The organism is Tessaracoccus sp. OH4464_COT-324, from assembly GCF_003932855.1.
Taxonomy (GTDB): Bacteria; Actinomycetota; Actinomycetes; order Propionibacteriales; family Propionibacteriaceae; genus Arachnia.
The window spans coordinates 1-229674 of sequence record NZ_RQYZ01000001.1 but is presented as its reverse complement, the minus strand read 5'-3'; the positions used below and the strand labels follow the sequence as shown (position 1 = coordinate 229674).

The following is a 229674-nucleotide window of genomic DNA, read 5'->3' as shown; positions in this document are numbered from 1 at the left end:
TCGCGTCGCAACAGTACTCGAGTTTCGCCGTCGCGCACCGCAACGACCGGTGGTCGGGGAACCTGGTTGTAGTTGCTGGCCATCGATCGCGCGTACGCGCCCGCACCGGGCACGGCGATGATGTCCCCGACCGCGATGTCGCCGGGCAGGAACACGTCGCGGATCAGGATGTCCCCGCCCTCACAATGCTTGCCCACCACCCGACTGAGCAGCGGCTCCGCAGTGGAGCTCCGGTTCGCCAGCACGGCGGAATACTCCGCGGCGTAGAGCGCAGGCCGAATGTTGTCACTCATCCCACCGTCGACGGAAACATAGGTCCGCACCTTGCCTCCGTCCAGTTCCACCGGCTTGATGGTCCCGACGGTGTACAGCGCCACCCCGGCAGGCCCGCAGATCGCGCGCCCCGGCTCTATGGACAGCTCCGGCCTCGCCAATCCCAGCGCGCGGCATTCGTGGGCCACCATCTCGGTGAAAGCGGCGCTCAGCTCCTCCACCGGCTTTGGAGCGTCCGCCTGGGTGTACGCAATACCGAACCCTCCGCCGAGATCGAGTGCCCTCAGCTCCTGGCCGGTGGCCGTCTTGAACTGATGGGCCAGCTTCATCGTGCGACGGATGGCCACCTCAAAGCCCAGGGTCTCGAAAATCTGCGAGCCAATGTGGCTATGGATGCCGTCGAGTTCGATGTAGGGCGAGTGCTGACAGCGCACCAATCCGGCCAGTGCCTGCCCACCCAGGATGCTGAGACCAAACTTCTGGTCCTCATGAGCAGTCGCGATGTACTCGTGGGTATGTGCCTCGACTCCGGTAGTGACCCGAATCATGGCTTGCGCGGTGGTGCCCAGTTCCGCGCAGGCCCGTTCGATCCGCTCGATCTCCTGGAAGGAATCGATGATGAACCGACCGACGCCGACCTCCAGCGCGTAGCGAATCTCCTCCATGGACTTGTTGTTTCCGTGGAAACCCAGTCGCCCTGCAGGCATCCCGCCAGCCAACGCGACGCGCATCTCACCAAGGGTGGTGACGTCCAGGTAGAGCCCTTCTTCCATGACCCAACGGGCGATCGCCCTGGTCAGCAGAGATTTGCCCGCGTAGTAGATACGCCAGCCCGCGAACGCCTCACGGAAAGCAACGGCCCGGGCACGGAAGTCTCTCTCGTCAATGAAGTAGGCGGGAGTCCCATGCTGGGCAACCAACTGGGAAACCGGTGCTCCGCCGATGACCAGCTCACCCGAGGCGTCACGAACGGCCCCCACCGGCCAAAGTTTCTCATCGAGCGTGTTGAGCTCCTCGGGCGTCCTCAGCCACTGCGGCTTGATCCCCGAATAGTCAGCGTGCAGGGCGCCGGCGATGTGCATGTGCGTCATAGTGGCTACAAGAGTGCCAGAGAATCACGAGCCGGCTCGCACCTCGACCGCCTGATGACCACGCAGCACCAAGTTGACGGGATCCGATACTCGTTCGCCATCCGCGAAAACGCTGACGCCTTCGCAAACGTCCCCCAGGCACCGCGAGTCGAAACGCACGCCCCAGAGCTGGAAGAACTGTCCCAGCGTTGCCCCGTCGTTGCCCGGCCCCTCCAACCAGATGTCGCCGCCGGCGTCGTGAGTGTGCAGGACCGCCTGCACGGCCCTCAGCCGGTCAACGCCGATCATCGCCGGTATGGCTACGCGTTGCCCGTTGCGTTCAACCTGTAGCTTCAACACCCAAGGGTCGGTGTCCTCCCCGATCGGGCGATGCTCCATTCCCGCCAGGTCGAGGTAGGAGATGGCATCGCGCGGGGCATCCCACGGTGGCGCCGATTCCCGAAGGACCGCCGGGTCGGGTTCCGGCCTCGAAACGCATGCGGCAAGCAAAGCAGCCGCAACGATCAGCAGGTTTCGCATGCCCCAAACCTAGCCCACTGCACGTTTGCCGAATTGTTTGCTAGGCTTTGCAAGGCTCGTGTCGCACAGGACGCGGTCAGGCCCCCGTAGCTCAGGGGATAGAGCACCGCCCTCCGGAGGCGGGAGCCGAGGTTCGAATCCTCGCGGGGGCGCCGTGAACATCTAAAGAGCAGGAGCGTCGATGCGGCTGAACCGGATGGAGATACTGCCGCCGCTGACTTTGGCTTTGCTGTTCCTGGTCACCAGGGCGATCACCTACCTGATGTGGTTGCGCCCCGAAGCCAATTTCGTCGCGAACGACATGTCCTACTACAACTACCACCTGTGGCACCTGAACCAGGGACAGGCCGAGGTGATGGTCGAGTATCCGGTGCCCGCCGTGTGGATCCTCAACGCCTGCTACCACGTGGGCAACTACCTCGGGGCGTTGCTCAGCACCGACTGGCAGCCTTTCTTCTCCGCTCTGCTTCTCCTGCTCGATGCCGCAGTGGCGGCGAGTCTTTACCGTAGGCAGAACTTCACGGGCGCTCTGTTCTGGATCATGTTCACCGCGGCGAACGGGGCTATCGTCTGGTTCCGCTTCGATTTGCTGCCGGCCGCGCTGGTGGCCTGGGCCTGCCTGTGGCTGGTCGCACGACCCGCGCTCTCGGGAGCTTTCGTCGCTGCGGGTGCGGCCATCAAACTCTGGCCCGCAATCCTCATCGCGCCTCTTCTAGCACCCGATCCACGTCGCGGAGTCGGACGTCGACGCCTCACCGGGTTCCTCACCGCGGGCGGCGTGCTCGGGCTGGCCGCTCTCGCCGTCGCGGGCTTGGAGCGCAACCTGAAGCCGCTGGCATGGCAGAGCGAGCGAGGGTTGCAGATCGAGTCAGTGCCTGCCACGCCGCTGATGCTGGCCCGCACCTATTTCGCGCCCGGCGAGTGGCATATCTGGCTGTCGGAGTACAACGCCTTGGAGATCGCTGGCCCTGGTGTGGGGGTGATGCTCACGGTTTCGACGGCGCTGACCCTGCTGTCTTTGCTGGCAGCTGTTGGGCTGAGTGTGCTGCTGATCAAGCGCCGGTCCGGGCCGACGGTGGTTCTGCTTGCCGTATGCACCTTGGTGCTGTTCACGGTCATCGCCAACAAGACTCTCTCGCCCCAGTACGTGCTCTGGTTGGGCGGCCCGGTGGCCGTGCTGTTGGCCCACGTACGCTGCCCCTGGCTCAGGAGACACTTGGTAGTGCTCGGCGCGGCCCTCGTCGTGGTGGGCGCGTTGACCCAGTACACCTACCCCTGGGGGGCCTTCGGCATCATGGCGCTGCCGCAGGGCTCCGGCGCGGACATCGCCGTCCTGGCCGCTCGTAACCTGTTGTTGATCGTGCTCACCGCGTACTCGGGCTGGCTAACAGTCAAAACTGCCGCGACAGCAGACAAGAGTTTTGGCTAAGCTGTTTCATGCAGCCGCAGGTGTCTGCGGGAAACCACACATGAGAGGGATGTGGCTTAGCCACACGCAGGTATGTCTACAGTTGATTTCAGCGACGAATTTGGAGCTAATGCCTGGCTGATTGACGAAATGCGGGAAGCCTACGAGCGCGACCCACAGTCCGTCGATGCCTCTTGGCAGGCGTTCTTCGCAAAGGAGCGAAGCGCGCAGCAGGCACAGAACCCCCAGAAGCAACCGGCTTCGGCGGCCCCTCGCCCGGCGCCGCAAACGCCGCCCGCAGCCGCGCATCCAACCACGAGAACCCCCGACAAGGCCGATCATCCGGCCCCGCCCAGCGCAAACGCACCAACCACTGAGCAGGTTCAGCGCACGTCCGAGACCCCGGCCCAACCCGGATTCGGCGGTGGCCTGTCCGCCAACGCACCCAGTCCTGCGCTGCGTCCACAGATCGCCGTGAAGGAACCAAGGTACACGGTGCTCCGTGGTGCCCCCATGCGGACGGCGAAGAACATGGATGCCTCGCTGTCCATGCCGACCGCGACGTCGGTGCGCTCGGTGCCGATGAAGTTGGTCATTGATCAGCGCACCAGCATCAACAACTTCCTGCGCACCTCCAAGGGCGGCAAAGTTTCGTTCACGCACATCATCGCCTACGCCATGATCCAGGCGCTCAAGGCCGTGCCCAGCATGAACAACGCCTACGACGTGGTTGACGGCAAGCCCAACCTCGTCGAGAACCCTTCGATCAACCTCGGCATCGCGATCGACATTAAGAAGAGCGACGGAACCCGCCAGTTGCTGGTGCCCAACGTCAAGGGCTGCGAGAACCTTGACTTCGCCCAGTTCTGGTCGGCGTACGAGGCCGTGGTGAGGAAGGCCCGGAACAATGAACTGACCGTCGACGACTTCGCCCGCACGACCGCCACGATCACCAACCCTGGCGGCATCGGGACGAACCACTCCGTGCCGCGGCTGATGAATGGCGCCGGCCTGATTCTCGGCGTGGGCAACATCGACTATCCGGCTGAATTCCAGGGAGTCTCCAGCTCTCGCTTGCTCGAGCTGGGTGTTTCCAAGGTGACCACCCTCACCTCCACGTACGATCACCGCGTGATTCAGGGCGCTGAGTCCGGCGAATTCCTGAAGGTCATGCACGAGTTGCTCCTCGGCGCAAACGGCTTCTACGACGAGATCTTCGAAGCGCTGCGCATCCCCTACGAGCCCCTTCGGTGGGCGGCGGATGTGTCAGCTCATCGGGACAACCAGGTGGGCAAGCAGGCCCGCGTGCTGGAGTTGATCAACGCCTACCGCTCCTTCGGACACCTGGTCGCCGACATCGACCCGCTCGAATACCGTGCCCGCCGCAACGACTACCTCCAGTTGGAGGAACACGGGCTCACGATCTGGGACCTCGATCGCGAGTTCGCGGTCGGCACCTTTGCCGGCCAGCCCCGACAGTACCTCTCCCTCCGGGAGATCCTGAGCATCCTGCAGAGTTCGTACTGCCGCACGTTGGCTGTGGAATACATGCACATCGCGGACCCGAAGCAGCGCGAGTGGTTCCAGCAGCGCATGGAGATGCCGTTCACTCCGCTGACCCACGAGGAGCACATGCACGCCCTCGACAAACTGAACGAGGCCGAGATCTTCGAGACCTTCCTACAGACTAAGTTCGTCGGGCAGAAACGATTCTCCCTGGAAGGTGGCGAGTCCGCAATCGTGCTGCTCGACGAAATCGCTCAGCGCGCCGCAAACGACTCCCTCGATGAGGTCTGCATCGGGATGCCTCACCGTGGCCGCCTCAACGTGCTCGCCAACATCGTCGGTAAGAAGTACGGCCAGATTTTCAAGGAGTTCGAGGGCTCCGCAGAGACCGCTGGTACTGGCGACGTGAAGTACCACCTGGGCAACGAGGGTACCTTCGTCGCCCCCAACGGCCGAACCATCAAGGCCTCGGTGGCCGCCAACCCGTCGCACCTAGAGGCGGTGAACCCGGTTCTGATGGGAATCGCGCGAGCCAAGCAGGACATGCTGGGCGGCGACGACTACCCCGTGCTGCCAATTCTGCTGCACGGCGACGCCTCGTTCTCCGGTCAGGGTGTGGTCTTCGAGACACTGCAGATGAGCCAACTTCGGGCGTACAAAGTGGGCGGCACCATCCACGTGGTGGTCAACAACCAGGTAGGGTTCACCACCTCACCGGTGGAGTCTCGCACCTCCACCTACTGCACCGACGTGGCCAAGGCCATTGCCGCGCCAGTGCTGCACGTCAACGGCGACGACCCCGACGCCTGCATCCGTGCCGCCCGGATCGCGTTCGACTATCGCCAGGCCTTCAACAAGGATGTTGTGATCGACCTTGTCTGCTACCGCCGACGGGGACACAACGAAGGTGACGATCCGAGCTTCACGCAGCCCAAGATGTACGACCTCATCGAGCAGAAGCGTTCCACACGCCGCCTGTACACCGAGTCCCTCGTCGGCCGCGGTGACATCTCCATGGCGGATGCCGAAGCCGTGATGAACCGGTTCCGCGAGCGGCTTGAAGGTGTCTTCAGAGAGATGCGCCAGGACGCGAACGGTATCGACGATGACTACCGCAAGGTGCCCTACTACCCGGCAAAGCCCGACCAGCGGCTCACCGAGATCACCCCAGACGAGGTCCGTCGAATCTCTGAGGCTCATCGTGTCTTCCCCGAAGGATTCCAGGTTCACCCGAAGGTGCTTCCGCAGATGGAGCGACGGGCCAAAGCCATCATGGAGGGCCCCATCGACTGGGCCACGGCCGAGATGATGGCGATCGGTTCGCTGCTCATGGAAGGCCGTCCGGTGCGGATGTCCGGCCAGGATTCGCGTCGGGGCACGTTCTCGCAGCGTTTCGCAGCCGTCGTTGACCGGCAAACGAACGAGGCCTACGTCCCGATGAAGCACCTCACGGACGATCAGGCGCCGTTCGAGATCTACGATTCGCTCCTGAGCGAGTACGCGGTGATGGGTTTCGAATACGGCTACTCGGTCGCCCGACCTGACGCGCTTGTCATGTGGGAGGCCCAGTTCGGAGATTTCGCCAACGGCGCGCAGACCATCGCAGACGAGTTCATCTCTTCCGGTGATGCGAAGTGGACGCAGAAATCCGGCGTCGTCCTGCTGCTCCCCCATGGCTACGAGGGGCAAGGCCCCGATCATAGCTCGGCCAGGATCGAGCGCTGGCTCCAGCTGTGTGCCGAGGACGCGCTCGGCGTCTGCCAGCCGTCAACGCCTGCCAGCCATTTCCATCTGCTGCGAAACCATGCCTACGTTAACTTCCACCGTCCGCTCATCATCGCGACGCCGAAGTCGATGCTGCGCAACAAGCTGGCCACTTCGATGCCGGACGAGTTCACCTCCGGCAGGTGGCATCCCGCCATTGACGACCCGACGGTCCTTGATCCGCAGCAGGTGACCAAGGTGTTGCTGTGCTCGGGCAAGGTGCGTTGGGAACTCGTCGCTCGCCGCAGCAAGCTTGGGCTCGACGGCAGGGTCGCCATCATCTCCTTGGAACGGCTCTACCCACTTCCGGCCGCAGAGTTGGCACAGATCCTGGCCCGCTACGCACACGTTTCCGACGTGCGCTTCGTCCAGGACGAGCCGGAGAATCAGGGGGCCTGGCCGTTCATGGCGCTGCACCTGGCGAAGGCGATTCGGGCCCATAACCCCGGATTCCGGCAGGAACTGGTTCCGGTGACTCGGACGTGGTCCTCGGCCCCCTCGGTGGGCTCGATGATGCGTCACCAGCAGGAGGAAGCTGACCTGCTGCGACGCGCGTTGGAGGTGTGAGTTGTACTTCACGGATCGCGGTTTGGAGGAACTCGTCGCTCGGCGGGGCGAAGAGGAGGTTTCGTTCGAGTGGTTAGCTGAGCAGCTGGGCATCTTCGTCGACCTGAATCCCGAGTTCGAGACGCCCATCGAGCGGTTGGCTTCCTGGCTGGCGCGGCTCGACGACGAGGACGACTAGCTCCGGGCGACCCGCGGCCGGCTCTTCTCTGGCAAGGCTTGCCGAGGTACGAACAGAAACGGAAAGTCTGGACCCGGTGTGCACCCGGGTCCAGAACCGCTCTCGTCACGCCACAACCACTTTGCTATCCGCGAAAGCGGCGCCAGCAAACTCTTCAAGCGATCCGGGCCCTGTTCGGCCTGCCGCCCGGAGATATTAGGCGGAGTGATCGCCAGGCTCAGCGGTGCATGGCGAGCCGAGTGCTGGGCAGGATAGCCGCGATCCCAGCCACTGCAATGAAGACTAACGATGTCAGAGCGAGCCAAAACTGCCCTGGATCTGCGGTAGACAGGAATGACCCCACAGCGAAGGCATTGAGCAAATTGGCCGCTACCAGCATCCCCCAAGCCCACTGGAAGCGAAGGAATGACAGCACGACCACGCCAAACATCAGCACGCCGTAGATCAACAACGTTATGCCGGTGCTGAACCCGAGCTGCTCAGTGCGCGAGACCAGCGAGGCGATCCCGGCTGCTATCACGGCGACGGAGCTAAGACCCGTCAGGCTGAGGGACAGCCCGAAACTGAGCGGAGCAAGTCTGTCACGAACCACATTCCACATGAGCACAGCATGGCGCACGTTCGTTCATGAGGCAAGGGCCGAGACAGTTGGTTAAACCAAACCCTTGTCGTTTGGGGTCTGACCGAGTACATTTCAATGGTTCGAGCTGTTGAACGATCTCCTACACTGATGCGAAAGGAAGTGCAACCTACATGGATTGGCGTCATAGGGCTGCTTGCCTGACGGAGGATCCAGAGCTCTTCTTTCCCGTGGGAAACACTGGCCCTGCACTCGCACAGGTCGAGGAAGCCAAGAAGATCTGTCATCGCTGCGAAGTGATGGATCAGTGCCTGTCGTGGGCGCTGAGCGCGGGCCAGGACCATGGGGTCTGGGGGGGCATGAGTGAGGACGAGCGGCGAGCCATCAAGCGACGCAACGCGCGGAGCCGGTTGAAAAGCTAGCCAAACGCCCTGATCTACCCCTTACCTTTGCCCTTGACCCGCAACGCGGCCAAGGGCAATTCCACAATCGCTTCCGTCCCCGTGCAGTCCTCACGGTTGCGCAGAGCGAATGTTCCGGACAGGTCCTGCACCAGAGTCTGGATTATCGACAGGCCGAGGTTTGTCTGCGCCCCCAACCGGAAGCCTTCAGCAAGCCCCGTACCGTTGTCGGCGACCGTGAAACGCAGCAGTTCAGTCGTACGCTCCGGGAGCACCAGCACCTCTCCCGAAGAACTCCCCAGGCTGTGCTCTATGGCGTTCTGGCACAGTTCTGTCAACACCATCGACAGGCTGGTGGCCACCCCGGCTGGTATGACCCCGAAGCTGCCTCGCCTGCGGGCACGGACCGTGCCGGATGCAGCCGCCAGGTCGCCCACCATGTCGAGGATCTTGTCGCAGATATCGTCGAAGGAGACATCCTCAGTCAAGGCCTGGCTTAGCGTCTCATGCACGACCGCAATGGAACTTACCCGGCGCATCGCGTCGCGGAGTGCTTCCTTGCCCTCCGGCGAGGAGAGCCTGCGGGACTGCATGCGTAGCAAGGCTGCCACAGTTTGCAGGTTGTTCTTGACTCTGTGGTGGATCTCCCTGATGGTCGCATCCTTGGTGACAAGCATTTGGTCGCGTCTGCGCAGGTCTGTGGTGTCTCGACACAGCACCAGCATTCCGGCTGAGCAACGTTCAAACCACAACGGGATGAGCAGGAAACGCATGAACGCGTCGTTGGCGCTCACCTCGAACTCCAAACTCAAAGTGCCATCCATTTCGTTTCCCAACGTCTGGCCGATTCCTTCGACACCCTCACGCAAACGTCGAGTGAGGTCCCGAAAAATCTCCCCCTCAATGTCGCCAACAGCGCCGAGCCTGCGGAAACCCGTGACTGCATTAGGGCTCGCGTAGCTGATGGTGCCATCAGGCAGAACCCGCAGCATGCCGTCGGCTACTTTGGGGGCCAAGGCTTTGTCCGCCGGTTGCAACAGTGGAAACTCGCCGCGCAGCAGCATCTGGGTGAGGATATCCGCGATATCGAGGGACTGCTCCTCCAAAGGTCCCGGTACCCGCACCCCCATCTGATTGGTGTGGCGCTCCAGGATGGCTATCACTCGGTCGTTGCGGAACACGGGGATCGCCCAGACATCAACGGGGATGCCTGCGCTCAGTGCGTTGTCACTGGTCTCGGAGATTTCCTGAGTCAGCCACGCGACAACGACCGGATGGTCCGGTTCCTCGCAACCGACCTGTTCCCCCAGGATGTCATGCTCGATGGCCGTCGGACCCGTCACCGGCCTGATCTGGTTCGTGCAGATGAAGCACTCCCCCTCCGGCGTCTGCGGTCGCCAGAGGACGAGGTCGGAGAAGCTGAGATCTGCCAGGACATGCCACTGCGCCACGAATGCATCCAGCCATTGAGCGTCAGTGAGGTCATCTGCATCAAGCATGATGCTAACTGTGCCACAATGTAGCGTTGCTAACACCAACCGCAAGGAGTAACTAATGGGCAAGACTGGTCGCAAGCGGCGCGCTCGCCGTAAGAACAACGCAAACCACGGCAAGCGTCCCAACAGCTGATTCGTGTAGGGCCCCCGCTCGCGCGGGGGTCCTTTGACCCCGACACGAGACACGGGCGAATCAATAGTAGGGCCCCCGCTCGCGCGGGGGTCCTACGCCTCCTACGGGCCTTGGTCTGAGGCGCAGGGCAGGGCCCCCGCTCGCGCGGGGGCCCTACTGATCAACCCCTAATCTCCACGCTCAACCGCCGGATCCGGATCGAGAGCGATGCCGGCGCGCTCACCCGCGTGGCCCGTCGGATCATCTCTTGGATGGTCGACTCGATCTCATACTGCTCCATACAGTGTTCACAAGCCGCCAGGTGAGCGCGGATGGTATCCTCGTCCGCGTCGAGCAGTTCGTGGCTCAGGAACTCGTGCACGCGCTCAAGCGCGGTGAGGCACTCATCCTTGACCCCATGCACATGATCAGCCATTGCTCGCCTCATCCCGCATGAAACCACGCTCGATGGCGTACCCGCTGAGCGCGTGGCGTAACTGCTTGCGTCCTCGATTGATGCGGCTCATCACAGTTCCGATCGGGGTGCCCATGATCTCCGCGATCTCCTTATACGAAAAACCCTCGACATCGTTCAGCCAAACCGCCAACCGATACTGCTCTCCCAGTCCTGCCAGGGCATCTACCACCGCGGAATCCGGGATCCTTTCCAGAGCTTCCATCTCAGCGGAGCGGAGCCCCCGAGCATCGTGCGCCTCGTTCCGCGCGAGCTGCCAGTCCTCCACCTCGTCGCCCCCGGAGAGTTTCGGCAGGCGTTGAGCCTTGCGGTACTGAGAGATGTAGGTGTTGGTCAGGATGCGGTAAAGCCACGCCTTGAGGTTAGTGCCCGGCTGGAACGAGCCCCGAGCCGCGAATGCCTTGGCGTAGGCCTCCTGCACCAGGTCTTCCGCGTCCGCGGGGTTACGCGTCATACCCAGCGCTGCGCCGTACAACGAATCGACCAGCGCCAAGGCTTCCTCCTCAAAGGCTGCGGCCTCTGATCGGAACTCGGTGTCAGTGCTCATCACTCAAAGCTTATCAGCGTGCCGCCAGTGCCGCCGAGCCACGGGAGCCTCGACAAACAAGGTTGGGTGCTCAACGAAAGCTAACGTCCGCAGATCGGATCGGGTTCATTTCTTCCGCGTGTAGTCCGGTTCCATGGCCGAAATGCCCGATCAATCGTCCTCCTCTGAGAGCAGGAACAACGAGGAACCGGCCAGAGCGCTTGCTGAGCCATTCGGTTGCTGATAGGGCGAGGATGGGCGTCCGTTGCTTTCTCCTCACCCGGCACGTCGCATCCCGACTCAACTTCGAAGCAGGTCCGGGGAGCGCCGAGCAGCGCCGGTCCTGACGATCGCCAAGCGGCTACCTTCTCACGTCCATTCAGGAGTCGGCGTCTAACGGCGCCCCAGCGCGAGTGCTGGATGCCCCGGCCAGACGTTCCCAAGGACCGCCCGATATCAGCCAAACGGCTCCTGACACGAGCATTGTCGGGACAAGCAGTCCGGTACTTAATTCTGCGGTCTGGCGATATCCAGGCGAGTTCGAAGAGCTGAGACCCTCCAGAAGGCTCGTTGCGGCACATCTTCCGCATACTCCCCCAGCTTATGGGTAGGCTCGGAGCATGAGTCTTCTCCGATTTGTTGCCCGCGGGCTGTTCGCCAGCCACTGCATTGCCGACGGCGTGTCGGCTCTGCGCAATACCCCCGAGCGCGCCGACGAGGCCGAAGCGTTCACCGACAAGGCGGTTCCTCTCGTCCAACGGGTGGTGCCTGCACAGTACTCCTCCTACGTGCCAGAACAGCCGGAGCAGTGGATCCGGCTGGGTGGGGCACTCAAGATCCTCGGCGGAGCGATGTTCGCCTCCGGCATCGGCCGCAGGCTCGGCGCGCTCCTGCTGATTCCCGCCACTGCGCTGGACATCGTCGTGGCCTGGCCGAAAAAGGAGATCGAAGGAGAAGAGCGCCGTATCGCCCAACGCGAAGCGCTGAAAAACGTGGCCATCCTTGGCGCCGCAATTCTCGGCTCCCGGGATCTCCAGGGCTCCCCCAGCTTGGCTTGGCGTGCCGAGCAGAGCAGGCGGGCCGCCAGCAAACAGGCCTCTCAGCTGGGCAACAAGACCGGCAGACCTTGTCGGTGGGCGCGTCGTAAGGCGCAGCGGACCACCAAGGGCTTGGCGCGTTGACTCGGTTGCCCTCGGGGCGTGCCGAGGGTTTCATCTCTGTCCCCGGCTCGAAATCCGAGACGAATCGCGCACTAGTCATGGCAGCACTCGGAGATGGGGAGAGCAGGATCCACGGAGCCCTCAGATGCCGGGACTCCAACCTGATGATCGACGCGTTGGGCGCCCTCGGGGCCGAGATCATTCGGGACGATGGCCTACTCGTGCACCCGGGCAAACTGCGCGGCGGAGCCACCATAGACTGCGGCCTGGCTGGCACGGTCATGCGTTTTGTCCCCCCGCTCGCTCTGCTCTCTGATTCCCCGGTGCGCTTCGTCGGCGACCCGCGAGCTGCGGAACGCCCCATGCTGGGCCTCCTCGACGCGCTTCGCCAGCTCGGGGCACACGTCGACTCAGATCGATTGCCCGTGACGATTTACCCGCCAGACGGACCGGTCTCGCGCGAGGTGAGCATCGATGCCTCCGCCAGCAGTCAGTTTGTCTCCGGTCTGCTGCTGGTTGGGTGCTTCCTGCCCGAGGGCCTGGCCATTCGACATGTCGGCTCAAGTCTTCCCTCTCGGCCCCACATCGCCATGACGCTGGCCATGCTGCGCGAACGTGGGGTGGACGCAATTGAACACTCGCCTGGAGTGTGGCGGGTTGCGCCCGGGAGGATTCGTGCTCTGGACACCCGAGTGGAACCCGATCTCACCAACGCCGCCGCCTTCCTCGCGGCGGCTGCCGTAACAGGTGGCCAGGTCTCGGTGCCGGGATGGCCGGCCAGCACGCGCCAGCCGGGAGCGGTGATCCTTGATCTCCTGTCCGCGATGGGCTGTTCCCTCAGCATGAGCGACGGCACCGCCACCGTTCGGGGTCCTGAACGGCTCACGGCATTGGGGGAAGTTGATCTCCATCCTGCCTCGGAGCTGACCCCTGTGGTTGCAGCCCTGGCCGCCGTCGCGGAGGGCGAAACCGTGATCTCTGGAGTGGCTCACATCCGCGGACATGAGACCGATCGGCTGCGTGCGCTCGCCACCGAGCTGACTCGTGCCGGCATCGCCGTGGAAGAACGCCCAGACGGCCTGCGGATCGTGGGTGGCACCCCAACCACCTGCCGATTCGAGACTTACGCCGACCACCGCATGGTCCACTTCGCGGCTCTCCTCGGGCTGAACGCACCGGGCTCGAGCGTCACGGATTTCGCTTGCGTGGCCAAGACGATGCCAGACTTCGGCAGCGACTGGGAGCGGTTGACGTGAGCATTTACCGCGACGACCATCACGGGTTCGACCGCCCGAAGCGACGCACCCGACCACGGACGAAGGATCGGCCAGACTACTCCGGGCTGCCTGTGGCGCACGTCGTCGGGATAGACCGGGGACGGTTCCGCTGCCGAATCGGCGACGATGTGGTCACCGCGGTGCGCGGCCGCCTGATCCCGCGCAAGGGCGTGGTTATTGGCGACCGCGTTCGCCTAGACGGAGATGTTTCCGCCACTGCAGGAACCCTGGCACGCATAGTCCAGGTAGAGCCACGCAGCACCATGCTCCATCGTTCCGCAGATGACGCGGACACTTTCGAGCGCCCCATCGTCGCAAACGCCACGCAGCTGCTAATCGTGACGGCCCTGGCAGATCCGCCACCGCGTCTAGGCATGATCGATCGAATACTCGTCGCCGCCTACGACGCCGGGATCGTGCCCATTTTGTGTCTGACCAAGGCAGATCTGGCCAGCCCGGATGATCTGATTTCCGCCTACGAGCCGTTGGGCATCCCCATAGTTGCAACCAAGCCACAGGCGGATCTGACTCACGTCGAAGAGTTACTTGCGGATCAGACCACCGTGCTCATCGGGCACTCCGGGGTTGGTAAGTCAACGTTGGTCAACCGCCTCGTGCCCGGGGCCGATCGCGAGACCGGTGCCGTTAGCGAGTTGACTGGAAAGGGGCGGCACACCTCCACATCTGCTGTTGCCATGGAGGTGAAACCAGGAACTTGGATCATCGACACTCCGGGCGTGCGTTCCTTCGGAATCAGCCACGTAGACTCGGCCAACATCATCGGAGCCTTCCCGGATCTGGCCGATTTCGCGGAGCAGTGCCCGCGCGGTTGTACCCATGTCACCGGTTCCCCGGAGTGCGGCCTGGATCTGGCGGTGGAACGGGGCAGTTTGGCCCCTGAGCGGCTGGCGAGTTTCCGACGAATGGAGCGCGCCTTCGTCTGACCCCACCGAACGCTAGTCTTTCCTCGTGCGAAAGAAGTGGATCGGGATTGTTTCAGGGGTTTTGGTGACCTTGATCGCCTTGGGCGTGTGGTTGTCTGGCGGGCGTGCCCAACAGGCGATGCCACAGCAAAGCTCCTCGCCGGGTGCTTCTCCTACGGCCAACCTCTCAACTAGCCCAGCGCCCAGCTCGATGTCGGCATCGCCCACGCCCGAGCCCAGCCCCAGTAGCTCAGATCCCGCATCCGACCCCACTGCGACTCCCACGCCAGTGGCTGCCGATTTGGCGGACTGCCAGCCCCTGGGGAAGGGTTTCACCCCAAAGCGCTTCAGCATAAGCCGAGTGGGTGCCGATGAAAAGGTGGTGCCGATGGGCCTCACCAAGGGGGCGATCCCTGCTCCACCCCTGAGCGACCGCCGGTCCGCGGCGTGGTGGAAAGAGGGCCCGAAGCCCGGTTCCGGTACTGGCAAGGCGGTGTTTACCATCCACACCTACCGCCCCAGCCTCGCCCCCGCTCTCGGCAACGAGTTGTTCCAGGGTGGCGAATCTCAACTGAAGCCTGGCGATATCTTCAAGGTGTACGGCACGAAGGGCGAGGTGGCTTGCTACGAGTACGAGGAGGCCCCGAAGATCACCCTCGATGAGTACGAGGAGAACTCCTCCCTGATGTTGGACTCCTCCGGCCCTGCTTCCGCCACTATCGTCATCTGCTGGGATTTCAACAAGCGCACCAAAAACTGGGACTCTCGCGTGCTTTTCCAATTCCGCGGCGTCAACCCCTAGCCTCTGCCTATCCTCCATACGCGTCCCGTGGGCCTCGGCCGCTTCTCGGCTTACGCCCACCTCCCCAACTTCGCCTGAGCACCTGGACGTGTCCGCCCGGCTGCTCGTCCCCAGTTCCTGCGACGGTGGCTCCCCCGAACCCACCGGGGCGGTGCACAGTTAGAGTTGGAGCTTTGTTGACTGGGTAGCCTAGAAGGAGCAAGGAGGAACCATGTCAGACAATCCAGAAAACGGTTCGGAACAGCAGGACGAGACGCCACCCGGTCAAAGCGTGTTCGAGAGCGACCGTCCCAGCGGCGGCTCTTGCCCGGCCGACGGTCAGCCCCGTACAGACACCGAATCTGATGCAGCGGGCGAAACTGCCTCCGATGAAGAAGACGAAGTGCAACCTGAGCCCGAGCACTCCGCGGAGTTTAAGGCCTCACGTTGGCTAAACTGGCTGCTGGATTCGGCCATCTCAGGCTTCGGCCCCTTGGAGGACGCGGCACACGTCGTGGATGAGTTGCGGGCTCGGAACAACGGGGACGCTGAAGCAGCGATTGCACAGCTGCGGAACTCTGAATCAGGTCTGCTCGGCCTCGCAGGATTCGTCAGCGGGTTCGGCGGCTTTGCGACGATGCCGGTCGCTCTTCCCGCCGATTTGGCGTTCTTGCAGGTGCGGGCGGCACGGTTGGCCGCCTGCATTGCTCTGCTGCGTGGCTACGACCTCAGCTCGCCCGTGGTGCGCAGCCTCGTCGCCCTGAGCCTAGCTGGTGGGGAGAGCGAGAAGATTGCTCGGCGTCACGCCATCGACCTGGAGTCGTCCGATGCAGTCCGGCGACTGCACGAGTTGCCGACTTCGGCCCTGAAAGAGATGGAGCAAGCCGTGGCCTTGCGGCTCGCCACGGGCGCCGGGCTGAAGATGATGATTAACGCGGTTCGCCTCATACCGCTCTTCGGCGGCCTCGGCTCAGGAATCGTGAACATGCTCGCTATTCAGGATGTGCACAGCTGTGCGACTCGGTGCTTCCCACGTGCCGACAGCTGACCCACAAACCAGTTGAGACAAGAAAGAGGTGGTGGGCCAAACCCACCACCTCTTTCTTGTTATTGCTACGCACCAGTCTTCGGCAGACCAGGCTTGACAACCTTGGTGTAGGAGTTGGTGAACACCGCCGAAGCAGTGGCGTCACCGATCTTCACCCGCTGCTCGGCGGGCAGCGTAACCATGTACCCTGCGCGCTTGGCCGAGGAATGATCCTCCCAGAGCCGGCACTCGGTGCCGGTGGGGACAGCGGCATCGGCCTTGACAGCCACGCCGTCGCCAGTTACTTCGAGCCTGCCCACGAGCTCACCACACGCGTAGTGGAACGTGAACTTGTCTGCCGCGAAGGGGCCGCCGACGACGTTCTTTGCCACGGTGAAGAAGCCCAGGTCGCGCTTGTACTTGTTCACGAAACCGACTTCAACGCTCTTGCCACCCTCTGCGATCTCCACCTTCTGAGCGGCCGGCGCGGTGAGGGTGTATCCCTCAACCTGGGCCTCGCTCAGGCGTTCGGAGATTTCGCAGGTGGTGTCAAGCGGCAGCTGCGGGCTCTCGAAACGCTCGCCCGGCTTGATGGCGAACGATCCGGTCGTTCCCTCGGAGCACTGGAAGTCGAAGCCGTACTTGTGGTTGGTGAAGGCCTCACTGTCGAGATCCTTTTCCACGGCCTTCGTCACGACGAAGTTGCCCCGTACCAGCGAGTATTCGTTGGTGACGGCGACCTCGACCGTTTCGCCGTCCACGATCTCGAAGATACCGTCGGTGCTCGCCTCGCCGTTGATCTTCAGCTTGGTGTCCAAGGTGGCCTTCGGCACATCAGCGGCGCCCTCCTTGATCGTGCACTTTCCGGTGCCGATCCCATCGACGCCGTACGGCACACCAGGCTTCACTTTCACCGTCGTCGGGGTGTTCTCGCAGGTGTAGGTGAACTCAAACTCCTTCGGCGCCAGAGCAGCACCGTCACCCGCGACGGTCTTATTGATCACGAACCCGCCGCGCTGACGCACGTAGGCGTTCGCCACCGACACCTCGGCGGTTTGCCCCTTCACGAGGGTGGCCTCTTCACCGTAGTTGACACCGAGCGTGTATCCCGGGCGAGCCGCAGCGCTCAGGTCCTCATCATGTGCACGGCACTTGGTGCCGGTTGGGAATCGACCAATTGTCTTGGGCACGCCGGCGGTGACTTCCACGGTTCCAGTCGCCGGAACATTGTCCGCTCCAGGAGCGGTGCAGGTGTACTGCATCGTGAAGGTGTCGCTGCCGGTGGAACCACCTGCGTCAACCGTCTTGTTGATCACGAACTCAGCGTAATCCCGGACGTAGGTGTTCTTGACAGTGACGACCTTCTTCTCGTCTTTGGCGTCAAGTGTGACCGGATCCCCGATCTCGGTGGTCAAGGTGTACCCGTCACGTTCGGCCGGATCCTCGCTCGTCACCTTGCACGTCGTGCCCGTCGGGAACTCGCCAACCAAGGTCGGTTTGCCCGCGCTGACCATCACCTTGCCTGTGGCAGCAACGTTGTTCCTACCCGGAGCATCACACTCGTAGGAGATGCCGAATTCGTCGACGCCGGTGGATCCCCCGCTCACCAGCTCTTTGGCCACGGCGAACGGAGCGTGATCTCGCGAGTAGGTGTTGATGACGCTCACCTGAGCAGTTTCACCCTTGCGCAGCGTGACTTCGGGGCCGTACGTCACTTCGACGCTGTACCCGGGGCGCGCGGCAGCGGCCACGTCCTCGTCGTGCACCCGACACTTCGTACCGGTCGGGAATTCGCCGATGGGCTTCGCCTGACCGGCCGTCACCTTGACCGAACCCGTTGCGGGAACACCGTTGGCACCTTCTGCGGAGCAGGTGTACTGCATCGTGAACTCGTCGCCACCGGTGGAGCCGCCAGGCACGACGCTCTTCAGGATCTCGAATCGGGTGAAGTCCCGGGTGTAGGTGTTCGTGACGGTAACCTTGGCCACCGCTCCCAGAGCAACCGTGACCTCTTCGGAGACGTCAGTCGTCAGGGTGTACCCGACCCGATCGGCTGCCTGCTCGCCGGTAATGCTGCACTTGGTGCCGGTCGGGAACTGGCCGACGGTCACGGTCTGGTTCGCGTCTACGCTCACCTGTCCAGCGGCGGCGACGTTGTTCTTACCCGGGGCGTCACACTTGTAGTTGACCACGAAAGTGTCGTTGCCGGTGGAGCCACCTGCGTTCAGCACCTTCTCCACCGCGAACGGAGCGAAGTCCCGGGTGTAGGTGTTTGTGACACTGGCCTGGGCAGTTACCCCCTTGACCAGGGTGACCTCGGGTCCGTAGGAAACGTCGAGTGTGTAGCCGGGGCGCGCAGCTGCGGCCACGTCCTCGTCGTGCACCCGACACTTCGTGCCAGTCGGGAACTCGCCAATCGACTTGGTCTGCCCTGCGGTAACCTGAACCGAACCGGTGGCCGCGACATTCTTGCCCGCAGCGTCACAGGTGTAGTTGACCGTGAAGGAGTCGGTTCCGGTCGAGCCGCCAGCAACCACCGTCTTCAGAATCTCGAACGGCGCATGGTCGCGCTCATAAGTGTTCGTAACGGTTACCGTACGCGCCTCATCCTTCACGTCGAGAGTCACAGTCCCGCCCAGCTGCGTGGTGAGGGTGTACCCGTCGCGCTCCGCAGGCTGCTCAGAGGTGACGCGGCACTCGGTTCCAACCGGGAACCTGCCGACGGCGACCGTCTGGCCCGCGTTGACGGTGACCTGGCCGGTGGCATCGGTGTCGTCCGACCCCGGCGCGGTGCATTCGTAGTTGAGAACGAAGCTGTCGGAACCAGTCGAGCCGCCGGCGTTCAGCTGCTTGGTCACCGCAAAGGGAGCGAAGTCACGCTCGTAGGTGTTGGTCACCTGCACCCGGCTTTCCTGATCCTTAGCGATTGTGACCTCTTCGCCAAGCGTCTTGGTCAGCGTGTAGCCCGGCCGTTCGGGCGCGGTCTCTTCCGTCACCACGCAGGTGGTGCCCACTGGGAACTCGCCGGCCTGGACGGTGTCACCATCGTCGACCTTCACGGTCTTGGTTACGGGGTCGAGGCCAGTGCGCTTGAGCGGAGTACAGGTATAGGTGATGAGGAATTCCTCTCCAGGCGCCGGAGTGGAGCCATTCGCGACGACGGTCTTGCTGATCGCGAAGGTGCCCGTCTGCGCGGTGTAGGTGTTCGTCACCTGGGAAACAGCCTTCTGCCCGGTCGCGATAGTGACCTGCTCGCCGATATCGATCTGCAGGTCGTATCCCTCGCGCTCCTGGACCGTCTCGGTGGTCGGCTCACAGGTGGTCCCGGTCGGGAAACGCCCGACCACGGTCTCCTCACCAGCCGTTACCTCGACGCTTCCGGTGGCCGGTACGGCAACGCCTTCCTCCGTGATGCTGTACCCAGCGGCAGAGCACTCGTAATGGATGGTGAACTTGTCAAAACCGCGCGAACCGCCAGCATTCAGCACCTTGGTAAGGGCGAAAGTGCCAGAGTCCCTCGTGTACTTATTGGTAATCGTGGCAACCTGGATTGCATTCTGCACCGTCACCTTGACGGGTTCGGGTTGTTCCAACGTGTAGCCCGGGCGCTCCGCGGGAGCCTGCTCCGTAATCGTGCACTGCGTGCCAGTGGGGAATTCCTTGGGAGCTCCTCCATCCGTCACGGCAACGGGTGAGCCGTTCGCGGTCACTCCGGTCACAGTCCCGCTCTGCCCGTCGGAACAGGTGTAATCGAAGCTGAACGCCTGATCCCCGTATGCGGCAGCGTCATCGCCCACAATCTTCTTGGCAACCTTGAAAGTGGACTGGATCACGTTGGTGTTCGCCAGGTTCAACCGCAGGTTGGCCTGGTTCTCGATGACGAAGGACACCTTGGACCCGTCCTCGGTGATCGTAAACTTACCTGCTTCGCGCGGCTCGGTTGGGCTCCACTTCGGCTTCTGCCACTTCACGCCTGGTGCCGCGGTCGCGTTGGCCGCATTGAGATCCTCGACGATGGTCACGCGGGTTCCCTGAGGCAGCTGTGGGTTGATCAGGGTCGGCTTACCCAGGCTCAACTTGGCCCTGAAGGGATTCGCCGGCTCGGTCCACCCCGGTGGCCGGATGAAGGGGGCAGCCTGTGACATGTCGTAGCTGATAAGAACGTCAAATTCCTGGTTCGGATCAAGCGCTCCGGGACCGCCCGCGGTCTTGGTGATGCTAAAAATGCCAAAGCCCTCGTGGTACTGGATGCTGGCGGTAAAGCTTTCGATGTAGTTCTTGGAGCCCTCAGTTACTTCGTCGACACCTTCAATTCGGAAGGCGTTGGTGTAGGTCCATCCTTTGTCGATGGTACCGCCCGCGGTCAACGGGGTGGGGAAGTAAATCTGATAATTCTCATCTGCGTTGAACTCTTTGGGGACAGTAATCACAAGATGAGTGGTCAGCCCATCAGGAAGGGCAGAAACCTCAATCTTGTAGCCGTCGACGACCGTGGAGCCATCTGCCCGGGCGACTATCTGAGATTCACCGTTTGTGCCCGGCGTTGCCCGGGCGAGCGTGATATCTTTCAGAACCTTCGTAGGCTCCAGCAAGGTGTTCGGTAGCGTGTCGACGAGGGTGAAGGTTGTCTTGCCTGGCAGATTCTTCGCCAACCAGGCCCCGCCAATGTTCAGAGTCCAGTTGATGCCCTTGGACTGCTCTCCGATACCTGTCGCGCCTTTCGAGATCTTGCCATTGGGGGAGAACTTAGTCTCTTTCCGAGCGATTCCTTTCCCTCCTGGAACCGGCACCATCGTGGATTCACCGTTTAGTTTAAAGGGCAACTCGCTCTCGGCGGTTTCCTGAACGGCCTGTAGACGAGCCGAGATGGCGCCCTTCACCCCTGATTTGCCCCGAATGGCCTCATTGAACGTACAGGTGAAGTATTGTGCACGAATAACACAATCACCAGAGTGGATACCGTTGAAAGTCAACTCTTTGACGATCTCACGGCCCGGGCGTCCATGCTCCACCGTAATGAACTCCGGGGGCAGCTCCACTGTAAAGGAGTCGCCAGGCACCGGATCCGCATCCGTGGCATCGTAGTTGACCTTCAGCTCGACCCGGTCCCCGACGAAAAGATCACCGGGGGTGGGCGTACCCTGGTCATTCACACGCACCAAGCTCTCAATCGTTAGTGCGATGTTGTTGTTTTGTGCTGCATTCGCTGGAACTGCCAAGCCCGTCAGGCCTGGCAGGAGACCCGTGAACAGCATCAGCGAGAGCAACACACTCCCGAGGCGGCTGGGCCGCTTCTGCTTCATCCTGTTTCCTTCCCCGTACTCATTGAACAGCGTGAGCGAGCGGACAGTCACCTCGATGATAAGGAAATCCGCTCAACTCTCGAAGCCGATTGGCACATCTGGGACCAGCAAAAAGCTGGCCCATAAACGTACGATCGATACCTTACCGCTTTCGCGCCAAAAAAGCAGCACGAGGCTACCAGACTGCACTATTCGATACCCCTCGATAGGGGCAATGCATCGGAAACGCGGTGGGCACAGACGGACTCGAACCGCCGACACCCTGCTTGTAAGGCAGGTGCTCTAACCAACTGAGCTATGCGCCCGCGCGCACCACTCTAGCGACTGACGTTCCTCGCGACAACCCCGATGGTTCAGAGAGAAACCTCCCGTTCGGGGCAAGGAACCAAAGAAAACGGTTGCCGAGGGCCGCCAGATGGTTGGGGCCCGACTGTAGGCTGGATGCCTGATCACTCGGTGGAAGGAGAGAGCCGCTTGCATGAACCGAAAGCACGCCGTGCCCAGTCCCCCGATGATTCTGCGCCCATCCAACTGCCCGCCGCGCCACGTCGGGCGGTTCCGGATGAGCCGCAGCCGCCCCACGGCGCGCCGCCCCGGCGTGGACTAGATGAGCCGTCCAAGAAGCGCCGGTTCTTTTTCGTCATCCCCCTGGTGTTGGGCGTCGCCGGTGCCTGCGCATTTGCGCTGACGATGCTCCCCAACCTGGCGGGCGACAGCCCCGACCGCTCCCATGCAGCTGACCCCCCGCTCTCCGGGCCCTCGCTCAACAAACATTCCTCTCCCACAACAAACGCTACTCAACCACCCGATGGGAATTCTCGTGCGCCTGCTCGACTCGAAGAGGTTGGCGACATCAAGGTCAACGTGCCAGCGGGCTGGGAACTGTACGACGAGGTGATTCAGGAAAACGAACGTCGGCTGATCCGAGTACGCGACCCCCACAACAACGTTCGCGTCCAGCTGACAACTCTCACTTCGCTGGCCGAAGAACCGCTCACCGCTTGCCAGACCCTGATCACCGAACAGGCAGCGGAATACGGTGTGGACCACTACATATCGCCACAGATGATCACGCTGGCTGCTTCCGGAACCGGCGTTACCTGCGGTTTCAAGGGGACGAAACAGGATCAGGGTGACGCCACTCAAGTCTCTTTCACCATCGTCGAGCGGCCTGAGGACAAACACGCACTGATCCTGCGGGTGATGTACCCGGACAGTCTTGCGCTACCTAACGATGCGCTCAACCAAGCCACGCTACTGTCGTGTCAATCCGCAGCCTCTTTCGGCGTGCCCTTCCCTCTCTGCTAAGACCCGTATCGGTGGGTCGGCAGGAGCGAAAACGATCCGGTCAGGTTGGATCAGACCTTCAACAGCGTCACTCCGTATCAAACGCGACAGTCAAGACGGTAGTGCACCGGATTCCGAGCCTGCGCACCATGGATCAACACGACTCATGTAACAGAGGCTAGAGCAACGTGGCGTCGCCCGGTGGAGTACTCAACTGGCTTGCTATGTCGTTCAACGACAACCACCACTGGCGTCGCGGACGCTGTTCCTCCCAATCCATTCCCTGCAGCACTTCGTCTGCGGGGGACATCAGTCCCGGAACTCCGCTCCTTGCCACACCGTATTCTGAACGACCGCTGCCCAACTGGTCATCAAGGTAGGCGATAGCGTGGTAGGCGAGCCTCGTAGCGTTGATTCGGTCAAACGCGGAGGGCGTTCCTCCTTGCTGCAGGTGCCCGACGACGCTCGTGCGCACCGAGTAAAGTCCGCGCCCCTCGGCTTCGAACAGATTTGCCAAAACTTCGGCAGTGAAATGCTCGCTCGCGTCTTCTCCGAGTATCGACAAGTAAAACGAGCGGCCCAACTCAAAGTTGCGCACCAACTGATCAATGTCTCGTTTGACCTCGTCAAGCGTGATCCCAGTCTCCGGCAGGTAGACTTTCTCGGCGCCACCGGCGATACCGCTGAGCAACGGTAGGAAACCGCAGCCCCGCCCCATGGCTTCGACCACGAAGGCGCGCTTGCTCGCCGAAGCCGACATTCGGATCATATCGATGGCATCCACCAGGGTGTTCAGCGCGGTATCCGCGCCCACCGCCATAGGCCACCCCGGCAGGTTATTGTCGATGGAAGCCGGCAGCAGAGCAATCGGAATGTTGAAGGCTGGAAACCGCCGCCGTTCCTGGATCAGCAACCGGACCGTGGCATACGCGTGGTAACCACCGGAAATGAGCAACGCGTCGATCCCGTGCTCTTCCAGTTGGCGGCTCATGCCATATAGCTCCGTGTCATCAGGGATATAGCGACGGGTACCAAAAGCCGCCCCACCCAGACTGGCCATCCCCTCGACGTCGCTCCATTTGACCTGACGGAAAGTACCTGCGCTCAGTCCTGGAACTCCCCCCAAAATTGCCCAGACCTCGTGCCCACGATCCAGTCCAAAGCGAACGGCCGCGCGATCGATCTGGTTCATGCCCGGCGCGAGGGCTCCCGCGTGCATGACGCCGATCCGCTTACCCGAGGCCTCCGGTATCGACGGACGTGCCTCAACCAGCGTGCGATAGATCTGAATCATCGATTCGAATCCGGCACCCCGACTCGCGATCGCTTCGGCGTAGCGCCCCTCAGCGACGAAAGTTGCGATCTCCCGGGTCCGCTTGACCGATTCCATGAGCGGCACGCGAACGACCTCATCGCCGCTCATCCCGACCAGAACCGGCTCATCGTCCGACCCAGACTCCAGCACCGCGCGCACGGCCTCCACCCCGCAAGCGGTGGCCATCCAGCGGTCGTAGGCAGATGGTTTGCCGCCGCGTGCGACATGGCCCAGGATCGTCGCCCGAGGTTTCTCCCCCGTCAATTCCTCAATCACCGAGCAGACCCGATCCGTTGTGATCGACACCCCCGCACGGTCCTTGGCCCCCTCCGCGACAACGATGATCGAGTCCCGTCTCCCGGCGGCGCGTGCGCGCTCCAGCACGTCCACCATCCGTTCCTCCCAACCGTCGCGCGGCGGAGACTCCGGTAGGAAGCAGTAGTCGGCGCCTCCGGAGATGGTAGACATCAGCGCCAGATAACCGCAGTTTCTGCCCATCACCTCAACGACGAAGGTGCGCCGATGAGACTCCGCCGTTGACGACAACGCGTCGATGGCCTCCGTTATGCGGTGAAGCGCCGAGTCGGTGCCGATCGTCATATCGGTGCCAATCATGTCGTTGTCGATCGATCCGACGACACCCGCCATGTGCAGGGCCTTGTGCTTGCTCGCCTGCTCCTGGGAAATCTTGCCCTCGCTCACCAGATCGTCCAAAAGATCCTGCCAGCCGAGCATGAGTTCACGAGCCCCGGTGAGCGACCCGTCGCCGCCAATCACGATCAGTCGATCGATCCCGTTCTGGACCAGGTTGTGCACGGCCCGTCGCTGCCCTTCACGGGTACGCATCTCGGCGGAACGCGCAGTACCGATGATAGTGCCGCCCTTGTTCAGTAGGCCCGATACGCTGCTCCAGTGCAGCTGGACGATGTGTTTGCCGCCCTCGACGGCACCCTGCCAACCCTCGCGAATGGCGAACACGTCCACCCCGGCGTGCAACCCGGCCCGGGTGATCGCGCGCACGGCAGCGTTCATTCCCTGGGCGTCGCCTCCGGAGGTCATGACGCCGATGCGCAATCGCGTCACTTGCGGGATCCCCTCGGCCGCACGACCTTTGTCGCCACCCAGTCCGGAGCGACGTTAGCGGTTTTCGTGAGGCTGAGCCCCGCGATGGTAACTCCCTCCTGAACCGTAGCAGGGTCGATGAACCCGGGCCTACCCACCTTCGGGGTCAGGAGCCAGATGTAACCGTGATCGGCGAGATCGGGCAGCGCATCGACCAGACCGTCAACCACGTCTCCGTCCTCGTCGCGCCACCAGAGCAACACGACGTCCACGGCTTCCACGGCATCCTCAACCATGTCGTCATCAATGATGTCCATGATCTCGTCCCGCAGATCCTGGTCCACGTCCTCGTCCCAGCCGAGTTCCTGCACGACCATCGAGGTGCTCAGGCCAAGCAACTCCGCGCCGCTCATGCCTTCCAGGGAGTTCTCCTTACTCAACGTGTTAGCCACAAGTCATAGCCTGCCAGATGGCGGGCCCAAGATGCACTTGGGCCCGGGAAAAGACTGGGCCGGGCGGCAAAGCGCCCAGCCCAGTCCGCGAAACCGCTGCTCAGGCGTCCCCACCAGCGTTACCCGAGCGACCAGCAGTCACGTCGTTGATCTGGTAGAGATCGATCGCGCGCTCAACCCAGTCGGCCGGGATCTCCCCGCGTGCCACGAGGCTTTGCAGCACTCGAATCACGATGGACGGCCCGTCGATGCGGAAGTATCGCCTGGCCGCCGCGCGAGTGTCCGAGAACCCGAAGTCATCGGCTCCCAGCACCGCGTAGTCCCCAGGCACCCACTGCCTGATCTGATCCGGAACCATCGTCGCGTAATCGGAGCTTGCGACGACAGGGCCGGGGCGAGAAGCAAGCTGCTTCTCCAGCCAGCAGGTTTCCTCGTGGCCCGGGTTGTCGAACTTGCGGCGCTCAACCTCCAGGCCCTCTCGGCGCAGCCGGTTCCACGACGTGACACTCCACACATCAGCCACGACGCCGAAGTCGCGCTTCAGCAGGTCCTGGGCTTCCAACCCCCATTCGACTGCAACGCCCGAGGCGAGGATCTGCGCCCTCCGAGCGTCCGCACCCACGCCGTCGAAGCTGCCTTCCTTCAGCAGGTAGATACCCCTGAGCACCCCCTCGATGTCCAGGTTCTCCGGCTCCCGAGGTTGGACGATCGGCTCGTTGTAGACTGTGAGGTAGTAGCAGACGTCCTCCGGGTTCTCCCCGTACATCCGGTTCAGACCATCGCGCACGATGTGCGCAATCTCGTAGGAGTAAGCCGGGTCGTAGGAAACCACAGCTGGATTGGTGGCAGCCAGGATCGGCGAGTGGCCATCCATGTGCTGCGTGCCTTCGCCCGCGAGGGTGGTACGCCCCGCAGTCGCCCCGATGAAGAACCCGCGCGCCAGCTGATCCGCCGCCGCCCAGATGGCGTCCGCAGTTCGTTGGAAACCGAACATCGAATAGAACACATAGATCGGCACCATGGGCTCACCGTGGGTAGCGTAAGAACTGCCGGCGGCCGTGAAGGCGGCGACAGAACCCGCTTCGTTGATCCCGGTGTGCAAGATCTGGCCGTTCGTTGCTTCCCGGTAGCTGAGAAAGAGCTCGTGATCCACCGGGGTGTACTTCTGGCCGTGCGGGTTGTAGATCTTGATCGTTGGGAAGAAGGCATCCATGCCGAAGGTGCGGGCCTCGTCGGGAATGATGGGTACCACGCGCGGCGCGAAGCTCTTGTCTCGCATGAGCTCCTTGAGCAGGCGCACAAAAGCCATCGTCGTCGCCACTTCCTGCTTGCCCGAGCCCTTGCGTGCAGACTCATAGGCCTTGTCCCCGGGCAGCGAGATGAACTTGCGATCGCCGCGCCGCTCCGGCAGGTAGCCGCCCAAAGCACGACGACGTTCGTGCAGGTATCGGATCCGCTCATCGTTCTCGCCCGGATGGTAGTAGGGCGGGCGGTACGGGTCTGCTTCGAGTACCTCGTCGGAGATCGGCAGATGGACCCGATCGCGCAGCGACTTGAGATCGTCCAGCGCCAGCTTCTTCATCTGGTGAGTCGCGTTTCGTCCTGCGAAGTGCTTGCCCAGGAAGTAGCCCTTGATCGTGTGTGCCAGAACCACCGTGGGAGCACCGGTGAACTCGGTCGCCGCCTTGTAGGCGGAGTAAACCTTCTGGTAGTCGTGGCCGCCACGGGTGAGGCGCCAAACCTCCTCGTCAGTCCAATCCTTGACCATCGCAGCCGTGCGGGGGTCCCGGCCGAAGAAGTGCTTGCGCACGTAGGCTCCGTCGTTGGCCTTGAATGTCTGGAAGTCGCCGTCGGTGACGGAGTTCATCAGGTTGAGCAGCGCCCCCTCCGAGTCGTTCTCCAACAGCGGATCCCAGCCGCGCCCCCACACCACCTTGATCACATTCCAGCCGGCACCCCGGAAGAACGCCTCCAGCTCCTGCATGATCTTGCCGTTGCCTCGAACCGGGCCGTCGAGACGCTGGAGGTTGCAGTTAACCACGAAAGTCAGGTTGTCCAACTCCTCGTTCGCGGCCAGCTGCAGGGCACCCCGCGCCTCAGGCTCGTCCATCTCGCCATCGCCGAGGAAGGCCCAAACCCGCTGGTCCGACGTGTCCTTGATCCCTCGATTGTGCAGATAGCGGTTGAACTGCGCCTGGTAGATGGCGTTGATCGGCCCCAGACCCATCGACACCGTCGGGAACTCCCAGAAGTCGGGCTTCTGGCGCGGGTGCGGGTAGGAAGGCAGCGCCCGCAGCTCGCCATCGACGTAGTGCGAGTGCTCCTGCCTGAACCCGTCAAGATCGGCTTCCCCCAACCGGCCGGCGAGGAAGGCGCGTGCGTACATGCCTGGGCTCGCATGGCCCTGGAAGTAGATCTGGTCGCCGCCACCCGGGTGATCCTTTCCCCTGAAGAAATGGTTGAAGCCCACCTCGTACAGGGTCGCCGAGGACGCGAAGGATGCGATGTGACCGCCGACGCCGATGCCGGGCCGCTGCGCGCGGTGCACCATGATGGCCGCATTCCACCTGAGCAGGCGCCGGATGCCGCGTTCCAGATCCTCGTCGCCGGGGAACTCGGGTTCCTGGCCTGCGGGGATCGTGTTCACGTAGTCGGTGCCGACGAGCGAAGGCACCCCGATATGCCGCTCTCTGGCCCGCTCCAAGAGCTTCAGCATGACGTAGCGCGCGCGGTGGCGGCCACCAGATTCGATCACTGCATCGAGCGAGTCCAACCACTCTGCGGTTTCTTCGGCGTCGGAGTCCGGCAGATTGGTGGGAAGGCCGTTGATAATGGGCCCAACTTCCTGAGTCACGTCACAGTCCTCTTTCTCGGCGCGTCGCCGAACACGTGCTGCTCCAATTGGTCTAGACCAGCCTAGTACCCTTGGCGCGAAACCGGATATATCCTGCGGTCCATGCTGCCAACGCGAACCCCGCGCCCCGAAGAATGGCCGATGTACCGCGACCTCAAGCTGGCGATGCTCGCCGACTCGCCGCTGGCTTTCGACGATGACCCAACCGTCCTCGCCAGCCACAGTGCAAAACGTTGGCGGCTGGCGATGGCCTCCAGGTTACTACCGGACGGCTGCTGGTACGTGGTCGGCGATGAGCGCTGGCTCGCCCAGGCGCAGGGACGCCTCTACGGCGACCGCCACTACCTGCTGGAAGTTTACGCGAGAGCGGAACTGCGCGGCACGGGCGTCGCAGGTGAGCTGCTGGGTCTCGCCGAGCGTTGGGCGCAAACCCGCGGGGCCGAGACCATCTGGCTAGACGTCGCGGAGACGCAGACCGCAGCCATCAACCGGTACCTATCCCTCGGCTACAAGTTCACCGGGGAGCGTGAACCCCACCCCCGCTACCCGACGGTCGACAAGCTGGAAATGCGCAAGCTGCTGCGCAGTTCGTAGGCGAGGATCGCTGCGGCCGCAGCGACGTTCAGGGAGTCGACACCCCCGGCCATCGGAATGACCACCCGCTGGTGGGCCATCCCGCACCAGCTGGACGGCAGCCCGTGTCCCTCGTTGCCCAGCAGAACGGCCACCTTCCCGGAGATCTGAACGTCGTCGAGCGCAACCGCGTTCTTCGCCGGCGTGGCCGCGAGCAGCGTGAACCCTGCGCGGCTCAGCCGCTCGAGGTCGGCCAGGTCATCGGACATGCGCCGCCAGGGCACTTGTAGGGCCGCGCCCATCGACGTTTTCACTGCGCGCCGATACAGGGGGTCGGCCGAAGCCTTGCTCACCACCACCCCTCCCCAGCCCAGGGCTGCGGCAATCCGCATGATCGAGCCCACGTTCGCGTGGTCCACCAGGCCCTCGCACACCAAGAGCCGATCCTGGCTCGCCAGCATCTCCCAACTGGCTTCCTCCGGCCGAACGAACGTGGCCAACGCGCCGCGGTGCACGTGAAACCCGCTGATGCGCTCGATCAACGCCTCATCCGCCACAAAGCAGGGCACGTCCCCCGGGATCAGGGCCTTGAGGCTTGCCAACCAGCGCTCGGTCAGTAAGAAGGCCGTCGGCTGGATACCCCGCGCCAGGGCGCGCTGAATGATCTTCTCCCCCTCCGCGACGAAAATACCGCGCTCCTGCTCAAACCTTGACCGCAGTTGCGAGTCGCGCAACTGCGCGAATTGGCGGAGCCGCGGATCTTCCAGGCGGTTGACTGGGATGAACATTCGAACATCTTACGGTCTCGTGCGCGCCGACCTTGCCCCCGACAGCTGGCGCGGTAGAGTTTCACCTCGTGCCTTCCGCTGCTTTCGAGCATCTCTCCCCCGCATTTCCCCAGCGCGCCGCCTGGGGTACTGCGCAGAGCCTGAGAAAATGGCAGCAGGACGCGCTGAATCTGTACCACCGCAACGCGCCCCGCGATTTCTTGGCCGTTGCCACCCCCGGCGCGGGCAAAACAACGTTTGCGCTTCGAGTGGCCCGAGACCTGCTGGAACGGCGCGAGATCAACCGCATCATCGTCGTGGCTCCCACCGAGCATCTGAAAGTCCAGTGGGCGGACGCGGCCAGCCGAGTCGGCATCCATTTGGATCCCGGCAACACCGCCAGGCGCGGCCGATCGCGTGAGTTCGTCGGCTCCACACTGACCTACGCCGGCGTCGCCATGCGGCCGTGGGCATACGAGAACATCTGCTGTTCCTCGGACGCGCTGGTGATCCTGGACGAGGTGCACCACGCGGGCGACTCGCTGAGCTGGGGAGACGCCCTGCGGGAGGCCTTCGGCTACGCCAGGCGACGGCTGATGCTGACGGGCACGCCGTTTCGCTCGGACGAGAACCCGATCCCGTTCGTGGCCTACGACGAACTCCCCGACGGCACCCGGGTCAGCCGCGCTGACTATACCTACGGCTACGCGAACGCGCTACGCGACCACGTCGTCCGGCCCGTGGTCTTCATGAATTACGGCGGACCTATGCGCTGGCGGACGAAGTCCGGCGAGGAGCTTTCGGCCAACCTCGGCGAGTTGCTCACCAAGGATCTGACTAGCCATGCCTGGCGTACAGCGCTCGACCCCAAAGGCGAGTGGATCACCGCCGTGCTTGGGGCAGCCGACAGGCGACTGAGCGAGACCCGGCGACACATCCCCGACGCAGGCGGACTCGTCATCGCTTCCAACCAGACGAGTGCGCGTGCATACGCCCGGGTTCTGGAGAGCATCACCGGCAGCAAACCGACCCTGGTGTTGTCGGACGAGGCCCGCTCGTCGCAACGCATCGCCAACTTCTCCTCTTCCCAGGAGCGCTGGATGGTGGCGGTCCGCATGGTCTCGGAGGGTGTGGATGTTCCGCGCCTCGCGGTCGGCGTTTACGCCACCGCCACTCAGACTCCGCTGTTTTTCGCCCAAGCCGTGGGGCGATTCGTGCGCTCCCGCCGGCGCGGCGAGCTGGCCACCGTTTTCCTGCCCACCGTGCCCATCATTTTGAATCATGCCTCGTCGCTTGAGCAGGCCCGCGATCACGTCCTGGGCCGACGAAAGGTGGCCGACGAGGTTTGGGCGGAGTCCGAGGCCGAACTGGAGGCAGCGAATCGTGCCGACGCGGCTTCCGACGATCTGCTGGGCACGTTCCAGGCGATGGATTCCGCCGCTACTTTCGACCACGTGCTGTACAATTCCCAGGCCTACGGCATGTTCGCAGATCCGGCTTCGGCCGATGAACAGGAATACCTGGGGTTGCCGGGGTTGCTGGACGCGGAGCAAGTGGGCGTTCTCCTGGCCGAGCGCCAGCGGCGTCAAATCGCCAGGCGGGAAAAACTCAACCGACGTAAGCCTGAGGTCGCCCTGCACCAAGCCATGGCAGACCGACGCAAGAAACTGAACTCGCTGGTCAGCCAGTATGCGCGGCTCCAAAGCGTCCCCCACAGCCATGTGCACGCCGACCTCCGCCGCCAGTGCGGCGGCCCGCCGCTGGCCAAGGCCACCAGCGAACAGGTGGAAGCCAGGATCCAGATGGTATCGCGTTGGCTCGGCTGGCCCGTCGAGGTCACAAGCCATTGACCGGGTACTCGCCTCCCCACAGCGCGCTAGGCTGAGTGGATGATCCACGAGCCCGCGCGCACGACGCCCACCTCGCCGCCACACGTCCGGGGCAAGGCCGCCTTGATCAAACGGTTCCGAAACGTCAGCTCCGAGATCAACACCGCGGCGATCGCTGCGCTGGATGAGCACCACGACTGGTTCAAGTCATTGGACGCCGACTCTCGTTCCTGGATCTCGATGGTTGCGCGCACCGGGATCGACGGCTTTGTTTCCTGGTTCGCGGGTGAATCCTTCGATCCAGAATCCATTTTTGAGGCTGCCCCACGCCTGCTGGCCAGGCGCATCTCCCTGGGCCAGACCGTGGATTTGGTGCGCACCACCACCGTCGTCGCGGAGGAGCAGATCGGCAAGCTGCTGCCCCGCAACGACCGGCCGGCCCTGCAACTCGCGATCCTGCAGTACACCCGGGAGGTGGCGTTCGCCGCGGCCGGGGTATATGCCCGCGCCGCCGAGGCCCGAGGGGCGTGGGATTCACGCCTTGAGGCCTCCGTGATCGATTCCGTAGTGCGCGGCGAGGCCGACGAGGTCGTGCTTTCGCGGGCTTCCACACTTGGTTGGCGCAGTGAGAACAAGGTGGTCGTCGTGATTGGGGGGGCCTGTGCCGACTCCAGCATCGATGACCTGCGGCGCGCCGCCTCACGGCTGCGCCTCGACACCCTGGCGACCGTCCAGGGAACTCGCCTGGTCTGCATCTTCGGCGGCCAGGCCGTGACCACCCCCGTCGAGACCGTCCGGCTAGTGTCCGAGCTCAAATCCCATTTCGCCCCCGGCTCCGTGGTCGTCGGCCCCATTGTCCCCACGCTCGCCGCCGCCAGCCGTTCCGCTCGGGAGGCCGCCTCGGGCTACCGGGCCGCGGTGGCTTGGCCCGAGGGACCGAATGTGCTGCTCGCCGCGGATCTCCTGCCCGAGCGGGCCCTCGCGGGTGACGGGCACGCTCGCCGAACCCTGGGCATCGAACTCTACGGCCAGTTGTCCACCCACCCGGACCTGCTCGAAACCGTGGTCAGCTTCCTCGACCACGGGGCTTCGATGGAGGCCACCGCCCGAGCCCTCTATGTTCATCCGAATACCGTCCGATACCGGTTGAAGCGCATCACCGAGATCACCGGCTACAACCCAGCAACCCCTCGGGAAGCCTTCGTACTTCGAATGGCGATCACGTTGGGGAGGCTGCACGACCACTAGGCTGGCGCTTCGCCGACAACCAGGAAACCCGTCCTCCGCGTCCGTTGCTCCGGCACTTTGTAGCTTCCCCACAAAACGGATCGATCGTTTTTCGTGCCTCTCGGAGTCGGGCGGAAAGCTCCGGGTAAGGCAGAGTTATGACTGTGTTCGCTATTGTCGCGCCCGGACAGGGCGCCCAGAAATCCGGGTTCCTGACCCCCTGGCTCGAACTACCCGCCTTCGCCGAGACCCTGGAGTCATTCAGCGCCGCAGCGGGAATTGATCTTGCCGCCTACGGGACCGAAGCCGACGACGAGACCATCCGGGACACTGCGATCGCCCAGCCGTTGCTCGTCGCCGCTGCCCTCGCTAGCGCGCACGCCCTCGGCGAGCAGGCCGACGTGTACGCGGGCCACTCAGTTGGCGAGCTCGCCGCGGCTGCCCTGGCGGGCGTCTTCGGCGTCGACGACGCCGCTCGTCTCGTGACCGTTCGGGGACGTGCGATGGCGGCTGCCTCCGCCGCACGCCCCACGTCGATGACAGCCGTCGTCGGCGGCGATACCGGCGAGGTGCTGGCTGCCATCCAGGCACACGGCTTGACTCCGGCAAACAACAACGGCAAGGGGCAGATCGTCGCGGCCGGTACCGTCGAGGAACTGGCGGCATTCGCCGCGGATCCGCCACGTCGAGCCCGGCTGTTCCCGCTGAGCGTCGCCGGTGCGTTTCACACCGTGCACATGAAGCCCGCGGTGTCGGAGTTGCAGCAGGCCGCGCAGCAGGTCGTCGCGTGTGAGACCGACACTCGCCTGCTGTCCAATCGCGACGGCGCACTCGTCACGGGCGCGGATGCCCTGGAGCGGCTGGTCGGTCAGGTGGCCCACCCCGTTCGGTGGGACCTCTGCATGGATACTCTCGCAGAGCTGGGGGTTACCGGCCTGCTGGAGCTGACCCCAGCCGGAACGCTGACCGGCATTGCCAAGCGCAACCTGCCGGGCGTTGAGCTGTTCAACTTGAACACCCCAGACCAACTCGACGACGCGCGCGCCTTCGCCGCCGCGCATCGCAACCGCTGAGGAGCCCCATGATCAACGTGAACAAAACGGACCGCTACAGCAGGATCCTGGGTGTGGGCGGCGCGCGGGCCAGCCGTGTGGTCACGAACGAAGAGATGTGCACCTTGATCGACTCCACGCCCGAGTGGATCGAGCAGCGCACCGGGATCACCGAGAGGCGCTGGGCCGGCGAGGGCGAATCCGCCCTCACGTTGGCCGTGGAGGCCGCCCGCAAGGCGATAGAACGTTCACGCGTGGCCCCGGAGCAGATCGACACCGTGATCGTCTCCACCGTGTCCCACTACAAAAACACACCCTCGATGGCCAACTTTTTGGCAGCAGAGCTGGGCATGCCCACCGCGGCTGCCTTCGATATCTCGGCCGCCTGCGCCGGATTCTCCTACGCGCTCTCCCTCGCCGACTCCCTCATCCGTGCGGGCAACGCGGAACACGTGCTGATCATCGGCTCGGAAGTTCTCAGCGAATACATGGACATGTCCGATCGTAGTACCGCCTTCCTGTTCGGTGATGGCGCAGGCGCCGCGGTCGTCGGTCCGAGTCCGACCCCCGGGGTCGGGCCCACTGTGTGGGGCTCGGACTCGAACGCGCACGATGTCATCAGCATTGACGACTGGCGCGAGGCCGAGGAGCACCCGCACATTCGTATGGAAGGTCCCAAGGTCTTCAAGTGGGCGACGACGGTAATCGCACAGAAAGCCGCGGAGGCCCTCCAACGAGCAGGGATCGCACCGGATGAGCTGGACGTTTTCATCCCCCACCAGGCGAACAACCGCATCACCGATTCGATGCTTCGCCACCTAAAGCTCCCCGAGGGTGTCGTCGTGGCCCGCGACATCCGCACCATGGGGAACACGTCAGCGGCCTCCATTCCGCTGGCAATTGAAGCCTTGCTTGAGTCAGGGCAGGCCACGAGCGGGCAGACCGCTTTGATCATCGGTTTCGGTGCTGGCTTGGTTTTTTCCGGCCAAGTCATCACCTTGCCCTGAATAACAAACGAAAGGAAACACCATGGCTAGCACTGAAGAGATCCGTAGCGCCATCGCAGAAATCGTCAATGACGTTGCCGGAGTCGCGGTCGAGGACGTCCAGCTCGACAAGTCGTTCATCGAGGACCTGGGCGTCGACTCCCTCAGCATGGTAGAGGTCATCTACGGCTGCGAGGAGCGCTTCGGCATCGAGATCCCGGACGAGGACTCCAAGAGCCTGAAAACCGTCGGCGACGCCGTCGCTTACGTCGAGCGGGCCCAGGCCTGATTCCACCTGGGTGGGGCGGATTCCGCCCCACCACCCGACCCGTCCAACTGTTCAGGAGCTGAGGGATGACCACCGTAGTTGTAACTGGCCTTGGTGCCACCACCCCGCTCGGCGGCACGCTGCCGGAAACCTGGGAGGCGATGCTCGCCGGACGTTCCGGCGTGCGGGCTCTGCCCTACGAGTGGGCGCAAGAGTTTCCCACCCGGATAGCGGCCGAGGTGGTGTGCGAGCCCACCGAGAAACTGGATCGGGTCGCCGCTCGTCGCATGGATCGCTCCACCCAGCTCGCGATGGTGGCCGCGCTCGAAGCCTGGGTTGACGCAGGTTTCAGCCTGGACGACCCCGACGTGGACCCCGACCGTCTGGGAGTATTCGCCGCTACCGGGATCGGCGGCTTGCAGACGATCACCGCCCAGTGGGATACGCTGCGTGAGCGCGGCCTCCGGCGGGTCTCGCCCTTCACGATCCCCATGCTGATGGCCAACGCACCCGCGGCAAACATCGGCCTTCGTTTCCAGGCACGCGCAGGAGTCCACACCCCGGTGTCCGCCTGCGCATCGTCGAACGAGGCCATCGCCGGAGCCATCGATATGATCCATCTGGGCCGGGCCGACGTGGTCATCGCCGGGGGTGCGGAGGGCGTTGTACACCCCTTCCCGATCGCCGCGTTTGGCCAGATGCAGGCGCTGTCCCGCCGCAACGACGAACCCGAGCGCGCTTCCCGCCCCTGGGACGTGGACCGCGACGGCTTCGTGTTGGCCGAAGGCGCGGCGCTGCTGGTGCTTGAGCGGCTGGAGCACGCACAAGCACGCGGCGCCAGAATCTATGGAACGCTGCGCTCGTCGGGCATCACCGCGGACTCGCATGACCTGGTGCAGCCTGACCCGGACGGGTACGGCCAGTCGCAGGCCATGATCAAGGCGTTGAAGGAAGCCGACCTGGCCCCCCGCGACGTGGTGCACGTTAACGCGCACGGCACCTCCACTCCGCAAGGGGACACTACCGAGGCCGGATCAATCCGCCGGGCGCTGGGCGACGACACCCAGGCCATCGTAACGTCAACCAAGTCGATGACCGGCCACCTGCTCGGCGGAGCAGGTGCGCTGGAGACGGTGGCCAGCGTTCTTGCGCTCCACGAGCGCAAGGTGCCGCCCACCATCAACCTGGACAACGAAGAACCCGGCCTGGGCATCGACATCGCAAAGGAGGTCCGCTCACTGCCCGACGGCTTCCTGGCAGCAGTGAATAACTCGTTCGGTTTCGGTGGGCACAACGTCGCCATCGTCTGCACCAACGAGAACATCTGACGTCTGCGTCCAGCACTCTCAGGATCCGGCCTGCTGCTCTGGTTGACCGAGGACCCGCTTCGGCTGACCAGAGCGGCAGCCTGTGCCCCCGGCGGGATCACCCCACCAGGTAGAGCCTCCTCGTCGGTTGGGGGGTTTCGCCCGAGCGGTAGGGCTCCAACTCCTCGTCCCAAGGGCCACCCAACAGTTCGTCGAGCCGATGAGGGAGTTCGCCTGCGGCTGCCGCGGCCCGCAGCACGTGCTCGGTGAGCACGATATCCCCGTGCAGGCCTGTCGTTGCGCTGAAGGGCCCCAACCTCGGCGTGAACATGTGACGCTGCCCTTCCCCACGCCGGGAAGGCTCCTCAGTGACCTCAAAACGGATGCGCTCCATCGCCGCCAGTTCGCTCGCGAGCCGAGCGCCCGTCCCCACCGGGCCAACCCAGGACCAGTCGCAGCACAGCATTGCACACTCGTAGGGCTGCTCCACCCACCGTATGGCGGGCCTTGAGTGCACAACGCGCTGCACGGCCCACTCGATGTGTGGGCAGAGCGCTGCGGGCGTCGAGTGGACGAACACGACCCCTCGCGCTTCCTGGCCTGCAAAACTCACTTGTCCTCCTAGCTGACTGACGGCCTTCCCCTGCCTTCAGCACTAGGAGCTAGGCCCCCATCTTGCCCCAGTTGGTCGGTTCGCTTCAAGCGCAGCCCTAAGCGAATTGCTGACGAAACCCCGGCCACGTGTTGACTAAGCCGGAATCGGGGCCTAAGAAGGGTTCATGACCTTGCCGCTCGAATTCGTAATCAAGCGTCGCGACACCATCTCTCAGGTGCGCGCGACTTCGTCTGGCGTGTATTGGCTGGCCAGCATTGCGAACCAGGATGGGCGCAACACTGTGCGCCGATTTAGCGACGGACAGACCGTCGATTTGACGCCCGAAGCGTCCGTTCGCACTCGTGTCATGGAGTATGGTGGAGGAGCCTACGACGCGGAGCACGACACCGTGGTCTTCAACGATGACCGCAGCAACCAGGTATTCATTCTCGATTCCTCCGGCTGTCGTGCGCTGACCCCCGAGCAAACTCGATACTTCTACGGCGGCCTACACGTTCAGCTCTCCGACGGTGTCGTCGTCGCGGTTCGCGAGGATCACGAGGCCAGCTCCGAACCCCGCACGGAAGTGGTGGCGCTGCCGCTCGACCAGGTTTCGCTGGGCAGTGTCGTGGCCAGCGGCGCTGACTTCTACGCCGGGCCGCGCGTGCGCGACCGGGTCGTCGCTTGGCAGCAATGGGACCATCCCAACATGGGCTGGGACACCTCGTCCATTTGGAAGGCCAGCCTCGATGACCCCGAGAACCCACACTGCGTGTTTGCCGCCGACGGGGTAAGCGCACAGCACCCGATGTGGCTGGCTCCCGACACGTTGGCCTACACCACCGACGAGACGCTCTACTGGAACTGGCACGTCGTCGACGAGAGCGGGCGCTCGACGTTCGCCCTGCCGCGCGATTGCGACACCCCAGTCTGGGTGCTCGACCGACCGGCCGCCTGCGCCGTGGGCTCCGATCTGGTGGCAACCATCGACATCTCCGACGGCTACGGGCGACTCGCGCTCTGGCAGCCCTCAACTGGTGGCGTCACCTACCCGCTTCCCGGAACGGTGTGGATCGACTCTGTGGCTACCTACGCCGATCGGCTGTACGTGATCGCCTCCTGGGCGGACCGCCCGTCCTCGCTCATCTCCATCTGCCCCACCGGCGAGACCGAGATCATTGCCGGCGGCGACGCCTCCCCGCTGGTGGCCAAGCCAGTCGCCCGACACGCAGGGCAGGTCCACTACTGGTTCTACTCCCCGAGGGGAGTGGAGAACCCGCCGGTGATCGTCAAGACGCACGGCGGTCCGACCTCGCAGGCCACCGCATCCTACAACGAGGAGTTCCAGTTCTGGCTCTCCCGCGGTTTCGCTATCGCCGACGTCAACTACCGTGGCTCCACCGGCTTCGGCCGCGCCTACCGCGACGCGCTCAAGGGTCTGTGGGGCGTCGCGGAGGTGGAGGATGTGGTCAACGTGGTCGATGACTTGGCCCAATCCGGGCTGATCGACCCCGACCGCGTAGCCATCGCCGGCGGCAGCGCCGGCGGATACACGACGCTGCGCGCGCTGACCACCACGGACGTGTTCGGCGCGGGCCTTTCCCGCTACGGCGTTGGCGACCTGGAGATGCTCGTCAAGGACACCCACAAGTTCGAGTCGCGCTACCCGTTCTCGCTGGTTGGGCCGTGGCCTGAGGCTGCCGACGTGTACCGGGAGCGCTCCCCCATCCACCACCTGGACAAGCTGAAGACCCCCATGCTGATCCTGCAGGGGCTCAAGGACAAGGTGGTGCCCCCGGGCCAGGCCTACAAGATGGCTGAAGCCGTGCGCTCCACCGGCAAGCCCTTGGCTCTCGTGACATTCGAGGAGGAAGCCCACGGTTTCCGCACCATGCACGCCCGTGGGATGGCCCTGGCAGCCGAGCTGTCTTTCCTGGAGCAGGTGTTCGGGCTCCCGCTCAGCGAGGACATCCCTCGTCTCCCGATCGAAAACCTCTGAGCGTGGGGGCCTCGGCCGTCCCGTGGCCCCCACCTCCTCGCGCACCGAAGATCGCGGTGCCGACGCGCACTATCGTCGCCCCTTGGCCGATCGCCAGTTCGAAGTCGCCCGACATGCCCATGGACAACTCCCGCCAGTCGTGTTCGCTCGCGGCGTGCCGCAACCGCCTTTGACACTCGCCCAGACGGCTGAAACACCGGGAAACCAGTTCCCCGTCTGGTGAGGCCACCGCTATCGTCATCAGTCCCCGAAGCTCCAGCGCATCGAATGGGCGGAGGTGCGCAACAAAATCCAGCAGGTTCTCCGGCGCCACGCCAGACTTCTGTGCCTCGCCGGAGGTGTTCACCTGGATCAGCACCGGAAGCCGCCTACCGAGCGCGTCCAGCCGACGCTGCAACGTCTCAGCCAGGGCCAGCGAGTCCAGCGAATGCAGCTCGCTGGCCGCTTCGGCAATCAGCTTGGCCTTGTTGCGCTGCACATTCCCGATCATGACGAGTTGGGCGTCGGGCAGCAGTTGCCGCTTCGCGAATAGCTCCTGTGGACGGTTCTCTCCGAAGTAGCCGTAACCGGCCTCGGCGCACTCAATCATTCGCTCAACGGGATGGAATTTGGTGACCGGCATCAGCCGAATCTCGGAACTCGACCTACCCGCCTCTTCAGCGGCCAGGTCGATCCGTCGTTGGACCTCCGCCAGGTGCTCCGCTACGGCCATCTTGCGCCCAGGGAAATGACGCCGAGCGCCGCCAACACGGCAAAAACAAGGGCGTAGCCTGCGTACTGATCCGTGATCTCCACCAGGACATCTTCGTAACCCACCGATTGGCTGATTGCCTCGTAGGTCTCCTTGAGTTCGCTGGCGCTTTCCGCGGCAAACTTCTTGCCGCCGGATTTCTTTGCCACTTCGCGCAACTCGTAATGATCCACCGGGACCCGCTGGGTGCGTCCCTCTTTGTCGATCACGACACCGTCCTCCGTGCCGTAGGCGATGGTGTAGATCGGCACCCCGAGTTCCGCCGAGTGCGTGGCCGCGTTGATGGAATCCCGGCCGAGGTTTGTCGCGCCATCGGAGAGCAGAACGATCACCGCTGGGGCAACTTCGTCCGGGTGGGCGGGATCCGGCGGAACCAGAGCAAGCGCGTTCAGCGAGGTGTGGATTCCCTCCCCGATTGCGGTGGAGGGGGCCAACTCCAGAGAGTTGACCGCCCGCTCCACCGCGTTGTGGTCGGTGGTTGGCGGAACCACGAGTTGGGCGGTCCCGGCGAAGGCCACCAGGGCGACGTTGAAGCCGCGCGGCAGGGAACGGATGAACGCCGAAGCCGAGTCCTTGGCTGCCGCGAACCTGTTGGGCTCCACGTCTTCGGCCTCCATCGACCACGAAACATCAATCGTCAGCACGACGGTGGCCCGCTCCCGCGGCTGCCTACCGTAACCACTGGGGATGGCCCAGGCGACCACCAGCATTGCCAGGCTAGACAACGACATGAGAACCGCGAGGTGCCGTTTCCAAGCCGCCTGCTGCGGCAGGACCCTCGACAGGCGGTTTCTCGGTCGAGGCGGCGTCCGCCCGGACAGCATCAGATAGAGCAGCGCGACGAGGGGCAAGGCCAGCAGCGCCCAGAGCCTATCCGGATATTGGAAGTCCAAAACAAGTTCGATCATCGCGGCCACCTCGAAGCCATCAGGACCGCGCCGACCGCCGCCAGGATCGCGAAAGCTAGTGCCACAAGCACGTATTGCCCGGTGATTGGTTTCTTCACATCCTCGTAAGCGTATGCGCTGTCCAACTCCTGGTAGGCGTCGCGCAGGGCCTGAGCGCTGTCCGCGCTGACGCTCTTCCCCTTGGTGCGCTGGGCGATCTGCTCCAGCAGATCGTAGTCCGGCGGCACCGGCTCCCGCTTACCGTCAATGTCCACGTAACCGTTCTCCGTACCGTAGGCGATCGAGTAAATCGGCAGGATGTCCTTGGCCTGATCGGCCGCGGCCAGGGGGTCCGCCCCGTCGGTATTTGCTCCGTCGGACAGAATGACCGCCAGCGCCGGAACCCCCTTATCCCCATCCGCGTCGGGGGCCAGCCGGAGCGCATCCAGGGCAACCGCAATCGCATCCCCGATTGCGGTGCCGTCGCTCAGGGTCAACGCGTCAATGGCCCGCAGCACCACGCCCCGGTCCACGGATGGCGGCATCCGAAGATTCGGCGAGCCGCTCAGCTCGATCAAGGCGACGTTGTAGCCTTCAGGCAGTGACTCAACATAACGCCGGGCCTCCTGCTTCGCTGCTTCCAGGCGGCTGGGGGCCACGTCGGTGGCCTGCATTGACTGGGAAACATCGATCATCAGTATGATCGTGGCCCGCTCACGGCGCACCTTGTCTACGCCGAGTGGCTCCGCCCAGGCCAGCGTCAGAACCGCCAAGGAACTCAGGGACAGAGCCACCGCGACGTGGCGCGTCCACCGGCGTTGGCTTCGGGCCACCCGCTTCAGCAGGCCGGTGTTGGTGAACCTCATCGAGAAGCGCTTCTTCATCCGCAGGAAGATCAGATATACGACGATGAAGACCGGAATGAGCAGCAGGGCCCACAGCCGATCGGGTGACTCGAACTCTGGAAACCACGACATCACTACTTGCTCACCCCCTGGGGCGGCTGATGCAGGGTGGCCGCGGTGCGCCGGTAGTTCAAGACGAAGCGGGCGATGTCGGCCACCCAGTCGGAGTCGGTGCGGAGCCGGATGTGGCCGGCGCCCGCACGTCGGATAGCTGCGGCCACCCGTTCGCGCTGCGCTCTAGTTGCCGCGTTCATGCGCTGGCGGGCAGCGGGATCAGAGGTGTTAATGTAGCGGGCGAAGTCCGTCTCCGGGTCGCGGATCAGCAGTTCTCCCACGTCGGGGAAGTCCAGTTCCGCGGCGTCAAGCACTTCCACACAGAGCACCTGATTCCGCACGCCGAGCCTGCGCAATGCCCGTTCCCAAGGCGGCGGCGAGTTCGCATCAACGACGGCCTCACCCGGGGTCAGGAAATCGCTGACCACAACCCGCATGCCTCTTCTGCGTTGCATGCGCGACAACTGCTCAATGCCGTCACCCAGCTCGAACTTGGCTGAGGAGACGTCCTCGACGATCGGCTCCTCCAGCATCGTACGGAGCAGACCGTACAGCGCCATCCGTCCGCTGCGCGCCGGGCGGCGGGTCACGCCGTCGGGGCGCATCAGGAGCCCGCCAAAGCGGTCGCCCATCTTCTGGCTGAGAAAGCCGATGGTCGCGATCGCAGCGATGCCCAGATCGCGCTTGGTGATGCCCGCGGTTCCCCAGTTCATCGACGGCGTCAGGTCGAGCAGCGCCCAGATTTCCAGCTCCCGATCAGCAATCGTGTCGCGCACGTGAGGGGTCCCCGTGCGGGCGGTGACCGCCCAGTCGATCATTCGGACATCGTCCTGCCCTGGCTGGTAGACACGCGCGTCGTTCGTGTCCGTGCCCGGACCGGGCAGCAGCCCAAGGTGATCGCCTTGCAGGAACCCCTCAAGCCGACGAACCACCGTCAACTCAAGGCGCCTGAGCGCAGCCTCGGGCGCCAAGCGGCTGAGTGGCAGCGTCGGGCCGCTGGGCGGGCGAAGAACCGACTCGGCCGCGCCCAGGGTATCTGCTGGCTCGAAGGAAACCACGATCAGCCGCGCCCCGGCTCGTGCGCATGCTGCTTGAGTGCTTCAGCTCGGGTGTTCTGATTCCAGACCGGGGTGGGGGCAGGTACCATGGCGACCACCCGCTCGATCACGTCCACCGGATTGATGTTGTCCGCCAGCGCGTCAAAACCCAACACCAGACGGTGCGCCATCACGTCGCGCGCAACTGCCTGCACGTCGGTGGGTAGCACGTAGTCCCTGCCGTTGATGAGCGCGAGCGCCCGCGACGCCGCCACCAGGCCCAGCGTGGCGCGCGGTGAGCATCCGATCTGGATCACGTCCCCCAGATCAGCCATGCCGAAGTCCGCAGGCTCCCGGGTGGCCAGCACGAGGCGCACGATGTACTCGGCGACCAGGTTGTGTACGTAGACGTTGCCCGCCATCTGCTGCAGATGCCGGATCAACTCCGGGTTGAGCACTCGGTGAGCTTTCGGCGGCGTCACCGACATCCGGCGAAGGATCTCCAGTTCCTCGTTGCCACGCGGGTAGGGCACGTCGACTTTCAGCAGGAAACGGTCGCGCTGCGCCTCGGGCAGAGGATAGACACCCTCGGATTCAACCGGGTTCTGCGTCGCAATAACGATGAAGGGGTTGGGCGCTGGGTAGGTCCTGCCCGCCAACGACACCTGCTTTTCGGCCATCAGCTCCAGCATCGCCGACTGCACTTTCGCCGGGGCACGGTTGATCTCGTCGGCAAGAACGAAGTTGACGAAAACCGGGCCTAGTTCTACCTCGAAGGTCTCAGACTTAGCGGAGTAAATCCGTGTGCCCACGATGTCGGATGGTACTAGGTCCGGGGTGAACTGGACGCGGGCGAACTCACCGCCGACCACATCCGAGAAGCTGCGCACGGCCAGCGTCTTAGCCACCCCCGGCACGCCCTCGAGCAAACAGTGCCCCTTGGCCAGGAGCGACACCATCAGTTGCTGCACCATGTGCTCCTGCCCGACGATGACGCGCTGCACCTGGCTGATAGCCCTGCCCAACAGCTGCGACGCCTCGGCGACTGTTTGCGGCAGCTGCTGCTGCGCCCCGATTTGCTCGGCTTCCTTGTTCTCATTCCCGTAGGTCACGTGCACACGATACCGCCGTTCGCTGTGCAATACTTCAGGGCCACCGCCCCTGGGTCGCATCTGCCCGTTCAGGTGTGGTGAGATTGACCCTGATGAGCACAGGAGAAAGCCAGAACCCCGCCGACCGCGATCCTTTCCGCGCGCATCTGCCGCTGGAGAGCAGCGACCCGGTGCGCCTCGACGACTACTGGCTGGATTCCCGGTTGGCCGCGACGCCCGCAGGCGTCGCCTACTCGGCACACGAAACCGACGGGCACAGCGTCATGCTCCTCCTGCTCAGCGAAGGCGCCGCCGCGGACGCAGCCGCCCGTTCGCGCTTTGCCGGCGAGATCAACTCCATGGACATCGACACGGTCATCGCACGGGGTGGCCAGGGGCAGGACGAGGGTAGGCTGGCGGTTCGTTTCCGGCCTCGGGAGGACCCCCAGCTGGCTGGCCTCGCCCCCCTGGCGCCCTGGGCGGCGCTCGCCTTCGACGGCAGCACGGAGGCCGTACGCGAGGCCTTGCGGGTGTTGAACGCGGTCGATCTGGCCGCATCTTCCCCGCTGGGCGAGCCCAGTGGCCCGGAGTTTGCCCTGCACTGGGCTGAGGCCACGAACCCCGGCCGAACACGGATTTGGCCGCTGGCCTGGCCCGGGCGAAAAGATCGCGACGGTTGGCTTTCCATCCTGGTTTCCTGGCTGCTGATGCTTCTGCTGAGTGCGTTGGCCCTGCTGCTGGCATTGCTAGCCTTCCAGAACGCCCCCTTGGTCTCGCCCCCGCCACCGGTGGGAGGCGGCTCTCCCCCCTCCGGCTCCCCACAGTTCGAGTCCCCGGACAGCGCTAGCCCGAGTGGCGAAGACTCCAGCACCCCCGATCCCAGCCAGTCCACCAGCGGGGAGCCCACCAAGAACCGCAGGCTTTAGCCCTCTACCAGCTCATTTGGTCAGGCCCGGATCGACGGGGCACTCGACGGCGCCCCCCAGCCGGACGACGAGAGCCCCGCCGGTGAGGAGGACCGCCAACACGCCCAGGAACGGCTGCACTGGGGCGAACCACGCAATGGCTCCCGAATACCCGAGAGCAAGCAGCGCAATCTTGTTGCAGACCGGGCACCCAACCGCGAACCATGCGAGCGCGGAACCCATCATCCCGAACCTGGTCGTTCTTCTTTCTCGCCTGGAGCCCAGTCCGCTGTCAGCGAAGTAGGTGGCCAACAGCATGCCCATCAGCGCGGTCGTGAGCAACCAGACAGGATAGTTCCACCACACCGGGGCGATGTCGCGCCCAAAGACGGGATTCGGGATCAACACGGTGGCCAGGCCAAGCAGCAGCGCCGACCCAAGGCCGCCGGCGAGTGCCACGAGCCACTGCCGGAGACTCCAAAGTTTAAGCCCCTGTCGGGCCTTGGCTAGAAAGCGGATCACCCAGCGAATACTACCCGGGGTATTAAACGGATGCCATTCGATCCGGAGACAGAACGTGCCCCGGGTGACCAGGACCACCCGGGGCTGTGTGGGGCGTGCGGGGCTCGAACCCGCGACCCAGGGATTATGAGTCCCCTGCTCTGACCGGCTGAGCTAACGCCCCCGGCCACACAGCCTACCGAACAACATGGGGTCAAAAGCAAGCTGCGGTCAATTCCGCTAACCAACCCGCCACACCAGCCGGGCCAGCGCAGAGCACATCGGCGAGGTTTGCCAGCTCGGGACGCTCCGCAGAACCGGACACGACGTTCACTCCCCGAAGGCCGCGTCGTCGTGCTTCGGAAACCACCTCGAAAGCGGGTAGATCACCCAAATCATCACCCACCATCGCTACCCTTCGTGGCGCAAGCTCCGCGAGTTGCGCACGCAGGGTGTCGCCCTTCGACACCCGATGTGCACGCAACTCGATCACCTCGCGCCCGGGTTCCGCCCGCAGTCCACAGTCGGCTGCCAAGCGGAGCACCTCGTCGGAAATCCGCTGCAGGGTCCCTGGCGCGGCCCGCCGGGTGTGCACGGCCACCGCGATCCGCTTGTCCTCGACGAATACCCCACTGTTCTTCTCCGCTATCTCGACCAACCCCGCCCGAGCCCTCTCCACCCCAGCAGGAGTGGGCGGTAGGTGCAGCCCGCAGGCGTCCAGCCGCTCCGATCCGTACTGGCCGAACACCACTAGGCGATCGAGCAGATCGTCCAAGTCACCGAGCCGACGGACCTGGTCCACCGGACGCCCGGTGATGATCACGACGTGGCCCGCTTGCGCCACCAGCCGGGCCAGCTGTCGCCGTGCGCCCGGATGGATGGTCGCTTCTTCCGGGTTCGGCACGATCTCGGCCAGCGTGCCATCAAAATCTAGCGCTACAAGCGTTCCACCCGGATCCGCGCGGTGTTCGGCCACGAACTCGGATGCACACCCGGACTTCGTTGAAAAAAACTTCATGCTTACCACCTTTTCACGGAATCGTCTTCGCTAGGGTGGAAGACGAGCAAGGAGGAACATGTCAGCTTCATTCGTTGTTGTAGCCAACCGCTTGCCTGTCGACCGAGTTCACGACGCTTCCGGAGCCGAAACGTGGCGCACCTCACCGGGTGGACTCGTGACCGCGCTCGAGCCCGTAATGCGGGCGCGCGGCGGCGCGTGGATAGGCTGGCACGGCGCTCCCGACGAGCTCGTGTCTCCCTTTCGGCACGAAGGCTACGACGTGGTCCCCGTCGCTCTGAGCGGCCTGGAAGTCGAGGAATACTACGAAGGCTTCTCCAACGCGACGCTGTGGCCGCTCTACCACGACACGGTTGCCTTCCCCGAGTTCCACCGGGAATGGTGGGACTCCTACGTCTCGGTGAACGCACGCTTCGCCCGAGCCGCGGCAGATGTGGCTGCACCCGGGGCAACCGTTTGGGTCCAGGACTATCAGCTCCAGTTGGTCCCCAAAATGCTACGCGAACTGCGACAGGACCTGCGCATCGGCTTCTTTCTACACATCCCATTTCCACCCACCGAGATCTTCGCCCAGCTGCCGTGGCGACGTGAGATCCTGCAGGGGCTGCTAGGCGCCGATCTCGTCGGTTTCCAGACCTCCGGTGGCTCCGCCAACTTCCTGCGCTTGGCGCGCACTCGGCTGAAACTTCCCGTGGAATCCGGCAGGGTCTCCGTCGACGACCGATACTGCGCGGCGCGCGCATACCCCATTTCCATCGACACCGCGGGGTTCATCGAACTCGCCAACCACCCGGACACCCTGGCAGAGGCCGAGCAACTCCATCGCGACCTGGGGCAACCCAAGAACATGTTCCTCGGCGTGGATCGCCTCGATTACACGAAAGGGCTCCGCCAACGCATCCGCGCCATGGGCGAACTGTTCAGCGAGGGCCGTCTTGATCCAAAGGACACAGTCTACGTCCAAGTCGCCACGCCGTCGCGCGAAGGCGTAGGAGAGTACCAGCGACTGAGAGACGACATCGACCTGCTGGTCGGGAGAATCAATTCGGAGGCCGCAGGCCTGGGGCGCTCCCCCATCGTCTACATGCATCGCGGCTATCCACGCCACACGATGGCTGCGCTGTACCGCATCGCGAACGTGATGCTGGTCACCCCGCTGCGCGACGGCATGAACCTGGTTGCCAAGGAGTACGTGGCCTGCCACCCGAGCAACGGCGGTGCACTCGTGCTGAGCGAGTTTGCCGGTGCAGCGAAGGAGCTCCGCCAGGCCTACAGCGTCAACCCCTACGATCTGAACCACATGAAGAATGTCTTCATGCAGGCCCTCACCGACTCGTATCGCGAACGCTCCCGAAGGATGCGGGCCCTGAAAAAACAGGTATCGACGCACACCATCGACCGCTGGGCAGAGAGTTTCCTCACAGATCTCGCTGGAAACACTGGCTAACATGGGAGGCAGGCCTTCGCAGAAAGGACGATGGATGACCTCGCCGCACGCGCACCCCCTACCAGACGACGACCGCGGTTACTACCCGCCGCCCAGTTCACCAGACTACGGCGCGGGGCTCCCAAATACCCCCTACGCCCAACAGCCATTTCCCCCTCAACCGCCTTACGAGTATCCGGTACCGCCGATCGCACCCGGCTACCCCTACCGGTTGCCGCGCAAGGAGCACTCCATCGGCCTGCATGTTCTCCTTTTCATGTTCACCGGAGGCGTCGGGAACGTCCTCTACTGGCTGTGGATCGAAAACGAGAACCGCCGCCGAGGCTACTGACCGTTCCGGGGATTCCCTTCCCCACGGGCGAGGGTTCCCCGGCATCTCGGCGAGGGCGACACGAAAAACAAAGTGGCCCCAGCCCGAATCATGGGCTGGGGCCACTCGGCCTGGCTCCCCGGACTGGACTCGAACCAGTAACCCTTCGATTAACAGTCGAATGCTCTGCCAATTGAGCTACCAGGGATCGTTGGCGAACCAACGAGAAAGAACTTTAGCAGCCCGCAATCACAAACGCCAATCGAGCCCATACTCGCTTCTCAGCCTGTCCGTCTCCGCCACAACGAATCGGGCAGTGGCCGGATCGGTCAAGTCCGCGCCCCCGCTGGGGACCGCATAGCAGCGCACCGTCCCGTCGGCCAACGACCTGCGCCCGACGATGCTGACCGCACCATGATCGAGGTCGTAGTGGAAGGTGAAGACCGTGGAAGCATGCATCCTCTCCTGAAACAGCTCCGGCATTCGCCCGGCAGCGTCAAGCCGGACCGTCTGAGCTGTCCCGCTCAGATCAAGCCACTTGAAGGTCTTCGTCTCCCCGTTCCAGGAGCCACGCTCAATCTCATGCCAACCCAACACCAGCCAGGCTCCCCCCGTGAAGAGCCCCAGGTGCGTTCTGCTGCCGACCAGCACCACGTCGGGCCCGGTGGCTCGCACCAGCGGCTTGTCCACGCGGAACTGCTTGGGAAGGTCGGTACTGGCCGTCATGGCAACCAGTGTGCCCGATGTGGGCAAACTGCCGCTTCTCCGCCCCAGTGAGCTGACGGCCTGTGGAAAAGTCCGTTTCCGCTGCTGGATGATCCCGGGCCGCGGTGCACTGGGATCATGAAACTTGATTACCCCGTTCTCTCCGCCCAACAACAACTACTGCTCTGCCGACTGGTCAAGCTCATCGTTCCTGCCCGGGAACTGCTGCGCCACCATCCAACGATTCGCCGCCTGTGGCAGCTAGCGCTGATCGGTCTGACCGCCGAACAAGCTCTCTGGTGCTGCAACTTGAGGTTGGTGGCCAGGCTGGCCCACCAGGTGGCGGTGCAGAAGAACGAAGACTTCGATGACCTGTTTCAGGAGGGCTGCATCGCGTTGCGCCAAGCGATCCGCGCCTTCCGCCCCGACGCAGGTCTGCGCTTGTCCACATACGCCTACGACACGATTCTGTACCGCATACGTGATGTTGAGACCACCGGTGGCTGGGTCATCTCGTCGCGTCATGCTCGGCGGCTGCGCAGCCAAGCACGGGCAACAGGTGGCCAGGTGGAAGGCGCAGCAGCCCTGCGTGCCGTGCACGCCCCAATCGATCATTTGGCCGACCCACGGGACCCCTTCGAGAAGATCAACACGCCGAGCATCGACTTCCTGGAACTACTCGACGGCCATTCTCAGCAGTTGCTCAGGCTCCGCTTCGGCATCGGCTGTGAGGCGCAGAGCCACAAGCAGCTCGCCGCCCGCTTCGGTGTTTCGGCCTCGACCATCTCCCGCTGGGAGCGTCATGCCCTACAGCGCGCCCGTGAGCTCCTTGAGCAGGACCACACCGTGAGGTTGCCGCAGGGCACCACCCAGAGGCTGCTGGCCGGATAGGCCTGCTCACGAAAGTGTCTCGGGGCGGGACGCTCCGGACAGGATGCGCGGTGGGCGCTGAAGCAGCTGCCTCCCGTGCTGAGTGTACAGGCCAGGATGCTGAGGGTTCTTCTCACCCGATCCGGTGCGCCGCGTCCCCGGCACGACTTTCGAAACAGGACCTACGACATGCTGATCTGGGTGAGCCGTTTGCGCTCCTTTTCCAGTTCAGCCAGCTGAGCAAAACCCGACTGATACTCGTCGGCGCTTTTCGTGGGATCCATCCGGCTGAGCCGAGACTTCAGCACACCAATCTCGCGTCCCAAACGCGCCAACTGCAGGCGGGCCGAGTGGATCAACGAATACGACTCGCTCGGCTCGCGCAGCAAAGGCTCCACGAGAAGAGACACCAGAAGCTGCTGACACAGCTCGCTGGGCGCGGCAGACCGCAGCCTGGAATCCCAACCTTTTCCGAAGGGCTGAGACCTGATCAGGCGCATGACCGCGACGTAGCCCGGGTGGGAGAAATCCTCGGGCTTCACGCCGTTCCAGTCCGCGTCGAATGTCGTCGGATGCTGCAGCATTAGCTTCAGGGTGTCTCGCTCCAGCCGAAGCGACCGATCGTTCGGATTCGGCCATTGCTCACTGCTAGGCGCGAGATTCGTCCCCTCCGGACCCGGCACGGAACGCGGCCGCTGGATGGCCTGGCGCAGCTCATCCAGATCCATACCCAGTATCCGGGCCAGGTCCCGCAGATACTGGCCGACGAGTGACCTGTCCCTGATCGAACTCACCAGCTGCCCTGCTTCACGTGCCGCTGCCAGCCGTCCCTCCGCACGGTCCAGGTCGTAGGAGCGCGCGATGTTCTCCATCACGAAGCGGTACAACGGGATTCGACGCGCCACCAGGTCGCGGATCGCCGCGTCACCATGCTGGAGCCGCAGGTCACACGGGTCCAGCCCTGTGGGCTCAACGGACACGTAGGTTTGCGCGATGAAGTTCTGGTCTCCCTTAAACACCTTCAGCGCCGCGGCCTGACCTGCGGCGTCACCGTCGAAGGTGAAGATCACCTCGCCGTGCAGGCCATCGGAGGTGCCCAGCAACCGTTGCAACACTCGGGCGTGGTCGTCGCCGAATGCGGTTCCACACGACGCGACCGCCGTCTCCACCCCCGCGATATGAGCCGCCATCACGTCGGTGTAGCCCTCAACGATCACCGCCTGCGAGCGTTTGCCGATCTCGCGACGGGCCAGATCCAGCCCATACAGGACCTGCGACTTCTTGTACACCGGCGTCTCGGGCGTGTTCAGGTACTTCGCGGGCAATCGGTCGTCGTCGTGGATGCGCCGCGCGCCGAAGCCGAGCACACTCTGGCCAGAGTCACGGATCGGCCACAGCAGTCGCCCGACGAAAAAGTCGCGCCCGTTGTCGCGAACCAACCCCGCAGCCTTGAGCACATCCAGACCGAATCGGCCGCCGAGCACCCGCACGAGGGCCTGGCCGTTCTTGGGCGCGTAGCCGAGCCCAAAGTGTTCCGCGTGCTCTCGGGTGAATCCCCGCTGGTCCAGGAAAACTCGCGCGGCAAGGGCTTCCGTTGAGGTCAGCTGTCCAGCGTAGTAATCCTGGGCGGCGGCGTTCGCCTCCAGAATCTGCTTGCGCAGCCCCGGCTGGCTCGTGGTCTGTCCGTCGTCCTCGACGACCAACTCAACCTGGTAGCGATCCGCCAACAGTTGCAGCGCTTCGACGAAGGTCAGGTTCTGGCTGCGCTGGAGGAAGGTGAAAACGTCGCCTCCTTCGCCGCAGCCGAAACAGTAGAAGAAACCACGCGACGGGGTGACGTGGAAGCTGGGGGTCTTCTCGTCGTGGAAGGGGCACAGCCCCTTGAGCGACCCGCCTGCGTTGCGCAACATGACGTACTCACCGATGACGTCATCAATCCGGGCCCGCTCCCGGACCGTCGCGATGTCTTCCTCCCTGAACCGCGCCACGTGTTGCATCCTAGCGTTCAGGCGCCCCGCCCGATGCCCCTGGGCAGCCGCTTGGGATCCCAACCCAGCAGCTTGGCGGCCTGTTCGAAGGCGAAACGGTCCGTCATGCCGCCGACATAGGTCACGGCACCGCGAACCAGTTCGGCCTGGTGGTACTCGGCGGGCAGCGCTGCAGGGTTGTCGAGGTAGTAGTTCACCAGTGCGCGCAGCACCGCGACGACAGTCTTGGACTGCTCTACGGACTCGGGACGGGTGTAGATTCGCTCGTAGTTGAACCGGCGCAGTTCTGCCAGCGCCTCCGCACGGCGAGCGTCGAGGCCCACCTGACCCGTCTCTACGGTGGTCTCGATCACGCCGTTGAGGAACGTTGCCAACTGAACCCGCCGCTCCAGCCCGGCCACCTCGCGGACCACTTCTGGAACCTCGGCTGGGCGCACTATCCCCGCGTGAATCGCGTCCTCCAGGTCGTGCGCGCAGTAGGCGATCCGATCGGCCCAGCTGACGATCTCGCCCTCGATGGTTTGCGGTGCCGGCCTGGACCAGGAGTGGTTGCGAATCCCATCGAGCGTCTCGGCGCACAGGTTCAGCGGGGCGAGCACCACGTCGGCTCCCCACGGCCCGTGATCGTAGCCCTCCGGGATGAACTCGTCGAAGGCATCCTCGCTCGCGTGACCGCCCGGGCCGTGGCCGCAATCGTGACCCAGCGCCATGGCATCGACGAGCGTCACGTTGGCGCCGACGCCGCGAGCCATCGCGATGGCGCACTGGGCCACCTCAAGTGCGTGAGTCAGTCGCGTGCGCTGGTGATCGGTTGGGTAAACCACCACCTGCGTCTTCCCCGCCAAGCGGCGGAATGCTGTCGAGTGCACGATGCGGTCCCGGTCACGCTCGAAACAGGTGCGGTAAGGATCTGGTTCCTCCGCCACCGCCCTCTTGCCGCCCCCGGACGCGAGCGCGGCCCCGGGGGCCAGCATCGCCCGCTCCCGTTCCTCGCGCGCCTCGCGCCGCACGCCCGACGCCGCACGGATCCGGGCGCTGGACGTGGCGTGCGCGGTGACCACGCCGTCGCCGTGTCCCGTCATGGTGGCGGCCCACAACTTGGCCCTGGGCAATGGCTCGCTCACTCTATCCTCCGCTGACATCGAGTTCGGCTTCCCCAAGGTCCAGTCCCATACCCGACGTGTCGTCGTACCAGCCATGCGGGAGGACCACTTTGTTCCGGGGGCTCCCCTGCCGTCCGCGTGGCGTGCCCAGCTCAGAAACCGGGAACTCGGCATCGGCGTCCAGCCGGTCAACGAGCTCGCGGAGTTCTTCCATGGTGGAGACCATCGCGAACCGTCTGCGTAGTTCCCCCACCGGATATCCCTTGAAGTACCAGGCCATGTGCTTGCGCAGGTCGACAATCCCGCGCGGGCCCATCACCGAGGTGAGAAGTTCCGCATGGCGGATGATCATGCGGCCCACTTCGCCGAGCGTCGGGCGGTTGCGGGTGCTTTCGCCCGCGAAGGCGGCTGCCAGATCCCGGAAGAGCCAGGGCCTGCCGAGGCATCCCCTGCCGATCACGACGCCGTCGCAACCCGTCTGTTCCATCATCCTGAGCGCGTCTTCGGCCTCCCAGATGTCGCCGTTGCCGAGCACGGGGATGGTGACGGCCTGCTTGAGCTCGGCGATACGGCTCCAGTCGGCCTCGCCCGAGTAGGCCTGCTGGACCGTCCTGCCGTGCAGCGCTATGGCTGCCGCGCCTTCCTCCTGGGCGATCCGGCCCGCGTCGAGAAAGGTCTCGTGCTCGTCATCAATGCCGATCCGGGTCTTGATGGTGACCGGAACGCCGAACTCGTCAGCTGCCCGTACGGTGGCGCGGACGATGGCGCGCAGCCGATCACGCTTGTAGGGCAGCACCCCACCCCCGCCCTTGCGGGTGACCTTGGGGACCGGGCAGCCGAAGTTCAGGTCGATGTGGTCGACGGCGAACTCCCTCGCCAGGATTCGCGCGGCCTGAGCCATCGCGTCCGCGTCCACACCGTAGAGCTGTACCGACCGGGTGCGCTCGCCCGGGTCGAACTGCAGCATGGTCCGGGTTTTGAGGTCTCCGACGACGAGCCCGCGTGAGGTGATCATCTCGCACACGTACAGCCCGGCCCCCTGCTCGCGGCATAGTTGGCGATAGGCCGCGTTCGTGACCCCCGCCATCGGAGCCAGAACCACCGGTAGGTCGACGACCACTGCGTCCTTTCGGCTCGGGGCGTGCAGTCTGAGCGGTGCGACCATGGGTTGTTCCTCCTTGCGACCGCAAGAGTCTACGCCGACCGGCCGATCGGCCCAAGCCGCTCAGAACGTGAGCGGCGCCTCCGCCTCCCCCAACGGCAGGTACGCGGTTGGCTCATCCACCGCATGCAGCAGCACCGGGGTGAGCAGCAGCTTGCCTTCCTGCCCGCCCAGGGCCCTCCGGTAGGACCCGATGTTCTCCCAGCGGCCGATCAACGCCATCAGGGAGGGCTCGTCGACGCTGCGTACCAACTCCACACTGATGTTTCCGGGTTTGGTTCGCCAGTACTCGGCAACGGCTTCCAGCTCGGTGAGGAGTTCGTCGCCATTGCGGAACCGGATGAAGGTGATCACGCGTCCATTCAACACGGGGATCCGGCTTCTGGCCAACGCCCGACGAAGAATCACCCCACCAGCGCGAATTGCCTTTGACCCTGCTGTGGGTGACAATCATTCTCATGAAGAAAGCCCTTGCCCTGCTTCTGTTGCCCGTATCGCTTGCTGTCGGCGCCTGTTCCGGTGGCGCAGGCGAACCAACCGCCAGCCCCAGCGCGCGCGTGGAGTCCAGCGCCGCGAATTCGGCGGACAAACCCAACGTTGTGGTGGCGTTCTACGGCCTCGAATACGCCGCCAACCAGGTGGCCGGTGACCTGGTGAACATCTCCATGCTGACCGCACCCGGAGCCGACGCGCACGGCACCGAACTGAAGCCAAGTCAGTTGAAGGAGATCACCGAGGCCGACCTGGTGGTGTATCTGAAGCAATTCCAGCCCGCGGTCGACGAGGCGATCACTCAGTCTGGCAACCCCAAGGTGCTCGATGTCTCCGAAGTGGTAAAACTCTTGCCCGTTGACCACAAAGACGACCACGACCACGACACCCACAAAGACGACCACGACCACGACACCCACAAAGACGACCACGACCACGACACCCACAAAGACGACCACGACCACGGCGACTTCGACCCCCACTTTTGGCAGGATCCGCTCCGTCTCGCCCAGGTGGGCGACGCCATCGCCCACAAGCTCGGCGATGGGTTCCCCGCGTTGAAGGAGCAACTCGCCAAGGGCGCGAGCGAGTTCAGCAACCAGATGACCGCCCTCGACGGAGAGTTTGCGAAGGGCCTGGCCAGCTGCGAGCGGAAGACCTTCATCACCTCCCATCAGGCCTTCAACTACCTGGCCGAGAAGTACGGCTTGACCGAGATTGGCATCTCCGGGATCAACCCCGACGACGAGCCCTCACCCGCGCGAATCGCGGAGGTGCAGCGCCTCGCCAAGGAGCACAACGTCACCACGATCTTCTTCGAGACCCTGACCAGCCCGGCCGTATCCGAGGCGATCGCCGGCGATCTCGGCCTCAAAACAGCTGTCCTGGATCCGCTGGAAGGCATCACCGCCAACTCTCCCGGCAAGGACTACCCGTCCATCATGCGGGCCAACCTGTCGGAGTTGAAGACCGCGAATGGCTGCTGAGCGGCTCCTCACGGCCGACCACCTGTACGTCGCGCGGGGCAGCAACCCTGTCCTGCGCGACGTTTCGCTGCACGTGGATGCCGGAGAAACTGTGGCGCTCGTCGGCGGCAACGGCTCCGGAAAGTCGACGTTGATCAGCGCACTGATCGGCGCGCTGCCCCACCAGGAGGGCTCCGTCGAGTTATTCGGCGAGCCATTGGCGAGCTTCACCCAGTGGCGACGGATCGGCTACGTGCCGCAGCACTCACAGATCTCCCTGCTCAACGCCACCGTAGAGGAGATCGTCTCCTCCGGCCGCATCCCGCACCGACGCCCCTTCCTGCGGATGCGGGCCACCGACCGCGCCGCCATCCGGCACGCGATCTCGACGGTGGGCCTGGCCGAGCGCGCCCACTGGCCCTTCGCATCCCTCTCCGGCGGCCAGAAGCAGCGCACGCTCATCGCCCGAGCTCTGGCCACCGAGCCAGATCTGTTCCTGATGGACGAGCCGATGGCAGGCGTGGACATCCATTCTCAGGCCGGAATCGGCGCGCTACTGGACTCGCTCGTCCAGGGCGGGCGCGGGCTGCTCGTGGTACTTCACGAAACCGGGGCCGTCGCCATTGACCGCACGGTCACCCTCTGCGAGGGCCGCGTGACCACCGTGGTCCACGCCGATTCCCAGCCCACCCATGACCAAGCCGACCAGGGCCCCCTGGGCCTCGACTCCTTCCCAAGCACATGATCGAGATTCTGTCCTATCCCTTCTTCCAGCGTGCTCTGATTGCTGCGACGCTGAGTGGCCTGCTTGCGCCGAGCGTCGGCGTGTACATCGTGCAGAAACGGCTCAGCCTCCTCGGCGACGGTCTGGGGCACGTCGCAATCATGGGCGTGGGGCTCGCGCTGCTCACCGGCCAATCCCCGCTGCCGGTGGCCATCGTCGCGACCGTCGTCGGTGCCGTGGTCGTTGAGTTGCTGCGGCAGAGCGGCCGCGCGTCGGGAGATCTCGGTTTGGCCATCCTGTTCTACGGGGGGCTGGCCGCCGGAGTATTGATGGCCGGCATCGCCGGCCAGGGTGCGGCCGGGTTGAGCGCGTTCCTGTTCGGCTCGCTCACGTCGGTCAGTGCCACGGACATCTGGCTGATAGTCGTGCTGGCCACCCTGATGCTGGCGATCACGATCGGCCTCTATCCCCGGCTGTTCGCAGTCAGCGTTGATGAGGTCTACGCCCGCACCCTCGGGGTGAGGGTGCGCTGGCTTAACCTGCTCATCGTCGTATTGGCCGCCACAGCGGTGACCCTTGCCATGCGCACCGTGGGGCTGCTGCTCATCTCCGCGTTGATGATTATTCCCGTGGCCACCGCCCAGCAGTGTTTCGTCAGCTTCCGCGGCTCTTTCTACGGCGCGATGTTCTTCGGGGTGGTGTCGGCCGTGCTCGGCACCTTCTCCTCGTTCGCGCTCGACTCCCCCACCGGAGCAACCATCGTCGTCGCCGCTATCGCCCTCTTGGCGCTGTCCTGGCTTTTCGGCCGATATTTGCGCCGTCCGTGGCGGTTCATCTCCTACGTCGCGGATTCCGGCCACCAGCAGCATCAAATTGCGGAACCACACGATGATCGCGCCCATCGCCGAGCAAAACGTGGCAAAGTGATCCAACACGGCGATCACATCGACTACGTTCACGGCGGCCATCGCCACGCCAGGCACGGAGACCACTATGACGAGCACTAAGCGAAACACCTGGCAGCGGGCCGCAGTGCGGGACTTCCTGGCGAGCACCGAGGATTTCAAAACGGCCCAGCAGGTTCATGCTGAGCTTCGAGCCGTCGGAGATAAGATCGGTCTGGCCACCGTGTACCGGGCACTGCAGCAGATGGCTGACGCCGACGAGGTGGACATGGTCCGCACTCCCGACGGCGAGGCTGCCTATCGGGCGTGCACTCCGGGGCACCATCACCATCTCGTCTGCCGAAGCTGCGCCTACACCGTCGAGATCGAGGCGGAGAGCGTCGAGCAGTGGGCACGGGAGGTGGCCGCTGCGCACGGCTTCACCAATGCTGGCCACGAGGTGGAGCTTTTCGGACTCTGTCGAAACTGTTCCGCCTAGCGCTCGAAGTAGGGCAGGGAACGCAGGGCTCTGTCCAGGTGCCAGGTGGCGTACGACACCACCAGCTGGTCGACTCGACGTGCAACGGCAAGTTCCGCTGCGCAAGCGTTGGGCCAGTCCCCGGCGATCAGCGCGCCCAGGTGAGTTCGTTCCGCTTCGGACAGCCTCTCGGCTTCGAACGGGCGGCAGTTCGAACACGACACACTACCCTCCCGCGGAGAGAACCAGCCGACGATGTGGTCGCCGCAGCCGCCGCACTCGCCCAACGCCACCCCGTAGCCGGCCAGCGCAAGCGAACGCAGCAGGTATGAATCGACGATGAGCGCAGCCGGGTAACGATTGTGCTCCAGCGCCCACAGAGCGCCCGCCAGTAGCAGAAACTGCTGTTGGGCCGGCGAGCCCTCCTCGGAAACCAGGCGGTCGGCCGTCTCGACGAGCACCTGACCTGCGGTGAAGCGTGTGTAGTCGCCGCCCAATCGGCTGGCCCGGATCGCCTCCACCTGGGCCACCACCTCCAGGGAGCCGCGACCGGTGGCGAACTGGATATCCACATGGTTGAAGGGTTCGAGTCGGCCACCGAACTTGCTGGACGAACGCCTGACCCCTCTCGCCACCGCCCGAATCTTGCCATGCCGGCGGGAGAGCAAGGTGACGATGCGGTCGGCTTCACCCAGCTGCTGGGTGCGCAATACGACGGCTTCATCACGATAGGTAGGCACGCGACCACTCTAGGCGGCTACGCTGAGTTCATGCCTGAGCCTCGCCGACGCCCCACGCCTCACCCGAGCGGCGCCACAGCGCCAGTAATCGCCCCGAAAACCCTGCCGCGCCACGTCGCCATCGTCATGGACGGCAACGGGCGCTGGGCCAAGCAGCGCGGGTTGAAGCGTACCGAGGGCCACGCCAAGGGCGAAGCCGCGTTGCTCGACGTTATCCATGGCGCCATTGAGTTGGGCATTCCCTACCTGTCGGCCTACGCGTTCTCCACCGAGAACTGGAAGCGGTCCCCGGAGGAGGTGCGTTGGTTGATGGGGTTCAACCGCGACGTGATCCACCGCAGGCGCGACGAGTTGAACGAGCTGGGCGTGCGCATCCGTTGGGCGGGACGACGCCCGAAGCTGTGGGGCTCGGTGATCCGGGAACTAGAAGTGGCCGAGGAGATGAGCAAACGCAACGACACGCTCACGCTGCAATTCTGCGTCAACTACGGTGGACGCGCTGAAATCGTTGATGCCGCGCGCGAGATAGCACGCCTGGCCAGCGCAGGAAAGCTGGACCCCGAGCGGCTCACGGAGGCGCGCTTCGCCAAGTTCCTGGACGAGCCAGAGATCCCCGACGTGGACCTCTTCCTGCGCAGCTCCGGGGAACAGCGCACCTCCAACTTCCTGCTCTGGCAGTCGGCCTACGCCGAACTGATCTTCCTGGACCGGCTGTGGCCCGACTTCGATCGCCGCGACCTGTGGTCCGCCGTCGAACAGTACGCCACCCGAGATCGTCGGTTTGGTTCCGCCTAACCTCTCAGACGCCAGCCGAACCGAGGTTTGCGCTCGGCCTTTGGCTTCCAGTTGGTGAGCTGGTTGCCGCCGTACACCTGCCTAGGCCGATAGATCCGCTGGGTCGGGTTGTCCGTGACTTCCTTCCAGTGCGCTATCCAACCCGGCGTGCGCCCGATGGCGAACAACACGGTGAACATGTCAACCGGGATTCCGATGGCCCGCAGAACGATTCCGGAGTAGAAGTCGACGTTTGGGTACAGCCGGCGCTCGATGAAGTAGTCGTCGCTCAACGCGGCCGCTTCCACCTCCCGCGCTATATCCAGCAGCGGGTCCGTGATACGCATCTTGTCGAGTAGGTCATCGGCAGCCGATTTCAGCACCCGCGCCCGGGGATCGAAGTTGCGGTAAACCCGATGCCCGAAGCCCATCAGCTTCACCCCGGAACGCTTGTCCTTCGCGCGCTCGATGTAGCCGCGGGCGGTGTAACCCCCGCTGCGGATCTGCTCCAGCATCTGAATAACCCCCATGTTTGCGCCGCCGTGCTTGTGGCCCCAGAGTGCGCACACCCCGGCGGACACCGAGGCGTAAAGGTTTGCTCCGCCGGAGGCCACCATCCGTACAGTCGACGTGGAGCAGTTCTGTTCGTGGTCGGCGTGCAGCACGAGAAACATGTTGAGTGCGTGCGCCACCTCGGGCTTCGGCTCGTACTCTTTGTAGGGCTGAGTGAACATCATGTGGAGAAAGTTCTCCGCATAGCTCAGGTCGTAGCGCGGGTAGACGATCTGCTGGCCCAAGTGCGACTTATACGCTGCCGCGGCCAGCGTGCGAACCTTGGAGATCAGCAGGGCCGAGGCGCGGCGAAAACTGGCCTCGTCGTCGATATCGATGCTGGGCAGGTCGTAGGCCTGCAGCCCGTTGATCACTGCTGACAGGATCGCCATGGGGTGCGCGTCGGAGGGGAACCCGTCGAACAGTTTGCGCATGTCTCGGTGTAGGGCCGAGTTCTCCTCAAGCAGGCGACGAAACTCCTGACGTTCCTCCGCCGATGGCAGGTCGCCGAAGACGAGTAGCTCGGCGACCTCAATGAAGGATGAGTGGGCAGCGAGTTGCTCGATAGGGATGCCTCGATAGCGCAGGATGCCACGCTCGCCGTCGATGAAAGTAATGCCGGACAGGCAAGATCCGGTGTTGGCGTAGCCATCGTCCAGGGTGATCAGGCCGGTCTCGGCCCGAAGCCTGGAGATGTCGAGAGCCCGCTCGCCCTCCGTGCCTTCGACGATGGGTAGCGCCACGGTCCTGCCGTCAACTTCCAGGAAAGCTTGCTCGTTCATACACCAAAACTACTTGCCGTAGTAGTTGAGTGGTGAGCCATTTCAGCAACTGGACCCCTACCCCGGAACCGTGCTGTCCACAGTGCGGAAGCAGCACCCGCGCACCCGCCCCGCTGCTAGATTGAGGCTCGTGGCACACCTGTTTCTCCTTGTCTGCCGCAGCGAGGCCCCGTCCTGATTAGCCGGCCTGCTCGCTGCGGTGATCGCCGTGCTGGCACCCACAACGAGAAGGAAGCCCCATGACCCGCCCGCAACCCAAGCCTGTTCAACAGCACAGCCCGATGCCCTGGGCCCGCTACAAGCCGTTCGTCCCCGTCGATGTCCCCGACCGCACCTGGCCCAGCAGGCGCATTGAGCGAGCCCCGCGCTGGCTGAGCACCGACCTGCGCGACGGCAACCAGGCCCTGATCGACCCCATGACGCCCAGCCGCAAACGTCGCATGTTCGAACTCCTAGTCGCCATCGGCTACAAGGAAATCGAAGTCGGGTTCCCTTCGGCCTCGCAGACCGACTTCGACTTCGTGCGTCAGCTGATCGAGGACGATCTGGTGCCCGACGACGTCACCATATCCGTCCTGACCCAAGCCCGGGCCGACCTGATCGAGCGCACGGCTCAGTCCATCGTCGGCGCCAAGCGCGCCACCATCCACCTGTACAACGCCACGGCCGAGTTGTTCCGGCGCGTAGTGTTTCGCATGTCGGAGAGCGACTGCAAGGATCTGGCAGTGTTCGGCACCGAGCTCGTGATGAAGTACGCTGACCGGTACCTGCGAGACGTCGAGTTCGGTTACCAGTACTCTCCAGAGATCTTCACCCAGACCCCCACCGATTTTGCGGTGGAGGTCTGCAACGCCGTGAGCGACGTGTGGCAACCCGGCCCGGAGCGCGAGATCATCTTCAATCTTCCGGCCACAGTGGAGCGCTCCACGCCCAACACCTACGCAGACCAGATCGAGTACTTCATCCGCAACGTCAAGCATCGCGAGTTCGTCGCGGTCTCACTGCACCCGCACAACGACCGTGGCACGGCGGTGGCTGCCGCCGAGTTGGGGCAGATGGCCGGCGCGGATCGCGTCGAGGGCTGCCTGTTCGGCCACGGGGAACGCACCGGCAACGTGGATCTGGTGACGCTGGCGTTGAACCTGTACACCCAGGGCGTGGACCCGATGCTCGACTTCTCCAGAATCGACGAGATCAAGCGAACCGTCGAATACTGCACCGGCCTGCCCGTTCCCGCCCGCCAACCCTACGCCGGCGACCTGGTATACACCGCGTTCTCTGGCTCCCACCAGGACGCCATCAAGAAGGGCCTGGAGGACTTGGAGCGGCAGGCCGAGGAGCAGGGCCTGTCGATGCACGAGATCGCTTGGGAGGCGCCCTACCTGCCCATCGACCCACACGATGTGGGCCGCACCTACGAGGCCGTGATCAGGGTCAACTCGCAGTCGGGCAAGGGCGGCATGGCCTACCTGATGAAGAGCGAGTTCAAGATGGATCTGCCACGTCGGTTGCAGATGGAGTTCTCCCGGGTTGTGCAGTCCCACACCGACCAGGTGGGCGGCGAGGTCACGCCCCAGCAGATCTTCGATATCTTCTCCGCTGAATACCTGGCGGAGGGGGCTTGGAGCCTGTCCAAGGTGAAGTCCACCGACCAGAATGGGCAGTTCATGCTGACCGCGATCGTCAACGATGACAAGGGCGTCGACGTGTTGTACACGGGTGAGGGCAACGGTCCGGTCTCCGCGTTCATTGACGCGATGACCCGCGCGGGCCTGCACATCCGGGTACTCGACTACAAGGAACACGCACTGACCGCAGGCGGCGACGCGCAGGCTGCATCCTACGTCGAGTGTGAGATCGGCCCGGAGGCGGACGCCCAGGTGTTCTGGGGTGTGGGCATCGACCCGTCCATCACCAACTCCTCACTGAAGGCGATCCTGAGCGCGGTCAACCGCGCGATCCGCGGCTGAATCGACGGTGGGTCCGCCGAGCGGTGGACCCACCGTCGACCTCAGAAGCCCAGCTTGCCCAGCTGCTTGGCGTCACGTTGCCACTCCTTCAGCACCTTCACGTGGATCTGCAGATGCACGCGGGTGCCCAGGAGCTTGTTTATCTGCAGGCGGGCAGCAGAACCGATCTCGCGCAGTCGGGAACCCTTGTGGCCGATGATGATGCCCTTTTGCGAGTCCCGCTCCACGATGATGGAGGCGTACACGTCAAGCAGGGGCTTGTCCGCGGGGCGCCCCTCGCGAGGAATGATCTCGTCAATCTGCACCGCGATCGAGTGCGGCAATTCGTCACGCACCCCCTCCAGGGCTGCCTCGCGGATCAGCTCCGCGATCAGAATCTCCTCCGGCTCGTCCGTGATCTCCCCGTCGGGGTAGTAAACCGGGCCCTCGGGCAGCAGCGCGAGCAACTGATCCGCAACGACGTCCACCTGTTCCCCGGACGCGGCGGACACCGGTACAACTGCGGCCCACTCGATGCCCACCTCCCGGGCAACCTCGTCGATGCTGGCGAGGTGCTCCAGAAGTCGTTCCTTGCTCACGGTGTCGATCTTCGTGGCCAGGGCCAGCAGCGTGGGGCGGTGGTGGAGAGCCGCTATTTCCCTGATGATGTGTTTGTCTCCCGGGCCAACCCTCTCGTTGGCGGGTAGGCACACACCGATCACGTCGACCTCGGCCCACGTGTCGTAAACCAGCGCGTTGAGCCGCTCTCCGAGCAGCGTCCGCGGCCTGTGCAGCCCCGGCGTGTCAATCAGGATCAGTTGACCATCCGAACGAGTGACGATGCCACGAACCGTGTGTCGGGTGGTCTGCGGCTTGGAAGACGCGATCGCGATCTTCTGCCCCACCAAAGCGTTGGTCAGCGTGGACTTGCCCGCGTTGGGCCGGCCCACGAAACATGCGAATCCGGAGCGGTGCTCAGTCATCCAATTCCTCCTGTACTTCCTCCGCCTGCCCTTCGGGCAACTGGCGCACGACGATGGTGCCGATCTGATGTCTGCGCCCGACTGCGCGATCGGCCACCATCTCGATGCCTTGATAAGTGGTCCTGGAGCCGGGAATGGGAACCAGGTTGAGCTGCTTCGCCATCAGCCCCAGCACCGTCTCCACGTCCTCATCATCGAGCTTGAGATCGAACAACTCGCCCATCTCATCCACGGGCAACCGCGAGGAAACACGGAAAACCCCGTCCCCCAGATCAACCACCCTCTCGATCTCGGTATCGTACTCGTCCACGATCTCCCCGACGATCTCCTCCAGGATGTCCTCGATCGTGGCCAGCCCGGCCGTGCCCCCGAACTCGTCCACCACCACCACCATATGGCTTCGGTCGCGTTGCATCTCGCGTAACAGCTCGGAAACCGGTTTGGAATCAGGACAGAATGCGGCGGGGCGCATGACTGAATCGACGTTCTCACCGCGCTCCGCATCGGGGTTGTCGTAGATCCGCTTCGAGACGTCCTTCAGGTAAACGATGCCCAGGATGTCGTCGTTGCTTTCTCCCACCACCGGGATGCGGGAGAAACCAGAGCGCAGCGCGAGGCTGAGCAATTGTCGCAGCGTCCGACCCGATTTGATGAACACCATGTCGGTTCGAGGGACCATGACTTCCTTGACGATGGTGTCGCCCAACTCAAAGACCGAGTGAATCATCTTGGACTCGTCGGCCTCAATCAAATCCTGTTCCTCCGCAGCCGACACCAGATCCAGCAACTCCGCTTCGGTGGCGAAGGGACCGTCGGCGAACCCACGGCCCGGAGTCAGCAGATTGCCGATCAGGATCATCAGCTGCGCCACAGGAGCGAGCAATGCCGTCAAAACGCTGATTAGCGGGCCGAACAGCTGCAGGACCCGAACGGGGTGCTGCCTTCCGAGGGTTCGGGGGGCCACCCCCCAGAGGATGAACGAGACGATCAGCATAATGCCCACCGTGGTGAGCACTCGGGACCAGTTCGCGGTGAAATGCTGGTAGACCACGAGACCCGCGATGGTGATTGCAGAAATCTCCGAGGCCATCCGGGCGAACATGACGGAGTTGATCGTCGGAGCCGGGTCCTGCGCGATCAGCAGGATCCGTTGTGCTCCACGTACCCCGTCCTCAGCCAAGCGCTCGGCTCTCCTCTTCGTCGTCACAGTCGCGGCCATCTCGATGGCGGCGAGGACGCTTGCGACGATGGCGAACGCCAACGCGGTCCCGAGTTCCAGCCACTCCAACTTGCTTCTTCTCCCTAACTATTCCCGCTCAGCGAACGCCGCACCGGCGCTCCGGGCATCCCTCAAGCGTTCCTGGCGACCGCCCAAGCAGCGATGATCTTGTCGTTCAACCCAAACATGATGGCCTTCTCGTCCGGTTCCACATGATCATGGCCGAGCAGATGAAGCAGCCCATGGATGAGCAGGTATTCGGCTTCCGCATCCGGCTCGCGGCCGTTCTCGGCCGCTTGTCGAGCGGTCACTGCCGGGCAGAGCACGATGTCACCGAGCATACCGAGCGGCGGTTCCTCATCGTCGCCTGGCTGGCGCAGCTCATCCATCGGGAAGCTGAGCACATCCGTCGGCCCAGGGAGATCCATGAAGCGCGTGTGATAGTCGCTCATGGTTTCCTCATCCACCAGCAAGATCGACAGGTCAGCTTGCGGATGAATCCGCAGTTGATCGAGCGCGAAGCGCGCCAATCTGATCAAGCCCTGCTCATCGGCGGCCACACCGGATTCGTTGTTGAGGTCGATCATCGAGGCACCTTTCTAGCTGCTTGGGCACTGTCGTAGGAGTCATAGGCCGCGACGATGCGCCCCACCAGCTGGTGCCGCACCACATCGCGGGCGGTGAGTTCGCAAAAGGCGATGTCCTCCACCCCGTCGAGGATTCCCTGGACCAGCTTGAGTCCGGAACGGGTACCGTTCGGCAAATCAATCTGGGTGACATCGCCCGTGACCACGATCTTCGAGCCGAAGCCGAGCCGAGTGAGGAACATCTTCATCTGCTCAGCCGAGGTGTTCTGGGCCTCGTCAAGAATGATGAACGCGTCATTCAGCGTACGGCCCCTCATGTACGCCAGCGGCGCAACCTCGACGACGCCCGAGGTCAACAGCTTGGGCACCGAGTCCGCCGCGACCATGTCGTGCAGCGCGTCGTAAAGGGGCCTCAGGTACGGGTCAATCTTGTCGCTCAGCGTGCCCGGCAGAAACCCGAGTTTCTCCCCGGCTTCGATCGCCGGCCGGGTGAGGATGATGCGGCTCACGCGTTTGCTTTGCAGCGCCTGCACGGCCTTCGCCATCGCAAGGTAGGTCTTCCCGGTCCCGGCGGGTCCGATCCCGAAGACGATGGTGTGTCGGTCAATGGCGTCTACGTAACGCTTCTGGTTGAGCGTCTTGGGGCGCACCGTCTTGCCGCGGGCGCTGACGATGTCATGGGTTAGCACCTCCACCGCTGAGGCCCCCGGCTCATCGGCCAACTCGACGACGCGAGCCACGGTCTCCGGACTCAGGCCCTGGCCAGTGCGCAGGATTGCGATCAGTTCCGCTAACACGTCCGCAGCCAGAGCAACCTGCGCAGTGGACCCGGACAGAGTTATCTGGCTTCCTCTGACGTGCAGATCGGCGGCCAGCACAGCTTCCAGCACCCGAAGGTTGGAGTCGCCGGGGCCCAAGAGGCTGATCATGTCGATAGAGGGCGGCACGGTCACCACGCGGGTGCCGGGCTGTTCGGTGAGGCGGGACAGGGCGTTGCCTTTCGCAAGCAGGTACGACGGCTCTCGTCGTCGCACCTAGCTTAATCGTCTTCGAGTTGTGCTTCTTGATCGATGACGTGCATCGCTGCTTCCTCTGCAGAGGCCGCGCCACCTGAGAAACCCATGTCGTGGCCAACAGTGCCGTCGTCGCCCACGACCAGACGCCCGGCGCGTTGAACGCCCACCTCGCGGTCCTCGTACAGCGGGTTCCAGTGGCCTTCTAGGCGCTGCGGATCGTGTTCTGGCTCCTCCTGCTTGACCCGCATGTCCAAGCTCTCGCCTTGCCTCATCTCGGCGAGGGTGTTGCCGAAGCCCTGCGCCGGGCTCCAACCATCCGGCGCAACATAGCCCTCGTCGAGTACGTCGTCCACGCCGCGATCAATGAGCGTATCAGCCGCTTGGAGCTGATCCACCTCGTATTCGTCGCGATCCGATGCTTCGTCGCCTTCCATACATCAATCCTGCCATCTTCAGCCCAGCCGTGGGGCAGAGTCGGCAATTCGGGCGCATTGGCTTAGGATTCCATCGATGGAAAGAATGAGTTTCGCCAGGCCTACTCGTGGAGCTTACGACCTTGTGGTGGTGGCTTTCGTCGGGTTGTTGCTTATCTCAAATGTCGCTGCAGTGAAGCTGATTCAGTTCGGCCCGGAGCTGGAACTGTTCGGTTTCCCGGTGTTACCCGTCATCACCGACGGTGGAGCGCTTCTGTTCCCGCTGACCTACGTGATCGGCGATGTCCTGGCCGAGGTGTACGGCCTGCGTGGAGCGCGAAGAGCCATCCTCGCAGGCTTTGTGATGGCGCTGATCGCCTCCTTCACTTTCCTGCTCGTCGGCATCGCACCGCCGGCGACCGATTGGCCCAACCAGGAGGCTTACGATGCGATTCTAGGCTTCGTGCCGCGCATAGTGGTGGCCAGCATGCTCGGCTATCTGGTGGGGCAGGCGCTCAACGCGTGGGTGCTGGTCAGACTGAAGGAACTGGCGCCCCGTCGTGGGCTCTGGGCCAGGCTCCTCGGTTCTACCCTGGTGGGCGAAGCTGCGGACACCACCGTGTTCTGCATGGTGGCCTTTTACGGCATCATCTCGGGCGGCACGATGCTCAACTACATCGTCCTCGGCTACACCTACAAAGTACTGGTCGAGGTGGCCGTACTGCCCATCACGTACCGAGTGATCAGCCTCGTGAAAGCACACGAACCAACCTACGGCAGACGACTCGAAAGCGTCCCAGAATGAGGTACAGAGCGGTCATTCATGTCGGTCGAGAACCCAAACTCTTGGCGGTGTTGGTTGCTACCATATTCGGTGTCGTCGCGCTTCTTCTGCCAAACAGCATCCCCTCCGGTCTGATCCTGATTGCGGTGGGCGGTGCTCTCGGCGCGATCATCTGGCGAACCCGCCTCGTCGTCGAATTGAACGCGGAGGATTTGGTCCTGCGCGGCTCGTTGTTGTTCGGCCCGCCGTATCGCATCCCGGTCGAGTTCATCACGGCTGCACGCGGCGGCTACCACCTTTCCGGGGTCGGCCATGGCTGGGGCAGACGACACGAAGGGCGCGGAGACCACATGTGGCGAGCGTCCGGGGAAGAGGTCACTCTCAAGCTGGCAGACGGCCGTCGAATCGCTTTCTCGATCGATGACCCGACGGCCTTCCTCACCGCGCTCGGCGTGCAGGAGACCGACGTCGCCCGCTAGGCCTTGCTGCGAAAGTCGCACCAGGTTGCGGCGCACCGGTTCGGGCGATTCTCAAGCCATCAGCGCCCTGACCTGCGCCTAGCGGCCCGCGTAGAACCTGCCCAGGAAATCGTCGCGGAACTCGTAGAACTCGCCGGAGCGTATGGCTCGCCGGATTTGATCCACCAACCGCACAGTGAAGCGTTCATTGTGGATGGTGGCGAGTGTGGAGGCCAGCATTTCCTTGGCTTTGAACAGGTGATGCAGATAGGCGCGCGTGTAGTGCGCGCAGGTGTAGCAGTCGCAGTCCTCATCCAACGGCACGAAAGCCCGCCGGTTGGCGGACGTGTTCACGTTGAATCGGCCGTCATGAGTGTAGATCGCCGCGTTACGCGCCACTCGCGACGGGTTCACGCAGTCGAACGTGTCGGCGCCCATCTCCACCGCGGCGAACAGGTCGTCCGGTTCGGAAATGCCGAGCAGGTGCCGAGGTTTCTCCTCGGGCAATTCGTCAACCATCCAGCCGACGATCTCCCCCAGCCGCCGCTTTTCCAGCGCACCGCCCAGGCCGAAACCGTCGAACTGTCGGCCTGCGACCTCAAGCTCCGCGAGTCCGCGGGCCGCCCTGCGCCGCAGATCCTCGTACTGCGCCCCCTGGATGACCCCGAAGAGCGCCTGGTATGGCTTGTCGGCTCGCTCCTTGGTGAGCTGCTCGTGGGCCGCAAGGCAGCGTTCAGCCCAGCGATAGGTGCGCTCAACCGACGCCTCCTGATATTCGCGGGTGTTCATCAGCGTGGTCAGCTCATCGAAGGCAAACATAATGTCCGCGCCCAACTCGTGCTGAATCCGCATCGAAACCTCCGGGGTAAAGCGGTGCAGATCCCCGTTGAGGTGTGACACGAACGTCACCCCGTCCTCGTCGACGTGTGCCCGACGCTGCTTGCCCTCCGCGATCACGTCGTCGTTCTGCAGGCCCGTGGTATCCATGGCGAGCACCTTCTTGAAACCCGCTCCGAGGCTCATCACCTGGAATCCCCCGGAGTCCGTGAAGGTGGGGCCGGGCCAGTTCATGAACTTGCCCAGCCCGCCCGCCTCGTCAACCAGCTCCGAGCCCGGCTGCAGATAAAGGTGGTAGGCGTTCGCCAGCACCGCCTGGGCCCCTAGCTCACTGACCGTCTCGGGCAGCACCGCCTTGACGGTGGCCTTAGTTCCCACGACGATGAACGCCGGCGTCTCAATGTCGCCGTGCGGTGTGTGGATCACTCCGGTCCTGCCCGGCGCCGAGCCGAGCCGAGAGTCAATCTCGAAGAAAGTCACAGCACCTCCAGTTGTCCGATGGCCACGGCCCCGGCCGTCGAGGTGCGCAGCACGTGATCACTGATCCGCACCGGTTGTCCCCCGAGACCTGCCAGCATCGCAAGCTCATCCGGCGAAATGCCGCCCTCCGGCCCGACGACGACAGCCACGTCGCCCACGATCTCGGCGTCGCGAATGTGGCGGTCTGCGGCCTCGTGTAGCACCAGGATCGTCCCGACGCCGACCAGCAGCTTGCCGAGCGTCCTGTTCGTGGCGGGCAGCACGTCGGGGGTTGTCAGTCTGCGTGCCTGCTTAGCGGACTCGCGAGCAGTCGCCGTCCACTTGGCGAGCGACTTCTCGCCTCTTTCCCCACTCCAGCGCACGATGCAGCGGTCGGATTGCCAGGCGACAATCTGGTGCGCGCCCACCTCGGTAAGCATCTGCACCGCGAGCAGCGACCGGTCTCCTTTGGCCAGCGCCTGCACCGCAACCACACGGCGGGCGGGCGCGTCACGCAGGACGCGAGCGACCTCGACCACGAGTTCCTCGCGAGTCACACCACGAACGGGTCCGGCGAACCCCAGGCCACGCCCGTTGGCCACCACAACCTCTTCGCCCAGTTCGATTCGCTTCACCGTCGCGTGCCGCGCTTCCTCCCCACCTACGGAGATCCGCTGACCCACCTCGACGGTATCGAACTCGGCGAGGAACAGCGCCCCGGTCAAGACAGTCTGTCCTTCATCCAGCCGAAGAATCCGCCGCTGCGCTGCTCGCGGTTGCCGAACGAGGCCGGATCCAGTTCGTCTCGCGCCTCGGCCAGCTGGCGCAACAGGTCGCGCTGCTTCTCGTCGAGTTTTGTGGGCGTCCGAACAAGGATGGTGATGCCGAGCTCGCCGCGCCCCGTCCCGCGCAACCGGGGAACGCCACGGTCCTTGATCGCGATTCGGGTGCCCGACTGGGTCCCGGCCGGAACCTCGACGTTCACGCTGCGCTGTGCCGGATCGGATTTCTCCCATTCGGCTTCCAGCGTGGCGAGCTCCACCGTCGTGCCGAGCGCGGCAGCGGTCATGGGCACACTCAATACCGCCTCAAGGTTGTCCCCGTCCCGGCGGAAGGTCTCGTGTCCGGCAACCCGCAACTCGACGTACAGGTCCCCCGCGGGTCCGCCGCCCGGGCCGACCTCACCCTGCGCTTCCAGATGGATCCGGTTGCCCGTCGACACGCCCGCCGGAATCCGAACCGATATCGTGCGCGTCTGCCTGACCCGGCCCTCTGCGGAGCACTCGGAGCAGGGCCTGGGGATGATCGTCCCGAAGCCACGGCACTGGGGACAGGCCTGCGTGGTGCGGATGTCGCCCAGGAAACTGCGTTGAATTTGCATGATCTCGCCATGCCCGTCGCAGGTCTTGCAGGTGACCGGCTCGGAGCCGGGTTCGCTACCCGCGCCCGTGCACTTCGGGCAAACGACTGCGGTGTCCACCTTGATGGTCTTCGTGGTGCCGAAGACTGCCTCGAACAGCTCCAGCCGAGCTTGCACGAGTGCGTCCTTACCGCGTCGCACTCGGGAACGCGGCCCTCCGCGCCCCGTCTGCGTGCCGAACATGGCATCGACCAGGTTCGAGAAGTCGAAGCCGCCCGCGAAACCGCCGCCGAAGCCGGAGAACCCGGCTCCCGCGCCCCCACCCGAGCGCGTCGGGTCGCCGCCTCGATCAAAGATTGCACGCTTGTTGGGATCGCTCAGCACCTCGTAGGCCTCGCTCAGTTCTTTGAACTTTTCGGCGGCGTTCTCGTCGTCCGGCGCCACATCGGGGTGCACCTTCATCGCCTTACGGCGGTAGGCCTTCTTGATGGCCTCGGGGCTGGCGTCACGCTCGACGCCCAGGATGGCGTAGTAGTCCTTCATGCTCACTGTTCGTGAATCAACCTTCCATGAGGAAACGGCTCACGTAGCGCGCGACTGCGCGCACGGAGGCAATGGTGGCCGGATAGTCCATCCGGGTTGGTCCGACGACGCCGAGGCTGGCCGAGAGCCCGCCGCCGGGGCCGTAGCCGCTAGCCACCAGGCTGGTCGTCTGGAAGCCGTCGGCGGTGTTCTCCTGACCGATGCGCACCGTGATGTCGTCGCTCGCCGCCTCCGCGAGGAGGCGCAGCAGAACCACCTGCTCTTCCAGCGCCTCCAGCAGCGGACGCAGGTTGTCGAAGACCCCACCTGCCAGGTTCGGCACCCCGGCCACGACGACGTGCGTCGCGGGCTCCGCCGCCAACAGTTCCAGCGTGGTGGCGATGAGGCGCGTCGCGAGCGGCCGATATTCCGGGCGAACGGCGTCCAGCGCCTTGCCGAGCGCGTCCGCTGCGGCGGCTGGTGTGCGGCCGATCACCGATCCGACGATGCTCGCACGCAGGTCGCCGAGGGCCTCCGCGGGAATCGAGATCTCCACCATCGCCTGATCCACCCTGCCTGACGCCGTGACGATGATCACCATGACACGCTCCGGGCTGAGCGTGACCAACTCGGCATGGCGGATGAGCCCGCGCTGCGTCACCGGATACTGGACGATCGCCACCTGGTGGGTAAGTTCCGCCAGCAGCCGCACGGTGCGGGCCACCAGGTCATCCGTGTCCAGGCTGCCGTCGAGGAACGACGAGATCGCGCGCCGCTCGGCAGCCGACAGCGGCTTGATGCGGGCCAGTTTGTCCACGAACAGCCGGTAGCCTTTGTCCGTGGGGATCCGGCCAGCGCTGGTGTGCGGCTGCGTGATGTAGCCCTCTTCTTCGAGCACGGCCATGTCGTTGCGGACGGTGGCCGCCGACACGTTGAGCCGGTGGCGCTCCACCAAGGCCTTGGAACCGACGGGTTCCCTGCTAGCCACGTAGTCGGTGACGATTGCCTTGAGCACGTTGAGCTTGCGGTCGTCGAGCATCACACCTCCTAGCACTCACCCAGACCGAGTGCCAGCTTACCCCGAACCGAGAAATGGGAAAACCGGGCGAGACCGCGCGGCTCGCTCAGCGCCTATGCTGGGCGCATGATCAATTGGCAACAGCTGAAGCCCGACGTGTGGCTGGCCGTCACCCAGCCCGACGATGCGAACGTCCTGCTGATCGCCGGGCGCGAGCGGGCGCTGCTGGTGGATGCCGGGGGCACTGCCGAGGTCGGGGCCGAGCTTCTGGCTAGCGCGCGCAGGCTGTCGCCGGTCCCAGTCGAGCAGATCGTCATCACCCACGCCCATTACGATCACTGGCATGGGCTCGCCGGCATGACCGACGTCGAGTCCATCGCACACGAGTCCCTGGCCTCGCCCGACGTACCGGATGAGCTGCGCCCTACGACGACCTTCAGCCTGGTGCACGCGCTGGACCTGGGCGATTGTTTCGTGGAGATCGTCCATTTCGGCCCCGCGCACACCCGCTCGGACGTCGTGGTGATCGTGCCCAGCAAGGACGTCATCGCGGTGGGCGATCTGTTGGAGGATGAGCCGCAGTTCGACGAGGATTCCTTGCCGAGCAAGTGGCCCGGCGTGCTGGACAGCGCCCTGGGTTCTGCCGGTCCGGACACCCTGTTCGTGCCCGGTCACGGCGTTCCCGGTTCCCGCGAGGACGTCATGCTCTGTGGGGGCAAGCTCGGTTTCCTCTACTCGACGGTGGAGCAGTTGTACAGCACGGGCACCGGGGAGGCCGAGTTGTATGAGGCCGTGGCAGAGTGGCCGTTCGCCGAGTCGACGGTGCGTTCGGCGATCCCGTTCATCGTCGCCGAGCTGACGTCCCAGGGCGTGGTGCCGCGCAAGCGACTGCCGTTGGTCTAGGGCAGGTCGCGGGGGCTATCCCGGTCCGGGCGGAGAGTCCCGCCCACTCGACGTTTTCGCAGCAGGCTGTCAGGGCTCCCAGTCGGCCGCCGCCAGGTCCCAGATCTCCGGGGTGCGAGCCACCAGGAGCCCCCGGCCCTGCGTGCCCACGACGTAGTCCTCTCCGCTGAGCATCCGCCCAACCCCGCCGGTCTCGGCCAGCATCAGGCAGCCCACCAGGTGATCCCAGGGGTGGGCGTTGGTGTAGTACATGAAGTCGATCTCCCCGGTCACGGTGTGTGGGTAGTCGAAGCATGCCGCGCCGGAGCTGCGCCGCACGGGCGCCAGTTTGCCCCCCGCGGTGTACCCCCATCGTCGCCGCTGACCGGCCGCGCCCTGCGGCAATGGGTGCCGCGCTCTCCTCTCGACGGGTTCACCGTTCAGCAGGACTTCGCCGGTGCCGCGCTCCACCGTGTAGAGCCGTTCGTACTGCGGTTGCCAGATCCAGCCGCGCACCGTCTCCCCGGCGCGCACCTCGGCCAGCATCACTCCGTGTTCCTTGCGTCCCTCGACGAAGTTGCGGGTGCCGTCAATCGGATCGATCACGAAGACGTGGCCCGCCGCCAGTTCGGTCAGCGATGTGGTGCCGGCGAAAACGCTCTCCTCGCCCACCACGTGTGCCTCCGGGTATTCTCTGAGCAGCAGCTCGCCCAGGATGTTCTCCGCCTCGCGGTCAGCCACAGTAACGAGGTCGCCGGGTCGTTTTTCGTCGATGTCCCCTTGGGCGAGTTGCCGGAATCTGGGGTTGATGGCCCGGTGAGCGGTTTCCCGCATCAGTTCGGCGATCCCTTCGAGGTCCATGCGCTCAACCTTAGCGAAACCAGTTCATTGGTCGTGGTGATCCTGAGTGACGAAATCGATCAGCGTCTCGACGATTGTGTTGAGTTGCGGCTCTAGGTCGCGGTAGTTGCGCACCCGCGCGAGTATCGCCTGCCAGCCCCGGGCGATGTCCGCTTGGTTGGCGTGCGGTAGCCCGAGCGCGGCCAGGGTGCCCAGCTTGAAGTCGACGTCGCGCGGCACAGTGGGCCAGGCTGTGCGACCGATGCGTTCCGGGCGTACCGCCTGCCAGATGTCGACGAACTCGTGGCCGAGGATCAGCACGGTGTCGGCATAGCCCGCGGACCGGATCTGTCTCGCTATCCGGGACTCCTTCGAGCCCGCAACGAGGTGGTCCACCAGCACCCCGAGCCTCCGCCCGGGTTCCGGGCGGAACTCCTCGACGATGCGCGGCAGATCGTCGATACCGCCAAGGTATTCGACCACCACCCCGACGTGGCGCAGGTCGTCGCCCCAGATCTTCTCCACCAGCTCGGCGTCGTGGCGGCCCTCGACGTAGATTCGGCTGGGCAACGCCACTTTGGCCCGTTCCGGCTCCGAGGGTGCTCTTGAACCCGACGCCGTGTAGCGTGGCTTGCTCGCCCCCTGCCGCAGCGGTGGCCGCAACGCCACCGGCTGCCCCTCCATCAGGAAGCCGGGCCCAAATGGGAAGCCTCGTCTCCTGCCCTTGCGGTCTTCAAGGATCACGATCCCGTTCTCCCAGCCGACCACTGCACCGCAGTAGTCGTTCACCTCAATCACCATGTCGAGCTCGACGGGCACGTCGCGCGTCTTTTTCAGGTGCGCTTTCTGCCAGCCCTCGGCCAGCACATCCTTGGGGTAGCGATCCATTCAAAACCCTCCTCGCCCGACGATGTTAGCGCCCCTGATCCGTCCGGACGCACCGCTGAGGGGGAGCCCTGCGCGGGGCTCCCCCTCAGATCGGCTGGTCAGCGAAGCTCAAGCTTGCGAGTCACGCTCAGCAGCGTGCGCCACAGCAGAGCGACGCAGATCGCCACTACCGCAATCACTATGCCCAAGGGGAAGTAGGGCCCGAAATAACCTCCCCAGGCCATGCCGATAGAGCTGCCAAAAACGATCTCCCCGGTGATCATGTCGAGCGAGACGGGCAGGAGGAGCGCCAGCGTCATGACCACCTGTTGTGCTACGTAGAGCAGCAGGTAGGTGAGGAAGGGCCCCAACCCACCCGTGCGGCTGATCCAGGATTCCGCGCCAACGCAGACACAGAACAGGTATTGGAGGGGCGTGAAGACGACGATCGACAGCACGACGAAGGCCAGGAAGAAGTAGGCCGGGCCGCCGCTTTCCGAGACCAGCTTCCAGACATCCCCTAGGCCTATCTCAGGGACGATCTTCAGTTCATGTCCGACATGCGTGGTCAGCGGAAGCAACACAACGCTCAGTGCCAGAGAAATAGCGGAAATGAGGACCATGTAGCCCAACTTCGTCAGCACCAGCGTCCCGCCCCTGACCGGCAGCACGTGCATGAAGTAGCCCCGCCTGCCGAAGCTGGAACGGTAGGCCTCGAAGGCCAGGTAGAGCTGCACCACTACCGGCAGCAGCAACCAGAGCAGACCCGCAGGCACGAACACGACACCAGCAAGAGCCGAATTCACGAAGCACAGCGCGTAGCTCAGCAGGAGCAGCCCAGCCGTCGCCAGCCAGAGCATAGCCAGCATGCTGCGGGTGCGTTGGAACTCGAACTTCAGTAGCTTTCCGACCACTGGTATACCTCCTTGAACAGTTGTTCCATGCCCATGCCGCGCTCGGCACGGAGTTCGTCGACCAGACCATCGATCAGCACCTGCCCGTAGCGCATCATCACCACCCGGTCCAGGATGGGTTCGACGTCGTGCACCAGGTGGGTCGACAACAGCACCAGAGAATCCGGTTCCAGGTTGCGCACGATTGCCCGCATGATCACCTCGCGGGCCGCCGGGTCAACGCCCGAGATGGGCTCGTCCAGCAGAAACACCTTCGCGTCTCTGCTCATGGCAAGCGCGATCTGTGCTTTCTCCCTCATTCCTTTCGAGAGTTCGACAAGTTTCCGTTTGGTCTCCAGGCCGAAGAACTGGATCAGGTCGTCGAACTTCGCCCGGTTGAAATCCGAGAAGAAGTCCGCGAATAGCCGGGCGCATCTCTCGATCGAGTCCCCATCGGCCAGGAAGCTCTGGTCCGGCAGGTAGCTCACCTGAGCCTTGGTCTCCGGCCCCGGCTGCTGCCCCAGTATCTCCACCTGGCCTTCGTAGCGCATCAGCACGCCCGCCAAAATCTTGAGCAGGGTGGTCTTGCCGCAGCCATTCTCGCCCAGCAGTCCCACCACCTGACCGGGTTCAAGCTGCAGGCTGAACTGGTTGAGCGCGGCGAACCCGCCGTAGCGCTTGACCAGCGATTCAACCTTTATGGCTGTCACTTTCACTCTCCTTCCATGGCCCGCCACCGGGCCTCCAACAGTTCTGTTACTGCGGCTAGGGAGAGACCAACGCCTCGCGCCCAGCCGACGAAGTCGTCGGTCCGAGCGGCCGCGATCTCCTCACGCAGTTCCTCGATGCGGGACAGGTCCTCCGTGACGCACCGTCCCCGCGTTCGATCCGCGATGGTGACTCCCATCCGATCCAGTTCCGCCATCGCGCGCTGCACCGTGTTCGGATTCACACCCAACTCGACGGCCAGGTCACGCACCACCGGGATTCGCCCGCCGGGGGGCCACCGGCCGGTAACTACCCGGCGAATGCTCTCGTCAACCAGTTGCAACCAGATTGGTGAGCTGTTGTCGAACTGCAACCCGCACCTCCCGTACTGCTGTATTAATTACTTAATACACTAGCTGCGCAGGACAGCGCTGTCAAGGGTTTCCCCAAACTCAGTCGAGAAGCTCTCGGATGATGCCGTCGGCCAGGAGCCGCTCAAGCACGACGAGCCGCCCCCCAGCAACCCGGACCAGACCACGCTCCGCCAGGTCCGGCACCCGAGCGCGTTCGCTGTCCGTGAGGACCCCCAGGTCGAGGCCCTCGGCCAGCCTGAGTTCCAAAAGCACCCGCTCCACGCGGCGCTCCTGGGCGGAGAGTATCTCTCGCCCCTGAACCGCCAGCCGCCCAGCGCTCAACCGCGCTGCGTAGGCGGCCGGGTGCTTGTGATTCCAGAACCGGACGCCGTTCACGTGGCTATGTGCGCCAGGCCCGACGCCCCACCAGTCCGCGCCCCGCCAATAGGCGAGGTTGTGCCGGCACTCGCCGCCCGGCAGCGCCCAGTTGCTCGTCTCATAGTTGCGGAAACCCCGCGCCCGCAGAAAACTGTCGGCCAACAAATACTTGTCGGCCACGTCGTCCTCATCCGGCATGGGAACCTGCCCGAGGCGCACCTGTCTCGCCAGGCGGGTCCCCTGCTCAACGATCAGCGAATACGCGCTCACATGATCGACCGGGGTCGCCGTCACCGCGTCGAGGCTCAACTGCCAGTCAGCCAACGTCTCCCCCGGGGTGCCGTAGATCAGATCCAAGCTCACATGCTCGAACCCGGCTGCCCGGGCCCACCGGGCGGCGCGCAGCCCCCGATCCGGCGTATGCGTGCGCTCCAGCGTGGCCAACACGTGCGGCACCGCCGACTGGAACCCGAGCGAGATGCGCGTGAACCCGCCCTCGCGCAGCTGATCGAGGTAACTCCGGCTCACGCTCTCCGGATTGGCCTCCGTGGTGACCTCCGCATCCGGAGTGAGGCCGAAGGCCTCCCGGATACCGCGCAGCAAATCCACCAGCTCCCCGGCCGGTAACAACGAAGGCGTCCCGCCGCCGAAGAAGACGGTCTGCACCGGACGCTGCCCCAACACCGTCCGGGCGATACGCAGCTCCTCATGAGCCGAGGCCACGAACGTCGAACTCGACATGCCACCCAGCTCCTGTGCCGTGTAGGTGTTGAAGTCGCAGTAGCCGCACCGCGTCGCGCAGAACGGAACATGGATGTAGATCGACAGCGGCCCGGAGTTCGTCGTCCCCCCAGGCAAAATGTCCTCGACCCACTGGCCAGGTTCGCTCTTCACCACCACGCACGAATCCTACAGAAAACAGCCCCCACCACCGGTAGCCGGGCCGTCGGCGCACGCTCGAAGAGCGCTTCCTTTCGCTGTCGGCGTAGAGTTAACCAACCAATTTTCGCGCATCCGCAGATGTTCCATGGAAAGGTTGAGACATGCTGAACCGACGTACACTCATTCTGGGCGGCGGACTCGCCGCCGCGGCCACGCTTGCCGCCTGCGGCAACAACTCGGGCCTCGACGGCCAACCAACGCCCACGGGCAGCCCCTCAACCAACCCGGATGCCACCGTTTCCCTCAACCAGTGGTACCACGAGTACGGCGAGCAGGGGGTCAAGGAAGCCGTCGAGCGGTACGCCGCCGATTACCCTGACGCCAAAGTGAGCGTGAGCTGGACCCCCGGTGAGTACAAGCAAATCCTCGGCGCCGCACTGCTCACGCCCGAGGCCCCCGACGTCTTCGAATACGAGCAGGGTGGTTCCCTGGACATGATCCGAGCCGGCCAACTCGCCGACCTGACCGATCTCGTCGCGCCCGTTCGGGATCAGTTCAACAAACCGGTGATGGACCGCTTCACCTTCCAGGGGAAGGTCTACGGCATTCCGCAAACCATCGACATGCAGTTGCTCTACTACCGCAAGTCGCTGCTGGAGGCCAAGGGCCTGCAGCCGCCCAAGACCTTCGACGAGCTGGTCGCCGCAGCGCAGGCCGTTCAGGAGGGCTCGATTGGCGGGTTTTTCGCAGGCAACGACTCCGGCGTGGGCGTGTTGGGCACCATGTTCATCTGGGCCTCTGGCCACGCCCAGTTGAACCCGGAACGCACGGAGGCCGCCTTCCTCACCGACGAGTTCTACGCCGCCCTCGCCGCCTACCGCAGCTTCGTGCAGTCCGGAGCCGTCGTCGCCGGCGCATCCAACGACTGGTTTGCCCCCGACGCTTTCGCCAATGGCGAGGCTGCCTTCCAGTGGGGCGGGTTGTGGTCGATGCCACAGATCCAAGAGGCCATCGGCGACGACTTCGGTGTCTTGCCCTTCCCCGCGTTCGGCCCCACCGGCCGGCCCGCCGTTCCCTTCGGCGCGTTCGGCGCCTGCGTGAATGCCAAGGGCAAGCACGTCGAGGAGGCTAAGAAGTTCGTGAAATGGCTCTGGATCGACCAAGAAGATAAGCAGGTCGATTTCTCCGCCTCCTACGGCACACACATTCCGGCCAAGAACGCGCTGGCCGCTCAGTCCGAGAAGTTCAAGTCCGGCCCGGGCGCGGACGCGGCCAAGTTCGTCACGGATCACGGCTTCGCCAACGACATCATGTGGTCCGGCGCCCTGGGGGAGGCCTACGGCGCTGCGGTGAGCAAGGTGATCGTGGGCGGGAAGGACCCGAAGGAGGCCTTCGCCGGATTCGCTGATCTGGCGGCGGCCGAACTGAAGAAACTCGCTGGCTGATGCAGTTGTGGAAAAGGGTGCGCGGACACCAGGGACGAAACGTGTGGTTCTTGGTGTTCGTCGCACCCTTTCTCGTCGGCCTGGCAGTATTCGTCTACGTGCCGGTGGCGTGGAGCGCCTACTTGTCGTTCTTCGAGGCGCGAAACACCATCACGCCGACCAAGTTCGTCGGCTTCGAAAACTACACCTACCTGCTGAACGACCAGCTCTTTCGCGACTCGCTTCTCGTCTTCGTGCTCTTCGCCGTGGCCATCGTGCCACTGACCTACGTCTGTTCCCTGGGGCTGGCCCTGCTGCTGAACAACCTGCGGTGGGGCCAAGCCTTCTTCCGATCGGTGTTCTTCCTGCCAGCAGCCGTCAGCTATGTTGTGGCCGCGATCGTCTGGCGCCTGGCCTTCTTCAACAACGCCCGCTTCGGCCTGCTCAACTCCTTGATCAGTTCCACCGGCGGCGCCCCAGTCAACTGGCTGGGCGGCGGCAACGGACTCTATTGGGTGGCGTTGGTCTCCGTCCGGCTGTGGCTTCAGGTGGGCTTCTACATGATCCTGCTGATCGCCGGGCTCCAGCGCATCCCCCACGAAACCTATGAGGCGGCGGCCCTAGACGGGGCACATGGCTGGCGGATGCTCCGCCACATCACGCTCCCCCAACTGCGCGCGACCAGCGCAGCGGTCATCATGCTGCTGTTGATCAACGCGTTCCAAGCCTTCGACGAGTTCTACAACATGCTGGGCTCTCTCGGCTCCTATCCGCCCTATGCTCGTCCCCCGCTGGTGCACCTGTATGTGCTCTCGTTCGGCTCGGGCGGGCAGGACCTCGGGGTGGGCGGAGCCGGAACCATGATCCTGGCGGGCATCATCATCATCTTCTCCCTGATCCAAAACCGGGTGTTGAATCGGGCAAATCGTGCGGAGTTGGCCCGATGAAGTTCTGGACAATCGCTCGATACGCCCTGCTGATCATCCTCGCGGCCTTCTTCCTGCTGCCCTTCTACATCATCATCCGAAACGCTTTCTCCACCCAGCGCCACATTGCGTCTCCCGCCTGGAACTGGCTACCCAATCAGTTCGACCTCACCAACCTTTACCGCCTGTTGGAGAATGACTCAGTAGGCATCGGTAGGGCGTTCCTCAACTCGACGATCATGGCGCTCACCCAGACCTCCCTCACCATCTTCGTCACGCTGATGGCCGGCTACGCGCTGGCCCGTTGGACGCACCGCCTGGCCAGCGCACTGCTGGGGCTGACCGTATTCACCCTGATGGTGCCCGCGACGATGACCTTCGTGCCCACCTTCATCATGACGGCGCAGTTTGGTTGGATTGACACCTTCCGGGGGCTCGTCATTCCAGGCGCATTTTCGGCTTTCGCCACCTACCTGTTCCGGCAGTTCTTCCTGGATTTCCCCGTCGAATTGGAAGACGCCGCCGCCGTTGACGGCTGTTCCCCCTGGGGAGTCTTCTGGCGCATCGTGGTGCCCAACAGCAAGGGAATCGTCGCCGCCGTCGGAACAATCGTGCTCATCGGCTCCTGGAACGCCTTCCTCTGGCCAAGCCTCGTCGGACGAAACAACACCCGGACCCTCCAGGTGGCGATCAGCCAGTTCATGACCAGCCAGGGGGTGAAGCTGCCCGAGCTGTTCATGGGCACGCTGATCGCCGTCGCCCCCATGCTGCTGGTCTTCCTGTTTCTGCAGCGCTACCTCGTGCGCGGCTTCACCACCTCGGGCCTGCGCTAGCCCAGCTTGCGCAACAGTAGGACAAGATCCTCGTGGCTGGGGCGAATGGGGTTGGTCGGAGTGCAGCCATCAGCGGCGGCCGTCGCGGCCATCTCCTCGATCAACTGTCGGTACTCGGCCAAGCTGATTCCCGCCTCCCGCACGGTTTCGGGCACCTCCAGAGCCTGATTCAGCTTCCTCACCCGGGCGACGAGAGCGGTCACCGCCGCCCTACCCGTCGCGGAAGGCGACAGCATGTGGCCCAGCCGGGCGTAGCGCTCGGCCGCGCGCGGGCAGCGCGAATTGTACTCGATGACGTGTGGGAGCAGCATGGCGTTGCATCGGCCATGGGGGATGTGGAAATGTCCGCCGAGCGCATGGGCCAGGCTGTGGGTGATCCCCAGCCCACAGTTGTCAAAGGCCATGGCCGCCATGCAGGAGGCGTTGTGCATCCTGGTGCGCGACTCCGCGTTTGAGCCGTCACGGAAAACCGTTTCCAGGTGGGCAAAGACCAGCTCGACCGCCTTCTCGGCAAGCGCGTCGGAAAAGTCGCTGGCGTCCACCGAGACGTAGGCCTCCAGGGCGTGCGTCAACACGTCCAGCCCCGAATCGGCCGTGATCCTTGGCGGCAGGCTGAGCACCGCGTCGGGATCCAAGATGGCGACCTTCGCCACCATGTCCGCAGAGACGAGGGGGATCTTGGTGTGCGTCTGCTCATCGGTGAGCACCGCGAACGAGGTCACCTCCGAGCCCGATCCGCTCGTCGACGGAATGGCGACGATGCCCTCCGGGGCGCCGAAGTCGTTGTCGACCGCGGCCTTGTGCATGGCCTTCGCGGTATCCATCACCGATCCCCCGCCGAAGGCAACCACCACGTCAGGGCGAGCCGCCAGGTAACGGGCCACCCCTTCCTTCACCACGGAGACCGTCGGGTCCGGCAGCACGCCCGAGTACACCGTCGGCTCCCCACCCAGGTGAAAGCGGATCTCGTCGAATAGCTTCGTGCTCGACAGGAAATCGTCCGTGACGACAAGTGCGGCCTTCCCACGGTAGGCCTGCAGCGCGGTCAGCGAGTCGAAACCCATCTTTACGGTTGTGTTCAGGCGGAACTCCTGCATCATCACTCCTCTGTGCGGTGGCTGTCCCGATATTCCGACGGGGTGACGCCCTCTTCGCGTTTGAACGCGCGCGAAAAATAGTTCAGCGGCTGGAACTTGAGGTGCGCAGCAATGCGCAGTACGGGCTTGTCAGTGTGCACCAGCAAAAACTTGCCGCGCTCAATACGCTTCCTCGTGACGTATTGGTTGAAGCTGTAACCGGTGTGCTTGCGGAACTGCCTGGAGAAGTGCGACTCGCTCCACATCAGGAACTCCGCGGCTTTCGCACAGGTCAGGAACGCCGTTGGCTCCTTCTCGATCTCGTTCAGCAACGTGGCGATGCTGCGCTCGCCCGGCGGTAGCTCCGGCTCAATCAAATCGTGCAACTGGATCAACAGCCGCTCGCAGTACACCTGGGCTGCATACCTATTCAGTGGTGCGGTGCGTTTCTTGCGTTGCGTGATTACAGACTGCGATATTTCCTTTCCATACCGCACGCCCTCGCTCGAAGCGATCCCGATCAGCATGTCCTCCAGCGGACCCAACACGCTGACCGGAATCTTGAGGCTCCATCGGGGCATCACCGTGTCGAGGAAGTCGTTCAGGAGTTCCAGGTTGGCCGCCACGTTGCGTCGGCGCAGGTTCTGCGCCCACTCGGTGGGGTTGAGTTCCGCCTCCGCCTCCACCGGCGACGGAACAATCGGGATGAGCGGGGCCTCCTTGGCCCGGGAAGCGACGATCGGCGCCAGCAGGCGACCCGTCCCCTCCGCTGGGTAGGGCTGCACCCGCCCCAAGTAGGTTCCGGCGGTCGCCGAGAAATCGAAATAGGCCTGCTGCTTGCCCAGCGCATCATTTGCCATGCTGATGATCCGCTGCGCTGCGCTTTCCAGCTTGGCCAACTCGACCACCCGGATTCCGTCGTACAGCTCCCCCACCTCGTCGTCGGAGAGCCCGCTCGAAATGCTGATTATCCTGTCGAGCTGATCCATGCCCTTCTGCAGCATCACCTGGCCGGCCATGATGGCCCCCAGGAAGTGCTTGCCCGCCATGATGGACACCGAGAAGTCCACCAGCCCGGCATGGCACCGATAGATGAAGGGGCGCCCTTCGAGGGCTGCCTGGAATCCACCGTGCGCGTCGCAGCTGTAGCAACGCTTACGGATCTCCGGGTCTCGGCGCAAGAACTCACAGAGCTGAGTGAACTGGGAAGCCTCGGTGACGGGAGTGCCCATTGCATCGACGGTAATCATGGCGAGCCCGGTGTCGCGCGCGAACTCCTCCTGAATCGCCTGCAGTTTCTCTATATCGATCAGCCTGCGCAGGTCGAGCAGACCGGGATCGAAACCGCTCAAGTCGACGTGCTGCATAGCGCCTCCTTCAGTTCGTTGATCCCTTGTCCTGTGACACCGCTCACCACGATCACTCGCTCAGCCCCCGCCCGCACCAGATTCTCCCGCGCATCCGCCAGCTGAGCCACGGTGGCAACATCGCGTTTGGTCACCACGCCAACAGTCCGGCGGTTGAGGGCCGCTGCATACCCCGGGTTGAAGCGGGAGTTGTCCGCAGTTGGATCCAGAACCAGAACCACGATCTCCACGTCGTATGCACTGATGGTGAGTGCCCGATTCAGCCGGCCGTGGTCCAGGTATTCCCCGGGCGTATCGACGATGTTTCCGACGACGTCCATCGCCTGAGTCTTGGCGTACTCAATTTCCTCCCCCAACAGCCGCTGCCGCAACGTCGTTTTGCCCGCGCCCACGCTGCCCACCAGAAGAGTCGGCCGGTACATCACGTTCTCGTCATCGGTGCCGGGGTAAAACCCAGTTGCTCTAGCGTCTCGACGATGGACCGGACCGAGGATTCGACATCCGCCAGTGCGCCCACCAGCAACAGCGATCCGGAGAAACGATCCACGTAGCCCAAGTGCACCCCTGCAGCCTTCGTCGCGATATCGGCGGCGATCACTGCTGCCTCGCCGGGCGTGATGGTGAGCACAGCAACAGCGCCACGCGTCTGGGTCGTCAACCCGACCTTCGCGTAAAGCGCCTCGTCCGGGTTAGCGATGATGTGGGCCAAGGTCACCTGTTTGCCAGGAACGAACTCCTGGATGATGCGCTGCTTGTCCTGAACGTCCATGTTCAACTCCCTGCTCGGTACCCAACCCTAACCCCAGGAAGCTCCACGAGCGCCGGAAGGGTCGAAATGTGTAACACGTGGCTCGTTCCGTGTACACAAACCCTGCCTACCCTGTAGAGGAAGCGGCGCCGTAGGCGCTTCCTGGACAAAGGAGTCAAACATGCAAGAAGCACTTGGCATGGTCGAGACGAAAGGTTTCGTGGGTGCTGTCGAGGCAGCGGATGCCATGGTGAAGTCGGCCAACGTACAACTGGTCGGTAGCGAGAAGATCGGTGCCGGCTTCGTCACGGTCATGGTCCGCGGGGATGTCGGTGCGGTGAAGGCCGCCGCAGACGCCGGCGCAGCTGCCGCGAGCAAGGTCGGCGAGCTGGTCAGCGTGCACGTTATCCCACGCCCGCACACCGACGTCGAGAAAATCTTGCCGGTCAACGCGAAGTGAGTTGGGGAGCGAACATGCAAGACGAACTGATGAACAAGGTCATGGCCGAGGTCATGAAGCAGCTCGGCGGGACGGTCGACGCTCCAGCGCAAGCCGCCCCCGCGGCCCCAGCAGCCCCAGCTGCTCCCGCCCGTCCTGCCTGCACCGAATTCGTGGGCACCGCGATCGGGGAGACCATCGGCCTGGTGATCGCCAACGTGGATCCCAAGCTGCACGAGATGATGGAGCTCGACAAGAAGTACCGCTCCATCGGCATCGTGGGCGCCCGCACCGGTGCCGGGCCGCACATCTTCGCGGCGGACGAAGCCGTCAAGGCCACCAACTCTGAGGTGCTGAAAATCGAGCTCCCCCGCGACACGCAGGGCGGTGCGGGCCACGGCTCGTTGATCGTATTCGGCGCTGAGGACGTGTCCGACGCCCGTCGCGCCGTTGAGGTGACGCTGGGCGAGCTGGATCGGACCTTTGGCGACGTGTACGCCAACGAGGCCGGCCATCTCGAATTCCAGTACACCGCTCGCGCCTCCTACGCGCTCAACATGGCCTTCGGTGCCCCCCTCGGCAAGAGCTTCGGCATCACGGTTGGCGCACCGGCGGCGATCGGCGTCGTTCTCGCCGACACCGCGGTCAAGGCGTCCACCATTGACGTGATCGCCTACTCCAGCCCCGCCAAAGGCACCAGCTTCAGCAACGAGGTGATCTCGGCCTTCAGCGGCGACTCCGGAGCTGTCCGCCAGGCAATCATCGCCGCCCGAGAGGTGGGTATCGGCCTCCTGGGCGCCCTCGGTTCCGTGCCCACGTCCGCCACCACCCCGTACATCTAAGAGTTACAGCAATGCGTTCCAAGAGATTTGAGGCGCTCGATGCGCGCCCAGTGAACCAAGACGGCTTCGTCACGGAGTGGGCAGAGGTCGGGCTGATCGCGATGAAGTCGCCGAACGACCCGACGCCCTCCATCCGGATCGAGAACGGTCACGTGACCGAACTTGACGGCAAGTCATGCTCCGAGTTCGACATGCTGGACACCTTCATCGCCTCCTACGGCATCAACCTGGAGTTGGCTGAGCAGGCGATGGCCATAGACTCCCTGGAGATGGCCCGCAGACTTTGCGACATCAACGTGCCACGCTCCGAAATCATCCCACTCACCACAGCCATGACGCCGGCCAAGCTGACCGAGATCGTTAATCACATGAGTGTGCTGGAGATGATGCTCGCAGTAACCAAGCTTCGCGCCCGACGCTCCCCCGCCAACCAGTGCCACGTGACGAACCTCGCGGACAACCCCGTCCAGATTGCGGCAGACGCCGCCGAAGCGGCCATCCGCGGATTCGCAGAGATGGAGACCACCGTCGGCATCGTGCGCTACGCGCCGTTCAACGCATTGGCTCTACTCATCGGTTCCCAGGTTGGTCGACCTGGAACTCTCACCCAGTGCGCCGTTGAGGAAGCCACCGAGTTGACCCTCGGAATGCGCGGCCTCACCGCCTACGCCGAGACCGTCTCCGTTTACGGCACCGAGGATGTCTTCATGGACGGCGACGATACGCCGTGGTCCAAGGCATTTCTCGCGTCCTGCTACGCGTCGCGCGGGCTGAAGATGCGTTTCACCTCGGGCACCGGTTCCGAAGTGCAGATGGGCTTCGCCGAGGGCAAGTCCATGCTCTACCTGGAGGCTCGTTGCCTGTTCGTGACGAAGGCCGCTGGTTCCCAGGGTACTCAGAACGGCTCCGTCAGCTGTGTCGGTGTTCCCGCCGCAGTACCGCAGGGCATCCGCGCGATCCTGGCCGAGAACCTGATCGCGATGATGCTCGACCTGGAATGCGCCTCATCCAACGACCAGACCTTCACACACTCCGATCTGCGCCGCGTGGCCCGCTCCCTGATGCAGTTCGTGCCTGGCACCGACTTCATCTGCTCCGGCTACTCGGCCACCCCGAACTACGACAACATGTTCGCGGGCTCCAACTGGGACGCCGAGGACTACGACGACTGGAACATCCTGCAGCGCGACCTGCATGTCGACGGCGGCCTCACCCCGGCGCTCGAAGAGGAAGTCGTGCGTGTGCGAAACAAGGCTGCCAGGGCAACGCAGGCGGCTTTCCGTGAACTCGGCCTCACCGAGATCACCGACGAGGAGGTCGAGGCGGCCACCTATGCGCACGGCTCCAAGGACATGCCCAAGCGCAACGTCGTCGAGGATCTCAAAGCAACCGAAGAGATGATGAAGCGGGGAACCACCGGCATGGACGTGGCGCTGGCCCTCTCCCGTGGAGGCTTCGACGACGTGGCCAGCTCTGTCTTCAACCTGCTGAAGCGGCGCGTCGCAGGTGACTACCTGCACACCTCCGCGATCTTTGACGAGAGCTTCAACGTCAATTCCGCAGTGAACTACCCGAACGACTACCACGGCCCGCAGACCGGATACCTGATCACGGACCAGCGTTGGGACGAGATCAAGCAGGTGCGCTCCGCAATCAGCCCGGAGGAGGTGTGATCATGAGCGTCGATCAAGCAACTTTGAAGGAACTGATCCAGAAGGTGATCTTGGAGGTGTTGGCCGAGCAGACCGCCCAGCCCACTCCCCAGCAGGCCCCGGTGAAGGTGAACCCGAGCGCAACGGTGCGCCTCACCGAGCAAGGCGAGGCCGCCGTCGGATCCGACCCCAAGGAGGTGGTGGTCGCGCTATCGCCCGCGTTCAGCACCCAGATCATGGAAACGATCACCGGACTCAAGCACGGCGACGTGTTGAAACAGATCACCGCCGGCATCGAGGAGGAGGGCCTGAACTACCGCTTCATCAAGGTCTACCGCACCGCCGACGTCGGGTTCATCGCCCACGAGGCGGCCAAGCACTCCGGCTCCGGCATCGGCATCGGCATCCAGTCCCGGGGGACCACGGTGATTCATCAGAAAGACCTGCCGCCGCTTTCCAACCTGGAGTTGTTCTCGCAGGCTCCTTTGCTGGATCTCGACACCTTCCGCGCAATCGGCAAGAACGCCGCCCTCTACGCGAAGGGCCAGTCCCCCAGCCCGGTGCCCGTGCGCAACGACCAGATGGCCCGGCCGAAGTACCAGGCCGTCGCAGCGCTGCTGCACAACAAGGAGACCAAGCTAACCGACCAGCGGCGCAAGGCATCGGCCCTGCAAATCGCGTACGTCTAGGAGACCGCCATGGATCAAGAACAACTCATCCGCCAAATCATGGCCGAAGTGATGAAGGATCTCGGCCAGCAGCAGGTCTCCTTCCAGAAGAAGGAACCCGCCGGCACGCCTGGCCGAGCGACCAAGGTGAGCAAGGAACACTATCCGCTTGCGGAGAAGCATCCTGAGATGGTCTCCACTCCGGGCGGGTTGAGCCTCACCGACTTGGAGTTCGACAAGGTCAAGGCGGGCACGCTGTCCCCCAGCGAGTTCCGGATCACCCCGGAGACCCTCGAGTTGCAGGCCCAGGTGGCGGACGACACCGGGCGCGCCCCGCTGGCACGCAACATGCGCCGGGCGGCCGAGCTCGTCGCCGTACCCGACGAGCGGCTCCTGGAGATCTACAACGCGCTGCGCCCGTACCGCTCCACGAAGGCCGAGCTCTACGCCATCGCCGACGAGCTGGACCAGAAGTACCAGGCCAAGGTCTCCGCCGGTTTCGTGCGGCAGGCTGCGGACGTCTACGAGCAGCGGGATCGTCTGCGGATCGACTGAGCACCGGCCGATCTCGGCCAGTTTGAGCAAGCAAGGAAGGAAATCCAACGATGGGTATCGTCGCCGGGATCGACATCGGCAATGCAAGCACTGAGGTTGCGCTCGCCGAGCGCACCGGCGACTCCCTTCGTTTCCTGGCCTCCGCCACGATCCCCACCACCGGGATCAAGGGAACGGACGCGAACATCAAGGGCGTCTTCCAAGCCCTGAGCGTCGCGCTGGAGCGGGCCGGCCTGAAGATGACGGATCTGGATCTGGTGCGGATTAACGAGGCCGCCCCCGTCATCGGTGATGTCGCGATGGAGACCATCACGGAGACCATCATCACCGAGTCGACGATGATCGGTCACAACCCTGCGACCCCGGGAGGCTTGGGCATCGGCGTCGGCCGCACGGTGCTGCTGGCCGACCTGCCCACCTGGCGCGGGACTGATCCTGTGATCATCGTGGCTGATCGCAGCCGCTCCTTCGAGGAGGTGGCCCGCCTGATCAACGAGGCGGTTGACCGAATACCCGTCGCCGGAGCGATCCTGCAACTTGACGACGGTGTGCTGGTGCATAACCGGTTGACCAACAAAATTCCGATCGTTGATGAGGTGGCCCATATCGAGAAGGTGCCCATTGGAATGCTGGCGGCCGTCGAGGTCGCAGAAGTGGGACGCATCGTCGAGACCCTGTCCAACCCGTTCGGGATCGCCACCCTGTTCGGTTTGGATGCAGACGACACAAAGCAGGTCGTCCCGCTCGCCCGCTCGCTCGTCGGCAACCGCTCAGCAGTGGTGATCAAGACCCCGCAAGGCGATGTGAAGGAGCGCAGGATCCCTGCGGGCAAGATCAGCTTCCAGAGCGTGCAGCGCACAGTAGAGGTCGATGTTGATGAGGGCGCCGAGGCCATCATGACCGCCCTGGCGAAGAACCCAGATGTCGACGACATCACCGGCCAGCCGGGCACCAACGTCGGCGGCATGATGGAAAAGGTGCGAGTCACCATGGGCGGGCTGACCAACCTCGACCCGAAATCGGTGAAGATCACGGATCTGCTGGCCGTCGACACACATGTTCCGCGGCGAGTGGCCGGGGGCGTGGCCGAGGAGTTCGCGATGGAGGCCGCCGTCGGGATTGCCGTGATGGTGAAAACCGACAGACTGCAGATGCAACGCCTCGCAAACGAGATGGCGGCGCAGTTCGGTGTGCCGGTTGAGGTGGGAGGAGTGGAGGCCGACATGGCCATCCGCGGCGCGCTGACCACCCCCGGTACTGCCGCACCCATTGCAATCCTAGACATGGGCGCGGGGTCAACGGATGCCTCCATCATGCGGGCAGACGGCAGCGGGACCTCCATCCACCTCGCCGGTGCTGGAGACATGGTCACGCTGATGATCCAGTCCGAGTTGGGTCTGGAGCTGTTCGACACCGCAGAGGACGTCAAGCGTTATCCGCTGGCCCGGGTGGAAACGGTGTTCAACATCCGGCATGAGGACGGCACCGTGCAGTTTTTCGACGAGCCGCTGCCCCCTCACCTGTACGCGCGGGTGGTGATTCTGAAACCCGACGGCATGGTTCCGCTAGAGATCGATCTGCCGGTGGAGACCATCCGCCAGGTGCGTATTCGGGCTAAGGAGCGTGTATTCGTCACCAACTCGTTGCGCGCGCTGCGTCGAGTGAGCCCCACCGACAACATCCGCGGCATCGATTTCGTGGTGCTGGTCGGCGGCTCCGCCCTCGACTTCGAGATCCCGCAGCTGGTGACGAAGGCGCTGGCCGAATACCGCGTGGTCGCCGGACGCGCAAACATCCGCGGCACCGAAGGGCCCCGTAACGCCGTTGCCACCGGTCTGGCCCTCAGTTGGATGGGGTCATGATGCGGATTCCACCTGCTGAGAGCCCCACCATCGAGCTTTTCGCCGCCACCGGGCTGGACGAGAGGCAGCTGAGTGCGGTTCTCCTCGGCGTCGAGGAAGAGGGCGTGCCGTGCGTCGTCAGCCATCGGGAGGAGCTGAATCCCCTGGTGCTCGCGAAAAGCGCAGCCACCTCGTCCCGGCTAGGCGTGGGCATCGGTATGTCCCTCGACTATGCCGTGGTCACCCTCGACAAGCTGCCTGAGGCTCGACCCTACATCGTCGTCCAATCAACCTCGGCTGAGGCCGCCCGTCTGCTGGGCTCCAACGCCGCCCGGATCGTGAAACGAATCCCGCTCCGAGGATTCACCGAAAGGAACCAGTAATGCAAGCACTTGGAACAGTGGAGACTGTCGGGCTAGTGGCTGCAATAGAGGCCGCCGACGTCGCCTGTAAGACCGCCAACGTGGAGCTGGTTGGCTACGAACTCGCCAAGGGCGGCGGGTACGTGACCATCAAGGTACTCGGGCAGGTGGGCGCGGTGCAGGCAGCGGTCATCGCCGCCTGCACCGCAGCGAGTCGAATCTCGCGGGTAGTGAGCCACCACGTGATACCCAGACCCAACGAGCAGATCGAAAGCCTTGTGCACAACAACTCCACCGTCGGCTACCGGCCGCCGAAGCCCGTGGAGCGGCCAAAGAAAACTGCGCCGCCGGCCAAGGAGGCGAACCCCGACCTAACCAAAAAATCCGCCGAAACTGAGTCGCCCGCACCGCGGGCCGCCCAGCATCCGACGCCCAAGATCACCGCAGCGCCCGCTGCGGCCATGGCGACCACCGCCAAGACAACCACCTCGAGGAGGAAGCAAGCATGAGCCAAGCACTGGGTCTCGTTGAGACCAAGGGATTCGTCGGGGCCGTCGAGGCCGCCGACGCCATGACAAAATCCGCAAACGTCACCCTCGTCGGATCCGAGAAGATCGGTGCCGGATTCGTGACCGTGATGGTGCGCGGCGACGTCGGCGCGGTCAAGGCGGCTGTGGACGCCGGATCCGCCGCAGCAGCCAAGGTGGGTGAACTCGTCAGCCAGCACGTGATCCCGCGCCCACACAGTGACGTCGAGAAACTGCTGCCCAAGGCCTGACCATGAACGAGCAGCAACTGATTTCCGAGATCGCGTCGCGCGTGCTGTCCCAGCTGAACGAGGCCAACCCCCACCGAGTGATGGTCGGCATATCCAACCGGCACGTTCACCTGAGCGACGCCGACTTCCGAACCTTGTTCGGCTATGAGGCCCCCAAGGTGAAGAAGTATGTTCGGCAGCGCGGCGAATTCGCGGCCGAGGAAGTCGTGACGCTGCATGGCCCCCGAGGTTCGATGGAACGGGTGCGGGTCATGGGCCCTAACCGGCCCGCAACACAGGTGGAACTCTCCCGCACCGACTGTTATGCGCTTGGTGTCTCGGCCCCGATGGCGCAATCGGGCCAACTCGAAAACGCTGGTCCGATCGAAATCTCCGGCCCGGCGGGACGCATCCAGATGGAGCACGCGGCCATCGTCGCGGGGCGACACATCCACATGAGCCCCGACGACGCGGCCGCGCTCGGCCTGAACGACCAGGACCGAGTCCGTGTGCAATTCGACGGCGAACGTGGCGGCATCTTGGAGCATTTCCTAGTGCGTGTCAAACCGTCCTTCCTCCTGGAACTGCATCTCGACACCGATGAGGGCAACGCCATCGGAGCAAGCACCGGCGACTGGGCCACAATCCTCGGGAAGTAACCATGGATCCGCATCATCGTCGACTGGCGCAGTTCTCCCATCTCGTTGGTTCGGGAGAAACCGCCAAGGTCACAGGGCCCCTACGGCTGGGCATCGACCTCGGCACCGGCAACATCGTGCTCGCCGTCGCGGACCTGCACGGCCAGCCGGTTGCCGGGGCCTGGCGCTCGTCGACGGTGGTGCGCGACGGCATTGTCGTGGACTGGTTGGGCGCGGTTCGTACGGTGCAACAGCTCCTGGCAGAGCTGCAGGCAAAGCTGAACCACGAGTTCAACTCCGCGGCCATCGCAGTCCCACCGGGAATTGACAAGGCAACCGCAAGAATCTTCAGCAACGTGGTGGAGGCCTGCCAACTCAGCGTTGCCGAGATCGTGGATGAACCCGTGGCCGCCGCCCGGGCTCTCGGCATCCGCAGCGGAGCCGTCATTGACGTCGGTCACGGCACCACCGGGGTCTCCATCCTCGCAGATGGGAATTGCGTCGTTTCCGACGACGAACCGACGGGCGGCCACCACATGACTTTGGTGCTCTCCGGGGCGCTGGGCCTCGACTACGACACCGCAGAGACACTGAAGAAAGACCCCGCTGAGTCCAAGCTCGTGTTCGGGCTCATCCGCCCAACGATGGAGAAGATGGCCAGCATCGCAAAACGCATCCTGGCCGGGCGCGAGGTGGATCAGGTGTTCCTGGTGGGCGGCGCCACTTCGTTCCCCGAGTCGACGAGGGTGTTCTCCGCCGTTCTCGGTAGGCCGGTGGAGGCTCCCGCCCACCCGCTTTTCCCCACTCCCCTAGGTACCGCTTTGAAAGGTCAACCATGACCGAACAAGAGATCGAACGTATCATTCGCCGCGTGCTGGCCGAGTTTGGGCTGCCGGCTCGACGGCCCAGGGCACTCGTGCTGTTCACTGGCGCGCTACTCGGCTTCGATGACTCGTTGGCGGCGTTGCGACGCCTCACGGACGCCGTCCAACTCGATTGGACTCGGACTCCTAGCGCCGAGCGCATCCTGGATGAGCAGCGGATTGCCGACGTCGGAATGACGCCAGCTGCTGACTCGCTCACCACGGCCCATGACCTGCTCATAGTGCCCACCGCCACGGTCAATCTTTTCGCGAAAGTTGCGCACGGAATCGGCGACTGCCTGGCTTCCAACCTCATGGCGGAGTTCATCATGTCGAACCGCCCAGTGATTGCCGTGGTTGACGGTGCCTGCCCCGACTCCGAGGCCAAGCGCGGTTGGTTTCCCAACATGCCCGCGGCCTACCAGGCGATGCTGCACCGAAATCTCGAAATGATTCGGAGTTTTGGGGTGACCCTCACTCCCGCCACTCTCCTCGACGAAGCGGTACTGGGCCACATCAGCCCCGGGCGGTCCCCGGCCTCGGAGAAGCCAGCGAAAGAGGAGTTGCGACTGGTCACGCAAGCCACCGTCGCGCTAGCCCCGGAAGGTTCGACGCTTGGGATTGCCCCGCGCGCCATCGTGACGGATCTAGCACGAGACCTAGCCCACAAGCGAAACATCACCTTCCAGCAAAGGAGCTGAAATGTATCTCGCGAAAGTCATCGGAACGGTAGTATCCACCACCAAGGATGAGCGCCTGGTTGGGTTCAAACTGTTGTTGACCCAGCGTCTGGACAAGGAAGGCGATGCGTGCGCGGCTCCAGAGGTGGCCGTGGACACCGTCGGTGCGGGCCGGGGCGAAACCGTGATCATCACCAAGGGTTCCAGCGCCCGCTTCGGCGCGGACAAACCGCAGGCTCCCCTGGACGCCACGATAGTGGGCATCGTGGACGCTGTAGAGATAGATGAGGCGTGAGATGCCTGCTATCTACACGCGCACCGGTGACGCCGGAGACACGGGGCTGTTCGGCGGTTCCCGGGTCGCCAAAGACAGCCTACGCGTCGAGGCCTACGGCGCGGTGGACGAGGCGAATTCTGCCTTGGGAGCAGCCAAGACGCTCTTGCCGGAGGGCGATTGGCGCGATCGGGTGCACCGGATCCAGCACCGTTTGTTTGTCTTGGCCGCTGAGTTGGCCAGCGACGAGGCTGGGGCCGCGAAACTCGACGGTCGAATTGACGCTCACGACATCGTCGAGTTGGAGAACCTCATTGACGACTGCCTGGCTGTTACCGGCCCACAGCGCGCGTTCGTGGTTCCCGGAAGAGACACCCGTTCCGCGGTTTTCCATGTTGCCCGCACTATCGTGCGCCGCGCCGAGCGACGAACTCTCACCTTGTCGGCACACGAGCAGGTCCGCGCGGAGTTGATCAAGTTTTTGAATCGGCTCTCGGACGCGGTGTACGCGCTGGCGAGGCTGAGCGAATCCTGGGCAGACGCGCAACGCATCGAGGCGATCGTCCGAAAGGCCGTCAAACAACACCTGACGGTCCTTCCCAACGACACGGTTTTGACCCGTGCCCAGCTGCTCGTCGCGCGCGCCCAGGACAAAGCGCGTGCGCTGGGCGTGCCCGTAGCGGTGGCTGTCGTGGACGCCGGAGGCGGGCTAGTGGCATTCGAGCGCATGAGCGACACGCTGCTGGCCAGCACTGATATCGCACTGAACAAGGCATGGACGGCGGCTGCTTTCAAGCAGACCACCGCCAATCTGGGCGAGGCCGCCTCGACGGTGCTCCCCGGCCTGGCCGACGGCAACCAGGGGCGCGTGGTGCTGTTCGGCGGTGGTTTCCCCCTATTCGATGAGCGCGGCCACCTGCTGGGAGGGTTGGGTGTTTCCGGCGGCACGGTCGAGGAGGACTGCCTGATCGCCGAGTACGCGCTCGCTTGGACAAACGCACAAGGAGATGAGGAATGATGTTGGATCCCACGCTGCTGGAAGAGACGATCAGGAAGGTGCTGGAGCGGCTCCCAAGCCAACTCAGCTCGAACGAAGGTTCGGGCGCGCAAGCCGAGTACAGCGACGGGGTCTTTCCATCAATGGATGAGGCCGTAGCGGCCGCGGACCAGGCCTGGCGGGAGTATCTGCGCTGCTCGATGGCCGATCGCAGGCGCTTTGTCGCGGCCATCCGCGAGGCCATGCTGGAGCCCGATCACCTGGATCACATGGCGAGCCAAGCCGTGCTCCAGACTGGGATGGGCGACGTCGGACACAAATACCTCAAGAACAAGGCCGCCGCAGAGTTGACGCCTGGCGTCGAGGATCTGGTGACCGAGGCCTGGTCGGGAGACGATGGGCTCACCACCGTCGAGTACTCACCCTATGGTGTCATCGGGGCGATCACACCGACCACCAACCCGACCGAGACCATCACCTGCAACACCATCGGGATGTTGGCGGCCGGCAACGCGGTGGTCTTCAGTCCCCATCCTCGTGCCCGCGACTTGTCACTTTGGCAGGTGCGGGTCATCAACCGGGCGTTGCGCGCAGTCGGTGCACCTGAGAACCTCGTGGTAACAGTGGCGGAACCGTCGATCGAGAACACCCAGGCGATGATGGCGCACCCAGACGTTCGGTTGCTCGTGGCCACGGGCGGTCCCGGCATCGTGCGCAGCGTGCTGTCCTCGGGCAAAAAAGCGATCGGCGCGGGAGCAGGCAATCCTCCTGTCGTGGTGGACACGACGGCGGATCTGGAGCACGCAGCCAAGTGCATCGTTGATGGGGCGAGTTTCGACAACAACCTGCCCTGCACCTCCGAGAAGGAGATCGTAGCGGTCGACGCCATCGCTGACCTGCTGAAGTTCAACATGGTGAAGAACGGCGCCTTCGAGCTGGCTGCGGAGCAGGTCCATCGTCTGGAAGGGATTCTCCTGGGCAAGAGGGGCCCCGCAACTGACTGGGTGGGCAAGCCCGCGACGCAGATTCTGGAAGCCATCGGCGTGACTGCCCCAGCAGGGGTGCGGCTGCTGGTGTTCGAGGCAGCACAGGACCATCCTTTCGTGGTGGAGGAGATGATGATGCCGATCATCGGGTTGGTTCGGGTGCCGGACGTGGATGCAGCGATCGATTTGGCCTGCAAGCTGGAGCACGGTAACAGGCACACTGCGATCATGCACTCGCGCGACGTGTCCAAGCTGACGCTGATGGGCAAGCTGATCCAGACCACGATCTTCGTGAAGAACGGGTCGTCGTTCACCGGAATCGGCATCGGAGGCGAGGGCTATTCCACGTTCACCATCGCAGGTCCGACGGGCGAGGGGCTCACCCGGGCCCGCAATTTCGCTCGCCGGCGCCGCTGCGTCCTCGTCGGGGATCTGAACGTCCGATGAACCGGCTCAGGGTTGCGGTGACGGGCGCCGCCGGGCAAATCGGTTACGCGATCCTCACCAGAATCGTCCAAGGTGATCTCTGCGGAGACCGGCCGATCGAGTTGCGCCTGCTTGAGGTCGAGGGAGCGTTGAAGGCCCTGGACGGCGTGGTCATGGAACTCGTTGACTGTGCCCCCAAAGCCTTGGTAGATGTGCAGATCGGTTCTGACCCTCGTCGGGTGTTCGACGGCGTAAACCTGGCGCTGCTGATTGGTGCCGCACCGCGCAGGGCGGGAATGGAGCGCTCTGAACTGCTGAGCGCCAACGGCAGCATCTTCGCTGAACAGGGAGCGGCTCTCGCCGCGGTCGCAGCAGATGACCTACGGGTGGTGGTCACGGGGAATCCCGCCAACACGAACGCCTATATCGCTGCCAGGCACGCCCGTGGCGTGCCACCAGAGCGGTTCACGGCCTTGACCCGGCTGGACCACAACAGGGCGCGGGCAATGTTGGCGCGCAAAGTGCGTCAACGGCCGCAGGATGTTCGGCAGCTGACTATCTGGGGCAACCATTCGGCCACCCAGTACGCAGACGCCTACCACGCGACGATACTCGGCTCCCCAGCCACAAGCTGGGTGGACGAGGGCTGGTTGAGCCTCGATTTCGCGCCGGCCGTTGCCCGACGAGGTGCGGGGGTCATCGCGGCCCGCGGCAAGTCGTCGGCGGCTTCTGCCGCGAATGCGACCCTCGAGCACGCCCGCGACTGGTTCCGCGGAACACCGCCCGGGGACTGGACATCGATGGCGGTGTACAGCCACGGTGAATATGGAGTCCCGGAGGGTTTGATGTGCTCGTTTCCGGTGCGTTGCCGCGGCGGCGACCACACCGTCGTGGAGGGGCTCAGATTGAACGCCCTGGCGCGTTCACGCATCGACGCCTCGGTGGGAGAGCTGCAGGCGGAGGCAGAGGCGGTGCGTAGGCTGGGCCTGCTGCCCAGCTGAATCCGCGCCTCCCAGATCAGTTCTTCTTCGGAGGCTCAGAGGTGGATAGGGCCGCGACGAAGGCCTCTTGTGGCACTTCGACGCGCCCAACCATCTTCATGCGCTTCTTTCCTTCCTTCTGCTTTTCCAGAAGCTTGCGCTTGCGTGAGATATCGCCGCCGTAGCACTTGCTGAGCACATCCTTGCGGATGGCTCTGATGGTTTCGCGGGCGATGACGCGCGTTCCGATGGCGGCCTGGATGGGCACCTCGAACTGTTGACGCGGAATCAGTTCTTTCAGCTTAGAGGCCATCTTCAAGCCGTAGGAATAAGCCGATTCCCGGTGTACGATCGCGGAGAACGCATCCACCGCGTCACCGTGCAACAAGATGTCCACCTTCACCAGATCGGCCGCCAGTTCCCCCGCCGGTTCGTAGTCGAGCGAGGCGTACCCCTTGGTGCGGGACTTCAAGGCGTCGAAGAAATCGAACACGATCTCACCCAACGGCAGCGTGTAGCGGATCTCGACGCGGTCCTCCGACAGGTAATCCAGGCCTTTCTGGATGCCCCGACGGGTCTGGCACAGGTCCAAGATGGTGCCAATGTAGTCACTCGGGGCCAAGATTGTGGCGTTCACCACGGGTTCGAAGATCTCGGCCACCTTCCCAGATGGGAACTCCGATGGGTTGGTGACGATGTGCTCCGAATGATCCTCCATCACCACGCGGTACACAACGCTGGGTGCGGTGGAGATCAAATCCAGATTGAACTCTCGTTCGAGCCGTTCTCGCACGATCTCCATGTGCAGCAACCCGAGAAAGCCAACCCGGAATCCGAAACCGAGGGCGCTGGATGTCTCCGGCTCGTAGCTCAGCGCGGCGTCATTCAACTGCAGCTTATCCAGCGCCTCTCGCAGCTCGGAGAAGTCGTCTCCGTCAATCGGGTAGAGGCCCGCGTAAACCATGGGAACCGGCGGTTCGTAGCCGCCCAGGTCCTGGCGAGCGCGATTGGTGACCGTGGTCACGGTATCGCCCACCCGGGACTGGCGAACGTCCTTGACCCCAGTAATCAGATAACCCACTTCCCCGACGCCGATGGCGTCTGCTTTGGTTGGCTCCGGGGCGATCACACCCACCTCAAGCAGCTCGTGCTCAGCGTTCGTGGACATCATCAGGATCCGGTCTCGGTGCCGCAACGAACCATCCACCACGCGCACGTACGTGACGACTCCGCGGAACGTGTCGTACACCGAGTCGAAGATCAGCGCCCGGGCAGGGGCATCCGCGTCCCCTTCCGGAGCCGGGATGCGGGCCACCACGTCATCCAGCAGCTCCGGAACACCAACACCTGTCTTCCCGGAAACGCGAAGCACTTCGCTCTCGTCACAGCCGATGATGCCTGCCACCTCGGCCGCGTACTTGTCTGGATCCGCTCCGGGCAGGTCGATCTTGTTAAGCACCGGGATGATCGTCAGGTTGGCTTCGATTGCCAGATATAGGTTGGCGAGGGTCTGGGCCTCAATGCCCTGAGCTGCGTCGACCAGCAGGATCGCGCCCTCACAGGCCTGAAGCGAGCGTGATACCTCATAGTTGAAGTCGACGTGGCCAGGAGTATCGATCATGTTCAGCACGTGTGTGACGCCGTCTACGTCCCAGGGCATGCGTACCGCCTGCGACTTGATGGTGATGCCGCGTTCCCGTTCGATGTCCATGCGATCGAGGTACTGCGCACGCATCTGCCGCTCGTCCACCACCTTGGTGAGTTGCAACATCCGGTCGGCCAGTGTGGACTTGCCGTGGTCGATGTGCGCGATGATGCAGAAATTGCGGATGATCGACGGGTCAGTCTTGCCGGGACGAGCCATGCATCATTCCTTGTGCTGAAGAGTGGTTGTTGCCCGGCTATCTTCTCAAATTGCCTGGAGCTTTGCGAGTTCGTTGGTTGGAGTGTACAGTTGAGCGTCGCGTCTACTTGACGCTGTACCGAGTACGCAAAGGATTTCATTCGTGGCAAACATCAAGTCTCAGCAGAAGCGCATCAAGACCAACGAGAAGGCGCGTCAGCGCAACAAAGCGGTCAAGTCGCAACTGCGCACCTACGTCCGCAATGCCCGTCTGGCGATCGCTGAGGGCGATGCTGCGAAGGCTGCCGAGCTGACCGCGGTGGCCAATCGCGCGCTGGACAAGGCCGTTTCCAAGGGCGTCATCCACGCCAATCAGGCCGCAAACCGCAAGTCTGCGCTCAGCCTGGCAACCGCTGCGCTGAGCAAGTAACGCAGCGCTCAACAAGCGCCTCGGCATACTCGGTAGCCGAGGCGCTGTTTGCTGTCCTCATGCTCAGCGTCGGTCGCGCAGGGCCAGCACTGTCAACAGCATCTTCTCCAGCGCGTACTCCGCGTCGGTTGCGGCGCCTTTGATCTCCGCGTCGCCCTGCGCGATTGCTTGCAGTGCCTCGGCGACACCGGTCACAGACCAGTATCTGGAGCACTCGGCGAAGGTACGCAGCTTGAAGAACGGCACCCCGAGGCGGGCCGCGAGGTCGCCGTCGGAGGATCTCCTGCCGCTGAGTTCGAGGTATTTTCCCAGGCCGCGGAAGTTTCCGGCCATCGCCGACGTGATCAGGACAGGCGCGACCCCGGTTCCGAGCGCCCAGCGCAGTTGCTCCATGGCGGCCGACGATCGCCCGGCCAGTGCGGCGTCGGCCACAGCAAAACTGGTGACCTCGGCCCGGCCAGCGAAGTAACGTCTGACGAGGGAAGAGTCGATCTCCCTACTCTCAGAGTCCTGCGCCAGCTGGCTGACTGCACCGGCGATGGCCCGAAGGTCTGTTCCAACGGCTGCCAGCAGCGTCTCGGCGGCTTCCCCGTCCATCCTTAGCCGGTGGTTGCGGGCCTCCCGGAGCACGAAGTCGCGCAGCCCACGGGCGTTCGGGGCTTTGACGGCGACCACTTCGGCCCCCGCCTTCTTTACTTTCTCCACAACGCCCTTGCCCTTGTTCCCACCGCCATGTACCAGGATCAGGCAGCTCTCCGGTACGGGCGACTTCACGGCCGCGACGAGGGCATCAATGGCTTCAGCTGGGCATGACCCCAGGTCCTCAATGACAGCGATTACGTGGCTGGCGAACAGAGACCCCCCCACCACTTCGCTGAGCATCCGCTCCCCCAGCTCGTCGGCACGCACGGTGTTCACCTCGGCGTCGGGCATCTCGCTCAAGGCGGCTTTCTTCCGCTCGGCCACGGCCCGTTCGGCCAGGAGAGACTCGCTGCCGGTGACCAGTAATGCGCTGCCAAAAACACTCACCGTCCAAGCCTGCCACCGGCGCCCGACATTTTCGAGTCCGCTTCATTTGCCGAGCGGATGCGCGGTCAGCCCTCGAGCTGTCGAAAGAACGAGGGTACCTTGTAGATCGGTCCGGATGATCTGCATGCCGAGCGAGTGGGCGTAGTCCAGTGCGCGCTTGCTCGGGTGACCGTATTCGTTCCCTGCGCCCGCACTGACCACCGCAAGCCTGGCCCCGCTGGCCGCCAGGAAGGACCTCACTACTCCTGCTGAGCCGTGGTGCGGCAGCTTGAGCACATCCACGTTGAGGTTCGTTCCGTTCTGCCGCGCGGTACGCAGCGCCTCCAGCTGGCCGGGCACCTCCAAGTCTCCCGGCAGCAGCAGCCTGAGCTCTCCCACCGTCGCGACCCCCACGACGGAGGCATCGTTTTCTCGCGACGACTCCCCCTCTGCCTCGGCGTCCCCGTCCGGCGGCTCCCATGCGCTAACGGTCTGCCAGTGTACCTGCCCAACCTTCAGTTCCTCACCCACCGCCGCGGTTCGGATGTCCAGTTCGCTGGCCTGCGCCACTCGACGAGCCGCTTTGACGGGGCTGGGCAGCTTGCTAACCAGGACAAGCTCCGGTTTGAAGTCTCGAACAACGTCGAAACCACCGACGTGGTCAGCGTGATAATGGGTCAGCACCACAAGCGGCAGGCTGCGCACGCCCAACTCGGCCAGACAGTCGGTGAGCGGCTGAGGCTCTGGGCCGCTGTCGACGAGCACCGCCGAATCCGGGCCGGCTCGCAGCACCGTAGCGTCCCCTTGGCCCACGTCGCAGAAGGCAACTTGCCAGTCGGCTGGCACAGTAGCGTTCGGCTCCCGCACCGTTATCAGCACAAGCAGCAGCGCCCCGAGTGCGCTGGTGACCAGCCAACTGTCCAGGCAACGCAGAAGCAACCATCCCAGCAGGAGTCCGCCCAGAGTGACGAGCACGACACCGGGCCAGCCGGGGGCTGGCAGGCTCGGCTGCGGCAAGCTGGAACACCAGTTCGCCAGCCACAGAATGGGGGCGCAACACCAACCCGCGGCCCAGCCCACACCGGGCGAGACATGGGGCAACATGCTCAGCAAGGAGGCCGCAAAGCCGAGAACCGTCGTCGGTCCGACGAAAGGGCCGGCGGCGACGTTGGCCAGGATCCCCACCAACGAGACCTGGGAGCTCAGCCCGGTAACCACGGGCTGTGTGGCCAGTTGAGCGGCCAGCGGAATGGCGATTGCTTCCGCCAGCCAGCGAGGTAGCCATCGCGTCAGCCGCTCGACGAACAACGGGCCCAGCAACACGATGCCCAGGCAGGCCAGAACGGACAGCCAGAAGCCGGCCGCCCAGCTGAGCCACGGGTCGAAGGCGAGCAGCGCGACGATAGCCACAGCGAGCGTGCGAAGACTGCGCCGGCCTTTCCCCGCCCCGATGCCGACAGTTGCCACGATGCCCATCGCGGCCGCACGCAACACCGATGGTTCAGGGCCGCAGATCATGATGAATCCGCCTACTCCCAACAAGCCGACGACCCGCATCACCCAAGCCGTGCAACCGATGGCCCGAGCTGCGGCGAGCACCACGCCCAGCATCAAGGCAAGGTTGGCGCCGGACACCGCCATGAGGTGGGTTAGCCCGGTGGTGCGGAACCGTTCGCGGGTCGTGTCGTCGATTCTTGAGGTGTCTCCGACCACCAAGCTCGGCACAAGTGCCGCCTGGTCGGGTGGCGAAAACTCCATGGCGGCACGCAATCCGGCACGCAGGCTGCCCGCGATGCGGTGGAGGAAACCCGCAGGAACCAATTCCTCGGCCACACCATTCAGGTTGGCGACTGCGGCAAAAGGTTCCGTACTCGCGGCTGATTTGAGCCGAACCGTCACGGAGTAGGTCGCGCCCACCTTCAACTGTGCCAGCTGCTGCCCTTCATCACCATTTCCGTTCAACAGGATGCGCGTCCGTTGCTCCTTGGCCGCCCCGTGCGCCTCGATGCGGCTGGTCTCCGCTGCGGCATAGAAGCGAGGTGGTGTAGCTCCGCTGACTTTTGGCTCCTCCAACAGCCGGATCTCAAGGCGGACGCTCGCTCTCTTCTCTGCCAGCTCCGAAAGTGGCGACTCCTCCCGAAGGGTGGCCAGCGCAGCGGCGTACCCTCCGAACAGGCCGAAGGCCACGAGTGCCACCACTACAGCGGGCCAACGCCGCAGGAGAGCTGCGGCGACGAACATCGCCACGCAAACCATGATCCACGGACGGCCCACTGCGATTCCACTAGCTGCACCCGCCCAGGCAGAAACGGCAGCAGGAACCAGCCGCCAGTCGTGGCTCATAGTGTCACGTGTGGGGTCAGCTTGGCGACGGTCTTTGCCCCAATTCCCGAGATCTCTTGTAGCTGGTCGAGGCTGCTGAACTTGCCGTGTTCCTCCCGCCATTGCACAATGGCCGAGGCCGTGGCCGGTCCGATTCCGGGCAGCTGATCCAGTTCTTCGGCCGTGGCGGTATTGATGTTGACTCGCTCCTTCAAACTGCCTGACCCCTTGCTCGTCGCAGCGCTGGTCCGGCTGTCTGACTCCGTCGTGCCAACACGAACCTGCAGTCCGTCGGCGATCGGCGCGGCCAGGTTCAGCTCACCCGGCACCGCGCCTTCAGCCATGCCACCGGCCTCCTTGATGGCGTCGGCGACGATGGCCCCTTCCAGCAGCGAGTAGACCCCAGGCTTCTGTACCGCACCAAGCACGTGGACCCGCAACAATTTCGGGGGGTGGCTAGGCTCCGGGCTATACGGCTTGGCCGAGACGCTGACCGGGGGCGTGCCGATCGGCACCGCCTCCACGGTGCGCGCCCCGGCGAGGTTCACCGCGAAGATCCCCACAAGCGCCAGCCCTATGAGGAGCAACGCAAGGAGGTGGCTTCTACTGAGGCGTATCTTGGCGCGCCAGCCCTTGATCGGGGCGTCATCCTCCGGCATCGTCAGTTCGTCTAACGCACGTCGCGCGGCGCCAAGCGGTTTCTTTCCCTCGCTGACCAGCGCCAGACGAGCTTCCGCCACCTCATCGCTTACAGATCGGGCTCGATGTTTCATGCCCCTATTAGGGGTCACGAAAACCAGCCACCGCCCACCGGCGCACTCAACTGTGGACAACTCCACCCGGGCCCCGAGAACGGGGCCCGGGGCTACGTCTACTTACCCGGCACGAGGCTGAGCATCTTCGGCAGCCGGGCAATCACCTTGGCCAATTCACGGCCCTCCAGGCTGCGGCCGACCCCAGGATCGGCAAGGGCCAGCTGCAGGGCAGCTTCTTCGGTGATGTCCACCGGCACCTTGATCTTTGCCCGGATCTTGCCCTGGATCTGGACCACCATGGTCACGGTGTCATCCGCGGCCAGTTCCGCATCCGCCTTTGGCCAGCGGCTGTTGGCAACTGAAGCCTTGCGTCCCAGCTTCTCCCACATCTCCTCCGCCACATAGGGGGCGAACATGGAAAGTGCCTGCGCGGTGAACTCCGTGGCCTCGCGGACGGCGGGATCGGCGGGGCCCGCCTCGGAATCGATCGCCTTACGCACAGAGTTCACGAGTTCCATGATGCGTGCGATGGCGACGTTGAATCTGCCGGTTTCGACCAGATCGCCAATCTCCGCAATGGCCCGGTGCGTCACCTTGCGCAGTTGTTTGTCACCTGCTGCGTAGTCCACCCCGGGGTCGGAGGAGACGTCTTGAGCCAGGCGCCACGCACGCTGCAGGAACTTGAGCGAGCTGGCAGGTGAGACGGTGGCCCAGTCGATGGCATCCTCCGGCGGCCCCGCGAAAACCATCGTCAGACGGACAGCATCGACGCCGTAGGCCCCCAGCTGAGTACCGAGATCCACGCCGTTGCCCAGGGACTTGCTCATGGCCCGCCCCTGGTTGAGTACCTGCCCCTGGTTCATCAGTTTCAGCATCGGCTCGTCGAAGTCGATGAGGCCCAGATCGTGGAGCACCTTGGAGAAGAACCTCATGTAGAGCAAATGCAGGATCGCATGCTCGATCCCGCCCACGTACTGGGCCACGGGCATCCACTTTCGTACGGCTTCCGGGTCGAACGGCCCCTGAGCGTAGTTGGGTGAGCAGTATCTGAAGAAATACCAGGACGAGTCCACGAAGGTGTCCATCGTGTCAGTGTCGCGTTTTGCGTCCCTACCACACTGCGGGCACGCCACGTTCACCCAGTCAGTTGCGGCTGCCAGCGGAGATGTTCCCTTCGGCGCCAGCTGTTCGCCGCGCAGGTTGGGCAGTCGCACCGGCAGGTCTTTGTCGGGCACCGGAACCTCACCGCACGCCGGGCAGTGAACCATCGGGATCGGGCAACCCCAGAAACGTTGGCGAGACAACAGCCAATCGCGCAGTCGATACTGCACCGTGCCGGCCCCTGTGCCGTCGGCCTCCAGCTTTGCGATAATTCGCGAGACCCCTTCGCTCACAGTAGTCAGCCCATCGAGCAGCCCAGAATTGACGTAGGCTCCGTCGCCTTCCGCTGCCTTACCGGTGCTGGCGGGGTCGGCACCGTTGACGTCCAGCACAACCCGCACCGGCAGGTTAAACTTGAGCGCGAACTCCAGATCCCGCTGATCGTGCGCGGGGACAGCCATGACAGCGCCAGTTCCGTAATCCGCCAGCACGTAGTCTGCGGCCCAGATCGGGAGTTGCTCGCCATTGACGGGGTTGGTGGCGTAACAGCCCAACCACAGGCCGGTCTTCTCCCGCTCGGTAGATTGGCGTTCGATCTCGGTTGCTCTCTTAACCTGCTCCTGGTAAGACTCGAACGCGGACCTCTGCTCCTCGGAAACCAAGCTGGCGGCCAACTCTGAGTCAGGCGCAACCACCAGGTAGGTAGCGCCGAAGAGGGTGTCCGGGCGCGTGGTGAAAACCCTGACCGGATCGTGCCCCGCGACCTCGAAGTCCACATAGGACCCTTCGGAACGGCCGATCCAGTTGCGCTGCATGGTCAACACGTGCTCCGGCCAGCCACCTTCCAGCTCGGCCATGTCCGCGAGAAGCCGCTCAGCGTAGTCGGTGATCTTGAAATACCACTGATTCAGCTTGCGTTTCGTCACCTCTGCCTTGCAACGCTCGCACCGCCCGTCGACGACCTGCTCGTTCGCCAGAACAGTCTGGTCCTGCGGACACCAGTTGACGAAGGAGTCCTTTCGGTAGGCAAGCCCGCGCTCGTGGAAGCGCAGGAACAGCCACTGAGTCCAGCGGTAGTAGTCCTCATCGGAAGTGTGCAGGCGACGAGTCCAGTCAATACTCAAACCGTATCGTCTGAGCGACGTCGCCTGGGTCTCGATGTTCGCGTAGGTCCACTCAGCCGGATGCGCGTTGTTCCTGATGGCTGCGTTTTCGGCAGGCAGCCCGAAGGAGTCCCATCCGAAGGGATGCAATACCTCATACCCTCGCAGGCGCAGGAAACGAGCGACGACATCACCGATCGCGTAGGCTTCGGCGTGCCCCATGTGAAGATCGCCCGAGGGATAGGGGAACATGTCGAGGACATAACGACGCTCAAGGTCACTGTCCTCCGAAGCGATGAATGTCCGGTCTTCCTCCCAGAACTTCTGCCACTTCTCCTGAGCGGCACCGTAGTCATATTGCTCTCGGCTCACGTTTCCTCCTGTGCATGCTGCCGAGCAAATATACCGCGCCCGGCTACGGAGCCGGAATGCTCTTGGTCCAGTCGAGAAACTCGTCCAATTCCCTGGAAGTGGGCGGTTGCGCGCCGACACGAGTGCACACCAGTGCCGAGGCACCGACGCCCCGGGTGAGCGCTTCAAGCAGGTTGTTGCCGCGGTAGGTTGACAGAAAGCCTGCGTTGAAGGTGTCGCCGGCGCCGACGGTGTCCACCAGTTCCACACTCCGACCCGGAACCCGGCATAGTTCGCCATCAGGTCCGATAGCGCACGCACCCTGGGGACCCAGAGTTAGCAGGAACACCTCAAGCCCATGCTCGTTGACCAGGCGTTGCGCGTAGTCCGTCGCCGACCAGCGTCGCTCACACAACCACTCGAGGTCTTCATCCGAGGCTTTGGCGAAACCGCCGTTCCTACCAACTGGCTCAAGCAATGCCGAAATCCGCCGCCGGTAGTCGGCCGGGTCGTTCAACACGCTCGGACGGACATTCAGGTCGAAACTCATTCGGTTCCCTAGCCCGTCGAGGAATTGCTCCATCACGGCGAAGGATGGGTCGAGAACGGCTCCGATGGAACCAAAATGTACCCAATCATCGTGCCCGAGCTGCGGGAACTCATCGGCAGTCCAGTTGAAGTTCGTGGTTCCAACGGTGTGGAACGAGTATGACGCTTTCCCCTCGGCGTCCAGTGCGACGACGGCCAAGGTCGTCGGATCGTCAACGGGAACAGCGAGATCGAGTTGAACCCCGTTGATAGACATATGGCGCCGCAGCTGCTGGCCGAAGGCGTCGCCACTTACCCGCCCAAGGAAGGAAACGTCCTGACCGAGCCTGGCAAGCGCGACGGCGGTGTTCATCGGTCCCCCACCGCAGTGCCCGGTCCAGTTGCTGGTTCCCGCTGTTCTGGGAGACTCTTGGATCAGGTCGATCAGGGCTTCGCCCAGCACTACAAACCTCATGTCTACAGGATAGTCACGCGTTGTCCCAGACCGTGGGTGGAATGGCTAGGAAGATAAAGCGGTGCAGCACACGGCCCAAGGGATGATCCGGCTCCAGAAGAACTAGCCGGGAGAGACACTCGTTGACCAACGCTCCGTTACCGCTCAGCCAGTACACCATCCCCAGCAGAGCGGTCAGGTTCGCGGATGATTCTCGAGGGGATGCCGCCAGCGCTGCTTCCAGGCTGGCTCGCCACCGCTGCGCGCTGTTCATGCTGAGGAGGGAGACTACTTCCGCCAGCAACTCGTCCTGTGCTAGGAGTTCAGCCAACACTGATGCCTCCCAGGGCGATAGCCGCCGGCCGTCCAGCAGCTCGCTCAAAGTGTCCAGCTGTCGCTCGGGTTCCCAACGTGCGATCTGATCCCGAACACCGCCGACTAGTCGCGCGTCCGGGTGCGGGACTGGCAGATCCGTCATGGCCTCTTCCCTGGAGCGACAAACGTTTCGACCGCTCAGAACTGCGCTGCATGCGGGCCCAGTGGATTGGTAGTCATAGGGTTCCGGAGCAACCAAATCATCCGCTTCCAGCGCCCAAGAGGTGCAGCCATCCGTCAGGTAGCAGTCCGCGTCGAGCTCGTTGACGATATCGCTGAGCGGGCCAAGATAGTTCTGTGGGCGGACAGCGTAGACGAGAACCAGCCACTTGCCATCGGGCCGAACAGGTACAGCCTGCGCATGCGCTGTGCGCGCCAGTAGTTCTGTGGGATCCGCTGCCAGCAGATCAAGTCCGACACGGGCCGCAAACTCTACCCGGTTTCGGTCCAGATGCATGAGTACCACCGATTCCTCCGGCATGAAACCGAGGAGTGTTGCGGGAGCCGCCAGCACGTCGGCCCTGGTTGAGCAGCGCAATACTTCTGAGATCTGAGTCATGCCCCTATTACTGGCTACCGGAGGGCGGGAGCGTCTAAAGCGGTTCTACGCTGTGGATAAACCTGCTTCCTTCGTGCAGTAGTCTCGATACCCATGAGCAACCAGCATTGGCCGACGCACGGAGGCTCCAGCCCAAATCCCTGGGCCCAGCCCTCAACTGGCTGGCAGCCGCCGCAGTTCGAGGATCATCCAGGGCGGGATCCGCTGCAACCGTTCAACGCCCCCTCACAGTACGAGCCACCGATGATTGACCCGCCGCGCAAACCTGCCTGGCCCATCATGCTAGGCGCTCTTCTGGTTACAGTTGTCGGGCTCGGCCTCCTGATCTATCTCCCGGGCAGAACCGCGACCGGGCCGACTGCCCGTCCGGCGGCCAGCCAAGCCATTTCGCTCTCCCCCAGCGCCCCCAGCGGGAATGTGCTGCCCTTCGACAAACTGGGCGGTGGAGAGTTCGAGGTTCTTCGCCACAATTGGACTGCCGCAGGGCTCGAGGTTGACTATCGGATCTCTGTGAACCAAGGCACTCACGAGTTGACCATGTACGCTTTCCTGAACTCGACCCGCGAGGGCTACTACGAGGACAGGGCAACCATCATTCGGCCGCGCGAGGGCAACCCAGCCACGGGAAGGATCTTTATTGAGATGCCCCGGGGGGACACCACTTTGGTCCTCTCCACCGAGTCCGGGACACCAATAACCGCTCTCCCCATCCCGGGCTGAGCTGCCTCAATCCGAGTAGACGATTACCTTGTCACCCTCCCGGGCCTGGCTGAACAAGGCTTGAATTGCCCCCTTGTCCCGGACGTTGACACACCCATGCGAGGCCCCTCTGTAGCCGCGCCTGGCGAAGTCCGACGAGAAGTGCACAGCCTGCCCCCGACTGAAGAAGAGCGCGTACGGCATCGGGGAGTCATACAGCTTGGAGTGATGGTTACGGGATTTCCACTCGACGGTGAATGTCCCCTCCCGCGTCGGCGTCTTAGAAGCCCCGAAGCGTACATCCATCACCATCTGGACCTCGCCATCGATCACCCACGCCAACTTGCGGGCTCGCTTAGAGATGCAAATGGCTCGCCCAGTCAGGCAGCGTTCGTCCAATTCGATGTTGCCACCCTTTGGTTTGGTGAAAATGTTGTTCAGCTCGTCCTTGGTCGGCTTTCGGGTCATCGCATGCAGCTTGTCGAGAGTTCGCTGATCGACCTCGCCGGTCTCCGGAAGGCCACGCTTCTGTTGGAAACCAGCCACCGCGTTTGCAGTTTCGTTGCCGTAGACACCATCAATCGCCCTGTCGTACCACCCGATCAACCGTAGGCGTACCTGCAGGTCACGTACATCCTGCGACTCGGAACCGCGCGACAGAATGGCTGGACCGGGGGTTAGGACGTTGTGCATCTCGTCAGCTGTGGGCATTCGGGTCATCTCGCTCAACGTTGCCAGGGTCACCTCGTCGATCTCTCCGGTGACCGGTAGCCCGCGCTTGGCCTGAAATCCCTCGACCGCTCCTTGCATCTCTGCCGTGAACTCGGCGGTGATCTTTCCTTCATGCCAGCCGATCTGCAGCATCCGATGCTGAATCTCCCGGATCCGTTCGTCGGTGTCCCCGACGCGGTACAGCGCGGGCAAGGCAACCGGGTCAGGGGTGGATGGTTCTTCCGCGGCCGGTTCCGCCGTGGGCTGCGGATCATGATGGGGCGTTTCTGTGATCGCAGGCTCCGGGATCTGCACGGGGTCCGGGCTGGGGGAAGTCGACGCCGTCCGGCTGGACGACGCGAAGGGCGTGGCGGGTGCGGCTTCGGACGGCTGCGCCAGCATCGGGCTCGGGGCACAACCTCCAAGCAAACCGGTGAGTGTGAGCGCAACCGCTGCCCTCCTAAGTCTCATGTTTCTCCTCACAATTCGACCCGCCGCGCAACGTGAACGGCTGGTGACATCCTAGAGCGGCAGGGGGCCATCCATCATCAAGGCTGCGCGCACATCCCAGAGATTATCCGCAACAGCCTCTCCCTCAGCAGGCTCGCCCGCGACGCGAACTCCTTCTGCAGCGCGACGTAGTGCCGGCGACCGGTGTGAGTCTCCACCTGGATGGGCTCGTGACCCCAGTCGCGCAGATCGTATGCGGAAGCCCGCATGTCTACTACGCGGATCTCGCGCGCGAGGCGAAACGTTTCGTAGAGCAAGTCGGAGCCAACCGCTGGCCAGAGCTTCCCCGCCCACTTGTACAGGTCCATGTTGACGTGCAAGCAGCCCGGCTGATCCAGTTCCGGCTGGTTTTGTCTGGTGGGTTGGACCAGGTTCAACGGACGAGCGGGCGCGGTGAAGAAGCGGAATGCGTCGTAGTGTGAGCAGCGACACCCGACCTGCTCGACAACCTCCGCTATCTCGGCAGTGGTAAGCCGGAGTTTCAGGTAGGGATGCCGAGTTTCGTCGGCCGCCAATCGATACACCATCGCCCACTCGTGCATGCCGAAGCACCCGTATCGAGGCTCCTTGTTCGAGACAGCGGATAGGAGTTCGCGCGCCTTCGCAACGGTTCTGCCCCGTTTAGCGAGGAAATACTCCCGATCCAGCTGAGCGATTCCGCTGTCGCGTACGTAGGCCGGGGGCCGCCATGTGCCGTCGTCTTCAAGCATCACTCCGATTCCCGGGTGCCACTGCGCCAGATGCGACGGGCGAAGATTGTAGTAATGGAATAGAAAATCCTCGATCGGCTGCTTGATCCCACGGTCACGCCGCCACACAACTTCGGCCAGGTCAACCTCCACCCGCGACCGGTGTTCTTCGGCCAGCGCACGCCATTCGTCGAGGGGAAGCATGCGCGCAGTTTATCGCCTGGGCGGCGCGTGTCGGCGCAGCAGGTCGCGCCCCTTACGCCACCCCGGAAGAACGGCTTCCACCGCCGCGTAGAACTCCGGCCCATGGCCGGAGACGCCTAGATGGGCCAGTTCGTGCACCAGCGCGTAACGCAGCGCCTCCTCGTCGTGCTGTGTCAGCCAGGTGTTCAGGGTGATGACTCGGGTCACAGGATTGCAGGACCCCCAACGCGACACCATGGTACGACAGCGATAGTGGGCCGGCCGCTGCCCAAAGGCCGCCTCCGCGGCGGGGGCTAGCGCCTGCACCCGGGCCTCGAGCAGCCGAGCGCGCAGCTTGAGCAGCGCGCGTTCCGCGCCCTCAGGCGAGTCCGCAGTGATATCAACCGTGTCGCCCAAGACGGCCTCCTCCGGGCCGCCAGCCGTCAGCCGCACCGGCCACCACTTTCCCCACAACAGCGCGCGCCCACCGTCGGAGAAGACATCGCCGGGTGGCAGCCGATCGGCCACTTTCGTCCTGCTCAGCTCGATCCAAGCGCGGTTCGCCCGGACGAACTGCTCCATCCTGGCCCGACTGGCACCCGCCGGTCCGCTGAGGCGCACGCTACCGTCGGGGCGGATCCCCAGCCTCAGAGTTCGCGCGCGTCCCAGCACGACCGCTACCTCCAGGCCGTCCACCTCGAGAACTGTTCCAGTTGCCACAGCGCAGATCCTAAGGCCTTCCCGACCGCCGCCCCTCCACAGGCATCTGACAAGCCTCGACGGTCGGCTCGCCACTGCCGCTGTCGGCTTTTTTGCGTTGCAGCCCGGACTGCGCTAGTCTTCTTCAGGTCGAGAGACACGGGGCTATGGCGCAGTTGGTAGCGCGCTTCCATGGCATGGAAGAGGTCAGGGGTTCGAATCCCCTTAGCTCCACGTAAGAAAGTCGGAACTTGCCCCGCCTGATGGCGGGGCGGTTATGTTTCTGCGGTGTTTTAGATGCATTCGCAGAAGCAACTGAAACAGCTAGGAACTAGAGGGAAGCCGCCGAGATCTATTGGAGGCCTCGACTAGCTCCTCAGGGAGGCCTGGCAAGGAGCCGTGGCCGCTCCTCCAGAGGCAGCCCCCATCCGTCGATCACCGGAGCTTCGTCGTGAACATGTCCCCCCGCCAGCAGGAACTCCTTTCTCACCCTCGCTGGGCCCAGGTGGCGCATGTCATCACCTGGTACCGCGATCTTCTCACCGCGGCCGACGGCTGCACCCAGGCCGAGATCACCGCCATCGAGAAACACCTCGGCCTGCCGCTGCCAACTGTGATGCGCGAATGGTTCGAACTTCTCGGCCACCGCCTAAGAAGCGTCCAGGATTGGCCTTCGGCTCCGAGAAAGCTCTGGGTGAAGGACAATCTGGTCCAGGTGTGGGGTTGGCATGGGGGCGGCCCACTGTATGCCCCGCCCGGAGAGGACCCGATCGGTTGCTTTCCGCACGGCACCTCCTCGGCTCCCGCACCGATCAGCGTCTGGCTCACTGGACTTCTGATGTCAGAGACCCTCATCGGTGTCGTAAGCGGAAGTGGTACCGGCTCCCTGGGCGCCTTCCACGCTGAGGTTCACGGAGGCGGGTTACTCACCAACATCAGTATCGAAGAGTGGGACGCGTTGCAGAGCCACTATCCACCCCTTGAATGGCCGCTGCCCACCGTCGACTTTCCACCTTCGGAGGATTTCGGCTGGGATGACTGGGATGACAGGGGTCGGGACCCCTTCAAGCCGTTCTGGCGCAGAATGGATGAGCCCTACACCCCAACCGTGGCAACATGGCACGGCGACGCCGACACCATCATCCGGTTCCTTGACGGTGAATTCGTCGAATGGACAACCAGGACTCGCGGGGCCGCCGAACGGCTCGGTCACGTCCTCGATCTCGAGGCGGAGGGAACGGAGGTCGTCGTCCAGTTGTCCCCGATCAGCGGCGAGGAACAGGCCAGGCGGCTGCGCCGCGGGTCCCGAATGCTGGACGAGACACGTTTCTTCGGCTCCGAAGCGACCTTGGCCGCAGTCAAGGATCTATCCCAAGTCGACTACAGCTCTTCGTGCCCGGGGCCTTCTGGATACATGGAGCTGCACCTCATCACCCCGAGCCCAAAGGCGCTTTGCGATCTCCTCGTCGCTGCCCTCGTCCCCATCTGGGGAGACCTACTCACCGTGGCGCTCCAACCGGTGCGGGGAGGGCGGTTCACCGTAGTTCACCCACCCGGAGTCAACCACTTCGTCACGCACTGATCACGGCGTTTCGTGTAGTGCCCTACCCCGCCCCGGGGTCGTGAGCAGAGCGTAGCTGACCACCCAGCTCTTGCCCTGAGAGCCTTCTCCTCTACACCAGCCTTGCTTGTGGCCGCTGCCGCATCGCCGCACCATCTCCGCCGAGGCGCCGGAGCCGTCTTCCTAATCGTCGATACGGTTTTTCTACGCGAAGGACAACCTAAAGGCATCCTGAAATGAGTGATGACACCACCCGTTCACTCGATCTGATCGTGTCGGGTCCGGAGGAAGCCTCAGGCTTCATTGATCAGGTGACAGACTACTCAAGCAGAGAACGCACCAAAGGCTTCTATTGTTGCAGTCTTGGCTCATTCAATGCCATGTTACACAAGTTCGAATTGAACGAAAGCGGAATTGTTTTCAGCGTCATCACTCATGTCGAGGTAGCTGATGTGGACGAGCATGTTCGCTCGGTCGCCGAACGATCACCTGCGCCCTTCCTTTGGTTTTGATCGTACCGGCTGAGGAACCCAATCGGCTATGCTTCGTTCCGAGAAGGCCAGCTTGGTCATCGACATTTTCGCCACTGCGCAACAGTTAGATTTCCGCCCTGGGCGGCCGCCGATACCCCCACATCCCCGAACGGATCAGCGGAGTCTTCCTTGAAGTCCTTCGCGCTGGCTGAGGTTCCCACGAAAGATGACCAGACCGTCGGCACTCCGGTACCCGTGTTTCTTCGGCACTGTGCGGTGAAAGGCACATGAACTGGGGTGATCTCCGCCGGCTCATTCCTGCTCCCCGAAGCGGACTGACGGAGCAGACGTCCAGAGCAGACGCAAGGATTCACTTCACCGCTTGACAGCATCGAGTGCAGTCGAATGATTTGGCGCCCCCTCCAAGACAGGGTCAGTATGGCGCCGGAAGCCTGACAGCATCAGTGGCGGAGTCTTCACCGAGCTGAGGCTGGGCAGCGCAGCCACTGGCATCTGCGGCCCGGTCAATGATCCGCTCCCCAGAGCAATGACCCCAAGAGTCGGTCACTGCGAGGCGCTAATCCACGTCCGCATCACCGGGTGCAATTCGCGCAGCGAGCAGGGCGCGCTCCGACTCAGGCATCGGTGCGCTGGCCAAAAACTGGGCCTGACCATGAAGCAATAGCCCGCAACGAGCGAACACAACCAACGCAGACGAAGTGAAAAAGGCGTAGAACAGCACCGAGGCTACCAACAAGATCATCCCACTCTGCCATTTTTCTGGCTCATCCCCTAGAAACCTGATCAACGCATTCAAGTTCCCTGGCAGGTCAGTGTATGCAGCTCCGAAGTAGAGACCGTAGGGAATCCCGTAGGCCAGCAGCACCGGTAGATGCATTCGCCACATCCCAGCCCGCCAATTATGCAGCCGCCACTTGACCGGCGCGGGCAGCACAGGAAAAGCCACGCTAACCAGGTTGCCCACCCCCAGCCAAAGCAGCATTGGATACAGAATGCCAGGAAGAGCCAAAACCAACTCATCAACGCCTGCCCACCACCAGGTAACCAAACCAGTGATGACAAACATAGGCAGAATAACCACCATCAGCTGAATCAGGTTCTTCTGGAATAGAATCCCCATGAACCCTTCGCCAGCATCCAGTCTGCGTTGCGTGCGCGAGAAATCATGTCCAAAGATGTTCGTGGTGGTAACATCAGCCATTATAAAAGTGGCGAAATATACGGTAAAAAGCAGCACGACGTCGTAACGCTCATCAAACGCCAAGGGCCACACCACCAAGTAGGCAGCCGCCAGGGTCAGGTTGAACGCCACGCCTTGCAGCCAGCCGAAGGGCGGTGTGAAGGTCCAGCGCATCTCCTCCACGAAACCCATGTTCCAAGCCTAGCCTGGCCCAACCATGGTGGGCCAGGCCGACCGACCAGACGAGTTTCAGGGAAGCTCCTGGACAGCCTCGTCGAACATGCTCAGCAACTTATGCACAGCTTCCTGACGATCGGGCGACATCTTCTCCTCGGAGGGCGTTTCGAGAACCAGGACCACGCCATGCTTCTTCTCCGGCGGGAAATAGGACCAGATCATCGCCAGATGCTTAGAGGCAGCTTGATCCATATCACCAGATAGTGTTATGCGCTCGAAACCACACAGGGACTCGCCCCTGGAGAGAAGTCGAGTGGAGGGCCTCGGCTCGGATATACCAACGACGATTTCAGGGCCAAGTTTCTCCGTCTCCGTCGTCACCAACTTATAACAGATGGAGTCGCTGGTCTCTCCCTCTGGGGAAGGGATAACCGTCAGCCAAGCCGCCATTTTAGTGCTGAGATTTTTGAGTTCTGCGGTGCCGTCTCTGTATTTGTCCAGTTCCCAGCCGTCAGCCAAGGTAATGTCCAGGTATGGCGGCAGCTGAAGCATCGTGTCATGTACCTTGATTCTTGGAGTTGGGTCAAGATCGGGCGTCAGCTCCGGGCCAGGCACCGGTTTCGGGCTGGGAGACGGAGTTTCCGGAGCCGACGAGGATACTTCGGGGCTTGCCGAGCTTTCCTTGGCCTCTCCCTCGCGAAAGGCATAAATCGAAATCAACGTCAGCAGCGTCCCCGATAGCACCACGACAAGCACGGTCCACCACAGCGGAGCCTTAGTTTTGAGTGGAGGGCCATAGGACGGTGCTCCCAGGCCACCCGACCCATAACCAATCGGATGGGTTTGAAACTGCTGCTCGAAACTCGCACCACCGGCGCCCGGCGCGCCCCAACCTGACGGTGCTGGCGATCCGCCTGGAATACCGGGTACGTTACTCGGCCAGTTATGCTGACTCATTACTCTCCTTAAACTCATCGGCACAAGCAAGTTATCGGATGAGGTGCGCAGCAAGAGCCTTTCTAGTGCCGCCAGGGCAATAATTGAGTACAGCTACTCATGGGCACTAGTCACCAGACACCAGGTGGCCCCTTCCTTACCGGAAGGGGCCACCTGGTCCACGAATATCAACGGCGCTGTTTGGCTTCGCGCAGCGCCTCGGTGAGCACCGTCACACCGCGCTCGTCCTTCGAGGGGGCCACGCTCACGACGAAACCCTCCCCACGGAGCACTTCAGCGGTGTCCTCGTCCCAAGCCAGGATCGCCACGTCGGGCCGCTTCGGCAGCAGCTTGACGAAGGCGCGGGCAACCGAAGGCGTGGTGAGCAACACTCCGTCGTAGGAACCCGATTCCCAGGCCCGAGCAACCCAGCCCACCACCTGATCAACGTCCACCATCCGGTAGATCGGCATGCGCACAACCTGGTATCCCTTGGCGCTGAGCCCGTCCTCCAGGCGGCTGCTCAGATCGTCGGAGCAGGGGATGACGACCCTCTCGTTGCCCTCGGGGAACATCTCGATAAGCCGCCGAGAACTGGCTGTGCCCTCCGGCGACAGGGTGACCGTCCGCCCCCGATCCTCAAGCAGCTGCCGCGTGGTCGATCCCATCGCGGCGATCTTCATGCCCTTAGGAACCCGCCAGCCGCGCTCGCGCACGGCCCAGATGGTGTGCGCGGACGGGAACAGCACCCAGTCAGCCGCCTCCAACAAGTTCTCGGCCTCCGGCAACAACTCGGCGATCTGCAAAGGAGCCGTATCGACGCTCACCCCGCTGTCACGGAACGAACGCGACAGCCTGCCCTCCTGACGAGGCAGCAACAGTCTCGGCGCATCCGGCCCCAGCTCGTTGAGGGTCCCGGTTTCATCGTCGTGTTCGCTGGTGAACTCAACGCCCTCGAACGCCTTGGGGGATAGGAAGGACATCACGTCGCGTTCCAGGAATGCCTCCGCCATCCGGGTGCCAACCCGCTTTGCGTGCAGCAGGCTCGTGGGCATACCGATCTCCAACTGGATGTACTTCTCGGCATCGATGCTGACCGCGCAGGCCTTGAGGTTCAGGATGCCCCGCCTGGACGCCAAAGCGCCCAAAGGCATCCGGTAGTCGGCCCCGATCCGGAACATGAGGTCCCGTTCGGCAGCCACGCAGATGCGAGTCTCAAGATCCTCAATCTGACCGACCGCCGCAATTACCTCATGATCCCCTGCCCGGCATTCGATCGATTTGGCCCCCTGCCCCGGCGCAGGCAAGATGGGCAGGAACTCAGCAACCATGTCGATCTTCCCGGTACGCTGCAGAGCCGACGCTGACAGCACCACCGCGTCCAAGTCTCCCGGCTGCACCCGCGCGATTCGTTCCTCCATGGTCCCGCCCAGGTCGATGAAGGTCAGATCCGGCCGCAATCTGCGCAACTGGGCGATTCGCCGAAGCGAGGTGACGCCAACGCGAGCCTTGGCCGGCAGCGCAGCCAGCGGAAGGTGCCCACGCGAGATGAGAGCATCACGCCAGTCGTCGCGTTTCGGCACCGCCGCAATCACCAGGTCCGACTGCCGCTGCTCCCCGATCGGCAGGTCCTTGGTTGAGTGGACCACGGCGTCCACCAGCCCGTCGCGCAGCGCCTGACGCAGCTCGGTGGCGAACTGACCCTGAAAAGACAGGCCATCGCGCATGTGGTTCGTGTCGGGCTGGGAGGTCGTGACCGGGACCACTTCAACCTCGTGCCCCAGTGCACGCAGGTCCTCCGCAACTTGATTTGTTCGAGCCATCGCGAGGTCGGTTCCCCGCGTACCAAGCCTCAGCTTCACCGCTGATTCCTCCTTAGAGCCGTTTATCCTACTCTCTCACGAATCCGCCCCCCGCCGCGCGACGGACGCCGGTTTCACCCTCCCAAGCCGTAGCCCTCTAACAGCCAGCGACCATTGAACCGGAGAAGTGCGTGCTGCACATTACCCGGAGTCTTGAGCGACGACCCGAACCCGGGTATTCCGATCAACTGCGAAATGGCCAGCTGCATCAGGTAACCGTGGGTCACCACCAGCACGTCGCCCGAATGCTGCCGTGCAATCTCCGTCAGCGCCGCCGCCGAGCGTGCCGCCACCTCCGCGCTCGTCTCGCCCGTCGCCGAACGTCGGAAGTCAAGGCCAGCAGCGTACCGCTTGGCCTGCTGCGGGTCCCGCTCGGCAACCTCCGCGAAGGTGAGCCCCGCCCAGGAGCCGCAATTGATTTCCTTGAGCCGATCGTCGAAGCTAATGTCGATACCGCGATCCGCACGCACAATGCTTGCGGTTTCCGCCGCCCGCTTCAGGGGCGAGGAATAAATGGCCTCAAACGGAGCACCCTTCCAACGTTCTGCCACCTGCCGAGCCTGCCGCCTGCCCAGATCGCTCAGTTCGACGTCCGCCTGACCCTGTATCCGGCGCTGACGATTCCAGTCGGTCTCCCCGTGACGCAGGAGCGTGATCCTCACAGGCCGAGCTCGATCGGCGGGCAGTCTTTCCAGAGCCGCTCCAGGTTGTACAGCACCCGATCCTCGTCGTGCTGCACATGCACAACGACATCCACGTAGTCCAACAGCACCCAGCGGTTCTCCCTGTCGCCCTCACGACGAGTCGGCCTGTGGCCAGCCTTCAGCAGCGCCTCCTCGATGGCGTCAACCAGGGCCCCCACCTGCCGCTCGTTGCTGGCAGAAACAATCAGAAAGACGTCCGTGATGTTCAGATGCTCGCTCACATCGAATGCGACGATGTTCTCCCCCTTCTTCTCATCCGCAGCCGCAGCAGCAATGCGGGTGAGTTCAAGGGATTCTCCGGCAGCGCTCACTTACTCATCTCCAGTCTTTGGGCTCGGGTACAGGCCGCGTTTCGCGATGTACTGCACGACGCCGTCGGGCACCAGGTACCAAATCGGCAGGCCTTTCATCCTACGTTGGCGGCAAGCTGTGGAGGAAATGGCGAGCGCGGGCACTTCCAGGAGATCGACAGCCCCGGCCGGAAGATGATCGAGATCCGCCGCCGTCAGCGGCACCCCGGGACGAGTCACCCCCACGAAGTGCGCGAGATCGAACAACTCGTCGGCTCCCCGCCATGTGAGAATCTGGCGGAGCACATCGGCCCCAGTAATAAAGAAATAATCCACATCGTCGCCACGTTGCGCCCGGAGATCCTTCAAAGTATCCACCGTGTAGGTGTTGCCGGGCCGATCGATATCCACCCGCGAGACGGAGAACCGCGGATTCGATGCGGTAGCCACCACCGTCATCAAGTAACGGTCCTCCGCATCGGTCACCCTGCGGTCTGATTTCTGCCACGGAACCCCGGTGGGCACGAACACCACCTCGTCCAGACCAAACTCGGCCTGCACCTCCGACGCAGCGACCAAGTGGCCGTGGTGGATCGGATCGAAGGTCCCGCCCATCACACCCAGCCGATATCGACGCGCGCGACCCGCGGCTGCGACTCCCAAACCGGTTTGAGTCACCTGGAGTTCGGCCGTCCAGAGCCCATGCCGATCACCCAGCCGAGCGCGCCCAGCAGACACAGCAGCGTGAACACACCCATGATGACCGGAGGCAGGCCCCCGTGTATCGCAGCTTCAAGCAAGACAGACATCATGACGGCTACCATACCGAATCAGCCGCGGATCTGCCCCGATCCTTCCACGATGAACTTGGTTGAGGTCATCTCCGGCAAGGCCATCGGCCCGCGAGCGTGCAGTTTTTGGGTCGAGATGCCGATCTCAGCTCCGAAGCCAAACTCGCCGCCGTCCACAAAGCGGCTAGAGGCATTCACCAACACCGCGGCAGCATCCACCGCGGAGACGAACCGGGAGATCGACTTGCGGTTCTCGCTGACGATCGTCTCCGAATGTCCGGTTGTGTACTGCCGAATGTGCGCGACGGCGGCCTCCAGATCTGCGACCACCCGTACGGCGATGTCGAGCGATAGGTATTCTGCCGCGAACTCGTCGGGGCCCGCCGCGATGACGGACGAGCTGTAGCGCGCCACGTCGTCGCCACCGTGTACCCGCACTCCCGCCTCCGCCAGCGCCTCCAGCGCACGCGGCACAAACTCGTCCGCTATGCGCGAGTGCACCAGCAGCGTTTCCACCGCATTGCACACGCTCGGCCGTTGAGTCTTCGCGTTCAGCAGGATGTCGAGCGCAACCTCCTGGTCGGCGTGCTCGTCGACGTAGAGGTGACAGTTGCCGGTTCCAGTCTCGATCACCGGCACGCTGGCCCCCGCCACCACCGCGTTGATCAGTCCGGCCCCGCCCCTCGGGATGAGCACGTCGACGAGACCGCGCGCTGTCATCATCTCGGCCGTCACCTCTCGCCCGCCCTCAACGAGTTGCACCGCGTCGGGAACGATTCCCTGGCGGTCGAGCCCCCTCCGCAGCGCCGCCACGATGGCCCGGTTCGAGTCAATCGCCGAGCTCGAACCCCGCAGCAAGACCGCGTTGCCCGACTTGAGCGCGATGCCCGCCGCATCGGCTGTCACGTTCGGCCGGGCCTCGTAGATGATTCCGAGCACACCCAGCGGCACCCGGACCTGGCGGATAGTCACCCCGTTTGGCAGCAGCCACCCTCGAACCACGTCGCCCACTGGATCCGGCAGCTGCGCCAGATCGCGCAGACCTTGGGCCATCCCTCGGACCCGGCCCTCATCGAGCCGGAGCCGGTCAATCATGGCAGGCGAATACTCCCTAGCCCGCGCCACGTCGGCGGTATTGGCGGCGAGCACGTCACCCGACGCGGCAAGCAGTGCGTCTGCCATGGCGTGCAATGCCTCATCCTTGCAGCCTCGGTTGAGGCAGGCCAAGTCAAAGCTGGCGGATCGCGCGGCCCGGGCTTGTTCCAGGAAATCCATGCTCAAAGCCTAGGCCAAGCGAGGCGAGGCAGGCGGGGACGTCCGCCTGTCGTTTACCATGCGTTTGATTCGCGCGGCCCAGGCCGTCAGCGTCGCCACGGTCAGCGCAAGCTGAGTCGTTGCCGCCACTCGCACGGCCCACTCGACGTTCGCTATGCCGTAAACCAGCCACAGCCCGTTGGCCAGGACGCCCACAGCCAGCGACCCCGAAGAGACCCCCTCGATGTCTCGCGGCGACAGGATCGCTTTCAACTGGGCGGCAAGCCCTAGACACGGCGCAAGCATCACGACGCTGCCGAAAACCACCGGGCCCAGCCAGACGTCAATCATGCTCAGGGAGGCCGCCAGAAGCAGCGACGGTGCCCAGAGCCGAAGCTGGCTCGTCCCGCGGTCCAGGCGAATCGCCCAGAGGATGCCTGCCTGCGCCACAGCCAGGAGCAGGTTCGGCCAGGCGATCACCGCCTGCCCTGTGTAGTAGCCATGCCACGACCAGCCCAACGCACCCGCCGCCCCCAACTGCCACATGATCAGCGAGACCCCGGAGCTGGTCCGCAGTCGCACAATGCGCCAAAGCTGCGGAAGCGCCGTTCCGACAGCGGTCGCGGCCGCCACCCAGGCAAGAACCTCTATTAGTGCCACGCAGGATCAGCTCCTCTCGACCAACGCACGGCTGGGAATCCACAGTGCATATATTAGTATTTATCAACAACAAATAGAAGTATTGGCTCACCCGAGAATCGGCCTCGGCGCGCCCCATTTCGACGAGAAAGCCCCGTGTTCAGCCTTGGTAGGTTTCTCCCATGTACCGCTCGCTGTTCTGGCCAGTTCTGCTCCCGTCGGGCCTGCTCGCCGTGGGAAGCGGGGCCGTACTGCCGGTCCTCGTGCTAGCCGCCCTGGAGGCTGGGGCCTCGTCGGCCCTAGCGGCAGCGCTGATCAGCCTTGCGGGCCTCGCCTCCCTGTTAAGCTCCCTCCCCGTCGGAGCCTACATCGACCGTGTCGGAGACCGGCGAGCCATGACCCTCGCCATACCGGTTGGCGCGACGCTGATGCTGGTCAGCGCATACGCCATCGCGGCACCCAGCCGCTACTCCCTTTCCCTCTTCGTAGGTTCGCTCCTCCTGCGTGCCCCCTCCGTGGTGGCCTGGAACCTTGCCCGACAGTCGCTCGTCGCCGATGCTGTGCCCTCGAACCTACGCGGGCGCGCGCTTACTGCGCTCGGCGGGACACAACGCTTCGGCAGCGTGGTCGGCCCGCTGCTGAGTTCGGCCCTACTGTGGTGGCTGCCCATCTGGAGCGTCTTCGTGTTCGCCGCTTCCTGCTCATTGATCGCCTTGGTCGTCATCAACAGTTCGCGAGGCTCCGGCCTCGACAACATCCGAGACCGGACTCCCAACGCGCAGGCAGAAGACATCCGTTGGCGCGCGGTCTATTTTGCCGCGTTCCCCGTCATGCTGTTGTCGATGGCGCGGGCTTCACAACCGGTCATCGTTTCCCTCTGGGGAGTCATGCTTGATTGGTCCAGCGCCCAGATCTCGCTCGCCGTCGCAATCGGCTCCGCGATAGAACTCACACTGATGGTGCCCGGCGGACACCTGAAGGATATCTTGGGCAGGTCCGAGACCCTGGCCATCTGCCTGGCACTGTTCGGGTGCGGCTTCGCCCTTCCTCCGCTGATTCCCACCGGTTTCGGATTAATGCTCGGCGTGGCCGTGCTCAGCGTCGGCAACGGCCTGGGCGCCGGCATCAACATGACCATCGGCGCAGACCTGAGCCCAGCCGTCGGCAGGGCCAAGTTCCTGAGCATCTGGGCCATGACGTCTCAGATCGGCGCGCTACTCGGGCCAGGGGCCGTAGCCGTGGTGCTCTCCGTGACTGGCCTACCGGCGGCGCTGCTGGGTGTCGGCGCCGCAACTTGGCTGGGCGCGGCCTGGAGCCTGGCCACCCGGCCCATCACTCAGCTCCCCGGAAGAAGAACCGGCCAGGGCCAGTTCGAAGACGCTATCGGCACCCCGGCCCGCCCAGGCCCTCGAAACAGCCGCTAAAGCAGAACCAGAAGGTCGCGATGGACGACCGGGCCATGCATGCCGAGAACGTCCTCACCATGATTGTTACGCACGGCCTCCACCAACTCGTGTGACCCATAGCCAGCGAATCCTCGGGCAACCACCCTGCCGTCCGGGCCGGCCACCTCGATCGGTTCGCCCTCCGAAAACGCGCCCTCCACCTGTACCACCCCGACCGGAAGCAGCGAAGCCTGCCGTTGGACGATGGCCTCCACCGCCCCGCCATCGACGTGCACCCGCCCCCTCGGCTCCGCCGCGTGCGCCAGCCAGAGCAGCCGTCGCGGACGCCGCTTACCTGAAGGCTCGAACAGAGTCCCGACCTCGTCGCCGGACAGCGCCCGGCTGAGGTCGTCAGCGTGAGCGAGTACCACGCTGACGCCGGCAGAAGTGGCGATTTCGGCTGCCTGGAGTTTTGTGCGCATCCCTCCAGTCCCGACCCGCGAGCCCAATCGCGACGTGTCCACTTGCAGCGAGTGCACATCACGCACGTGCCTAATCAACTCCGCGCCCGGCACATCGGGGTGCGCGGTGTAGAGGCCCTTCACGTCGCTCAGCAACAACAGCACATCCGCGCGCACCAAGTGCGCGATCAACGCCGCTAACCGATCGTTATCGCCGAAACGAATCTCGTGCGTGGCAACGGTGTCGTTCTCGTTGACGATGGGGATGACCCCCAGCCGAAACAGCCGGGAGAACGTGTTGAGCGCGTTTCGATAGGTCGTCGGGCTCAACACATCATCCACCGTCAACAACAGTTGTGCGATGGTGGCTCCGTGGGCCGCGAAGGCATCGGAATAGTGCCGGACCAACAGGCCCTGCCCCACCGCAGCGGCGGCCTGCTGAGTCTCCAGATCCTTCGGGCGGCGCCTCAGCCCCAACGGCCCCAGTGCTGCAGCGATCGCGCCCGAGGTCACCAGCACCACGCGCACGCCCCTGGCATGAATCGCCGCCAAGTCAGCCGACAACGCCGAGAGGCGCCCCAGATCCAGCCGACCGTCTGGGAGAGTCAGCGAAGACGAACCTATCTTGACGACGATGCGCTTGGCCTGCGTGACCTCACGCCTCATCGTCACCGTCCCAGCCCTCCGTCAGGTAATCCACGCCCGACTCCTTGGCCGCATGGTACTCGGCATCACGCTCGCGCCGACGGCCCACCGCCGGTCGCTGCGTCTCAAAACGCTGATCCTCTCCGCGCCGGCTCAACAACTCCGCGCCGCTCTCTATCTGTGGGGCGAAGTCGAAAACCACAGCATCCTGGCCACCCACGGCAACCGCGTCACCGGCCCGCGCCCCCAACTCCAGCAGCTTGTCCTCGACGCCCAGCCGGTTCAACCGGTCCGAAAGATATCCGACGGCCTCCGCGTTATTGAAGTCGGTCTGCCGGATCCACCGCTCGGGCTTCTCACCGGTGACCCGCCACACGAAACCACCCTCGCCGTCGCCCTTGCGCTCGATCTGGAACTCCTTGCTGCCGCGCCGCCCGACTGGTCTCGGCTTGAGCACCGGGCGCTGCTCGGGAACTAGCTGCTTCGCGCGTCGCTGCGCCACCAGCGCGGCCATAGCGAACTTCAGTTCCGTGAGCCCCTCTCCGGTCTTCGTCGATATCGTAAAAACCCGGTGACCCGCTGCCTCCAGATCCGGCCGAACGATGTCGGCCATGTCGTGTGCGTCCGGCAAGTCGACCTTGTTGAGCGCGATGAGGCGCGGCCGCTCGTCGAGCCCGCCGTGTGCCTTCAGTTCCCCCTCAATGATTGCCAGATCCGTGATCGGGTCCCGGCCCGGTTCGTACGTTCCCAGATCGATGACGTGCACAATCGCTTGGCAACGTTCAATATGTCGCAGGAAATCGAACCCCAACCCCTTGCCCAACGAGGCCCCTTCGATCAGGCCCGGCACGTCCGCCACCGTGTAGGTGACGTCACCAGCCAGGACCACTCCGAGGTTCGGCACCAAAGTGGTGAACGGGTAGTCAGCGATCTTGGGCCTGGCCCTGGAAATGGCGGCGATCAGCGAGGACTTACCCGCCGACGGGAACCCGACCAGCCCAACATCAGCGACCACCTTGAGTTCAAGCTGGACCTCCCGCCTCTGGCCTTCCTCACCCAGCAGCGCAAACCCGGGGGCCTTGCGCGCGGAAGAGGCCAGAGCCGCGTTCCCCAGCCCACCCCTGCCACCCTCGGCCGCGACGAACTCGTCGCCGTGCTCCGTCAGATCCGCGAGCAACTCCCCGCTGCCCAGATCAGTGATCACGGTGCCGCTCGGCACCACCAGGACAACGTCGTCACCATTCGCACCGTGTTTGAAATCCCCCTGGCCTGGCTGGCCATTGCTCGCACGCCGGATCGACTGCCGGTGGAACTCCAACAAAGTGGTCAGGCCGCTGTCTACCCGGAAGACGATCGATCCCCCGTTTCCGCCGTTTCCCCCGTCGGGGCCGCCAAGGGGTTTGAACTTCTCTCGCTTCACGCTCGCGCATCCGTTGCCGCCGTTGCCTGCAGCAATCGTAAACTTCACGCGGTCGACGAAGGATGGAATAGCCATGTACCGAGCCTAGCCGTGTGGTGGAGAGGAGAAAAGCAAAAGCGGCCCCGGAGGGCCGCTTCCACAGAGCAGATACTCAGGCAGGTAGAACTCCAACGACCTTGCGGCCGCGCTTGACACCGAACTGAACCGTGCCGTCGGTGAGCGCGAACAGCGTGTCATCGCCGCCACGACCCACGTTGTCGCCTGGGTGGAACTGGGTACCACGCTGACGAATCAGAATCTCCCCGGCGCCCACGGACTCGCCGCCGAAGCGCTTCACGCCGAGGCGCTTCGCGTTGGAATCGCGGCCGTTGCGGGTGGAGGAAACGCCCTTCTTGGATGCCATTTGAACTCCCTCAGCTCTCGATACCGGTGATCTTCACCTGGGTGTACCGCTGACGGTGACCCTGGCGCTTCTTGTAGCCGGTCTTGTTCTTGTACTTGAGGATCCGGATTTTCGGACCCTTGGTCTCGCCCATGACCTCTGCGGTCACGGAGACCTTCTGAAGACCCTTGGCGTCAGAGGTGACCTTGTCACCGTCGACGAGCAGCAGGGGCTGCAGGTTGACGGTACCGCCGACCTCTTCGGACACCAGGTCGATGTCGAGGATGTCGCCAACAGCAACCTTGTGCTGGCGTCCGCCATTGCGCACGATCGCGTACACGCCTGACCTACCTTCTTGTACTGATAAAGCTTACACATGTCCCGACGACGCGATCACGCCAGCCGGAATGCACCGGGGGTCAACGATACGCCACGAAGCCCCCCGGGTCAAACCTCCGCCAATCGTCAGCTCAGGTGGTGATCACCACCGGCACGATCATCGGGCGCCGCCTGAGCTTTCGCGAAACCCACTGGCCCAACGTGCGCCTGACCACCTGCTGCAGCTGATGCTGGTTCTCCACGCCGTCGCGCAGCGCAGACTCCAGGGCGTCGTAGATCTGGCGGTGCACATCGTCGAAGACGGAATCATCCTCGGCGAGGCCCCTGGCGGTGATGATCGGCCCGGAAATCACCTCACGGTTGCGCGAGTTGACCACCGAGATCACGGAGATGAACCCCTCCTCCCCCAGAATCAACCGATCGTTGACGACGTCGGAAACATCGCCCACGGTGGACCCATCAACGAAGATGTAGCTGGCGTCGATCTTGCCCACCACGCGGGCCTTGCCTTTCGCTAGATCGATCACCACGCCGTCCTCTGCGATCACCACGTTCTCCGGAGGGACCCCCGTCTTGATCGCGAGTTTCCCGTTAGCTACGAGGTGGCGGATCTCACCATGCACGGGCAGCACGTTCTTGGGCTGCAGGATGTTGTAGCAGTACAGCAGCTCCCCGGCCGAGGCGTGGCCCGAAACGTGCACCAGCGCGTTGCCCTTGTGCACCACGTTGGCCCCGAGCTTCGTCAGCCCGTTGATCACCCGGAAGACCGAGTTCTCGTTGCCCGGGATGAGCGAGCTGGCCAGCAAAACGGTGTCCCCCTCACCCACTGAAATGTGCTGATGCTCCTGATTTGCGATCCTGCTCAGCGCCGCCAGCGGCTCCCCCTGCGAGCCGGTGGAAATCACCACCACCTCGTGGTCGGCATACTTGCCCAGGTCCTTCAGTTCGATCATGATCCCGGCGGGCACCTTGAGGTAGCCCAGATCGCGCGCGGTGGTCATGTTGCGCACCATCGAGCGCCCCACGTAACACACTTTACGGCCGTGGGCGGCAGCCTGATCCAGCACCTGCTGCACCCGGTGGACGTGGCTCGCGAAACAGGCGACGATCAGCTTGCCCTTCGCGGCATCAAAGACCCGCTGCAGCGCCGGCTCGATGTCCACCTCGTGCGTGGTAAACCCCGGAGTCTCCGCGTTCGTGGAGTCCACCAGGAACAGGTCAACACCCTTCGTGCCCAGCCTCGCGAAACCGCGGAGATCGGTGATGCGCCCGTCCAACGGCAGCTGATCCATCTTGAAATCGCCGGTGTGCAGCACCAGCCCGGCCTTGGTGCGAATCGCCACCGCCAGCGCGTCGGGGATCGAATGGTTCACGGCCAGGAACTCGAACTCGTAATTTCCCACCCGCACCTCGTCACCCTCGGTGACATCGTAGAGCCGGAAGTCGCGAATCCGGTGCTCGCGCAGCTTCGGGGCGACGAAGGCCAGCGTCAGCTTCGAGCCGTAAACGGGAATGTCATGGCGCATCTTCAGCAGGTAGGGAACCGCGCCGATGTGGTCCTCATGCCCATGAGTCAGCACGAGCGCGACGATGTCGTCCAGCCGGTCGTTCAGGTAATCGAGCGCCGGGAGGATCAGGTCCACCCCCGGGTGGGACTCCTCCGGAAACAGCACGCCACAGTCCACCAGCGCGATCTCACCATCGATCTCGAAGGCAGTCATGTTCCGGCCGACATCCCCCAGACCGCCCAGGGGGATGATCCGCAAGGTACCCGGCTTCAGCTTGTCAGGGGTGCGCAACTCAGTCATGTAGCTAAGGCTAACGGACAATAGACTGTCCGCATGATCAATACGGTTCGCCTCGCGATGCCCGCCGAGGCCGTCGACATCGCCCGCATCCAGCGCAAGGCCTGGGGCGAGAGCCCCCAGTTGCGTTTCATGCTGGAACGCATCAACGCGGACGAGGCAAGCCAAATCTGGCATCAGGCGATCACGCGGGCGCAGCTGGCAACCATGCGCGTGCTGGTAGCCCTCGGCGAGGCGGGCGTCGCCGCCTTCGCCGCCACCCAGCCCTCCTCCGATCCCGACGCGAGCCCTGCCACCGGGCAGATAGCCGAGTTCATCGTCGACCCCGCCGCCCGAGACCGGGGCCACGGTTCCCGGCTGATGCAGGCGACGGTCGACACGCTGCGCGCCGACGGTTTCGACGTCGCCACCATCTGGCTGCCCAGCACCGCCGACCGGCTGCGGGCCTTCTTCACCTCCAGCGGTTGGGCAGCCGACGGCGCCCACCAGGAAAGCGCCACCGAGGACGGGCAACACTCGATAAAGCTGATCCGGCTGGCCACCGACATTCGCGCCTGACTCAGATTCCGAGCACCTCGCTCATGCCCAGCGTGAGCCCCGGACGCTGTCCGACGAACCGCACCCCCGCCAGCACGCCGGGCATGAAGGACGCCCGGTCGAAGGAGTCATGGCGGATGGTGAGGCTCTCCCCCGAGGTCCCCAACAGTACCTCCTGGTGCGCCACGAGCCCCGCCAGGCGGACTCCGTGCACGTGCACCCCGTCGATGACCGCTCCGCGCGCGCCCAGCTCGTCGTGCACTGTCGCGTCGGGGACCGGCCCCAGACCCGCAGCAGCCCGGGCAGCGGCGACGCGCTGCGCGGTGCTCGTCGCGGTACCGGACGGCGCGTCGGCCTTGTTGGGATGGTGCAGCTCGATGATCTCCACCGACGGGTAGTGGGGCGCCGCCAATTCTGCGAACCGCATCATCAGATTCGCCCCGATGGAGAAGTTGGCAGCGATGAGCACCCCAACCTCGGGTTTTGCGGCGCACAACTGCCGAACCCGCTCCAGGCGCTTCGGCGAGAAGCCCGTGGTTCCCACCACCAGGTGAATGCCTCGCTCCACACACCATTCGATGTTCCCCAGCACCGCGTCAGGATGAGTGAAATCGACGATGACGCTCGCCCCCGCGATCCCCTCCCGGTCGTCGCCGAGATCCGCGACCCCGTGCAGCACCATGTCTTCCGCGGCTTCGACCGCGCGCACAACCTCGCTGCCCATCTTGCCGTTGTGGCCGAACACGCCCACCTTGATCACATTCATTCAGTCCTCCCGGAACGAAGCAAAAGAGGCGACGCCCGATGGCGCCGCCTCCTTTCTACCAGCCCAAGCTGGGTGTCGGGGAGATCATTCAGCCGAGTCGCCCTCGGCGTCGTCCACGACGGGGATCAGCGACAGCTTGCCCCGGTCGTCGATCTCGGAGATCTCGACCTGAAGCTTCTGTCCGACGCTCACCACGTCCTCGACCTCCTCCACTCGCTTGCCGCCCGCCAGCGCGCGCAGCTTCGAGATGTGCAGCAGGCCATCCTTACCGGGCAGCAGGGAGACGAACGCGCCGAAAGTGGTGGTCTTGACGACCGTGCCGAGGAAGCGCTCGCCCTTCTCTGGCATGTGCGGGTTGGCGATCGCGTTGATCTGCGCGACTGCGGCCTCCGCGGCGGAGCCGGTATCGGCCCCCACGTACACGGTGCCGTCATCCTCGATCGCGATGTTGGCGCCAGTCTCATCCTGGATCTGGTTGATGATCTTGCCCTTCGGGCCGATGACCTCGCCGATCTTGTCGACGGGGATCCGCAGCGAGACGATGCGCGGAGCGAACGGGCTCATCTCGTCGGGCGTGTCGATGGCCTCGCCCATGACGTCGAGGAGGGTGTGCCGCGCGTCCCGCGCCTGCAGCAGAGCCTTCTGCAGCTCGGTGGCGGGAATGCCGTTGAGCTTCGTGTCCAGCTGCAGGGCGGTGACGAAGTCGCGCGTGCCCGCGACCTTGAAGTCCATGTCACCCAGCGCGTCCTCAGCACCCAGGATGTCGGTGAGCGCCACGTACTTGGTCTGGCCGTCGAGCTCCTCGCTCATCAGACCCATCGCGATGCCCGCCACCGGCGCCTTCAGCGGCACGCCGGCGTTCAGCAGCGACAAAGTCGAGGCGCAGACGGATCCCATCGAGGTGGACCCGTTGGACCCCAGTGCCTCGGACACCTGACGGATCGCGTACGGGAACTCCTCACGGGTGGGCAGCACGGGAACCAAGGCCCGTTCGGCAAGCGCGCCATGGCCAACTTCACGACGCTTCGGGGAGCCGACGCGGCCGGTTTCACCCGTGGAGTAGGGCGGGAAGTTGTAGTTGTGCATGTAGCGCTTGGTGTGCTCCGGCGCCAGGGTGTCGATCTTCTGCTCCATGTCGAGCATGTTCAGCGTCGAAACGCCCAGGATCTGCGTCTCGCCACGCTGGAACAGCGCAGAACCGTGCACTCGCGGAACCACGGCGACCTCAGCCGAGAGCTCACGGATATCGGTCACGCCGCGCCCGTCGATGCGGACCCCTTCGGTGAGGGTGCGATGGCGAACAATTTTCTTCGTGAGCGACTTGAGCGCAGCGGAAATCTCGTTCTCGCGGCCTTCGAAGTCCGCGGACAGCGCCTCCGCGACCTCCTGCCGGATGGTGTGCGTGGCGTCGTCGCGGTCCTGCTTGCCGGGGATGGTCATCGCCTCGGAGATCCGCTCCGCGGCAAGCTTCTCCACGGCCGCATACACATCGTCGCCGTAGTCCACGAAGACCGGGAAGTCGTAGGTCTCCTTGGGCAGCTTGGCGGCCAACTCGGCCTGAGCCTCGCACAGCGCCTTGATGAACGGCTTGGCCGCTTCCAGGCCCTGGCCAACGACCTCCTCCGTTGGGGCGGTCTTCCCCGCGCGCACGAGCTCCCAGGTTGCTTCCGTGCCACCAGCCTCGACCATCATGATGGCCACGTCGCCGTCTTCCAGGACACGCCCGGCCACCACCATCTGGAACGTGGAGCGGGCCGCCTGGTCCACAGTCGGGAAGCCAACCCAGGTGTCGTCGATCAGCGCCACGCGCACACCGCCGATCGGGCCGGAGAACGGCAGACCAGCCAGCTGAGTGGACATCGACGCCGCGTTGATGGCCACCACGTCGTAGTACACCCTCGGATTCAGCGCCAGGACGGTGACGATCACCTGCACCTCGTTGCGCAGGCCCTTGATGAAGGCCGGCCGCAACGGACGGTCGATGAGGCGAGCTGCGAGAATCGCGCCCTCGCCGGGACGACCCTCGCGGCGGAAGAAGGAGCCCGGGATCTTGCCCGCGGCGTACATCCGCTCCTCAATGTCCACGGTCAGTGGGAAGAAGTCGATCGCGTCGCGCGGCGTCTTCTGAGCCGTGGTCGCCGACAACAGCATCGTGTCATCGTCAATGTAGACGCAGGCCGACCCGTCGGCCTGCTGAGCAAGCTGCCCCGCCTCGAAGCGAATCACGTGCTTGCCGTAGACGCCGTTATCGATAACGGCCTCTGTGTATTCAAGTCCTGCCACTTGCAGGGTGTCCTTTCGTTGGTGCCGCCCAACGGAACAACCGCCAGTGGAGCGCCCGGTCTTCGATCGAGGCTCGCGGGACCACGCCCGAAAACCACTACCGAGGACCGAATGCTGCTCCCAGGAGGGCGGCAAATCGTCGTTACACGGTTGCCCGGGGGCAACTCTACCCGACAAGAAGCGATAATGCGCTTTTCGGCCACCGATACTGCACGGTTGTCCGCGGCAGAACATGCCTCCTCCCGGCGGCGCATCCCCTCGGCAGCACGCCTTGACGGCCGACGACCACCCTGGGTCCACGAAACACAAAAGGGGCCCGTTGAGCCCCTTTCATGTTTGGAATCGACCAGTTCAGCGACGAAGGCCGAGGCGGGCGATGAGCTCGCGGTAGTGCTCGATGTCCTTCTTCGCGACGTAGTTGAGCAGCCGGCGGCGCTGGCCGACCAGCAGCAGGAGGCCACGCCGGGAGTGGTGATCGCCCTTGTGCTGCTTCAGGTGCTCGGTGAGGTGCGAGATGCGCTTGCTGAGCAGCGCAATCTGGACATCCGGCGAGCCGGTATCACCAGGCGCAGTCGCGTACTCTTCGATAATCTTCTTCTTCTCAGCGGCGTCCATTCAGGTGCTCCTTCCGACTCGCTGCACGGCGCCTCAGTCGCGGGTGCTTTCGAGGCTCTTACTGAACCGTGGCCGATCTAACGGCAACCTCGCCACCCTATCACCTGACGAACTCCCGCCCAAAGTTGAGCCGGCACCGGCTAGTCTGGCCCGAACACCGAAGTTCCGTCAGGAGGACCAATGTCGATCGTCGTGCGTCTCGTTGTCGAGGAAGACCTCCCCGTCCTGCGCGCTCACCAGGCTCGCCCTGAGCTGAATCTCGTTGACGAGCACTTCGCCCTCAGCCGGACCGGGCGGCTGCTCTTCGCCGTGGCTTATTCCGGCGACTCCCCGCTGGGCACGGCCCTGCTGGATCTGGGAGAGGGCCCTTGGAGACCCGAGTTGCGCAACATGTGGGTATACCCGCAGGCGCGACGACGGGGCGCGGGCCGCGCCCTGTCCCACTGGTTGGAGGAGCAGGCCCGAAACCTTGGTTTCCCGGCTGTCTACCTCGCGGTGGACCCGAACAACATCAAGGCGATCCCGCTCTACATCTCGCTCGACTACCTGCCCACCGGTGAGCACATCTTCGTCGAGGATCCCGAGGTCACCCAGGTGGAGGAAGGTCAGCAGGCCGCAGAGCATTACGCCGTCTACAAGAAATCGCTCACCGCGCTCTGAAGCTACTTCACCTCATCCTTGGGCGCCACGAAGCTGTTGCACTCCCCGTATCGTTTGGCGGCAAAACCCCTCTCCAACCAGTTCAGCCGGGTCGTCGAGATGCCGTGCTCGTCGGGCAGCTCCTCCGGGGGCACCAGCTGGTCATCTCCCACCTGCTCAACGAGACTTCGGATACTGCGCAGCTCGGCCGCACCGTAACCCAACGAGAGCTTCGTGGCACTGATGAAAGTACCGGCCCAGCAATCCGCCTGCGTTTCGCTTCGCCTCATCATTTCTTTCTGCTGCTCCACCTGCTTGCCCTTGGATTCATAGAATTTCTGCGCCGAGATCCCCACCCGGGCCTGCACGTCGTGCGAGTACTCGTGAGCCATCACGAACAACAGGCCAGCCGGATCGGCCTTCACCGAGCGCCCAAAGTCAATCCCGTAGTAGATTCGCTCATTCGCTGGACAGAAAAAAGCAGCAGTGCTTTCTCCTTCTCCGCAGGGTGTATTGATCACCGGATCGGTGAAAACCGTCACCAACGGGTGGTGCGGCTCGAAACCCGCCTCCGCGATCTTCGGGCCGTGCACACGCACCAGGCACACCGCAGCGGACCTGAAAAACTCAGTCAGTTGCTTCTTGTCGTAGATGTTCGACAGCTTCGACAGCTCACACCTAACTGGCACGGGAACCGTCTGCTCGTAGAAACTGTTGCTGGTGAGATACTTCGGGTCGTCGAAGGTGTCGAACGTTTCCCCGGCACCGCTACCCGGCCTGGGCACCTTATAGTCTTCGTGCAGGTAGGTGGGATCGTTGTTTCCCGAACCACCGGTGGTGTCGGTCGTCTGACCCTGCGAACCCGACCCGCCGGACGAGGTATCGGGCTCCGGGGACGAGCCCCAATCCCTGGCGAGCAACCCGAAGAAGACGACCAGTGCGGCGAGCAGTACAAGCGGCAGGCCGATCAGCAACGGAGAAGCTGACTTGCGCGCTTTCGGCCACGGGTAAGCCGGTGGATACTGGCCCGGGTAGAAGGGTGGGCCCTGCGGAGTCGGCCCCGGCTGGAACCGCATCGTCGGCGGCTGTCCCGCCTGAGCATAGGGCGGCTGACGCACGCCGGGAAACTGGCTACCCATCGCCGGCTGGCCCGATGGGACGGGAGGCGCCCCGGCCCAGCCCGGTTGCTGAGCCGGCTGACCGGACCAACCCGATGCCGTCGGCTGGCCCGGCCCGCGTTGTTGCCAGCCGGGTGGGGCCGCATACGGATTGCGCCACGCGCCGCCAATCGGGCCATTCGGGCCATTCGGGCCATTCGACCAAGGGTTCATTGGTTGACTCACGGAAACCAAGGTAGCGGACGGTCGGGTCTTCGGAAGACTCCCAGCGGTACGCGGATGTGCAATAGTGGGCAACACAACCAATGAAAAGGGATGGACGTGCGCAATATTCTTTCGGCACTCGCAGGCGCCTTCGCGCTGCTGCTAATGGGCGTTGGCCCGGCGTCGGCCGCCGATGCCGTGGATCAGTTGACGGTCTCCGCCCGGTTGGAGCCCGACGGGACCCTGCTCGTCGAACAGCGCTTCGAGGGCGTGCCCGCCGGGCAGATCACCCAGCGAATCGCCACCGCCGCCCCGGTCAGCGAGTTGCGCACCGCAAGGTATCGCATCAGTGACCTGACGGTGGAGGCTCCCGGGGCCCCGGCCGCCAGAGTCGAGGAAACCGCCGAGGCCGTCGCCTATTCCTTCGAGGCCCCGGAAGGCACAGCAACCGTGCGCTACCGGGTCTCCGGCGCAACGTCGAAGAGTGAAACCGCGCAGGACATCACCCAGTTCTCCTGGCCCCTCGTCCAGCCGCTCAACGTCGAAGTACAAACAGTCACGGGCGATCTCCGGTTCGTCGCGCCGCCTCCCGACTTCGACTGCCAGGCCGGCGATCCGGCCGCCCTGCACAACTGTGCGCTGTGGAGCATCGACCGCGAAGTTCCAGAGGCCGCGACGTTCGAGGACGGCCCGCTCAAGGCGGGCGAGACGCTGAGCGTTGCTGGCAGTCAGCCGCGCAGCATCGTCGCTGTAACCGCCCAGATCGACAGCCGCTGGACCCTGGATCGGGCATTCTCCCTGACCTGGGCCACGGGCGCCGCCGCCGCCGGAACGCTCTTGCTCGGCGGGGCCGCGCTCTGGCTCTGGCACCGCCGCATGGGCCGCGATGATCTGGCGGCCCGCCCCACCGTCGTGGCCGAGTTCCACCCGATAGGCGAAGGTCTCAACGAGTTCCGCCTGGTCTCTGGAGTCCGCCCCGGCCAGATCGGCACGGTGGCCGACGAGTCCGTCGACCCCCTGGACATCACCGCGACGATCCTCGACCTCGCCGTGCGCGGCTACCTGGTCATCGAGCAGATCGACAGCCCCGGCGGAACCGACTGGCGTCTCACGCCGACCGGGAAACCCGGAGAAGATCTGCGTCCCTACGAGAAGAAGCTGCTCGAAGCCGCCGCACCGGCGGAAGGGACGCTCGTTTCCGGGATCCAGGCTGCGGTAGGGCCGGTGCTCTACGACGTGCAGCACGAGCTCTACCGCGACGTCGTGACCGAAGGTTGGTTCGTGAAACACCCGCGGAAGGCCCGCACGGATTCCCGCATGGTGGGCGGCGTGTTGCTGGTGATCGGCGTCCTCACCACAGGGCTGCTCGGCTGGCTCACGACCTGGGGGCTCGTCGGCCTGGCAGTTCTGGCAGTCGGGGTGGCCTCGCTGTTCGTTGCCGGGGAGATGTCGCGCCGCTCCGTGGCAGGCGCCGAGCTGCTCTCCGGACTCAACGGTTTCTCCGCCATCCTCGCCCAGCAACGTACCGACTGCTTCCCGGCAGGGCGCGAACTCGAGCAGATATCGAAGCTGCTGCCCTACGCTGTTGTGCTGGGCGGCAAGGAACGCTGGATCGAGGCCATGGTTGACGCGGACGCCGACGACCAACCCGACCCGGACGCGATCAGCTGGTACCGAGCACCCGACAACTGGCACCTGGCTGCCCTACCGCATTCCCTCGACGCCCTGATCGCGTCGATCCAGGGCCATCTGTTTGGCCGTTGATGGGCCCGCATCGAAAGCGACGTCGGAGCGGGGACCCCGCTGTCCCCTTCTCCCCCCGGTGGCTGCCCGCAGCCTGGCCTACCTTCCGCAACCAGTCCTAGCTCAGCAACTCACGCGTCCTGGCCACGTCGCGGCGCATCTGATCGATCAAGCTGTCCACACCATCGAATCGTTGCTGGCCCCGCAGCCGCTGAACGAAGTCAACGCGCAACTCCAGCCCGTACAGGCCAAGATCATCTCGATCCAGAACGTAGCTTTCGATCCGCCGTTCCACGCCATCGAAGGTCGGGTTCGTGCCCACCGAGATGGCAGCAGGCAGTCGTTCGGCGCTGGGCAGATCCGTACGGCTCAGCCAACCCGCGTAGACGCCGTCGGCCGGCACCACCAGGTCGTCCGGAACCACCATATTCGCCGTCGGGAAGCCCAAGTCCCTACCCCGACGGTCCCCGACGACCACCAGCCCGGAGAACTGGAAGGGACGACCCAAATGCTGCGCGGCCAGCCCCACGTCGCCCTCAGTCAACGCGCGACGAATCAGGCTCGAACACGTCAACTGGCCACCGATCGCGCTGAGCTCCACCGCCTCGACCTGGAAGGAATCCCCCCCGATCTCGGCGAGCCGAGCCGCGTCGCCCGACGCTTTGTTCCCGAACCGGAAGTTCTCCCCAACGACGATGCGATTTGGCCTGAGCGGGCGCAGAAACTCCTGGACAAACTCCTCGGGGCTCATCCGCGCCACCAACTCATTGAACCGCACCACCCGAATCTCGTCGGCTCCCGCCTGCCGCAGCAGGTCGATGCGGGTGCGGAGGTCCGTGATCAGCTTGGGCGCCTTGTCCGGGCTAAGAACCCCGACGGGGTGCGGCCAGAACGTGACCACGGTCAGCCGCTCCCCAACGGACTTCGCCCTGCGCAACACCGTCTGGTGTCCCAAGTGAACTCCGTCGAAGTTACCAATCGCGACGCTCACCAACACTCCTCATCCTGATCATTCGAACCCACGAAAACCGTAACCGGAACGGCCCGCTCGCCCTCGGCCCTGTACAGCGCCAGCAACCGACCCTCAGGCGAGATCAACCCGGTCAGCTGGGCACCCAACCGCAGGGGAAGCGCCCTGCCGAAGCGGACCTCGCGAGCCTGCTCCGGACTCAACTCCACCACGGAGAAACTGCGCCTGGCAGCCTCGGCCATGCTCATCAGCCGAGGAGCCTCCTCACCCAACCGCACCGCGTCCCCGAGATCGAAACCGCCGACCCGCGTGCGCCGCAGCGCGCGCAGGTGCCCACCGACTCCCAAAGCGAGGCCCAGATCTCGGGCAATGGCGCGGATGTAGGTGCCGCTGGAGCACTCGACATCGATATCGATATCCAGCCACGAACCCGTCGGGCGAACAGCCAGAACGTCCAAGCGCGAGACGGTGACCTCGCGCGGGGCAAGCTTGACCTCCTCGCCCGCCCGCGCCAAGGCGTAAGCCCGCTTCCCGCCCACCTTGATAGCGGAGACTGCGCTGGGCACCTGGCTGATCACACCCCGCAGTGGCGCGCAAGCGGCAGCCAACTCGGCCTCGGTGATCCCAGAGGCATCCGCAACGGGCACGACGGTGCCGTCAGCGTCGTCGGTATCCGACCGCGCGCCCAAGCGAACCGTCGCCAGATAGCGCTTGTCGTGCAGCGCAAGGTGACCGAGCAGACGCGTCGCCCTACCGACCCCGAGGATCAACACGCCCGTGGCCATCGGATCCAGGGTGCCGGCATGCCCGACCTTGCGGATTCCCAGCAGGCGACGCAACCGCCCAACGACCTGATGGCTGGTGACCGCCGACTCCTTGTCGACAATCACCAGCCCGTCGGTGGAGGTCACTCTCTCGGCTTCTTGTAAGGGTCCGACTCTCCCGCGAAGGCTCTGCCCTCCCGGGCCTCAGCAGCGGCCGCATCGCTGGCCTGCGCGCGGGCCAGCAGGTCCTCGATGTGCTTGGCCTCATCTCCCGTCGCGTCGAGCACGAACTCGAGGCTCGGGGTGTGCCGCATCGCCAGCTGAGCCCCCACCACGCTGCGCAGCATGCCCCTGGCTGACTCCAAGGCCGCCGCGCTACCCGCGCGCGAAGCCTCGTCGCCGAGCACCGTGTAGAACACAGTCGCCTCACGATTATCGCCGCTCAGGCGCACATCGGTGATGGTGATGAACCCTTTTCGTGGATCCTTGACCCTCCGGTCAATGGTGGCTGCCAGGATCGTCTTGATCTGGTCAGCCAGCTTGGCGTTTCGTGGGCTCGGCATCAGACCCGCTCCTGTTCAACCATCTCGAAGACTTCGACGATATCGCCGATCTTGATGTCGGAGTAGTTGTGCAACGTGAGACCGCACTCGTAGCCCTCGCGCACCTCGGTGACATCGTCCTTCTCGCGGCGCAGCGACGCGATGGAGGTGTTCTGCACAACCACGCCGTCGCGGATGAGGCGAGCCTTGGCGTTGCGCTTGATGGAGCCATCGATGACCATGCAGCCCGCGATGTTGCCGATCTTGGAGGAACGGAAGATCTCGCGGATCTCCGCCTGACCCCGCACCTCCTCCTTGAAGATCGGCTTGAGCATGCCCTTGAGCGCCGCCTCGATCTCGTCGATCGCGTCGTAGATGACCGAGTAGGTCCGGATGTCCACGTTCTCCTGATCCGCCAGCTGCGCGGCGTGCGGGGTGGGACGAACGTTGAATCCGATGATGACCGCCTTCGATGCCGCAGCCAGCGAAACGTTGGTCTCGGTGATGGCACCCACGCCGCGGTCGATAACACGCAGGCTGACCTCGTCAGACACCTCGATCTTGGTGAGCGCGTCCTCCAGGGCCTCAACGGATCCGGCGCCGTCACCCTTGAGGATGAGTAGCAACTCCTGGGTCTCGCCCTTCTCCATCTGCTCAAACAGCTGGTCGAGGGTCTTGCGGCGGCTCGTCTTCGCCTGCAGAGCCGCACGCATCCGAGCCTCCCGCTTGTCGGCGATCTGGCGGGCCACCCGGTCGTCCTCCACGACCAGGAAGTTGTCGCCGGCTCCCGGCACGGACGTCAGACCCAGCACCTGCACCGGCATCGACGGCGGGGCCACGTCCACGTTCTCACCCGCATCGTTGATCATCGCGCGAACCCTACCGTGAGCGGAGCCCGCGACGATAGAGTCGCCGATGCGCAACGTACCCCGGTGGACCAGCACGGTCGCGACCGCGCCGCGCCCCTTATCGAGGTGAGCCTCGATGGCCACGCCCTGAGCGGGCATTTCCGGGTTGGCGCGCAGGTCGAGAGCAGCGTCGGCAGTGAGCACGATGGCTTCCAGCAACTCGTCGAGGCCCTGACCGGTGACCGCGGAGACGTCGACGAACTGCGTATCGCCGCCGTACTCCTCCGGCACCAAACCGTACTCGGAGAGCTGGCCCCGGACGCGCGTGGGATCAGCGGACTGCTTGTCGACCTTGTTGACCGCCACCACGACCGGCACGTCAGCCGCCAACGCGTGGTTGAGGGCCTCGATCGTCTGGGGCATCACGCCATCATCCGCGGCAACCACGAGCACCGCGATGTCGGTGGACTTGGCGCCACGCGCACGCATGGCCGTGAAGGCCTCGTGGCCTGGGGTGTCGATGAACGTGATTCGACGGTTTTCGCCGTCGACCTCGGCCTCAACCTGGTAGGCGCCAATCTTCTGCGTGATGCCGCCTGCCTCGCGAGCCTGGACGTTCGAATTCCGGAAGGCGTCGAGGAGTTTGGTCTTGCCGTGGTCAACGTGTCCCATGACGGTCACCACCGGGGGACGGGCCTCCAGGTCGTCTTCGTCGCCGATGTTCTCGCCGAACTCGACGTCGAAGCTCTCCAGCAGCTCACGGTCCTCATCCTCCGGGGAGACGACCTCGATGTTGTAATCCAGCTCGGCGCCCAGCAGTTCCAAGGTGTCATCGCTGACGGACTGGGTGGCCGTCACCATCTCGCCCATGTGGAACAGCACCTGCACGAGTGCCGCCGCGTCCACACCGATCTTCTCGGCCAGGTCGGTCAGCGACGCACCACGACGGAGGCGCACCGTCTTGCCGTCACCCTTGCGAACGCGCACGCCGCCGATCGCGGGCGCCACCATCTCATCGAACTCTTGGCGACGCTGCTTCTTCGACTTTCGGCCGCGACGAGCTCCCGCGCCGCCACGGCCGAACGCGCCCTGGGTGCCACCACGACCGCGGCCCCCTCCACGACCGGCTGGGCCGGCGGCCGGTGAACCACCGAAGCCACCGCCTGCAGGCGCGCCCGCCCCCGGCCTACCGCCGCCGGGCCGGCCGCGGCCCGGGCCGCGGCCCGCCGGGCGCTGGGTGCCGCCAAGAGCAGAAGACTGCTGCTTCGGCATCATCGCAGGATTAGGCCTCGGCATCCCGGAAGTTCCGCCGGGACGCGGCATACGGTTTTGTTCCCCACCGGCTGCGGCTCCCTGGCCGGGACGCGGCGCCTGGCCGCGCCGCTCGTCGGGGCGCGGGCGACGCTGCTGCGTGCCCATCCCCTGGCTGACAGCGAACGGGTTGTTGCCTGGGCGGGGGGTGCCAGGGCGACGAGGGCCGGGGGTCGCACCGGGCCGGGGACCCGGCGTCGGCTGTCCCGGTTTGGGCCCGCCTGGCTTCGGCTTCGGGCCGGGCCGTGGTCCTGGGGTCGGCGCGGCAGGTTTGGGTGCGGAAGGCTTGGGGGGCGCGGGCGTCGGGGCCACGGGGGCGCTTGACACCTCTGCCTGAGGGACTGGCTTCGGCGCAGGCTTCGGCATCGGCGCCGCTGGTTTCGGCCCCGGCTTCGCCACGGGCGCGCTAGGTACAGGCGCGGCGCTGGCCGGAGCCGGCCTCGGCGCCACGGGTGCGCTGGGTGCAGCGGGAGGCGTCGGCGCGGGCGCAACCTTCGGCGCTTCGGCCACCTGCTTCCCGAAGTTCTCTCTGATGCGACGGACCACGGGGGCCTCCAGCGACGAGGAGGCGCCGCGGACGTACTCGCCCTGATCCTTCAGCCAAGCCAGCAGATCCTTGCTGGCCATTCCAATTTCTTTTGCGATCTCGTGAACGCGAGGCTTAGCCACTACTCTCCTTCAAGAGGGCCCAAGCCTGACGGCTCAGGACCGGTTAGTTCTTGCTCATCGTTGGTAACTCATCGAGTGGTCATGAGCGTTAGCCCACCTTCTGGTTAGTGCCCCCGGGCGGAGGCATGGAACGATCGGCCTGTGAGAAAGGCCTGGGCCATTGTATCGCCGAAACGCGTCCAGCGCGAACTAGGAGCCTGCAGGTTTCGAGCGGATTCGGGTTGTTGTGACCAAACCCAACGCCCGCTCAAGCGCGCGGCGTTTCAGAGCGACTTCAAAGCACCCGGGGTGCAGATAGGCGCCCCGGCCCGGCAAGCGGGGCCGCGTCGCCTCCATGGCTTCACCGGCAACCGCAACGTAACGCACCAGATTGACCCGGTCGTCCACCCGACGACACCCGACGCAGGTTCGCTGATCCACCATCCGAATCTATCAGCCCTCCCCCAGCCCGCTCACAGCCTCGGCACAGCCCCGGCCGGAATCGTGTAAAGCAGGCAACGAGAAAAGGAGATGCTCATGAAGAATGCGAAAACGATTTTCCTGACCGGGCTGGCCAGCATTGCCCTGCTCGGCGGAGGACTCGGAATCACCCAAGCCCTGGCCGACGAATCGAGCCCCAGTCCCACAGACCCGATCGTCAGCGGGCCCGGCCACCAGGACCCCGGAAAGCCGGGGCACCGGCGAGGAAAGCACGGAGGAATCCCCGGCATCCCGGGAGCGAGTTTGTCCGGGTTGGCAGCCAGGCTCGACGTTGACGAGTCAAGTCTGGTCGACGCCTTCGAGGCGGCCCGCACCGTCGTCGGCAAACCAGACCGCCCAGACCCGGATGCAGCCGAAGTCGACAGGCGAGCCGCGAGAGAAGAACACGAACGGAAAATGATCGCGGAACTCTCCAGCCAGTTGGGCAAGGACGAAGCCACCATCAAAGCGGCCATCGACGAGACCCGCGCCGCGGTCGCTGCCCAGCAGGCAGAGGATGCCAAGCCCATGCTGGATCAAGCCGTCACAGACGGCAAGCTGACCCAGGAGGAGGCATCCGCCGTCGAGAAGGCCATCCGAGCAGGCATCGTGCACCCAGGCGGACGCGGCCGCTGACTGCGTGTTCTGGAAAGAGTTCCGGGGGAGGCCGCAAACCGCCCCCGGAATCTCTCAGTGCCCAGTGTCGGGCTGAATGTCGATCCGCCACCCGGTGAGCCGAGCTGCCAACCGAGCATTCTGCCCCTCTCGGCCGATCGCCAGCGAGAGCTGGTAGTCGGGCACGACCGCCCGGCAGGCCTTGCCCGCTTTGTCGGTGATGATGACGTTCAGCACCTTCGCGGGGGAAAGAGCAGCCGCGACGAAGCGCGCCGGGTCCTCGGAGAAGTCGACGATGTCGATCTTCTCGTTGCCCAGCTCGTTCGTGACGGCCCGCACCCGAGAACCATTCGTTCCGATGAACGCGCCCTTGGCGGACACGTCGGGGTTGTTCGAGTGCACCGCGATCTTGGTGCGATGCCCGGCCTCCCGCGCGATCTCCTTGATCTCCACGACCCCATCGGCAATCTCCGGCACCTCCATCGCGAACAACTTCTTCACGAGGTTCGGATGGGTGCGCGAAACCACCACCTGCGGGCCCTTCAGCTCCCGACGGACGCTCACCACGAACACCCGCAGCCGTCGCCCGTGCGCATACTCCTCGCCCGGGCACTGCTCAGCCAGAGGCATGATGGCTTCGATCGTGCCCAGATCCACCCGGACCGTCTTGGAGTCGCGGTCCTGCTGGATGACGCCAGTCACAATGTCACCCTCGCTGGCTGACAGATGGCCATACTTCTGGTCATCCTCGGCCTCGCGGATTCGCTGCGTGATGACCTGGCGGGCAGTGGAGGCCGCTACCCGCCCGAAATCCTCCGGCGTGTCATCGAAATAACCGATGATCTCGTCGTCGTCGCCAAACTCCGGTGCCAGCACCGACACCTTTCCGGTCTTGCGGTTGATGTCGATCTTCACCCCGCGCAACGCATTGTCGGTCTTGTTGTAGGCATTGAGGATGGCGTCCTCAAGCGTCTTGAGCAGGTACTCCGTAGGAATTTCACGGTCGCGCTCAATTGCGCGCAGAGCGGAAAGGTCGATGTCCATCAGGCCTCCTTGCGGTTGAGTTCGACCTGAATGATCGCTTTGTTGATCTGGTCGAGTGGATATGCGGTTTCAGGTTCGACGACCACCGCGTCATCGGTTACAGCGACAATCCGGGCAATCTTCTCGCCCTCGGCAAGCCAAAGCTTCACGAGACGGCCGATGTTTCGCCGGTAGTGCTTCAGCTCAGTCAACGGCTTGGACACACCGCGCGACGACAGTTCGAGGGTATAGGGCAACTCGCCGACGGCCGGGCTCTCGTCCAACGCAACAGAGATCGCCTGCGACGCCTCGGCGATGTCGTCCAACAGGGGCCCCTTCCCCTCCGGGCCGTCGCCGTCCACAGTTACACGCAACAGCGCACGTTTGCCGACCGGCGTGACATCCAGATCGTCGAGTTCGAGCCCAAAACTGGCGAGGATGGGTTCGACGACCTCGGCGATTGCTCGTTCTTGCATGGCCACTCCATATCCGATTTTCTTTTCGTTTGTGTCCGACCAGCATACCTATAGGCTGCACCCTATGACTCTTTCACGCCGCGCCCTGCTGCTCAGCCCGGTCGCGCTGGTCGGTTGTGCCGGTAGCCCCGTGGTCGTCCCAGGCTCGACCCCGCCCAGCGACCCTCCCCGCTTCGAGGATCGGCCCGGGCATCGTGAACTGGCCGCCGCGGCGACGGTGTTGGCGGGGCTTCGACGGCACATCGCGGAAGCATCGGATTCCCCCTGGCGGAAATCCTCACTGATGTGGTGCGACGAACGGTTGGCCCGGCTCAACTCATTCGATCCGTTCGCAGAGTCCGCAGAGCCTGAACCGCTCCCCCCAGCCCACGGCCCGACCGTCGAGCCCGCGGCCGCGGCAGACGAGCTGGGCACGCTGGGCACGAAAGCTGAGCCGCCGTTTCGGCTCCTCCTGCTCAGCTGCGCGGTGGCCGCGCGCGGGCTGACGAACGTCGAATCGGTCCCGGCAACGGGCGGCATCCCGACCAGGGCCAGCAGACTGACCGGGCAGCGGGCCGTCGCCCTCACCCACGTGTGGGCCCTGGACTACGGGCTGAACGCGGCGCTGGGGCGGCTATCGCGCGAGGATCCGCTCGTGGAGGTACTGCGCGCCAGGCAGCTGCAGCTGCATTCGCTGCGCGAACTGCTGCGTACCGAGCTACCTTCCCCGAGCCAGCCGGCCAGCCTCGACCTGCCGCCGATGAACACCGTCGAGGAGATCCGCAGCGCCTGGCAGCTGTTGGAGACGAATCTCCTGCACGCCCTGACCCTGCTCAGCGCGGAAGCCACCGAGCCGTATCTCGCTCAGGCGTGGGCCAGCGTCGAGCACCTGCACGCCTCCGGCGCGACGATGCCCTCCTGGCCAGGCATGCCCGGCTAGCCGGTGTCGGGGCGGCTGCGGCCAGCCCGCAGCCGCCCCCCAGCAGCTCAACGTCCGATGAGCTTCAGCGTTTCTGCGACGATGTCGCCGACCGCGACTTCGCGCTTCTCCCCGGTCGCCCGGTTGCGCAACTCGACCCTGCCCTCGCTCAGCGCACGGCCCACCACGATGATGAAGGGCATCCCGAGCAGCTCCGCGTCCTTGAACTTGACGCCGGGGCTGGCCTTGCGGTCGTCAACGAGGACATCCGCCCCCGCCGCGTCCAACTGCTGCGCAATGCGCTCCGCCTCGGCGAACACGCTCTCCTCCTTGCCGGTGGCCACCACCTGCACCTGGTAGGGGGCGAGTTCGAGGGGCCAGCTGAGGCCAAGCTCGTCGTGGTTGGCCTCGGCTGCGGCGGCTACCGCGCGCGACACTCCGATGCCGTAGGAGCCCATCGTGACGGTCACCAGCTTGCCATTCTCGTCGAGCACCTTAAGCCCCAGCGCCTCCGCGTAGCGGCGGCCGAGCTGGAAGATGTGGCCCATCTCGATGCCGCGGGCGAGTTGCAGCGGACCTGAACCGTCGGGCGCCGGATCCCCGTCGCGGACGTCCGCGACGTCGAGCACCCCGTCGGAGGTGAAGTCCCGGCCGAACACCACGTCGGCTACGTGATGATCTGCGATGTTGGCGCCCGTGAGCCAGCGGGTTCCGACCACGACGCGCGGGTCGGTGAGGTAGCGCACCTTGGCCGTGCCCTCGATGCCCAACACAGCTACGCCGTCTCGGATGGGGCCGATGTAGCCCCTGACCAGCTCGGGATGCCGCTCGAAGTCGGCCTCCGCGAACTCGCCGATCTCGGCGGGTGTCACCGCCGCCTCCAGTCGCTTGTCGTCGACGACGCGGTCGCCCGGCAGGCCGATCACCAACGGTTCGCGCTTGCCGTCGGGGTGCACCAGCATGACCACGACGTTCTTCAGCGTGTCGGCGGCTTCCCAGGCGCGATCGGAACGCGGGAAGTGCGTGTTGGCGAAGTCCACCAGATCCTCGATGGATGCGGCGCCGGGCGTGGCGTGCAGCGTCGGGGCGGGCACATCGTCGAAGGGCAGCGGCTCGGGAGCGGCAACGCGTACCGCCTCGACGTTGGCCGCATAGCCGCCCGGCGAACGCACGAAGGTGTCCTCTCCGATCGGGGAGATCGCCAGGAACTCCTCCGACGCCGACCCGCCCATGGCCCCGGCCATGGCCGAGACGATCACGTAGTCGAAGCCGAGCCGGTCGAAGATCCGCTGGTAGGCCTCGCGGTGCCTCGCGTAGCTGGCCTGCAGGCCCTCCTCGTGCACGTCGAAGGAGTAGGAGTCCTTCATCACGAACTCGCGCCCACGCAGCAGGCCGGCCCTCGGCCGCGCCTCGTCGCGGTACTTCGTCTGGATCTGGAACAGGCTGAGCGGCAGGTCCTTGTAGGAGGTGTAGAGGTCCTTCACCATGAGGGTGAACATCTCCTCGTGGGTGGGGCCCAGCAGCATGTCGGCCTGTTTGCGGTCCTTCAACCGGAACAGGTTCTCCCCGTAGTCGCTCCACCGCCCGGTCGCCTCGTAGGGTTCACTGGGTAGCAGCGCCGGGAAGTGCACCTCCTGCGCGCCCATGGCCAGCATCTCCTCGCGCACGATCGCCTCAACGCGCTGCAGCACCTTCAGGCCGAGCGGCAGCCAGGAGTAGATGCCCGGGGCGGCGCGTCGAATGTAGCCTGCGCGCACCAGCAGCTTGTGGCTGGCCACCTCGGCGTCGGCCGGGTCATCGCGCAGCGTGCGGACAAAGAGCTTGGAAAGTCGCGAAATCACGCGCCAAGTGTACCTGTAGGCGGGCGGGAAGCTCCACGGGAGAGCCCGGCGCGGGTCAGTAGTGGATCGTCGAGAGGGTGGCGACGGTTCTGAAGCCGAGCCGCTCGTAGGTGCGGATGGCGGGCAGGTTGAAGTCGTTCACGTAGAGCGACACCACGGGGAAGCCGCGCTGCACGTCGGTGAGCATCGCCGCCAGCGCTGGCACGGCGATCCCGCGGCCACGCAGGTCGGGCCGAACCCACACGCCCTGCACCTGCACCTGGTCGCCGAAGCGCGGGCCGAGATCCGCTTTGAAGATCACCTCGTCGTTTTCGACGATGCCCCACGCGTCGCCTTGTCGCAGCCGTTCGAGCACGTAGGTCTCGTAGCCGGGCCCGTACTTGAACGGCGAGCTGCCGATCTCCGCGGTGTACATGTCCACGGATGCGGCGAGGTAGGAGTCGTAGACCGACTCGTCAAGCCGCACCACCCGGGGGTCGACGTCGCCGGCGACCGGCTCGTCGAGCACCATGAGCGGCTGCGTGTAGCGGATGTTGGAGTTGACCGCCCACATGTCCCCCCACCTGGCGGAGAGCCCAACGAACAGCCCAAGCGCGCTGAACGACGGACCCACGATGGAGGTCGCGATGCGAAACGAACCCAACTCCCGCACGAAGTGCGCCACCGCAGCCGAGTCGTAGCCGGTGACGAAGACGGTGCCGCCGTCGAGGCAGAGCGCGCTGATCTCGCCAGCGGGGTTGCGATACGCCAGCAGCCGGCCCAAGCGGCGGCGGTCCAGGCCGAACTCCGCCAACCGCGCGGCCAGCATCAAATTCTCGTACGGCGCACGTTCCAGGAAGGAGTAAACCTGTCCGACGTCCCCGGGACCAACCTGCGTGACAGCACCCATGGCGGTCAGCAGACGCTCACCTGCGGCTCGCCCACCTCGCCCAGCTCGTCGGCGATGCGCTGAGCCTCAGCGATCAGGGTCTCGACGATCTCCGCCTCGGGCACTGTCTTGATCACCTCTCCCTTGACGAAGATCTGCCCCTTGCCGTTGCCGGAAGCCACCCCAAGGTCGGCCTCGCGGGCCTCCCCCGGGCCGTTCACGACGCAGCCCATCACCGCAACCCTAAGCGGCGCCTGCAGCCCTTCGAGGCCCTTCGTCACCTGCTCGGCGAGGGTGAAGACATCCACCTGCGCGCGGCCGCAGGACGGGCACGAGACGATGTCCAGCTTGCGCGGCCGCAGGTTGAGGGACTCCAGGATCTTCACCCCCACCTTCACCTCCTCGACGGGCGGCGCGGAGAGCGAGACGCGGATCGTGTCGCCGATACCCTGCCCGAGCAGGGCGCCGAAGGCCACCGAGGACTTGATGGTCCCTTGGAATGCCGGCCCGGCCTCGGTGACGCCCAGGTGCAGCGGGTAGTCGCACTGAGCGGCGAGCTGCTGGTAGGCGCGAACCATCACCACGGGGTCATTGTGTTTGACGGAGATCTTGAAATCACCGAAGCCGACATCCTCGAACAGCGATGCCTCCCACAGGGCCGACTCGACGAGGGCCTCCGCCGTCGGAGCACCGTACTTGGCCAGCAAGCGCTTGTCGAGCGACCCGGCGTTCACGCCGATCCGAATGGAAACGCCCGCGTCGGTGGCGGCCCGCGCAATCTCGGCGACCCGGTCGTCGAACTGCTTGATGTTGCCCGGGTTCACGCGCACCGCCGCGCAGCCCGCGTCGATGGCCGCGAAGACGTATCGGGGCTGGAAATGGATGTCCGCGATGACCGGGATCTGCGACTTCTTGGCGATGATGTGCAGCACGTCGGCGTCGTCCTGGCTGGGCACCGCCACCCGCACGATGTCGCACCCAGCCGCCGTCAACTCGGCGATCTGCTGCAGCGTCCCGTTGATGTCGGTGGTCTTGGTGGTGCACATTGACTGCACAGAGACCGGTGCGTTGCCCCCCACCAGCACCTTGCCCACCCGGATCTGCCGCGATTCGCGGCGTGGCGAGATGGTCATCGGGGCGGGAGCGGGCATGCCAAGGCTTACGGTCATGCTGGTGATTCTAGTCGGTGGTGCGCGAAGCTAGAGCAACCTGAGCGGCGAAACAATGTCTGCGATGATCAACACCAGACCACCCAGCAGGAGGAATCCGCCCACCACGAAGATCATGGGCAGCCCCTTCGCGGTGTCCAGATGCCCGGGATCGGGTTTACCGAGCAGTCGGTACGCCTTGCGACGCACCCACTCGATCAGCGCGCCCGCGATGTGTCCGCCGTCCAGAGGCAGCAGCGGAACCAGGTTGAGCAACGCCACGAACAAGTTCACCGAGCCGAGCAGCGAGAACCACGTCGCGATGCGATCGCCGATCGGGATCCGTTCGCTGACACTGATCTCGCCAGCCACGCGGCTGGCGCCGACGATCGAAATGGGCGAGTTGATGTCGCGGGGCCGACCGAGCACCAAATCCTCCGCCACCCGGTAGACCCTGACCGGGAAGTTCGCCAGTGCCACGGCGGACTGCTTTGACATGTTCCACATCTGCTGTGCGGTAGCGATCGGCCCGAGCCTGCGCTGCTCGATGGCTGGGACCACGCCGAGAAAGCCCACCTCAACCGTCTGCGTCGGGTCCAGCTTGTCTGGCAGCTGGTTCAGCCGAGTCCGAACCACAGGCAACTCGATCTCCCGACCCTCGCGGAGCACCACGACGCGCGCCTCGCCGTCCCGGTTGGCGCGGATCAGGTCGCTCATCTCGTCCCAGTCGGTGAGCCGCACCCCGTTGAACGCGACGATGACGTCGCCGGGCAGCACACCGGCCTCTTTCGCGGGCGTAGCCGGGTCGTCGCTGGCGCACACCTGCGGCTTACGATCCGTGGGGATGACGCAGTCGCTCACCGCGCTCACGCTGAGCGTAGAGACGTAGGAACCGTGCACCAGGTTGATGCTGAGGAAGATGAGGAAGGCCAAGACGATGTTCATCAGCGGGCCACCCAGCATGACCGTGATCTTCTTCCAGGTCTTCTGCTGGTACAGCAGCCGGCCCTCGTCCGCCGGTGTGATATCGGCCCACTCGCCAGCCCGCGCCTCGTCGGCCATGCGGGTGAGCCAGTTGCGCCTCTCGCCAGGCTTCGCTTTCGGGTACATGCCGACGAGCCGCACGTATCCCCCCAGCGGGATCCACTTGAACCCGTACTCGGTTTCGCCGCGCCTCACCGACCAGATTCGCTTGCCGAAGCCCACGAAGTACTCCGTCACCTTCACGCCGAACAGCTTGGCAGGAACCAAATGGCCGATCTCGTGCAGCGCGATCGACGCCATGATCAAAGCGAAGAAGAGGACGGCGAAGACAATTGTCAGCAGGATCTCCATGCTCACTCCTTGGTCAGTTCGGTGGCGCGGTTCCGCCCCCAGCGGTCGGCTTCCAGCACGGCAGTCAGACTGAGCGCGCTGTCCGGCACGTGCGCGCCGCTCAGGTGCTCATCCAGACAGCGTTCGATCACCTCTGTGATGCTGAGGAAGGGTAGCCTTCCTGCGCAGAACGCGTCCACGCAGGCCTCGTTGGCCGCGTTGTACACGGCGGGGGCGGTTCCTCCCGCCTTTCCCGCGCGGCGGGCCAGTTCCACGGCGGGGAAGGTCTCGTTGTCGAGCGGTTCGAACGTCCAGGAAGCCGCCTTGGACCAGTCGCAGGCCGCTGCGGCGTCAGGGAGCCGCTCCGGCCACGTCAGCGCCAGCCCGATCGGGAGCCGCATGTCGGGGGGCGAGGCCTGGGCCATCGTCGACCCGTCGCAGAACTCGACCATCGAGTGGACGACCGACTGCGGGTGCACGGTGATGACGATATCGTCGAGAGCCACGTCGTAAAGCAGCGCGGCTTCCAGCAGTTCCAACCCCTTGTTCACCAGGGTGGCGGAGTTGATCGTGATCACCCGCCCCATGTCCCAGGTGGGGTGAGCGAGCGCGTCGGCGACGCCGACTGTCGCCAGTTCTGCGCGCTTCCGGCCCCGGAACGGCCCGCCACTGGCGGTGAGGATCAGCCTGCGCACCTCCGCCGACCTGCCCGCACGCAGCGCCTGCGCGAAGGCCGAGTGTTCCGAGTCCACGGCGACGATCTGGCCGGGTCGGGCGGCCTGAGTCACGAGCCGCCCGCCGATCACCAGGGATTCCTTGTTGGCCAGCGCCAGCCGTGTGCCCGCTTCGAGCGTCGCCAGGGTTGGCCTGAGGCCTGCGGCTCCCGTGATGGCGTTCACCACGACGTCGGCATCGGCGCGCGCCAGCTCGACCGATGCCTCCGGGCCGAGCAGCAGCTTCGGCAGCTGATACTGTCCGGCCGCCCAGCCTCGGCGCTCCGCGACAGCGTACAGCGCCGACTGCAGAGCCCGCGCCTTCGTCGCATCAGCCAGAGCGACCACCTCGGGTGCAAAGTCCACCACCTGCCTGGCGAGCAGCTCGATCTGGCTGCCCGATGCGGACAATCCAATGACACGGAACTGATCCCGCCGCGACGAGATGACGTCGAGGGTCTGGGTACCGATGGAGCCGGTCGAGCCGAGCAGGACAACACTTCGCACGTTGCCCAGTCTGGCACGATGGGGGAAGTGCTACGCAATCACCCGCGAGGAGAAGCAGGAATTGGCTGGTCTGGACATCATGGAAACACCCGACGGCCCGTTCGGGTTCATCGTGGACGGGGATGAGTTGATCGCCGCCGGATGGAGCGGGGACCCGCAGCGGTTGCTCGCCCACGTTCACCCGAGTCTGCGCCCCAGGCGGCTCGACGATTCGCCGAGCTACCTGCGAACGGTCCGCCTCCTCGTGGCCGACTACTACGCAGGTGACCACTCGGCCCCGGCTCGCGCCGAGGTCAAGCAGCTCTCCGGCGAGTTTCGGCTGGCCGCCTGGCGCGCACTGCGCGAGGTGCCTGCAGGCCAGCTGGTGAGCTACGCCGAATTGGCCGAGCTGGCCGGCCGGCCCAGCGCGGTGCGCGCGGCGGCGAGCGCGTGCTCACGCAACGCGGTGGCCCTGTTCGTTCCCTGCCATCGGGTGGTTCGCTCGGATGGGTCCCACGGAGGCTTCGCCTACGGCCTGGACCTGAAGGAGCGCCTGATCGGACGGGAGCTTTCGCGGTGACCCCGGCCGCAACCAGCTCCGGGTGCCCGAAGGGCATCCTCCGCTGGGCCAACGACCACGGCTACGAACCCGCTGAGGTGATGCGGCCGAGCCCCAGCGGCCGGGTCACGGCGCGCCTGACCCGGGCCGAATGCCCGACGTTGTACGCGAAATGGTCGGGCGGGGATCTGCTCGACGAGGCGGAGCGGCTCAGCTGGTTGAGCGGTAGGTTCGCCTCTCCCCCGATGGTCGACTACCTCGCCACTGACGCCGGTTCGCTGGTGGTGACGGCCGCGCTGCCGGGGAGCCCAGCCGTTGATGGCCGCTGGGCGAGCCGCGGCGAGGAAGTGGCGTCAGCGCTGGGCGAGGGCCTGGCGAGACTGCATTCTCTCCCGGCAAGCGACTGCATCTTCGATGCCCCGGCCTGGCTGAACGACGACGTCGGCGACGAGATTGCGGTGCTGCACGGCGACCCTCAGGTGAAGAACCTTCTACTGGACTCCGGTGGGTCCTTCGCCGGCTTCGTGCACGTCGGCTACCTCGGACCCGGCGACGTCTGGGCCGACCTGGCCGTGGCGACGGCTTCCCTGGTGGAGCACTTCGGGCCGGTGCTGGTCCCGTTCTGGGCGGCCTACGGCCGAGCCCCCGACGAGGACCTCCTCGCGCACTACCTGGCCCAGTGGGCGCCGGGTCCCGGCCTCGGCTGAGGCCCGGCGCTCCCTGGCCCGGGATCAGACGACCCCGAAGGCGTGCATCGCGTTGGCCACCTTCTCGAAGCCCGCGATGTTCGCGCCGGCCACGTAGTTGCCCGGCATGTCGTAGCTCTCGGCGGTCTCGGCCACCTGCTCGTGGATGTTCTTCATGATCTCGTGCAGGCGCCGCTCGGTGTACTCGAAGTCCCAGGAATCCCGGGAGGCGTTCTGCTGCATCTCCAGCGCCGATGTGGCCACGCCCCCGGCGTTCGCGGCCTTGGCTGGGCCAAACAACACGTCGGCCTGCTTGAACGCCTCGATGCCCTCGGGGGTGGTGGGCATGTTCGCGCCCTCGGCCACCGCGAGCACCCCGTTGGCGATCAGGGCGGCAGCCTGGTCTCCGTTGAGTTCATTTTGGGTGGCGCACGGGATCGCGATGTGGGTAGGCACGTCCCAGATGCTGCCCACCGTGGCCAGCCGCGCCGAGTCGCGGCGGGCCGCGTAGTCCGCCACCCGACCCCGCTCGACTTCCTTGACCTGCTTGAGCAGTTCCAGGTCGACGCCGGCCTCATCAACGACGTAGCCCGAGGAGTCGGAGAAGCCGATCACCTTACCGCCCAGCTGGTGCACCTTCTCGATCGCGTAAATGGCGACGTTTCCGGAGCCGGACACCGTGACCGTCTTGCCGTCGAAGCTGTCGCCCCGGGTCTTGAGCATCTCCTCGGCGAACCAGACGGTGCCGTAGCCGGTGGCTTCCTTACGGACCAGGGAGCCGCCCCAGTCGAGGCCCTTCCCGGTGAGCACGCCGGCCTCGTACCGGTTGGTCAGACGCTTGTACTGGCCGAACAAGTAACCGATCTCCCGGCCGCCGACGCCGATGTCGCCCGCGGGCACGTCCGTGTACTCGCCGAGGTGGCGGTACAGCTCGGTCATGAAGGACTGGCAGAACCGCATGATCTCACCATCCGAGCGGCCGTGCGGGTCGAAGTCGGATCCGCCCTTAGCGCCGCCGATGGGCAGGCCGGTGAGCGAGTTTTTGAAGATCTGCTCGAAGCCCAGGAACTTGATGACGCCCAGGTAGACGCTCGGGTGGAACCGCAGACCGCCCTTGTACGGACCAAGCGCCGAATTGAACTCGACTCGGAAGCCGCGGTTCACCTGAACCTCGTTGTTGTCGTCGGTCCACGGCACCCGGAAAATGATCTGGCGTTCCGGCTCGCAAATCCGCTCCAGCATCTTCCATTGAAGGTACTCGGGGTGACGCTTGACCACGGGATCCAGTGACTCGAACACCTCGCGGACAGCCTGGTGGAACTCGGCCTCACCCGGATTTCGGGCAATGACAGTCTCGTATACGGCTTCGAGAGCTTGATCCATGTTCGTCTCCTATTCGATGTACCAACGTTACGGAGTCTAGGCTGGCCCAATCTACTCGATATTGCCCTTGCACCGCCGTCAAACCTGGGGCTGCGCGCCCGGCTCAGTTCTGCTAGAGTGCGCACTCGCTTCCGCTCAGCACTCCCTTCCGCCCACAAGCTAGGCGGTTGGCAGCGGTGAAGTCCGGCTCGTCTCCTTGGTGGTTGCACCGCGGGAGGGCACAGTCGGCTCCGCTCACGCCACGGGTTCTGCCGCTGCCAGCTGGCCGCAGGCACCGTCGATGTCCGAGCCACGGGTGTCGCGCAGCGTGACCGGCACCCCACGCCGCTCAAGCACCTCGATGAACGCGCGCTCGTCGGACTTCCGCGACGCGGTCCAGCGTGAGCCGGGCGTCGGATTGAGCGGGATCAGGTTGACGTGCGCCCAATTCCAGTCTCCGCGCCGCTTGAGCACGTTGGCGAGTTGCGTGGCGTGGCTCACCTGGTCGTTGATGTCGCGCATCATCGCGTACTCGATGGAGACGCGCCGCTTGGTCTTATCCGCGTAGCTCCAGGCGGCGTCCAACACCTCATCCACATTCCACTTCTGGTTGATCGGCACTAGCTCGTCGCGCAGCTCGTCGGTGGGTGCGTGCAAGCTGAGCGCGAGCGTGAGGGGCAGGCCCTCGTCGGACAGCTGCTGCATCCTGGGAACGAGCCCGACGGTGGAGACCGTGATGCCGCGCGCGCTCATGCCGAAGCCGTTGGGGGCGGGTGCCAGGAAGGTGCGGATCGCCCCCAGGACCGCCTGGTAGTTCGCCATCGGCTCGCCCATGCCCATGAAAACGATGTTGTTCAGCCGACCCTTTGCCTCGGGCATGATGCCGCTGGCCAGGATCTGATTAGCGGCAAGCACCTGGGCGACGATCTCCGCCTGCGACAGGTTGCGCTTCAACCCACCCTGACCGGTGGCGCAGAATGGGCAAGCCATGCCGCACCCGGCCTGCGATGAGATGCACAGCGTCGTGCGCCCCGAATAGCCCATCAGCACGGACTCCAGCAGTGAGCCGTCGTGGAGGCGCCACAGCGTCTTGATCGTTTTTCCCTTGTCAGCGGTCAGCTGTTTCACGTGCGTGAGCAGCCGCGGAAACAACTGTTCCCCCAGCTCACTCCGGATGGCGGCCGGCACATCTGTGAACCTGGTGGCGTCGTCCTCCAGCCGGTCGAAGACGTGGCGCGAGATCTGGTCTGCCCGAAACTTGGGCAGCCCCATGCGCTCCACGGCCGCTTTGCGTTCGTCGACGTCGAGGTCGAACCAGTGCTTGGGCGGCTTGCCACGGCGCGGGGCTTCGAAGACCAGGGGAAGCTTCTTGGGAGCAGTCAAACTTAGGAACCCATCGTCAGGTTGAGGATGAACCAGCCGACGGGGAAAGCCATCAGCATCGAGTCGAGACGATCCATCACACCGCCGTGCGCGGGCAGCAGGTTGGACATGTCCTTGATACCAGCATCTCTCTTGATCAGCGACTCCACCAAATCGCCCACAGTGGCCGCAACCGAAAGTACCATGCCCATCGGAATACCGACCCACCAGTCGATCCCCAGCAGCCAGTGGCAACAGGCCACCGCGACAGCGGAGGTCCAGAACAGGCCGCCGGCGAAGCCCTCCCAGGTCTTGCTTGGACTGATCCGCGGGGCCATCTTGTGCCTGCCGAGCAGCACGCCGGTGGCGAAGGCCCCCGTGTCGGAGGCGATGACGCACGCGATGATGGTGGTGATTCGCGCCGCCCCGTTCTCGGGGGCCATCAGTAGCGAAACGAACATCCCGATCAGGGGGATATAGGCGATGATGAACGCGCTCGCCGCGACATCGCCCAGGAAGCCTTCGGGTCTGCCGCGGAACAGGCGGGCCACGAAAGCGGCCAGCACGGTGCCGCCCAAGGTGGCGGCCGTGAAGGTCATCGGGGCGATGCCCACCTCGGGGTGTGCGGAAACCCAGTACACACCCAGCAGACTAACCGCCGTGCCGACGCACACCGGCCAGGTCTCCGCCCGCATCTCTTTCAGCGCCAGTGCCCGGCTCACCTCCACCGTGCCCAGGCACAGCAAAACAGTGACCGCAACGATGAAGAGCCACTGCGACCACAGCAGGCCTGCGACGATCGGCGCAGCCAACGCAAGCCCGACCCCGATGGCGACCGGCAGATTCCGGCCCGCCTTCGGGGTCTTTCGTGGGACTACCGGAGGGTTCAAACCTCCATCAGCTCCTGCTCCTTGCGCTTGAGCACGTCGTCAATCAGGTCGACGTGCTTCTTGGTTTCCTGGTCGATCGTCTTCTCCGCGCGGGCCAGGTCGTCCTTGCTGATCTCGCCATCCTTCTCCAGCTTCTTCAAGGCGTCCATGGCGTGCCGGCGGGCATTGCGCACGGCGATGCGGCCATCCTCAGCCTTCGACTTCGCCAGCTTGGTGTATTCCTTGCGCCGCTCCTCGGTAAGCTGCGGCATGACGCAACGAATCGAATTGCCGTCATTCGACGGGTTGACGCCGAGATCGGCCTCGCGGATCGCCTTCTCGATCGCGCCGATCGAGGAGCGGTCGAAAGGCGTGATGAGCATCGTGCGGGCGTCAGAGGACGTGAAGGTGGCGAGCTGCTGCAGCGGCGTGGGCGCGCCGTAGTACTCCGCGGTGAGCTTGCTGAACATCGCGGGATGCGCACGACCAGTGCGAATCGTCGCGAGATCCTCGCGCGTGTAGTCCACCGCCTGCTGCATCTTGGCTGCGGCTTCCTTTTCGGTCTCGGCGATCATGCTGATCGTTCCTTCCTATCGGTTGTTTGATTAGCGGGAGACGGAGGTACCGATTTCGTCGCCCGCGACGACGCGGGCAATGTTGCCGGGCTTGGAGAGGTTGAAGAAAATCAGATCCAGATCATTGTCGCGGGCCAGGGCAATCGCCGTCGCATCGGCAACCTTGAGATCCTGGGCGAGGAACTCGTCGTAGGTGAGGTGGTCGTACTTCTTCGCTTCTGGATTGGTGCGCGGGTCGGAATCGTAGACGCCGTCCACTCCCTGCTTGCCCATCAGCAGGACTTCGGCGCCGATTTCCAGAGCGCGCTGCGCGGCAACGGTGTCGGTGGAGAAATACGGCATCCCCGAACCGGCGCCGAAGATGACCATGCGGCCCTTCTCTAGGTGGCGCTCAGCGCGCCGAGGGATGTACGACTCCGCCACCTGACCCATCGTGATAGCGCTCTGCACCCGGGTGTCGATGCCTTCCTTCTCGCAGAAGTCCTGCAGGGCCAGGCAGTTCATGACGGTGCCCAGCATCCCCATGTAGTCGGCGCGATCCCGAGCCATGCCGCTTTCGCTGAGTTCGGCGCCACGGAAGTAGTTTCCACCGCCCACGACGACCGCCACCTGCGTGCCGGAGCGCACCACGTCGGCGATCTCCTTGGCGATCTGCGACACCACCTCCGGGTCGACGCCCAGCTTGCCGCCACCGAACACCTCGCCGGAGAGCTTGATCAGCACCCGCTGAAACTTCCTACCCATGTGACCCTCCTGATATGGCTGTGCGCCGCGAGGATCCCCTACGCGGCGCACGCCACTTTACTGTGTTTTGGTTCGTTTGGAGAGCTGGCGAACGATCAGCCCTCGACCGCGAAGCGCACGAAACGGGTCACGGTCATGCCCTGGGCGCTGAGGACGGCGCCGACGGACTTCTTGTCCTCCCACACAGCCATCTGGTCCACGAGGCAGACGTCCTTGAAGAAGCCGTTCAGTCGGCCCTCGGTGATCTTCGGCAGCGCGGCTTCCGGCTTGCCCTCCTCACGCGCGGTGGCCTCGGCGATGCGCCGCTCGTTGGCGACCACATCCTCCGGCACCTCCTCGCGGTTGATGAACTGCGGACGCATGGCGGCGATCTGCATGGCCACCTGGTGCGCCAGAGTCTCGTCACCACCGGTGTACTCGACGAGCACGCCCACCTGCGGGGGCAGGTCGGAGGCGCGGCGGTGCAGGTACAAGTGAGTGGTGCCGTCGAAGTTCGCGACGTTGCCAAGCTGCAGGTTCTCGCCGGTCTTCGCGCCGAGCTCCTTCACCGCCTCCTCGACGGTCTTGCCGTCCAGGTCGGCAGCGTTCGCGGAGGCCACGTCGGTGGCGCCAGCGGCGCGCACGGCCTCGACGATCTGGTCGCCGAGTGCGACGAACTCAGCGTTCTTGGCGACGAAGTCGGTTTCGGCCGCGAACTGCACGAGCACGCCGTTGGAGCCCGCAACGATGCCGTTGGTGGCCTCGCGGTCCGCGCGCTTGGCCATCTTGGCGAGGCCATGCACGCGGAGGATCTCCACAGCCTGATCGAAGTCGCCTTCGGCCTCAGTGAGGGCTTTCTTGGCGTCCATCATGCCCGCGCCGGTGAGTTCGCGGAGCTTCTTTACGTCTGCGGCGGTGATTGCCATTGATGTTCCGTTCTGGTGGGTGATTACTTGGACTCTTCGGCGGCCTCTTCGGCCTGCTCGGCGACGGGGGTCTCTTCCTCGGCGGCGCCCAGCAGCTCGCGCTCCCAGTCGGGCATGGGCTCAGCCTCGACGGCCTCGCCGCCCCTGCCCTGCGAGCGCTCGATGAGGCCCTCGGCCACGGCGTCGGCGATGATGCGGGTCAGCAGACCGACGGAGCGGATCGCGTCGTCGTTGCCCGGGATCGCGTAGTCCACCTCGTCGGGATCGCAGTTGGTGTCGAGGATGCCCACGACGGGGATGTTCAGCTTGCGCGCCTCGTCGACGGCGAGGTGTTCCTTCTTGGTGTCCACGACCCAGACGGCCTGCGGCACCTTGGCCATGTCCCGGATACCGCCGAGGGTCTTGGCGAGCTTGTTCTTCTCGCGCTCCAGCTGCAGCAGTTCCTTCTTGGTGAGGCCGGATGCGGCCACGTCGCCGAAGTCCATGCCCTCGAGTTCCTTCAGGCGAGCCACGCGCTTGGCGACGGTGGGGAAGTTGGTGAGCATGCCGCCCAGCCAACGCTGGTTGATGTAGGGCATGCCGACGCGGGTGGCCTGCTCCGCGATCGCTTCCTGCGCCTGCTTCTTGGTGCCGACGAAGAGCACCTGCCCGCCGCGGGCCACGGTGGACTTGACGAACTTGTAAGCCTTGTCGATGTAGGTCAGCGACAGCTGAAGGTCGATGATGTAGATGCTGTTACGCTCGGTGAAGATGAACCGCTTCATCTTCGGGTTCCAGCGGCGGGTCTGGTGTCCGAAGTGGACACCGTTGTCGAGCAGCTGACGAGTGGTTACGACGGCCATGGCCGTTCCTTTCGCGGCCGACGTTGGTGCGGCCTGGTCGGGTGGGCGCGAGCCCACAGTGGTTTGGTCCTGATGCGCCCGGCCACTCCCATCCGCTAGGCGGAACCACGGGGCGCGGCCGGAGCCGATGGCTCTGAGCGCATGCGAAGTCACCCTCGCCGAGGGTGCGCCAAGGATTCTATCCGTACTCGCTTCCGGAAACCAACCAGCGCCCGGCCCGCTGGGACCCCGACGGGTGGACGCCACACCGCTCGACCGAGGGCCTCGAGCGGCCAGTTCTCCACAGCCGCCCCACCGATTGGCGAATCGCGGCAGGAGGCGGACTCCCATTGGGTCATGAGAAGAGTGTTTCGCTGGCTGCTGATCGCGGCGCTGCTGGTGCTGCCCGCGCTGGCGCGCGCGGACGGGCTCGTGCTGGAGCCGCCGGTGCCCGGCCGGGTGCTGCGGGACTTTCAGCTGGGTCCGACGCCGTATTCTCCCGGTCATCGTGGGGTCGACCTCGCGGCCGAGGTCGGCGCGGAGGTGCGTGCCGCGGCCGAGGGCCGGATCCACTTCGCCGGGGCCGTGGCCGGCCGATGGTCGGTCTCCATCGATCACGGCGATGGAGTCCGCACCACCTACACCCCCGTGCAGCCCACGGTGCGCAAGGGCGATGTGGTCGCTAAGGGAGACGTGATCGGCCGCCTGCTGCCCGGGCATTGCCCGGAGGGTTGCCTACATTGGGGGCTCACCGACGGCAGCAACTACTTCGATCCGCTGAGCTACCTGGCCGCACGTCGGGTGCGGCTGGTGCCGATGGGTTCCGCTCCCCTGATTCGCGCCGACTTACCGGCCGCCCGGGTTCCCGTCGAGCCCGGCCAACCGCCCCTGCCGGGCCGCGCACCCGTGCCGGGGCGGGTCACCTCCCCCTTCGGCATGCGCCTGCACCCGGTCACTGGGCGGTTCAAGCTGCACGACGGCACCGACTTCGGCGCCGCCTGCGGGACCCCGATCAGCTCCCCCTGGGCCGGCACCGTGGTGAACCGCGACGTGACCCGCGGCTACGGTTACCGCGTGCACGTTGATCACGGCGGCGGTCTGGTCACCGCCTACGCTCATCTGCCGGGCTTCGAGGTGGGCGTCGGGCAGCGGGTAGAAGCGGGCGGGCGCATCGGCGTCGTGGGCAACACCGGGTATTCCACCGGCTGTCACCTGCATTGGATGGCCTGGCGCGGCGGGCGGCTCGTCGATCCCCTCCCGTTGCTGCGCGGCCCCTGATCAGGCCCGCGGGTGCGCCTGCCGGAAGGCCTCGCGCAGGCGCGCCGAACTGACGTGCGTGTACACCTGGGTGGTGGCCACCGAGGCGTGGCCAAGCATCTCCTGGACGCTGCGCAGGTCCGCCCCACCGTCGAGCAGGTGCGTAGCCATCGCGTGACGCAGGCCATGCGGGGAGATCTCGCTCATCGGCTCCGCCCCGGTGATCTCGTGCACGATCCGACGGGCGACGCGCACGTTGAGTGCCCCACCGCGCGCCCCCAGGAAGAGCCGATCTGGGCTGTCCGGGCGCGCCACCTCACCCCTGCGGGCCAGCCAGGCCCGCACCGCCCGCAGCGCGGGCACCCCGACGGGGACCGTTCGTTCCTTCGCTCCCTTGCCGAGCACCCGCACCGCCGCCGATTCCTCGTCGAGATCCCGCCTCCCCAGGGTTACCACCTCGTTCACGCGCAACCCGCTGGAGTACAGCAACTCCACCAGCGCCCAGTCCCGCACCGCGAGCGGATCGTCACCTTCGAGGGCCCGCGCCGCCGCCCCGGCCAACGCGTCGGAGATCTCGCCTGCGGAGATCACCCTGGGCAACCTGCGAGGCTGCTTCGGGGACTGGATTCGGGCGGCTGGATTATCCCGGAGCAGCCCCTCGCGCACCGCCCAGGAGAAGAAGCCGCGCACGCAGGCCACCCGGCGTTGCGCCGTCGACGGCGCCTGGCCTGCGTTGGCCCCGGCCGCGAGCCAGTTCCTGAGTTGTGCGAGGGTGATGTTCCTCGGATCCGGGTGGGCTTGCGCAAGCTGGGCCAGATCCGACGCGTAGGCGCGCCGCGTGTTCGCCGAGAGCCCCCGGTCAAGCTCCAGGTGCTTGTCGTACTCCGCGATCAACCCTTCCCAGGCGTTCATGGCAGCGAGGTTACAAGCAAGGCATAATGTCGGGTGCAGGGACACGACATATCTCAAAGGACATTAGTGATGGATCTCACCACCGGCGGCAAAGTTCTTCCGATCACCCGCTGGGGTACCCCAGTGATGCACGCCAAGACTAGGACGGTGGAGAAGTTCGACGACGAACTACACACCCTGATCCGCGACATGTTCGCCACCATGGCCGCCGCCGAGGGCGTGGGCCTCGCCGCCACCCAGGTGGGCGTGGACCTGGCGGTATTCATCTACGAATGCCCCGACGCCAACCTGGACGTGCGCCGCGGCGTCGTGTGCAATCCAAAGGTGTACCTGCCGGACGCGAAACATCGGGTGCTCGACTCCTCGGAGGAGGGCTGCCTGTCCTATCCCGGTGGATACGCCACCGTCTCCCGCCCGGACCACGCCCGTTGCGTCGGGCAGGACGAGAACGGCAACGAGATCGAGGTGATCGGCACCGGTCTGCTAGCCCGCTGCCTGCAGCACGAGACCGACCACCTGAACGGGATGGTCTTCGGCGATCGGCTCTCGCAGCGGGCGCGACGCCAGCTGGATCGCGAGGTGGAGTCCCTCAACTGGCGCTACCCCGAGGACTGGCCGGTGAGCCCGAAGAACATCGCCGCCACTCCCCCGGGGAACGCCTGAGCCAGGCTGCTAGCCTCGCCGGTGTGAAGATTGACCGGCTGACCCTCACCATCCTGGGCACGATTGTTCTGGCCGTCGTGCTGCCCATCAGAGGGCAGGCCGCCGAGTTCTACAGCTGGTTCACCGTCGCGGCCGTCTTCGTGTTGTTCTTCGGCTACGGTGCCCGGCTCAGCACAGAGGAGACGATCGCGGGCGTCAAGCACTGGCGCCTGCATCTGACGATTCTGGCGTGCACCTTCGTGCTGTTTCCGCTGCTGGGGCTGCCGATGCTGCTACTGCCCGACGGGCTGGTCTCGCCGCCCGTAGCCGCGGGCCTGGTCTACCTGTGTCTGGCGCCCTCCACCGTCCAGTCCTCGATCAACATGACCTCGGTGGCCGGCGGCAACGTGCCCGCCGCCATGATCTCCGCCACCGCGTCGAATGTGCTCGGCGTCGTGCTCACCCCCATGTTGGTGTTCGCCCTGCTACCCGCGACGGGCGGCGGCTTCTCCTGGGAGATCGCGACAGATGTTTTCGTGAAACTGCTGCTGCCGTTTCTGGCCGGCCAGCTCGCCCGCCCGGTCCTCGGCGAGTTCACCGCAGCGCACCGCAGGCAGCTGAAGCTGCTCGATCAGGCGGTGATCGTGCTCATCGTCTACGGGGCCTTCTCCGAGATGTTCGCCTCCGGGATGTGGCGCCAACTGGACTGGCGCGACCTGCTGGTGACCTTGAGCTTCACGCTCCCGCTGCTCGCATTCATGCTGTGGTTCACCTGGACCGTGTCCGGCCGGCTCGGTTTCCCCCGCGCAGACCGCATCGCGATCATGTTCTGTGGCACCAAGAAATCGCTGGTCACCGGTGTCCCGATCGCCGCCGTCCTCTTCCCATCCGCGACGGTGGGGCTGCTCGTCGTGCCGCTGATGATCTACCACCAGGCGCAGATCCTCACCAGCTCGGTGATCGCCGCACGCCTGGCGGCCGCCGAGGCCTAGGCCGCCTTTCCCAACAGCGCCTAGCCCAGCAGCCGCGCGGCCAGGGCCCGCGCCGCAGCGCGGTCGATTCCGGTGCCGCAAAGCGGGATCTCGCCCACCACCACGCCCTGCAGCGGCAACCCGATCCGCCGGGCGGCCCGCGCCACCCGGCGGACGTCGCCCGCGTCCGCCACGAGAGCCACGAGCCGCTCGTCGCAGGCCGCCGACACCCCCACCAGGGCGACACCCCCGTCGGGCGCGAGCGTCGGCTCGTACAGCTCCGGGTACCAAAACCGCCCCCGGCTCAGGATTCGGCCCGTCCGGCTGCCGGTCAGGCGCACCTCGTCGCCGCTCAGACTGACCAGATCACCCGTGGCCTGCTCCCCCACCCATTCCCCGTCCACCAGTCGGGGGGCGACACCGTCGCCGCTCACCCAGAGCTGGCCGTCGGCGAGCCGTGCGCTGACCCCGTCGAGCAGCCGCCCGACGCTGTCCGGGTGGCCCGACCCATCGTCGGCGGCGATCAGCGGGGCCTCTGCGGTACCGAACAGCGCCCAGAGCCGCCCCGCCCCCAACCCGCGAAGCCGAGTCACGAGCTCCGGCGTGGCCGGGCCGAAGCTGATCGCCCGGAAATCTCCGGCGGCCGCCCCTGCCGGCCACCGATGGCGGTGCAGGAAGACGTTGGCTGGGGCGAGCCTGGCGAGCTGTCGGGCGAGCCGAGCCGGCCGAGCCGGCCGCACAATCGGCTGCCCCAGGGCGAGAGCGGCCAACATGCCGCCGAAGCCGTCGGCGACGGCGGGTGCGCCCGCCGCGCCATCCGCCAACCCCACCAGCTGAGTCAGCACGGCCGACAGCGACCCGACGGTGTGCACCACCCCGGCGGGGGCGCTCACCGTGCCGCCGGTGAAGAGCAGCGCCGCCGCCTGCTCGTCGGCCACCCCGAAGCGTCGCTGCTGCGCGGCGCCGATGTCGTCAATACCCACGATCTCCGGCCACAGCGTGTAGTGGGGCAGCCCGAGCGGGCTGCGGATCCAGTGCGGGCCCTTCAACGCGAACCGCAGGCCGGCCCCAGCGACGACGAAGCCGCTGCCCGCGGATTCCAGCCGTGCGCGCACCAGGTCGGTGCCGCCCTCGCGCGGGACGAAGTCTAGACGGGTGCCGGTGCCGAGCGCGGCGAGCAGGAACGCCAGCGACGCGGGCCCCGGCGGGGCCAGCATGACCACGCTGCGCGCCCCCCGCTTGCGCAGCCCGCCCGCGTAGCGCCACACCAGGTCGGCGAACTCTTCCCGGGTGATGCGATCCGCCCCCAGGAAAACGTGCTCTTCTGGCCGGTCGGCCAGCCGGTCCAGCAGCTGTTGAATCATTCGATACCGCGCGCGCTCCAGCGGCCGTCGAAGTTGACTTGCAGGGCGGTGCCGAAGGCCGCGCTCAGGTTCTCCGAGTTCAGGGTCTCCCGGATGGGGCCGGCCGCGACGATGCGCCCCCGGCTGAGCAGCATGCAGTGCGTCACGCCGTCGGGTATCTCCTCCAGGTGGTGGGTCACCAGGACGGTGGCGGGCGCGGCCGGGTCGCGGAACAGCTGGGAGAGCGCGCGCACCAGGTCTTCGCGCCCGGCTATGTCCAGGCCGCTGGCAGGCTCGTCGAGCAGCAGTAACTCCGGATCCGTCATGAGCGCGCGCGCGATCTGCACCCGCTTCTGCTCCCCGGTGGAGAGCGTGCCGAAGGTGCGCTCTCCGAACTCGGCGATGCGGAACTGCGCGAGCAGTTCCTCGGCCCGGGCGAAGTCCGCCTCGTCGTAGCTCTCATTCCAGCGGCCGACCACCGCATATGCGGCAGAAACGACCAGGTCGCGAACTTTCTCCCCCTTCGGGACCCGTTCCGCCAACGCCGATGAGGTCAGCCCGATGCGCGGGCGCAACTCGAACACGTCGACGGTGCCCACCAGCTCGCCCAGCAGTGCCACGATTCCGGAGGTGGGGTGGGACTGCGCGGCAAGCAGCTGCAGCATCGTCGTCTTACCCGCCCCGTTCGGCCCGATGACCACCCAGCGTTCATCCTCATTGATGCGCAACTCAATGTTGTCCAACAGCACCGACCGTCCGCGCGTGACCGTCACCGCCGCCAATTCCGCAACCGCCCTCATGGGCCCAACCCTACTCGGTGACCGCACAGGTGGCTCGCGAATCCGGCCAGTGTTGGTGCCCGTGTCCGGCGGCCGAGGAACAATCCCGGGACACGCCCCATGGGTTCACTGGCACGGCGAGGTCACTCACCGCAGCCCCGCGCAGGCATCGATTGGGCCAACCGACGCGCGCCCGCCGGCCGCGACGGAACACCAACCGGGCCTGCGGCCCGGACTAAACCCGCCACGCCGGACGAAGCCGCGGCCCGGCCAAGGGCAGGCCCCGAGCAGCCGGCTGCCGTCGGCCCCCGGCCGCCCAAGCCTAGGCTCCCGTCGAGTGCAGGCCGCCGTCGACGTGCACCAGCTCGCCGGTGGTCGCCGGGAACCAGTCGCTGAGCAGCGCGACGACCGCCTTCGCCGTGGGCACCGCGTCCTTGGCGTCCCAACCCAGCGGCGCGCGCTCGGCCCAGACGTCGTTGAAGGCGCTCGCCCCCGGGATGGCCTGCTTCGCGATCGTGTCGATCGGACCGGCCGCGACGATGTTGGAGCGAATCCCGGCAGGCCCGAGATAGCGCGCCAGGTAGCGCGACGTCGACTCCAGCGCTGCCTTCGCCACCCCCATCCAGTCGTAGGCCGGCCAGGAAACCGTCGCATCGAAGGTGAGCCCGACGATGCTGCTGCCGGAGCCCAGCATCGGGCGGGCCGCCACGGCGAGCGACTTCAGGGAGTAGGCGGAGACGTGCAAGGCGGTGGCCACGTCGTCCCACTCGGTGTCCAGGAAGGCGCCACCCAGCGCGGTGGTCGGGTTGGCGAACGCGATGGAGTGCACGATCCCGTCCAGGCGCCCGCCGAAGTGCTCCCCCAGCTGCTGGGGCAGGGCAGCGAGATGCTCCCGGTCGGTGACGTCCAACTCGATCACCGGCGGTGCGGGGTCGAGCCGACCCGCCACCCGCTTCGCGAGGCGCAGGGCGCGGCCCGCGGCGGAGACGACGACGTTTGCCCCCTCCTGAATGGCGATGTCCGCCACCCGGTAGGCGATCGACGTGTCCAGGGTCACCCCGGTGACCAGAACGTTCTTTCCGTCAAGTATTCCCATGATTCTCCCTAACCTAGTGCCCCATGCCGAGGCCGCCGTCGACCGGGATGACCGCACCCGAGACGTAACCAGCCGCGTCGCTGGCGAGGAACAGCGCGGCGTGCGCCACGTCGGCTACCTCCCCCAGCCGGCCTGCGGGGATCTTCGCCTCGTAGCCCTGCACCACCTCCGGATCCAGCACCGCGGTCATGTCCGTCGCGATGAAGCCGGGGGCGATCACGTTGCAGGTGACGCCCCGGGAGCCGAGCTCCCGGGTAACGCTGCGGGCCATACCCACCAGGGCGGCCTTCGACGCGGCATAGTTGACCTGACCGGGGTTGCCCATCAACCCCACCACCGACGACACGAGGACGATGCGCCCGAACCGCGCGCGCATCATCGCACGCGAGGCGCGGCGGACCACCCGGAACGTTCCGGTCAGGTTGGTGTCGATGACCTGCTGCCAGTCGTCGTCGGACATTCGCATCAGCAGCGTGTCCTTGGTGATGCCCGCGTTCGCGATCAGCACCTCGACCGCCCCCAGCTCGGCCTCAACCTTTTTGAAGGCTTCCTCGACCTCGGCCTGATCGGTGATATCCGCGCGCACACCGAGCACCCCGTCGGGCACATCCCCGCTCCGATAGGTGGCGGCGACGGCGTAACCGGCGTCCCTGAACGCCTCCGCCATCGCCCGCCCGATGCCCTTCGATCCCCCGGTGATGAGTACAACTCGCTTAGCCATGGTTCGAAACCTACCTCAGGCGCCAGCCGATGCGCCTGTGGCTTTCCAACAGTGTTCGCCGCCGAAATCTGGAGTAGGGTGATGGGCATGGCTGGCGAGGAGAGGCACGTGATCACCACCGCGTCCTCGCGTGGCCGCAGCCTCGACGTGGAGGAGCGGCAGAAGCGCTACACGATCACCATGAGTGTGCGCACGGCATGCTTCCTACTGTTCCTGGTGGTACCGGGCTGGTGGAAGATCGTCGCATTGGTGTTCGCCGCCGGCCTGCCCGCGATAGCGGTGGTGCTGGCCAACGGCGAAGACCACCGGCCACCGCAGGTGCACGAGGAGCCGGAGCCCGCGTTGCTGGCCCTGCCCGGCGGCGAGGTGATCCGAGGAGAGGTGACCGATGACTAAGCGCATGCTCATCCGCTGGAGCATCCTGGTGGCGCTGATCGCGGTGCTGGCGTTCGTGTTCATCCAGCTGGGCGAGTGGCAGTTGCGTCGGTTGGACGAGCGCCGCCACACCAACGCACAGGTGGTGGAACACAGCAAGCAAGACGCGGTCGACTACTCCGCCGTGATGACCCGCGAAATGACCGACGACGACCAGTGGCAGGTGGTCAAAGCCAGCGGTGAGTACACGGGTGACACCCTGCACGTGCGCTACCGCAACCAAGGCGGCGCCGGCTCCGAAGTGGTCAGCGTGCTGCGGGCCGACGACGGCCGCCTCGTGCTCGTGGATCGCGGCTTCGTGCCGCGGATACAGGGTCGGCCCGAGGCCGATCCGCCGGAAGCGCCCACCGGGCGCGTGGAAGTGGTCGGCTACGTGAAGCGCAACGAGCGCGGACCCGCTGAAGCGATCACGCCTCACGAGAACATCGTTCGCCTGATCAACTCCGACTCCGTCGGCGCGGCCCTGGGTCTGGAGTTGGTGAACGGCTACATCGCAGCCACCGGGTCGACCCCGGCGGACCACCCGTCGCTGCAGCCCATCGCGCTGCCGCCGCTCGACGAGGGCCCGCACCTGAGCTATGCCTGGCAGTGGTTCTCGTTCACCGCGATCGCGGTGATCGGCGTAGTGGTGCTCATCCGCGCAGACATCCGCGACTATAAGAAGGCCAAGCGGCGGGCGCAGCGGCGAGCCGACGAGGCGAAAGCCACGTGAGGGAGGAGGCCGTCCGCCTGCTGCGTTGCCCGCTGTGCGGGCGCGAGCTGCGGCTGAGGGAGCGCACGCTGTGCTGCGCCGAGCGGCACTCGTTTGACTTGGCGAGGCAGGGCTACGTGAATCTGCTGGGCAGGCATTCGCCCAGGAACGCGGACACAGCGGAGATGGTCGCGGCGCGCGAACGCTGGCTGGGTGCTGGCTGGTATCTCCCCATCGCGGAGGCGGTCGCCGAGGCGGTCGCGCCGAGCCACACCATCGTCGAGGTAGGTGCCGGGACGGGCTACTACCTGGCACACACACTGACCCGCCTGGATGGCGGCCTGGGGCTGGCCACCGACGTCTCCGTCCCCGCGTGTCGCCGCGCGGCTCGCGCGCACCCGCTGGCGGCGGCCATCGTCGCCGACACGTGGGCCGGGCTGCCGCTGGGTTCGCACGCGTTCGACGCCGTGCTGTGCGTGTTCGCGCCGCGCAACTACGCAGAGTTCCGCCGGCTGCTGGCCCGCTCGGGGCAGGTCGTCGTCGTGGTGCCCAACGAGGGACACCTGGCCGAGCTGCGCGCAGCCAACGGCCTGCTGACCATCCCGGCGGGCAAGGCCGCAGATGTCGAGCAGCAGCTTGGCCGGGCCAGAGTGCGCCGCATCCGCTTCCCGCTGGAGCTCACGGCCGCGGCCGCCGCCGACCTGGTGGGTATGGGACCGAACGCCTTCCACGGCCGGGGCTCCACCGACGGGCTGCTCACCCAGGCAGACGTATCGGTGATCGTCGGCAGGGCCTAGCCAGTGAGGGCGAGCACAGCTATCCCCACACAAACCACGATCTCCAGAAAACCGATTGTCTTGGGCCTCAGCCTCATCGGTGGCAGGACGACGGCGCGCAGCAGCACCACCGCAGCGATGCCGGTCCAGCCCCATGAGACCAGCCCCAACCAGCCGGCTGCCGCGGCCGCGGCGAGCAGCAGCGCGTGCCACCCGATTGACGCCATCAAGAAGGCGCGCGAGCCCCGCTCACGGATGTTGGTCTTAACGAACAGGACCGTGCCGAAGAAGTAGCCGAAGACGAGCCCGGTTTCCGCCAGAATGTTCGGCCAGTCGGCCCACGACGACGGGTACAGGTAGCGGGCCACCGGCAGCATGAGCGCAGCCGCGATCACCGTCAGCAGGCCGCCGACGGTGGCCCGCTCCTTGCGCTTCGCGGCCAACCACAGCGCGGGCAGCACCAGCGGCAGAAACGCGCCCGCCCAGGGCAAGATCCGCAGCCCTGCGAGAGCCAGCGTCGCGAGGCCGAGGAGCGCGGAGACGCCGCCGTAGACGATCAGGGGCCGAAGGTACTTGGGTTTCTGCCTGGCCGACGACTTCAGCCAGCCGGAGGCCGCGTGGAAGGAGAAGTAGCCGAGCAGCCAAAACAGGCCCAGCGTCAGGTGGCCCCACCCGGTTGCGCCGGCCGACAGAGCACGGAGCAGCCCGATCAGGAAGGGCACGATCACCATCGCCCATGCGCCGTGCTGCTGCGGAATCCAGTGCCGCACACCTACCTCCTAACCTTTTCTTAGGAAAGGTTAGCGTCATCAAAATACCTCGGTCAGCCGGGGTCGGGAAGGGGCGGTAACGAGTGCCTCCCCGACGCCCGACCGCCGCCTCACAGCCCGAGGAACTTGCGGAACTCCTCACACGTGCGCTCTGCCCGCTCTCGATTCGGCATCTCGCAGAAGATGCGGATGAGGGGCTCGGTGCCGGAAAACCGCGCGATGATCCACCCATCGGCGAAGTAAACCTTGCAGCCGTCCAGGTAGGAGGTGCCCGTCACAGTCTCAGTGAACTCGGGCAGCTCCTTGTCCTCCATGAGCGTCTTGAGGATGGCCGGCTTAAGCTCCGGGCGGAACTGGAAATCCGTTTCCGCCATGTAGTGCGGTTCGAACTGCCCCGTGATCTCCCGGTAGAGGTCGCTCATCTTCTTGCCAGTCACCGCCAGCATCTCGACGAGCAGTGCAGCCGCGTAGATGCCGTCCTTGCCGCTGATGTGGCCCCGCACCGTCAGGCCGCCGGAGGACTCACCGCCGAGGATTGCGTCAGTCTCCAGCATCTTGCCAGAAATCCACTTGAAACCGACCGGAACCTCGTAGCAGACCTGGCCGAACCGCTCCGCCACGTCGTCCAGCAGGCTCGTCGTGGCGACGTTGCGCACCACCGGCCCCTCCCAACCCTTGTACTTGACAAGGTAGTAGTAGAGCATGACGAGCAGCTGATTCGGGTGCACGAAGTTGCCCAGGTCGTCGATGATGCCGATCCGGTCAGCGTCGCCGTCGGTGGCGATACCGATGTCAGAACCGTTCTCGACGACGAACCTGCTCAACGAGTGCAGAGTGTGCGACGACGGTGAAGGAAGGCGGCCGCCGAACAGCGTATCGTGCCGGTCGTTGATGACATCCACCTCGCAGCGGGCGGTGAGCAGCAGCGTCTGCAGCGAGGTGCGTGAAACACCAAACATCGGGTCGAGCGCGATTTTCAGTCCCGCCTTGCGGATGGCGGCCATGTCGACCAACTCCATGATGGAGTCGATGTAGCCGTTGAACGTGTTGATCTCCTCGATCAGGCCGGACTCCAGGCCAGTCGAGTAGTCGATCTCCTCAATGTCGTTCTCCCCTGCCACCTCGATCTCTCCCATCCGGGCTTCGATGTCGTCGGTGACGGGCTTGTCCGCGTCCTTGCCGCCACGCGTGAACACCTTGATCCCGTTGTAGAGCGCCGGGTTGTGCGACGCGGTGACCGCCATCCCGTACGGGAACTCCCCGTGCTGAACCGTCCACATGATGAGCGGGGTAGGTGCCTGACGCAGTTTGATGACCTTTGCCGGTATCCCGTGCCCCGCAAGCACCTGAGCGGCCCACTGCGCGGCCACATCTGACAGGAACCGACGGTCGTAGCCGATGACGACGCCCTGCTCCGCCACGCCCTCGTCGATCATCTTTCGCGCCAACGCAGAAGCCAGCAATCGAACGTTCTGCCTGGTGAACTCGTCGCCGATGATCGCACGCCAGCCGCCGGTTCCAAACGCAATTCGCGCCATAATTCGCCCCTATCTGTTTTGTCGTGTCCCCAGCCTAGGACGACGGTCTCGAAAGCCAGTCGACGAACGGGCAAGTGGGCGAAACAGTTGCGCAAAACGCCACTCAGGCGAGTTGGATCAGATCTGCGTAGTCGTCGCTCCACAGATCCTCGACCCCGTCGGGCAACACCAGAACCCGGTCCGGCTCCAGCGCCTCCACAGCGCCCGGATCGTGGGTGACCAGGATCACCGCGCCCGCGTAGTTGCGGATCGCGCTCAGCACCTCCGCTCTGGACGCCGGGTCCAGGTTGTTCGTCGGCTCGTCGAGGAGCAGCACGTTCGCGGCCGAGACGACGAGCATCGCGAGCGCCAGCCGCGTCTTCTCCCCGCCCGAGAGCACGCGCGCGGGCTTGTCCACGTCGTCGCCGGTGAACAAGAACGAGCCCAACACCTTGCGCACCTCCGTGTCGTTCAGGCTGGGAGACGCGCTCTTCATGTTGTCGAGCACCGAGCGGTCGACCTCCAGGGTCTCGTGCTCCTGCGCGTAGTAGCCGAGCTTCGCGCCGTGCCCCAGGCGCACCTCGCCTGCGGTCGGTTCCTCGATGCCGGCCAGGAGCCGCAGCATCGTCGTCTTGCCCGCGCCGTTCAGCCCCAGGATGACCACCTTGGAGCCGCGATCGATCGCCAGATCCACCGCCGTGAACACCTCCAGCGAGCCGTAGTTCTTGCCCAGCCCCACGCCCGTGAGCGGGGTCTTGCCCGACGGCGCGGGGTCAGGGAACCGGATCTTCGCCACCTTGTCCTGCGCCCGTTCCCCTTCAACACCGGCGAGCAGCTTCTCGGCCCTGCGGGCCATGTTCTGGGCGGCGGTGGCCTTCGTCGCCTTCGCGCGCATCTTGTCGGCCTGCGCCAGCAGCTGGCTGGCCTTGCGCTCCGCGTTGGCCAGCTCCCGTCGGCGCCGTTTCTCGTCGGTTTCCCGCTGCGCCAGGTAACGCTTCCAGTCCATCGAATAGATGTCCAGCTCGGCGCGGTTGGCATCCAGGTGGAAGACCTTGTTCACCACCGCCTCCAACAACTCGACATCGTGACTGATCACCAGCAGGCCCCCCGCGAAGCTCTGCAAGTAGCCGCGCAGCCAGTGGATGGAGTCCGCGTCGAGGTGGTTCGTGGGCTCATCCAACAGCAGCGTGTCCGCGCTGGAGAACAGGATGCGCGCCAACTCGATCCGCCTGCGTTGGCCCCCCGAGAGAGTCTTGAGCTGCTGGGACAACACCCGCTCCGGCAGGCCGAGGTTCGCAGCAATGCGCGCCGCCTCCGCCTCAGCAGCGTAGCCACCGGCCGCGACGAAGGCGTTCTCCGCCCGGGCGTACGCCGCCATCGCCTGCTCCCGCTCCCCCGCGGTGCCGTCGGCCATCGCCTGCTCGGCGGCCTTCATTCGGCGCACGATCGCGTCCAGGCCACGGGCGGCGAGTACGCGGTCCCGGGCCAGCTGATCCGGGTCACCCGACCGAGGGTCCTGCGGCAGGTAACCCAGGGTACCCGAACGGGTGACCTTGCCCGCCGCGGGCAGCCCCTCACCGGCCAGGATCCGCGTCAGCGTGGTCTTGCCAGCTCCGTTTCGGCCCACGAGGCCCACACGATCGCCGGCAATCAGCTGGAAAGACACCGGCTGCAGCAGCAACCGGGCACCCGCACGAACCTCAACATCCTTGACCTGCAACACGCTGCGAGAGTCTACGCCACCACTGCCCGTTCAGCCGCACCGTCGGATGCGGCTTCCGCGCGGAATCCACGACGCCCGCACCGCGTCGAAGACGAACAGCGCCACCGCCACCCACACGGCTGCGAAGCCCAGCCAGCGCGACGCGGGCATCGGTTCTCCCAGCACGAGCCACCCGATCACGAACTGGGTCAGCGGCCCCACGTACTGGATCGTGCCCAGCGTGATCATCGGCAGGCCCTTCGCCGCCACCGCGAACAGCAGCAGCGGAAGCGCCGTCACCACGCCGCTGATCGCCAGCAGCAGGCCGTGGCCGGAAAAGCCGAAGGTCGAGTGCCCCAGCCAGGAAAGCACGCCCAGATAGCCGAGAGCGAGCGGTGCCGTGACCGAGGTCTCCGCGGCCAGGCCGGCTACCGGGGCGACGCTGATCCCGGTGAGTTTCTTCAGCAGCGAGTAGGAGCCGAACGACGCCGCCAGCACCAGCGCGATCCAGGGCACTTGGCCGTAGCCGAGCGCCATCACCAGCACGGAGAGACCGCCGAAGCCGACGGCCACCACCTGCAGCGGGCGCAGCCTCTCCTGGAATACCAGCACCCCCAGCGCCACAACGGCCAGCGGGTTGATGAAGTAGCCCAGTGACGCCTCCAGGGTCCTGCCCAGCAGCACGCCCAGCACGTAGGTGCCCCAGTTCGTGGTGATCGTCAAGCCCGCCGCCACCATCAGCAGAGCCTGCCGACGATCGGACCAGACGCGGCGGTAGCTCGCCCAACTGCGGGTCAGGGTCAGCGCGAGCGCACAGAAGGCCAGCGTCCAGACGATCCGGTGGGCCAGGATCTCCAGTGGGCCGGCCGCGCTGAGCCCGACGAAGTAGAGGGGAAACAGCCCCCAGAGCAGGTAGGCGCCGAGTCCCGACAACAAAGGGGTGTGCCGCGTCACCCGGCTCCTTGGAGCCACGCGCTCTCCGGGGCTGCCGCCTTCGGGCTCACAGGTTGTAGCCGATGGAGCGGAGCTGCTCGCGCCCGTCCTCGGTGATCATCTCCAGCGTCCACGGCGGCAACCAGACCCAGTTGATCGTTACCGACTTCGTCAGGCCGTCCAACACGTACTTGGTGTCGTATTCGATCTTGTCGGTGAGTGGGCAGGTGGGTGAGGTGAGGGTCATGTCCAGCGTGACGTTGCCCTCGTCGTCCACCGTCACTCCGTAGAGCAAGCCGAGGTCGACCACGTTCACCATCAACTCCGGATCCACGACGTCCTTCATCGCCTCGTAGATCTCTTCCTCTGTTGGGACCTTAAACGAGTCGACGTCGGGAAACTCATCTTTCACGAGATCGCTCGGGCGGGGATCGGTCATCTGTGCTCCTTTGCTTGGGCCTGAAGAATGGCATCTCGGACTGCGGACCAGCCGAGGAGGGCGCACTTCACGCGCGCCGGGAACTTGGCGACTCCGGCAAAGGCTATCGCGTCCTCGAATCGCTCTTCGTCGGGAATCAGCTCTCCCTTGGATTGCATGACGGCCAGGAACTCGTCGTGCAGTTCGAGCGCGTGCTCCACCGGTTTGCCGATCACGAGGTCCGTCATGATCGAGGTCGAGGCCTGGGAAATCGAGCAACCTTCTGCCGCGTAGGAGACGTCTCCCACCCGGCCGTCGGAGAGCTGGACGCGCAGCGTCAACTCGTCACCGCAGGAAGGGTTCACATGATGCACCTCGACGTCGTGCGGCTCCCGTAGCCCACTGTGGTGCTTCTCCCGATAGTGATCCAGGATGATCGACTGGTAAAGCTCGTCGAGATTCACGGCTGCCCTTCCATCAGGAGAAATAGTTTCGGGTGAACACCAGCGCATCGGCTAGCTGATCGATCTCCGCGCGGGTGTTGTATAGGTAAGTGCTGGCCCGCGTGGAGGACTGTGCACCCAGCCTACGGTGCAACGGCCGGGCGCAATGATGCCCGCCCCGAATGGCCACTCCCCTACTGTCCAGGACTTGCATGACGTCGTGCGGGTGAACCCCGTCAAGATTGAACGAGATAGCGGAGCCGCGTTCCTCTGGCCCGCTGGGCCCGAGAATCCGGAAACCGTCAATGGCCGTCAGCTTGCCCAGCGCGTACGCGGTGAGTTCGTTCTCGTGCTCCAGGATCGCGTCCATGCCAACGCTCTCCAGGAAGTCGATCGCCGCTCCGAGCCCAACCGCTTGAGCGATCGGCGGCGTGCCCGCTTCGAAGCGGTAGGGCGGGGCCGCATAGGTGGACCTCTCCATCTCTACCACCTCGATCATCTCGCCCCCGCCCAGGAAGGGCGGAAGCTCCGCCAACAGATCGTGCTTTCCCCACAGCACCCCGATCCCGGTGGGACCACACATCTTGTGCCCCGTGAACACGACGAAGTCGGCGCCAAGCCGCGCCACGTCGGTTGGCTGGTGCGGGGTGCCTTGCGAGGCGTCCACCACCATCATCGCCCCGGCGGCGTGCGCCTGCTGCGCGACGTCGGCCACCGGATTTCGTGTCCCGACGACGTTGGACACCCAGGTCATGGTGACAATCCTGGTGCGCTCGTTGATGAGCTGTTCTCGGGCCGCCTTGTCAAGGTCGAGGCGGCCATCATCGGTGATGTCGAACCAGCGGAGCCTGGCCCCTGTGCGCTGGCAGATCATCTGCCAGGGCACGATATTGGAGTGGTGTTCCATCACCGTGGTGACCACCTCGTCGCCCGGCCCCAGGCCGGCTGCGAGGCAGTGCGCGATCAGGTTCAGGGCTTCGGACGCGTTCTTGGTGAACACGATCTCCTCCGGGCGCCCCGCCGCGATGAAGCGGGCGACTCGCGCCCTAGCCCCTTCGTACGCCTCCGTCGCCTCCGCCCCGAGCAGGTGCATCGCTCGCGCCACGTTGGCGTTGTGCTGCAGGTAATGCTCGGCCATGGCCTCCACCACAACGGCGGGTTTCTGCGAAGTATTCGCTGAATCCAGGTAGGCCAAGGGCCAGTTCCCCACCCGTCGGTTGAGGATGGGGAACTGTTCCCGGACAGCGGCGACATCCAGCACAATCAGGCCTTGATGTACTGCTCGTAGCCCTCGGCCTCTAGCCTATCGGCCAGCTCACGACCGCCGGATTCCACGATCTGGCCGTTGACGAAGACGTGCACGAAGCTCGGCTCGATGTACTGCAGGATTCGCGTGTAGTGCGTGATGAGGATCACGGCTCTGTCCCCCTGGCCCGCGTAGCGGTTCACGCCCTCCGAAACCACCTTGAGCGCGTCAATGTCCAGGCCGGAGTCGGTCTCGTCGAGGATCGCTGCCTTCGGGTTCAGGAGTTCGAGCTGAGCGATCTCGTGACGCTTCTTCTCGCCGCCGGAGAAGCCCTCGTTGACGGAGCGCGCGGAGAAGGACTTGTCCAGATGCAGGTTTTCGAGAGCCTTTTCCACCTCCTTGACCCAGGTACGCACCTTCGGAGCTTCACCATCCAGCGCGGTCTTGGCCGTACGGAGGAAGTTCGCCACCGAGATCCCGGGAACTTCAACCGGGTACTGCATCGCCAGGTAGAGCCCCGCTTTCGCGCGCTCATCGACGCTCAGCTCGGTGAGCTCGACGCCGTCGAGGGTGACTGAGCCGGAGGTGATCTCGTACTTGGGGTGCCCGGCGAGGGCGTACGCGAGGGTGGATTTGCCGGAACCGTTGGGGCCCATGATCGCGTGGATCTCGCCGGGGTTGATGGTCAGGTTCACGCCCTTGAGGATCTCCTTTGGCCCGTCTTCAGTGTTGACGCTGGCGTAGAGATCCGAGATGACGAGAGTGGACATTAGCAGGTACTCCTGAATCGTTCTTGCTTAGAAAAGTTCGGTTGTTGAGGGGTCGACTTGGACGTCGTCGCCTTCGATGCGGACGGGGAAGACGCGCACAGGTTTCGTCGCGGGCAGGCAAAGCGCCTCGCCCGTGGCCAGGTCGAATGCCGCCCCGTGCAGATAACATTCGATGGTGTCACCCAGCACCTCGCCCTCGTGCAGGGCAACCTTGGCGTGCGAGCACTCGTTCTCCAAGGCGTACAGCCTGCCTTGGTGCTGCACGACGACGACCTCAAGGTCGTCGACGTCGGCCGGGAAGGGTACGTCCTCTTCCAGCTCGGTTGCTTTGGCGACGCTCACCCAACTCATGCCTGGCTGTCCTCCAGCAGTTCGAGTTCTTGCTCGACGCGGGCCAGGAGCCGCTGCTCGATGTCTGCCACCCCGATCTGCCGGATGATCTCCCAGAAGAAGCCGTGCACGATGAGCCGACGGGCCTCGCGTTCCTCGACGCCGCGGCTCATCAGATAGAACAGTTGCAACTCGTCGAATCGACCGGTGGAGGACGAATGGCCGGCTCCTGCGATCTCGCCGGTCTCGATTTCCAAGTTGGGTACCGAGTCCGCCTTGCAGCCTTCGGTGAGGAGCAGGTTCTTGTTCGATTCGTATGTGTCGATGTCCTCGGCTGCCTTGCGGATCAGCACGTCACCGATCCAGACGGCGTGTGCGCCCTTGCCCTGCAGTGCCCCGCGGTAGTCCACGTTGGACTTGGTCTTCGGCGCGTTGTGATCAACGAACAGGCGGTGCTGAACATGCTGCTCGCCGTCAACGAAGTACACCCCATATTGCTCGAACTCGCCGCCCGGGCCGGCGTAGCGCGCGTTCTCCTGGAGCCGCACCGAGCCTTCACCCAGGGTGGCGGAAACCACTTTCACGGTGGCGTCGCGTCCCACCAGGACGCTGCGCTGGCCCGCGTGGAGCGAGCCGGCTCCCAGATCCTGAACGAAAACCAGATTCAGCCAGGCCCCATCACCTACGACAACGTCAGTCTTTTCGGCGTACTGCGCTTCACCCTCAAACTGGATGATGATGGTGGCCTTGGCGTTGGCGCCAACCTTGATCACGTAGTGGTCTCGGTGTTCGCCGCCGCTCGCCTTCCCGGTGAAGACGATCGGTTCAGCAAATTCGGTGTTCGCGGCTACCTCGATGAGTGTGGGGTTCGCACTGCGAAGGGCGGCCACGGCGGAGACTCGATCCACCGGCGGCTCCACCGCCAGCGCTCTGAGATCCCCGGGTTTGGCTTCGGAGACGTTCACCCCCTCGGGTAGGTCGGCCTCCCAGGAGAGGGTGGGTAGCTCTTCGCCCTCGACGAGCAGCTTCTTGAATCGTTTCAGTGGCGTGAACCGCCAGATCTCTTCTCGCCCGGTGGGCATCGGGTGGTCGGCGACATCCCATGAGGGGGTGGGGTGCAGGTGCGATTCAACTTTTTCGATGGCGTCGGCCACGGCCGAACGTTCGGTGTCCACGGACAACTTTGTTCTTCTTTCCCTAAAGATTTGCGGCGCCGGAATCAGCCGACCGCACCTTCCATCTGAAGCTCGATGAGCCGGTTGAGCTCCAGCGCGTACTCCATGGGGAGTTCCTTCGCGATGGGTTCGACGAAGCCGCGAACGATCATCGCCACCGCCTCCAGCTCTTCCATGCCCCGGCTCATCAGGTAGAACAGCTGGTCCTCGGATACCTTCGACACGGTCGCCTCGTGCGCCATGGACACATCCTCTTCCTGGATGTCCACGTACGGGTAGGTGTCCGAGCGCGAGATGGTGTCCACGAGCAGCGCGTCGCACATGACCGCAGAAGAGGAGTAGACGGCGCCGGGTTGCACCTGCACGAGGCCGCGGTACGACGAGCGGCCGCCGCCGCGCGCCACCGACTTAGAAACGATCGACGACGAGGTGTGCGGCGCGCAGTGCACCATCTTGGAGCCGGCATCTTGATGTTGGCCCTCGCCTGCGAAAGCGATGGACAGCGTCTCACCCTTGGCGTGCGGGCCCATCAGGTAGACGGCGGGGTACTTCATCGTGACTTTGGAACCGATATTGCCGTCAATCCACTCCATCGTCGCGCCCTCTTCACAGATGGCGCGCTTGGTCACGAGATTGTAGACGTTGGTGGACCAGTTCTGGATGGTGGTGTACCGGCAACGTGCGCCCTTCTTCACGATGATCTCGACGACTGCGGAGTGCAGCGAATCGGAGGAGTAGATGGGGGCCGTGCAGCCTTCGACGTAGTGCACGTAGGCGCCCTCGTCGACGATGATCAGCGTCCGCTCGAACTGGCCCATGTTCTCGGTATTGATGCGGAAGTAGGCCTGCAACGGGATCGTGACATGCACGCCCTTCGGCACATAGATGAAGGAGCCGCCCGACCAGACCGCAGAGTTCAGGGAGGCGAATTTGTTATCGCCGATGGGAATGACGGTGCCGAAGTACTCCCGGAAAAGCTCCTCGTGTTCCTTCAGCGCGGAATCCGTGTCAAGGAAGATGACCCCTTGACGCTCCAGCTCCTCGTTGATCTTGTGGTAGACGACCTCAGACTCGTACTGGGCAGCCACGCCCGCGACGAGGCGCGCCTTCTCCGCCTCGGGGATACCGAGCCTGTCGTAGGTGTTCTTGATGTCCTCCGGCAGATCGTCCCATGTCTGGGCCTGACGCTCCGTGGAGCGCACGAAATACTTGATGTTGTCGAAGTCGATCTCGTCCAGGCTGGCTCCCCAGGTCGGCATCGGCTTCTTCTCGAACAGCTTCAACGACTTCAGGCGAAGATCTCTCATCCATTGCGGTTCGTCCTTCATGTCCGAGATGTTGTTGACGACCTCCTCGCTCAGGCCCCGCCTTGCCGCGGCGCCTGCTTCGTCCGAGTCGTGCCAGCCCCACTGGTATTTGGAGAGCGCTTCGAGATGCTCGTCCTGGGTGGCGCCGGTACCCGGCGCCTGGGGTGCGGTCTGGGTCATGAATTCACTTTCTTTCTTGGGATGTTCGGCGTCGGCAGGGCCGTGGGGACGTGCGTGGTACACACCCCGTCGCCATGGGCGATCGTTGCGAGCCGCTGCACGTGTGAGCCGAGCAGCCGAGCAAAGAGCCTGGTTTCGATCTCGCAAAGCACCGGGTACTTTGCCGCAACATCGGCCACGGGGCAATGGAACTGCACGATCTGATCACCTGAGCGCACGGGACGTACGCCAGCAGCGTAATTTTCAGCCTCCAACGCCTCGACGAGAATGTCGATTGCCGGGCGATCCGGTTCGGCCTCGCGCGCGGCTTCGAAGCGGTCCTCCAACACCTGGACCCGCTCCTGCGCGATCTCCTGCAGCTCCCCCTGGGTGAGCCGCTTCAGGGCCAGAAGCGCCAGCTGGTCGTAGTCGTGTTGAAACTCGGACCGGGCGCGATCAGTCAACAGAAAGACCTTCGACGGGCGGCCGCGCCCGCGGGGGCCGTACACGCGTTCCTCGCGCGACTGCAGGGTGCCTTCGTCCATCAGCGATGTCAGGTGGCGACGAACCGCTGCGGGGGTGAGGTCGAGCGCCTCGGCGAGGGCTTTCGCAGTCTGGGGCCCGTTGTGCAGGATCAGATGCACAACGCGTTGCCTGGTGGGCGCGTCCATCTTCCTCCTCTAAAGATTAACTTCACTCAATCCTTGTCAATTGGGAGCCAAAACACAAGCCTGCACGGCCATGTCGAAGTGAGCTTAGGGTTACCTAAACCCTGACGGCCGTCAGCGAGCGCTCACCGGTCCAGCGCCACCCGACGTGCGGCTACGTTTCCGATGCATGAGCCACGCCCCCGTGTGGGGCGCAGCAGTGTGATGGCGGGCCCGCATTCGCGGGCCCGCCATCACATTTCAACTCTCAGCAGCCAGTCTTAGGCAGTCCGGGCTTTAGTTTGTCCTTGGCCGGGAGCTGGTTGGTCGGCTGCGGCTTGTCTGTGGGAGCCGGCTGGGACGCGTCAGCCGGCGGTTCCGGCTTCTGTGTGTCGGGATTGGCCGGGCCCCCCACTGAGGGGCTCACACTCGCCGAGGGCTTGGCGCTCGCCGAGGGCTGCGCACTCACCGAAGGCTGAACACTCGGTTCAGGACTGTCCTGCACCTCCACGCCGCCGAGCTCAATGGCTTCGCCCAGCGGGCTGCCGTTCGCATCGGTCGCCCCCGCTCGAACGGTATACGTGCCCGCCTTCCGGTAGGTATGCTTCAGCTCCGTGGTCTTCCGGGAATTGGGAGTGCGCCCGGCTGGTTCGTCTCCCCACGTGACCCAGAAGCGAACATCCTGATCCTCGCTGGCCCCGGTCAGCCGCAGCTCAACCGAGATCTCCTCGCCCACGCTCACCTTCGTGGAACTCACGGTTCCCGTCAGTTCATAGGTTGGCTCCGGCTCGCCCTGCAGACGGGTGATCGGTATCTCCGCGACCTGCTGTCCCCGAAGGCTGACCACCAGTTTCACCGGGGTGGGAGACTTTGCGGGCTCTCCCTCGGCCTCGAAACGGAAGAGTCCGTTGGCCTGGCGGTCATCGAACTTCTTTCCAACGCCCGCTTTGAACTCGCGGTCGCTCGTCGCCCGCACCGGAACACTCCGGTCGGCGTATTTCAGGACCGCGCTCACCTGTTGATTCTGGGCGCTGGGGAGCGCGCCGATCGCGAGGAGCCGACTGTTCTCAGCAACCGGGGCGACCTCGCGGACATCGGTCTGCCACGTGCGGTCATCCGAGTAGAAGTTCTTACCCTGCAGGGTCAGAGCCGCGCCCAAGGACTTGACGCGCCGATCAAAGTCCTCGAACTTGCCGCTGCGCACCTGCTGCGGCGTCCACGCAACCTCTGCGGTGGCAATCAACCGAGGCAAGATCAGGTATTCGGCCGACGACAAGCTGCGCAGGTGCTCGCCCCAGATAGGCGCTTCCACACCCAGCATCTTCTGCTCGTCCAGCCCCGCGAAGGCGGTGGGATCCCAGTTGTAGAACGCCTGCAGCGTGCAAGGACCCGAACAAGCCCATGCCGGTCCCTGCAGTCCGGGTCCCGGGATCTGCGGGAGGTAGGCGCGTGAAGCCGGAGAGAGTACAAGCTTGCCCTTCTTGGTATTGACGTACTCGCGGACCTTATCCGTTCTGCCGTTCCAGTGCTGGATCACGAGCCCCTCGGGCAGTTGGCTGCCCGCATCCGCCGCCTCGTTCCAAGCAACAGGGGTTACGCCGAGATCCTTGATCATCTTTGGGACGCGCGCCATGAACTTCTCGTAGTCACCCGGATGGGTCTGCTTCATCTTGTGAGGCTCGTCACCACCGAAGTGAACATACTGGGTGCCGTTCAACGGACTGGGGTACTCCGCAACGATCTGTTGCAGCACATGCTGGATGAAGACGTAGGTCACCTGGGCGTCCGCGTCCAGCGCCGACTCCCCGACGTCCCCCGTCGTCTGGGGATCCGGAGTGGTCTTCCCCGCCGCAGGTCGGGGCAGAGACTTCGCGGTGTTCAGTTCAGGGATCGCGTGCAGCGCGGCATTGCTGTGTCCGGGCAAGTCGATCTCCGGGATGACCGCGATATGCCGCTCAGCCGCGTAGGCGAGGATGCTCTTGAACTCGTCGGCCGTGTAGAAACCAGACACGCCCGGGCGGTCCGTCCACTTCGTTGGGGCCATCGCGGTGCCGCCCGACACACCGGTAAGTCGCTCGTAGTCGATCGGGTCACCGTCCGCCTTGTTCTCGTTGGAGATGGCGATGCGCCAACCCTGATCGTCGGTCAGGTGAATGTGCAAGACATTCAGCTTGTACTGGGCGATCTGGTCGATGATGCTCTTGACTTCGTCGACTGTGAAGAAACTGCGCGAAACGTCGAGCATGAAGCCGCGCCATTCGTAACGTGGGCCGTCGCTGATCTCGATCGCCGGTATGCTCCACTGCCCAATCACGGCCTGCTGCGCAGCGGCCCACGGGCCAAGCAACTGGCGAAGCGACTGGCCGCCGTAGAACAGCCCCTGAGCGGTGCGCGCGGTGATGGTGACGCCCTCCGAGTTGGCCACCAGGAGATATCCCTCAGCTGCGCGGCCCGGTACCTCGGCATTCGGGTCAAGCACGAATCTGATGCCCGTTCCGTCCGCGACTACGGGAAGCTCGTATCCCGTGGCCTTGCGCAGTGGCGCAGCGATCAGCTCTGCTGCCGTGGCTGCCTCACCGGCCGCCACGACCTTCGTCTCCACGGCAAGGTTGAACGGCTCCCCTTCGCCCTCGTTCTGCTGCGCAGGCCGCGGCGTTACGAGAGAGACACTGGTGCCGCCGGGCGGATCGATGTGAGCGGTCAACTCTCCGTAGGCCTCCACCTCCCAAATGGCAAGCCCGTAGCGCTGCGAGCGCTGGAAGGACTCCACCTTGAGGTAGCGCAGCTCCTGGGCCTCCTCGGGGATGGTCGTCTCCACCCATTGTCCCCGCGCGGTCGCCGCGAGATTCTCGACGAGCGGGGTCCACGTTTCACCGTCCACCGAACCCAGCAGGCTGTACTTCTTGGAGAACGTGTTTCCCCAACGAATCTTCACTCTGTCCAGCTTTGCTCTGGCGGCAATGTCCACCCGAAGCCAGACGTGATCGGCGTTGGCCGACGACCAGCGCGAAGCGGTGGGCGCGTTGTGCACCCGGGGGTTAGTAACATCTCCGCTGCCCGCGTCGCCGTCCACAGTCCGGTCGGGCGTGAACCGGCTGCCGGGTTCGGTGCCCGAAGCTTCCACTGGTTTCCCTAGCAGAAGATTCTCCTCTGCTGAGAAGGCTGGCTGGCCAGGCCCCGGGCCCAACCCAATGGCCGCAGCCGCGAGCAACGCGGTCACTACGCGCCAAGTGCGCTTTCCAAACAATTGAGTGTCCCTTCGTTGGAGCAGACTCGTTCAGGCAGTCATCCTAGGATCGGCTCACCGAGGCGTCAGCCCCCCGAAGGGAAACTAAACAACCAGAGTGCGCATTCCTGCCTGCAAGCTGGCTAGGCTAGCTTGCATGTCTGAAGCTCTAGTTGCGCGGGATCTCAGGCTGCGCTTCGGGGACAAGGCCGCACTGGACGGGCTCAGCCTGACGGTGAAGACGGGCCAGGTCACGTCGCTGCTCGGTCCCAACGGTGCTGGCAAGACCACGTTCATTCGCTGCTGCACCGCATTGCTGCGGCCCGACTCGGGGTCGCTTGCCGTCTTCGGCCACGCGCCGGGAAGCGATGAGGCGCGCGCCGTCGTCGGGCTGATGCCACAAGCTACAGGAGCGTGGGCAACCGCGACCCCACGAAAACTGCTCGGCTACCTCGCCCGGTTGTACAGCGATCCACAACCGGTCGACGAGTTACTCGCCCTACTCGGGATCGACGACTGTCGCGCCACCCCCTATCGGCGACTCTCCGGCGGACAGCAGCAGGCCGTTAACCTGGCGGGAGCCCTGATTGGCAGGCCCAGGCTTCTGTTCCTCGACGAGCCCACAGCAGGCCTGGACCCTCGGGCCCGCAAGCACACCTGGCAGCTGATCCGACAGATCGTCGCCTCCGGGGTCAGCATTCTGTTGACCACGCACAACATGGCGGAGGCAGAGGAGCTCTCCGACAACGTCCATGTCCTGCATCGGGGCAGGATCCGGGATGAAGGAACCGCCTCCGAACTGGCGGAGAGCTACGGCTCGATCGAGGACGCTTTTCTTGCCTGCACGGAGGCGGAGGAATGATCGATTTCACGCCGAACCCCCGGCCCGCGCCCCGTCTGGCGCAGATCTGGGCCCACGCCCGCATGGAGGCGGGTCTCATCCTCTCCAACGGGGAGCAGTTGCTTCTGTCCGTCGTGATCCCCCTGTCTGTGTTGCTTGGCGGCCGGTTCCTCGGCGAGCGCTTCGCTATGCCCTTCTCCGAGTTAGCGCCGTCGGTGCTGGCCATGGTGCTCTGGTCCTCGGGCCTGACCACGCTCGCAATCTCCACCGGCTTCGAGCGTCGCTACAACGTGCTGGAGCGCCTGGCCGCCACTCCCCTCGGCCGTGAGGGTGTCCTGCTCGGCAAGAGCCTGTCGATCCTGCTCATCACGGTGGCCCAGTTGCTGGTGTTGACCGGATTGGCGGTCGTGCTCGGCTGGCGTCCCGACATTCAGCCGCTGCCCACACTCCTTGCCGTGGCCTCCGGGGCCATCGGGCTCGCATCGTTCATAGCGCTCGGATTGGCGATAGCTGGCTCCCTACGGCCGGAGACCACGCTGGCGGTGGCCAACCTGCTGTTCCTGTGCGGTTTGGCTCTCGGTATCGTGATCCCCGTCGCCGCGTTACCGGACTGGGCGTGGTTCGTCCAGTTCCTCCCGACGGCGGCGGTAGGAGAGGCGCTGCGCGCTGTGAGCAGCGGAGCGGTGGTTTGGCTGCCTCTGGTCGTGGTCTCACTGTGGGCTTTGGCTGCAGCAGCCTTGGCGAGAAAGGTATTCAAGTGGACTTCCTAGGAACGGCTAAGGCCATGCGCGTGTGGCTTTGGGCGTCGCTGATCTGCAACATGCTCATCATCGTCACCGGCGGTGTCGTCAGAATCACGGGTTCCGGCCTGGGCTGCTCCGAGTGGCCCACCTGCGAGGAAGGACAGCTGGTCCCGCACGGTGAATTGGGCATCCATGCCGCCATCGAGTTCGGCAACCGCACGCTCACCGGGCTCCTATTGATCGCGGCGATAGGCGCGCTGGTCTCGGTGGCGAAGGTACGCGGCCGGAACTCCAGGCTCTGGTGGATCACCTTTTCCGTGCTGCTCGGCATCGCAGCCCAGGCTGTCCTGGGCGGTATTACGGTCTGGGTGAAGTTGCACCCAGCGATCGTCGCCGCCCACCTGGTGTTGTCCATCGCGCTCGTGGTGCTGTGCACCTGGGCGGTGTTTATCGGCGAGAACCAGTCCCCCGATCCGGTGGCCCCCCTGCCCTACTTTGTCGTTCTGGCCACCTTCCTGGCTTCGCTCGTCGCCATCAGCACCGGCACCCTGACCACCGGAGCCGGCCCACATTCCGGCGACGCGGAGAGCGTGCGCAACGGCCTGAACATCGTGAGTATCGCCCGTGTGCACGCGCTCAGCGCCTGGGTGGTTGCGGCCCTCGCCGTGCTGACCTTCGTCCTGCTGCGTAAGGCCAGCAGGTCGGCAGCCAGGGTGGCTCTGATCTTCCTCGGGGTCGTGGTGGCCCAGGGAGCAATCGGCTACATTCAGTACGCTCTCGGGATTCCTGCGAGTGTCGTTTGGCTTCACATGGTGGGGCTCACCGTGCTGACCGCGGTGGCCGCATGGCTCCTGTGCTCCGTGCGCCGCACCAGCATCTGAAGCCCTACACCACAACACCTTGACGAAGCTGCGAAAGGAAGCTGATGGTTCTGCCTGCCTTCTCTGAGTACACGGCGAAACGCTACCGCACGGAAATCCAGGCTGCGCTGGCCGAGCAGTTGGCCGGACTGGCCCGCCTGGGCTCGGATGCCAACCCGCCCACGCCCGAGAACGTGTTGGGGGCCTGGGAGGCCGCCGCGCGGCCAGTGACCAACTGGTTGAACGTCTTCTACTCGGTGCTCTACTCCGACGCCACACCTGAACTCGAGGACCTTGCCGAAGAGCTCGCGCCGAAGCTCGCCGCGCACGAGGACGCAATCATGCTCGACCTGGCCCTCTACAGGCGGCTCCAGACGCTGGCCGAACGCATCGCCGCTGAGGAGATCCCGGCAGATGATGAGGACCGATATCATCTCCAGGAGTTGATCGCGGAGTTTGACCGCGCCGGTGTTTCCCTGAACCCGGCCGATCAGGAGAGGCTCCGAGAGATCAACGAGCGGCTCGCCCAACTCAGCAGTACCTTCGAGCGCCTCAACCGAGAGGCCCGAAACGCCGCAGCGGTGCCGGTCTCTGCAGACGAGCTGGCCGGACTGAACACGGAGGACATCGAGGCTGTCCAGGCGGACGGTTGGCACATCGCGTTGGTGAACAGCACGCAGCAGCCGCTGGCCGCCAAGGCCGAGAACCCCGAACTCCGCCGGCGGCTCCTCACCGCTTCGCTAGGCAGAGCGCTCAACGAACCGGACACCCGCCCGGTAATCGTAGAATGCGCGCGTCTGCGCGCCGAACGCGCATCTTTGCTGGGCTTCTCCTCGCACGCGGCGCTCGTGGCCGCCCGCGGGACGGCAAAAACCACGGAGAGGATCGAGGAAATCCTCATCCCCCTGGCCCAGGCCACCCTGGCCAAGGCCCGAGCCGAAGGAGAAGAGCTGGCCCAGCACTATCAGAAGTTGGCGCCCGGCCGTCCCTTCACCGCCGCGGACTGGGGCTACGTCGAGGCGAAGCTGCGCAAGGAGCGTTTTGCCTTCGACGAGAACGAGCTGGGCGAATACCTGACGGTGGACCGGGTAGTATCCGCCTGCTATGAAGCGGCTACTGAGCTCTACGGCATCCAGTTCACTCTCCGCCCCGACCTGGAAGGCCATGTGAGCGGCGCGCAGGTCTACGAGATCAGCGACGCCGACGGCTCGCCCGTCGGCTACTTCTTGATGGACCTGTGGGCGCGACCGACCAAGAACGGCGGCGCCTGGATGACCTCAATCAACGAGGTGTCCCGCCTGTCGGGTGAACTGCCTGTCGTGACCAACAACTGCAACTACCGCGAGTCGGTACCCACCGTGACCTGGGACGAGGTCATCACGATGTTCCACGAGTTCGGGCATGCCCTGCACGGCCTGTTCGGCAAGGCCAAGTACGCTTCCCGTTCCGGCACGAACGTCCCGCAGGATTTCGTCGAGTTCCCTAGCCAGGTGAACGAGCACTGGGCCTGGCAGCCCGGCCGGGTACTGCCCGCCGAGTGGCTGGACAGGCTCAAAGCCGCAAGTTCCTTCGGCATCGGCTACGCCAATGCAGAGGCCCTCATCGCGGCCGTGCTGGACTACGTCTGGCATTCCACTCCTCTCGATCAGCTGCCCTCCTCCCCCGACGACGTGCTCTCCTTCGAGCAGGCTGCGCTCAGCCGCCACGGCTTGGCCGACGAGCTCGTGCCGCCCCGCTACCGCTCACAGTACTTCGCCCACATCTGGGGAGGCGCTTATGCCGCCAGCTACTACGGCTACTCGTGGGCGGAGGTCCTGGATGCGGACGCGGTCGCCTGGTTCGAGGAGAACGGTGGCGGAACGCGAGCCAACGGCGACCACTTCCGGGCGACGCTCCTCGCCCCGGCCGGCGGCATCGACCCGATGACAACCTACCGCCGGTTCCGCGGCCGGGACGCCACGCCAGCGGCGCTCCTCGAACGGATCGGGATCGCCTGACTCACCGAAGCTGAACTCTCGGGGCCCGGCGGAGCCCCGGGGGCTCAGCGCACGTAACGCAGCGGGTTAACCTTGGCCTCGCACTCCATCCCGACTCGAATCTGCCCGGATATATGCCCGATCGTGCGCAGGGCGAAGAGTTGCGCCGTCACCCGGTCCCGCAGCGTCTCCGGCGCAATAGTGTTCAGATAAATCTTGCTTGCGCCCTCGAAGCCCGCGACAGTCGACACCCGCCACTTCAGCATCACCCGCCAGGGCATCGGCTCCCGGACGTCGATCGGACGGTAGTGCCATTCCTCGTTACACGGGATCTCCGGCCCGGTAGCGGCATGGATCGCGTGAATCATGTCGGACATGCCCGCGATCTCCTCATCAGACATCCGCCAGGGATCAGGTTGGGCCGAACGGGAGAAGATCTCGATCGTCGGATAGCGGTGGCCAAAGCCCGCGAAGGCTATGGCGTGCTCGCTCTCGGCGATGTACAGGTTTTTGCGCGCCGCGTAATTCGCGCCGGCCTCGTTGAAGATGTTGTTGTTGCGTCGGAGCTTGGCCAGTGTCAATTCCTGCTGGGAGCCACGCTCGTCGATGGCCACCAGCTGCTTGTGCAGATGATCGAACGACGCGCCCGCAGGCGCCAGCCAGTTCTGGAACACCGTGACGTAACGCGCGTAGCGGTTGAACTGGTACTGCTGCCGAACCGCCTCGATGGTGAGCCGGATGAACTGCTCGTGTTCCTCCCTGGACAGGGTCCCCGACGAGGCCAGCTGCGAGTCGTTCGTCGCCCCCTCGACGAAGTGCCGGCGGGCGATCACCACGTCGTGGCCCCCGCCGAAGAAGCCAGAGGCCAGCGCGAGTCGTTCCTCGACACTCAGCCGCGCGATCTGGTCGTCGCTCTTGCCCCCGGCCCGCAGTTTGGCGGCCACGACGCTGAGCACGTGCGCGAGCCCGTCGGGCTCCGCCAGATAGGCTTCCTTTGCCCTGGCCACCTGCTCGGGCAGTTGGTAGCCGTAGTTGAGTTTCCAGTAGTCGTAGCTGAGGATCTCGAACAGGTTGGGGACCCGGCGAAACTCCGCCAGCGTCGCGTGCAACTCGTTCGCGGGGACGTTCTCCACCGTCTCCCATCCGCCGGCGCCTCGGATCACCCGCGTTTTCTCGGGCGGAGTCTCCAAGTAACGATCCGAACAGAACGCACACCTGCTGCGTTCCTCACCGGGCTCCAGCCGATGGGGCGTGCGGCTCGTCACCCCGAGGGGACGGTTTCCCCGGCCGGGAATCGTCCACACCTCGGTTCCGGTGAAGGGATTCAGTTGCTTGACAGTTCCGTCCTGCAGGTGTGACAGGTATTCCGGTTCCCTCAGGAAGGGCTCCATCGCTCGCTCTCCTCCTCAGAACAGCAGCGGGTCGAGGGCAATCGCCAAAAACACGATCGCCAGGTAGGTATTTGACCAGTGGAAAAGGCGCATGGCCTTCAATTGCGCGTCCACCAGCCCAGCTCTCGCTCGGCCCAGCAGCCGCGCGGCCTCAACGATGAGCACGATTCCGGCTCCCAGCGCCACCGCGGGATACAGGTATCCGGTCGGAGCGGCCGGCCACAGCAGAAGCGAGACCACCACTGTCGCCGCCGAGTAGGCGAGAATCTGCATCGCCACCTGACGGGCGGAACGCACGACGGGCAACATGGGCACCCCCGCCTGTGCATAGTCCTCCTTGTAGCGGAAGGACAGCGCCCAGGTGTGTGGTGGGGTCCAGAAGAACACGATGAGGAACATCACCACAGGAGGCCAGCCGACGCTGTTCGTCACCGCCGTCCAACCAATCAACGGAGGGAAACAGCCTGCGATTCCACCCCAGATGATGTTCTGCCAGGTACGGCGCTTCAACCACATGGTGTACACGAACACGTAGAAGGCGTTGGCCGCCAGCGCCAGCCCGGCCGACAGCCAGTTGGCACCGAAGCCGAGCAGAAGCGCTGAAGCGAGCGCCAGCAGCAGACCGAAGATCGTGGCGTCGCGGGCGCTCACCTGGTGGCGCGGCATCGGTCTCCGTCGGGTGCGGCGCATCACCTCGTCGATGTCCTTGTCCCAAACGCAGTTGAACACGTTGGCACTGGCCGCGGCCAACCAGCCGCCGAACAGCGTCGCCAGGGTGGGGACTAAGGGAGGCAGCCCACCGGCCGCGAGGAACATCGCCGGTAGAGTGGTCACCAGCAGCAGCTCGATGATCCTTGGTTTAGTCAGCGCAACGTAAGCCTTGATCACGTCCTTAGCGTCGGCTGCTTCTTCTGTAGTCACCCGGACTCTTGCCTCCTAGATAAACCTCAGTAAGTCTACCTGTGAAATCCAGCCCAGTCCCGTCCGGTTTTCCGGTTAGGCTGAGACGCATGCTGATTGATCCGAGCGAGTTCACGAATCCCTTGTGGGATCCTGCAGATCGACGCCTGCCCCGCGTGCCGCAGTCGTGCGTGCTGGTGCTCTTCGGTGTGACGGGCGACCTCTCCAGGAAGAAGCTGATGCCCGCCGTCTACGACCTCGCCAACCGCGGCCTGTTGCCTCCGGGTTTCGGCCTCGTCGGGTTCGCGCGCCGGGAATGGCAGGATCAGGATTTCGCCCAGCAGGTGCATGACGCCGTCAAGCAGAACGCCCGCACCGAGTTTCGCGAGGATGTGTGGGAGCAGTTGTTGGAGGGGATCCGTTTCGTCAGCGGCACGTTCGACGACGATGCCGCCTTCGAACGGTTGAAGGAGACCCTGAGCGAGTTGGACAACGAGCGCGGCACCGGCGGGAACCACGCCTTCTATCTCTCGATCCCGCCGTCTGGATTCGAAACCGTCATGCGGCAGTTGCGCACCCACGGACTGACCGAGCAACGCCCCGGCAGCTGGCACCGGGTGGTGATCGAGAAACCGTTCGGGCACAACCTCGCCTCGGCACGCCAGCTGGACCAGGTGGTTTCCGCCCTCTTCAAGCCGCAGGAAGTGTTCCGTATCGATCACTACCTGGGCAAGGAAACCGTGCAGAACATCCTCGCATTGCGCTTCGCCAACCAGCTGTTCCACCCGGTGTGGAACAACCACTACGTGAGCCACGTCGAGATCACCATGGCCGAGGACATCGGCATCGGCAGCCGTGCAGGGTACTTCGATGGCATCGGCATCGCGCGGGACGTGATGCAGAACCATCTGCTCCAACTGCTCGCGCTAGCAGCGATGGAGGACCCCACCAACTTCGAGGCCGCACAACTGCGCGAGGAGAAGAAGAAGGTGCTCGCCGCAGCCAGCGTGCCCCGAGACTTTGCCGCCCACACCGCGCGGGGCCAGTATGCCAACGGTTGGCAGGGCGGTAAGCAGGCCCCGGGCTACCTGGAGGAGCAGGGCGTGGATCCCTTGTCCCGCACCGAAACCTTCGCCGCCATTCGGGTGGACATCGACAATCGGCGCTGGGCCGGTGTGCCGTTCTACCTGCGCACCGGAAAACGCATGCCACGGCGCGTCACGGAGGTTGCCCTCAACTTCAAACGCCCACCACACCTACCCTTCGCCCAGACCGACACCGCGTCGTTGGGCACCAACGCGCTGGTGATGCGCATCCAGCCCGACGAGGGAGTCACCTTGCGCTTTGGCGCCAAAGTCCCCGGCACCCAGATGGAGATTCGCGACGTGTCGATGGACTTCGGCTACGGCGGCTCGTTCACCGAGTCCTCCCCCGAAGCCTACGAGCGACTGATCCTGGATGTGTTGCTCGGCGAGCCTCCGCTGTTCCCGCTGCAAGAGGAGGTCGAACTCAGCTGGCGTCTCCTGGACCCGGTGCTCGAATACTGGGAGAGCCTAGCCGAGCAGCCGGAGCAGTATGAGCCCGGCTCCTGGGGCCCGCAATCCGCTCACGACATGATCGCCCGCGACGGCTTCGCCTGGCGCCGACCGTAAGGAACCACCATGCTCATCGAACTGACAGACACATCAGCCCAGGAGATCAGCTCGGCCCTGACCAAGGCGCATCGGGGGGCAGGGGCCTCCGGCCTGGTCCTGACGCTCATCATCGCCTCCGATTCGGCCCATTTCGAGCAGGCGGTGCAGGCAGCGAAGGCATCCGCGTACGCGCACCCCTCTCGCGTGATCGTGGTAACGAACGGCGACCCTAGGGGCTCTGCCCGGTTGGACGCAACGATCGAGGTGGGTGATGGGCTGCCGGGCGACCTCCTCACCCTGACCGTCAGTGGGGATCTCACGAACCATTCGCGAGCGATACTGCTTCCTCTCCTGCTGCCCGATTCACCCACCGTGGTCTGGTGGCCGCACGAGGGGCCGACTGACATCTCCAGCGATCCGGTCGGAACACTCGCCACGCGCCGCATCACCGACGCCAGTACCTGCAGCGAGCCGCAGCGCGCGCTGCTCACCCGGGCGCGGCATCACACACCTGGTGACACCGATCTGACGTGGACGCGCCTCACCCGGTGGCGCGCGCTCCTCGTGTCCGCGGTGGACCAGGTGGCATCGCCCGTGCTCGGCGCCCGGGTGACCTCGGTCGCGGACAACGCCCCCGCCACGCTGCTGGCCACATGGCTCAGCATGAAGCTCGGGGTGCCGGTCGAACGGGTTGATGGTGAGGGCGTCGGGGTGATCCAGGTCGAGGTGGAAACCGAGGCCGGGGTGATCCGCATTCACCGCCCAGGCGATACGATCGCGGAGTACACCGTGCCCGGACAGCCGCCCCGAAAGGTGGCGCTGCGTCGGCGGCCCTTGACTGATCTCCTCACCGAGGAGTTGCAGCGCATGGACCCCGATGCAGTCTTTGAGGCCACCGTAGCGCACCTTCTGACTAGTCAAGGAGAGCACTGATGTTCACCCGAGTGGTTCGGCTACCCTCAGCCGCAGACGTGGCCAAGCTTGCGGCGGAGCAGTTGCTCGCGCTGATTCTCGACCGACAGGCCAGGCAGGATCGCATCGACATCTGCCTGACCGGTGGCAACACCGCCAACGCCATGTATGACCATCTGGCAACGCTGTGTGTGGAAGCACCCATCGATGCCAGCAAGATCCATTTCTGGTGGGGCGACGAGCGCTTCGTGCCGGCCACCGACCCGGAGCGCAACTCTCTCCAGGCGGTGGAGCGACTGGCGCGCACCCTGCCAGTCAGCTCGTTCCGCATCCATATGATGGCGGCTCAGGACGGCCGCAAGGATTCGCACGAGAGCGCGGAGGGTTACGAGTCCGAGCTGGGCGACACTCGTTTCGACCTCGTTCTTCTGGGCATCGGCGAGGATGGGCACTGCGCATCCATCTTCCCCAACCACCCGAGCTTCGAGCCGACGACCCGGCTTGCCATCGGTGTGGAGAACTCGCCGAAGCCTCCCGAAGAGCGGATCACGCTGACTTTCCAGGCACTGAACCGGACTGATCAGGTGTGGTTCCTCGCCACTGGCATCGGCAAGGCTTCTGCGGTCGCCCGGGCTCTGGCCGGCGACGATTCCCTGCCTGCATCGTTCGCGCACGGCGAGCGCGCGACCGTCTGGTTCCTCGACGATGGTGCGGCCGCGCAGCTGCCGCCCGCCTTCGAGTGTGAGGTCTGATCCTCCGGCGGTTCCTGGGACGGGTTGGGGGCGAGAAGCCGACCGCTTCTCGCCCCCAACCCGTGTTCTTGGGCCAGTGCTCAGTAGATGATCTCCCCCGCCGCCCGCCTGGCCCGCAGCGCCGCGACGGCTTCCTCCAGAATCGCGGCCGCCTCGGCCTCGGAGCGTCGCTCCTTCACATAGGCGAGGTGGGTCTTGTACGGGATCGTCTTCGGCGGCGGCGGCGGATTGGCCGCGTCCAGATTCGCAGGCAGGCCGCAGCGCGGGCAGTCCCATTCCTCCGGAACCTGCGCATCGACCGCGAACGCGGGACGGGTCTCGTGCCCGCTGGCGCAGAAGTACGAAACCCGATGTCGGGGGACCGTGTCTCCGCGCTCCGCCTCGCCCATGGGCCCTGCGCCCACGCGGCTACCGCGGATGGCGTTACCTCCAGCCACTACAAACTCCTTTGGTCTCTATCCGGGTCAGAAGGCGCCCAGGCGATACAGCACCAGAAGCGCCAAGATCGCCACGAGCCACAACAGGCCAACGATCAGGGTGATTCGGTCGAGTCGACGCTCCGCACGCGACGCGCCGCCCATCGAGGTCGACATGCCACCGCCGAACAGATCGGACATTCCGCCGCCGCGGCCCTTGTGCAACAGGATGGACAGCGACAGCAGGATGCTCAGCAGAATCACCAGCGCTGAGATGACGCTGACGGGGAAAGACAGGAGGACAATCACGCGGGAAAGTTTAACCGACTCCCCGCCGATAGACACAATCCTGCGCAGCCGTCGTGCGGGGGCACAGAAAGCGTCGGCCAGCCCGCTGACAGGGCTGGCCGACGCTTGGGATTTGGCGGTCAGATCAGGCCGGCAGATCCTTGAACCGGATGATCGCCGCAAACTCCTCGGCCTGCAGGCTCGCTCCGCCGACGAGAGCGCCATCCACGTCGGGTTGGGCCATGATGTCACGAATGGAGCCGGACTTCACGGAGCCGCCGTACTGAATCCTGACGTGCTCGGCAGCCGCCTCACCGAAGCTAGTGGCGATCTCGGAACGGATGGCGCCACAGACTTCCTGTGCGTCCTGTGGGGTGGCAACCTCTCCGGTGCCGATGGCCCACACGGGTTCGTAGGCGATGACCAGATTGGCCACCTGCTCCGGAGTGAGCCCATCCAGCGCGCCCCGAACCTGGGCCACGGTGTACTCGACGTGACGGCCCTCCTTGCGCACGTCGAGGCCCTCGCCGACGCAGATGATCGGGGTCATGCCGGCCGCGATCACCTTCTTGGCTTTGGCCCCGACGAGGGCGTCGTCTTCGCCGAAGTACTCGCGTCGCTCGGAGTGCCCGACGACCACGTAGGCCACCTGAAGTTTGGCGAGCATGTCCGCGCTCACCTCGCCCGTGTAGGCGCCGGAGTCGTGCTGCGACACGTTCTGCGCGCCGAGCTGTAGGGGCATGCGGTCGCCGTCGATCAGAGTCTGCACCGTGCGCAGATCGGTAAACGGTGGAATGACCACCGCATCCACGTCCTTGCCCTCGAACTGCTTGTCCGCGAGGCTCCAGGCGAGCTTCTGTACCAGTCCGGTGGCCTCAACGTGGTTGAGGTTCATCTTCCAGTTGCCTGCAATGATGGGTTTGCGAGCCATTTACTTCTCCTCTTCCAGAACAGCGATGCCGGGGAGTTCCTTGCCCTCGAGGAACTCAAGGGAGGCGCCTCCTCCCGTCGAGATATGGCCGAAGTCGTCATCCGCATGGCCAAGGGAACGAACAGCCGCAGCGGAATCGCCGCCGCCGATGACGCTGAAGGCCGCGGAGTCGGCCAGCGCCTTAGCAACCGCGGCGGTGCCGTGCGACAGCTCCGCGATCTCGAAAACGCCCATGGGGCCGTTCCAGAAGACAGTCCTGGCACCCTTGATCGTCTCCGCGAACAACTTCTCGGTCTCGGGCCCGATGTCCAGGGCCATGCGATCGGCCGGGATCTCGTCCACGCTGACGGCCTGGACCTCGCCCAGCACCTTTCGTCCCTCGAAGTCGGCGCCCTCGGCGATGCGAGCATCGACCGGCAGCAGCAGCGTCTTCCCCGCCGCCTTGGCCCGCTCCAGGTACTCCGCGCACGTGGCCACGTTGGACTCGTCAAGCAGGGACTTCCCGACCTCCTTGCCCTGAGCCTTGAGGAAGGTGTAGGCCATGCCGCCGCCCACGATGAGAGTGTCGGCCACCTTCAACAGGTTGTCGATCACCGCGAGCTTATCGGCCACCTTGGCCCCGCCCAGCACCACCACGAGCGGACGCTCTGGATCCTGCGTGAGCTTGCGCAGCACCTCGACCTCGCGACCCACCAGGTAGCCCGGGGCGCTCGGCAGCAGGTGGGCCACGTCGTAGACCGACGCCTGCTTGCGGTGCACGACGCCGAAGCCGTCCGAGACGAAGACGTCACCGAACTCGGCGTACTTCTTGGCCAGCTCCGCGCGCTCCGCGCAGTCCTTGGCGGCCTCGCCCGGCTCGTAGCGCACGTTCTCCAGCAAAGCCACCTGACCCGGTTCGAGCTTAGCGACGACGGCCTTGGCGGACTCCCCCACCACGTCCTCCGCCAGCGCAACCTCGCGGTCGAGCAGTTCGCTGAGGCGCTTCGCCACGGGCGCCAGAGAATACTTGGGATTGACCTCGCCCTTCGGGCGGCCCAGGTGGGCCATGATCACGACGCTGGCGTTCTTCTCCAGCAGCTTGTTCAGAGTGGGGAGCGCCGCACGGATGCGACCGTCGTCGGTGATCACGTCGCCGTCAAGCGGCACGTTAAAGTCGCAGCGGATCAGCACGCGCTTGCCATTGAGATCGAGTTCGTCGATCGACTTCACGTTTGGAAACCTTTCTTAGTGGGTGGTCCACGGACACCCGAGTGAGTAGGGGCCCCGCGGTCCTGCTCGCAGGATCACGGGGCCCACAGGGTCATTACTGACGTCAATCAGAGCTTCGAGCCGACGAGGACGGTCAGGTCAACGAGACGGTTGGAGTAGCCCCACTCGTTGTCGTACCAGCCCAGGACCTTGACCTGGTTGCCGATGACCTTGGTCAGCTTGGCATCGAAGATGCAGGAGGCCGGGTCGGTCTCGATGTCCTTGGAGACGATGTCGTCCTCGGTGTAGACCAGCACCTTGCCGTCCGCCGCCTTCTTCACGGCCTCGTTCACTTCCTCGACGGTGACCTCGCGGGCTGCCTCGAAGGTGAGGTCGGTAGCGGAGCCGGTTGGGGTGGGGACGCGCATGGCGTAGCCATCGAGCTTACCCTTGAGTTCCGGCAGCACCAGAGAGACGGCCTTCGCGGCACCGGTGGTGGTGGGAACCATGTTGAGAGCGGCGGCCCGGGCGCGACGCAGGTCCTTGTGCGGGCCGTCCTGGAGGTTCTGATCCTGGGTGTAGGCGTGGATCGTGGTCATGAGACCCTTGACGATGCCGATGCTGTCGTTCAGGGCCTTGGCCATCGGAGCCAAGCAGTTGGTGGTGCAGGAAGCATTGGAGATGATGTGGTGTGCAGCCGGATCGTACTTGCTGTCGTTGACGCCCATCACGATGGTGATGTCCTCGTTCTTGGCCGGAGCCGAGATGAGCACCTTCTTGGCACCAGCATCGAGGTGTGCCTTCGCCTTGGTGGCGTCGGTGAAGAAGCCGGTGGACTCGATGACGATGTCAACACCCAACTCGCCCCAGGGCAGATTCGCGGGATCCTTCTCTGCGAAGGCCTTGATCTCCTTGCCAGCAACGATCAGCGCGTCTTCGTCGTAGCTGACCTCGCCCTCGAAACGACCGAGGATCGAGTCGTACTTGAGGAGGTGAGCGAGGGTCTTGTTGTCGGTCAGGTCGTTGACTGCGACCACGTCAAGGTCGGCGCCGGAGGCGACGAGCGCGCGGAAGTAGTTACGACCAATGCGGCCGAAGCCGTTAATAGCAACCTTCACGGTCATCTGATAGGTACCCTTCATTTCACTTGGCCTACGCCTGGGCCAACCCCAGAATGCGTAGTGTGCCTTTCGGAACAAGACAATCCTAGCCGGGTCACCATCGCTGGCAAGACGACGGGGCCCGTTTAGTCCACTTCGCCAAACTCAGCGGGCAGAGCACTTTCTGTGTCTGGAATGCCTGCCTCGCGGGCGCGCTTGTCAGCCATCGAAAGCAGCCGGCGGATCCGCCCCGCGACGGCGTCCTTCGTCAGCGGGGGATCGTGCATCTTGCCGAGCTCCTCAAGGCTGGCCTGCCGGTTCTGGGTGCGCAACTGCCCCGCCACCCGCAGATGCTCCGGCACGTCGTCGCCGAGGATCTCCAGGGCCCGGTCAACGCGCGCGCTCGCCGCCACCGCGGCCCGCACCGAGCGGCGCAGGTTGGCGTCGTCGAAGTTCGCCAGCCGGTTCGCCGCAGCCCGCACTTCGCGCCGCACCCGCCGCTCCTCCCACAGCAGCCGGGTCTCCTGCGCCCCCAGCCGCGTCAGCAGATCACCGATTTCCTCCGCGTCACGCATCACAACCCGGATCACCCCCCGGGCTTCCCGGGAGCGGGCGGTGAGGCCCTGCCTGCGTGCCGCACCCACCAGGGCCAGAGCCGACTCGGCGCTCGGGCAAGTCACCTCCAGGCTCATCGAGCGGCCCGGCTCGGTGAGTGAGCCCCGCGCCAGGAAGGCGCCCCGCCAAACCGCCGTCGCGTCCGCCACCGAGCCGCCCACCACCTTCGGGGGCATACCCCTGACCGGGCGACGCTTCTGGTCCACAAGTCCTGTCATGCGCGCCAGGCGCTCGCCGTCCTTGATGACCCGAACGGTGTAGCGCGGACCACGATGGATGCCAGAGGCGTTGATGATCATCAGTTCGGAGGACACGTCCCACAGTTCCCCCAGCAGCATACGCAGCCGCCTGGCCGCCGCCGACATGTCGAACTCGGCCTCCACCACGAGCCGTCCGGCGACGAGATGCAGGCCGCCGCCAAAGCGCAGCATCGAGATCACCTCGGCGCTGCGCACGCTCTCCTGCGGCACGTCAACGGTGCATAACTCGGATTTCAGACGTTGGGTCAGAGCCATCAGCAGACACCTTTCCTTCGCACCACGTCGTTGAGCACGGCGGCGAGCTTCTCCGGGTCGTGCACGGCCCGTTTGCTGGAGCTTGCGACGTCGGCCACCAGCAGCTCCCCCCCGATCGCGCGGACGTAGTCGGCCATGCACGAGTCTTGCTGCGCGAAACCGGAGTCCGCAATCACGACGTCGAATCGCACCTCGGGCGCATGCTCCGCGAGCAACTCTATGTGACGGGCCGCGGAGAAGCCCGCCGTCTCGTCGGCGGGGACCAGATTGAAGATCAGCACCCGCAGTGCGGACGAGCGGGCCACCGCCGCGCGCAGCTCCGGCACCAGCAGGTGGGGCAGCACCGAGGTGAACCACGACCCCGGCCCCAGAACGACGGCATCGGCCTCGCCGATTGCGGCAAGCGCGGCCGGATGCGCCGGGGGTTTATCGGGCACCAGACGCACCGCCTGAACCTGGGCTTTGGCCTTGGCCACCGTGGCCTGGCCCGTCAGGGTGTTGATCTCGTCCGGCGCGAACGGGTCCAGCCCCAAAACATCCGCCTCGATCTCCAGCGGCACCGAGCTCATCGGAAGCACCCGGCCGCACACGCCCAGCAGATCCCCGACCATGTCCAGCGCCGCCACCTCGTCGCCCAGCTGCTGCCACATTCCGGCGATGAGCAGGTTCCCGATCGCGTGCCCGCCGAGTGGGCCGTCGCCGGCGAAGCGGGCCTGCAGCACGCTCGCCCACTTTCGTCCCAGGTCGTCGTCGCTGCACAGCGCCGCCAGCGCCATCCGGAGATCGCCGGGAGGCAGGATGTCGAACTCGGCCCGGAGCTTGCCCGAGGAACCCCCGTCGTCGGCCACAGTAACCACCGCGGTGATATTCCGGGTGACTCTGCGCAGCGCCTGCAACGTGGCCGACAGGCCATGCCCGCCGCCAAAGGCCACAATCCTGGGGTCGCTCACCTGCATCATTCCTTCTCGATGTCGCGATGCATCACGGTCTGCCCGTAGCCCCGCTCAGCCAGTCGGCGGCCGAGCTCCTCGCTGATCGCCGTAGATCGGTGCTTGCCACCCGTGCAGCCCACGGCGATCGTCACCTGCCGCTTACCCTCGGCCAGGTATCCGGGGGCCGTGGTGTCGACCACACTCACAATGTGGCCCAATAGTTCCTGGGCGCTGTGGTGCTTCAGCACGTACTGCGCCACGTCGCGGCTGAGGCCCGACTTCGGCCGAAGCTCGGGAATCCAGAAGGGATTGGGCAGGAAACGCACGTCGAACACCAGGTCGGCGTCGATCGGCAATCCGTGCTTGAAACCGAAACTCATGATCGCCGCGGAGAGGTTGTCGGTGCTATCGCTGCCGAAGTGGTTGCTGACCCGCTGCACCAGCTGGCGCGCGCTCAGCCGGGAGGTGTCGATCACGATGTCCGCCCGGGCCCGCAGCTCGGACAGCAGGTGCCGTTCCTTCGCGATGCCGTCCATCAACCTGCCTGCGCCCTGCAGCGGAAGGGGGCGCCGGTTCGACTCCTGCCGCTGGACGATCACGTCGTCGTCGGCCTCCAGGTAGACCAGAGCGAGGATCTGGCACTGGGCGCGCAGCTGCTCAATGGCGGCCGGGAACTGCTCGAAGAACACGCGAGTCCGCACGTCAGCGACGACCGCAAGCCGGTCGACACCGAAACCGGAGACCGTTTTCGCGAGCGAAGGCAGCATCACCGGCGGAAGATTGTCGACGACATACCAGCCCAGGTCCTCCATGGCGTGCGCGGCTGTTCGCCGACCCGCCCCGGACAGGCCAGTGATGATCGCGATTTCTTTCACCATGGGCCCCAGCCTAGCCAGTCGCGGGCCTCACACCGATTCAGGACGGTTCGGTGTCGAGCAGCGCCCGGGCGTGCAGGGCCTCCCCCGTGTTGGCCGCGTAGGCCACCGCAGCCACCAGCGTCGGTACGAGGAGGGCGAAGAAACTTCCGTCCCGGCCCCGCGCACGGGCCGCATCGCGAGCGGTGCCGAACGAACCCACCAGGTAGGGAATGGAGCGCACCATGATCGCGACGGCCAGCGCGGCCGTGCGCGGATTGATCCCTACCAGCCGCAGGACCGCGAAACCCTTGGACAGCGCATCGATCAGTTCGGGGGTGCTGGTGGTGAGGGTCAGGATCCGGGAGGCCAGCACCGCTAGCAGCACCGTTCCCGGCGACGTGACGGCGACGTCGAAGCGGCCGCCCACCACCTGGAACACCGCCAGAACTGCCAGCAGGATCCACATGCCCAGCCCGATGTTGAGCGCGCGCCGCGGGTTGATCCCGGACGTGGCGAGGATCGCCAAAGCGACCGCCAGCAGACCCAGCACCAACCACCAACGCGAATAGATCATGGCCGTCAGCGCCAGACCGAACATCATCAGGTATTTCCACCCCGCCGGGGTGCGGAAGAGCCATCCGTCCTGGGGCTGGTAGATGCCCAACAGCGATGCGTGCGGGTTCATGCCATCAGGTTCCGGTAGTGGTCGAGCGCGACTCGGGGCTCGTCGTCGGCAACGATGCGGCCGCCCTCGACCACCAGCACCCGGTCGGCCAGTGTCGCGAAGTCGAGGTCGTGGGTGGAGAAGATCACCTGCTGCTCCAGCTCGGCGAAGACCTTTTTCAGCTGGCTGCGGTTGCGCAGGTCCAGCAGCGTCGTCGGCTCGTCGGCGACCAATACCTTTGGTTCGACGGCGAGCACGCTGGTCAGGGCAACCAGTTGCCGCTCGCCGCCCGAGAGATCGTAGATGGACTGGTGCGCGATGTCCCCGATCCCCCGGGCGGCGAGCAGTTCTTGGGCGCGGCGCAGGCGTTCGGCCTTGCCGCGGATCGTAGCGCGCAGGCTGAGTTCTACGTCCTCCACAGGCGTGGACATCAGCAGCTGCGAGAGCGGGTCAGTGAACACGAAACCTACCAGCTTGCGCACAAGCTTGTTCTCCTCGACGGTGTGGTGGCCTTGCACCGTCACTTTCCCCGCGCTGGGGGCGCGCAGGCCGTTGAGGAGTCTCAAGAGGGTTGACTTGCCGGAGCCGTTGGCCCCGACGACCGCGATGCGCCGCTCGCGCAGTTCGATACTGATGTCATGCAGGAGCACCTTCTCCTGATCCCCCTTGCGCAACGGGGGGATGGCGACGCTGACGCGGTCGAGGACGATCATGCCTGGTTCAGCCTTGGGAAGGCCGCGTAGATGATGAGTGCGACCGCCACCGCGACGATGGACTTCACCAGGTCGCCGGGCCAGAAGGCCAAGTCGAGCAGCACCGCCTCCCACATCGACTTCTCCAGCACGCGCGCCATGCCGAGCGCCCCGAGCGGGAAGATGACCACCAGGCGAGTGGCCAGCAACACGACCAGCAGCAGAAGGGGTGTCAGCTTGGACAGCCCCCGGCGCAGCACGAGCCGAGCGAGGTAGCCGCTGAGCAGCACGGCGAGGAGGAAGGAGACGAGGTAACCGCCCGAGGGGCCGAAGAACACGCCGATCCCGGACCTGCCCTGGTTGAACACCGGCAGCCCCAGCGCACCGACGAGCAGCCAGAGCCCGACGGCGCCGGCAGCCCGCCAGGGCCCCAGCACGAGAGCGCTCAGGGACACCACCAGCGTCTGCAGCGTGATCGGCACGCCGAAAGGCAGCTGGATGCCGGGGGCGACCGAGGCAGCCGCGAGCAGCGCCGCGAAAACAGCGATGTAGGCGACATCGGAGGCCGCGAAGTCGCGCACTTGGGCACGGGCGGGCGCGGAGGTCATGGTCTTCTCCTTTTCTGTGAGATCACCTCATCTAACACCACCTATTGAACGGTGTTCAAACCGGGCCTCAGTTCGAGGTGACCTCTCCCGTCGCCAGGTTCACCGCCTCCGCAGCAGAGCCGGCCACCGCAGCGTACACGGACGCCGCGAGCGTTGGCCCGAAGCCAGGCACCCGCGCGATCTCCTCGACGCTCGCCTCGCGCAACTTGCGCACGCTGCCGAAATACTTCAGCAGCGCCTTCCGGCGCACGTCGCCCAGGCCGGGAACGCCGTCGAGGACGGAATCCATCAGCGCCCGACCGCGGCGCGAGCGGTGAAACGTGATCGCAAACCGGTGTGCCTCGTCCCGGGCACGCTGCAGCAGATACAGTCCCTCTGAGGAGCGCGGCAGGATCAGCGGATATTCCTCGCCCGGCAACCAGACCTCTTCCAGGCGCTTCGCAAGCCCGCAGAGCGCGATCTCCCCGCCCAGCCCGAACTCGTCGAGCACCGAGGCTGCAGCCGCCACCTGCGGCGCGCCACCGTCGACGACGATGAGCGCAGGCGGGTACGTGAACCGCCTGGCGGAACCCGTCGTCGCATCGATGAGCTCGTCCTCCGCAGAATCGCGCAGGCGGCGCAGCCTTCGGGTGAGCACCTCGCGGATGGCGCGCACGTCGTCGGAGCCCGCGAAACCCTTGATCAGAAAGCGACGATATTCGGAGCCGCGAGCCAGCCCGTCTTCGAAGACCGCCATCGCACCCACCACCTCCTGACCCAGCGTGTGCGAGATGTCGTAGCACTCGATGCGCAGGGGCGGCCCGGCCAGGTTGAGGGCCTCCGCTATCTCGTTGAGCGCCCGATTCCGGGTGCTCAGATCCGTGGAACGCTTGAGCGCGCGCTTCTCAAGCGCAAGCTGGGCGTTACGCACCACCGTGTCGAGCAGCGCGCGCTTCTCGCCGCGCAGCGGCACCCGCACCTCCACCTTCGCCCCGCGGCGGGCCGTGAGCAGCTCCGCGATCCCGGTCTCGACCTCCACCGAGGTCAGGACCGTAGGCGGCACCTGCACGTCGTCGGCGGCGTAGAGCTGCCCCAGGAAAGCACCCACCAGATCCGTCAGCGGTCGATCATCGGTCTTGTCGGCCACCCAGCCGCGCTCGCCCAGGATCCGGCCATCAACGACGTGGAAGGCCTGCACCGCGATCTGCGCCTGATCCTCCGCGAACCCGACGACATCGGCGCACGTGCCGTCCAGGAACACCACCGCCTGCTTCTCCTGCACCTTCTTCAAAGCCGCGAGCGAATCGCGCAGCGTGGCGGCGCGCTCGAAGTTGAGTTCCGCCGAGGCTTCGTACATCTCGCGTTCCACCCGGCCGATCACGTCGCCGGTGCGCCCGCCCATGAAGGCCATGAAGTTGGCGGCGATCTCACGGTGCTCGGCGGCGCTGACCCGGCCGATGCACGGCGCGGAACACTTTCCGATGTCGCCCAGCAGGCACTGCCTGCCGGAGCGGCGCGCCCGGTCGAAGACCCCGCGCGCGCAAGAGCGCATGGGGAAGACGCGCAGCAGCAGATCCACGGTGTCGCGGATGGCCCAGGCTGCGCCGTAGGGCCCAAAGTAGCGGGTGCCGCGCTGCTTCTGGCCCCGGCCGACGTACACCCGCGGAAATTCCTCCGCCCAGGTGATAGCGAGCCAGGGGTAGGACTTGTCGTCGCGATACATCACGTTGAATCGCGGATCGAACTGCTTGATCCAGGTGTGTTCGAGTTGGAGGGCCTCCAACTCGGTGGCCACCACCGTCCACTCGACGCGCGCCGCGGTGCGCACCATCGTCTGGGTACGGAAATGCTTGCCATCCAACCCGACGAAGTAGGAGCTCACCCGGTTGCGCAGGTTGCGCGCCTTCCCCACGTAGAGCACATTGCCGAACGCGTCGAAGAACCGGTAGACACCCGGCGCCGTCGGGATGTCCGACGTCCGGGGCCGGTAGGACTCGGGGTCAGCCATAGGTTGGTCCTATCCTGCCGGATCGGGCGCTTGCCCCAGCAGGGCGCTGAGGAAGTGGCCGGTAGCCGACTCCTTGAGCGTGGCGATGTGCTCTGGGGTGCCCACGCCCACCACCTCGCCGCCGCGCGACCCGCCGTCGGGGCCCATTTCGATGAGCCAGTCCGCGCACTTGATGACGTCGAGGTTGTGCTCGATCACGACCACGGTGTTGCCCTGGTCGACGAGCCGCTGCAGGACCACCAGCAGGCGTCGGATGTCCTCGAAGTGCAGGCCGGTGGTTGGCTCGTCGAGCACGTACAGGGTGCGGCCGGTGGAGCGTTTCTGCAGCTCGGAGGCGAGTTTGACGCGCTGTGCCTCGCCGCCGGAGAGCGTGGTGGCGGGCTGCCCGAGACGGACGTAGCCCAGCCCAACCTCGTCGAGGGTTTTCAGGTGTCGGGCGATGGCGCTGATCGAGCCGAAGAAGTCGACTGCCTGCGCGATGGGCATGTCCAGGACTTCGGAGATGTTTTTGCCCTTGTAGTGCACCTCCAAGGTTTCGCGGTTGTAGCGTGCCCCGTGGCACACCTCGCAGGGGACGTAGACGTCGGGCAGGAAGTTCATCTCCACGCGGATCGTGCCGTCGCCGCGGCAGGTCTCGCACCGCCCGCCCTTGACGTTGAAGGAGAACCTGCCCGCTTGGTAGCCGCGGACCTTGGCCTCGGGGGTCTGCGCGAAGAGGGAACGGATCTTGTCGAATACTCCGGTGTAGGTTGCGGGGTTCGACCTCGGGGTACGTCCGATGGGCGACTGATCGACCTGGATGACTTTGTCGATGTTCTCCAGCCCGAGGAGTTTGCGGTGCTTTCCTGGCACGTCCTTGGCCTGGTAGATGGCCTTGGCGGCGGCCGGGTACAGGATCCCGTTGACCAGGGAGGATTTCCCGGAGCCGGAAACCCCGGTGACCGCGATCAGCTTACCCAGGGGGAATTCGACGTCCACGTTGCGCAGGTTGTTGTGCCTCGCCCCGTGGACCTTGATGGCACTGCCATTGCCCACGCGGCGCACGGCGGGTGCCTCGATGGCTAGTTGCCCGGACAGGTAGCGGCCGGTCTTCGACTCGGGGTTGGCCAGCAGGTCCTCGACCGGCCCGGAGACCACGACCTCGCCGCCCAGTTCGCCGGCCCCCGGCCCGATGTCCACGATCCAGTCGGCCGCCTTGATGGTGTCCTCGTCGTGTTCCACGACGATGAGGGTGTTGCCCATGTCGCGCAGCCTTTCCAGAGTCTGGATGAGCCGCAGGTTGTCGCGCTGGTGTAGGCCGATGCTGGGTTCGTCGAGCACGTAGAGAACGCCGACCAGCCCGGATCCGATCTGGGTGGCGAGGCGGATACGTTGGGCTTCCCCGCCGGAGAGGGTGCCTGCCGCGCGGGAGAGCGTGAGGTAGTCGAGGCCGACGTCGAGCAGGAAGCGCAGTCTGGCCTGGATCTCCTTGATGACCCGCCGGGCGATGGTGGCTTCCGTCGGGGTTAGTTCGAGTCCGCCCAGGAAGTCCGCCGCCTCGCCGATGGACATCGCGACCACGTCGGCGATGTTTTTGTCGCGCACCGTGACCGCCAGCGACGATGGTTTCAGTCGGTCGCCCCCGCAGGAGGAGCAGGCGACCTCGCGCATGTACTGGCCCCATTTGTCCCGGGACCAGTCCGATTCGGCTTCCTCATGGCGTCGTCTGACGAATGGCACCACGCCCTCGAACTTCTGCGAGAAGCTGCGGGTGCGCCCAAACCGGTTGCGGTACTTCACCACGACTGCCCCCTCGACCCCGCCGAGCAGGAGCTTTCGGACTGCGGGCTTGAGCTTCCGCCACGGGGTACCCATGTCGAAGCTGTGTTCCTCGGCGAGCGAGGCGAGGACGTGGTCGTAGTGACCGCGGATGTGCGCGCCGGCCCAGGGCGCGATGGCACCTTCCGCGAGCGACAGGTCTTCGTCGGGGATGATGAGTTCCGGGTCGGGATCCAGCACCATGCCGAGGCCGGTGCACTGCGGACAGGCACCCCAGGGCCCGTTGAACGAGAACTGTCTGGGTTCCAGCTCCTCGATCGCCACGTCGTGTTCGTTGGGGCAGCCCATGCGCTCCGAGTAGCGTTTCACGCGCTCCGGGTCGTCGGCGGGCAGGTCGACGAAGTCGATGGCGACGATGCCACCCGCGAGTTGCAGCGCCGTCTCGACGGATTCGGTGATGCGCTGTTTGGCGCTCGCCCGAACCACCGCGCGGTCGACGATGGCTTCGACGTCGTGCTTGCGTTTCTTGTCGATCTCCGGCAACTCGGTGAGGGCGTGGATCTCACCGTCGATGCGCACCCGCGAGTACCCGTCACCGAGAAGCTGGCGGAATAGCTCCGCGAACTCGCCTTTGCGACCACGCACCAGCGGGGCGAGGATCTGGAATCTGGTTCCTTCCGGCAGCCCGAGGAGCCGGTCAACGATCTGTTGCGGGGTCTGCCGACCAATCTGCGCACCGCACTCGACGCAGTGTGGGACGCCGATGCGGGCGAACAGCAGCCGCAGGTAGTCGTACACCTCGGTGATGGTGCCGACGGTGGAGCGCGGGTTGCGGCTCGTCGACTTCTGGTCGATCGATACTGCCGGGGACAGGCCGTCGATGAAGTCGACGTCGGGTTTGTCCATCTGGCCGAGGAACATGCGCGCGTACGCCGACAGCGACTCGACGTAGCGCCGTTGCCCCTCGGCGAAGATGGTGTCGAAGGCGAGCGAGGATTTGCCCGACCCGCTGAGGCCCGTGAATACGATCAGGGCCTCCCGCGGCAGGTCGAGGGAGACGTTTTTCAGGTTGTGTACGCGTGCCCCGCGCACCACGAGCCGACTATCCACAACAAAGCATCCTATGCCCGCAACCAAGGAACTTGCCTTTTGATAGGTTGGCTCACATGACCGAGGCCGCATCATTCAGCGACATCGTGGATGCAGTGCGTGAGCAGACCGCGCATCTGCTGGGCACCACGATCTCTTACGACGCTGACGACTGGGCCCAGCCCACTCCCCTACCCGGCTGGACTCGATCGCATGTGGCTGCCCACCTGGTGGAGGGCGCTCTCGACCTGCAGCACCGCCTGCGCTCACCCGACGGTTTGGGTCGTTTCCGCTCCCGCGCCGACCGTCGGGTAGCGCTGGAGAAGCGGGCGCTGTCGCCAGAGCTGGAGCTGCAGATTCAGCTCGACGAGACGGCCGGCGAACTCCAGCCGCTCCTGGCCGCTGCGGAGACCGACGAGCGCACGTTCAGGCTCGGCGACTGGCTGCTGAGCCCCGCGCAGCTCGCGACGTTGCGGCTGCGGGAGCTAACGATTCATCACTACGACCTGATCGGCGAGTTGGCGGATCTACCCGAGTTCGCATATCGCGCGCTCCTCGGACTGGAAGTCACCCGTCCGGCCCTGTACGGCATGCCCGGGGTGCTGCTGCTGGCCGACGACGGCTTCTCGGAGCGGATGGGTAGCGAGGGGAGCGCGCCGACGACGGTGATCGGCCCGGCCCGCGACCTGCTGCTTTGGCTGGCTCGCGGGGTGAACAGCCCGAATGTCAGTGGCGCGCTGGATATCCCCAACCCGGCTTCGCTCGGCTAGTTCTTTGCGGTTGACGAAGTTGTCGGCTGGCTCACATAGAGTTGACCTATGCGCCCGATCGAGGAGTTGCAGCGCCAGGTTGCGCCGCTGAAGGTCCACTCAGAGTTCGCCCCCTCCGGAGACCAGCCGGCCGCCATCGCAGAGCTGGAGCGCCGGATCCGGGCGGGAGAGAAGGACATCGTGGTGTTGGGGGCCACGGGGACCGGGAAGACCGCCACCATCGCCTGGCTAGCTGAGCGGCTGCAGCGCCCGATGCTCATCATGCAGCCGAACAAGACGCTCGCCGCTCAGTTCGCCGCTGAGCTACGCGACTTCTTCCCGGAGAACGCGGTCGAGTATTTCGTTTCCTACTACGACTACTACCAGCCGGAGGCATACCTGCCGCAGTCGGACACCTACATCGAGAAGGACTCCTCCCTGAACGAGGAGGTGGAGCGCATGCGGCACGCGGCCACGAGTTCGTTGCTCACCCGGCGCGACGTCGTTGTCGTGGCCACCGTCTCGGCCATCTACGGTCTGGGCACGCCGCAGGAGTACCTGGAGCAGCGCATCACTCTGCGGGTCGGAGATGAGTTGGACCGCGACGTTCTGCTGCGTCGGCTGGTGGATATCCAGTACGCAAGAAACGATATCGGCGCCGGGCGGGGCACGTTCAAGGTCAAAGGCGACACGGTGGAGATCTACCCGATGTACGAGGAGAACGCGGTGCGGGTCGAGTTCTTCGGCGACGAGATCGAGCGGATCGCCACCATCCATCCCCTGACTGCCGCGACGCTGCACGAGGACAGCGAGATCTACGTCTTTCCAGCGTCGCATTACGCGGCCGGGGACGAACGGATGAAACGGGCGATTGCGGGAATCGAGGCTGAGTTGGCCGAACGCCTGCAGGAGTTGGAGGGTGAGGGCAAGCTGTTGGAGGCCCAGCGGCTGCGCATGCGCACCACCTACGACCTGGAGATGCTGCGTCAGATCGGCATGTGTTCGGGCATCGAGAACTATTCGCTGCACATCGACGGGCGTGCGCCGGGTTCCCCGCCATCGTGCTTGCTGGACTATTTTCCGGAGGATTTCGTGCTGGTCGTCGACGAGTCCCACGTGACGATCCCGCAGATCGGCGGCATGTTCGAGGGCGACGCGTCGCGCAAGCGCACGCTGGTCGAGCACGGCTTCCGGCTGCCCACCGCGCTAGACAACCGTCCGCTGCGCTTCGACGAGTTCGTGGAGCGCGTCGGTCAGACGATCTACCTGTCGGCCACGCCGGGCCCATACGAACTGGAGCGGTCCGACGGCGTGGCTCAGCTGATCATTCGCCCGACCGGCTTGGTGGACCCCGAGATCGTGCTGAAGCCCACCAAGGGACAGGTCGACGACCTGATCGCCGAGGTTCGCCAGCGCACCGCGCGGGACGAGCGCGTCCTCGTCACGACGCTGACCAAGAGGATGGCAGAAGACCTGAGCGATTTCCTGGTCGAGGCGGGGATTCGCACGCGCTACCTGCACTCCGACGTGGCGACGCTGGAGCGGCTCGACCTGTTACGCGATCTTCGCCTGGGCGAGTACGACGTGCTGGTCGGCATCAACCTGCTACGCGAGGGCCTCGACCTTCCCGAGGTGTCCCTGGTGGCCATCCTTGACGCCGATAAGGAGGGTTTCCTCCGGTCCGAGCGGTCATTGATCCAGACGATCGGGCGTGCTGCGCGCAACGTCGCGGGGCAGGTGCATATGTACGCTGACTCGGTCACCCCGTCGATGCAGGCCGCGATCGATGAGACCAACCGCCGTCGCGAGATCCAGATCGCCTACAACTTGGAACACGGTATCGATCCGCAGCCGCTGCGCAAGCGGATCGCCGACGTCAGCGAGATGCTGGCGCGGGAGGACGCCGACACCAACGAGCTGCTGGCCGCAGGCGGACGGGGGTTGCGGCCGGAGCAGCTGGCCGAGTCGGAGCTGGCACAACTCATTGAGGAGCTCACCGCTCAGATGCATCAGGCCGCGGCGGAGCTGCAGTTCGAGTTGGCGGCGCGCCACCGTGACGAGATCGCCGAGCTCAAGAAAGAGCTGCGGCAGATGATCGAGGCGAACCGGTAGCGGGGTGCACCCTTCGGCTCCGGCGGAGCCCTCAGCCTGCTAGTGTCGTGACTGTCAAGCGGGAGAATCGCGTGCGCGCGATGCCGAAGGAGCAACCGCCCCGGTAATCTCTCAGGCCCCCGGACCGCTTGACACGCACTCTGGAGAGAGGCCGCCCGGCCCGCCGAAGGATCGTAAATCTCAGGCACCAAGGACAGAGGGGGCACCGACAACGTAGTCGGGCTCCGGAAGGCCCGGACCCGGTGGAGGGATCAGATGACCGAGCTGTTGCACACCCCATTGCACGATTTCCACGTCGCCCGCGGAGCCAAGCTGGTGCCGTTCGCTGGCTGGGAGATGCCCGTCCAGTACCCCACCGGGGTGCTGGCGGAACACAACCACACGCGCCGATCAGCTTCGCTGTTCGATGTCAGCCATATGGGCCAGGTGCTCCTGCGTTCGGCGGGGCGGGACGCGGCCCTGGCGCTGGAGACCCTCACGCCGGCGAGTGTGGCCGGTCTGCACCCATGGCGGCAACGCTACGGACTGTTCACCAACGACGCGGGTGGCGTGCTCGACGACTTCATGTTCGCCAACCATGAGCAGCATCTGTTCCTGGTGGTGAACGCCGCCCGCACGAGCCACGACCTGGGCATCCTGCGCGGGCTCACCGGCGTCGAGGTGGAGCACGTCACCAGCCGCGCGCTGCTGGCCGTGCAGGGGCCGGACGCCGAGGAGCAGCTGGCCCGGCTCATCCCCGAGGTCCGGGAGCTTCGGTTCATGGATTCCCGACAGCTCGACTGGGCCGGCGAGGAGGTTTGGGTTTCGCGCTCCGGTTACACGGGCGAGGACGGCTTCGAGGTCTCGCTGCCCGCCGAGTGCGCGATCGAGTTTGCCGAGCGGCTGCTGGCGGACAGCGTCGTCCAGCCGGCAGGGCTCGGCGCCCGCGACTCCCTGCGCCTTGAGGCGGGGATGCCCCTGTACGGTCACGAGCTGACCGAGCAGATTTCGCCCTCGGCCGCGGCCCTCGACTGGTCGATCCCGAAGGTTCGCCGTCCCGGGGGCAGCCGGGCGGGCGGCTACCCGGGCGCCTCAGCCATCGAGCAGGAACTCGACGCGGGCGCACCCGAAGTTCGTGTCGGCCTCCGGCCGGAGGGCCGCGCCCCGGTGCGCGACGGCGTCGAGCTGTTCGCCGACCAGGAGGCGACGCAGCGCATCGGCGTCGTGACGTCCGGCGGCTTCGGGCCGAGCATCGGCGGCCCGATTGCGATGGCCATGCTGCCCACAGGTTTCGCGCCCGGCAGCACGATCTTCGCCCAGGTCCGCGGCAAACTCCTGCCGGTGACCGTCACACCCATTCCCTTCGTAACCCTCAACTACAAGCGCTGAAGGAGCACACCATGGTGAAGTACACCGAAGACCACGAATGGCTTGACCTCGAAGGCGACGTCGCGACCGTCGGGATCACCGCGCATGCGGCAGAGCAGTTGGGCGACATCGTCTTCATCGAGTTGCCTGAGGTGGACCGCGAGGTCGCGGAGGGCGACGAGATCGTGGTCATCGAGTCGGTCAAGGCCGCTTCCGACATCACCGCCCCGCTGGCGGGCACCATCGTCGAGGTGAACGAGGCGCTGGTCAACGACCCTTCGCTCGTCAACGCCGATGCTCGAAAGAACTGGTTCTTCCGCCTGCGGCTGCTCGACGTGACCGCCTTCGATGACCTCCTCGACGAAGACGCCTACCGGGCGCTGATTGGCTGACATGTGGCGGCCGACTGACTACGACACCGACGATTTCGCGCACCGGCGCCACATAGGACCCTCGCCGGAGGAGATGGAGCGCATGTTGCGCGTCGTCGGGGCAGACAGCCTGGAGCAGCTGATCGACGAGACCGTTCCAGCCAGCCTGCGCCAGGCCGAGGAACTCAACTGGGCTGCCCTGACGGAGGGCGAGGTACTCGCCAAGCTCCGCGCGGTGGCGGCGAAGAACACGCCTATGACCTCGCTGATCGGCCAGGGCTACTACGGCACGGTGACTCCCCCGGCGATTCTGCGCAACATCTTCGAGAATCCGGCGTGGTACACGGCCTACACGCCCTATCAGCCGGAGATCTCCCAAGGGCGTTTGGAGGCGCTGCTGAACTTCCAGACGATGGTCGCGGACCTCACCGGGCTGCCGATCGCCAATGCCAGCCTTCTTGATGAGGCCACCGCCGCCGCCGAGGGAATGGCCATGGCAAGGCGGGCCGCCAAGAGCAAGGCGAAGCGATTCTTCGTCGACGACGCGCTGCACCCACAGGTCAGGGCCGTCTTGCTGACCAGGGCCCGCCCCCTCGGAATCGAGTGTGTCGTAGCCCCGCTGGGCGAGCTGCGCGCCGCTGAGGTGTTCGGCGCGGCGTTGGCGCACATCGGGACCTTCGGCGATATCCGGGACCTCACCGAGCAGTGCGCAGACCTGCACGCCCACGGCGCGCTGGCCGTCGTCACGTCGGATCTGCTGGCGCTCACCCTCGTCAAGGAGCCGGGCGCGATGGGGGCCGACGTGTGTGTGGGTTCTGCGCAGCGCTTCGGCGTGCCGATGGGTTATGGCGGCCCGCACGCGGCCTTCATGGCTGTGTCCGATGCGCTGAAGCGCACGATGCCCGGCCGGCTGGTGGGCGTCTCCGTCGACTCGGCAGGGCGAAAAGCCTATCGGCTGTCGCTGCAGACCCGGGAGCAGCACATTCGCCGGGAGAAGGCCACATCCAACGTGTGCACGGCGCAGGCGCTGCTGGCGGTGATGGCGTCAATGTATGCGGTCTTCCATGGGCCGCGGGGGCTGCGTTCCATCGCGGAGCGTGTGCACCTGACCACCGCGGGGGTGCGCGACGCACTGCGCTCCGCCGGGTACGAGGTCACGCCGGAGGCGTTCTTCGACACCCTCACCGTGCGCGTCGGCGAGAGGCAGGCAGACATCTTGATGAACGCGGAGCGGCGCGGCATCAACCTGCGGCGGGTCGGCGGCGATGCCATTGGGATGAGCTTCGACGAGACCACCCGCCCCGACGTGGTGGGCCGCCTGCTGGAGGCCTTCGGCGTCGAGAGCTGCGGGGCGCCGGCGTCTCGCCCTGCGGTGCCCGACGAGTGGCTGCGGGTCAGCGAGTATCTCACGCACGAGGTGTTCCACATGAACCGTGCGGAGACTGAGATGATGCGCTACATGCGGCGTCTGGCGGATCGCGATCTGGCGTTGGACAGGGCGATGATTCCGCTGGGTTCGTGCACGATGAAGTTGAATGCGGCCATCGAGATGATGCCGGTGTCCTGGCCCGAGTTTGCCAACCTGCACCCCTTTGCCCCGGCAGACCAGGCCGCGGGCTACCACGAGCTCGTCGCGGATCTCTCGGAGAAGCTGTGTGAGATTACCGGCTATGACGGGTTCTCGATGCAGCCTAACTCGGGCGCGTCGGGCGAGTACGCGGGGCTGCTGACGATCGCCCGCTACCACCGATCCCGGGGAGAGGAGCGCAGCATCTGCTTGATCCCCACTTCCGCGCACGGCACCAACCCGGCCTCCGCGCAGATGGCGGGGCTCAAGGTGGTGTCGGTCAAGGCCGCCGCTAACGGCGACATCGATCTTGCGGATTTCCGGGCGAAGGCCGAGGAGGCCGGAGACGATTTGTCCTGTGTGATGATCACCTACCCGTCGACGCACGGCGTGTTCGAGGAGACGGTGCGGGAGGTGGCCCGCATCACTCATGAGCACGGCGGGCAGGTGTACATTGACGGCGCCAACATGAACGCGTTGGTCGGGCTCGTGAAGCTGGGCGAGATCGGCGGGGATGTCAGCCATCTCAACCTGCACAAGACCTTCGCGATTCCGCACGGCGGTGGCGGGCCGGGAATGGGTCCGATCGGGGTCAAGAAGCACCTGCTCCCGCATCTGCCCACCGACCCGGCTACGGGTGGGGAGGGCGCCGTCTCCGCGGCGAACCTGGGCTCGGCGTCGATCCTGCTGATCTCCTGGGTGTACGTGCTGCTGATGGGCGGCCGGGGACTGCGCAGCGCGACGAGCGTCGCCATCCTGAACGCCAACTACATCGCGGCGCGGCTGCGAGGGAGCTACCCGATTCTGTACTCGGGCGACTCCGGTCGGGTGGCCCATGAGTGCATCCTAGATACGCGGGTATTTGCCCCGAAGGTGAGCGTCGACGATGTGGCGAAGCGGCTGATTGATCACGGCTTCCACGCGCCGACGATGTCCTGGCCGGTGGCGGGAACGCTGATGGTGGAGCCCACGGAGTCGGAGACGCTGTACGAGTTGGATCGGTTCTGCGATGCGATGCTGGACATCGCGCGCGAAGCCGAGTTGGTCGTCTCCGGCGAGGTGGATCCGCAGGATTCCCCGCTGACCCATGCGCCGCACACCACCGAGGACCTGGTCCAGGACTGGGATCGGCCGTACAGCCGCGAGCAGGCCTGCTTCCCTGCGGGTGCTCTGCGGGCGGACAAGTACTGGCCGCCGGTCGGCCGCATCGACAACGCGTACGGCGACCGTAACCTGGTTTGCACCTGCCCGCCCTGGGGCGACGGGTAGCGCCCCGCCGCAAGAGTCATCCGAGGCCGCTCGCGCCGGGTCGGGTGAGAGGGGCCCTCAGCATCTTGACCGGTCAGCCCATATTCGGTCGTCGCTGAGGGCCCTGCCCGTTCCGCTCGGAGTGTCCTCTCTCGGGGCCACGCTTTCTAGCTGGGCTCTAGCTGGTCACGGTCGCGGCCCGTTGCAGGAGCCGCCAGACGCGCGCCACCTGCAGCGCGGTGGCGGCTTCGTCGCCCGAGTTGTCGATCACGACGTCGGCTTCCACGCGGCGGGTGGCGCGGTCGGCCTGGGCGGCGATGCGGCGCTCGGCCTCCTCCGCAGAGATCCCCTCGCGCGCCTGTAGCCGCTGCAGCTGCTGTTCTTCCGGCAGGTCGACGACGATGATCGTTTTGAATTGGTTCACCAGGTCCGCTTCGACGAGCAACGGGATGACTTGAATTACCATAGCCGCGCTGCCCGCTTCTTCGACTAGCTGCCAGGCGCGCTCGCGGATGTGCGGATGCAGAATGCTGTTCAAGTCCTCGCGGGCTCTGTCGTCGGAAAAGATGATTCCCGCCAGCTTTCCTCTGTCCAGGTTGCCGTCCGCCTGCAGCACGTCGCCGAAGCGTCGCACCACCGCCGCTAGGCCGGGGGTTCCTGGCTGGACGACCTCGCGTGCCACCTCGTCGAAATCCACAATCACGGCTCCGAGTTCCGCAAACTTTCTGGCCACGAAGGATTTCCCGCTCGCGATGCCCCCGGTGAGCGCGATTGGCCGGGGTTCCCTGACGGCGGGGTCCAGCAGGGTGTTCAGGTGGAATGGACGATCCGGCCGTCTGGTGGGCACCGGGCGTCGCGGAATTCCTTCGGAACGAACCCGCTGGATTGCCGCGCTTCCGGAAAGCTCCACTCGTTTCTCCGGGTGCAGAGCGTAAAACATGATCCAGTCGGCTACAAGTTCCGGATCACTCGCCAACCGATACAGGTCTATCTGGTGCCTGCCCCGAACGGTGCTCAGGACGTACAGGCCATTCTCTCGATAGATCGCGCGGAGATCTTCCCAGGCGATCGAGTCTTTGTTCAGCCCGAAGTGTTTGGGGAATGAGATTCCTTCGCCGCTGAGCACTACTTTGCTCACCCCGAACAACCTCAGCAGCAGAGCCACCGATAGAACGATAAGCCCAACCGGCCACATCACGTACACCGGACCAAAGCTGAAGTCCAGGGAGATGAGTGCCCAGATCATCAGGCGAGCTTGAGCGCGAGCCATGTGCAGCGTTCTCCCGAGCGTGGGCACCTCGTGCAGGGACAAAAACGCGATCCCAAACAGCACCGCTACTGCCACATAACCCAACCGTTTCACGACATGAGGACCGCCGCAGATAATACCTTGAGGGCTTTGACGAACCTTAAGCCTTCCCCGACTGAGCCTCATTCCCAGCAGAGTGCTGCCGAGATATGCTGGCCAGACCAGCGCGTAGGGCAGAGAAGTCGCCGTTAGTACAGGGGCCGTAATACAACCGGCAATAACGACCACCAGCGGCGCCAGGCTGATCAGGAACCCTATCCTTAGCACCAGTAGCGGCCAGGCAGGATCAGCTTTGTTGATTCTTTGGAAGTTTATATTCTTCATGCCTCACTCGATGTTCCACAGCTCTCGTTCTTCACGATTTACTCACCTTGGACGATTTCTACCTGTACCTCCCCAGACATAGTCATCAATGCTGTGACGGGTTCCTGAAGAAACGACGCGGCGAACGAGGTCATCCGCGTACTCCTCCCCCAAAGACGACCCGGCCACGCCGCCCGCGAAGGCTCCCAGTTCCTTAGCGCCCAATGGCCCCAGGAGCGCGCCACCCATAGCTTTTCCGATCTCGCTCATCACCGCACCGCCCACGAAACGGGCAGTTGTATCCACGAATGGCTTGCCGTCGTAGATGTCCTTCAGATAGAGAACGCCGGAGAGAAGCGTGTTAGCCTTCGCCAGATGCCTAGCAACGCTGACTTGAATAGGTTCGCCGGGCTCCCGCAGCTCCTCCTTCCTCACCTGCAACTTGGCCTGATCCAGGCTCTGGAAACCGTAAGGAAGGCCCTTCAACTCACCACGATCGGGCAGCACACCCTCCGACTCATTGGTTTCCTCAAGGAATTTCACGTACTGTTGCCTTGCGCGCGCGGCTTTCGCTTCCAGACTGAGAAACCTGTCGGAGATTTCCTGCTGCATCGGCAGAGTCAACCTCGCGCCGGCAGGCATCAGCGTCCCCGGCATGCCCGAACCGTCTCCATTTTGAAGAGTCTGATCAATCAGATCAGATAGGCCGCTTCCCTTGAGCAACAGATTCTCAGCACACCAGTTCGCATATTCTCTCTTAACATTGGAACTCACGTACAGAACGTATTCGTATCTATCCCACAGTGCTGCGATCCTCTGATTCTCATTGTATGCCGATTCGAAGTCAGCTACAGAGACACCCTGAGATCCCGATGGGATCGGGACGAACTGCGGCGGATGATCCACCATTCCTTCGGAGGTAACCGTCAGGCCAGTCTGCCGAGCGTAGTCGGCAAGTTCATCCAAGAGTTGCTGGGTCGAGGTGGCTTTGTCCCGGTAGTCCACGAACTTGTTCTTCGTTTGATCAACGATCATTTTGGCTTCATCGCCATGATTAATCATGTCACACAAAAAAGCCCGATAGCTATCGTTCGCTTTTCCTTGCCAACCTTCCAGGTCCACCTGGGCTCCAAATCGCATTTCTCCATCGTTCTCACCCAGCGCATACCTAACTTTTTCCACCCAAGAAATGGCTCCATCAATCAGACCGAAATCCACATCTAGCTTTAGATCTATGGTCATCGAAAACCCTCTTTCCTCTCTCTTCAGAATCTAGATTTGCCGAGTGAATTCATTAAACTGTTCACAGGCCCAATCGTCCTGCTTCTGATAGGTTTCCTGCACAACGCTTAGCGTATCCTCTGCAGCCTCATGAAACGCAGAAACTGACAGCACAGACCGACCGCACTTGACCAGCATGTCCAACAACAAGCCGTCAAAAGCGCCAGCTCCACACGACTGAGGAGGGTGCGCGACGGAAACGGAAAGAAGTTCTGACAGCTTCATATGACGCAACATCAGTTTCCGCGTCGCGTCTAGCTCCCAAGTGTAAGAATCTCCGCTCACCTATCGGCCTTTCATCTCGTCGGGGACCTCGTCAAAATACACTCTCGTGATCCGCTGTGCGGCCTCGATCTTCGTGATGTCGCGTGCAGCAATGACCGTCCAAGCACGGTCGCCCAAACAGCGGTAGAACCGATCCAAAGACGTATAGGCGAATACGCCAGCCGTGCCGTCGTCGTGCTGGGCGAGGAGCACTTCCACCTCTTTCCTGTTCCTGGTCTTGGCACATGGAACGTACAGGATAGGCGGCATCGAACGAGCCGCAACCTCCTGTTCCTCACGGGGAATGCCATATTCCATCGCTGTTCCCTCCTTAGCTCTCGTGTCGTTTCCCATGCCTCAATGCTATGAAGGGCAGATTCGGCCCACCAGAGTAGCGATCCTCATCTTTAACTTGGAGGAAGATACTCATGCGCTGAGTATGGGTACTCAAGCCGCATGGGACAGCAGAACGGTGGCACCCCGAAGGGACGCCACCGTTCTGATTGATTGCTTTGGCTCAGCGACCGCCGGTGAGCTTCTCGCGCAAAGCCTGCAGGGCCTCGTCGGACGCCAGCGAACCCTCCGAGGAGGACTCGGACACGTAACCAGTTCCCGCCTCGGCAGCTGCTTCGCGGTCTGCGGTCTCGGCCTCCTCGACCTGCTTCTTGTGGGCCTCCCACAGTGCTTGGGCCTGGGCGTACTGGGCCTCCCAAGCAGCACGCTGCTCCTCGTAGCCTTCCTTCCACTCGTTGGTCTCCGGGTCGAAGCCCTCGGGGTAGATGTAGTTGCCCTGCTCATCGTAGGAGGCGGTCATCCCGTACAGCGACGGGTCGAACTCGTCGGCGCCGACATCCACCGACTCGTTGGCCTGCTTCAGCGACAGCGAAACGCGGCGACGCTCAAGATCGATGTCGATCACCTTCACCATGACATCGTCGCCAACGACAACGACCTGCTCCGGGATCTCGACGTGGCGCTCCGCAAGCTCGGAGACGTGCACCAGGCCTTCGATGCCCTCGCCGACGCGGACGAACGCGCCGAACGGGACCAGCTTGGTAACCTTTCCGGGCACGATCTGGCCGATCTGGTGCAGGCGGGCGAAGGTCTGCCACGGATCTTCCTGAGTGGCCTTGAGCGACAGGGAGACGCGCTCGCGTTCCATGTCCACCTCAAGTACCTCGACCGTGACCGGGGTACCGACCTCGACAACCTCGTTCGGGTGATCGATGTGCTTCCAGGACAGCTCAGAGACGTGCACCAGACCATCCACACCGCCGAGGTCGACGAAGGCGCCGAAGTTGACGATGGAGGACACGACGCCCTTGCGGATCTGGCCCTTCTGCAGCTGGGTGAGGAAGGTGTGGCGAACCTCGGATTGGGTCTGCTCCAGCCAAGCGCGGCGGGACAGCACAACATTGTTGCGGTTCTTGTCCAGCTCGATGATCTTGGCCTCAAGCTCCATGCCGACGTAGGGCTGGAGGTCCCGGACACGACGCATCTCCACCAGCGATGCGGGAAGGAAGCCGCGCAGGCCGATGTCGACGATCAGGCCGCCCTTGACCACCTCGATGACGGTGCCGGAGACGACACCGTCCTCTTCCTTGACCTTCTCGATGGTGCCCCAGGCGCGTTCGTACTGCGCACGCTTCTTGGACAGGATGAGACGGCCTTCCTTGTCCTCTTTCTGCTGCACGAGGGCCTCGACTTCGTCGCCGACCTGAACCACGTCGAAGGGATCGACGTCGTGCTTGATGGAGAGTTCCTTGGAAGGAATAACACCTTCGGTTTTGTAACCGATGTCGAGCAGGACCTCGTCCCGATCGACCTTCACAACGGTGCCGGAGACGATGTCCCCGTCGTTGAAGTACTTGATGGTTGCGTCGACAGCTTCGAGGAAAGCTTCCTTGCTGCCGAAGTCGTCTACCGCGATGGCCGACGCCTCAGTGGGAGAGGTCATGTAGAAGGGCTCCGATGGATGGATAATTCTTGGCACATTGCAGTCTGGTTACGGGGTTCGCCCACAACGCGCCTGCCCTACTCCGTCCGAGGACACAGCAAACCACAATGCGTCAACCGAGTCTACGGCAAGGCCCGTCAGAGGGTCAATCCATCCGCGTTTCAGACCGTGGGGTACCTCACGCTGCTGCTTGCTCAGCGTGGTTATAATCTCAGCCGTGAACAACCGCAACAAGATCATCGTGGCAGTCGTTGCTGTCCTCGGCGTCATCGCAGTCGTCGTCGGCAGCATCTTTCTGACCAAGCAGTCCCCACAAGCCGAAGATGCTTCCGGCCACTCCGCCACTACCAGCTCTGCCCCCGAGACCGCAGCCCCCAGCGACTCGCCCTCCCCCACTTTCGAGTCCTCGTGCACCACCACTATTGAGGGCTTCGTGCCCGTGCGCTACACCATTGAGGGATCGATGAGCGTAGACGAGCAGGTGCTCGCACTCGACGTGGACGAGGACAACGCCATTGCTGCGCCCCCGCCCTCGGAGAAGCGAGCCGCTTCCTGGTGGAACCAGGGCCCACGCCCGGGCGGTGAAGGAAAGACGGTCTTGGCGATTCACACCTACCGCAACGGCGGCGCGCTCGGCAACGAGATGTATGAGAACGGCGAATCTCAACTCAAGCCCGGCGACATGATCAAGCTCTACGGCGCCAACGGTGAGGTCGCCTGCTACGAATTCACCGAAGCCAAGAAGGTCATGGTCGAGGAATACGACGAGGATTCCGATGTCATGATCGACTTCGAGGGCGACCGTGAAGTTGCCATGATCATCTGCTGGGACTTCAACAAGGATGCGGACGAGGAGGCCGGCGAAGACCCGTGGAAGTCCCGCGTCTTCTTCTACGGCAAGCTGGTCTGATCCTGAAACCAGCCTCCGGAGGCCGTCGCTCAGTGAGCGGCGGCCTCCCAGTTTTCTCCCTTCCCCACGGAGACCGCGAGCGGAACTTTCAGGTCGGCAGCCGACTCCATCGCAGAGATCACCAGTTCTTCGAGGGCCTCTTCCTCCCCGTCGGCCACCTCCAACAGCAGCTCATCGTGTACTTGGAGCAGCACTCGACTCGCCATTCCGGCGTCCGAAAGCTTCTCGTCCACCGCAAGCATCGCGAGCTTGATCACGTCTGCGGCTGATCCCTGGATCGGGGAGTTCAGCGCAGCCCGCTCCGCCATCTCTCGACGCAACCTGTTGGGCGAATTGAGATCGGGCAGGGGGCGACGACGGCCCAGCATCGTCTCTGTGTACCCCAGCTGCCGAGCAGTCGCGACGATGCCATCCAGGTAGTCCTTCACGCTCCCGAGCCGTGCAAAGTAGTCAGCCATCAAAGCCTTGGCTTCGGCCACGCTGATCTGCAGCTGCTGCGACAACCCGTAGGCGCTCAGCCCATAGGCCAGCCCGTAGTTCATCGCTTTGATCCGGGCGCGCATCTCCGGCGTGACCGATGCGGGCTCCACACCGAACACGGTGGCCGCCATCTCGTTGTGGAAGTCTCTCCCCGAGCGGAAGGCCTCCACCATGCCCGGATCGCCCGACCCGTCGGCCATCAACCGCATCTCGATCTGCGAATAGTCCGCGCTCATCAAGGACACGAAACCCGTCCCGGGAACGAAGGCGCTGCGGATCTGTCGGCCCAACGGTGTGCGGATGGGGATGTTCTGCAGGTTAGGATCAGTCGAGGACAGCCTCCCGGTGGCCGCCACCGTCTGCTGATACGTGGTGTGGATCCGGCCATCCGCGGCAACCGCCGAGATGAGCCCATCCACGGTCTGGCGCAGTTTGAGCTGGTCCCGATGCGTCAGCAAATGCCGGAGGAAGGGCTCTCCAGTCTTGGCATACAGGTCGGCCAACGCTTCAGCATCGGTGGTGTACCCCGACTTTGTTTTGCGAGTCTTCGGCATCTTGAGCTGATCGAACAGCACCTCCTGAAGTTGCTTGGGAGAGCTGAGATTCACTTCCCTACCGATCGCGCCGTAAGCCTCACGCTGCGCCTGCCGCGCTGACTCGTCAAACGAAGCCCGCAAATGGTCCAGCTTCTCGACGTCCACCGCAATACCGACGCGTTCCATCTTGGCGAGCACCGCGCTCAGTGGCTGTTCTAGGTCGACCAACAACCGATTCTGGTTCATTTCCACCAGAAGCGGGGTAAGTACGTCAGCCAGCGCTCGGACTGCGCGTGCCCTCACCATCGTCGTCCGGGGCCGGGCCGTTTCCGAGTCGAAGTCGAACGCCTGCTGAGTCGACTCGTCGCGGTCGTCGGCCTCCAGCGTGCACCTCAAGTATTTCCTGACCAGCGACTCCAACGACAAGTCACGCTGCTCGGGATGCAGCAGGTAACCGGCCAACAAGGTGTCCGTCTTCACTCCCTCCAGGCTCCAGCCACGCTGCGCGAGCGCGAGACGCGGGCTTTTGGCGTCGTGCAACGTCTTCGGCCGCCGAGGGTCGGCAAGCCACAGCGCCAACGCCTCGTCGTCCTCCGGGGTCAGTTGAGCCGCGTCGACGAACGCCTCCGTCTCCGAGCAGGCAAAAGCCAGGCCGGTGATGTCTCCGACCCCGCGGCCCCAATGACCCTCGAAGTGCACCGCGACGAGTCCGGCACGCGAAGCCAGCCAGGCGCCGACAGCTCCTGGGGAGAGCGGCTCACCAGTTACCTCAATTACCCGTGAGCGCCCCTCGTCCTCGCTGAACTCAGCTAGGCGAGGCTGTAGTTGCTTGATCTCAAGTGTGTCGAGCAACTGGAGTGCGGCTGGCAGGTCGGGCTCGCGCCGGGCCAGGTCCTCAGCACGGATCGGAAGTTCGACATCGCGCACGAGGGCATTCAGGCGGCGATTGCGCTCCACGTCGGCGAGGTGGATCCGCAGGTTTTCTCCGGCTTTTCCGCGCACTTGCTCGGCTCGCGCCAACAGGTTCTCCAACCCGTCGTATTCCGCCAACCATTTGGCGGCCGTTTTCGGGCCGACGCCGGGCACCCCCGGCAGGTTGTCGCTGGTCTCCCCCACCAGGGCCGCCAGTTCCGGGTAGCGCTCCGGCGACACCAGGTGCTTCTCCTCGACCGCCGCCGGGGTCATGCGGGCCAGGTCGGACACTCCTTTACGGGGGTAGAGCACAGTCACGGAATCCGTGACCAGCTGAAGCGCATCTCGATCACCGGACACGATAGCGACGTGCATCCCCTCGCCCGCCGCGGTGGTGGCGAGAGTCGCGATGAGGTCGTCGGCCTCGAATCCTTCCTTTTCCACGTGCACGATGCGCAACGCGGCGAGGAGATCCTTGATCAGTTCGACCTGTCCGCGGAACTCCTCCGGAGATTTGGAGCGCGTCGCCTTGTATTCCGGGTAGCTGTCCGTCCGGAAGGAGTGCCGCGAAACATCGAACGCCACTGCAACATGCGTGGGCTTCTCGTCCCTGAGCAGGCTGAGCAGCATCGTCGTGAACCCGTAGACAGCGTTGGTGTGTTGCCCCGTCTTGGTGGCGAAGTTTTCTGCGGGCAGCGCAAAGAAGGCGCGGTAAGCCATCGAATGGCCGTCGATCAAAAGCAGCTTGTCCACAGTCAGACTCTACCGGGCTTCGCGGATGCCCGGCTTCCGCGATGAGGGCTGGCCGGCAAAGCTCAACCGGTCACCCCCGCCCGGCCCCCGCGAGTAGCTCGGCCGCATGCTTTCGGGCAGCCGGGGTGTCCCCGCCGCTCATCATCCGAGCCAGTTCGGCCACCCGCTCTTTCCCCGAGACCTCCCGCACGTCCGATACGGTCACCGCGCCGTCGTCCGATTTGCGCACAACGAAGTGTTGATCCGCATAAGCCGCAACCTGAGCCAAGTGGGTGACGACGATCACTTGGGCCCCGGAGGCGAGCCGTTGGAGCCGTTTCCCGATCTCTAGTCCCACCGCGCCGCCGACGCCCGCGTCAACCTCGTCGAAGACGAAGGTGTGACCCCCTGCCTCCGCAAGCACCACTTCAAGGGCCAATCTGACACGCGATAGCTCGCCTCCGGACGCGACCTTCCGCAGAGGAGCGAGCTCCGTTCCCGGGTTGGCGGCGAACATCAGCTCCACCCGATCCGCCCCGTGCGGGCCGAGCTCTCCAGCCGAGACAACAAACGCAAGCCTCGCATGCGGCATGGCGAGCGCCGCCAACTCGGCATGGACGCGCTCGGCTAGCTCGGCGGCTGCGCGTTCCCTGGCCGCCGTGATGCCGCGCGCCAGCTCACCGAGTTCAGCGTCCAACGTCGTGACCAGTTCACGCAGTTCTGTTATTCGCTCATCGGAGGAGTCCAGCACGATAAGCCGCTGCGTCGCCTCCGCTGCCCAGGTCAGAACCTCGTCGATTGTCGCCCCGTACTTTCGCGTCAAGTGCGCGAGTTCCGCAAGCCGAGCCGAGACCGCCTCCAGCCGCAGTGGGTCGGCCACCAGGTCCGCCAGGTAACCCGAGACGTCCGCAGCGAGCGTCTGCACCGCCAGGTCTGCCTCGTGGGCTCGAACAAGCAGCTCCGCAGCTGCGGGATCCCGGTCGGCCAGCCGCTCAAGCGCCTTGCGTGCGTCCCCGACTAGGGACACCGCGCACGGCTGGTCGAAGTCGGTATCATCGCCGCTGATCCGGTTGTGTGCATGGCTGGCGCTCAGCCGCAACTCGTCGAGATCCAGCAGCCGCCGCTGCTCGGCGACCAGCCGAACGTCCTCGCCGCTTTCCGGCGCCGCTGCCGAGATCTCGGCCAGCCCAAAGCGCAGCATGTCTGCCTCCCGGGCTCGCTCCCGGGAGGAGCGCTCAAGTTCGGCCAGCTCCCGCCCTGCGGCCTCGCGTTCCCGCCAGGCTTGCCGGTACCTCGCCATCCCGCGGGGTCGGGCACACCGGTCGAGCAGTTCACGCTGACCCGGCTGGGTGCCCAGTCGCTGCTGCTCTGACTGGCCGTGGATCGTAGCCAGTTCCAGCTCTTGGAGCACCGCAACCGGGGCTGGAGACGCACCCACGACAGCTCGCGACCGGCCGCCGGCCGCCACCTGCCGTACCGTGACGAGTTCGCCGTCCTCGACGACGCCCCCCAGCTGCGTGACGCGTTCGGCGACGGCATCGTCAACTTGCCATCGCCCGCGCACCACTGCCTTGTCCGCTCCATGCCGAACGATTCCCGCGTCTGCGCGTTGCCCCAGCAGGTGCCCCAGCCCGGCGATGATCATAGTTTTGCCGGCACCCGTCTCTCCGGTCAGCGCGATCATCCCGGCACCCAGTTCGATCCGGGACTGGCTGACCACACCGAAATCTGCCATCGAAAGTTCGATCAGCACTGTTCGCCCCTTCGCCAGCCCGAAACCGGGAGAGCGAACTTCTTGACCAGCCTGGTACTGAACGGCTGCTCGGAGAGCCGCGCGATACGCAACTTGTGTTGGTTTGCGGTCACCACAACCTCATCGCCGCTCGTCAGCTCGTAGCTAACCCGACCGTCACACCACAACACCCCGTGCGGGCCTTCGATCGGCTGCTGCAATTCCACTCTCGACGACGGGCTGAGTACCAGGGGACGGTTGAAGAGAGCGTGTGCGCTGAGCGGCACCACGAGCATCGCCTGCACGTCGGGCCAGATGACCGGGCCGCCCGCAGAGAATCCGTAGGCTGTTGACCCGGTGGGGGTGCTGACTAGTACCCCGTCGCAAGCCCATCGGCTCACCGGACGCCCGTCGATGGATACCAGCACCGTGAGCATCCGCTCGCGGGCCAGCTTCTCCAGGCTGACCTCGTTGATCGCCGGTACCCGCCACTGCTCAGAACCGTCGCGATGCACCAGAACATCCAGAACCAACCGCTCCTCGACGGTGTACCGCCGCTGCGCAACCGCCTCGGGGAGCGCTGCGATGTCGGAGGGCTCAAGCTCCGCGAGAAATCCGACATGGCCTAGGTTCACGCCGAGGATCGGCACGTCGAGTGGTAGCGCCCACGCAGCGGCCCGGAGGATCGTTCCGTCCCCACCGAACACGATGCCCAGCTCGGCGCGGCTGTGTTCGTTGAGCAAGCCAAGGTCCTTGTCGACTCGGCCTTCCAGCCGCTGCCGATCCTCGCTGCGCAGGACCGCGCAGAAGCCGAAGTCTGAAAGCGCGGAGATGAATGCCGCCGCGCCTTCGGTGGCCTCCGCCTTCTCCGGATGGAGGAATACAGCTACCGTTCGTTCCACAGCTCTACCCTATCCGCGGGCTGCCGATCATCATCTCAGCCTCAGATCACGATCTTTGCGTACTCGGGTTTCCACATGGCATCGAGGACGGTCTGCAGTGGGTCGGTGATCTCGACCCGGGCCAATCCTTCCGCCTGCGCCGTGGCCACCACGGCCAGGGCAACCGCCGCTGAGACTTCACGCAGTTGGTTCACCGCGGGCAACAGTGAGGCCCCTGGACGACGGGCTTCTTGGGAAAGCGCGGCGATCGCCCGGGCAGCGGCGATGACCATCCCGTCAGAGACACGGGTGGCTTTGGAGACCGCCACTCCGAGCCCAAGTCCGGGGAACATGAGCGCGTTGTTGGCCTGAGCGATGCGATACTTCACCCGGCCGCGCTGAACGGGTTCGAAGGGAGAGCCGGTGGCGATCAGGGCCTGCCCGTCGGTCCATTCCAGGAGGTCCTGCGGGTGCGCCTCCGCCAGCGAGGTCGGGTTGGACAGCGCGAAGATGATGGGCTGCGGCGCATGAATCTGCATCTGCCGCACGATCTCCTCGGTGAAGGAACCGGGTTGAGCAGAAGAGCCAATGAGGATCGTCGGGTGAGCCTCCCGCACCACCTCCTTGAGCCCGATCACACCATCCTCATCCGCCCAGCCGTACACCTCGTCTAGGGGCCTGGCGTAGGGCTCCTGGAAGTCACGCATGGGCCCACCCTCGGTGATGAGTCCCCTGCTGCCCAGACACCAGAACCGCGCGCTAGCCTCCGTTTCGCTCAGCCCGTCTTGCCGCATCGCGTCCCGGATGGCGTTCGCTATGCCGATTCCCGCCGATCCTGCGCCGTACACTACTATCCGCTGGTCACGCAGCCTGCCGCCTGTGCGGTACACGGCCGAGAGTATCGCGGCCAGAACAATGGCAGCCGTCCCCTGGATGTCGTCGTTAAAGGCGCACATCTCATGCCGATAGCGCTCCAGCAGCCGGTGGGCGTTGTCGGCCGCGAAGTCCTCGAAGTGGAGCAGCGCGTTCGGGTAGAGCCGTTGAACTGTTTTGACGAATGTGTCGACGAATTCGTCGTAGCGTCTTCCCCGGACACGAGCTTGGCGGGCGCCAACATACGAATCGCTGTGCAGCAGGCGGAGGTTGTCGGTGCCGACGTCGAGCACCACGGGTATGCACCGCCTCGGGTGGATCCCTGCTGCTGCGGTGTACACGGAAAGCTTCCCGGTGGTGATCGCGACGCCGCCCACGCCCTGGTCGCCGATGCCCAAGATGCCTTCGGAGTCGGTGACGACGATCAGGTCGACTTCGTCGGAACCCAGACCGTAGTTCAGCAGCGATTCTTCGATCAGTTCGGGATTGTTGATAGACAGGTAGACGCCGCGTGGCCGCGAGTACCAGTGGCTGTACTGCTCGATCGCCTGACCGATCGTCGGCGTGTAGACGATCGGCAGGATCTCCTCGATGTGTTCGGCCACCAACCGGTAGAACAGCACCTCGTTGCGGTCTCGCATATGGGTAAGAAATAGATTCTTGGCGAGATCATTGGGCTGCTGCTGAAGCTGACGATAGACCCGCTTAACTTGTTCTTCGAGGGTGAGGCATCCAGCAGGAAGCAGACCCATGAGTCCCAGCACGTGCCGCTCCTCCTCAGTGAAAGCCGTTCCGCGGTTGAGCATGGGACGGTTCAGCAGCTGATAGCCGCGGACCCGGATGGGAATCTGCTGGCCATCTTCGAGCTGCAGGTAAGGGGGTTCGATCTCGGTCATGCAGAATAGTTTATTCGGAAATCACCTGGCCTTCTGCACGAGGTGCAGGAAGAACTCGATGTTGCCATGAGTTCCCGGAAGAATACTGGGCGCCTGCCAGCGGCATTCCCAGCCCAGCCGCTCAGCGGCCTCGATTACTCGTTGCACAGCGTTTCGACGCCGCGCCTCTTCCGTAACAACTCCACCCGCCAATGATTCCTTGCCGACCTCGAATTGGGGCTTCACCAGCAGAAGTGCGTCCGAAGAACACACGGAGAACAGCGGCTCCAGCAGCAGGGTGAGCGAGATGAAGCTGACGTCAGCCACCACGAGGGGAACCGGGTCACCATCCACGTGGGACAGGTCCAGCTCGCGGAGGTTCAGCCCCTCGATGACGCGTACCCGATGATCGGCCCGCAGTTCGAGGGCAAGCTGATCATGGCCAACGTCTACGGCGTAGACGAGCCCCGCCCCCCGGCTGAGGCAAACCTGGGTGAACCCACCCGTCGAGGCGCCAGCGTCCAGCACCCTGTCGGGGACGCTGATTCCAGCGCCCTCCAGGGCCGGGATCAATTTGTAAGCCGCCCGGGACACCCACAACTCGGGCTCGGTGACGATGCTCTCGTCCGTGATTGGTGTCGAAGGTTTCCGAACGACTCTCCCCGCCACGCTGACCCGGCCTTGGGCAATCAGCCGCGCGGCTTGGTTGCGCGACCGTGCCAAGCCACGCTCCACCAGCGCCACGTCGAGCCTCATTTCACCCCTGGCAGGGTGCGCTGGGGGAGATCTGCGTCATGCAGCACGGCATTCAGCACTCGCTGGGCGTGTTCCAGGTGGGCCAGCTGCTGCTCGGGCTTCAGCGCTTCCAATTCGCTCACGCTATCCAACAGTTGTTCGACCACCAGCATGCGCCGCACATGGGCGGGAGCAGCGGGCTTCGGCGTGGTCATGGGAGCCCGGCTAGCGCGCCGAGCGCCTTCGTTCCGTCACGTCCCGACCAGATCAGTTGCAGTGCCGCCCAGCAGGCGTCCAATTCTTCGACGAGCGTCGCTGGCTCAGTGAGCAGGCGTACCTCACCGCCGGTGGCCACCACGATCTGATCCCCGCAGCGCACTTCCTGATCTCCTGAGGCTACTCGCGCTGGCTCCAGCAGCGCGGACACATCCCACCCGATGGTCGTTGGTCGATACTGTGGTTCAGCGGCCGCCAGATCCCATTTGCCGTGGGCGCCGGTGAACACGAAGAGGGAGTCCATCGAAACGTTGTTGGCACCCAGAATATCCGTGTCTAACCGATCGCCCACGAAGATGGGGCGCCGGGCACCGATGCGTTCAACCGTCTCCTGCAGGAGCGGCGGGCAGGGCTTACCAGCCATCTGAGGTTCGATGGAGACGCAGAGCCTGATTGCATCCGCCTGCGCACCACAGCCGGGTACGATCCCACGTTCACTCGGCCGAGTGGGATCCGGGTTGGTGACAAACCAGCGCGCACCTGCTTGGATGGCCAGGACGCCTTCCTCCAGCTGTGGCCAGCTCAGTCGCGGATCATAGCCCTGGACCACAGCTGCAGGCCGAGCGGTGCACTGCTCCACTACCTCGTATCCTGCGTCTCTTAGTTGCTGGGTCAGCGCTGCGCTACCGACGGGGAGCACCCTGGAGCCGGGGGACAGATGCTCCTTGAGCATGCGCAGCGTGGCCATTGTGGAGTTGACAACGTCTGCCGCTTCCGCGCATATCCCCAGTTCTCTCAAGTGTCGGGCGACGGCCTCAGGTGTGCGCGAAGCGTTGTTGGTCACGTAGCCCAGTCGGCAGTGGCGGCTCAGCTCTTCGAGCGCCTCCGGCACGCCAGGGACCGCGTTTGGTCCAAGGTAGATCACCCCGTCGAGGTCGAACAGGGCCGCGTCGTATGCGCTCGCCAGGATCACTCTTCCTCCTTCGCAGCATGCTCGTGCGCCACGCCTTCTGTCTCCGTCGAGTCCTCGGAGCCGACCTCGGCAGCTGGCTTGCTCTCCTGCGCCACCTCTGGCTCCGCTATATCGGGTTCCTCCAACGACATGCTCTCGGGCAGAGTGACCCCATCTAGCTCCGCGATGCGGTCGGATGTGTCGAGTTCGCCGGCTCGGTCCAAGTTCGCGGCTTCGACGAATGCGGCGCGGGCATCATCCTCCGCGCCCTCGGCCAACAGCAAGTCGGCGTAGGCGTAGTAGAGCCGAGCCCGTGCGAAGGTGGGACCCACTCCCCTGCCGATCAAGCGCTTCAGCAGCCGCAGCCCTTCGGCCCGCTGCCCGAGATCGTCGCGCGCTCCCGCTTCCACGATGACCGCTTCTAGCACTACCGCAGGCGGTACCGAGTTCTGGACCAGCTGGGCTAGCGTCTCAAGGGCTTCTCGTGGACGACCCACCGCTCGCTCACAGTCTGCGATCACTGGGATGAGTTCGTCGCCGCCCGTGATCCGCCTGATCGCTCGGTATTCCCGCAGAGCAACCTCAAACTTTCCGGCCGCATAGGCCGTCTCTGCTGTGGCCTCACGGACAATGGCCAAGCGAGGTGCCAGCTTGCGCGCCGTATTGGCGTGCTCGAACGCCAGCTCAGGGTCGGCATCGATTAGCTGGCCAGCTGCCCAGATGTGTTTCGCGACCTGGTCCGAACGCTCTTTAGACAGACCTCGAAGCTCTGCGCGAACGCCGAAAGCGAGTTCGTCTTCCGAGTACCCCTCAGGAATTTCCGGACCGACGATTGTTTCCCGTCGCTCTTCACGCCTGAAATCGCGCTGCCCGTCACGCTTGAAGCCACGCGACTGCCCGTCACCCTTGAAGCCACGCGACTGCCCGTCACCCTTGAAACCACGCGACTGCCCGTCACCCTTGAAACCACGCGACTGCCCGTCACCCTTGAAACTGGGACGACCATGAGACTGCCCAAAGCGCCGCTCGCGACTACCCTTCGCGCCACCGTCACCTCGCGCAGCATCCCTCGCACTGTTCTCACCGACCATGAACCAATCATCCCATCCGAGCCGAAACGAAAAAAATTGGAGGCAAAATAAAAAAAGGTGGGGGGTTCCCAAACAAACCAGGAACCCCCCACCAAAAACATAGTCCGGCAGCGTCCTAATCTCCCACACCGTACCCAGTGC

At 64.7% G+C, this 229674-nt stretch carries 220 protein-coding genes, 5 tRNA genes, 1 CRISPR repeat array and 1 riboswitch (1 of these 227 only partly in view); of the genes, 85 read left to right on the top strand and 140 right to left on the bottom strand.

Translation table 11 applies throughout. The features are described from left to right. Both lysA and EII42_RS01100 read right to left on the bottom strand, forming a co-directional pair. On the bottom strand, positions 1 to 1364 hold the 5' portion of the coding sequence (gene lysA, locus EII42_RS01105; RefSeq protein WP_125170254.1) for a diaminopimelate decarboxylase. 40 nt of this gene lie to the left of the window's left edge; only the first 1364 of its 1404 coding nucleotides appear in the window; the start codon lies at positions 1362 to 1364; the stop codon falls past the left edge of the window. A 24-nt stretch (positions 1365 to 1388) separates the two neighbouring features. Further along, entirely contained in the window at positions 1389 to 1883 is a 495-nt protein-coding gene (locus EII42_RS01100; protein ID WP_125170253.1) for a hypothetical protein, read from the bottom strand. A gap of 80 nt (positions 1884 to 1963) precedes the next feature. Between EII42_RS01100 and EII42_RS01095 the strand changes: the two genes are divergently transcribed. From EII42_RS01095 to EII42_RS13235, 4 genes are all read left to right on the top strand, one after another. Then, positions 1964 to 2035: transfer RNA gene (locus EII42_RS01095), tRNA-Arg, on the top strand. Between the two features lie 29 nt (positions 2036 to 2064). Then, positions 2065 to 3312 carry a glycosyltransferase family 87 protein gene (locus tag EII42_RS01090; protein ID WP_125170252.1) on the top strand — a complete coding sequence of 416 codons (1248 nt, stop codon included), beginning with the start codon at positions 2065 to 2067 and terminating at the stop codon, positions 3310 to 3312. Between the two features lie 72 nt (positions 3313 to 3384). After that, positions 3385 to 7128: a multifunctional oxoglutarate decarboxylase/oxoglutarate dehydrogenase thiamine pyrophosphate-binding subunit/dihydrolipoyllysine-residue succinyltransferase subunit gene (locus EII42_RS01085; protein WP_125170251.1), complete on the top strand. Its 3744-nt coding sequence runs from the start codon at positions 3385 to 3387 to the stop codon at positions 7126 to 7128. 1 nt (position 7129) lies between these two features. Further along, on the top strand, positions 7130 to 7306 hold the full coding sequence (locus EII42_RS13235; protein ID WP_199729757.1) for a DUF6104 family protein: 177 nt from the start codon (positions 7130 to 7132) through the stop codon (positions 7304 to 7306). A 217-nt stretch (positions 7307 to 7523) separates the two neighbouring features. On the opposite strand, the gene EII42_RS01080 is transcribed toward EII42_RS13235, so the two are convergent. Beyond that, entirely contained in the window at positions 7524 to 7907 is a 384-nt protein-coding gene (locus EII42_RS01080; RefSeq protein WP_125170250.1) for a hypothetical protein, read from the bottom strand. 152 nt (positions 7908 to 8059) lie between these two features. Between EII42_RS01080 and EII42_RS01075 the strand changes: the two genes are divergently transcribed. Next, a complete protein-coding gene (locus EII42_RS01075; protein WP_125170249.1) occupies positions 8060 to 8308 on the top strand; it encodes a WhiB family transcriptional regulator in 249 nt (82 codons plus the stop codon). A gap of 14 nt (positions 8309 to 8322) precedes the next feature. Here the strand turns inward: EII42_RS01075 and EII42_RS01070 are convergent, their stop codons facing one another. Continuing rightward, positions 8323 to 9786 (bottom strand): sensor histidine kinase, encoded by a 1464-nt coding sequence (locus EII42_RS01070; RefSeq protein WP_125170248.1) that lies wholly within the window; start codon positions 9784 to 9786, stop codon positions 8323 to 8325. 55 nt (positions 9787 to 9841) lie between these two features. On the opposite strand from EII42_RS01070, the gene EII42_RS13800 reads away from it, so the two are divergent. Next, positions 9842 to 9916: a 50S ribosomal protein bL37 gene (locus EII42_RS13800; protein WP_370318080.1), complete on the top strand. Its 75-nt coding sequence runs from the start codon at positions 9842 to 9844 to the stop codon at positions 9914 to 9916. Positions 9917 to 9921: 5 nt separating this feature from the next. After that, a CRISPR array of direct repeats spans positions 9922 to 10073; the repeat unit is 22 nt; unit sequence AGGGCCCCCGCTCGCGCGGGGG. Positions 10074 to 10076: 3 nt separating this feature from the next. Here the strand turns inward: EII42_RS13800 and EII42_RS01065 are convergent. After that, the gene (locus tag EII42_RS01065; protein ID WP_158676351.1) at positions 10077 to 10331 is read right to left on the bottom strand and encodes a zf-HC2 domain-containing protein; all 255 of its coding nucleotides are present in this window, start codon (positions 10329 to 10331) and stop codon (positions 10077 to 10079) included. Next, complete coding sequence (locus EII42_RS01060) at positions 10324 to 10917, bottom strand: sigma-70 family RNA polymerase sigma factor (RefSeq protein WP_125170246.1); 594 nt, start codon at positions 10915 to 10917, stop codon at positions 10324 to 10326. Before EII42_RS01060 ends, EII42_RS01065 begins: the two co-directional genes overlap by 8 nt. Before the next feature lie 599 nt (positions 10918 to 11516). Between EII42_RS01060 and EII42_RS01055 the strand changes: the two genes are divergently transcribed. The 5 genes from EII42_RS01055 to EII42_RS01035 all read left to right on the top strand — a co-directional run bounded on the left by EII42_RS01055 (position 11517) and on the right by EII42_RS01035 (position 16085). Continuing rightward, on the top strand, positions 11517 to 12077 hold the full coding sequence (locus EII42_RS01055; protein WP_125170245.1) for a DoxX family membrane protein: 561 nt from the start codon (positions 11517 to 11519) through the stop codon (positions 12075 to 12077). Next, on the top strand, positions 12074 to 13312 hold the full coding sequence (aroA, locus tag EII42_RS01050) for a 3-phosphoshikimate 1-carboxyvinyltransferase (protein WP_125170244.1): 1239 nt from the start codon (positions 12074 to 12076) through the stop codon (positions 13310 to 13312). Before EII42_RS01055 ends, aroA begins: the two co-directional genes overlap by 4 nt. Further along, positions 13309 to 14277, top strand: coding sequence for a ribosome small subunit-dependent GTPase A (gene rsgA, locus EII42_RS01045; RefSeq protein ID WP_125170243.1), 969 nt, complete (start codon positions 13309 to 13311; stop codon positions 14275 to 14277). Before aroA ends, rsgA begins: the two co-directional genes overlap by 4 nt. Before the next feature lie 340 nt (positions 14278 to 14617). After that, a complete protein-coding gene (locus EII42_RS01040; protein ID WP_125170242.1) occupies positions 14618 to 15058 on the top strand; it encodes a class F sortase in 441 nt (146 codons plus the stop codon). A 211-nt stretch (positions 15059 to 15269) separates the two neighbouring features. Further along, complete coding sequence (locus EII42_RS01035) at positions 15270 to 16085, top strand: EcsC family protein (RefSeq protein ID WP_125170241.1); 816 nt, start codon at positions 15270 to 15272, stop codon at positions 16083 to 16085. 65 nt (positions 16086 to 16150) lie between these two features. On the opposite strand, the gene EII42_RS01030 is transcribed toward EII42_RS01035, so the two are convergent. After that, positions 16151 to 21418: a DUF5979 domain-containing protein gene (locus EII42_RS01030; RefSeq protein ID WP_125170240.1), complete on the bottom strand. Its 5268-nt coding sequence runs from the start codon at positions 21416 to 21418 to the stop codon at positions 16151 to 16153. 180 nt (positions 21419 to 21598) lie between these two features. After that, positions 21599 to 21672: transfer RNA gene (locus EII42_RS01025), tRNA-Val, on the bottom strand. A 173-nt stretch (positions 21673 to 21845) separates the two neighbouring features. On the opposite strand from EII42_RS01025, the gene EII42_RS13680 reads away from it, so the two are divergent. Beyond that, the gene (locus EII42_RS13680) at positions 21846 to 21974 is read left to right on the top strand and encodes a hypothetical protein (protein ID WP_255416223.1); all 129 of its coding nucleotides are present in this window, start codon (positions 21846 to 21848) and stop codon (positions 21972 to 21974) included. 44 nt (positions 21975 to 22018) lie between these two features. Next, positions 22019 to 22675, top strand: coding sequence for a hypothetical protein (locus EII42_RS01020; protein ID WP_125170239.1), 657 nt, complete (start codon positions 22019 to 22021; stop codon positions 22673 to 22675). Between the two features lie 157 nt (positions 22676 to 22832). Here EII42_RS01020 and EII42_RS01015 read toward each other — a convergent pair whose 3' ends face one another. The 3 genes from EII42_RS01015 to aceE all read right to left on the bottom strand — a co-directional run bounded on the left by EII42_RS01015 (position 22833) and on the right by aceE (position 28337). After that, positions 22833 to 25028 (bottom strand): 6-phosphofructokinase, encoded by a 2196-nt coding sequence (locus EII42_RS01015; RefSeq protein WP_125170436.1) that lies wholly within the window; start codon positions 25026 to 25028, stop codon positions 22833 to 22835. A 20-nt stretch (positions 25029 to 25048) separates the two neighbouring features. Beyond that, complete coding sequence (locus EII42_RS01010; RefSeq protein ID WP_125170435.1) at positions 25049 to 25444, bottom strand: DUF3052 domain-containing protein; 396 nt, start codon at positions 25442 to 25444, stop codon at positions 25049 to 25051. A 139-nt stretch (positions 25445 to 25583) separates the two neighbouring features. Continuing rightward, positions 25584 to 28337, bottom strand: a complete 2754-nt coding sequence (gene aceE, locus EII42_RS01005; RefSeq protein ID WP_125170238.1) for a pyruvate dehydrogenase (acetyl-transferring), homodimeric type — start codon at positions 28335 to 28337, stop codon at positions 25584 to 25586. Positions 28338 to 28439: 102 nt separating this feature from the next. On the opposite strand from aceE, the gene EII42_RS01000 reads away from it, so the two are divergent. After that, entirely contained in the window at positions 28440 to 28931 is a 492-nt protein-coding gene (locus EII42_RS01000) for a GNAT family N-acetyltransferase (RefSeq protein WP_125170237.1), read from the top strand. Here EII42_RS01000 and EII42_RS00995 read toward each other — a convergent pair. Continuing rightward, positions 28880 to 29698 (bottom strand): RNA methyltransferase, encoded by an 819-nt coding sequence (locus EII42_RS00995; RefSeq protein WP_125170236.1) that lies wholly within the window; start codon positions 29696 to 29698, stop codon positions 28880 to 28882. The genes EII42_RS01000 and EII42_RS00995 overlap by 52 nt on opposite strands. A 68-nt stretch (positions 29699 to 29766) precedes the next feature. On the opposite strand from EII42_RS00995, the gene EII42_RS00990 reads away from it, so the two are divergent. From EII42_RS00990 to EII42_RS00965, 6 genes are all read left to right on the top strand, one after another. Further along, a complete protein-coding gene (locus EII42_RS00990) occupies positions 29767 to 31527 on the top strand; it encodes a DEAD/DEAH box helicase (protein ID WP_125170235.1) in 1761 nt (586 codons plus the stop codon). Between the two features lie 39 nt (positions 31528 to 31566). Beyond that, complete coding sequence (locus EII42_RS00985) at positions 31567 to 32754, top strand: CdaR family transcriptional regulator (protein ID WP_125170234.1); 1188 nt, start codon at positions 31567 to 31569, stop codon at positions 32752 to 32754. A 143-nt stretch (positions 32755 to 32897) separates the two neighbouring features. Further along, the gene (locus EII42_RS00980) at positions 32898 to 33806 is read left to right on the top strand and encodes an ACP S-malonyltransferase (protein WP_125170434.1); all 909 of its coding nucleotides are present in this window, start codon (positions 32898 to 32900) and stop codon (positions 33804 to 33806) included. Between the two features lie 8 nt (positions 33807 to 33814). Then, positions 33815 to 34792: a beta-ketoacyl-ACP synthase III gene (locus EII42_RS00975; protein WP_125170233.1), complete on the top strand. Its 978-nt coding sequence runs from the start codon at positions 33815 to 33817 to the stop codon at positions 34790 to 34792. Between the two features lie 22 nt (positions 34793 to 34814). Then, complete coding sequence (locus tag EII42_RS00970; protein ID WP_125170232.1) at positions 34815 to 35060, top strand: acyl carrier protein; 246 nt, start codon at positions 34815 to 34817, stop codon at positions 35058 to 35060. Positions 35061 to 35125: 65 nt separating this feature from the next. Beyond that, a complete protein-coding gene (locus EII42_RS00965; protein ID WP_125170231.1) occupies positions 35126 to 36367 on the top strand; it encodes a beta-ketoacyl synthase in 1242 nt (413 codons plus the stop codon). A gap of 97 nt (positions 36368 to 36464) precedes the next feature. Here EII42_RS00965 and EII42_RS00960 read toward each other — a convergent pair whose 3' ends face one another. Then, the gene (locus EII42_RS00960) at positions 36465 to 36959 is read right to left on the bottom strand and encodes a DUF3145 family protein (RefSeq protein WP_125170230.1); all 495 of its coding nucleotides are present in this window, start codon (positions 36957 to 36959) and stop codon (positions 36465 to 36467) included. A 166-nt stretch (positions 36960 to 37125) separates the two neighbouring features. Here EII42_RS00960 and EII42_RS00955 point away from each other — a divergent pair, with 166 nt between their 5' ends. Beyond that, positions 37126 to 38940, top strand: coding sequence for a S9 family peptidase (locus tag EII42_RS00955; protein WP_125170229.1), 1815 nt, complete (start codon positions 37126 to 37128; stop codon positions 38938 to 38940). Here EII42_RS00955 and EII42_RS00950 read toward each other — a convergent pair. Genes EII42_RS00950 through EII42_RS00930 form a run of 5 tightly spaced genes read right to left on the bottom strand, consistent with a single transcriptional unit; the run spans position 38900 to position 43686 of the window. Continuing rightward, the gene (locus EII42_RS00950) at positions 38900 to 39652 is read right to left on the bottom strand and encodes a YggS family pyridoxal phosphate-dependent enzyme (protein WP_125170228.1); all 753 of its coding nucleotides are present in this window, start codon (positions 39650 to 39652) and stop codon (positions 38900 to 38902) included. The genes EII42_RS00955 and EII42_RS00950 overlap by 41 nt on opposite strands. Next, positions 39643 to 40599, bottom strand: coding sequence for a VWA domain-containing protein (locus tag EII42_RS00945; RefSeq protein ID WP_125170227.1), 957 nt, complete (start codon positions 40597 to 40599; stop codon positions 39643 to 39645). Before EII42_RS00945 ends, EII42_RS00950 begins: the two co-directional genes overlap by 10 nt. Beyond that, the gene (locus tag EII42_RS00940; protein WP_125170226.1) at positions 40596 to 41555 is read right to left on the bottom strand and encodes a VWA domain-containing protein; all 960 of its coding nucleotides are present in this window, start codon (positions 41553 to 41555) and stop codon (positions 40596 to 40598) included. Before EII42_RS00940 ends, EII42_RS00945 begins: the two co-directional genes overlap by 4 nt. 2 nt (positions 41556 to 41557) lie before the next feature. Next, entirely contained in the window at positions 41558 to 42595 is a 1038-nt protein-coding gene (locus EII42_RS00935) for a DUF58 domain-containing protein (protein ID WP_233558214.1), read from the bottom strand. Between the two features lie 2 nt (positions 42596 to 42597). Further along, the gene (locus tag EII42_RS00930) at positions 42598 to 43686 is read right to left on the bottom strand and encodes an AAA family ATPase (RefSeq protein WP_370318077.1); all 1089 of its coding nucleotides are present in this window, start codon (positions 43684 to 43686) and stop codon (positions 42598 to 42600) included. Positions 43687 to 43778: 92 nt separating this feature from the next. On the opposite strand from EII42_RS00930, the gene EII42_RS00925 reads away from it, so the two are divergent. After that, positions 43779 to 44591 carry a hypothetical protein gene (locus EII42_RS00925; RefSeq protein WP_125170223.1) on the top strand — a complete coding sequence of 271 codons (813 nt, stop codon included), beginning with the start codon at positions 43779 to 43781 and terminating at the stop codon, positions 44589 to 44591. A 12-nt stretch (positions 44592 to 44603) separates the two neighbouring features. On the opposite strand, the gene EII42_RS00920 is transcribed toward EII42_RS00925, so the two are convergent. The 3 genes from EII42_RS00920 to otsB form a co-directional block, all read right to left on the bottom strand. Continuing rightward, positions 44604 to 45092: a hypothetical protein gene (locus EII42_RS00920; protein ID WP_199729756.1), complete on the bottom strand. Its 489-nt coding sequence runs from the start codon at positions 45090 to 45092 to the stop codon at positions 44604 to 44606. 89 nt (positions 45093 to 45181) lie between these two features. Beyond that, positions 45182 to 45255 (bottom strand) — tRNA-Ile (locus tag EII42_RS00915). A gap of 30 nt (positions 45256 to 45285) precedes the next feature. After that, complete coding sequence (gene otsB / locus EII42_RS00910) at positions 45286 to 46089, bottom strand: trehalose-phosphatase (RefSeq protein ID WP_125170222.1); 804 nt, start codon at positions 46087 to 46089, stop codon at positions 45286 to 45288. Between the two features lie 58 nt (positions 46090 to 46147). On the opposite strand from otsB, the gene EII42_RS00905 reads away from it, so the two are divergent. After that, positions 46148 to 47536 carry a trehalose-6-phosphate synthase gene (locus EII42_RS00905; protein ID WP_125170221.1) on the top strand — a complete coding sequence of 463 codons (1389 nt, stop codon included), beginning with the start codon at positions 46148 to 46150 and terminating at the stop codon, positions 47534 to 47536. A 34-nt stretch (positions 47537 to 47570) separates the two neighbouring features. Then, on the top strand, positions 47571 to 47867 hold the full coding sequence (locus EII42_RS00900; protein WP_125170220.1) for a hypothetical protein: 297 nt from the start codon (positions 47571 to 47573) through the stop codon (positions 47865 to 47867). 111 nt (positions 47868 to 47978) lie between these two features. Here the strand turns inward: EII42_RS00900 and EII42_RS00895 are convergent. Beyond that, a tRNA-Asn gene (locus EII42_RS00895) sits at positions 47979 to 48054 on the bottom strand. Between the two features lie 41 nt (positions 48055 to 48095). After that, positions 48096 to 48572, bottom strand: a complete 477-nt coding sequence (locus EII42_RS00890) for a hypothetical protein (protein ID WP_125170219.1) — start codon at positions 48570 to 48572, stop codon at positions 48096 to 48098. A 117-nt stretch (positions 48573 to 48689) separates the two neighbouring features. Between EII42_RS00890 and EII42_RS00885 the strand changes: the two genes are divergently transcribed. Then, positions 48690 to 49442: a sigma-70 family RNA polymerase sigma factor gene (locus tag EII42_RS00885; protein WP_125170218.1), complete on the top strand. Its 753-nt coding sequence runs from the start codon at positions 48690 to 48692 to the stop codon at positions 49440 to 49442. A 161-nt stretch (positions 49443 to 49603) separates the two neighbouring features. Here the strand turns inward: EII42_RS00885 and dnaG are convergent, their stop codons facing one another. From dnaG to EII42_RS00865, 4 genes are read right to left on the bottom strand one after another with little or no spacing between them, the layout of a single operon-like run. Then, positions 49604 to 51418: a DNA primase gene (gene dnaG / locus EII42_RS00880; protein WP_125170217.1), complete on the bottom strand. Its 1815-nt coding sequence runs from the start codon at positions 51416 to 51418 to the stop codon at positions 49604 to 49606. Positions 51419 to 51426: 8 nt separating this feature from the next. Beyond that, the gene (locus EII42_RS00875) at positions 51427 to 52533 is read right to left on the bottom strand and encodes an HD domain-containing protein (RefSeq protein ID WP_125170216.1); all 1107 of its coding nucleotides are present in this window, start codon (positions 52531 to 52533) and stop codon (positions 51427 to 51429) included. Between the two features lies 1 nt (position 52534). Further along, positions 52535 to 53677, bottom strand: coding sequence for a tRNA dihydrouridine synthase DusB (dusB, locus tag EII42_RS00870; RefSeq protein ID WP_125170215.1), 1143 nt, complete (start codon positions 53675 to 53677; stop codon positions 52535 to 52537). A 60-nt stretch (positions 53678 to 53737) separates the two neighbouring features. Next, positions 53738 to 54028 carry an antibiotic biosynthesis monooxygenase family protein gene (locus tag EII42_RS00865; RefSeq protein WP_125170214.1) on the bottom strand — a complete coding sequence of 97 codons (291 nt, stop codon included), beginning with the start codon at positions 54026 to 54028 and terminating at the stop codon, positions 53738 to 53740. Between the two features lie 104 nt (positions 54029 to 54132). On the opposite strand from EII42_RS00865, the gene EII42_RS00860 reads away from it, so the two are divergent. From EII42_RS00860 to EII42_RS00845, 4 genes are read left to right on the top strand one after another with little or no spacing between them, the layout of a single operon-like run. Beyond that, a complete protein-coding gene (locus EII42_RS00860; RefSeq protein ID WP_233558212.1) occupies positions 54133 to 55152 on the top strand; it encodes a metal ABC transporter substrate-binding protein in 1020 nt (339 codons plus the stop codon). Then, positions 55142 to 55876 (top strand): metal ABC transporter ATP-binding protein, encoded by a 735-nt coding sequence (locus EII42_RS00855; RefSeq protein WP_125170213.1) that lies wholly within the window; start codon positions 55142 to 55144, stop codon positions 55874 to 55876. Before EII42_RS00860 ends, EII42_RS00855 begins: the two co-directional genes overlap by 11 nt. Continuing rightward, entirely contained in the window at positions 55876 to 56862 is a 987-nt protein-coding gene (locus EII42_RS00850) for a metal ABC transporter permease (RefSeq protein WP_125170431.1), read from the top strand. The genes EII42_RS00855 and EII42_RS00850 overlap by 1 nt, the downstream gene beginning before the upstream one ends. After that, positions 56849 to 57238, top strand: coding sequence for a Fur family transcriptional regulator (locus tag EII42_RS00845; RefSeq protein ID WP_125170212.1), 390 nt, complete (start codon positions 56849 to 56851; stop codon positions 57236 to 57238). The genes EII42_RS00850 and EII42_RS00845 overlap by 14 nt, the downstream gene beginning before the upstream one ends. On the opposite strand, the gene recO is transcribed toward EII42_RS00845, so the two are convergent. Beyond that, entirely contained in the window at positions 57235 to 57957 is a 723-nt protein-coding gene (gene recO, locus EII42_RS00840) for a DNA repair protein RecO (protein ID WP_125170211.1), read from the bottom strand. The genes EII42_RS00845 and recO overlap by 4 nt on opposite strands. A 30-nt stretch (positions 57958 to 57987) precedes the next feature. Between recO and EII42_RS00835 the strand changes: the two genes are divergently transcribed. After that, positions 57988 to 58752: an isoprenyl transferase gene (locus EII42_RS00835; protein WP_125170210.1), complete on the top strand. Its 765-nt coding sequence runs from the start codon at positions 57988 to 57990 to the stop codon at positions 58750 to 58752. Here the strand turns inward: EII42_RS00835 and EII42_RS00830 are convergent. Continuing rightward, on the bottom strand, positions 58749 to 60065 hold the full coding sequence (locus EII42_RS00830) for a citrate synthase (RefSeq protein ID WP_125170209.1): 1317 nt from the start codon (positions 60063 to 60065) through the stop codon (positions 58749 to 58751). The genes EII42_RS00835 and EII42_RS00830 overlap by 4 nt on opposite strands. A 239-nt stretch (positions 60066 to 60304) precedes the next feature. Here EII42_RS00830 and leuA point away from each other — a divergent pair, with 239 nt between their 5' ends. Continuing rightward, positions 60305 to 62035, top strand: coding sequence for a 2-isopropylmalate synthase (gene leuA, locus EII42_RS00825; protein WP_125170208.1), 1731 nt, complete (start codon positions 60305 to 60307; stop codon positions 62033 to 62035). 41 nt (positions 62036 to 62076) lie between these two features. On the opposite strand, the gene era is transcribed toward leuA, so the two are convergent. The 5 genes from era to EII42_RS00800 form a co-directional block, all read right to left on the bottom strand. Then, complete coding sequence (gene era, locus EII42_RS00820; protein ID WP_125170207.1) at positions 62077 to 62997, bottom strand: GTPase Era; 921 nt, start codon at positions 62995 to 62997, stop codon at positions 62077 to 62079. Beyond that, on the bottom strand, positions 62990 to 64285 hold the full coding sequence (locus EII42_RS00815; RefSeq protein WP_233558211.1) for a hemolysin family protein: 1296 nt from the start codon (positions 64283 to 64285) through the stop codon (positions 62990 to 62992). Before EII42_RS00815 ends, era begins: the two co-directional genes overlap by 8 nt. A gap of 62 nt (positions 64286 to 64347) precedes the next feature. Continuing rightward, a complete protein-coding gene (gene ybeY, locus EII42_RS00810) occupies positions 64348 to 64803 on the bottom strand; it encodes an rRNA maturation RNase YbeY (RefSeq protein ID WP_125170206.1) in 456 nt (151 codons plus the stop codon). Beyond that, positions 64800 to 65732: a PhoH family protein gene (locus EII42_RS00805; RefSeq protein WP_125170429.1), complete on the bottom strand. Its 933-nt coding sequence runs from the start codon at positions 65730 to 65732 to the stop codon at positions 64800 to 64802. The genes ybeY and EII42_RS00805 overlap by 4 nt, the downstream gene beginning before the upstream one ends. A gap of 110 nt (positions 65733 to 65842) precedes the next feature. Further along, positions 65843 to 66253: a DUF5709 domain-containing protein gene (locus EII42_RS00800; RefSeq protein ID WP_125170205.1), complete on the bottom strand. Its 411-nt coding sequence runs from the start codon at positions 66251 to 66253 to the stop codon at positions 65843 to 65845. A gap of 76 nt (positions 66254 to 66329) precedes the next feature. On the opposite strand from EII42_RS00800, the gene EII42_RS00795 reads away from it, so the two are divergent. After that, positions 66330 to 67037, top strand: a complete 708-nt coding sequence (locus EII42_RS00795) for a queuosine precursor transporter (protein WP_125170204.1) — start codon at positions 66330 to 66332, stop codon at positions 67035 to 67037. After that, complete coding sequence (locus tag EII42_RS00790) at positions 67034 to 67495, top strand: hypothetical protein (RefSeq protein ID WP_125170203.1); 462 nt, start codon at positions 67034 to 67036, stop codon at positions 67493 to 67495. Before EII42_RS00795 ends, EII42_RS00790 begins: the two co-directional genes overlap by 4 nt. 78 nt (positions 67496 to 67573) lie before the next feature. On the opposite strand, the gene tgt is transcribed toward EII42_RS00790, so the two are convergent. Genes tgt through hrcA form a run of 4 tightly spaced genes read right to left on the bottom strand, consistent with a single transcriptional unit; the run spans position 67574 to position 71691 of the window. Then, a complete protein-coding gene (gene tgt / locus EII42_RS00785; protein WP_125170202.1) occupies positions 67574 to 68791 on the bottom strand; it encodes a tRNA guanosine(34) transglycosylase Tgt in 1218 nt (405 codons plus the stop codon). Continuing rightward, positions 68788 to 69495 (bottom strand): 16S rRNA (uracil(1498)-N(3))-methyltransferase, encoded by a 708-nt coding sequence (locus EII42_RS00780; RefSeq protein ID WP_125170201.1) that lies wholly within the window; start codon positions 69493 to 69495, stop codon positions 68788 to 68790. The genes tgt and EII42_RS00780 overlap by 4 nt, the downstream gene beginning before the upstream one ends. Then, entirely contained in the window at positions 69492 to 70673 is a 1182-nt protein-coding gene (dnaJ, locus tag EII42_RS00775; RefSeq protein ID WP_125170428.1) for a molecular chaperone DnaJ, read from the bottom strand. Before dnaJ ends, EII42_RS00780 begins: the two co-directional genes overlap by 4 nt. 16 nt (positions 70674 to 70689) lie before the next feature. Further along, positions 70690 to 71691, bottom strand: a complete 1002-nt coding sequence (gene hrcA / locus EII42_RS00770; RefSeq protein ID WP_125170200.1) for a heat-inducible transcriptional repressor HrcA — start codon at positions 71689 to 71691, stop codon at positions 70690 to 70692. 105 nt (positions 71692 to 71796) lie between these two features. On the opposite strand from hrcA, the gene EII42_RS00765 reads away from it, so the two are divergent. Further along, positions 71797 to 72573 (top strand): MBL fold metallo-hydrolase, encoded by a 777-nt coding sequence (locus tag EII42_RS00765; RefSeq protein WP_125170199.1) that lies wholly within the window; start codon positions 71797 to 71799, stop codon positions 72571 to 72573. 69 nt (positions 72574 to 72642) lie between these two features. Here EII42_RS00765 and EII42_RS00760 read toward each other — a convergent pair whose 3' ends face one another. From EII42_RS00760 to hemW, 6 genes are all read right to left on the bottom strand, one after another. Beyond that, positions 72643 to 73413, bottom strand: a complete 771-nt coding sequence (locus EII42_RS00760) for an inositol monophosphatase (RefSeq protein WP_125170198.1) — start codon at positions 73411 to 73413, stop codon at positions 72643 to 72645. 24 nt (positions 73414 to 73437) lie between these two features. Next, positions 73438 to 74280 carry a DUF3097 domain-containing protein gene (locus EII42_RS00755; RefSeq protein WP_125170197.1) on the bottom strand — a complete coding sequence of 281 codons (843 nt, stop codon included), beginning with the start codon at positions 74278 to 74280 and terminating at the stop codon, positions 73438 to 73440. 98 nt (positions 74281 to 74378) lie between these two features. Then, positions 74379 to 75173 (bottom strand): hypothetical protein, encoded by a 795-nt coding sequence (locus tag EII42_RS00750; protein ID WP_125170196.1) that lies wholly within the window; start codon positions 75171 to 75173, stop codon positions 74379 to 74381. Beyond that, positions 75155 to 75862, bottom strand: coding sequence for an ABC transporter ATP-binding protein (locus tag EII42_RS00745; RefSeq protein ID WP_233558210.1), 708 nt, complete (start codon positions 75860 to 75862; stop codon positions 75155 to 75157). Before EII42_RS00745 ends, EII42_RS00750 begins: the two co-directional genes overlap by 19 nt. Before the next feature lie 2 nt (positions 75863 to 75864). Further along, positions 75865 to 76233: a GntR family transcriptional regulator gene (locus EII42_RS00740; protein WP_125170194.1), complete on the bottom strand. Its 369-nt coding sequence runs from the start codon at positions 76231 to 76233 to the stop codon at positions 75865 to 75867. A gap of 79 nt (positions 76234 to 76312) precedes the next feature. Continuing rightward, a complete protein-coding gene (gene hemW, locus EII42_RS00735) occupies positions 76313 to 77485 on the bottom strand; it encodes a radical SAM family heme chaperone HemW (RefSeq protein ID WP_370318076.1) in 1173 nt (390 codons plus the stop codon). 149 nt (positions 77486 to 77634) lie between these two features. Here hemW and EII42_RS00730 point away from each other — a divergent pair, with 149 nt between their 5' ends. Genes EII42_RS00730 through EII42_RS00720 form a run of 3 tightly spaced genes read left to right on the top strand, consistent with a single transcriptional unit; the run spans position 77635 to position 80656 of the window. Beyond that, the gene (locus EII42_RS00730) at positions 77635 to 78918 is read left to right on the top strand and encodes an ABC transporter substrate-binding protein (RefSeq protein ID WP_125170192.1); all 1284 of its coding nucleotides are present in this window, start codon (positions 77635 to 77637) and stop codon (positions 78916 to 78918) included. Then, positions 78918 to 79844, top strand: coding sequence for a carbohydrate ABC transporter permease (locus EII42_RS00725; RefSeq protein WP_125170191.1), 927 nt, complete (start codon positions 78918 to 78920; stop codon positions 79842 to 79844). Before EII42_RS00730 ends, EII42_RS00725 begins: the two co-directional genes overlap by 1 nt. Beyond that, positions 79841 to 80656: a carbohydrate ABC transporter permease gene (locus EII42_RS00720; protein WP_125170190.1), complete on the top strand. Its 816-nt coding sequence runs from the start codon at positions 79841 to 79843 to the stop codon at positions 80654 to 80656. Before EII42_RS00725 ends, EII42_RS00720 begins: the two co-directional genes overlap by 4 nt. Here the strand turns inward: EII42_RS00720 and EII42_RS00715 are convergent. From EII42_RS00715 to EII42_RS00700, 4 genes are read right to left on the bottom strand one after another with little or no spacing between them, the layout of a single operon-like run. After that, entirely contained in the window at positions 80653 to 81753 is a 1101-nt protein-coding gene (locus tag EII42_RS00715; protein WP_125170427.1) for a 1-propanol dehydrogenase PduQ, read from the bottom strand. The two genes, EII42_RS00720 and EII42_RS00715, sit on opposite strands and share 4 nt — an antisense overlap. Positions 81754 to 81755: 2 nt before the next feature. Next, entirely contained in the window at positions 81756 to 83099 is a 1344-nt protein-coding gene (locus EII42_RS00710) for a PocR ligand-binding domain-containing protein (protein WP_125170189.1), read from the bottom strand. Further along, entirely contained in the window at positions 83081 to 83521 is a 441-nt protein-coding gene (locus tag EII42_RS00705; RefSeq protein ID WP_125170188.1) for a EutP/PduV family microcompartment system protein, read from the bottom strand. The genes EII42_RS00710 and EII42_RS00705 overlap by 19 nt, the downstream gene beginning before the upstream one ends. Further along, on the bottom strand, positions 83521 to 83868 hold the full coding sequence (locus tag EII42_RS00700; protein ID WP_125170187.1) for a BMC domain-containing protein: 348 nt from the start codon (positions 83866 to 83868) through the stop codon (positions 83521 to 83523). Before EII42_RS00700 ends, EII42_RS00705 begins: the two co-directional genes overlap by 1 nt. A gap of 160 nt (positions 83869 to 84028) precedes the next feature. On the opposite strand from EII42_RS00700, the gene pduA reads away from it, so the two are divergent. From pduA to EII42_RS00620, 16 genes are read left to right on the top strand one after another with little or no spacing between them, the layout of a single operon-like run. After that, positions 84029 to 84307, top strand: coding sequence for a propanediol utilization microcompartment protein PduA (gene pduA / locus EII42_RS00695; protein WP_125170186.1), 279 nt, complete (start codon positions 84029 to 84031; stop codon positions 84305 to 84307). A gap of 14 nt (positions 84308 to 84321) precedes the next feature. Further along, complete coding sequence (gene pduB / locus EII42_RS00690; protein WP_125170185.1) at positions 84322 to 85128, top strand: propanediol utilization microcompartment protein PduB; 807 nt, start codon at positions 84322 to 84324, stop codon at positions 85126 to 85128. Positions 85129 to 85139: 11 nt separating this feature from the next. Further along, positions 85140 to 86801 carry a propanediol/glycerol family dehydratase large subunit gene (locus EII42_RS00685; protein WP_125170184.1) on the top strand — a complete coding sequence of 554 codons (1662 nt, stop codon included), beginning with the start codon at positions 85140 to 85142 and terminating at the stop codon, positions 86799 to 86801. Between the two features lie 2 nt (positions 86802 to 86803). Next, positions 86804 to 87469 (top strand): propanediol/glycerol family dehydratase medium subunit, encoded by a 666-nt coding sequence (locus EII42_RS00680; protein ID WP_125170183.1) that lies wholly within the window; start codon positions 86804 to 86806, stop codon positions 87467 to 87469. A 9-nt stretch (positions 87470 to 87478) separates the two neighbouring features. Continuing rightward, positions 87479 to 88003 (top strand): diol dehydratase small subunit, encoded by a 525-nt coding sequence (locus EII42_RS00675; RefSeq protein WP_125170182.1) that lies wholly within the window; start codon positions 87479 to 87481, stop codon positions 88001 to 88003. Between the two features lie 50 nt (positions 88004 to 88053). Beyond that, positions 88054 to 89865, top strand: coding sequence for a diol dehydratase reactivase subunit alpha (locus EII42_RS00670; protein WP_125170181.1), 1812 nt, complete (start codon positions 88054 to 88056; stop codon positions 89863 to 89865). Then, the gene (locus tag EII42_RS00665; protein WP_233558209.1) at positions 89862 to 90227 is read left to right on the top strand and encodes a glycerol dehydratase reactivase beta/small subunit family protein; all 366 of its coding nucleotides are present in this window, start codon (positions 89862 to 89864) and stop codon (positions 90225 to 90227) included. The genes EII42_RS00670 and EII42_RS00665 overlap by 4 nt, the downstream gene beginning before the upstream one ends. Beyond that, positions 90227 to 90715 carry a BMC domain-containing protein gene (locus EII42_RS13795; protein ID WP_125170180.1) on the top strand — a complete coding sequence of 163 codons (489 nt, stop codon included), beginning with the start codon at positions 90227 to 90229 and terminating at the stop codon, positions 90713 to 90715. Before EII42_RS00665 ends, EII42_RS13795 begins: the two co-directional genes overlap by 1 nt. Next, complete coding sequence (locus tag EII42_RS00655; protein WP_125170179.1) at positions 90712 to 90984, top strand: BMC domain-containing protein; 273 nt, start codon at positions 90712 to 90714, stop codon at positions 90982 to 90984. Before EII42_RS13795 ends, EII42_RS00655 begins: the two co-directional genes overlap by 4 nt. Positions 90985 to 90986: 2 nt before the next feature. Further along, positions 90987 to 91622 carry a phosphate propanoyltransferase gene (gene pduL / locus EII42_RS00650; RefSeq protein ID WP_125170178.1) on the top strand — a complete coding sequence of 212 codons (636 nt, stop codon included), beginning with the start codon at positions 90987 to 90989 and terminating at the stop codon, positions 91620 to 91622. 2 nt (positions 91623 to 91624) lie between these two features. After that, positions 91625 to 92440, top strand: coding sequence for an ethanolamine utilization protein EutJ (gene eutJ, locus EII42_RS00645; protein ID WP_125170177.1), 816 nt, complete (start codon positions 91625 to 91627; stop codon positions 92438 to 92440). Beyond that, on the top strand, positions 92437 to 93165 hold the full coding sequence (locus EII42_RS00640; protein WP_125170176.1) for a flavoprotein: 729 nt from the start codon (positions 92437 to 92439) through the stop codon (positions 93163 to 93165). Before eutJ ends, EII42_RS00640 begins: the two co-directional genes overlap by 4 nt. Before the next feature lies 1 nt (position 93166). Continuing rightward, positions 93167 to 93439 (top strand): EutN/CcmL family microcompartment protein, encoded by a 273-nt coding sequence (locus EII42_RS00635; RefSeq protein WP_125170175.1) that lies wholly within the window; start codon positions 93167 to 93169, stop codon positions 93437 to 93439. Between the two features lies 1 nt (position 93440). After that, positions 93441 to 94436, top strand: coding sequence for a cob(I)yrinic acid a,c-diamide adenosyltransferase (locus EII42_RS00630; protein WP_125170174.1), 996 nt, complete (start codon positions 93441 to 93443; stop codon positions 94434 to 94436). Continuing rightward, on the top strand, positions 94433 to 95848 hold the full coding sequence (locus tag EII42_RS00625; RefSeq protein ID WP_125170173.1) for an aldehyde dehydrogenase family protein: 1416 nt from the start codon (positions 94433 to 94435) through the stop codon (positions 95846 to 95848). The genes EII42_RS00630 and EII42_RS00625 overlap by 4 nt, the downstream gene beginning before the upstream one ends. Continuing rightward, a complete protein-coding gene (locus EII42_RS00620) occupies positions 95845 to 96828 on the top strand; it encodes a malate dehydrogenase (RefSeq protein WP_125170172.1) in 984 nt (327 codons plus the stop codon). The genes EII42_RS00625 and EII42_RS00620 overlap by 4 nt, the downstream gene beginning before the upstream one ends. A 16-nt stretch (positions 96829 to 96844) precedes the next feature. On the opposite strand, the gene lepA is transcribed toward EII42_RS00620, so the two are convergent. After that, complete coding sequence (gene lepA / locus EII42_RS00615) at positions 96845 to 98671, bottom strand: translation elongation factor 4 (RefSeq protein WP_125170171.1); 1827 nt, start codon at positions 98669 to 98671, stop codon at positions 96845 to 96847. A gap of 142 nt (positions 98672 to 98813) precedes the next feature. On the opposite strand from lepA, the gene rpsT reads away from it, so the two are divergent. Continuing rightward, positions 98814 to 99080: a 30S ribosomal protein S20 gene (gene rpsT, locus EII42_RS00610; protein ID WP_125170170.1), complete on the top strand. Its 267-nt coding sequence runs from the start codon at positions 98814 to 98816 to the stop codon at positions 99078 to 99080. Between the two features lie 63 nt (positions 99081 to 99143). On the opposite strand, the gene holA is transcribed toward rpsT, so the two are convergent. From holA to EII42_RS00580, 6 genes are all read right to left on the bottom strand, one after another. Then, positions 99144 to 100109 (bottom strand): DNA polymerase III subunit delta, encoded by a 966-nt coding sequence (holA, locus tag EII42_RS00605; RefSeq protein ID WP_125170169.1) that lies wholly within the window; start codon positions 100107 to 100109, stop codon positions 99144 to 99146. A 42-nt stretch (positions 100110 to 100151) separates the two neighbouring features. Further along, entirely contained in the window at positions 100152 to 102431 is a 2280-nt protein-coding gene (locus EII42_RS00600; protein ID WP_233558208.1) for a ComEC/Rec2 family competence protein, read from the bottom strand. Then, complete coding sequence (locus EII42_RS00595; protein WP_125170167.1) at positions 102428 to 103183, bottom strand: helix-hairpin-helix domain-containing protein; 756 nt, start codon at positions 103181 to 103183, stop codon at positions 102428 to 102430. The genes EII42_RS00600 and EII42_RS00595 overlap by 4 nt, the downstream gene beginning before the upstream one ends. 98 nt (positions 103184 to 103281) lie before the next feature. Next, positions 103282 to 105741: a leucine--tRNA ligase gene (gene leuS, locus EII42_RS00590; RefSeq protein WP_125170166.1), complete on the bottom strand. Its 2460-nt coding sequence runs from the start codon at positions 105739 to 105741 to the stop codon at positions 103282 to 103284. A gap of 43 nt (positions 105742 to 105784) precedes the next feature. Continuing rightward, positions 105785 to 106723 carry a carbohydrate kinase gene (locus tag EII42_RS00585; protein ID WP_125170165.1) on the bottom strand — a complete coding sequence of 313 codons (939 nt, stop codon included), beginning with the start codon at positions 106721 to 106723 and terminating at the stop codon, positions 105785 to 105787. A gap of 13 nt (positions 106724 to 106736) precedes the next feature. Further along, the gene (locus tag EII42_RS00580) at positions 106737 to 107636 is read right to left on the bottom strand and encodes a DUF4192 family protein (protein WP_125170164.1); all 900 of its coding nucleotides are present in this window, start codon (positions 107634 to 107636) and stop codon (positions 106737 to 106739) included. Between the two features lie 93 nt (positions 107637 to 107729). Between EII42_RS00580 and EII42_RS00575 the strand changes: the two genes are divergently transcribed. After that, entirely contained in the window at positions 107730 to 108356 is a 627-nt protein-coding gene (locus EII42_RS00575) for a hypothetical protein (protein WP_125170163.1), read from the top strand. A gap of 6 nt (positions 108357 to 108362) precedes the next feature. On the opposite strand, the gene EII42_RS00570 is transcribed toward EII42_RS00575, so the two are convergent. The 3 genes from EII42_RS00570 to EII42_RS00560 all read right to left on the bottom strand — a co-directional run bounded on the left by EII42_RS00570 (position 108363) and on the right by EII42_RS00560 (position 111148). After that, the gene (locus tag EII42_RS00570; RefSeq protein ID WP_125170162.1) at positions 108363 to 109517 is read right to left on the bottom strand and encodes a peptidoglycan-binding protein; all 1155 of its coding nucleotides are present in this window, start codon (positions 109515 to 109517) and stop codon (positions 108363 to 108365) included. Between the two features lie 77 nt (positions 109518 to 109594). After that, positions 109595 to 110449, bottom strand: coding sequence for a 3-methyladenine DNA glycosylase (locus EII42_RS00565; protein WP_125170161.1), 855 nt, complete (start codon positions 110447 to 110449; stop codon positions 109595 to 109597). Positions 110450 to 110458: 9 nt separating this feature from the next. Next, positions 110459 to 111148 carry a M48 family metallopeptidase gene (locus EII42_RS00560; protein WP_158676349.1) on the bottom strand — a complete coding sequence of 230 codons (690 nt, stop codon included), beginning with the start codon at positions 111146 to 111148 and terminating at the stop codon, positions 110459 to 110461. A 140-nt stretch (positions 111149 to 111288) separates the two neighbouring features. Here EII42_RS00560 and EII42_RS00555 point away from each other — a divergent pair. The 3 genes from EII42_RS00555 to EII42_RS00545 all read left to right on the top strand — a co-directional run bounded on the left by EII42_RS00555 (position 111289) and on the right by EII42_RS00545 (position 113200). After that, positions 111289 to 111361 (top strand) — tRNA-Ala (locus tag EII42_RS00555). A 217-nt stretch (positions 111362 to 111578) separates the two neighbouring features. Beyond that, on the top strand, positions 111579 to 112709 hold the full coding sequence (locus EII42_RS00550) for a hypothetical protein (RefSeq protein WP_125170159.1): 1131 nt from the start codon (positions 111579 to 111581) through the stop codon (positions 112707 to 112709). Between the two features lie 215 nt (positions 112710 to 112924). Further along, the gene (locus EII42_RS00545; protein ID WP_125170158.1) at positions 112925 to 113200 is read left to right on the top strand and encodes a hypothetical protein; all 276 of its coding nucleotides are present in this window, start codon (positions 112925 to 112927) and stop codon (positions 113198 to 113200) included. A 538-nt stretch (positions 113201 to 113738) separates the two neighbouring features. Here the strand turns inward: EII42_RS00545 and EII42_RS00540 are convergent. The 9 genes from EII42_RS00540 to EII42_RS00505 all read right to left on the bottom strand — a co-directional run bounded on the left by EII42_RS00540 (position 113739) and on the right by EII42_RS00505 (position 121036). Then, positions 113739 to 114554 carry a hypothetical protein gene (locus tag EII42_RS00540; protein WP_125170157.1) on the bottom strand — a complete coding sequence of 272 codons (816 nt, stop codon included), beginning with the start codon at positions 114552 to 114554 and terminating at the stop codon, positions 113739 to 113741. 57 nt (positions 114555 to 114611) lie between these two features. Then, positions 114612 to 115496: a hypothetical protein gene (locus EII42_RS00535; RefSeq protein ID WP_125170156.1), complete on the bottom strand. Its 885-nt coding sequence runs from the start codon at positions 115494 to 115496 to the stop codon at positions 114612 to 114614. A 167-nt stretch (positions 115497 to 115663) separates the two neighbouring features. Continuing rightward, a complete protein-coding gene (gene hemC, locus EII42_RS00530; protein WP_125170155.1) occupies positions 115664 to 117337 on the bottom strand; it encodes a hydroxymethylbilane synthase in 1674 nt (557 codons plus the stop codon). Positions 117338 to 117411: 74 nt separating this feature from the next. Next, a complete protein-coding gene (locus tag EII42_RS00525; protein WP_199729754.1) occupies positions 117412 to 117999 on the bottom strand; it encodes a histidine phosphatase family protein in 588 nt (195 codons plus the stop codon). Continuing rightward, a complete protein-coding gene (rsfS, locus tag EII42_RS00520) occupies positions 117996 to 118352 on the bottom strand; it encodes a ribosome silencing factor (protein WP_125170153.1) in 357 nt (118 codons plus the stop codon). The genes EII42_RS00525 and rsfS overlap by 4 nt, the downstream gene beginning before the upstream one ends. Beyond that, a complete protein-coding gene (nadD, locus tag EII42_RS00515; protein ID WP_125170152.1) occupies positions 118353 to 119009 on the bottom strand; it encodes a nicotinate-nucleotide adenylyltransferase in 657 nt (218 codons plus the stop codon). It abuts the gene before it with no gap. After that, entirely contained in the window at positions 119006 to 119143 is a 138-nt protein-coding gene (locus EII42_RS12845) for a hypothetical protein (protein ID WP_158676348.1), read from the bottom strand. The genes nadD and EII42_RS12845 overlap by 4 nt, the downstream gene beginning before the upstream one ends. Positions 119144 to 119161: 18 nt before the next feature. After that, on the bottom strand, positions 119162 to 120397 hold the full coding sequence (locus EII42_RS00510; RefSeq protein WP_125170151.1) for a glutamate-5-semialdehyde dehydrogenase: 1236 nt from the start codon (positions 120395 to 120397) through the stop codon (positions 119162 to 119164). Positions 120398 to 120406: 9 nt separating this feature from the next. Beyond that, positions 120407 to 121036 carry a hypothetical protein gene (locus tag EII42_RS00505; protein ID WP_125170150.1) on the bottom strand — a complete coding sequence of 210 codons (630 nt, stop codon included), beginning with the start codon at positions 121034 to 121036 and terminating at the stop codon, positions 120407 to 120409. A 161-nt stretch (positions 121037 to 121197) separates the two neighbouring features. On the opposite strand from EII42_RS00505, the gene EII42_RS00500 reads away from it, so the two are divergent. Then, positions 121198 to 122439 carry an MFS transporter gene (locus EII42_RS00500; RefSeq protein WP_125170149.1) on the top strand — a complete coding sequence of 414 codons (1242 nt, stop codon included), beginning with the start codon at positions 121198 to 121200 and terminating at the stop codon, positions 122437 to 122439. Here EII42_RS00500 and proB read toward each other — a convergent pair. The 5 genes from proB to EII42_RS00475 form a co-directional block, all read right to left on the bottom strand. Beyond that, positions 122436 to 123527, bottom strand: a complete 1092-nt coding sequence (gene proB / locus EII42_RS00495; RefSeq protein ID WP_125170148.1) for a glutamate 5-kinase — start codon at positions 123525 to 123527, stop codon at positions 122436 to 122438. The two genes, EII42_RS00500 and proB, sit on opposite strands and share 4 nt — an antisense overlap. Further along, positions 123517 to 125001: a GTPase ObgE gene (obgE, locus tag EII42_RS00490; protein ID WP_125170147.1), complete on the bottom strand. Its 1485-nt coding sequence runs from the start codon at positions 124999 to 125001 to the stop codon at positions 123517 to 123519. The genes proB and obgE overlap by 11 nt, the downstream gene beginning before the upstream one ends. A gap of 76 nt (positions 125002 to 125077) precedes the next feature. After that, positions 125078 to 125329, bottom strand: coding sequence for a 50S ribosomal protein L27 (gene rpmA, locus EII42_RS00485; protein ID WP_125170146.1), 252 nt, complete (start codon positions 125327 to 125329; stop codon positions 125078 to 125080). A gap of 10 nt (positions 125330 to 125339) precedes the next feature. Further along, positions 125340 to 125648 carry a 50S ribosomal protein L21 gene (gene rplU, locus EII42_RS00480; RefSeq protein WP_125170145.1) on the bottom strand — a complete coding sequence of 103 codons (309 nt, stop codon included), beginning with the start codon at positions 125646 to 125648 and terminating at the stop codon, positions 125340 to 125342. A 130-nt stretch (positions 125649 to 125778) separates the two neighbouring features. Further along, a complete protein-coding gene (locus EII42_RS00475; protein WP_125170144.1) occupies positions 125779 to 127455 on the bottom strand; it encodes a ribonuclease J in 1677 nt (558 codons plus the stop codon). 33 nt (positions 127456 to 127488) lie between these two features. Between EII42_RS00475 and EII42_RS00470 the strand changes: the two genes are divergently transcribed. Then, positions 127489 to 128010 (top strand): GNAT family N-acetyltransferase, encoded by a 522-nt coding sequence (locus tag EII42_RS00470; RefSeq protein WP_125170143.1) that lies wholly within the window; start codon positions 127489 to 127491, stop codon positions 128008 to 128010. Position 128011: 1 nt separating this feature from the next. Here EII42_RS00470 and dapB read toward each other — a convergent pair whose 3' ends face one another. The 3 genes from dapB to rpsO form a co-directional block, all read right to left on the bottom strand. Further along, positions 128012 to 128749: a 4-hydroxy-tetrahydrodipicolinate reductase gene (gene dapB, locus EII42_RS00465; RefSeq protein WP_199729767.1), complete on the bottom strand. Its 738-nt coding sequence runs from the start codon at positions 128747 to 128749 to the stop codon at positions 128012 to 128014. Positions 128750 to 128839: 90 nt separating this feature from the next. Further along, on the bottom strand, positions 128840 to 131038 hold the full coding sequence (locus EII42_RS00460) for a polyribonucleotide nucleotidyltransferase (protein WP_370318075.1): 2199 nt from the start codon (positions 131036 to 131038) through the stop codon (positions 128840 to 128842). 351 nt (positions 131039 to 131389) lie between these two features. Next, positions 131390 to 131653, bottom strand: a complete 264-nt coding sequence (gene rpsO, locus EII42_RS00455; RefSeq protein WP_125170141.1) for a 30S ribosomal protein S15 — start codon at positions 131651 to 131653, stop codon at positions 131390 to 131392. Between the two features lie 180 nt (positions 131654 to 131833). On the opposite strand from rpsO, the gene EII42_RS00450 reads away from it, so the two are divergent. Beyond that, positions 131834 to 132313: an N-acetyltransferase gene (locus EII42_RS00450; protein ID WP_125170140.1), complete on the top strand. Its 480-nt coding sequence runs from the start codon at positions 131834 to 131836 to the stop codon at positions 132311 to 132313. Between the two features lie 2 nt (positions 132314 to 132315). Here EII42_RS00450 and EII42_RS00445 read toward each other — a convergent pair whose 3' ends face one another. After that, complete coding sequence (locus EII42_RS00445; RefSeq protein WP_158676347.1) at positions 132316 to 133431, bottom strand: neutral zinc metallopeptidase; 1116 nt, start codon at positions 133429 to 133431, stop codon at positions 132316 to 132318. A gap of 300 nt (positions 133432 to 133731) precedes the next feature. On the opposite strand from EII42_RS00445, the gene EII42_RS00440 reads away from it, so the two are divergent. Then, positions 133732 to 135378, top strand: coding sequence for a DUF2207 domain-containing protein (locus EII42_RS00440; protein ID WP_158676346.1), 1647 nt, complete (start codon positions 133732 to 133734; stop codon positions 135376 to 135378). A gap of 97 nt (positions 135379 to 135475) precedes the next feature. On the opposite strand, the gene EII42_RS00435 is transcribed toward EII42_RS00440, so the two are convergent. The 5 genes from EII42_RS00435 to EII42_RS13790 all read right to left on the bottom strand — a co-directional run bounded on the left by EII42_RS00435 (position 135476) and on the right by EII42_RS13790 (position 140884). Next, positions 135476 to 136348, bottom strand: a complete 873-nt coding sequence (locus EII42_RS00435; RefSeq protein ID WP_233558206.1) for a bifunctional riboflavin kinase/FAD synthetase — start codon at positions 136346 to 136348, stop codon at positions 135476 to 135478. Beyond that, complete coding sequence (gene truB / locus EII42_RS00430; protein WP_125170136.1) at positions 136345 to 137238, bottom strand: tRNA pseudouridine(55) synthase TruB; 894 nt, start codon at positions 137236 to 137238, stop codon at positions 136345 to 136347. The genes EII42_RS00435 and truB overlap by 4 nt, the downstream gene beginning before the upstream one ends. Continuing rightward, positions 137235 to 137654, bottom strand: a complete 420-nt coding sequence (rbfA, locus tag EII42_RS00425) for a 30S ribosome-binding factor RbfA (protein ID WP_125170135.1) — start codon at positions 137652 to 137654, stop codon at positions 137235 to 137237. The genes truB and rbfA overlap by 4 nt, the downstream gene beginning before the upstream one ends. Further along, the gene (gene infB, locus EII42_RS00420; protein ID WP_125170134.1) at positions 137654 to 140461 is read right to left on the bottom strand and encodes a translation initiation factor IF-2; all 2808 of its coding nucleotides are present in this window, start codon (positions 140459 to 140461) and stop codon (positions 137654 to 137656) included. The genes rbfA and infB overlap by 1 nt, the downstream gene beginning before the upstream one ends. Positions 140462 to 140650: 189 nt before the next feature. Next, the gene (locus EII42_RS13790) at positions 140651 to 140884 is read right to left on the bottom strand and encodes a YlxR family protein (protein ID WP_125170133.1); all 234 of its coding nucleotides are present in this window, start codon (positions 140882 to 140884) and stop codon (positions 140651 to 140653) included. 93 nt (positions 140885 to 140977) lie between these two features. On the opposite strand from EII42_RS13790, the gene EII42_RS00410 reads away from it, so the two are divergent. Next, complete coding sequence (locus EII42_RS00410) at positions 140978 to 141556, top strand: hypothetical protein (RefSeq protein WP_125170132.1); 579 nt, start codon at positions 140978 to 140980, stop codon at positions 141554 to 141556. A 54-nt stretch (positions 141557 to 141610) separates the two neighbouring features. Here the strand turns inward: EII42_RS00410 and nusA are convergent, their stop codons facing one another. Next, a complete protein-coding gene (gene nusA, locus EII42_RS00405) occupies positions 141611 to 142579 on the bottom strand; it encodes a transcription termination factor NusA (RefSeq protein ID WP_125170131.1) in 969 nt (322 codons plus the stop codon). Further along, complete coding sequence (gene rimP / locus EII42_RS00400) at positions 142579 to 143034, bottom strand: ribosome maturation factor RimP (protein WP_125170130.1); 456 nt, start codon at positions 143032 to 143034, stop codon at positions 142579 to 142581. Before rimP ends, nusA begins: the two co-directional genes overlap by 1 nt. A 64-nt stretch (positions 143035 to 143098) precedes the next feature. On the opposite strand from rimP, the gene EII42_RS00395 reads away from it, so the two are divergent. Then, positions 143099 to 143953: a hypothetical protein gene (locus tag EII42_RS00395; RefSeq protein WP_125170129.1), complete on the top strand. Its 855-nt coding sequence runs from the start codon at positions 143099 to 143101 to the stop codon at positions 143951 to 143953. A gap of 47 nt (positions 143954 to 144000) precedes the next feature. Here EII42_RS00395 and EII42_RS00390 read toward each other — a convergent pair whose 3' ends face one another. The 5 genes from EII42_RS00390 to dxr are packed head-to-tail and all read right to left on the bottom strand — an operon-like array spanning position 144001 to position 150323. Next, positions 144001 to 145773 (bottom strand): proline--tRNA ligase, encoded by a 1773-nt coding sequence (locus tag EII42_RS00390; protein ID WP_125170128.1) that lies wholly within the window; start codon positions 145771 to 145773, stop codon positions 144001 to 144003. A 55-nt stretch (positions 145774 to 145828) separates the two neighbouring features. Beyond that, positions 145829 to 146662: a GNAT family N-acetyltransferase gene (locus EII42_RS00385; protein ID WP_125170127.1), complete on the bottom strand. Its 834-nt coding sequence runs from the start codon at positions 146660 to 146662 to the stop codon at positions 145829 to 145831. 5 nt (positions 146663 to 146667) lie between these two features. Beyond that, complete coding sequence (gene ispG, locus EII42_RS00380; protein WP_125170126.1) at positions 146668 to 147810, bottom strand: flavodoxin-dependent (E)-4-hydroxy-3-methylbut-2-enyl-diphosphate synthase; 1143 nt, start codon at positions 147808 to 147810, stop codon at positions 146668 to 146670. A gap of 30 nt (positions 147811 to 147840) precedes the next feature. Next, entirely contained in the window at positions 147841 to 149124 is a 1284-nt protein-coding gene (locus EII42_RS00375) for an RIP metalloprotease (RefSeq protein ID WP_125170125.1), read from the bottom strand. Positions 149125 to 149126: 2 nt separating this feature from the next. Beyond that, the gene (dxr, locus tag EII42_RS00370; protein WP_125170124.1) at positions 149127 to 150323 is read right to left on the bottom strand and encodes a 1-deoxy-D-xylulose-5-phosphate reductoisomerase; all 1197 of its coding nucleotides are present in this window, start codon (positions 150321 to 150323) and stop codon (positions 149127 to 149129) included. A gap of 1 nt (position 150324) precedes the next feature. Here dxr and EII42_RS00365 point away from each other — a divergent pair, with 1 nt between their 5' ends. Together EII42_RS00365 and EII42_RS00360 are read left to right on the top strand one after the other, a co-directional pair. Further along, positions 150325 to 150882 (top strand): methylated-DNA--[protein]-cysteine S-methyltransferase, encoded by a 558-nt coding sequence (locus tag EII42_RS00365; protein ID WP_233558205.1) that lies wholly within the window; start codon positions 150325 to 150327, stop codon positions 150880 to 150882. Next, a complete protein-coding gene (locus EII42_RS00360) occupies positions 150879 to 151568 on the top strand; it encodes a phosphotransferase (protein WP_125170123.1) in 690 nt (229 codons plus the stop codon). Before EII42_RS00365 ends, EII42_RS00360 begins: the two co-directional genes overlap by 4 nt. A 24-nt stretch (positions 151569 to 151592) precedes the next feature. Here EII42_RS00360 and gdhA read toward each other — a convergent pair whose 3' ends face one another. The 7 genes from gdhA to rpsB all read right to left on the bottom strand — a co-directional run bounded on the left by gdhA (position 151593) and on the right by rpsB (position 158206). After that, positions 151593 to 152930 carry an NADP-specific glutamate dehydrogenase gene (gene gdhA, locus EII42_RS00355; RefSeq protein ID WP_125170122.1) on the bottom strand — a complete coding sequence of 446 codons (1338 nt, stop codon included), beginning with the start codon at positions 152928 to 152930 and terminating at the stop codon, positions 151593 to 151595. 234 nt (positions 152931 to 153164) lie between these two features. Further along, positions 153165 to 154292 carry a 23S rRNA (adenine(2503)-C(2))-methyltransferase RlmN gene (gene rlmN, locus EII42_RS00350; RefSeq protein WP_370318074.1) on the bottom strand — a complete coding sequence of 376 codons (1128 nt, stop codon included), beginning with the start codon at positions 154290 to 154292 and terminating at the stop codon, positions 153165 to 153167. 2 nt (positions 154293 to 154294) lie between these two features. Next, positions 154295 to 155161, bottom strand: a complete 867-nt coding sequence (locus EII42_RS00345; RefSeq protein ID WP_125170121.1) for a phosphatidate cytidylyltransferase — start codon at positions 155159 to 155161, stop codon at positions 154295 to 154297. Next, on the bottom strand, positions 155158 to 155715 hold the full coding sequence (gene frr, locus EII42_RS00340; RefSeq protein WP_370318073.1) for a ribosome recycling factor: 558 nt from the start codon (positions 155713 to 155715) through the stop codon (positions 155158 to 155160). Before frr ends, EII42_RS00345 begins: the two co-directional genes overlap by 4 nt. 30 nt (positions 155716 to 155745) lie before the next feature. Continuing rightward, positions 155746 to 156459, bottom strand: a complete 714-nt coding sequence (pyrH, locus tag EII42_RS00335; RefSeq protein WP_125170120.1) for a UMP kinase — start codon at positions 156457 to 156459, stop codon at positions 155746 to 155748. 95 nt (positions 156460 to 156554) lie between these two features. Beyond that, positions 156555 to 157364 carry a translation elongation factor Ts gene (tsf, locus tag EII42_RS00330; protein ID WP_125170119.1) on the bottom strand — a complete coding sequence of 270 codons (810 nt, stop codon included), beginning with the start codon at positions 157362 to 157364 and terminating at the stop codon, positions 156555 to 156557. Positions 157365 to 157387: 23 nt separating this feature from the next. Further along, positions 157388 to 158206 carry a 30S ribosomal protein S2 gene (gene rpsB / locus EII42_RS00325; RefSeq protein ID WP_125170118.1) on the bottom strand — a complete coding sequence of 273 codons (819 nt, stop codon included), beginning with the start codon at positions 158204 to 158206 and terminating at the stop codon, positions 157388 to 157390. Positions 158207 to 158542: 336 nt separating this feature from the next. Here rpsB and EII42_RS00320 point away from each other — a divergent pair, with 336 nt between their 5' ends. After that, a complete protein-coding gene (locus tag EII42_RS00320) occupies positions 158543 to 159463 on the top strand; it encodes a peptidoglycan DD-metalloendopeptidase family protein (protein WP_125170117.1) in 921 nt (306 codons plus the stop codon). Here the strand turns inward: EII42_RS00320 and EII42_RS00315 are convergent, their stop codons facing one another. Further along, a complete protein-coding gene (locus tag EII42_RS00315; RefSeq protein WP_125170116.1) occupies positions 159464 to 160354 on the bottom strand; it encodes a tyrosine recombinase XerC in 891 nt (296 codons plus the stop codon). A 33-nt stretch (positions 160355 to 160387) separates the two neighbouring features. Here EII42_RS00315 and def point away from each other — a divergent pair, with 33 nt between their 5' ends. Together def and EII42_RS00305 are read left to right on the top strand one after the other, a co-directional pair. Next, on the top strand, positions 160388 to 161017 hold the full coding sequence (def, locus tag EII42_RS00310; RefSeq protein WP_370318072.1) for a peptide deformylase: 630 nt from the start codon (positions 160388 to 160390) through the stop codon (positions 161015 to 161017). Positions 161018 to 161040: 23 nt separating this feature from the next. Next, positions 161041 to 161988 (top strand): bile acid:sodium symporter family protein, encoded by a 948-nt coding sequence (locus EII42_RS00305; RefSeq protein ID WP_199729752.1) that lies wholly within the window; start codon positions 161041 to 161043, stop codon positions 161986 to 161988. A gap of 20 nt (positions 161989 to 162008) precedes the next feature. Here EII42_RS00305 and EII42_RS00300 read toward each other — a convergent pair whose 3' ends face one another. The 4 genes from EII42_RS00300 to EII42_RS00285 all read right to left on the bottom strand — a co-directional run bounded on the left by EII42_RS00300 (position 162009) and on the right by EII42_RS00285 (position 165906). After that, positions 162009 to 163331 carry a class I adenylate-forming enzyme family protein gene (locus tag EII42_RS00300; RefSeq protein WP_125170114.1) on the bottom strand — a complete coding sequence of 441 codons (1323 nt, stop codon included), beginning with the start codon at positions 163329 to 163331 and terminating at the stop codon, positions 162009 to 162011. After that, positions 163328 to 164110 carry an ABC transporter ATP-binding protein gene (locus EII42_RS00295; RefSeq protein ID WP_125170113.1) on the bottom strand — a complete coding sequence of 261 codons (783 nt, stop codon included), beginning with the start codon at positions 164108 to 164110 and terminating at the stop codon, positions 163328 to 163330. Before EII42_RS00295 ends, EII42_RS00300 begins: the two co-directional genes overlap by 4 nt. A gap of 301 nt (positions 164111 to 164411) precedes the next feature. After that, the gene (fabI, locus tag EII42_RS00290; RefSeq protein WP_125170112.1) at positions 164412 to 165185 is read right to left on the bottom strand and encodes an enoyl-ACP reductase FabI; all 774 of its coding nucleotides are present in this window, start codon (positions 165183 to 165185) and stop codon (positions 164412 to 164414) included. Positions 165186 to 165198: 13 nt separating this feature from the next. Further along, the gene (locus EII42_RS00285) at positions 165199 to 165906 is read right to left on the bottom strand and encodes a beta-ketoacyl-ACP reductase (RefSeq protein ID WP_125170111.1); all 708 of its coding nucleotides are present in this window, start codon (positions 165904 to 165906) and stop codon (positions 165199 to 165201) included. A gap of 87 nt (positions 165907 to 165993) precedes the next feature. On the opposite strand from EII42_RS00285, the gene EII42_RS00280 reads away from it, so the two are divergent. Genes EII42_RS00280 through EII42_RS00270 form a run of 3 tightly spaced genes read left to right on the top strand, consistent with a single transcriptional unit; the run spans position 165994 to position 167829 of the window. Further along, positions 165994 to 166302 carry a DUF3099 domain-containing protein gene (locus tag EII42_RS00280; RefSeq protein ID WP_199729751.1) on the top strand — a complete coding sequence of 103 codons (309 nt, stop codon included), beginning with the start codon at positions 165994 to 165996 and terminating at the stop codon, positions 166300 to 166302. After that, positions 166295 to 167053, top strand: a complete 759-nt coding sequence (locus EII42_RS00275; protein WP_125170109.1) for an SURF1 family protein — start codon at positions 166295 to 166297, stop codon at positions 167051 to 167053. Before EII42_RS00280 ends, EII42_RS00275 begins: the two co-directional genes overlap by 8 nt. After that, a complete protein-coding gene (locus EII42_RS00270; protein ID WP_125170108.1) occupies positions 167050 to 167829 on the top strand; it encodes a putative RNA methyltransferase in 780 nt (259 codons plus the stop codon). The genes EII42_RS00275 and EII42_RS00270 overlap by 4 nt, the downstream gene beginning before the upstream one ends. Here the strand turns inward: EII42_RS00270 and EII42_RS00265 are convergent. From EII42_RS00265 to EII42_RS00205, 13 genes are all read right to left on the bottom strand, one after another. After that, a complete protein-coding gene (locus EII42_RS00265) occupies positions 167826 to 168578 on the bottom strand; it encodes a YwiC-like family protein (protein WP_125170107.1) in 753 nt (250 codons plus the stop codon). The genes EII42_RS00270 and EII42_RS00265 overlap by 4 nt on opposite strands. 110 nt (positions 168579 to 168688) lie before the next feature. Beyond that, a complete protein-coding gene (locus EII42_RS00260) occupies positions 168689 to 170116 on the bottom strand; it encodes a phosphoglucomutase/phosphomannomutase family protein (protein WP_125170106.1) in 1428 nt (475 codons plus the stop codon). Positions 170117 to 170219: 103 nt separating this feature from the next. Then, positions 170220 to 171818 (bottom strand): ABC-F family ATP-binding cassette domain-containing protein, encoded by a 1599-nt coding sequence (locus tag EII42_RS00255; RefSeq protein WP_125170105.1) that lies wholly within the window; start codon positions 171816 to 171818, stop codon positions 170220 to 170222. 30 nt (positions 171819 to 171848) lie between these two features. Then, positions 171849 to 172751 carry an EamA family transporter RarD gene (gene rarD, locus EII42_RS00250; protein WP_125170104.1) on the bottom strand — a complete coding sequence of 301 codons (903 nt, stop codon included), beginning with the start codon at positions 172749 to 172751 and terminating at the stop codon, positions 171849 to 171851. Positions 172752 to 172797: 46 nt separating this feature from the next. After that, positions 172798 to 173169, bottom strand: a complete 372-nt coding sequence (locus EII42_RS00245) for a metal-sulfur cluster assembly factor (RefSeq protein ID WP_125170103.1) — start codon at positions 173167 to 173169, stop codon at positions 172798 to 172800. Next, complete coding sequence (sufU, locus tag EII42_RS00240; RefSeq protein WP_125170102.1) at positions 173166 to 173612, bottom strand: Fe-S cluster assembly sulfur transfer protein SufU; 447 nt, start codon at positions 173610 to 173612, stop codon at positions 173166 to 173168. Before sufU ends, EII42_RS00245 begins: the two co-directional genes overlap by 4 nt. Positions 173613 to 173625: 13 nt before the next feature. After that, on the bottom strand, positions 173626 to 174855 hold the full coding sequence (locus EII42_RS00235) for a cysteine desulfurase (RefSeq protein ID WP_125170101.1): 1230 nt from the start codon (positions 174853 to 174855) through the stop codon (positions 173626 to 173628). Next, complete coding sequence (sufC, locus tag EII42_RS00230) at positions 174855 to 175607, bottom strand: Fe-S cluster assembly ATPase SufC (protein WP_125170100.1); 753 nt, start codon at positions 175605 to 175607, stop codon at positions 174855 to 174857. The genes EII42_RS00235 and sufC overlap by 1 nt, the downstream gene beginning before the upstream one ends. A 27-nt stretch (positions 175608 to 175634) precedes the next feature. After that, complete coding sequence (locus tag EII42_RS00225; RefSeq protein ID WP_125170099.1) at positions 175635 to 175958, bottom strand: non-heme iron oxygenase ferredoxin subunit; 324 nt, start codon at positions 175956 to 175958, stop codon at positions 175635 to 175637. Continuing rightward, on the bottom strand, positions 175955 to 177112 hold the full coding sequence (gene sufD, locus EII42_RS00220) for a Fe-S cluster assembly protein SufD (RefSeq protein WP_233558204.1): 1158 nt from the start codon (positions 177110 to 177112) through the stop codon (positions 175955 to 175957). Before sufD ends, EII42_RS00225 begins: the two co-directional genes overlap by 4 nt. A 44-nt stretch (positions 177113 to 177156) precedes the next feature. Further along, the gene (sufB, locus tag EII42_RS00215; RefSeq protein WP_125170098.1) at positions 177157 to 178599 is read right to left on the bottom strand and encodes a Fe-S cluster assembly protein SufB; all 1443 of its coding nucleotides are present in this window, start codon (positions 178597 to 178599) and stop codon (positions 177157 to 177159) included. Next, the gene (locus EII42_RS00210; protein WP_125170097.1) at positions 178596 to 179249 is read right to left on the bottom strand and encodes a metalloregulator ArsR/SmtB family transcription factor; all 654 of its coding nucleotides are present in this window, start codon (positions 179247 to 179249) and stop codon (positions 178596 to 178598) included. Before EII42_RS00210 ends, sufB begins: the two co-directional genes overlap by 4 nt. Positions 179250 to 179493: 244 nt before the next feature. Beyond that, positions 179494 to 182445, bottom strand: a complete 2952-nt coding sequence (locus tag EII42_RS00205) for a family 20 glycosylhydrolase (protein ID WP_125170096.1) — start codon at positions 182443 to 182445, stop codon at positions 179494 to 179496. Positions 182446 to 182608: 163 nt separating this feature from the next. Between EII42_RS00205 and EII42_RS00200 the strand changes: the two genes are divergently transcribed. From EII42_RS00200 to EII42_RS00185, 4 genes are read left to right on the top strand one after another with little or no spacing between them, the layout of a single operon-like run. Beyond that, a complete protein-coding gene (locus tag EII42_RS00200) occupies positions 182609 to 183313 on the top strand; it encodes an ABC transporter ATP-binding protein (protein WP_125170095.1) in 705 nt (234 codons plus the stop codon). Continuing rightward, positions 183310 to 184062, top strand: coding sequence for an ABC transporter permease (locus tag EII42_RS00195; protein ID WP_125170094.1), 753 nt, complete (start codon positions 183310 to 183312; stop codon positions 184060 to 184062). The genes EII42_RS00200 and EII42_RS00195 overlap by 4 nt, the downstream gene beginning before the upstream one ends. Before the next feature lie 14 nt (positions 184063 to 184076). Further along, positions 184077 to 184916: a heme A synthase gene (locus EII42_RS00190; RefSeq protein ID WP_125170093.1), complete on the top strand. Its 840-nt coding sequence runs from the start codon at positions 184077 to 184079 to the stop codon at positions 184914 to 184916. Between the two features lie 44 nt (positions 184917 to 184960). Continuing rightward, positions 184961 to 186892, top strand: a complete 1932-nt coding sequence (locus EII42_RS00185; protein ID WP_125170092.1) for a M3 family metallopeptidase — start codon at positions 184961 to 184963, stop codon at positions 186890 to 186892. A gap of 44 nt (positions 186893 to 186936) precedes the next feature. On the opposite strand, the gene EII42_RS00180 is transcribed toward EII42_RS00185, so the two are convergent. Beyond that, positions 186937 to 188262: a DUF4921 family protein gene (locus EII42_RS00180; RefSeq protein ID WP_125170091.1), complete on the bottom strand. Its 1326-nt coding sequence runs from the start codon at positions 188260 to 188262 to the stop codon at positions 186937 to 186939. Positions 188263 to 188277: 15 nt separating this feature from the next. After that, positions 188278 to 189183, bottom strand: coding sequence for a heme o synthase (locus EII42_RS00175; RefSeq protein WP_125170090.1), 906 nt, complete (start codon positions 189181 to 189183; stop codon positions 188278 to 188280). An 89-nt stretch (positions 189184 to 189272) separates the two neighbouring features. Here EII42_RS00175 and zwf point away from each other — a divergent pair, with 89 nt between their 5' ends. Genes zwf through pgl form a run of 3 tightly spaced genes read left to right on the top strand, consistent with a single transcriptional unit; the run spans position 189273 to position 192460 of the window. Continuing rightward, the gene (zwf, locus tag EII42_RS00170) at positions 189273 to 190814 is read left to right on the top strand and encodes a glucose-6-phosphate dehydrogenase (RefSeq protein ID WP_125170089.1); all 1542 of its coding nucleotides are present in this window, start codon (positions 189273 to 189275) and stop codon (positions 190812 to 190814) included. Positions 190815 to 190823: 9 nt separating this feature from the next. After that, positions 190824 to 191729 carry a glucose-6-phosphate dehydrogenase assembly protein OpcA gene (locus EII42_RS00165; RefSeq protein WP_125170088.1) on the top strand — a complete coding sequence of 302 codons (906 nt, stop codon included), beginning with the start codon at positions 190824 to 190826 and terminating at the stop codon, positions 191727 to 191729. Beyond that, positions 191729 to 192460 (top strand): 6-phosphogluconolactonase, encoded by a 732-nt coding sequence (gene pgl, locus EII42_RS00160; protein WP_125170087.1) that lies wholly within the window; start codon positions 191729 to 191731, stop codon positions 192458 to 192460. Before EII42_RS00165 ends, pgl begins: the two co-directional genes overlap by 1 nt. 80 nt (positions 192461 to 192540) lie before the next feature. Here pgl and EII42_RS00155 read toward each other — a convergent pair whose 3' ends face one another. The 13 genes from EII42_RS00155 to uvrA all read right to left on the bottom strand — a co-directional run bounded on the left by EII42_RS00155 (position 192541) and on the right by uvrA (position 206121). Continuing rightward, entirely contained in the window at positions 192541 to 192897 is a 357-nt protein-coding gene (locus tag EII42_RS00155; RefSeq protein WP_125170086.1) for an RNA polymerase-binding protein RbpA, read from the bottom strand. A gap of 27 nt (positions 192898 to 192924) precedes the next feature. Then, positions 192925 to 193185: a preprotein translocase subunit SecG gene (gene secG / locus EII42_RS13370; RefSeq protein WP_233558203.1), complete on the bottom strand. Its 261-nt coding sequence runs from the start codon at positions 193183 to 193185 to the stop codon at positions 192925 to 192927. A gap of 124 nt (positions 193186 to 193309) precedes the next feature. Continuing rightward, a complete protein-coding gene (gene tpiA, locus EII42_RS00145; RefSeq protein WP_125170084.1) occupies positions 193310 to 194095 on the bottom strand; it encodes a triose-phosphate isomerase in 786 nt (261 codons plus the stop codon). Next, the gene (pgk, locus tag EII42_RS00140; RefSeq protein ID WP_125170083.1) at positions 194096 to 195304 is read right to left on the bottom strand and encodes a phosphoglycerate kinase; all 1209 of its coding nucleotides are present in this window, start codon (positions 195302 to 195304) and stop codon (positions 194096 to 194098) included. 107 nt (positions 195305 to 195411) lie between these two features. After that, positions 195412 to 196407, bottom strand: a complete 996-nt coding sequence (gene gap / locus EII42_RS00135) for a type I glyceraldehyde-3-phosphate dehydrogenase (protein ID WP_125170419.1) — start codon at positions 196405 to 196407, stop codon at positions 195412 to 195414. Positions 196408 to 196529: 122 nt separating this feature from the next. Continuing rightward, a complete protein-coding gene (gene whiA, locus EII42_RS00130; RefSeq protein ID WP_125170082.1) occupies positions 196530 to 197513 on the bottom strand; it encodes a DNA-binding protein WhiA in 984 nt (327 codons plus the stop codon). Continuing rightward, complete coding sequence (yvcK, locus tag EII42_RS00125; RefSeq protein WP_370318071.1) at positions 197513 to 198472, bottom strand: uridine diphosphate-N-acetylglucosamine-binding protein YvcK; 960 nt, start codon at positions 198470 to 198472, stop codon at positions 197513 to 197515. Before yvcK ends, whiA begins: the two co-directional genes overlap by 1 nt. Continuing rightward, positions 198469 to 199323, bottom strand: a complete 855-nt coding sequence (gene rapZ / locus EII42_RS00120) for an RNase adapter RapZ (protein WP_125170081.1) — start codon at positions 199321 to 199323, stop codon at positions 198469 to 198471. Before rapZ ends, yvcK begins: the two co-directional genes overlap by 4 nt. A 37-nt stretch (positions 199324 to 199360) precedes the next feature. Further along, a complete protein-coding gene (locus tag EII42_RS00115) occupies positions 199361 to 199987 on the bottom strand; it encodes a hypothetical protein (protein ID WP_125170080.1) in 627 nt (208 codons plus the stop codon). Continuing rightward, positions 199984 to 200679 carry an energy-coupling factor ABC transporter ATP-binding protein gene (locus EII42_RS00110; RefSeq protein ID WP_125170079.1) on the bottom strand — a complete coding sequence of 232 codons (696 nt, stop codon included), beginning with the start codon at positions 200677 to 200679 and terminating at the stop codon, positions 199984 to 199986. Before EII42_RS00110 ends, EII42_RS00115 begins: the two co-directional genes overlap by 4 nt. Further along, positions 200676 to 201266, bottom strand: a complete 591-nt coding sequence (locus EII42_RS00105) for a biotin transporter BioY (RefSeq protein ID WP_125170078.1) — start codon at positions 201264 to 201266, stop codon at positions 200676 to 200678. The genes EII42_RS00110 and EII42_RS00105 overlap by 4 nt, the downstream gene beginning before the upstream one ends. A 67-nt stretch (positions 201267 to 201333) precedes the next feature. Further along, positions 201334 to 203253, bottom strand: coding sequence for an excinuclease ABC subunit UvrC (gene uvrC / locus EII42_RS00100; RefSeq protein ID WP_125170077.1), 1920 nt, complete (start codon positions 203251 to 203253; stop codon positions 201334 to 201336). 9 nt (positions 203254 to 203262) lie between these two features. Next, complete coding sequence (uvrA, locus tag EII42_RS00095) at positions 203263 to 206121, bottom strand: excinuclease ABC subunit UvrA (RefSeq protein ID WP_233558202.1); 2859 nt, start codon at positions 206119 to 206121, stop codon at positions 203263 to 203265. 56 nt (positions 206122 to 206177) lie between these two features. Here uvrA and EII42_RS00090 point away from each other — a divergent pair, with 56 nt between their 5' ends. From EII42_RS00090 to gcvP, 5 genes are all read left to right on the top strand, one after another. Continuing rightward, positions 206178 to 206870 carry a maleylpyruvate isomerase family mycothiol-dependent enzyme gene (locus tag EII42_RS00090; RefSeq protein ID WP_125170076.1) on the top strand — a complete coding sequence of 231 codons (693 nt, stop codon included), beginning with the start codon at positions 206178 to 206180 and terminating at the stop codon, positions 206868 to 206870. A gap of 48 nt (positions 206871 to 206918) precedes the next feature. Further along, positions 206919 to 208961, top strand: a complete 2043-nt coding sequence (gene uvrB / locus EII42_RS00085; protein WP_125170075.1) for an excinuclease ABC subunit UvrB — start codon at positions 206919 to 206921, stop codon at positions 208959 to 208961. A 49-nt stretch (positions 208962 to 209010) separates the two neighbouring features. Beyond that, a riboswitch (glycine riboswitch) is annotated at positions 209011 to 209098 on the top strand. Positions 209099 to 209216: 118 nt separating this feature from the next. Further along, the gene (gene gcvT, locus EII42_RS00080) at positions 209217 to 210329 is read left to right on the top strand and encodes a glycine cleavage system aminomethyltransferase GcvT (protein ID WP_125170074.1); all 1113 of its coding nucleotides are present in this window, start codon (positions 209217 to 209219) and stop codon (positions 210327 to 210329) included. An 11-nt stretch (positions 210330 to 210340) separates the two neighbouring features. Beyond that, positions 210341 to 210700: a glycine cleavage system protein GcvH gene (gene gcvH, locus EII42_RS00075; RefSeq protein ID WP_125170073.1), complete on the top strand. Its 360-nt coding sequence runs from the start codon at positions 210341 to 210343 to the stop codon at positions 210698 to 210700. A 1-nt stretch (position 210701) separates the two neighbouring features. Next, complete coding sequence (gene gcvP / locus EII42_RS00070) at positions 210702 to 213515, top strand: aminomethyl-transferring glycine dehydrogenase (RefSeq protein WP_125170072.1); 2814 nt, start codon at positions 210702 to 210704, stop codon at positions 213513 to 213515. 157 nt (positions 213516 to 213672) lie between these two features. Here gcvP and coaE read toward each other — a convergent pair whose 3' ends face one another. The 4 genes from coaE to rpsA form a co-directional block, all read right to left on the bottom strand. Next, positions 213673 to 214839 (bottom strand): dephospho-CoA kinase, encoded by a 1167-nt coding sequence (gene coaE / locus EII42_RS00065; RefSeq protein WP_233558201.1) that lies wholly within the window; start codon positions 214837 to 214839, stop codon positions 213673 to 213675. Positions 214840 to 215169: 330 nt separating this feature from the next. Next, complete coding sequence (locus tag EII42_RS00060; RefSeq protein ID WP_125170071.1) at positions 215170 to 216348, bottom strand: hypothetical protein; 1179 nt, start codon at positions 216346 to 216348, stop codon at positions 215170 to 215172. A gap of 324 nt (positions 216349 to 216672) precedes the next feature. Further along, entirely contained in the window at positions 216673 to 217005 is a 333-nt protein-coding gene (locus EII42_RS00055) for a hypothetical protein (protein WP_125170070.1), read from the bottom strand. Positions 217006 to 217168: 163 nt separating this feature from the next. Beyond that, positions 217169 to 218608: a 30S ribosomal protein S1 gene (gene rpsA, locus EII42_RS00050; protein WP_125170069.1), complete on the bottom strand. Its 1440-nt coding sequence runs from the start codon at positions 218606 to 218608 to the stop codon at positions 217169 to 217171. 217 nt (positions 218609 to 218825) lie between these two features. Here rpsA and EII42_RS00045 point away from each other — a divergent pair, with 217 nt between their 5' ends. After that, on the top strand, positions 218826 to 219518 hold the full coding sequence (locus tag EII42_RS00045) for a class F sortase (protein ID WP_125170068.1): 693 nt from the start codon (positions 218826 to 218828) through the stop codon (positions 219516 to 219518). Positions 219519 to 219547: 29 nt separating this feature from the next. Here EII42_RS00045 and polA read toward each other — a convergent pair whose 3' ends face one another. The 8 genes from polA to EII42_RS00005 form a co-directional block, all read right to left on the bottom strand. Continuing rightward, positions 219548 to 222199 (bottom strand): DNA polymerase I, encoded by a 2652-nt coding sequence (gene polA, locus EII42_RS00040; RefSeq protein ID WP_125170067.1) that lies wholly within the window; start codon positions 222197 to 222199, stop codon positions 219548 to 219550. A gap of 70 nt (positions 222200 to 222269) precedes the next feature. After that, positions 222270 to 223931, bottom strand: coding sequence for a DNA repair protein RecN (gene recN / locus EII42_RS00035; RefSeq protein ID WP_125170066.1), 1662 nt, complete (start codon positions 223929 to 223931; stop codon positions 222270 to 222272). Continuing rightward, positions 223925 to 224812, bottom strand: a complete 888-nt coding sequence (locus EII42_RS00030) for an NAD kinase (RefSeq protein ID WP_125170065.1) — start codon at positions 224810 to 224812, stop codon at positions 223925 to 223927. The genes recN and EII42_RS00030 overlap by 7 nt, the downstream gene beginning before the upstream one ends. Before the next feature lie 41 nt (positions 224813 to 224853). Next, positions 224854 to 226560, bottom strand: coding sequence for an NAD-dependent malic enzyme (locus EII42_RS00025; RefSeq protein ID WP_125170064.1), 1707 nt, complete (start codon positions 226558 to 226560; stop codon positions 224854 to 224856). Between the two features lie 21 nt (positions 226561 to 226581). Next, positions 226582 to 227295 carry a TlyA family RNA methyltransferase gene (locus EII42_RS00020; protein ID WP_125170063.1) on the bottom strand — a complete coding sequence of 238 codons (714 nt, stop codon included), beginning with the start codon at positions 227293 to 227295 and terminating at the stop codon, positions 226582 to 226584. After that, positions 227292 to 227489, bottom strand: coding sequence for a hypothetical protein (locus EII42_RS00015; protein ID WP_125170062.1), 198 nt, complete (start codon positions 227487 to 227489; stop codon positions 227292 to 227294). Before EII42_RS00015 ends, EII42_RS00020 begins: the two co-directional genes overlap by 4 nt. Further along, the gene (locus tag EII42_RS00010) at positions 227486 to 228463 is read right to left on the bottom strand and encodes an HAD-IIA family hydrolase (protein ID WP_125170061.1); all 978 of its coding nucleotides are present in this window, start codon (positions 228461 to 228463) and stop codon (positions 227486 to 227488) included. Before EII42_RS00010 ends, EII42_RS00015 begins: the two co-directional genes overlap by 4 nt. Continuing rightward, on the bottom strand, positions 228460 to 229533 hold the full coding sequence (locus tag EII42_RS00005) for a lipopolysaccharide assembly protein LapB (RefSeq protein WP_125170060.1): 1074 nt from the start codon (positions 229531 to 229533) through the stop codon (positions 228460 to 228462). Before EII42_RS00005 ends, EII42_RS00010 begins: the two co-directional genes overlap by 4 nt. Positions 229534 to 229674 lie beyond the last annotated feature (141 nt).

Coding starts and splice junctions, on each gene's coding strand:
- leuA (WP_125170208.1), top strand. CDS start 60,305: ATGACCCGCCCGCAACCCAAGCCTGTTCAACAGCACAGCCCGATGCCC.
- proB (WP_125170148.1), bottom strand. CDS start 123,527: ATGAGGCGTGAGGTCACGCAGGCCAAGCGCATCGTCGTCAAGATAGGT.
- EII42_RS00705 (WP_125170188.1), bottom strand. CDS start 83,521: ATGTACCGGCCGACTCTTCTGGTGGGCAGCGTGGGCGCGGGCAAAACG.
- EII42_RS01075 (WP_125170249.1), top strand. CDS start 8,060: ATGGATTGGCGTCATAGGGCTGCTTGCCTGACGGAGGATCCAGAGCTC.
- EII42_RS00975 (WP_125170233.1), top strand. CDS start 33,815: ATGATCAACGTGAACAAAACGGACCGCTACAGCAGGATCCTGGGTGTG.
- EII42_RS00655 (WP_125170179.1), top strand. CDS start 90,712: ATGAGCCAAGCACTGGGTCTCGTTGAGACCAAGGGATTCGTCGGGGCC.
- EII42_RS00985 (WP_125170234.1), top strand. CDS start 31,567: ATGATCCACGAGCCCGCGCGCACGACGCCCACCTCGCCGCCACACGTC.
- dusB (WP_125170215.1), bottom strand. CDS start 53,677: ATGGTCGCACCGCTCAGACTGCACGCCCCGAGCCGAAAGGACGCAGTG.
- EII42_RS01070 (WP_125170248.1), bottom strand. CDS start 9,786: ATGCTTGATGCAGATGACCTCACTGACGCTCAATGGCTGGATGCATTC.
- EII42_RS00190 (WP_125170093.1), top strand. CDS start 184,077: ATGCGCGTGTGGCTTTGGGCGTCGCTGATCTGCAACATGCTCATCATC.
- rbfA (WP_125170135.1), bottom strand. CDS start 137,654: ATGCCGAGCCCACGAAACGCCAAGCTGGCTGACCAGATCAAGACGATC.
- EII42_RS01010 (WP_125170435.1), bottom strand. CDS start 25,444: ATGAGCGGCGCGGAGTTGCTTGGCCTGAGCACCTCGATGGTCGTGCAG.
- EII42_RS00665 (WP_233558209.1), top strand. CDS start 89,862: ATGATGCGGATTCCACCTGCTGAGAGCCCCACCATCGAGCTTTTCGCC.
- EII42_RS00855 (WP_125170213.1), top strand. CDS start 55,142: ATGGCTGCTGAGCGGCTCCTCACGGCCGACCACCTGTACGTCGCGCGG.
- EII42_RS00260 (WP_125170106.1), bottom strand. CDS start 170,116: ATGGCGCGAATTGCGTTTGGAACCGGCGGCTGGCGTGCGATCATCGGC.
- era (WP_125170207.1), bottom strand. CDS start 62,997: ATGACTGAGCACCGCTCCGGATTCGCATGTTTCGTGGGCCGGCCCAAC.
- EII42_RS01015 (WP_125170436.1), bottom strand. CDS start 25,028: ATGACCTCCGGAGGCGACGCCCAGGGAATGAACGCTGCCGTGCGCGCG.
- gap (WP_125170419.1), bottom strand. CDS start 196,407: ATGACCGTGAAGGTTGCTATTAACGGCTTCGGCCGCATTGGTCGTAAC.
- eutJ (WP_125170177.1), top strand. CDS start 91,625: ATGGATCCGCATCATCGTCGACTGGCGCAGTTCTCCCATCTCGTTGGT.
- hrcA (WP_125170200.1), bottom strand. CDS start 71,691: ATGCTCGACGACCGCAAGCTCAACGTGCTCAAGGCAATCGTCACCGAC.
- zwf (WP_125170089.1), top strand. CDS start 189,273: ATGCTGATTGATCCGAGCGAGTTCACGAATCCCTTGTGGGATCCTGCA.
- EII42_RS00245 (WP_125170103.1), bottom strand. CDS start 173,169: ATGACCGATCCCCGCCCGAGCGATCTCGTGAAAGATGAGTTTCCCGAC.
- pgl (WP_125170087.1), top strand. CDS start 191,729: ATGTTCACCCGAGTGGTTCGGCTACCCTCAGCCGCAGACGTGGCCAAG.
- EII42_RS00005 (WP_125170060.1), bottom strand. CDS start 229,533: ATGGTCGGTGAGAACAGTGCGAGGGATGCTGCGCGAGGTGACGGTGGC.
- EII42_RS00795 (WP_125170204.1), top strand. CDS start 66,330: ATGGAAAGAATGAGTTTCGCCAGGCCTACTCGTGGAGCTTACGACCTT.
- EII42_RS00580 (WP_125170164.1), bottom strand. CDS start 107,636: ATGACTCAGATCTCAGAAGTATTGCGCTGCTCAACCAGGGCCGACGTG.
- EII42_RS00510 (WP_125170151.1), bottom strand. CDS start 120,397: ATGGATTTCCTGGAACAAGCCCGGGCCGCGCGATCCGCCAGCTTTGAC.
- ybeY (WP_125170206.1), bottom strand. CDS start 64,803: ATGATCGACCTCAACAACGAATCCGGTGTGGCCGCCGATGAGCAGGGC.
- EII42_RS00180 (WP_125170091.1), bottom strand. CDS start 188,262: ATGGAGCCCTTCCTGAGGGAACCGGAATACCTGTCACACCTGCAGGAC.
- EII42_RS00900 (WP_125170220.1), top strand. CDS start 47,571: ATGACCTCGCCGCACGCGCACCCCCTACCAGACGACGACCGCGGTTAC.
- EII42_RS00475 (WP_125170144.1), bottom strand. CDS start 127,455: ATGACTGAGTTGCGCACCCCTGACAAGCTGAAGCCGGGTACCTTGCGG.
- EII42_RS00385 (WP_125170127.1), bottom strand. CDS start 146,662: ATGGGTGCTGTCACGCAGGTTGGTCCCGGGGACGTCGGACAGGTTTAC.
- EII42_RS00055 (WP_125170070.1), bottom strand. CDS start 217,005: ATGGGAAACGACACGAGAGCTAAGGAGGGAACAGCGATGGAATATGGC.
- EII42_RS00675 (WP_125170182.1), top strand. CDS start 87,479: ATGGATCAAGAACAACTCATCCGCCAAATCATGGCCGAAGTGATGAAG.
- EII42_RS00620 (WP_125170172.1), top strand. CDS start 95,845: ATGAACCGGCTCAGGGTTGCGGTGACGGGCGCCGCCGGGCAAATCGGT.
- EII42_RS00925 (WP_125170223.1), top strand. CDS start 43,779: ATGAGCACAGGAGAAAGCCAGAACCCCGCCGACCGCGATCCTTTCCGC.
- EII42_RS00885 (WP_125170218.1), top strand. CDS start 48,690: ATGAAACTTGATTACCCCGTTCTCTCCGCCCAACAACAACTACTGCTC.
- otsB (WP_125170222.1), bottom strand. CDS start 46,089: ATGAAGTTTTTTTCAACGAAGTCCGGGTGTGCATCCGAGTTCGTGGCC.
- nusA (WP_125170131.1), bottom strand. CDS start 142,579: ATGGACATCGACCTTTCCGCTCTGCGCGCAATTGAGCGCGACCGTGAA.
- EII42_RS01080 (WP_125170250.1), bottom strand. CDS start 7,907: ATGTGGAATGTGGTTCGTGACAGACTTGCTCCGCTCAGTTTCGGGCTG.
- EII42_RS00715 (WP_125170427.1), bottom strand. CDS start 81,753: ATGCAGGAGTTCCGCCTGAACACAACCGTAAAGATGGGTTTCGACTCG.
- EII42_RS00105 (WP_125170078.1), bottom strand. CDS start 201,266: ATGACCTCCGCGCCCGCCCGTGCCCAAGTGCGCGACTTCGCGGCCTCC.
- EII42_RS00025 (WP_125170064.1), bottom strand. CDS start 226,560: ATGACCGAGATCGAACCCCCTTACCTGCAGCTCGAAGATGGCCAGCAG.
- EII42_RS01055 (WP_125170245.1), top strand. CDS start 11,517: ATGAGTCTTCTCCGATTTGTTGCCCGCGGGCTGTTCGCCAGCCACTGC.
- EII42_RS00195 (WP_125170094.1), top strand. CDS start 183,310: ATGATCGATTTCACGCCGAACCCCCGGCCCGCGCCCCGTCTGGCGCAG.
- EII42_RS00060 (WP_125170071.1), bottom strand. CDS start 216,348: ATGACCATAGATCTAAAGCTAGATGTGGATTTCGGTCTGATTGATGGA.
- dnaJ (WP_125170428.1), bottom strand. CDS start 70,673: ATGAAGGACTACTACGCCATCCTGGGCGTCGAGCGTGACGCCAGCCCC.
- EII42_RS00585 (WP_125170165.1), bottom strand. CDS start 106,723: ATGAGGTTTGTAGTGCTGGGCGAAGCCCTGATCGACCTGATCCAAGAG.
- pduL (WP_125170178.1), top strand. CDS start 90,987: ATGAACGAGCAGCAACTGATTTCCGAGATCGCGTCGCGCGTGCTGTCC.
- whiA (WP_125170082.1), bottom strand. CDS start 197,513: ATGGCTCTGACCCAACGTCTGAAATCCGAGTTATGCACCGTTGACGTG.
- uvrB (WP_125170075.1), top strand. CDS start 206,919: ATGCGCCCGATCGAGGAGTTGCAGCGCCAGGTTGCGCCGCTGAAGGTC.
- EII42_RS01035 (WP_125170241.1), top strand. CDS start 15,270: ATGTCAGACAATCCAGAAAACGGTTCGGAACAGCAGGACGAGACGCCA.
- EII42_RS00965 (WP_125170231.1), top strand. CDS start 35,126: ATGACCACCGTAGTTGTAACTGGCCTTGGTGCCACCACCCCGCTCGGC.
- EII42_RS00315 (WP_125170116.1), bottom strand. CDS start 160,354: ATGAACGCCTGGGAAGGGTTGATCGCGGAGTACGACAAGCACCTGGAG.
- EII42_RS12845 (WP_158676348.1), bottom strand. CDS start 119,143: ATGATGTCTGTCTTGCTTGAAGCTGCGATACACGGGGGCCTGCCTCCG.
- EII42_RS00280 (WP_199729751.1), top strand. CDS start 165,994: ATGGCTGGCGAGGAGAGGCACGTGATCACCACCGCGTCCTCGCGTGGC.
- EII42_RS00115 (WP_125170080.1), bottom strand. CDS start 199,987: ATGAACCCGCACGCATCGCTGTTGGGCATCTACCAGCCCCAGGACGGA.
- EII42_RS00275 (WP_125170109.1), top strand. CDS start 166,295: ATGACTAAGCGCATGCTCATCCGCTGGAGCATCCTGGTGGCGCTGATC.
- EII42_RS00760 (WP_125170198.1), bottom strand. CDS start 73,413: ATGGACCTCGAAGGGATCGCCGAACTGATGCGGGAAACCGCTCACCGG.
- EII42_RS00395 (WP_125170129.1), top strand. CDS start 143,099: ATGACTCTTTCACGCCGCGCCCTGCTGCTCAGCCCGGTCGCGCTGGTC.
- lepA (WP_125170171.1), bottom strand. CDS start 98,671: ATGGCTCGTCCCGGCAAGACTGACCCGTCGATCATCCGCAATTTCTGC.
- EII42_RS01100 (WP_125170253.1), bottom strand. CDS start 1,883: ATGCGAAACCTGCTGATCGTTGCGGCTGCTTTGCTTGCCGCATGCGTT.
- EII42_RS00720 (WP_125170190.1), top strand. CDS start 79,841: ATGAAGTTCTGGACAATCGCTCGATACGCCCTGCTGATCATCCTCGCG.
- EII42_RS00225 (WP_125170099.1), bottom strand. CDS start 175,958: ATGAGTTGGGTGAGCGTCGCCAAAGCAACCGAGCTGGAAGAGGACGTA.
- EII42_RS00710 (WP_125170189.1), bottom strand. CDS start 83,099: ATGCAGCACGTCGACTTGAGCGGTTTCGATCCCGGTCTGCTCGACCTG.
- EII42_RS00700 (WP_125170187.1), bottom strand. CDS start 83,868: ATGGACGTTCAGGACAAGCAGCGCATCATCCAGGAGTTCGTTCCTGGC.
- EII42_RS00565 (WP_125170161.1), bottom strand. CDS start 110,449: ATGCTTCCCCTCGACGAATGGCGTGCGCTGGCCGAAGAACACCGGTCG.
- EII42_RS01000 (WP_125170237.1), top strand. CDS start 28,440: ATGCTGCCAACGCGAACCCCGCGCCCCGAAGAATGGCCGATGTACCGC.
- EII42_RS00470 (WP_125170143.1), top strand. CDS start 127,489: ATGATCAATACGGTTCGCCTCGCGATGCCCGCCGAGGCCGTCGACATC.
- EII42_RS00955 (WP_125170229.1), top strand. CDS start 37,126: ATGACCTTGCCGCTCGAATTCGTAATCAAGCGTCGCGACACCATCTCT.
- EII42_RS13790 (WP_125170133.1), bottom strand. CDS start 140,884: ATGGTGGATCAGCGAACCTGCGTCGGGTGTCGTCGGGTGGACGACCGG.
- EII42_RS00630 (WP_125170174.1), top strand. CDS start 93,441: ATGCCTGCTATCTACACGCGCACCGGTGACGCCGGAGACACGGGGCTG.
- rapZ (WP_125170081.1), bottom strand. CDS start 199,323: ATGGTGAAAGAAATCGCGATCATCACTGGCCTGTCCGGGGCGGGTCGG.
- EII42_RS00945 (WP_125170227.1), bottom strand. CDS start 40,599: ATGATCGAACTTGTTTTGGACTTCCAATATCCGGATAGGCTCTGGGCG.
- EII42_RS00535 (WP_125170156.1), bottom strand. CDS start 115,496: ATGAGTCAGCATAACTGGCCGAGTAACGTACCCGGTATTCCAGGCGGA.
- EII42_RS00890 (WP_125170219.1), bottom strand. CDS start 48,572: ATGACGGCCAGTACCGACCTTCCCAAGCAGTTCCGCGTGGACAAGCCG.
- EII42_RS00800 (WP_125170205.1), bottom strand. CDS start 66,253: ATGGAAGGCGACGAAGCATCGGATCGCGACGAATACGAGGTGGATCAG.
- yvcK (WP_370318071.1), bottom strand. CDS start 198,472: ATGATGCAGGTGAGCGACCCCAGGATTGTGGCCTTTGGCGGCGGGCAT.
- EII42_RS00830 (WP_125170209.1), bottom strand. CDS start 60,065: ATGAACGAGCAAGCTTTCCTGGAAGTTGACGGCAGGACCGTGGCGCTA.
- EII42_RS00905 (WP_125170221.1), top strand. CDS start 46,148: ATGTCAGCTTCATTCGTTGTTGTAGCCAACCGCTTGCCTGTCGACCGA.
- fabI (WP_125170112.1), bottom strand. CDS start 165,185: ATGGGAATACTTGACGGAAAGAACGTTCTGGTCACCGGGGTGACCCTG.
- EII42_RS00375 (WP_125170125.1), bottom strand. CDS start 149,124: ATGGAGATCCTGCTGACAATTGTCTTCGCCGTCCTCTTCTTCGCTTTG.
- EII42_RS00300 (WP_125170114.1), bottom strand. CDS start 163,331: ATGATTCAACAGCTGCTGGACCGGCTGGCCGACCGGCCAGAAGAGCAC.
- EII42_RS13795 (WP_125170180.1), top strand. CDS start 90,227: ATGCAAGCACTTGGAACAGTGGAGACTGTCGGGCTAGTGGCTGCAATA.
- EII42_RS00575 (WP_125170163.1), top strand. CDS start 107,730: ATGAGCAACCAGCATTGGCCGACGCACGGAGGCTCCAGCCCAAATCCC.
- EII42_RS00500 (WP_125170149.1), top strand. CDS start 121,198: ATGTACCGCTCGCTGTTCTGGCCAGTTCTGCTCCCGTCGGGCCTGCTC.
- EII42_RS00970 (WP_125170232.1), top strand. CDS start 34,815: ATGGCTAGCACTGAAGAGATCCGTAGCGCCATCGCAGAAATCGTCAAT.
- pduB (WP_125170185.1), top strand. CDS start 84,322: ATGCAAGACGAACTGATGAACAAGGTCATGGCCGAGGTCATGAAGCAG.
- gcvT (WP_125170074.1), top strand. CDS start 209,217: ATGACCGAGCTGTTGCACACCCCATTGCACGATTTCCACGTCGCCCGC.
- EII42_RS00950 (WP_125170228.1), bottom strand. CDS start 39,652: ATGGCCGTAGCGGAGCACCTGGCGGAGGTCCAACGACGGATCGACCTG.
- EII42_RS00625 (WP_125170173.1), top strand. CDS start 94,433: ATGATGTTGGATCCCACGCTGCTGGAAGAGACGATCAGGAAGGTGCTG.
- EII42_RS00285 (WP_125170111.1), bottom strand. CDS start 165,906: ATGGCTAAGCGAGTTGTACTCATCACCGGGGGATCGAAGGGCATCGGG.
- obgE (WP_125170147.1), bottom strand. CDS start 125,001: ATGGCTATTCCATCCTTCGTCGACCGCGTGAAGTTTACGATTGCTGCA.
- EII42_RS00545 (WP_125170158.1), top strand. CDS start 112,925: ATGAGTGATGACACCACCCGTTCACTCGATCTGATCGTGTCGGGTCCG.
- EII42_RS00680 (WP_125170183.1), top strand. CDS start 86,804: ATGAGCGTCGATCAAGCAACTTTGAAGGAACTGATCCAGAAGGTGATC.
- dnaG (WP_125170217.1), bottom strand. CDS start 51,418: ATGCAACACGTGGCGCGGTTCAGGGAGGAAGACATCGCGACGGTCCGG.
- EII42_RS00860 (WP_233558212.1), top strand. CDS start 54,133: ATGAAGAAAGCCCTTGCCCTGCTTCTGTTGCCCGTATCGCTTGCTGTC.
- tsf (WP_125170119.1), bottom strand. CDS start 157,364: ATGGCAATCACCGCCGCAGACGTAAAGAAGCTCCGCGAACTCACCGGC.
- EII42_RS01085 (WP_125170251.1), top strand. CDS start 3,385: ATGTCTACAGTTGATTTCAGCGACGAATTTGGAGCTAATGCCTGGCTG.
- EII42_RS00540 (WP_125170157.1), bottom strand. CDS start 114,554: ATGGGTTTCGTGGAGGAGATGCGCTGGACCTTCACACCGCCCTTCGGC.
- EII42_RS00445 (WP_158676347.1), bottom strand. CDS start 133,431: ATGGGTAGCCAGTTTCCCGGCGTGCGTCAGCCGCCCTATGCTCAGGCG.
- EII42_RS00020 (WP_125170063.1), bottom strand. CDS start 227,295: ATGAGGCTCGACGTGGCGCTGGTGGAGCGTGGCTTGGCACGGTCGCGC.
- EII42_RS00685 (WP_125170184.1), top strand. CDS start 85,140: ATGCGTTCCAAGAGATTTGAGGCGCTCGATGCGCGCCCAGTGAACCAA.
- EII42_RS13680 (WP_255416223.1), top strand. CDS start 21,846: ATGAACCGAAAGCACGCCGTGCCCAGTCCCCCGATGATTCTGCGCCCA.
- EII42_RS00790 (WP_125170203.1), top strand. CDS start 67,034: ATGAGGTACAGAGCGGTCATTCATGTCGGTCGAGAACCCAAACTCTTG.
- EII42_RS01090 (WP_125170252.1), top strand. CDS start 2,065: ATGCGGCTGAACCGGATGGAGATACTGCCGCCGCTGACTTTGGCTTTG.
- EII42_RS00635 (WP_125170175.1), top strand. CDS start 93,167: ATGTATCTCGCGAAAGTCATCGGAACGGTAGTATCCACCACCAAGGAT.
- EII42_RS01065 (WP_158676351.1), bottom strand. CDS start 10,331: ATGGCTGATCATGTGCATGGGGTCAAGGATGAGTGCCTCACCGCGCTT.
- rpsA (WP_125170069.1), bottom strand. CDS start 218,608: ATGACCTCTCCCACTGAGGCGTCGGCCATCGCGGTAGACGACTTCGGC.
- pduA (WP_125170186.1), top strand. CDS start 84,029: ATGCAAGAAGCACTTGGCATGGTCGAGACGAAAGGTTTCGTGGGTGCT.
- EII42_RS00845 (WP_125170212.1), top strand. CDS start 56,849: ATGACGAGCACTAAGCGAAACACCTGGCAGCGGGCCGCAGTGCGGGAC.
- rpsO (WP_125170141.1), bottom strand. CDS start 131,653: ATGGACGCCGCTGAGAAGAAGAAGATTATCGAAGAGTACGCGACTGCG.
- EII42_RS00210 (WP_125170097.1), bottom strand. CDS start 179,249: ATGGACGCGCCCACCAGGCAACGCGTTGTGCATCTGATCCTGCACAAC.
- EII42_RS00725 (WP_125170191.1), top strand. CDS start 78,918: ATGCAGTTGTGGAAAAGGGTGCGCGGACACCAGGGACGAAACGTGTGG.
- sufB (WP_125170098.1), bottom strand. CDS start 178,599: ATGACCCAGACCGCACCCCAGGCGCCGGGTACCGGCGCCACCCAGGAC.
- frr (WP_370318073.1), bottom strand. CDS start 155,715: ATGATCGCCGAGACCGAAAAGGAAGCCGCAGCCAAGATGCAGCAGGCG.
- EII42_RS00670 (WP_125170181.1), top strand. CDS start 88,054: ATGGGTATCGTCGCCGGGATCGACATCGGCAATGCAAGCACTGAGGTT.
- EII42_RS00200 (WP_125170095.1), top strand. CDS start 182,609: ATGTCTGAAGCTCTAGTTGCGCGGGATCTCAGGCTGCGCTTCGGGGAC.
- sufC (WP_125170100.1), bottom strand. CDS start 175,607: ATGTCCACTCTCGTCATCTCGGATCTCTACGCCAGCGTCAACACTGAA.
- EII42_RS00015 (WP_125170062.1), bottom strand. CDS start 227,489: ATGACCACGCCGAAGCCCGCTGCTCCCGCCCATGTGCGGCGCATGCTG.
- EII42_RS00755 (WP_125170197.1), bottom strand. CDS start 74,280: ATGGATCGCTACCCCAAGGATGTGCTGGCCGAGGGCTGGCAGAAAGCG.
- EII42_RS00090 (WP_125170076.1), top strand. CDS start 206,178: ATGACCGAGGCCGCATCATTCAGCGACATCGTGGATGCAGTGCGTGAG.
- EII42_RS00600 (WP_233558208.1), bottom strand. CDS start 102,431: ATGAGCCACGACTGGCGGCTGGTTCCTGCTGCCGTTTCTGCCTGGGCG.
- EII42_RS00805 (WP_125170429.1), bottom strand. CDS start 65,732: ATGATCAGCCTCTTGGGCCCCGGCGACTCCAACCTTCGGGTGCTGGAA.
- EII42_RS01060 (WP_125170246.1), bottom strand. CDS start 10,917: ATGAGCACTGACACCGAGTTCCGATCAGAGGCCGCAGCCTTTGAGGAG.
- EII42_RS00640 (WP_125170176.1), top strand. CDS start 92,437: ATGACCGAACAAGAGATCGAACGTATCATTCGCCGCGTGCTGGCCGAG.
- EII42_RS00185 (WP_125170092.1), top strand. CDS start 184,961: ATGGTTCTGCCTGCCTTCTCTGAGTACACGGCGAAACGCTACCGCACG.
- gcvP (WP_125170072.1), top strand. CDS start 210,702: ATGTGGCGGCCGACTGACTACGACACCGACGATTTCGCGCACCGGCGC.
- gcvH (WP_125170073.1), top strand. CDS start 210,341: ATGGTGAAGTACACCGAAGACCACGAATGGCTTGACCTCGAAGGCGAC.
- EII42_RS00835 (WP_125170210.1), top strand. CDS start 57,988: ATGCCTGAGCCTCGCCGACGCCCCACGCCTCACCCGAGCGGCGCCACA.
- uvrC (WP_125170077.1), bottom strand. CDS start 203,253: ATGGCTGACCCCGAGTCCTACCGGCCCCGGACGTCGGACATCCCGACG.
- EII42_RS00570 (WP_125170162.1), bottom strand. CDS start 109,517: ATGAGACTTAGGAGGGCAGCGGTTGCGCTCACACTCACCGGTTTGCTT.
- ispG (WP_125170126.1), bottom strand. CDS start 147,810: ATGACCGTAAGCCTTGGCATGCCCGCTCCCGCCCCGATGACCATCTCG.
- tpiA (WP_125170084.1), bottom strand. CDS start 194,095: ATGGCTCGCAAACCCATCATTGCAGGCAACTGGAAGATGAACCTCAAC.
- EII42_RS00295 (WP_125170113.1), bottom strand. CDS start 164,110: ATGAGGGCGGTTGCGGAATTGGCGGCGGTGACGGTCACGCGCGGACGG.
- rpsB (WP_125170118.1), bottom strand. CDS start 158,206: ATGGCCGTCGTAACCACTCGTCAGCTGCTCGACAACGGTGTCCACTTC.
- EII42_RS00765 (WP_125170199.1), top strand. CDS start 71,797: ATGATCAATTGGCAACAGCTGAAGCCCGACGTGTGGCTGGCCGTCACC.
- EII42_RS00110 (WP_125170079.1), bottom strand. CDS start 200,679: ATGATCGTCCTCGACCGCGTCAGCGTCGCCATCCCCCCGTTGCGCAAG.
- EII42_RS00995 (WP_125170236.1), bottom strand. CDS start 29,698: ATGTTCATCCCAGTCAACCGCCTGGAAGATCCGCGGCTCCGCCAATTC.
- rimP (WP_125170130.1), bottom strand. CDS start 143,034: ATGCAAGAACGAGCAATCGCCGAGGTCGTCGAACCCATCCTCGCCAGT.
- EII42_RS00165 (WP_125170088.1), top strand. CDS start 190,824: ATGCTCATCGAACTGACAGACACATCAGCCCAGGAGATCAGCTCGGCC.
- EII42_RS00730 (WP_125170192.1), top strand. CDS start 77,635: ATGCTGAACCGACGTACACTCATTCTGGGCGGCGGACTCGCCGCCGCG.
- rpmA (WP_125170146.1), bottom strand. CDS start 125,329: ATGGCATCCAAGAAGGGCGTTTCCTCCACCCGCAACGGCCGCGATTCC.
- pyrH (WP_125170120.1), bottom strand. CDS start 156,459: ATGGGTAGGAAGTTTCAGCGGGTGCTGATCAAGCTCTCCGGCGAGGTG.
- EII42_RS00595 (WP_125170167.1), bottom strand. CDS start 103,183: ATGAAACATCGAGCCCGATCTGTAAGCGATGAGGTGGCGGAAGCTCGT.
- EII42_RS00410 (WP_125170132.1), top strand. CDS start 140,978: ATGAAGAATGCGAAAACGATTTTCCTGACCGGGCTGGCCAGCATTGCC.
- EII42_RS00940 (WP_125170226.1), bottom strand. CDS start 41,555: ATGTCGTGGTTTCCAGAGTTCGAGTCACCCGATCGGCTGTGGGCCCTG.
- gdhA (WP_125170122.1), bottom strand. CDS start 152,930: ATGGATCAAGCTCTCGAAGCCGTATACGAGACTGTCATTGCCCGAAAT.
- EII42_RS00450 (WP_125170140.1), top strand. CDS start 131,834: ATGTCGATCGTCGTGCGTCTCGTTGTCGAGGAAGACCTCCCCGTCCTG.
- EII42_RS00320 (WP_125170117.1), top strand. CDS start 158,543: ATGAGAAGAGTGTTTCGCTGGCTGCTGATCGCGGCGCTGCTGGTGCTG.